This is a genomic window from [Muricauda] lutisoli (nom. illeg.) (genome assembly GCF_017313105.1).
Taxonomy (GTDB): domain Bacteria; phylum Bacteroidota; class Bacteroidia; order Flavobacteriales; family Flavobacteriaceae; genus Flagellimonas; species Flagellimonas lutisoli.
Genome location: NZ_JAFLND010000001.1, coordinates 1151237 through 1381922 on the forward strand (window position 1 = coordinate 1151237; position 230686 = coordinate 1381922).

Genomic DNA, 230686 nt, shown 5'->3' on the forward strand with positions numbered 1-230686 from the left:
GTTTACAATTGTTGGATTGAGGATCAGAACATCAAAAAACAATTTTTGGTTGTTGGGAATGGAAAAGTAATCACCCGTCTTAAAACAATCTATTCTGTTTTCCACAATAGTTTTGAGCGCTTCTAAAAGCGACCAAAAGATATACTCCCTGGTTTTCTCGCGGCTATAATCCCCTGGATAATGACCCGACTCGAATAGAACAGTGGGGGCGCCGAATTTTTGAAAGGTATCCCCCACGCAATTGTCGTTAAACCCATCGTCGTACCTTCCCACCTGTCCGGGAATATGGTTTTGAAGCATGGAATCCATGGCAACGATCAACTTCATGGCGACTTCCCGGGTTGGAGTAATATGACGGTCTTTATTACTTGCCGGAGACAAAAAGGAAACTGTTGCCGGTTTGTTGGTCTTTCCCGCACTAAATAGTGTTCGTTGGTCATGTAGATTAAAGCAAAAGTCAGGTTCAAAGGATTCGAACAATTCTCGCAACGCCCTGCTTTCTGGTTGGCTCAAATTTTTTGCATCACGGTTCAAGTCTATTTTATTAATGTTCTCCCTGGTATATACAATCGCTCCATCGGGGTTTAATATAGGAACAATCATAAGTGTAGAATGCTTTAATATGTTTTTAGCCAGTGGTTCATTGGAACCAAGGAAGTTGAACATATCGCAAAGGGCCTTTGTAGTCGTGGACTCATTGCCGTGCATTTGAGACCACATGAGCACTTTTTTGTCGCCCGACCCTAATTTAAAAGCTTTAATTTCTACGCCGTTCACGGAATCACCTATAGGAATAGGGGCCGTGGATAGTTTGGATAAACAGGAACCAATGGATTCCATAGTAATATATCTTCCTTCAATAGATTTCTCCTTGTAAACGCTGTAGTCCATTATAAGATTCCCAATTAAAGTTTACAAAAGTAACCATAGTTGAATTTACAAATGTAACTGTTTTGTTATTCCGTTGATATACATTTGTAACGTTTTTTTATGTGTATACTACCTATCTCGGTACAATTGTCAATTAAATGATATTTATAAGTGTATATTACAGTATTTCAGTATATTAAGAGAGTATACTTGAATAAAAACTTCTAGATAATTTACTTTATTTATATTAAGGGTTATTATTTGGGATATTATTTTAATATCTTAGATGTATATAAATTTACATTTGTGAATAAAGGAATTGTATCGCGTATAGAGACCATTATAGAACATTTGGAATTGACTGTTTCTGCCTTTGCTGATGAAATCGGGGTGCAACGGTCGAGTATTTCCCATTTATTGAATGGCAGAAACAAACCCAGTTTGGATTTTGTGATGAAATTGGTCGAAACCTACCCTCAGGTAGATTTGTATTGGCTTTTAAAAGGAGAGGGTAGTTTTCCTAAGGAGGCAGGGAATGGAAATCAAACACCGGAGCCGCTGGAAAAAGAAATAGAGAGTCAAGAGAGAGCCCCTAAATTATTGAAGGAGGAAAAACACATGGAACAAGAACCTTATAAAATAGTGTTGTTTTATAAGGATGGTACTTTTAGAACATTCAATACTAAAAAGGATTGACCCTTTCCCCTACTTTCCGTTACTTTGCAAGTATGATAAAATATCTTTCTTCAGGGTTCATCACACTTTTATTTATAGCGTGCGGACAACCACCAGAGCGTAATTGCAAAGATTTTAAAACAGGTGAATTTTCATTCACGGCCACTATCAATGGCGAAGAGAAAGAAACTACGTTTTACAGGACCCTTGAATTGGAAGTGGATGAGTTTGAAGGAAAAAAAGACTCTTCTTCCATTCGTTGGATAAACGATTGCGAATACATTCTAAAAAACCTTAACCCAAAGAACAAGGCTGAAGAAAAACCTATCCATATTAAAATATTGACCACTAAGGATTCTTCCTATACTTTTGAATATAATGTAGTTGGCGATAATCGAAAATTTAAAGGTGTCGCCCATAAAATAGACTAGCCATGTTCGACATATTTGCAAGTCCAGATGCCTGGATGGCATTGCTGACCCTAACTTTCTTGGAAATCGTCTTAGGAATTGACAATATCATATTTATTTCCATTGCTGCGGGCAAGTTGGAAAAAAAAGACAGGAGAAAGGCAACAAATATCGGATTGGTCCTAGCCATGCTGTTACGAATTGTTCTATTGTTCGGGATTACATGGCTCACAAAAATGAAAAAACCATTTTTAGTGCTGAACGAATCTTGGTTGACCGGCGGTATAAGTTGGCAGGCGTTAATATTATTCGCAGGCGGGCTTTTCCTGCTCTATAAAAGTACTCGGGAAATCCATGAGAAGATTGAAGACCGTGGTCACGACGAGCGAGAAGTGAAAAAATCACGTTCTACCTCCTTGATGAATGCCATCGTACAGATTACGGTAATCAATATTGTGTTTTCTTTCGACTCCATTTTGACTGCTATTGGAATGACCAACGGGATTTCTCCAAATCCTACAGATGCATTGGTTTTGATGATAACGGCAGTGGTAATCTCCGTATTAATTATGATGTTGTTCGCTAACCCCGTAGGAGAATTTGTGAATCGTCACCCATCTATACAGGTATTGGGATTATCGTTTTTGATTCTGATAGGTTTTATGCTGATAGCGGAATCGGCACATTTATCTCATTTACAGGTTTTCGGAAACGAGGTTGGGGCCATACCAAAAGGCTACCTTTACTTCGCCATTGCCTTCTCCTTAATGGTTGAATTTTTGAACCTTAGAATGCAAAAAAATGTTCAAGAGAAAGAAGACCACTCCTTAAATGAGCACTAATTTGGCCTTTGATAGACCAGTTCAGGGCTAGCTTCCTTGTGTTTCTTGAATAACCTTTGTTGCTGCTTAACCGTTAATGTGCTTCCATCGTGGCTCCAACCAGGAGGGCCAAAGATGTACATTAATTTATGGGAGAGCTTTTTAGACTTTTTGACATCGTTCCAAATATCTTTAAACTCATGTGTTAGGATAACTATGGGATTGTAAGAGTTTGGAGCGTGGATCACTCCGTATTTGACATCGATATCATCATCCAACTCCTTCCAAGTACCGAACATTTTATCAAAAATATTCAAGAAACCACCATGGTTCTTATCCAAATACTCGACGTTTTGTGCGTGATGTACCTGGTGCATGGTGTGGGTGTTGAATATCTTTTCCAAAAAGCCAAGTTTTGGAACGTAAACAGTGTGCAATTGGAATTGCCACAAAGCTTCTATGCCCAAACAGACCAACACCATTTCTGGAGGAAATCCAATGGCCGGCATCCAAATGTAAAAGAAGGGTTTGTATAAAATAGTGAACCATCCGTTTCTGATAGCGGTCCCCAAATTAAAATTGTCGGAAGAATGATGTACAATATGTGCTGCCCACAAAATACGTACTTCGTGATTCGCTCTGTGGAACCAATAATACGTAAAATCATCGGCTAATTGGCAAATAATCCAAATATACCAGGCATAGCCAAAGGATTCGTATCCCAAAAAGTTTGTTCGTACTCCATCTACAACGGGATTGAAAAGTTCATACGTGCCTTCAAAAAGAAGAATGGCAAAAGCTACTTTGAACAAAGGTCCAAGAATTGCAGAACCAATCCCCATAAAACCACTAGCCGCTAAGTCCTTCCAATTATAAAGGTCGTTATGTTCATGGTCGTGGGTTTTGCTGTATGTTAATTCTAGAAGTATAAAGGCAATAAAAACTGGTACACCATACACCAGCGGGTTTGTAAAATCCATAAATATTTATATGTATTAAGCGGTCTGCTTTGGGTATTAAATCGATTTGGCAAATTAGCCATAAAAAGCTTTAAAACAAAGTTGTTTGATCAGAACTGTCATTCTTTGTTTCTATATCATCATTATCACTGTCTATCTGTTCTTCATCCACCACCTCAATATCCTCAGTTTTTTGTTTTTCGGGCTCTTCAAAGGGTAGGGACTCTAACGCATTGATGTTTTTGACTTTATCTGTTGTGAGCTGGTTTCCAATAGCTTTGATTCCTTTTACAGCTATAAAATCCTCTACGTTCACTTCAAGGTTCGGTTTTGGGTCCTTTCCGCGAGGCTTTACAAATTCAATTTCCAGCATGGGCCTCCAATCTGTGGACACAAACTCCAAATAAGATTTCGAATCCTCATCGATCACCACTTCTTCTTTGTTCGGGTTCTCGATTAAGAATCTTTTTAAGTAAAAGCGGTCTTTATCACCCACATAATGTACTACCGAGATGGGTTTCTTTGGGTTCCATTTTTCAAGCACGATCATATCATCATTAAAACGAGTGAGCAAATCGGGCGGAATTGTTTTCACGATTCCTTTTTGATCTATTACCAAAAGTAGATCGTCCCCTTTAAATTCACCCAGCAACTCCCCTCTTCCATCAACATTGAGGCGGCTCACCACATCGTCAAACCAAATTTTTCTAGGTTTCAATGTGGATACACCTTTCTCCTTGAGTTCAATGCGTTTAATGGCATATTTGGTCACTAAATTTCCTTTGGAACCTCTTCCTTTGATCAGAACATCGGAAAAATCAAGGTCCCATTTCAGTTTTTTAATGCTGCCCGATTGTCGCAACATAACGGTGACCACTTCTGCTTCTCCATTGGGATTCGCCGAGAAGTACAGCACTTCAGAGGAAGTTTTATCCCCTGCAAGCTGATATATTTTATCGCGGGTCATACTGGTGACATTGAAACGCTTTACGTAACTAGGTCCACCTTTCATGCTCTTGTAGATCATGTTATAGGTAGTCCGCTTATCTTTCTTTTTAAATACGGCGACATGGATAATGTTTTTGCCGACAAAAACTTTGGAATCCACTTTGGTGACCATCATATCCCCTTTTTTGGTAAATACAATAATGTCGTCTATGTCACTACAATCCGTTACGTATTCATCACGTTTTAACGAGGTTCCAATAAACCCTTCTTCACGATTTACATAAAGTTTGGTGTTTCTGATAACCACTTTAGTGGCCTCAATATCATCGAATATTTTTATTTCCGATTTACGCTCTCGTCCTGCTCCGTACTTCTTTTTGAGTTCCTTAAAATAGTTGATGGCAAAATCCACCAAATGCTCCAAGTGATGCTTGGTTTGGGCAATCCTATCTTCCAAACTTTCAATAAGTTGCTGTGCCTTGTCCAAATCAAACTTTGAAATACGCTTGATTCGGATTTCAGTCAACCGAACAATGTCATCCTTGGTCACCTCTCTTTTTAAATGGGAAATGTGTGGTTTCAACCCTTTGTCAATAGCTTCGATAACACCTTCCCAAGTTTCCTCTTCCTCTATTTCGCGATAAATCCTATTCTCGATAAAAATTCGTTCCAAGGAAGAAAAATGCCACTGTTCCTCGAGTTCATCCAATTGGATTTGAAGTTCTGCTTTAAGCAACTCTACCGTGTTGTCTGTAGATCTTTCGAGCATCTCCTTGATACCGATGAACAAAGGTTTGTTGTCCTCGATAACACAGCCTAATGGGGAAATGGAAGATTCACAAGCGGTGAATGCGTAAAGGGCATCAATCGTTTTGTCCGGAGAGATACCATTGGGCAAATGCACCAAAATTTCCACCTCGGCCGCCGTATTGTCCTCTATCCTTTTTATTTTGATTTTTCCCTTATCGTTAGCTTTTAAGATAGAATCAATTAAAGAGGAGGTGTTGGTGCCATAAGGTATTTCGTTGATGACCAAGGTATTTTTGTCCAAAGTCGATATTTTGGCCCTTACCCTGATCTTGCCGCCACGCATACCATCATTGTAATTGGTCACATCGATTATTCCCGCTGTGGGAAAATCTGGCACTAAGGTGAAACGCTTACCTTTTAGGTGTTTTATCGAGGCATCAATAAGTTCGTTGAAGTTGTGCGGCAAAATTTTTGTTGACAAACCTACCGCAATACCCTCTGCTCCTTGAGCGAGCAATAATGGGAATTTTACGGGAAGGTTAACGGGCTCCTTTTTTCTGCCGTCATAAGAAAGTTGCCACTCCGTAATTTTTGGACTGTACACCACTTCCAAGGCAAATTTGGACAATCTGGCCTCAATATAACGTGGTGCCGCGGCCCCATCACCAGTTAATATGTTTCCCCAGTTACCTTGGGTATCTATAAGCAAGTCCTTTTGACCAATTTGAACCATGGCATCTGCTATACTGGCATCGCCGTGCGGGTGGTACTGCATGGTATGCCCCACCACATTGGCCACTTTGTTGTAACGGCCATCGTCCAGTTCTTTCAGCGAGTGCATAATTCTGCGCTGTACGGGCTTGAACCCATCTTCGATAGCTGGTACGGCACGCTCCAGAATTACATAGGAAGCGTAATCCAAAAACCAATCCTTGTACATACCAGTAACCTTTACCAGGCTATCTTGGGACTCGTCTTGGTTTTCTAAACTTTCATCGTTCAGTTCTTCGTTCTCTTCCATTTAGAAAGGCGGCATTTATTTGGGTTGTAGTTGGTTTTCCTCAACAAGGTCAAGTTCCACTTTAAGGTTGTTGATGATGAATTCTTGTCTGTCCGGCGTATTTTTGCCCATATAAAATTTCAAAAGGGCATCTATGCTCATCGCTTTATCCAGCATCACGGGCTCCAAACGGATATCATCACCAATAAAGTTTTTAAACTCATCTGGGGAAATTTCACCCAATCCTTTAAATCGGGTAATTTCAGGTTTTCCGGAGAGTTTTTTAATGGCTTGTTTTCTTTCTTCATCACTATAGCAATAAATCGTCTCTTTTTTATTGCGCACCCTGAACAGTGGGGTTTGAAGAATATATAAATGATTTTCTTTGATCAATTCTGGGAAAAATTGCAAAAAGAAGGTTATCAGCAACAAACGGATATGCATTCCGTCCACATCGGCATCTGTTGCGATCACGATATTATTGTAGCGCAAGTCCTCCATCGAATCCTCAATGTTGAGCGCGGCCTGCAATAAATTGAACTCCTCGTTTTCGTAAACGATTTTTTTGGACATACCGTAGGAGTTCAATGGTTTTCCTCGTAAACTGAACACTGCTTGTGTGTTTACATCCCTGGATTTGGTAATGGAGCCAGATGCAGAATCCCCCTCGGTTATGAACAAGGTGGTTTCCAGACGACGGTCCTTTTTCATATCCTGCAGGTGGATACGACAATCTCTTAGCTTTTTATTGTGAAGGCTTGCTTTTTTGGCTCGGTCCCTTGCTAGCTTTCGAATGCCGGAGAGTTCCTTGCGTTCTTTCTCCGCCTGAACAATTTTCTTTTGCAACGCCTCGGCAGTTTGAGGGTTTTTATGAAGGTAATTGTCCAAATGTGTACCGATAAAATCGTTGATGTAGGTACGCACCGTTGGCAAATCCCCTCCCATATCAGTGGAACCCAATTTGGTTTTGGTCTGACTCTCGAACACGGGTTCCATTACTTTAATGGAAATTGCGGATATGATTGATTTTCTAACATCCGAAGCATCATAGTTTTTTCCGTAGAAATCACGGACGGTTTTTACAATGGCTTCTCTAAATGCAGATTGATGTGTACCTCCTTGTGTAGTATGTTGCCCGTTTACGAAGGAATGATATTCTTCACTATACTGGGTTTTACTGTGGGTCATCGCGACCTCGATATCATTTCCCTTTAGGTGAATGATGGGATAAAGAAAGTCCTCGTTATTATTGTTGTCTTCCAATAAATCCTTCAGGCCATTTTCCGAATGAAATTTTTCCCCATTGAAAACAATGGTCAAACCAGGATTTAGGTAGACATAGTTTTTGAGCATGCGTTCCACATACTCGTTCCTGTATTTATATTTTTTAAAGATGGATTCGTCAGGGGTAAAACTTACCTTGGTCCCCTTTCTTCGGGATGATTCCTCCAAAAGTTCCTCATTGACCAGATTACCCGTCTCAAATTCAGCAGACTTGGACTGTCCTTCCCGGTTGGATTCCACCCTAAAGTAGGTGGAGAGCGCATTCACAGCTTTGGTACCCACCCCATTCAATCCAACGGATTTTTTAAAAGCTCGGGTATCGTACTTGCCACCTGTGTTCATTTTGGAAACAACGTCCACCACTTTCCCAAGTGGAATACCACGGCCGTAGTCGCGAACATGGACGGTATTGTCCTTTATGTTGATTTCGATGGTCTTCCCCGCTCCCATCACAAATTCGTCGATGGAGTTGTCGAGCACTTCTTTTAAAAGAATATAAATACCATCATCTGCGGAGGAACCGTCTCCCAATTTTCCAATGTACATCCCTGGACGCATACGAATATGCTCCTTCCAGTCCAGCGAACGGATATTATCTTCAGTATATTGGGTATCTGCCATTAGTTAAGGGTTAATCATTGCAATATAAAATTTAGGAGCAAAAATAAAAGGGTGTAGGGTAGAAAGTAATCAACAATGAAAAACAATAATTGTTAATATATATCAGCCTTTAGCCCGCTTTTTGCCTTGGATTGACAGGTAGGTCACCCCAAAAATAACAACCGACATTCCAACCAACTGCCAATATGTGAGTTTTTCGTCCAAAAAAACAAAGGCGAGCAAAATTGTGGAAATGGGGCCTAAACTTCCCAAAATTGAAAAGTTGGAGGCTCCCAACCTTTCGATTGCCGCCGACACCAAAAACGAAGGAATGAACGTAGCGAAAATGGCCATTGCAAAACCGTATGCATATACGGGCCAAGAATAATCCATAAATCCCCAATTGCCCGATACCAAATAGTGCATTACAATACAGATTGTGGACACGATCATCGCGTAACAGGTAAATCGGAGCACACCGAATTTGGGGATCAACCAACCACTTCCCACCAAATAAGAGGCGTAGGTAATGGCACTCAGCAATACCAGAAACCCTCCCAGCAGTACTCCGTTGCCAGAGACCTCCAATTCGTCCCAAAAGGTAATGAGCACACCAAAGTAGGTGATAAGAATGGCGATAAATTGCACCCTGGATATTTTTTGCCTAAATATCAGCCAACTTAGAAATACAACAATGGTTGGGTACACAAAAAGAATGATACGCTCCAGGCCAGCTTTGATGTAATTCAACCCCAAAAAATCAAAATAACTGGCCAAATAGTAACCCACAAAGCCAAAAAGAAACAGCCATGCATAATCTTTTGCCACAATTTTTGTGTTTGCTGGTTTTTTTCGAATCAAAAACAATATGAAAATGTAAAATGGAAGTGAAAACAACATTCGAAACAGCAGCAAATCGAGCGTATCGACATTGTAGCGGTACGCCAATTTCACCATTACTGCCTTGGAGGAGAACATCACTACTCCCAGGACCCCATAAAAAATCCCCAAGCTTTTACTGGACATATAGCAAAACTATTGCTAATATAAATGCAATAGCATACCTTCCGTATATAAATACGACACCCAAACGCTTATATCAACATTTAAAGCTTGCAATTACCGTCTATCATATCCTGCAAAGTAGGATTGTATGCATTTCCAATAGTTGAAAAAGAACCTGTATATTCTGCGGTAATCAAACTATTCAGTATACAGAAATCCTGCAGAACCTGGTTATATCTTATCTGCACATCTGTACCAAATGATGTTATATTTCCAAAAGCAGTTATAGAAGTTAAAAGAACATTTGAGTTAATACGAATACCCCCATCCACATTTGTTAAAGATTCGAAACCCTGAATTGAAGTCAAAGAACCATTATTGGATATTTCAATAGAGGTCAAACTTGTAAATGGATTGAAAATGGTGATTGCTTCTAAAGATGCATTTCCATTTATAACAATTTCCGATATAGATTCCAAAGAACTTAATGGTGTTAGGTCCGTTAAAGCATCATTATTGTTTAGCCATAGTCCATTGCCTATTGATGTTAATTTCGAAAGTCCATTTAAATCCACTAGACTAGCGTTATCGGTTATTTGAAAATAATTGCCTGTTGTTTCCAAATTCTGAAAACCTGATATTACTTCAAGGTTTGTATTTTCGCTGATTTTTACCAATCCACTCACGTTAACTGTTTGTGAGAATCCAGAAATGGTTTTCAAAGCATCATTCCCTTGAAATATAATGGCATAAGATGCATTTAGACTTTCCAAAGCGGAAATATCAGTCAAGGCATCATTGTTAATAAACTGAATAGATTCTCCAATTTCCAAAACATTTTCGAGCCCATTCAAGGAAACTAGGTTGTCGGCGTTAGATATCAACAGATCCTGTCCAATTAATTCCAAATTGCTCAAGGGTGTCAAATCATTCACAGAACCATAAATTCTGACTTCCCCAGTTACCTCGGTATAATTTTCAGCACCAAAGGAATCGACCAAACTTTGATTGGAAAGATCAATGGTTCCCTCATAAACCTTTGACTGGGGTTCTTGAATCAATGTAGTAAAAGTAACTTCGTTCCCATAAGCGGTTCCCTTGGAATTTACAGCGTAAGACCTTGCGTAATATTTAGTGTCGGGTTCTAAATTGTCCACTATGGCAGAAAAATTATCATTTCCACTACCAATACTTTTTTTGTTGTCATTTATGGTAGGGCCTGAGGCTACATCCCAAACAACACCTTTGTCTATGATGTTGGCACCTCCGTTGTTAGATATACTTCCTCCAAGTTGTGCGGAAACAGCGGTTATTTCGTTTGGGGAATTGGTTGCTATTATAGGTAAGTCTACAGTTGATTGTGGTTCGTTTTCTGATTCTGAAGATGAGGAACAGCCCAATAGAAAAATCAGGGCTAGGCTAAGTATGGGGTATTTCATGAAACATATATTTAACAGGAAATATACTACTTAAATACAGTCCTGCAAAATATATCAAACATTAAACCTAAAATGCATCACATCACCGTCCTTAACAATATATTCTTTACCCTCTACACGCATACGGCCAGCCTCTTTTACCTTGGCTTCGCTGCCGTATTTAACGTAATCGTCATAGGAGATGACCTCGGCACGGATAAACCCTTTTTCAAAATCGGTATGGATAACACCCGCCGCTTGTGGAGCTGTTGCCCCAACAGGAATGGTCCATGCACGGACTTCTTTTACCCCTGCGGTAAAATAGGTTTCAAGATCAAGTAGTTTGTAGGCGCCACGAATCAATTTGGCCGAGCCAGGCTCGGAAAGTCCCAAATCTTCCAAGAACATTTGACGCTCCTCATACGTTTCCAATTCGGTAATGTCGGCTTCCGTACCAACCGCCAAAAAGATAACCTCCGCATTTTCTCCAGCTACGGCTTCCTTTACTTTTTCAACATAAGCATTTCCATCGACCGCTGCACCTTCATCAACATTACAAACATACATTACAGGCTTATCCGTGATCAGTTGCATGGGTTTTACAAATTCTTCACGGTCATCGTCATTTATGGAAATGGCCCTGACGGATTTTCCGGCTTCGAGCCCTTCTTTAAGGGCAGAAAGCACAGCTTCTTCCTTTTGAGCGTCCTTATTCCCGGTTTTGGCTGCACGCTTCACTTTGTCGAGTTTCTTTTCAACACTCTCCAAATCTTTCAATTGCAATTCCATATCAATGGTCTCCTTGTCCCTGATCGGGTCTACAGAACCATCAACGTGAACCACATTATCGTTATCAAAGCAACGTAGCACGTGCAGAATGGCATCGGTTTCGCGGATATTTCCCAAAAATTGGTTTCCTAATCCTTCTCCCTTACTGGCGCCTTTTACCAGACCAGCAATATCCACAATTTCTACGGTAGCAGGTATCACACGTTCGGGATTAACCAGTTCTTCCAATTTTTCCAAACGCTGGTCGGGCACATTTACCACGCCAATATTAGGTTCAATAGTACAAAAAGGGAAGTTGGCACTTTGTGCTTTTGCGTTGGACAAACAGTTGAAAAGTGTTGATTTTCCTACGTTTGGTAATCCTACAATACCTGCTTTCATCTAAATTCTTATGTTTTGAGGCTGCAAATATAAGTTGAAGTTTTGGTACTGATGCCTAATAGCCTTTAATCAATAAATAAAATCCCATGACCATCAAAGCAATGATACCAAAAATCGCGATAAGGGATAATATGCACCCCGCTTGCTTCCAAATACCGTTATAAGCTTTCTCTTTTTTCTGCATAAAAAAACCCCGAACTTTGGTTCGGGGCTAAATTAATTGTTTTTTATTGCTTAACCGTTGGGATGCATAAACTTTTGCTTGCCCAATAATTCTTCTTCGGTTTCTTCGTGGTCTTCGTCGGGAACACAACAGTCCACTGGGCATACTGCCGCACATTGTGGTTCTTCGTGAAATCCTTTGCATTCGGTACATTTATCCGGAACTATGTAATAAAGCTCATCACTCACTGGTTCCTGAACTTCATCGGCATTCACCTCTTTACCGTTGGGCAAAACCACATCACCGTTCAGTGACGTTCCATCACTATATCTCCATTCATCTGCACCCTCATAAATTGCTGTGTTGGGACATTCTGGCTCGCAAGCACCACAATTTATGCACTCATCTGTTATAATAATTGCCATAATTTTCTTTTCCTTTTGGGCTGATTCTTATCAGCATGCTTACTTTTGACAAAAATAAACCCTACTAAATTAGTGTACAAATTTAATGGCACCAGATACAAATACCATAGATGCTTTTGTTAAACTTGGAAAATACCTAACGGATTTTTGTGATAAATGTTATTCCAACGACCCCGAAGTTAATCAAGAGTTGAAGGAAATCATTGCGCGGGCGGGCCATCACAATGGGTGGTTTACCGAGGATAACATTCTATTCTCCTTAAAGCAATGGGGCGACCTGCTCACGGAAGAAAATATAAAGGATTGGTTGGACAACTATTCCTTTAACAAGGATAGTGAACCAAAAACCGTGGGCATTATTATGGCAGGAAACATTCCATTGGTGGGCTTTCACGACTTTTTATCGGTGTTGCTATCTGGCAACAAGGTCTTGGCCAAACTATCGTCCAACGACAAAGTCCTCTTGCCTTATCTATCCAATTATTTGATTGAACAAGAGCCATCACTCGCGGATAAAATTGAGTTTGTGGACGAGAAACTCGAAAACTTTGATGCAGTGATCGCCACGGGGAGCAACAACACCAGCCGCTATTTCGAATATTATTTTGGAAAGAAGCCCAACATCATCAGAAAAAATAGAAACTCTCTCGCCGTGTTGACCGGAAAAGAATCGGAAGAAGAATTAAAGGCGCTCGGAGAAGATATTTTCAGGTATTATGGATTGGGTTGCCGCAATGTATCCAAAATATTTGTGCCAAAAAATTATGATTTTGATGCGTTGTTCAATGCGCTCTTCCATTATAAGGACATTATCAATCAACATAAGTACGCCAATAACTACGATTATAATAAGGCGGTCTATTTGATGAGTGAATTCAAAATTCTGGATAACGGATTTTTGATTTTAAAAGAGGATGAGGCCCTCACCTCCCCCATTTCTGCTTTGTTTTATTCATTTTATGATGATGAATCCAGTTTAAGGGAGAAGTTGCAGGAAATGGACGAGCAAATCCAATGTGTGGTTTCTGGTGCAGCAAAAGAAAATGAAGTGAATTTTGGAGATACCCAAAAGCCCAGCTTAAGTGATTACGCAGATGGAGTTGATACTATGGAATTCCTATTGAACCTTTAACAAATCCTATACTTTGGAATCGTTTACAGATCCAACAATTTTTAAGACCTTTACTCCTTAAACCAAGGAAATGAAAAAGCATAATTTTAGCGCAGGCCCGTGCATTTTGCCCGCAGAGGTAATGCAAAAGGCATCCGAAGCCATTATTGAACTGGATGGCATTGGACTTTCACTTATAGAAATTTCTCACCGAAGTAAGGAGTTCGTAGCCATTATGGAAAAGGCTCGCTCACTCGCACTGGAACTTTTGGGGCTCGAGGGCAAAGGTTATCAGGCTCTGTTTTTGCAAGGAGGAGCAAGCATGCAATTTTTAATGACGGCTTTCAACCTCTTGGACAAAAAAGCTGGATATGTGAATACGGGCACTTGGAGTCAAAAAGCCATTAAGGAAGCTAGATTGTTCGGTGAAATCATAGAAGTCGCTTCCTCCCAAGAAGATAATTTTAAGTATATCCCAAAAGGTTTTGATATTCCATCCGATTTGGATTATCTGCACCTTACCTCCAACAATACCATTTACGGAACCCAGTTTAAAGAATTTCCAAAAACCGATGTGCCGTTGGTATGTGATATGAGCTCAGATATCTTTTCCAGACAAATGGACTTTTCCCTGTTTGATCTGATCTATGCCGGTGCACAAAAAAACATGGGTCCGGCAGGGACAACGCTCGTGGTGGTAAAAGAAGATATTTTAGGAAAGATATCGCGTAAAATACCATCTATGATGGACTACTCGGTTCATGTGGCCAAAGATAGTATGTTCAACACACCGCCCGTTTTTGCTGTGTACGTTTCCATGCTTACCATGCAATGGTTGAAGGATTTGGGAGGAATTGCTGCGATTGAAGAAATCAATGAACGAAAAGCCAATTTGATCTATTCGGAGATCGAACTTAACCCTGTATTCTCTGGAATTGCTGCAAAAGAAGACCGCTCCAACATGAACGCCACCTTCAATATCACCGATGATGAGTTAAAGGATGTGTTCGATGCTATGTGCAAAGAAGCGGGAATTAACGGTATAAATGGACATAGGTCTGTCGGTGGTTATCGAGCTTCCATGTACAATGCGCTCCCTCTGGAAAGTGTGGGAGTTTTGGTGGACATTATGAGTGAACTTGAAAAGAAAGGATAATTTTAATGGTTAAGATTTTAGCTAACGACGGAATCGCTCAAGAAGGGGTGGATTTACTTGAAAAAGAAGGTTTCGAAGTTAAAAATACCCGTGTTGCCGATGAACAATTGGCAAACTACATCAACAAAAATAATATTGAGGGGTTATTGGTACGGAGTGCGACCAAAGTCGATAAAAAACTTATTGAGGATTGCCCTGATTTAAAACTGATTGGACGTGGCGGTGTTGGTTTGGACAATATTGATGTAAAATACGCCGAGTCCAAAGGAATTAAAGTCTTCAACACGCCCGAAGCATCTTCCGAGTCAGTAGCGGAATTGGTTTTTGCACACCTGTTGAATGGTGTTCGATTCTTGCACGATTCCAACCGGAACATGCCTCTGGAAGGTGATAATCAATTCAAACAACTTAAAAAGAGCTATGCAGGAGGCCTTGAACTTCGAGGAAAAACCCTAGGTATTGTAGGCTTTGGAAGAATTGGACAAGCTACTGCAAAAATGGCGTTGGCCTTGGGCATGGAGGTCTTGTTCACTGATCATCATACCAAAGAAGCTAGTTTGACACTTTCTTTTTTTGATGGACAATCTGTTGATTTTGCTTTAAAAAGCAGCGATATTAAAGAAGTTTTGGCCAACTCCGACTTTGTGAGTCTTCATGTACCGGCCCAAGAAAAATATCTTATTGGAAAAAAGGAACTTGGACTTATGAAGCCAGGTGCTGGAATCATCAATACCTCAAGAGGTGGTGTATTGGACGAAGTTGCCTTGGTCGAAGCCTTGGATACCGACCATTTGGCCTTTGCTGGACTGGATGTTTACGAATCGGAACCCAATCCGGAAATCAAGATATTGATGAATCCCAAAATTTCACTTAGCCCACATGTTGGCGGCTCCACTGTTGAGGCACAACAGCGAATAGGTGTTGAATTGGCGCAGAAGGTTATCAAATTACTAAAACCATAGGTTTTTTAAGACCGTTCCATCTTTCAAAACCCACTTTTTCGTACCTTGTTGTCTTAACCTTAACACTAACAAAATGTCAGGATTATTAGACTTGATCAACAGCCCTATGGGCAAACAGTTGGTCAGCGGAGCTGCTAGCCAAACTGGGCAACCCGAAAATAAAACAGCAGAAGTTTTGAGCATGGCCATGCCCCTATTAATGGGGGCTATGAAAAAAAATGCATCCACGCCAGGTGGGGCACAAGGACTCATGGATGCCCTTTCCTCCAAACATGACGGCGGTATTTTAGATGATTTAGGTGGTCTTTTTGGCGGTGGAGTAGACCAAAATGTAATGGATGATGGAGCTGGGATTCTCGGCCATGTGCTAGGTTCCAAGCAACCACAAGTCGAAAATGCCTTGAGTACCAAATCAGGAATTGATGCTGGTTCCATATCACAAATTTTAAAAATCGCAGCCCCTATCCTTTTGGGATATTTGGGAAAACAGACCAGACAACAAAACGTGAGCAGCCCCGAAGGTCTTAACGGACTCTTGGGCGGATTAATGGGCGGCAATAAGACAGCGGCCAAGCAACAATCCTTGGTCGAAAGCTTTTTGGATAGCGATGGTGACGGCAGTGTTATAGATGATTTGGCCGGAATGGTATTGAATGGCGGTGGCCAGAAAAAGAGTGGTCTTGGGGGTATGCTCGGAGGACTTTTTGGGAAATAGAAAGTTAACTTAACTATATTTAACAGAGCCACTTGAGTTTTCAAGTGGCTTTTTTTGTATTTTAAGAATATGAAAAAGAAAATAATAAATCCATTACTGTTCGGTCTTATGCTGTGCATAGGCTTAACATCTTGTACATCTCAAAAATCAACATTGGATGTCACTACCGAAGAAAAGGCGCTTTTCGAATCAGATGATGATGCGCCGGTCGAAATCGCAGATGATGACACGGAATACGAAATCATTATCATAGAGCCGGGTTTTTATACTTGGTTAAACTCCATTGCACGACCTGAAGGTTATTATTCCCAATCGTTCCTGGAAAACCGAAATGCAATCATGGTGGTCACTTGGAATCAAAGGGTTTTACAACCACAACGATGGAATCCCAACCTGTATGAAATGCAGATTAATTACGACCCAAGTATTGATTATGGCTACGAAGTCAATTACAAATTATACAATTACTTCATTTATTTTCAAAGAAAATACAATCAACGTTTAGGGCCCTTTCTGCCCAGAATTTAATGTGCTATTTTTGCATCAATCAACTTGAACAATGCAAAAACTAAAACAGCGCTGGGAAATCCAAAAGAACTGGCAAATCCTTTTTCCCATATTGGGTGCATTATCGGTTTTATTGACTGCCTACACTATTTCTAGAAGCTTTATGCACTTTTTTGGTCTCAACAACACCGTTTTTGAATGGGTTTTTACCATTGGCAGCTCGGTGGTACTCTACTTTGTATTAGTGAAATTTTTCCTCTGGTGTTTTAAAAAGGTGGAGAACAAATGGAAAGTGGATTATAAATGGGAAATGATCGCCATTTTCATTGTTTTCGCATTAACAGGCAGTGCAGCAGGAAAATTGGCAGGTCCATTGGTACATTGGATCGGTTTGGACAGTGAAAATGTGCATGGAGCTGTCTACTGGACCCTTCGTATTCTTCTAATATTTCCCATTTATCAAATTTTATTGGTCTGTATTGGATGGCTATTCGGTCAATACCAATTTTTCTGGAATTTTGAGAAAAAGATGCTTAAACGTATGGGATTAGGCTCTTTCCTTTCATAGTTTATCGTTTTCTTAACATAAAAAGAGGGAAAACCTTGGTTACTTTTGCGAAAGTATGAATACCAACCTCTACAAACGCGTACTGATATTTGCTTCCCTGTTGATGGCAGTGGCAATTTTAGCCCCTTCCATTATTAAATTGGGCCATACCTTGTACGAGCATAGTCAGGAGGAGCAATGCATTGCGTATGGTACAAATCATATTCACGATGGTAATCTGGATTGTGACTTCCATGATTTTACCCTTGTCAATAAGGTGCTTTTCAACGCTAATTTCACCTACATACCGGTTGAGGTTCCCGAGATAAAGTACACCAACACTCTCTACTCTTTTACATACAAGCCTCAAGAAGTTTCTTTTCGGGCTTTGCGTGGTCCCCCATCAGTTTCATAGTGATTATCTACTGATTTAAGTTTTTAAACCATTTATTTTTTACAATGAAACAATTTTATATTTCAGTGCTTTTAGCATTGACATCGATTTATACATACTCACAGAATACACTTTCAGGAAACATTTCGGATGCTGAAACGGGAGAACCTTTGGAACAGGTTTCGGTATATATTCCACAATTGGAAAACGGTACCGTAACGGATGCAGACGGAAACTACACATTAAAAAATTTACCGGAAGGAAACTATAAACTGGTCATTTCCTATATAGGTTTTGAAACCTACTCCACTTCTTTTGAAATCAATGAAGGAAGCAACCAGTTCAATTATCAAATGTTTCCATCTGTCATAGAAATGGACGAGGTAGTGCTTTCTACCCCATTCCATAAATTACAACGTGAAAACGTAATGAAAGTGGAACAAAAATCCATGGAGGAACTCAAACAACAAGGGGGCATTACACTATCCGAAGGGATTACGAACATTCCTGGTGTTTCCTCGGTTTCAACAGGTGTGGGGATTGGAAAACCAGTTATCCGTGGATTGAGTTTTAACCGTGTTTTGGTTTACACACAAGGCGTACGACTCGAAAACCAACAATATGGAGGTGAACACGGTTTGGGCATTAACGATGCGGGAGTATCAAGTGTGGAGGTGATCAAAGGTCCTGCATCTTTGCTTTACGGTTCCGATGCCCTCGGTGGGGTACTCTATTTGAATCCGGAAAAGTTTGAAACTTCCGGAGAGACATCAGGTGATGTAAACATGAGGTATTTTACCAACACATTGGGCTACAATGCCAATGCAGGATTTAAGACATCGGGGGAAAAGCTGAAATTTTTGGTTCGTGGTGCCTATGCGTCAAATGCAGATTATGAAACCGGCGATGGAACCAGTGTCACAAATTCCAGGTTCAATGAAGCTGACTTAAAAACAGGATTGGCGTATCAAACGGCAAAGTTTAAAACAGAACTTAGATATAACTATAATACTGCTGACCTTGGTATTCCTGAGGAAATCGGCGTCCAAAACAACGATCGCGATCCACTGGAACCTTACCAAGAACTCTCTACCCATATTTTAAGTGCTAAAAACAACTTCTTCTTCAGGAAATCGAGTTTGGAAGCCACTTTTGGGTACACGGTAAATAACAGAAAAGAGTTTGAGGAACATCACGAAGAACACGCTGGGGAAGAACCTGTTGAAGAACATGCAGAGGAAGAGGAAGAAGGGGCGGCTTTGGATATGAAGTTGAGCACCTTTAATTACAATATTCAATTTAATCCTCAATGGGGTAAAATGACCACCATTTTTGGTGTACAAGGTATGCATCAAACCAATGAAAATTTTGGAGAGGAAGTTTTGGTGCCCAATGCCATAACAAACGATTTTGGTGTGCTGGCCACATCCCATATCCATTTCACCAAGAGTGACCTTCAAATAGGTCTGCGTTACGACCTTAGATCTATAAACGGTGAAGCTAGCGGTATAGAGGGAGATGAAGAGTACATCCCTGCTTTGGACAAGAATTTCAATAGCTTTAATGCAGCATTGGGATATCGTATTGATTTGACCAATAACATTATGGGGCGATTAAACTTGGCTACTGGATTCAGGGCTCCCAACCTATCGGAATTGTCGTCCAACGGATTGCACAGCGGGGCAAACCGTGTGGAAATTGGCAATCCTGAATTGGATAGTGAACAAAATTTCCAAATAGATTTGGCATTGGAGTACGGAAATAGACATATTGAAGCTTATGTAAATACATTTTATAATATCGTAAACGATTATATCTATTTGGAGCCAACTGGTGAGTTCCGAGAATTGGACCCTGTTTATGATTTCCAACAACAAAATGCCATTTTATACGGTGGTGAATTTGGGTTCCACCTACACCCCCACCCCATTGATTGGTTGCATTTGGAAAGTAGTTACGACATAGTATTTGGTGAATTGGAAGACAACTCAAATCTACCTTTGATTCCTGCCAATCGTTGGACAAATACTTTTCGTGTGGAATGGAAAAAAAGAAACCAAGATTATAAATGCTATGCATTTGTAACGCTTCAAACTTTCTTTGATCAAAACAAAGTAGCTGATTTTGAAACAAAGACCCCGAGATACAATCTGTTTAATATAGGTTTTGGGGGCGATATGAAAATCTTCAATCAAAAAGTAGGGTACTCCATTACAGGTAACAATTTATTCGATAAGAACTACATCTCACACCTATCCAGGTTAAAGGCGGATGGCATAGCCAATATTGGTAGAAATATCTCTTTTAATTTGAATGTGCCGTTATAATGGCAAGAAAACCATAAGTTTAACAAGGTCAATCTTTTTTAGGTTGACCTTTTTTCTTGCTCAAAAGATACGTGTAAACCCAAGTTAGGGTAAAAGTGGGAATTACATCCGTACCGGGCACCAACTCTTCTGCAAAGGTGACCAAACCTGCAGCTTGCCCTACCCTGCCCTTGTACATACGTGTCATGAGCCAGCCTGCAACAGGAGCCCAAATTACATCGGAAAACTCCCCGATACCCGGGATTACAAAGGATAGCATACCGATACCATCGAACAGCAACCCTAAAAGGAGGTTTTGGTACTTCTTGTTTTTTTCTGCTGCCATATGGGAAAAATAGCAATTCCCGCTTAATTGGGAAAGAGCTTTAGGACAAATCGGCGCTCACGAGCTTTAGAAACTCGTTTCGTGTTTCAATTTTTTCGAATTGGCCCCTAAAGCCTGAGGTAGTGGTAACCGAATTTTGTTTTTGTACGCCTCGCATCATCATGCACATATGTGCCGCTTCAATTACGACAGCAACGCCTTTTGGTTTCAATGTTTTGTTGATACATTCCAAGATGTCGTGCGTTAAACGTTCTTGCACCTGCAACCTACGGGCAAATATATCCACCACCCGAGGTATCTTGCTCAAACCAACAATATGCCCGTTTGGAATATAGGCTACGTGAGCTTTACCAAAAAATGGTAACATATGGTGCTCACAAAGGGAGTAGAGCTCAATGTCCTTTATAATCACCATGTCGTCGTAATCTTCGGCGAACATGGCGCCTATAAGAATTTCCTCGGCATCCTGTTTGTAGCCCTGGGTAAGGAAAAGCATAGCTTTGGCAGCTCGTTCAGGGGTTTTTACCAAGCCCTCTCGGGTAACATCCTCACCAATATCTCCAACAATTTTGGAGAAATGTTCTTTCACCTCATTGGTAATTTCAATATTGTACTCTTCGAGGTTTCTATACGGTGCCATGCTTTAGCTTTTTTGAAAAATAATTGTTCAATTTTTTGATCTTCGGATCTATAATGATTTGACAATATGGTTGTTGCCTATAGTTGTTGTAATAATTATGGTGCTCTTCCTCCGCCACATAAAATGGTTTGGCTTCAGAGATAGCGGTCACGATCGGAGCATCAAAAATATTTTCTTTTTCCAATAATGTAATGAAATCTTCAGCCAATTGTTTTTGTTCAGGGTTGGTATAGAAGATCTCACTCCTGTATTGAGTGCCCACATCATTGCCCTGTCTGTTCAGGGTTGTGGGGTCGTGAGTCGCAAAAAATACCTCTAACAACTCGGCGAAGGATATTTTTTTTGGGTCAAAAGTGATTTTGACACCTTCCGCATGTCCTGTTCGACCAGTGGTTATCTCCCGATAGGCCGGATTTTTAATAGTTCCGCCGGTGTAACCAGAAACTACTTCCTCCACACCTTCCAATCGTTGGAAAACAGCTTCTGTGCACCAAAAACAACCTCCTGCAAAAATAGCGATTTCCAATCCCAACTTATTTTGTTTATTCATTTTGATTCAAAGTTAAACAATATTTGATAGGGAAAATTAATTCTAACAAATATTTATAGGTTCCTTGGTCGAAATTACATGCATAATCTTATTTATATAAATTACTAGAGAATTTTTTGTCGTTCCTTAATCGATGCAAGGATACTTGTTGAAAATTTGTAGAATTTGTATCAAAACCATCATCTTTGCGATACAACAGTAATGATTATCTTCGACCAGCGAAGTTGTACTTATGATAAAGGCCACAAATATTCAAAAAAGTTACGGAGACCTTAAGGTTTTACAAGGGGTTGATCTAGAAATAAAAAAAGGGGAAGTAGTTTCCATAGTTGGGGCCTCTGGCGCTGGAAAAACCACCCTGTTACAAATTTTAGGAACATTGGACACCCCTACCAACAAGGGCGAAAGCACCTTATTGATCAACGATACCGATGTGAATCAACTCAATGATAAAAGTTTGGCCCAGTTCAGAAACGAGCATATTGGGTTTATTTTTCAGTTTCATCAATTGTTGCCAGAATTTACGGCTTTGGAAAATGTTTGTATTCCCGCCTTCATCAAAAAAACCCCAATAGCAGAGGCTGAAAAACGCGCCAAAGAATTATTGGACTTTTTAGGCTTAAAGGACCGTTACGACCACAAGCCCAATGCATTATCGGGTGGAGAACAACAACGTGTGGCCGTAGCCCGCTCCTTAATGAACAATCCTTCGGTGGTTTTGGCAGATGAGCCCAGTGGAAATTTGGATTCCGAAAGTGCGGACAATCTGCACAAACTGTTTTTTCGGTTACGGGATGAATTTGGGCAGACCTTTGTTTTGGTGACCCATAACCGAGAATTGGCCGATATGGCAGATAGAAAGCTTACCATGGTGGATGGATTGATCGTTTCCAAGGATTGATATGACCAAAGCGGAACTCAAGGAATTTTTGGATGCCAAAGTGTTGGAATACAACCATCCCAGGTTTTTGGAGGATGACCCTTTGCAAATCCCGCATATATTCACACGAAAAGAGGATATTGAAATCAGTGCCTTTTTAACGGCCACCATTGCTTGGGGCAACCGAAAGAGCATCATCAACAATGCGAATAGGCTTATGGGATTAATGGGCAACGTACCCTACGACTTTGTAATGAATTATTCTGAGGATGATTTAGAACACCTCTCCAATTTTGTACACCGCACCTTCAACGGCATCGACCTCGGTTACTTTGTGACCAGCCTACAAAACATCTATAAGAATCATGGTGGCTTGGAGACTGTTTTTACCGATCACCAGACCAAGGATTCCATGCAGCCAGCCATTTCCAAGTTCAAAGAGCTGTTCTTTGAATTGCCGCACCAAAACAGAACGCAAAAACACGTTTCTGACCCCAATAAAGGTTCCGCCGCCAAACGTATTAATATGTTTTTACGTTGGATGGTTCGTGATAATGGCACGGGCGTGGATTTTGGATTATGGAAAGACATCGATCCCGCTAAACTCTCCTGCCCCTTGGATGTGCATTCGGGAAATGTGGCCAGAAAATTAAAGCTGCTCAAACGTAAACAAAACGATGCCAAGGCATTGCAGGAACTGGACAAAAACCTACGAAAACTGGACTCTACCGACCCAGTAAAATATGATTTTGCATTATTTGGTTTGGGAGTATTTGAAAAGTTTTAGGTATTTTGAATATTCTAGTTGATTGATGTCATGAAATACTTGGAACCTTCCTATTTTTTTGATTTTGAAAACAATTTCATTCAAGAACTAATATCCGAATTCACGGAACAATCTTTAACGGATAAGGAAAAAACGATAGGATTGTATACAAAAGTTCGGGATGATTGGAAGTACGACCCCTATAGCATCAGTCTTGCCAAAGAAAATTATCGGGCCAGTAGTATTGCACAAAAAGCAACAGGCAATTGCGTGGAAAAATCCATTTTATTGATAGCTGGGCTTAGAGCATTGGGGATACCTGCCAGACTCCATTTAGGAAAGGTGAAAAACCATATTGCCGTGGATAGGTTAACGGAAAAGTTCGGTTCCAACGAACTTACACCTCATGGTATGGTAAATGTTTTGCTTAATGATAAATGGTTGAAAATGTCACCTGCTTTCAATAAAAGCCTATGTGGTAAATTAGACGTGGAACCCTTGGAATTTGACGGTGAAAACAACTCATTCCTACAAGCGTATAACAGCGCAGGCACTAGATTTATGGAATACACTGATGACTACGGACATTTTGAGGACGTTCCGCTAGAATTCATGATAAAAAATATCAAGGAACATTATCCGCATATTTTTGACACAACGGAAAATATAACCGAATTTAAACTCTAGGCGGATATACTTCAAGAAATTACCCCCCGAACCCAAAACCAGGTTCGAAATCCAAAGCAATGGTCTCTCCCCCATTGGAAATGGATTTGTAAATGGCCTCAACGATCATCATATCACGTTTGCCCATCTCACCGGGCGCTTTGTTGGGCTCGTTGAACAATACGTGTCGCGCGAAATCGTCCATTTGCAGTTTCTGTTGGCTTTCGTGTGGAAATTTGATTTCATCCCCATTGGAGGTCACACCGCTCAATGGACCATAGTTATTGGCTGGTTGCAATCTGAACCATCCGGATGTTCCGGAAGCGTACATCGCATTGGCATTAAAATTATGTGAGGAGGTTATATTCCCCACTGCACCGCTCGGAAACTCAAATTGGGCTGTAATGGTTTCGTCGGTTTCCTTAAAATACTCAGGTCGCGTGCTAAACTCTTGAGCTGCCACCGAAATAGGATTTTCACCCGTACCATAAATCGTACTTTGTACGGCGTACACTCCCATGTTCATTAAAGCACCACCACCGGATAGTTCCTTGTTCAATCTCCATTGGTTGGGATTGCCCGTGGAACGGTATGCAGCATCCGCAGAAACAAATAAAATGTCCCCAAAGGTCTTTTCCCGTACAAATTCCTTGACCTGTTGTGTGTAAGGTTCTGAATGCAAGCGATAGCCCATTCCCAATTTTACCCCGGCTTCCTCACAGGCGTTTATAATGGCATCACATTCAGCAACGCTCATTCCCATCGGTTTTTCACAGATAACGTGTTTTCCCGCTTTTGCAGCGCGAATACTGAATTCTGCATGCAAACTATTGGGAAGCACTACATACACCACATCAATATCCTCGTTGTTGGCGATATCATCAAAATTTTGATAGTTGTAAATGTTCTTTTCTGGAATTCCGTACTTATCAGCCCATATTTTCTCTTTCTCAGGAGTTCCCGTCACAATTCCTGCCAGATAGCAATATTGGGTATCCTGCAAAGCAGGAGCCAACTGATAGGTACTGTAACTCCCAAGTCCTACCAAGGCAATGCCCAGTTTTTTCTTGTCTTGATGGGCGCCCATAGCACAGGCAAACGGTGCCGATGATAGGAAAGCAGCTCCTCCAATACCTTTTACAGTGAGGCTATTAAAATTTCTTCGGGTGATGGTTTTCATGAATATTGATTTAGTGAGTGTCTTTTAAAATTAAGAATAATAGCTTAATTCGGGTATTTAGAATTCTTTTAACAAGGTAAGAACTTTCAAATTCCCTATTTTTATGGCTAGACTAATTCAACCATATAAAATGAAAAAACTCTTACTATTAGGTATGGCGTTTTGTGCGTCGTTCACCTTTGCTCAAGAACGAAAAATTCCTGTTGACACTACGGTAACCACACAACATTCGGTGACCATTAATGGCGCTCGTATTAATTACACGGCCACCACTGGTACGCAGCCTGTTTGGGACGAAATGGGAAAGCCCATTGCAGCCCTTCACTACACCTACTACACCAAAAACGATGTAAAGGACAGGGCATCGAGACCTTTATTGATTTCCTTTAACGGTGGACCGGGTTCTGGTTCTGTGTGGATGCACCTGGCTTACACAGGCCCCCGCATCCTTAAAATCGACGATGAGGGGTACCCCGTTCAGCCTTATGGAGTTAAGGAAAATCCGTACTCTGTATTGGACGTAACCGACATTGTTTACGTAAATCCAGTAAACACAGGTTATTCACGTACCATTCCTGAGACAGGAAAAGAAGTAGATCGTAAAAAATTCTTCGGGATCAATGCCGATACCAAATATTTGGCCGAATGGCTGAATACCTTTGTTTCTAGAAACAACCGTTGGAGGTCTCCTAAATACATAGTTGGCGAAAGCTACGGCGGTACACGTGTTATGGGACTTTCGTTGGCACTGCAAAACCAACAGTGGATGTATTTGAACGGTGTGATCATGGTTTCTCCTGCCGATTATAAAGTGTTCCGTGACAACGACCCTGTTTCCAGCGCATTGAACATGCCCTATTTTGCAGCAACTGCATGGCACCATAAAGCATTGCCTGCCGATTTGCAAAGCAAAGATCTATTGGAAGTGTTGCCGGAAGTTGAAGAATTTACCATCAACGAATTATTACCGGCCATTGCCAAGGGTGGTTTTATAGCAGATTCCGAGCGTAAGGCCATTGCCGATAAAATGGCACGTTATTCAGGATTGGACGTACAGGACATACTAGATCACAACTTGGATGTACCTACTCAATTTTTCTGGAAAGCTTTGATGAGAAGAAACGGGGGATACACCATTGGCCGTTTGGATAGCCGCTATTTGGGAATCGATAAAACATTGGCAGGTACGCGACCTGATTACTCACCTGAATTGACTTCTTGGTTGCACAGCTTCACTCCTGCCATCAACTATTATTTACAGGAGGAATTGAATTTTAAAACAGATATTAAGTACAACATGTTTGGACCAGTTCGCCCTTGGGATGATAGCAATGATAGTGTTCGTGACGATTTGCGTCAGGCCATGGCACAGAATCCATACTTGAACGTTTTGATACAATCAGGTTATTATGATGGAGCCTGCACCTATTTTGCGGCCAAGTATACGATGTCTCAAGTAGACCCAAGCGGTAAAATGAAAGACAGGTTCGATTGGAAGGGCTATCGTTCCGGGCACATGATGTACCTGAGAAAAGAAGACTTAAAAACAGCCAACGAAGATATTAGAGCGTTTATTTTAAGAACCCAAGCCAACGGAAAGAGCGCGAAATATTAAATTCAAACAACATTCAAGTTAATATAAGCGGTATGACATTTTAAGTCGTACCGCTTTTTTTATGGGTTTGGTTTTACCTTAAATTTCATACTTTTAGCAAAAACTACCAATAGTGAAAAAACAAACCATACTCTGGATCATGATCTCTTTTTTAGGATTGTCGAGTTCCTCAAAAATCAATGCCCAAGATTGGCCCAATTTGGAAAAGTACAACAATGCGAATGCAGAACTTCCCGCTCCAGCAGATGGTGAAAACCGGGTGGTATTCATGGGCAATTCCATCACCGAAATGTGGATAGGTACCCATCCAGAATTTTTTGCCGAAAACCCTTATGTAAACAGGGGCATTGGTGGGCAGACCACCCCACAGATGTTGCTTCGTTTTCGCCAAGATGTGATAGACCTAAACCCCAAAGTAGTCGTCATCTTGGCAGGAACCAACGATATTGCAGGCAATACGGGCCCCATGACGTTGGAACAAATCCATGATAATATTTTATCCATGGTCGAATTGGCAAAAGCAAATAACATAAAGCCGATTGTATGTTCAGTGCTACCTGCCTACGATTACCCGTGGAGGCCAGGTTTGGAACCCAACATCAAGATTCCGAAGCTGAACAAAATGCTCAAGGATATGACCGAAGCGCAAGGTGTGATGTACTTGGACTATTTCTCGGAAATGACCGACGATAGAAATGGTCTGCCATCCGAACTTACGACGGACGAGGTGCATGTAACCAAAGCTGGATATGAAATTATGGAGCGTATGGTAAAAGCATCTATTGATAAGGCACTCAAGACCGAGTAAAATGAACAATGCTGATTTTATACGTGCATTTGAAAAAGGAAAATTTCCTCCGCAACAGTTCAATCATAAGGCACATATAAAATTGGCTTGGATTTATCTTGAAATGTTTGATGAGCAAACTGCTATTTCCAAAACATGTGAGGCCATCAAAAATTTTGATCGGATCCATGGAAATGGTACCAAGTACCACACTACGTTGACAGTGGCTGCCGTAAAAGTGGTGCATCATTTCAGGCAAAAATCAAATGCAGCCACATTTGATGAATTTGTGGCGGAGAATCCAAGACTTATTACCTCATTTAAAGAACTACTTTTTCAACATTATGGAAAAAGTGTCCTTGCCGACCCAAAAGCGAAAACAGCATATTTGGAACCGGATTTGCTCCCCTTCGACTAAACCGCTTGCCAAGATTTAGTTACATTGCAGCATGCAAAAAGGAAAGGTCAGTATTATTATTCCCTTTAAAAACACTGCTCATTATCTACCCGAATGTTTAGATTCCATTGTGGGCCAAACCCATACCGATTGGGAAGTTTTGGCAGTAAACGACCATTCTACCGATAAGAGCTTCGAACTCCTCTCCTCCTACTCCAAAAAAGATGAGCGCATCAAAGTTTTTCAAAACAAAGGGAGTGGCATCATTCCCGCGCTTCAAACTGGCTACGCCGAGAGTCATGGTCAATTTGTAACCCGGATGGATTCGGATGATATCATGAAACCGAACCGTTTGGAGGTCATGATAAATTCTTTAAAAGAAAATGGAACTGGTCATATTACTGTAGGGCAAGTAAAATATTTTTCACATCGGGGCATTAGTAATGGTTATGAGCGCTATGAACAATGGTTGAACCAATTGACAGCTGAAGGAAACAACTTTGATGAGATTTACAAAGAGTGCGTTATTCCTTCCCCATGCTGGATGGTCGAGCGTGAAGATTTTGAAAAATGTAAAGGTTTTGATTCCCATCGCTATCCTGAAGATTACGACCTTACATTTCGATTTTACGAACATGCACTTAAAATTGTTCCTTGCAATCAAGTACTTCATCTTTGGCGTGACTACGATACCCGTACTTCCAGAACCCACGAGCACTATGCCCAAAATTATTTTTTGGACATCAAGCTCCACTATTTTTTAAAGCTAAATCATGATACCCAACGACCATTGGTGGTCTGGGGTGCCGGATTTAAAGGAAAAAAGATTGCAAAAGGATTAAAAAAGCAAGGTTTGGATTTTGTTTGGTTATGCGATAACCCAAATAAAATCGGTAAAAAAATCTATGATAAAGTACTGGTTCATTTTGATGCTTTGCAGGATTTGAAAAATCCACAGAGCATTATTACTGTGGCCAATGAGGAAGCACAAAACGAAATCCGAAGTTATTTTTCCGAACTGGGTCAATCCCCAATGCAGGATTATTTCTTTTTTTGTTAGACATTGACTTTTTTTTAGAAAAGGGATTCTTCGCTTTGCTCAGAATGACATATCGTATCTTCTCATTTATTCTCGACCTGCCATTTTGAAGGAGCATAACGACTGAAGCATCTGGATTTCTGAGTCCCAATAGTCATCGGAGCGTTCGAAATTGCAATAAATTCTAGATTGTTGATTGATCGTTGATAAATGAAGTTTGAAATCAGAATGTTTTAATGCCTATCTTTGATCAAGCAATGTTGGGAATGCAGTTTAAACATCCAGAAATTCTTTGGGCACTTTTTCTTCTAGTCATACCCATTTTAATCCATTTATTTCAATTACGGCGCTTTGCAAAAACCCCTTTTACCAATGTGGCCATGCTACAAAAGGTGGTTTCCGAGTCCAGAAAAAGCAACACCCTTAAAAAATGGTTGCTTTTGTTCACCCGTTTGTTGTTGCTTGCTGCCATTATCATTGCTTTTGCCCAACCTTTTACTTCGGCGAACACGGCACTAAAAGAAAAGGAGACCGTAGTATATTTGGACGACTCCTTTAGCATGCAGGCCAAGAACAATGGTATTTCACTTTTGGAGAAAGCGGTCCAGGACTTGATCAAGAATATTGATGGGGAGTCCGAATTCAGTCTGTTTACCAACGAAAAAACATTTGGCAATGTTAGAGTGTCGGATATCCAAAACTCATTGTTATCGCTCCCCTACTCCTACAAACAATTGAATCTTAATGAAATTGGCCTAAAGGCGAAAAGCATGTTTTCCCAAAATAAGGGTACTGTCAAAAACTTGATTGTGGTCTCGGATTTCCAGGAAAGGATATCCGCGGAAAACACCGAGATAGATGCTGCTTTGTCTACTTATTTTGTTCCAATGCAATCTCAGCAAAGTCAGAATATCTCAATAGATTCTGTTTATGTGGACGAAAATGTCAACGATCAGGCGACACTCCACGTATTCCTTTCTGGTGGTAATAAAGATGAGGCCTTGCCCATTTCACTTTATAATGATGCAGAGCTGATTGCCAAAACAGCCGCAAAATTTAAGTCGGATGGAGATGCGGAAGTCGAATTTACCATTCCCGCCAATAAAGCGTTGAACGGGCGTTTGAGCATTATTGATAATGCATTGGGATACGACAATCGTTTTTACTTTAACATCAATTCCAAAGAAAAAATCAATGTGCTGGCCATTAGCGAATCGGATGGTGATTATGTAAACCGTCTTTTCAGAGGTGATGAGTTCAATTTTCAAAAATACCGATTGAACCAGCTGGATTACAGCAATTTGGACAATCAAAATGTGGTGGTCTTGGATAATCTGACAGCAATTCCAAGTAGTCTTCAGAATACGCTACGTTCATTTAAAAATGATGGGGGTACATTGATTGTTGTTCCCGCCACCAACAGCGATATTTCATCGTACAATAGCTTGTTATCCGGTTTTTCGTCCACCCAATTTTCAGAAAAAGTTGTTCTAGATCAACAATTGACCACCATAACCTTCGATCATCCATTATATCGCAACGTTTTTGAACAGGAAGTAACAAATTTTCAATACCCATCCGTTAAAGAACATTTTAGGATTCGGACGAGTCTTCCTATGGCATTGTCCATGGACAGTGGTGACGCCTTTTTGGTCGGCGATGATGGATTGTATGTATTTACGGTCCCTTTGGAATTGGAAAATTCAAATTTCATTAACTCACCATTGATCGTGCCAACCTTTTATAATATGGCACAATCAAGTTTGCGGGTGCCGAAAACTTATCAAACCCTTGGCAACGCCAACACCGTGGATATTTCCGCGGAAATCGGTGCCGAGAATATTGTGAAAGTCACCAAGGAAGGGTATGAATTTATTCCGCTACAGCAGATTTTCAACAATCGAGTACGACTTACTTTTGACCAGAACCCTGCGGAAGATGGGATTTACTCGATTGTACAGAACAATCAAACTTTACAAAATATAAGTTTCAATTATCCAAGAAGTGAAAGTCTTCTCAAGTATCTGGATCTGGCTACATTGGAAAATATAAACACCATGGATTCCATTCCTGCCTTGTTCGAGTATTTGGAAGCGGAAAGCAACATTACCGCATATTGGAAATGGTTTGTTATTTTAGCGTTGCTTCTGGCGCTTATTGAGGTATTCATTCAAAAATTCGTTACATGAACATTCTGCTGAAGTCTGCAAAAATCGTATGCCCTGGGAACAAGGAACTTCACTTGAAAAAACGTGATATCCTAATCAAAAAAGGGATCATAGAAAAGATTGGCGCCTCTGTGGAAGCTCCTGCCAATATAAAGGTGGTGGAAAAGGAGAACCTGCACGTTTCATTGGGATGGTTTGATAGCAGTGTAAGTTTTGGCGAACCAGGGTTTGAAGAACGCGAGACCATAGCCAATGGACTTTTTACAGCGGGCAAAAGCGGTTTTACCGATATTGTGCTCAACCCGAACACCCACCCGGTTCCTGATACCAGTTCTGATGTTGTGTTTTTAAAGGAACGTGGACAAGGCAAAGCCACCAAGGTGCATCCTATTGGTACTTTGACCACAAATTCGGACGGGGAAGCTCTTGCCGAACTTTTTGATATGAAAAATGCAGGTGCTGTTGCTTTTTACGATTTCAAAAAACAGGTTTCCAATCCCAATCTGCTCAAAATAGCACTGTTGTATGCCCAAAATTTTGATGGATTGGTGTATTCCTTTCCGCAAGACGGCGATATCAAAGGAAAAGGTGTCGCCCACGAAGGCGAAATATCAACAAAACTAGGACTTAAAGGAATCCCTGCTCTGGCCGAAGAACTTCAGATCGCAAGGGATTTGTTTGTACTGGAATATACTGGAGGAAAACTTCATATACCCACAATTTCCTCGGCAGGCTCTGTAAAACTGATTGCCGAGGCCAAGAAAAAGGGCTTGGATGTGACCTGTAGTGTTGCCGTGCACAACCTCTTCTTTTCGGACGAGAATTTGATAGGTTTTGATACCCATTTCAAGGTATCTCCCCCTTTACGGACCAATACGGATTGCAAAGCCTTAATCAAAGGGGTGAAAAACGGAACCATTGATTTTGTGACCTCGGACCACATTCCGATGGATATTGAGCATAAACGTGTGGAGTTCGATAATGCAAAAAGCGGTAGCCTTGGACTGGAATCTACCTTCGGAAGTTTGAATACCATTTTTGAACTTGACGAAACCATCGACATATTGACCAAGGGTCGAGAACGATATCAAATAGAAATACCAAAGCTGGCAGAAGGTTCTAAAGCGTGTCTCACCCTTTTTAATCCTGACGGCGAGTATACTTTTGATAGAAAAGATATCCTGTCGACATCAAAAAACAGCATGTTCCTAGGCGCTACCTTAAAAGGAAAGGTTTACGGAATTATCAACAATGATCAAAGTACATTATAATGAGTGACTCCAAACCCGGCAAAACTACCGCGATTGTAGCTTACATTACCATAATTGGCTGCTTAATAGCCATTACCATGAACATTGAACCCAAGAATGCTTTTGCCCGTTTTCACATTCGACAGGCTTTTGGGATTCATGTACTTTTTCATGCCCTGGCCATTTTGCTTACTTACTCCGGTTACGTTTATTTGTCTTTACCCATCTATATTTTTTATCTTATTATCTGGGTATTTGGCTTTTTACAAGTCCTAAATGAAACGACCAAGCCATTGCCTTTTTTGGGCAAATACTTTCAAAAATGGTTCACATTCATATCATAAATTAAAATAATGTCCCTCAAACCCTTATCATTAACATATTTACTGCGTCCATCCTCAATTAAATCTGAAAAAGCTCCTGCACTTTTTATGTTCCATGGTTACGGTAGCAACGAGGAAGACCTTTTTTCATTTGCATCTGAACTACCGGAGGAATTGATGATTTTTTCGGTAAAGGCCCCCTATGGTCTGGAACCTTTCGGCCATGCATGGTATGCCATAAATTTTGATGCTGAACAAGGTAAATGGAGCGATGATGAGCAGGCCGAAGAGTCCAGGGAAAAAATAGTTGCTTTTATAGATGAGGCCATTGAAGCGTACAACTTGGATAAAGAAAACATTACCCTTTTAGGGTTTAGCCAAGGCACTATTTTGAGTTATGCAGTGGCATTATCGTATCCGGAAAAAGTAAAGAATGTGGTCGCCCTCAGCGGATACATCAACAAAAATATTTTGGTGGACAACTATACGGATAAGGATCATAGCGGTCTAAATATTTATGCTTCGCATGGGCAGGTGGACCAAGTAATACCCTTGGAATGGGCCCAAAAGTCTCCAGAGTTTCTAAAAAACTTAAACATCCCAACAACTTACAAGGAGTTTCCTGTGGGGCATGGAGTATCGCAGCAGAATTTCTTTTCCTTTAAAAACTGGTTGCAGGAGCATATTTGATTGTGGAACTGGGTCACTCCCAACTCCTAAATTTGTTTTTACCCGACAAAAGTTCCACAGATGTACACTAACGGGTTGAACCGTGAACTTCCCCTCCCAACTTCCAACTCCTTAATCTCAAGTCATAGGATCCCATAAACCCTAACCTCCTTTCCATCAATCCAAATAGCCCATTGGTAAATCCCCTTCCCTATTTTTTTATAAAAATGGCATTCTTGCAGAGATAAACACTTTATATAAAAAATATGACATTGAAAGCAAGAAGATTGAATATTGCCCTAATGGCCTTGGTTTTGGTATGGTCCTGTGGCAAGGATCACGGCCGCGAACCGGTAAAGAACAGTGCCCCGGTAATCGAGGCTCAGGAGTTCACCGTCCAGGAGGATATAGCAGACAACAAGGCCATTGGCACAATAATGGCCACTGATGCCGACGATGACGCCCTCACCTATACGATTTCCGAAAACGACAACGACCTCTTTGAGGTCACCGGGACCGGCGTGCTGGGCTTGGCCACCGGCAAGGCCCTAAATACTGACAACAAGGTCCAGTACGGCATAACGGTTAGCGTTACCGATGGGGAGGACACCGCTAAAGCCACGGTGACCATAAAAGTGACCGCGGCACCCAATAATTCGCCCGTGATAGAAAACCAAGTGTTCACGGTAAAAGAAAATATAGTGGACACCGATACAGTGGGTACGGTAACGGCCACCGATGCCGACGATGATGCCCTCACCTTTACAATTGCCGAGAACGACAACGATCTCTTTGAGATTACCGAAGTAGGGGAGCTCAGCCTTGTCCAGGGGAAGAACCTGGACTTTGAGACGGCAAAGGAACATGTGATCACAGTGAAGGTAAGCGACGGGAAGACCACCGCCTCCGCCACGATTACCGTTATGGTGGAGAACGTGATAGAGAGTATGGCCGAGGACCCCGCCCCTTTTATCACCACTTGGAAAACCAACGCCAATGAGGAGAAAATAATGATCGGCACATCAAATAGTTACACCTATGATTATACCGTAGACTGGGGTGATGGCACTGTGGAGGAGATTGCCACGGCAGACCCACTCTCTCATGTGTATGCCACAGCAGGCACCTATACCGTGGTCATACTGGGAGAGTTCCCAGCAATAAATATGTATGGGCTCGAAGCAACCTACAAGGAGGCGATGATGGGTATCGAACAATGGGGGAGCATACAGTGGAAAAGTCTTGCCTATGCTTTTTCAGGGTGCACAAACATGAAATACCATGCCACGGATGTACCTGATCTCTCTAATGTCACCGATATGTCGTATATGTTCAAAGATGCCACCTCCTTTAACGGGGACCTCGGTTCTTGGGACACAAGCAATGTCACCAATATGCTTGGTATGTTCGCGAGTGCGGACTCCTTTAACGGGGACATCGGTGGCTGGAACACAGGCAATGTGACCACAATGAAGAGCATGTTCAAAGGTGCCACCTCCTTTAACGGGGACATCGGTGGCTGGAATGTGGGCAATGTTACCGATATGGGGACCATGTTCTGGAATGCCATCTCCTTTAACAGGGACATCGGCGGATGGGACACGGGCAATGTCACCAATATGCTTGGCATGTTCGCGAGTGCGGACTCCTTTAATGGGAATATCAGTGGGTGGAATGTGGGCAATGTGACCACTATGAATGGCATGTTTACCAATACTACCTCTTTTAACGGGGATATCAGTGCCTGGGACACAAGCAATGTGACCGATATGTCGTATATGTTCATTGATGCCACCTCGTTTAACGGGGACATCGGTGGCTGGAACACAGGCAATGTGACCACAATGAGGAACATGTTCCAAGGCGCCATCTCCTTTAATAGGGACCTAGGGGGATGGGACATTGCCAATGTATTATACATGACCTATATGCTGAACAATTCGGGAATGGACCCCAACACATACGGCCTAACCTTACAGGGTTGGGCCAATCAAGCCAATGTTCCCTGGAACATGATTCTTGGTGCAACGGGACTTCAGGTCGATTGTGCTTCCCAAGATCAGATGGCAGCCAGACAATCATTGATAGTTAATAGAAACTGGAATATTACGGATGCAACCCCCGTTTGTCCCTAAAATTTTTGGGGATAGTACTTGTGCAAGATTATGATAAAGACCGGGTGGGGCATATAAGCTCTTCCGGTCTTGTTTTTTTAGGAACCGTGATTAGCGTCCACTGCCCTCTGCCAACTACTCCACCCAACACACAAGAGCCAAGACCGCTTGTGAAAACCAGTGAGATTTTTGGCCATTGGGACACTTCCAAAGGGATACTGCGAAACCGCTATCTGATTACTGCGGAGCGTAGAGCAAATGTTCTGCCAAGGTGAAGTCCACGCTCAGATCATCCTTTAGCTCATACCTAATAATAAGGTCGCCCCAATATTTCCCGTCGGAAAAATCGGCCAGAATCCATTTATGGTTGAGCACTTTGATCTTGTTGATCTTAAAGTCACTTTCCATTCCTTCATATGGAATCAATGGATTGTCTCCTTTTTGTTCATTGGTTTCCAGCAGCTTATCCTGAATATACAACGATGGGTTCTCTAAATTCAAATGTTCGTAGTAGGCCAAAGCATCATCATTGTTTTCCAAGGTGAAATATTGCATGTCCAATACCTTTAAATGCATGGTCTGCAAGGAATCCTCAAGCTTCACCACCTCTTCTTCAAGTTGTTTTACATCCGAGGTCAACGCTTTTTGCATATTGTTTCCGGTAACATATTGGAAAAGGGCCAACAACGCGGCAAAAACAAAAAGGTATAGAAAAATGCTGTTTTTCATCAAATCTAAATTTTAATCTGTAGGTTATCGTAGGCCAAATGTATGTTTTTGGGCAGACTTTTTTCCACTTCCTCATGAAATCCCAATAGAGCACTGATATGGGTGAAATACGTTTGCTCCGCTCCTACCTTTTCGGCAAATTCCAAAGCCTCTTCCAAATTAAAATGGGAATGGTGGGGCTCACGTCGCAAAGCATTTACCACCAACACTTTGGCGCCTTTCATTTTTTTGATTTCCTCTTCCTCTACCCGTTTTACATCTGTCATATAAATAAATTCACCAAAGCGGTACCCAAAAACCTGCAGTCTGTTGTGGAAGGCTTCAATAGGTACAACATCCAAATCGCCCAAAGGAATATTTTCATTTTTGAAAACCTCATGGACTTGAACGGCAGGAGCCCCTGGGTAACGGTCCTCATCCGCAAAAATATAGTCGAAACGTCTGCGAAGGGAATCCAACACCCGCGGATGCGCATATACGGGGATATCGCCCTGTCGAAAGAAAAAGGGGCGTATATCATCGATTCCCGCAGTGTGATCGGCATGCTCGTGGGTAAACAAAATACCATCCAACTTGTCTATCGGATTGGTAAGCATTTGTTGCCTAAAATCTGGTCCGCAATCAATTACATAATTATAATTATTCCAAGAGATCAATACGGATACCCGCAGCCTTTTGTCCTTGGGGTCCGAACTTAAGCAAACGGGATGATCGCTTCCGATTACCGGTATTCCCTGTGAAGTTCCCGTACCCAAAAAAGTAATGGTCATCTTATCATCCATTAAATCCAAAATTATAACTTATTTATTTAATAGATTGCTTGAAGAGTGTAACTTTGCTGTACATTAAAAAAACGGACATGCCGAGCATACCAAGCAAAGAAAATGCTTTTGAAAACATTCCTTCCATAAAGGCGAAAACCCTTAGGATCAACTTGAATCAAGATATTTACGGAACCTTTGCCGAAATTGGGGCCGGCCAAGAAACCGCTAGGCACTTTTTTAGAGCTGGAGGGGCTTCCGGGACCATTGCAAAGGCAATGAGTGCTTACGATAAATCTTTTAGTGATGCCATTTACGGTATCGAGGAAGATGGGCGTTATGTAACCCAATCCCGATTAAAAAAGATGTTGGACCATGAGATGCGTTTGGTCGAAGAACGGATCAGTAGGGACAGTAACCCGGACTATTTATTCTTTAGTTATGCCAATACTGTGGCCACCATTGATTTTTCCAAGAGGTACAAAGGGCATGGCTGGGTTGGACTTCGTTTTCAGTTAGATCCGGACCAGAAGGAATATGATGAAATTGTACTGCATATCCGGTTCAAACAAAACGAAGCTAGATTACAACAGGAAACCCTTGGTATTTTAGGTGTAAACTTGATCTATGGGGCCTTCTTTAAATTCCATAAGCCCAAAAAGCTATTAAAATATCTATACGATCATATTGACCATGATACTTTGGAGATTGATATGATCAACTTTACAGGACCTAATTTTGCTGATGTCGATAACCGTTTGATGAGTCTTCAGCTTATTAAAAACGACATGACGGATGCGGTAATGTTCGGTCCTGATGGGAACAACTTGCTTCCGGCAGCGGTGCTTTACAAGAAAAATATCTTGGCATTGCGTGGTAGTTTTAGACCTGTGACCAAGGTAAATATGGACATGTTCCAGAAATCGTACGATATTTTTATCAGGGAGCAGACGGTGGATATGGAAAATGCCATCGTTGTTTTTGAGATAACACTTTCCAACCTTAAGGCTGCCGGTGAAATTGATGAACAGGATTTTATGGACCGAGCGGAATTGCTTTGTTCTCTTGGCCACACGGTATTGATCTCCAAATTCCAGGAGTATTATAAACTCGTGGAATACTTTAATAATTACACCAAGGCCAAAATTGGATTGACCATGGGTGTCAACAACTTGGTGGATGTATTTGATGAAAAATATTATCGTCACTTAAGTGGTGGCATCTTGGAGGCGTTCGGTAAGTTGTTCTTTAAAGATCTGAAGGTTTACCTATACCCGATGAAGGATCCAGAAACGGGCCAGATACTTACCAGTAACAATGTGAAAGTTCACCCACGAATGAAGGAGCTGTACAAGTTCTTTAAATACAATGGCAAGGTGATGGACATTATTGACTACGACCCTGATGTACTCCACATTTTTTCAAGGGACGTACTCAAGAAAATCATCAAGAAAGATGAAGGGTGGGAAAAAGAATTGCCCGAAGGTATTGCAGAGATTATAAAGGAGAAAAACCTATTTACCAGAAAAGTTCTGGAAGAGAAAGAATAGAAATAAAAAAGGCGCTGGTTCAGCGCCTTTTTTATTAAGCCAATATTTGGGCTGCGTGATCTTTTGTCTTTACCTTTTCGATAACATTTTCAACAACGCCATCACCATCAATAACAAATGTGGTACGGTGGATGCCATCATATTCCTTGCCCATAAATTTCTTTGGTCCCCAAACACCAAAGGTGTTGATAACAGTATGGTCCTCATCGGCCAGTAAAGGGAAAGGAAATTCGTATTTGTCCCTAAAATTGGATTGTTTCTTTTCCGAATCGGCACTTACGCCCAAAAGCTCGAAACCTTGGTCCTGTAATTCTTTATAATTGTCTCGTAAATTACAGGCTTCCGCAGTACAACCAGGGGTATTGGCCTTGGGGTAGAAAAAAACAACCAATTTTTTGCCTTTGTAATCACTAAGATTAATTGTGTTGCCGTCTTGGTCTTTTGCTGAAAAATCAGGTACTTTATCCCCTACTTTTAACATATTCATGTGCGTTGCTATTGAATTAATTGTTTAATATTTACATTCTCAAAGTTAAACAAATATGACCAAACAAGAAAAGGTTGATTTTGCTATCAAAACCTTGGACGAACTCTATCCTAAAATTCCGATTCCTTTAGATCATAAAGACCCCTATACCTTATTGATCGCGGTTTTACTATCTGCCCAAAGTACCGATGTTAGGGTCAATCAAATCACCCCGTTGTTATTTGAAAAAGCGGATAACCCCTATGATATGGTCAAACTATCGGAGGATGAGATTCGAGAAATCATTAAACCAGTCGGCCTCTCCCCCATGAAATCCAAAGGTATCTATGGCCTTTCCAAAATACTGATCGAAAAATATAAGGGTGAAGTACCCAGAGACATCGCACTACTGGAAGAATTGCCTGCAGTGGGCCACAAAACCGCTAGTGTAGTAGTTTCGCAGGCCTTTGGAATCCCTGCATTTCCAGTGGACACCCATATACATCGGTTGATGTACCGGTGGGGTTTTAGCAGCGGTAAAAATGTGGTACAAACGGAACGCGATGCCAAACGATTGTTCCCTGAAGAAATCTGGAATCGATTGCATCTTCAAATTATTTGGTACGGTAGGGAATATTCCCCTGCCAGGGGCTGGGACTTGGATAAAGATATTATTACCAAGACCATTGGAAGAAAATCGGTGATCAACGAATATTATAAAAACAAAAAGAGCCGCTAATTGCGGCTCTTTTCGTCAGTTTGATCCTTAAATTAATTCAATGTTGCTTCAAACTGGTGTTTTTTGTAGTCAACTACATGAATCGATTTTGAAAAGCTAAGTAAAAAATCTACTGTTTCCCGACTTGCTTTTACCGTTTTTACGGATTTTTGTTCTTCAGAGTAAATGTTTTCCATATTCTAGCGTAAGTAATTGTTTCCATTATATAACGGCGCTAGATTGGAAATATTGTTGGCTTCGACGTAATGCCGATTAATTCGTTAAAACGATATTTTTACGCTCTACGATTTTTCTAAGGTTTATAAGGGCATATCTCATTCTACCCAAAGCTGTATTGATGCTCACATTTGTGTTTTCGGATATTTCCTTAAAGCTCATATCCTTGTAAATACGCATGATCAATACTTCTCTCTGATCATCAGGCAATTCATCGATTAGAACCGTAAGATCACTTTCAATTTGATCTTTGATCAATTGCTTTTCTGCGTTCAACTTTTCATCCTTGATTACGGAGAAAATGTTGAAATCGTCGCTACCCTCGAATTTGGGCATTCTTTTATTTTTACGGAAGTGGTCTATCACCAAGTTGTGAGCAATACGCATCACCCAAGGTAAAAATTTACCTTCTTCGCTGTATTTTCCTTTTTTAAGGGTTTTGATCACCTTTATAAAAGTATCCTGGAAGATGTCCTCTGCAACATCTCTGTCCAAAACTTTGCTGTAAATAAAACTGGTGATTCTTTGGTTGTGCCTGTTAATCAGGATTTCAAGAGCCTTTTCGTCTCCGTCAATATAATTCTTTACTAAAATCGAGTCTTTAATCTGTAGTTGTTCCATACAAATTACTTTTTTTGGGTTAAAATCACAGTCCCCCCTTTGTCAAGAAAGACTATAGTTATTCAGTTTTTAATCTTTAAAAAGTAATTATTCTGTATAGGCCTATCAGGATTTTAATTACACTTCGAATATAGATAATTAGGCAGGCGACCTAAAATCTATGTTGTGAGTTGACGATTTTTATATGTTAACTGCTACAATATACGTATTAAGTGTGGTGTATCGTATCTTTGAAACCCTAATTTTAACAAATGGCAATCAATATCAACGTAGATCCCAAGCAGAATATTATCATAAAGGGTGCCAAACTGCATAACCTAAAGAATATAGATGTCGTCATCCCAAGGAATAAATTGGTGGTAATCACGGGTTTATCCGGTTCTGGGAAGTCTAGTTTAGCTTTTGATACACTGTATGCCGAAGGACAGCGTAGATATGTGGAGAGCCTCTCCTCCTACGCACGACAATTTTTAGGGAAATTGGATAAACCTAAAGTGGACTATATAAAAGGTATAGCCCCAGCGATTGCCATTGAACAAAAGGTAAACTCCACCAATCCCAGATCCACTGTCGGGACCACAACCGAAATCTATGATTACCTAAAGTTGTTGTATGCCCGAATCGGGAAGACCATTTCCCCTATCTCTGGTAAAGAAGTGAAAAAGCATACGGTTACCGATGTGATCGATTATATAAAGGAGTTGAACGAGAGAGATAAGCTCCTGTTATTGGCTCCTATCACTATTAGTGATGAGCGGGAACCGTTAAAGTCGTTGGAACTTTTCTCCAAGCAAGGATATGCCCGTATTAAATACAAAGGAGAAGTAATCCGAATCGATCAGGCTCCAGAAGATATTGGTAGGGAATTCGACCTTGTAGTGGACCGCATTATTGTTAAGGATGATGAGGACTTTTTCAATCGCCTGGCCAATGCTGTGGACAATGCATTTTTTGAAGGGAAGGGCCAATGTGCCATTGAAAACCTTCAGACTGGTAAGACAAAAACCTTTAGTAACCAGTTTGAGCTCGATGGGATGAAGTTTTTGGAACCGAACGTTCACTTGTTCAGTTTCAACAATCCGTACGGGGCCTGCCCAAAATGTGAAGGCTATGGGGATGTTATCGGTATTGATGACGATTTGGTGATTCCCAATACAGCTTTATCCGTTTACGAAAATGCCGTTTTTCCTTGGCGGGGCGAAAGTATGGGCTGGTACCGTGATCAATTGGTGAATTCAGCTTACAAGTTTGATTTTCCCATACACAAACCCTGGTTTGAGCTTTCCGAAGAACAAAAACAATTGGTTTGGGACGGGAACGATCATTTTATAGGAATCCACAAGTTTTTTGAACAGTTGGAGGAAAAAAGTTATAAAATCCAGAACAGGGTGATGCTTTCCCGTTACCGCGGCAAGACCAGATGTGCTGTATGTAAAGGAAAACGACTGCGCAAGGAAGCGGATTATGTAAAGGTAGGCGGTAAATCCATTTCGGATTTGATCGAACTGCCCATTAAACAGTTAACCCCATTTTTTGAAGCCTTGCAACTTTCCGAGCACGATACCTCCATTTCCAAAAGGCTGCTCAAAGAAATCACTACACGTTTGGACTTTTTGGACAAAGTAGGTTTGAGCTACCTTACCTTGAATAGAAAATCCAATACACTGTCAGGTGGAGAAAGTCAACGTATCAACTTGGCCACTTCTTTGGGAAGTAGCCTGGTGGGTTCCATGTATATTCTGGACGAGCCCAGTATAGGATTGCACCCACGAGATACAGAAAACCTGATTGAAGTGCTTAAATCCCTCAGGGACTTGGGCAATACCGTTATCGTCGTGGAGCATGATGAAGATATTATGAAGGCCGCAGATGAAATCATTGATATTGGACCAGAGGCGGGAACCTTGGGCGGCAAAGTTGTGGCCACGGGAGACTGGGAAACCATCCTTACCTCCGATTCCTTGACGGCATCCTACCTCAACGGAACAATGGAAATCCCTGTGCCCAAAGAGCGTAGGAATTCCAAACATTACATTCAGATCAAGGGTGCACGCGAAAACAACCTTAAAAATATAGATGTCACATTTCCTTTGAATGTGCTTACCGTTGTTACTGGAGTATCCGGGAGTGGAAAAAGTACCTTGGTAAGAAAAATACTGTATCCTTCCATATTAAAAGAGACGGGCGGGTACGGTGAAAAGGCAGGCCAGTTCTCTGCCATGGAAGGAAAGTATTCCCATATCAAACACGTGGAATTTGTGGACCAAAATCCCATAGGCCGTTCTTCGCGTTCCAATCCTGTTACCTATATAAAGGCCTACGATGATATCCGAAGCCTGTTCGCATCACAAAAATTAAGCAAGTTACGTGGCTATAAGGCCAAACATTTCTCTTTTAATGTGGATGGTGGCCGTTGCGAAAAATGTAAGGGCGAAGGTGAAATTACAGTAGAAATGCAGTTTATGGCGGATGTTCATTTGGAATGTGACGCCTGTGATGGCAAACGGTTCAAAAAAGATATTTTAGAGGTCCAGTTTGAAGGCAAAAACATCGACGACGTACTTAATATGACCATTGATGATGCCATTGAACACTTTTCAACCCAAAAACAAGATAAAATAGTTGCCAAGCTTAAGCCGCTGCAAGATGTTGGTTTGGGTTATGTGGCCTTAGGGCAGTCCTCCTCTACCCTGTCCGGTGGTGAAGCACAGCGTATAAAGCTCGCATCGTTCTTGGTGAAAGGCCATACCAAGGAAAAAGCCCTGTTCATCTTTGATGAGCCCACAACGGGACTACACTTTCACGATATTAAAAAGTTACTCAAATCCTTTGACGAGTTGATAGGCAAAGGACATTCCGTTATTGTGATAGAGCACAATATGGAATTGGTAAAATGTGCCGATTATATTATAGATCTTGGCCCCGAAGGTGGTGAAAAAGGTGGTAATTTGGTGGTAGAGGGAACTCCCGAGGAAATCATCAAGAACACAAAATCCTACACTGCAAAATACTTGAAAAACACCTTATCGTAATCGATTTTTTGTTCATCTGAATGGTTAGTGAACCAAGGTATCGATCGTAGTAGATTATCCTCCAAAGGATATGGGGAATCACAGCTGATCAATAACTGTTCCAATGGTGTAAACTGTTCAGAAGATGCACATCAATTAAACCGAAGATCAATGTTCATTATCAAATAAATCGTTCAATTTTCATTTTTTTATACTGATAATCAGTGTGTTAAGATTTTTGGCACGCTGATTGCATTAAACAGGGTGGATGTAAATAGTTGCATCTAGAACTTAAAAACCTTGTAGTATGAAAAAGTTAGTACTCATTATAGCAGCGGTTGTCTTTGGAATACCGAGTATCCAAGCAGAAACAACCAATACAGTGGCTACAACCACAAATTATAGATATGGAAATTCTTTCATCTTTGTCGAAGGTGGAGTTACATTCTCCGTGTATCCTGATGGTGAGTTCGATTTCTACATGGACAACAGGGTTAATGTAGGTGTTGGAGCACGAATCGGAAACGTTGGAATCACTTTTAACTCTGGGTATAATTACAATCCTTATGTCCAGTACGATGATTATGGTGCTGTAATCCAGGTAGAGAACACCCCAATTTTTTATGACTATTATGGTCGTGTATCTCAAATTGGAAACGTAAATGTTTGGTACAATAATGGTAGGGTCCGTAGAATCGGTGGACTACATGTGTACTACAACGGAGGCGTTTTTAGTCACTACACAGGATTCATCAACATATATAACAGAAGATATGTGTACAGACCATTCCATAGGTATTTTGTAAGACCTGCCGTAGGATTCTGCAATGTATATGCAAGACCTTACAGAAGATATTACAGACCTATCCGATATACTTATTATGCTCCTTACAGACACAATACCAGAAGGGCCTATGCCAGATTGGGTAGAGTGTACAGAAACGACAATAGATATAGACGAGATAACATTTATAGGAATGATAGAAGAGTTTCCGTAAGAGACAATAGAGCAAGAAGAGCGGATTATGGTAGAAGTAATGCAAGGGTTTCAAAGAATTCTTCTAGAAGAGGAAACACTGCGGTAAACCGTTCCAGTAATGCTGTAAAAAGACAAAAAGTAGCTTCCAGAGATTCTAGAAGCAATACATATAGAAAGTCAAATAATGTAAATAGGTATGGAAGAACAACGGCTTCCAATAATAAGGCAAGAAGTGCTTCGAACAATAGAAGTTCCAATGTCAGAAAAGTGGACCCACGTACAAACAATAGAACCGTGAACCGTTCTGCAAAAAGTACGTATAGAAAACCGAAGACCACATCGAGAACACCAAGTAGGTCTACGGTAAGCAGGGGAAACTCTTCTTCAAGGAAAGCCGTTTCCAGAAGCTCTAGACCTAGTGTAAGGAAAAGTTCTGTTAGCAGAAAAAGTAGCTCTAGGCCCAGCGTGAGCAGAAGTTCAAGTGCCAGAAAAAGTAGCGCAAGAACAAGTAGCTCCAGAGGCGCTTCCAGAAGAAATAATTAGATAGATTTTTTTAGGTTGGTTAGTTGTTTACCCCGTGGTTGAATTTATTCGCTACGGGGTATTTTTTTTGAGCCATTTGGACAAAAAGCCCGTTACATCTTCGGAAATATTGAAGCGGTACAAAATACCTACGTACATCACTACCACAAGAAGTGACTTTAAGCCGATATTGATGATAGGGTGAAACTGAAACTGTAATAGGTCGAAAAGAACTGCCAATAACAACAAGGTAGCGAACACCTTAAATGTAGCCGAAGTAAAAGGAAGAATTCCATACTTCACTTTAACAAAAACAAGCTTGACCAGATTAAAGATGAAAATAGAGATAAAACTGGCGATAGCTGCTCCTTCAAGACCAAACCTTGGTATCAGTAAATAATTCAATAGAATAGTTAAAGCGGCCAAACATACCCCAAACACCAAAACTGTTTTATAGTATGGGGAATTGTACAAAATGGAATTAATGTTCCCCAACAACGAATCCATTACTTTGGCCAACCCTATCAAGAACACAATGGTAAACCCATTTCTATAATTCTCGGGCAGCATTAAATACAAATCGTTCAAGTTGAGGATAATTAGGACGAACAATATTCCCGAGGCAATAAACAAGGTGAGCGAAGTCTTTTTGTACAATTGGTTGAGCCCCTTATCATTGTGTGTGTTCAACAATTCGGCGGTCAAGGGGTAGGTGATTTGGTGCATCGCACGCGAGGGCACAATAATCACCGTAGCAATGTATACGGACACCCCATAATATGCCACATTCTCAATGCTGATGAACTGGTTCAACATTACCTTGTCAATTTCAAGCAGGATCAAAGCTGCCGAACCTCCCAAAATAATCAAAAAAGAATAGGACAGAATTTCCTTGGTAAAGGGTGGAAACTTAAAATCCAATTTGGGCTTCCGTAGCGTAAACGCATAAATTTGAATGATGACCGTCCGCAATAAATACAATCCCACCAAACATTTGAAGAAGATATCCAACGTGATCACATCAAAATAAAAAAGAATGAGCAGGATGGATACTCCCACCCTAGCGAAGACTTCTTTCATAAAATTGCCAAAAACTGACTTTAAATGCACCTTGGCCCAGGAATAAAAAACCTCAAAATACCCCATTGCGAGTCCCACAAAAAATACATACCACAAATAATCCTTCACCATGGGGTTCACTTGGGATACCCAATCACCAATGGGGTCGTACCATAGTATACCAACCAAGGCTACGGGCAGTATGCCCAACAAAGGAATCAACAACATCAAGGTAAAGAACCCGTCTTTTTCCACCTCTTGGTGGTTACTGTAGTATTTTACCATGGTATTGTGCACTCCAAAGGCCATCAAAGGCATGAGGATGGCACCCGACGCCAAAATAAAAGTAACGAGACCGTAATATTCATCGGGCAGGATCTTAGTGTAGAGAAACAACGTATTGATAGCCCCAAAAAAGAACCCCAAATACGTTACCACGGTATTCTGTATGGATTGTTTTAGAACAACGCCCATTAGATAAAATTAGCCAAAGATTCCGTTAATGCCTTTCTATGATATTGCTCCACCCCGTCGGAATTACAGACCAGTGCACCTTCGGTATATTGATGGAATGCCTCCAAAAGTACACTTTTTAAGGTAGTGACGTCGGATTGCAAGCACATAGTTCCAGCATGGTGCTGTTCCACCATGGCACCAGCCTCCCATCCTTTTGGGCCGATGGCCAAAATGGGCCGCTTGGCGTTCAAATATTCAAATAATTTTCCCGGGATAATGCCTTTGGTCTCTTCCGAATCAATCTCCAACAACAAAAGGAGCTGCGATTTTTGTTGGGTTTCCAAGACCTTGTCGTGCGGGAGATAGCCCAACTGCTCCACATAATCGGACAATCCAAAATCCTTAATGGATTGCAGCACTTCCTCCCCCACTACACCTGCCAATTGTATTTTGAGCGCTTTTTTTAATGCTTCATTTTCAGCAATCAATTCTTGTACTGTTTGCCAAAAGCCTAAAGGGTTTCTTCCTGTCAACAAAGAGCCAATATGCGAAATGGTAAATTTGGAATCCAGTTCTACCGGCTGTAACTCATCATCAAAACCATTGGTGATCACTTTTATGGGTTTTGGGGTAATGGCCTCAAATTCAGTTTTCGTAGTGTGGCTTGTGACCACAATTTTATCGGCTTTCAAGAGCACTCCTTTTTCCAAAGCTTTGTGCTTTAGCCTAGAATATTCAGTTAACCGTAATTTTTTATGATAGCCTATAGATGTCCAAGGATCACGAAAATCGGCGATCCAACGGATATTGTATTTCTTTTTAAGGCCCAGACCTATCAAATGTAAACTGTGTGGCGGACCTGTGGTAATAATGGTGTCAATACCCTCATCCGCAATCACTTTCGCCAAGTAGGGAATAGATGGTCTTACCCAATACTTCCGTGCATCGGGGATAAAAAGGTTTCCACGAATCCACAATAATAACTTTTCAATAAACGATGGATCTTTCTCTTTGATGATTCCCGAACTTATGGTCTTGGTCTTTTTTTTGGAGAGCAGTGAAGCCCAACCATAGGGTTCATTTATGCGCCTTTTGAGTATTTTGATGGACGTCGGAACTTCCTCTACCAATTTTTCATCCACTAATGGATAACTGGGATTTTCAGGAACGTAAACGATGGGTTCAAACCCAAACTCTGGCAAGTATTTGGTGAACTTGAGCCAACGTTGTACCCCTGGTCCCCCAGCGGGAGGCCAATAGTACGCTATGACCAAGACTTTTCGCATTAGGATTCTTCCTTTTTTCCACGGAACAAGGTAAAGCCCAATCCCCCAACAATGATCACTCCCAAGAGAATATTGGACGCCAAAGTAATCTGGCTTCCCGTTTCCACCACTTCCGGCTCAAATTTGAACTCGATTTCGTGCTGGCCGGCAGGAACTTTCATACCGCGAAGAGCATAATCCACTTTGTAATGTGCTGTAGGCTCTCCATCAATAAAGGCGTTCCAACCGGATGGATAATGCATCTCGGAAAAGACTGCAAAACCATCATTGGGGTTGTTGGAAGTGTATTTTAAATAATTTGGCCGGTAATCCACCAAATCAATACGTGCCACAGAATCCACCGGATACCGTAATTTGGTCAATTCTGGGTACTGTTTGGTGTTGACAACCGCCTGGGTTTTGGAATTGAAATCCTTCAGTTTCAAAATTTCCTCATTGGCAGATGAAACTGGAATCAATTGATCTACGAACCAAGCATTGCCATTGGCGTCTGGGTTTACAGCGGGATAACTGTTCCCTTCCTCATCTTGTTGAACGATGTATTTTACGTTCAACATATTCAACACCTGGAGATTGTTCTGGTACAAATGGTATTCGAACAAATTTTGAAGTGCCCTGGGCTTTGCAGCGTGATATCCGCCAATCGATTTATGAAAATAAGAAGTGCGGGCTCCGTTGATTCCCTCCTCTGGGTTAAAAACCCGGTAAATGGAATCGTCCTGTTGAATGATTTGATCTAGCTGACTGGCTTGGAATGGTTGATTAACCTGACGCTGACGTACAAAATCGTCCTCGTTCACATAGCGGAGGTCCACTCCCACCAAATCGAACAGGATAAGGGCACCCAAGGCGAACACCAATACGTTTTTGTTGATTTTATCTTTGATAAAAAACCATAAGGCCGCTGCGGCCAAGGCCACATAGATCAAGGAACGGAAAGTATCGTTCACATAGACTGCCTCACGATCTCGCTGGATCATGGCCATCAATTCGTCACCAAAGTAGCCGCGGTACATTTCGTCGCGCATTCCCTCAAAGTCAAAGAAGCCTTTCAATAAGAAAATTATGATACCAAGTCCTACGGAAACAAAGAAGCTCAGTTTTAAAGCTCTCAGCTTTTCTTTCCGGTCAACGGATGATTTGAACAACTCACGTATTCCCAAAATTCCCAATACTGGCAAGCACAGCTCCAACACTACTTGAATGGAAGAAACGGCCCTGAACTTGTTGTACATCGGGAAGTAATCTATCATAAAATTGGTGAGCAACGGAAAGTTTCTCCCCCAAGAAAGCAATAGCGATAAAATTGCTCCCGATAAGAGCCACCATTTCTTTTTGCCATCTACCAGGAATACACCCAGCATAAACAGGAAAAACACAATGGCGCCCACATAGGCCGGTGCAGCAACTATGGGCTGGTCTCCCCAGTACAATGGTAAACTGCTCGAAAGTTCCAGTGCTTTGGTCGGTGATAATCCCTGATTGGTCAAATACTCGTAGGCTTTGGAATCCTTGCCCAGATCCTCACCTCCCGAACCTCCGAACAATCGGGGTGCAAACAAGTTTAGTGATTCGGCGATACCGTAGCTATATTGGGTAATGTATTCTTTGTCCAACCCAGTGGAAATCTCCTTCTCGCTTCCATCGGGGTTAACGGTGAGTTCCGATTTTCCCCGTGTACTCCAATCCGCATACTCCTTGGTGGCCATTAGGCTGGTGGCATTGGTGAAAACGGACAGCACTACGGCCAAAACCAATAGCCCTACCGAAGCAAAAAAGTGTTTGAGTTCCTTTTCTTTGATGGCATAGATCAAGTATACCAAGCCCATAACCAACACCAAAAGCATAAAATAATACGTCATCTGGTAGTGATTGGCATTTATTTCCAGTGCCATGGCCAATGCGGTCAGTATAAATCCGAGAATGTATTTTTTCCGAAAAACCAGCACTATCCCACCCAGAACCATTGGGATGTATCCCAGAGCGTGTGCCTTGGCATTGTGCCCAACGCCAAGAATAATGATCAGATAGGTGGAAAATCCAAAAGCAATGGCCCCAAGGGCTGCCAACCTAAAATCGACCTTTAAGCATAAGAGCAATATGTAAAACCCTATGAAATAAAGAAAAAGATAATCTGCTGGACGCGGTAAAAACCGAATCAAACGGTCCAATTCCTTTACATAGTTATGAGGGTAATTGGCTCCCAATTGATAGGTCGGCATACCGCCAAAGGCACTGTTGGTCCAATACGATTCTTCGCCCGTTACATCTTTGTAGGCATCCCGTTCGTGTGCCATGCCCTTGTACTGGGCAATATCTGACTGATAAATGGCTTTTCCCTGCAAAACTGGATAAAAGTAGACCAGTGAGGCAAGAATGAATAAAGCAATAACACAAATATGGGTGATAATGGCTTTTGGAGAAAGATTCATGGATAGGTTTTGATTCGGCAAATATTAATCAATTTCCTCAAAATCTATGTATTCTCCAACTTTTTTTGAGGGATTGGATTTGCGGGGCGGTTTTTTGGAAATGGAGGTCTCCCCTTCCTTAGGTCCTTCATTGCCAAAATCTTGATGGCTCCCAAACTGCTGCTCAAAACGTTCGTTCGTCTTCTTTACAGCGTAATTCAAGAGCTTCGGGGCCAACCACTTCATCAGGAATTTGAGCCCGTAGTATACTAATATGACAATTAAAATCGTTTTCAGTAAAACCATATAACCTTAGTTATCGAATCAAATTTACACTGTTAGTAGCGCAAACCCATCAAACGTATCTTAAAATAGTATTAAAAACCCAGTTATATGGACATTTCCATGATCAAAAAGTCATTTTTCCTTTTCGTTCTATTCCCAACCTTCATTTTTGCGCAATATACCGATGTTATCAATTCCAACAGACCTGGAAGGGCCGCCAGTGCCTATTCCGTTGGTAAAAATGTGATTCAGGCCGAAGTTGGAATGCTGTATGAACAACAGGACAATGCCGAGCTAAATTCCGACTCCAATATTTTTGGGGCCGATTATGCCTTTAGGTACGGATTGCTTTTTGAAGAGCTGGAAGTAATTGCCGAAGGGTCGTTCATCACACAGAACATTACCTATCCCGATTTTGGCATTGAGGGCAAACTGACCAATTTTTCGCGCAACCGGGTAGGTTTAAAATATTTGGTTTTCGATCCCTACAAAAATCCCGAGCGCAACAAACCCAATTTATATAGTTGGAGGGCCAACAATCTGTTCCAATGGAAGAACTTGATCCCAGCCGTATCGGTCTACGGTGGTGCCAATTTTGTAGTGGGCGACAATCCGTTTTACCCTGGTGAACCCACAGTATCTTACCGTGGGGGTATTCAAACGCAGAGTCGACTTTCCCCAAGGTTTGTGTTGATTTCCAACATTGCGTACGATCGCATTACCACCGATTTTCCGGAATGGCGCTACGCCCTTTCCATAACACATGCTTTTCGCGATCCCCGATGGAGCGTTTTCTTTGAAGGCCAAGGAATTTCCGGTGACCGTTACTCGGACATTATTTTAAGAACCGGTGTGGCCCGCTTGATCAACCCTAATTTTCAGGCAGATTTCCATTTGGGTTCCGGCTTTAAAAATGACCCTTCCCGATTATTCGTAGTGCTTGGCTTCTCTTACCGGTTGGATTTCCATAAAGATGAGCTCATCCCCATTAACGAGCAGCAATCGGGCATCAATGGAAAAATCAAAAAGAACAGCAACCGGAAAAAATCGAGAAATCGCAGAAAAAACAAAGGCGGGGGTATAGATTTTTAAGTTTTGCACAAACTTCATTTTTCTACTGCAAGTAATATTCATAATATTGGGGATTAATTTGCATCTATGGTTTCCGTTAAACAGGTTCAGTCCAAATCCGACCTTAAGCGTTTTGTAAAATTTCCTTTTTCCCTGTACAAGGATTCCCCGTATTGGGTCCCACCCATCATCAAAGATGAAATGGCCTCTTTTGACAAGGAAAAAAATCCTGTTTTTAAAACGGCGGAGGCCCAATTCTTTTTGGCTTACCGGGACAACAAAATCGTGGGACGTATAGCAGCTATTATCAATTGGCTGGAAGTAAAGGAACAAGGACTCAAAAAAATGCGGTTCGGTTGGTTCGATTTTATAGATGATCTGGAGGTTTCCAAAGCCTTGTTGGACAAGGTCCGCGAAATAGGAAAAGCCAATGATCTGGAATATATGGAAGGCCCCGTTGGCTTTTCGAATTTGGACAAAGTGGGCGTGCTTACCGAAGGTTTTGACCATATCGGGACCATGGTGACCTGGTACAACCACCCCTATTATCAATCGCATTTTGAGCAGCATGGCTTTACCAAGGAAAAAGAATACCGTGAAAGCAAGTTTTTGGCTTCCAATGCTGATCCAAAACTATTTGCCAAGGCCAATCTATTGATCAAAAAGCGCTATGGACTTCGGGAGATGAATTTTGAAAAAAGTTCGGAAATCATGCCCTGGGTGGACAAGATGTTCGACCTTTTTAACGATACCTATGCCAAGCTGTCCTCCTTTGTAAAGATTACCGATATCCAAAAGGAATATTTCAAGAAAAAGTACATCAGCTTTATCAACCCTGAGTATATCAAGTTTGTGGTGGACTCGGACGATAATTTAGTGGCTTTTGCCATTGTGATGCCCTCTTTCTCACGAGCCTTGCAAAAGGCCAACGGCAAGTTGTTCCCCTTTGGGATTTACCATTTGCTCCATGCCCGTAAACACAGCAAAGATGCCATATTCTACCTAATCGGCATCCACCCTAAATACCAGAACAAAGGGGTGACCTCCATAATTTTCAACGAGTTCCACGATACCTTTAAAAAGCGGGGCGTGGTGAATTGTATTCGTACCCCCGAACTGGAGGATAATCTGGCCATACAACAAATGTGGAAGCATTTTGACCCCAAAGTGATCAAGCGTAGGCGTACCTATGTAAAGGATTTATAGCATACCTCCCATTTTAATTTTTGAAGTACCAATAATCACCTACTGGCACTGTTGTCATCATTTTGGTGAAGTATATAATTGATTTTGCACTTCAATCAGAATTAAACTTGAGTTGGCTCTAATTCATTGCTCCATACTACCTTGAATTAAATTCCCTACTTTTAAGAAAATAATTGACCAAAGGAATTGTTTCGTCTTGTGGCCCACGCCGGCTCTAATCAATGGACAGCCACAACGAAATCATAGCCTAGACCGTTGGCAAAAAGCATAGAAAGGAACCAATACAAACAATTATGTACCTCAATAATTCCATTATACCATATCTTAACTTTAAGATTCTAAAAATGAATAAAAAGCATACAACTAGAATATGCCTTTTATTCATCTCATCATTATTCTTTTGCAATATTTCGGCCACAGCTCAAAACAAAACCGGTCTAGTTTGTGGTGTATTGCCATCTGAAATAAATTCTGAAATATACTTTGGAATCAACTTGGCTGATTTTAAGAATGTAATTGGGAGCAACCTCAAATTAGAAACTAAAAGTAATACTGATTTTAGGCTGATATATTCGCAGGAAACTAATTTGAAGGAAATATCGTCTGTTATCTATTACTTTGATAATGAGAACAGTAAACCACTTTATGAAGTAATCATCAATTACCAAAACGAGGAACAAGCGAAAAAGGCGGCCACTATTCTTTTTGGTCAACCCAACTTTGATCAAATCGATTGGAGAATAAAGATTCAAGGTGCGCCAGAGATTTGGAGTTGGGTTTATAAAAACAAACTTGTAGTCGTGGCTAAAATTCCTGGAAGCGAATGGTTTAACGAATGGGATAAGGAATAACAACTTAAAAAAAGTGCAAACAAAATTGAATACCTAACGGGATGAGAGATATAATCGTACGGTATCCATAACTACTGAGGAAAACATCTGCGGGTCACAATGCACACAATTTATTGTTCCCTCCTACCTTGAATTAAATTCCCCATTTTTAAGAAAACAAATCATCTAAGTAATCATTTTGGACTGTCCCATGTCCTCGTTCTCCAGCCGCCAGCCACAACGAAATCATAGCCGGGACCGTTGTGCCTGGTTATTCCGGAGTCTCAATGGATTATATAAGTTGAACGAAGGGAATTGATACTAAAATAACGAAAGTACAACAACTCGTATAGCTCTTTGCTGCTGTATTCCTTCATCGAAACTAATTATAAATCCCTATATTTCAGTTATTAAGATGGAAAACCATAGCTGATTTTCTGCAAAAAACCATACACAAATCGTTATTGTAAATTTTAATCGAAACGATGAAAACTGTTTTAAACCAATATCGAAATACTCATAAGTGGATGATTATCCCTTGGATTATTATCATAATAGCTTTTACTCCACAGTATTTCATGTCTTGGTCCACCGAACCATGGCCTTATCATTTACATGCACTGTCTGCAATGGCATGGTTTGCTTTGCTGATCTACCAACCATATCTAGCTACACATGGAAAATTAAAACAGCACCGGATGTGGGGTATGATAGGTTTATTCCTTGCGGGTGCTGTTGTTTTTTCTGCGCTTTCAATTGTTCCAACAAATGTATTTATCGGAGCGGTTGATGGAGGACAACCATTCTTTCCAGACTCCTTCTTTTATGGATTGGTTTTTACGGAAACTATACAGATTCTTGGTTTTGCCTTTGCTGTAATCATGGGAGTGATAAACGCAAAAAGGACAGATGAACATGCTATTTGGATGGTCTCATCATTGTTTTTCGGGTTTATGCCGGCATGGGCAAGATTCGTTATGTTTCCACTTTTATTTCTAGATGGGCAAACAAAATGGATGGATGCTCAAACTTGTCTTAATATTGGCATTCCCCTATTTATCCTAGTTGTGCTTTTTATTGGCTACAGACTTAAAAAATTGAAACATCCAGCCATATGGCTTTCCATCATTTTTGTATTCATTATGCTTTTTACAATTCCTATAGGAGAATTAGAATGGTATAGAGAGTTGGTCACTCGAATCATGAAACCAACCATCCCTTGGAATTTATAACCATGCTACAACAATATATCCCCGTAAATACTCAGTAAACAAATAAAGCAAAATATCAATTCGCTGTGGAACAGTTAATATGGCCATAAGTACCGTTTTGTTCTTTACTGCTCCTGAAAAAATCATCACGGGTTTTTAGCTTGCTTATATTTGTAAAGTTAACTACTAAACCTAGGGAATTCCCATGGCCGAGAACGTTAAAAGCAATCAAAATCAAATGGATTCAAAGAAAAAAATCATCAGGACCTGGAAAGGATGGACTTCGCTGGCAAACGCCCCGATTTATGAAAATATGCTAATCAATGAGGTGTTTCCCGAAGTGAAAAGGAAGGGGGTTGAAGGTCTGGAGAAGGTCAGTATTTCGACAATGGAAAAGAATGATGAGGTGGAGTTTTTTCTTGTACTTCAATTTGATTCGTTGGAATCGGTAAAAGTTTTTGCAGGTGAAAAATACGAGCATGCATATATACCGGAAAATGCGAAAAGAGTATTATCAAGATATGATGAGACTGCCCAACATTTTACATTGAAAGAAGAATTAATTTTAAAATAAAGCTATTGCCAACCATCCATAACCGAACAAAGCAATTGTTTATATTGAGCGGCAACCAATGGAAAAAATGAATCAGTAAATGAACAAAACAATATTTGAAATAACCAAAATGGATTGTCCCTCAGAAGAAAATCTAATCCGAATGAAATTGGACGGAATTTCAAGTATCGTTAATCTGGACTTTGATATTCCGAACCGGAAACTGACTGTTTTCCATAGCGGAGAAACCGACCAAATCGAAAAATCGGTTCTTGAACTAAATTTGGGCGGAAAGAAAATATCGACCGAGCAAACCGAGCAAACGGACTTTAAGGAAGATGCAAACCAGAAAAAACTACTTTGGTCTGTACTTGCCATCAACTTTGCCTTTTTCCTGATTGAAATGGCAACAGGAATAATCTCAAAATCAATGGGATTGGTTGCCGACAGTCTGGATATGCTTGCCGACAGTTTTGTTTATGGAATCAGCTTGTTTGCGATTGGCGGAACTCTGACAAGAAAAAAGCGGATAGCCAAACTTGCTGGTTATTTCCAAATTATACTTGCAGTTATCGGATTTATAGAAGTTTTGAGAAGGTTTTTCGGAACAGAAAAACTACCTGACTTTTCTACAATGATAATCGTTTCAATTTTTGCCCTTATTGCGAACGGAATTTGTCTTTACATTTTACAAAAGTCAAAAAGCAAAGAAGAAGCTCATATGAAAGCGAGTATGATTTTCACCTCAAACGATGTGATCATAAACTTTGGGGTAATAGTCGCTGGACTTTTAGTGAATTGGCTGAGTTCAAGTAAACCCGACTTGATAATCGGGACAATCGTTTTTATTTTGGTTATTCAAGGAGCATTCCGAATATTGAAACTAAGTAAATGATAAAGAAGCATTTACGACAACAAACATTGTAATTAATTGATTTTGTATTACTTAACAGGAAAAATCCCTCAATATTCTGATGGTAATCGCCAACACCGGCACTAAAAAAATGGTAACTTTAGCACCTAACTACATTTAATAGAGACCATTACATTTTTTTAACCAATCAGAACCAACACATGAACATCAAACAAAATAATATAGTAGTGCTCTTTCTACTACTCCTTTTAATCGGGTGCCAAAACGAATCTAAATCAACAGCTATTGCTCCAAAAAAATCAGAGTCCGATTTAAAAGAAATCATCACACAACAGGTGGACAGTCTATACCTGGAATATGAGAAATTTGGTTTTGAGTGGATCGACTTTTATGAAGACGAATTTATTGCCGTATACCCAGATAGCCCCGTAAAAAAAGTAACCAAAGACTCATTGATCGCCCAATGGGAAGGGATCTATGAAGATTACGATGTTCAACTTGTATCCAGGGGCAAACCCAATGTTATAGTTTCCCAAGATATGGCCGTTTCTTATAATAGTTTTAATGAAATTTTTATCAACAAAACTTCCATGGACACCATAAAAAATGAGGGCACATACATTGTAACTTGGAGAAAACAAGAAGATGGTTCATGGAAAATAGTTTTTGAAACTGTTCAGAATAATTAACCCATTTATTAAATTTCGAAGTAAGGTATAAATTGGGTTTCAGCATGAAAAGACTCCTGTTTCTCTCGCTTTTGTATTTAATTTCCAGTTGTTCAGGGGAGAATTTGGAAAAGGCGGAGCAAATAAAAATATACTACGGAGGGTTCAAAAATTCGGATTACAATCAGATTATGAGGGTAATCTCTGATAGCCTTACCCTAACCGAAGGTGATTATCTGATGAATTTTGATCGTGAAAGCTATTACGAACAGTTTAAATGGGATTCAGTTTTTCAACCTAAGTATGAATTGATTTTGGTGGAAAATCATAACGGCCAGTTTACCGCAACAGTTGCTGTGGAATCGCTCAGATATAAATTTTTAAAGAACAATCCGTTGACCTGTGAGCTCCGTTTTTCTTTTAAGTCCGGGAAAATTACCAAGATTGAAAATTTGGATTGCAAGGACGCTAATTGGGCAATGTGGCAAAAAGAACGGGATTCACTCGTTAATTGGATAAAAGGAAACCATCCTGAGTTAGATGGTTTTGTGCACGATCTAAGTATGGTAGGTGCCCAGAATTACCTCAAGGCCATTAGCCTTTATAAAAAGCGTACCCCAAAAAAGAATACTACCAATGATATTTAATACTATAATTGTTTTATCCTGTATTGTTTCTGGTTGTTTGGCTTTTATAGCAGGACTTATTCTTAAAAACAATCCACCCAAAAAAATTAATTGGTGGTATGGATATCGGACGAAACGATCCATGAAAAATCAAGAGCAATGGGACTTTGCCCAAAAGCTGGGGGCAAAAAATATGATAAGATTTTCGTTAATTCCATTTTTGACCACTATTCTCGGTTTTTTTGTTGATGAAAAACACGTTGGTTGGAGCATCGGGATTGTGGCTGCAAGTACTATTGTATGGGCGTTTTTCAGTATCTACATAACAGAAACCAAGCTGATCTCTGAGTTTGACAATAGAAATCCATAAACAAAATTTATATTTTGAGTTTTTTTATTTGTGAAGTAACTTGAGTTGAAAACAAAACAAATTGGATAACAAAATAACCATCGGATTTTTAGACCATGTAGCTATTCGGGTAAAGGATATGGAAGCTTCTATGCTATGGTATGAGGAAGTTCTGGGACTTAAAAAACATCAGCTTCCCAAATGGGGAGCGTATCCCGTTTTTATGTTCAGTGGCAAATCGGGTATTGCTTTATTTCCAGCCAGTTTGGATGATTCAGAACTGGACCCTAAATCAAAAAATGTAAAAATCGACCACTTTGCGTTTAATGTGACCAATGAAAATTTTGAAAAAGCCAAAAATCGATATACTGAGTTAGGTTTGGAGCATACCATTCAAGATCATTATTATTTCCATTCCATCTATACCAAAGACCCCGATGGCCATACAGTGGAGTTGACCACCCTTATGGTGGACGAAAGCGAGGTATATTCCAAATAATTCATCTCTAAATTTGACACAGGACCATCTGAAATATCTTGAGGCTTACCTACAGCAGTTTTCCAATTTATCACCGGAAGAGCTTGCTCTTTTCCGTACACAATTAAGCTTTAAAGAATACCGGCCAAAAGATTTCTTTTTTAAGAATGGAGAGGTCCAGAAAAAAATGGGCTATGTCTGCAAAGGGTTGTTACGTCGGTATTACATTAACGAAAAGGGAAAATCCATTACCACAGGATTTGTAAAGGAAAACGAATACGCTACAGATTACCCCGCCTTTATTCAACAGCGTCCCAGCAAATACTACATGGAATGTTTGGAACCATGCATTATAATTGAATTGGCCTATGAAGACATTCAGGAAGGGTACAAGAATTTTAAAAGTAACGAAAGGTATGGCAGGCTTATCGCCGAAAAAGTACTCACCATTCAGACTGATAGGGTCGAAAGCTTCCTTTTTGAAACTGCAGAAGAACGTTACCTGAATTTTATAAAGGATAACCCAGGTTTGAGCAATCGGATAAGTTTGACCCATTTATCCTCCTATCTTGGTATTGAAAGGCAATCCTTAAGTAGGATCCGAAGTAAAATTGCCAAAAAATAGCTTTGTCACATATGTGTCAGGTAGTACCCGATTTTCAAATGCATCTTTGTTGCGTCGAACAAAACAACATAAAAATGATGCCTAGAAACCTATCCAACACATTAGCTATATTCTTTTTCCTTTTTGTATCCATTGCCGCTTTCTGTCAAAAAACTACCGAAAGCATCCACTTGGACATTCAGCAGCGTACCGATGAGATTTTTGATAGCTTGGTTACGCTCCGAAGGGATTTTCATATGTACCCAGAAGTGAGCGGCAATGAAGTAAAAACTTCGACAAAAATCGCCGAATACTTAACACGTCTCGGATTAGAGGTGAAAACAGGAATTGGAGGCTACGGAGTGGTCGGTATTTTAAAAGGTGGAAAGCCCGGTAAAAAAATTGCGTGGCGAGCGGATATAGATGCGATGCCCTCCACAGCTCCCGACATGGTCGAATTTAAATCAAAATACGAAGGAGTGCGCCACATTTGCGGCCACGATGTGCATGCCGCGGTTGCTCTGGGGATAGCCAATGTGTTGGTCAACCATAAGGAAAATTTGGCAGGAACGGTCTATTTTGTGTTTCAACCATCCGAAGAAAATATAAAGGGGGCATTGGCCATGATGGATGATGGGTTGTTCGACATTATTGAGCCTGAGGAAATGTATGCCATGCACGTTACCCCCTTCCCTGCCGGTACCATAGCTGCCAAGCCCGAAGAAATGTTTTCGGATTATAAACGAGTGGACCTTTTTTTTGAGAAAACAGCCCACCGTGATACATTGTTCAAGTTTGCAAAGCAGGTAATTTTATCCCTTGAAAATGTTGCACTTGATAGCAAATTCTGGAACATGCAAAATATGGGTGACCCTCAAATAGGGATTGCAGGTCCAAAATCCATCTACAAGAATTATACTACCGTGGACAAAAACAAGTTTTCGATCAAAGAAACAAAGGAGGGAATTAAAATTAGTGGATATCTTAGTTTTAGTGATAAGCAACAACGAGATGCCGCCATCCCAACGCTTAAATCACAAATTGCAAATTCTGAACATCATAAACTTTTAAAAGCAGAACTGGTGAATGTTTTTCCAACCTTGGACAACAATGAGCGATTGGTAAATGAGGGTCTGCAACAGTTATCCGCCGTTTACGGGGAGGAAAGGGTTCTACGATTGCACGGTGTTGTGGCCGATGGACGTAGCGATGATTTTGCCTTTTTTCAGCCAAAAGTACCCAGCGTCTACTTTTTTATGGGAGGCTCCAATTATGAAAAAGGAATTATTGCCCAAACACACTCACCAAATTTTAATGTGGACGAGAGCTGTATTAAGACCGGAGTGAATCTTTTTTCCTCGCTAATTGTCGAGCGTTTGAACGAATAAGCTCTTTTATAGGCGCAATATGTGCGGAACAGCTAATTTAATTGTGGAGAAGGCTTCTTTTTGATAGCTTTATTGTATCAACCATTAGCTATGAAAAAGATTGCGTTAACCTTAATCACCATTGTAATTTCAGTATTAAGTTCCTTCGGGCAAAGCTCTGATTTTATTGGGACTTTTGTAAATGGCACCCATAGCATTTCCATTCAGTTTAAACGAGTAGGAGATGAATATCATGGCATGCTTGCGGCCGTTGGGGCAAGTTTTGCGATTAGGGCAACCGGATCATTCAATAAAATAAACGGAGAATTATATGGATTGGACGGCCCTGTGGATTTTGAGGCCGTTTTGGACGGAACCAATATGAGCGTGCGTGCCACAGGGTACAATGAACCTTTTTATAAATATTCTGATTTGCACAACCTGGGAAATTTTGACCTGAGACCCTACATGAAGGACAATAGTGGTATTGCTGGCAACAATTCAGGAATACGGACTAGCGGTCCACCTCCATCACAAAACAACAATACTCAGTATCCAGAACTGAACAACCAGGGCCTTTTGAATATTATATCGGGGAGTCAATTGGTTTTTTACCAACGTACCTCTTCTGTAAACGATAGCATGGCCAGCTCCATTACCTATGTAAATTTCTGTGCCAACGGAACATTTTCCATGAATACCGATGGCTCTTTCAGTGTTGAAGGAAGTTTTGGCGGAAATGCGCAAGGAGCTTCTTATGGCAATAACTCAGGGACTTGGCAATTGGTGTCCTATCAAGGTCAACCCGCTGTATATTTACAATACTATAACGGAGATAACAGCTTAAACCCTTTTAACGAAAACGAAGTACGACAAGGTAGATGGAGACGGGGCAATACCCAATACGCATTGCAGCGGAACAAAGTCCGCTGCAATTAAATATTTTATAAAAAACAGTAATTATTACTCTCCCATTGCTGCAGCTACCGCAGCCGAAAGTCTTTTGTAAGTTCCGTTCTCCAGACGTTCCCTGATCGCTGAAAACGCATCAAGGGTTTCCTCGATATCTTTCATCGTGTGGGTTGCTGTTGGAATCAAACGCAGTAGAATCAATCCCTTAGGAATTACAGGATACACTACGATTGAACAGAAAATTCCGTGGTTTTCGCGCAAATCCTTCACTAAGGCCATTGCTTCGGGAATACTTCCGTTCAAATAAACCGGAGTTACACAACTGGTAGTGGTTCCTATATCAAAACCTCTTTCCTTCAACCCATTCTGAAGCGCGTTTACGTTTTCCCAAAGCTTAGCTTTAAGCTCGGGCATGGTGCGCAACATGTCAAGTCTTTTCAATGCACCTTTAACGTAAACCATGGGCAATGATTTGGCGAACATTTGAGAACGAAGGTTGTATTTTAAGTACTCAATAATTTCTTTATCTGCAGCTACAAATGCTCCAATACCAGCCATTGATTTGGCAAAAGTTGCCAAATACACGTCAATTTCATCTTGTACACCTTGCTCCTCTCCTGCTCCGGCCCCTGTTTTACCCAAGGTTCCAAATCCGTGGGCATCATCAACCAAAAGTCTAAATTGGTACTTTTTCTTAAGGTCTACGATTTCTTTCAAAATCCCTTGCTCACCTCGCATACCAAAAACACCTTCAGAAATCACCAAAATCCCTCCTCCGGTCTCATTGGCCAATTTAGTGGCACGCTCCAAGTTTTTCTCCAAACTTTCGGGATCGTTGTGCTTAAAGGTAAAACGCTTGCCCATATGCAAACGGACTCCATCGATAATACAAGCGTGGCAATCCACATCGTACACAATAATATCATCTTTGGCAACCAAGGCGTCGATAACCGACATAAATCCTTGGTATCCGAAGTTCAATAGGTAAGCGGCGTCTTTATGAACGAATTCTGCCAATTCGTTTTGTAATTGTTCGTGATAGTCGGTATGTCCACTCATCATACGGGCCCCCATCGGGTAGGCAGCACCGTGCTCCATGGCAGCTTCACCGTCTACTTTTTTGATTTCAGGTAGGTTAGCGAGACCCAGATAGTCATTGATACTCCAGGTTATTACATCTTTTCCTTGAAACTTCATTCTGTTGGAAATAGGTCCTTCCAATTTTGGAAAAACAAAATAGCCTTCTGCCTGTGAGGCCCATTTGCCCAAAGGTCCTTTGTTCTCAATGATTCTATCGAATAAATCTCTCATCTACATTAATATTAATTCAACTGCAAAAGTATAGATTTTTATGAACCTCGCATAACGAAATTTTCATATAAAAAAACGGCAATGGATTTTCATTGCCGTTCTTGAGGTATTATAAGGTACTGGTTTATTTAATATACTTGATTTCTTCAGGAACCTCGGCATCTTGAATATCAAAAAAGCCTTGGTTATCCATCCATTCGTTACTGTACACCTTGCTCATGTATCTTGAACCGTGGTCAGGGAACACAACAACAACATTACTGTCCTCGGTAAACTCCCCTTCTGTGTTCAATTGGTACAACGCTTGAGTAGCGGCACCACTCGTATAACCTGCAAAAATACCTTCTGTATGGGCCAATTTACGGGCCATATGGGCACTTTCACCGTCGGTTACCTTAATATATCTATCAATACTATTGAAATCGGTAGCAGTAGGAATCAAGTTTTTACCCAAGCCTTCTATTCGGTAAGGATAAACTTCATTATGATCGAACTCACCGGTTTCGTGATATTTTTTCAATACCGAACCGTAAGCATCAACACCTAAAACCTTGACTTTTGGGTTCTGTTCCTTCAGATAACGAGCAATTCCCGAAATGGTACCTCCCGTTCCACTACAAGCTACCAAATGGGTGATCTGACCATTGGTCTGCTCCCAAATTTCCGGGCCTGTACTGGAATAGTGGGCATCAATGTTCAACTCGTTAAAATATTGATTGATGTAAATGGAATTCGGTGTTTCGCTATGCAAACGTTTTGCCACTTCGTAATAGGAACGTGGGTCGTCCGCACTTACATGGGCTGGACAAACGTAGACGTTTGCTCCCATAGAACGCAACATATCAATCTTGTCCGGGGATGATTTTGAACTTACGGCCAAAATACATTTGTATCCCTTAACAATGCTCACCATGGCAAGGCTAAAGCCTGTATTACCTGATGTGGTCTCAATAATGGTGCTACCCGGCTTAAGAATACCTTTACGTTCGGCTTCTTCTATAATATGAATCGCAATTCTATCTTTTGAAGAATGTCCTGGATTAAAGCATTCCAGTTTAGCATAGAAATTTCCAGTAAGAGGGGCGGTAATTCTGTTTAGCTTAACTAAGGGGGTACTTCCAATTAGGTCTAGGATATTGCTGTACGCATTTATCTGTGTCTTCATAACTGGTATTAGGTAGGGAACATTCCCAAAACTATATAAGAAATGTTCGGTGCAAATGTAACATTTTATTTTTAAAGGGCTTTTCCTTCAAGGTCTAAAATAAACGCATATTCCTTTGCGGTTTCTTTCAAAGCTTCAAACCGGCCAGATGCTCCACCGTGCCCGGTATCCATATTGGTATCCAAAAACAAGAGATTGTCGTCCGTTTTATATTCCCTTAACTTAGCTACCCACTTAGCTGGTTCCCAGTATTGTACTTGCGAATCGTGCAGACCTGTGGATACATACATATGTGGATACGCCTTAGCTTCCACATTATCGTAAGGTGAATAGGATTTAATGTAATCGTAATATTCCTTTTCGTTTGGATTGCCCCATTCGTCGTATTCTCCAGTGGTCAATGGGATGGTATCATCCAACATGGTTGTGACCACATCAACAAAAGGAACAGCTGCAATTACCCCATGGTACAATTCAGGTTCCATATTAATAATGGCGCCCATTAACAGTCCTCCAGCGGAACCGCCCATGGCATATAAATGTTCCGAGCTGGTATAATTACGCTCTATCAGGTATTTGGAAACATCGATAAAATCGGTAAAAGTGTTTTTTTTGTGCAATAATTTGCCGCCCTCGTACCAAGGCCTTCCCAAATACTCACCACCGCGAACATGTGCAATGGCGTAGATGAAACCACGATCCAACAAACTCAAACGAATGGACGAAAAATAGGGGTCGATGGTAGCCCCGTAAGAGCCATAACCGTATTGCAGCAACGGACTTGTGCCGTCCAAAGGGATGTCCTTATGATAAATTACGGAGATAGGCACTTTTTTTCCATCCCTAGCCGTGGCCCACAAACGCTCGGTTTTGTAATTATCCTTATCAAACTTGCCGCCCAAAACCTCTTGTTGCTTCATAACCGTTTTGGTTCGGTTTTCCATATCAAAATCGATGATGGCATAGGGCTCGCCCATTTCGTTGTAGTAGTAGCGTAGTACTTTGGTGTCAAAATCCAAGTTGACGGATGGCCCGGCCACATACGTTTCACTATCAAAAGGCAGGTAATAGCTGTCGGAACCATCCCATTTGGCAATCTTCATTTGGTTGAGACCATTGTTACGTTCAGTAACCACGTAATAGTCTCTGAAAATCTCAACATCTTCCAATAAAACATCCTCTTGATGCGGTATAAATTCCTCCCAATTTTCTGATGATGTATTATTCTCGCTTGTTTTCATCAACTTAAAGTTGGTGGCACCGTCCTTGTTGGTGAGCACATAAAAATCACCTTCAAAATGGGAAATGGAATACTCCACTCCCTTTTCTCGTGCTGAGAACACTTTGAACTCCCCCTCCGTATCATCTGCATCCAAAATTCGATATTCCGATGTAAGCGTGCTACTGGAACCGATTACAATATATTTTCTGGATTTGGTCTTATACACAAAAGTGTTGTAGGTGGAATCCTTTTCGTGAAAAACAAGTTCATCCTCCTCGGAAGAGGTTCCCATTACGTGTTTGAAAATCCGGTCCGAACGTAAGGTAACAGGGTCTTTCTTTGTGTAAAAAAGCGTTTTGTTGTCGTTGGCCCAAACAGAGCTTCCCGTGGTGTTTTCAATGATATCGGGATAAATCTCCCCTGATTTAAGGTTTTTCACCTGAATGTTGTACTGTCGCCTGGAAATGGTATCCGTTCCAAAGGAAGCCATGGTGTTATCGGGACTGATGGAAACACCCCTCAAGTTGAAAAACTCGTGCCCCTCGGCCATTTGGTTGCAATCGAACAACAATTCCTCGTCCGCCTCCAAGCTTTCCTTTTTTCTGGAATAGATCGGGTACTCTTTGCCCTCTTCGTATCGGGTAATGTACCAGTAACCATCCAATTTGTAGGGAACCGATGAATCATCTTCTTTGATTCTGCCCTTCATCTCCTTAAAAAGTTCTTCTTGGAATTTCTCGGTATGGGCGGTCATTTTATGAAAATACTCGTTCTCCGCGTTCAAGTAATCCAGAACCTGTTGGTCTTCTCTGTTGTTCATCCAATAATAATCATCGATTCTAAGATCGCCGTGCTTCTCAAGTTGCGTTGGATGCTTAGGTGCCACAGGGGGAATATTATTCATGGATTCGTCTTTATTGTTTTTGCAAGCGGTCGCAAAAATAAGGCATAAAACCAGAATAGAAATTCTTGCATTCGTTTGTTTCATTGGAAAGTGTTTTAGCCAATTTACTACTTTTGAACTTACGTTTGATAAATATTAATGTATTGCTTGTTTTGACAGTGGTCCGACAAGCCTAAAATTTAAAGATATGTTTGGAGATTTAATGGGAATGATGGGTAAAATAAAAGAGACCCAAAAGAAAGTTGAGGAAACCAAGGAACGATTGAACACCGTGATGATCGATGAAGCATCCTCGGATGGATTGCTCAAAGTCACATTGACGGCCAATCGTGAAATAAAATCCATTGCCATTGATGATTCCCTTTTGGAAGATAAGGAGCAATTGGAAGATTATTTGGTACTGACGTTGAACAAAGCCATTGAAAAAGCTACCAAGGTAAACGAAGCGGAATTGGCGGCCGTGGCCAAAGAAGGTATGCCAAACATTCCCGGCATGGATGCTTTTATGAAGTAAAACACCCCTGAAATTATATTAAGGGGCATTTTTATACTTGTCTGGTCGAGCGCAGTCGAGACCTTTTTAGATTTCTCGACTGCGTTCGAATTAACATTCCTAACCAATACTTTTCAAAACCTTTAGGAAATGCTCATGCATGGCATTGGTATAGTCCAAATGTGTAACAATACGCAGTTTGCCTTGCCCCATCCCGATAATGGACACTTCGTTTTTGGTCAGTTGTTCCAAAAATGCTTCGGACGACATTTTAGTGTCATTAATTTCAAAAATGATGATATTGGTCTCAATGGGCTCCACTTTTTTGATAAAATCCAATGATTCCAGTACTTCTCCTATTTCTTCTGCTTTTTTGTGGTCTTCAGCAAGTCGGTCGATATTGTTATCCAAAGCATAAATACCGGCAGCCGCCAAATAACCCGATTGACGCATTCCGCCGCCAAACACTTTTCGGATACGCAATGCTTTGTCTACATCCGCTTTACTCCCAACCAAAACAGAACCTACGGGGCACCCCATGCCTTTGCTCAAACATACGCTGATGGTATCGAACAACCTCCCGTAAGCTTTTGGGTCTTCTTGCTTTTTCACCAAGGCGTTCCACAGTCGGGCACCATCCAAGTGGTATTTTAAATGGTGTTCATCGCAGACTTTTCGGATTTTTTTCAATTCCTCAAAATCCCAACAAGCGCCACCACCTTTGTTCGTAGTGTTTTCTATGCAGACCAACGTAGTCAATGGGCTATGGTAAAAATCCGGCGGATTTATGGAAGCCTCCACCTGTTCGGCTTTCATCATACCACGGTCACCATCTACCAATTTACAGGAAACCCCGCTATTAAAGCTTACTCCTCCGCCTTCATAATTGTACACATGGGCATATTTATCGCAAATTAACTGGTCTCCTGGTTGAGTGTGTATTTTTATCGCCGTTTGGTTGGTCATGGTGCCGCTTGGAAAAAAGAGGGCGGCTTCCATACCAAAATACTCGGCAACTTTAGCTTCCAATTCATTTACAGTAGGGTCGTTTTTAAATACATCATCTCCTACTTTTGCATTCATCATGGCCTCCAACATTCCTGTTGAAGGTCTGGTGACAGTGTCACTTATCAAGTTTATTTCCATAAAATATTTTAGTCCATGCAGTCCATCCCAATAGGTGAACCATCAGGAATTTTTTCAACAGGTATCAATTTAAATTCAGAAGGCTTCTTCATAAATGCATCGATTCTTTTAACCATTTCTGCTGCTACCGCGTTTTTACCATCGTTCAACAATTGGGTTTTTAGATTGTTCAAAGCCTCATTGGCAATAGCATTCACTTGGGGATGCACATCATTGTGGGCCGCCAAATTCATAATGTGGTAAAGAACTCTAAAATTGATGGTATGCTGTACTTCTTCTTCGTAATCATCACGGTGAGAAAGGTCAAAAGTACCTTTAATGGTCTCCTCCAATACTTCTTTTAGACCCATTTGGTTTTTGTCCAGACTTTTTTGCTGGATCAACCTAGATGCACGCTCTGGATGAAGCAAAAGTTCCAAGGTCATATCTGCCGCTGTTTCTGCAGCTGAAAGGGCATCAAAACTAACACCTGTTCTTCCTTTAAAGGATTCCCTGGAACGACCGAAACCAACGGCTCTTGGCGGGAAAAGATCAAGCTTGTCCTTTGGTATGGCAATAACCTCGGCATCCAATGTTTTTAAGATGGCTTCCATTGCTGCTTCCTGAACAGCTTCGTCGACGGGCACCACAGGGGTTTGCCCACCAGCTTTAACAGCATAATTGTAATCCAAACCACCAATAACTTTGGATACCGCTTCGGTCTGGTACCTATGGAAGAAATAGATAGGGACAAAAACATCTTCCAAAACAGAATAAGCTTCACCTGTCCTAACATTGTCTATGGAAAAGTTTGCAATAGCTTTTTTCCGTATTTCCAACATGTCGTCCAATTCCTGACTAGCACTTTTTCCGTTGTCCCATAAGTGGGCCAATAGATGAGCGCCACCTTTTGGTCGGGCATCTTGATCGGAAATATACCGTAACCCATCGTCCTGTGCCTTTTTTAAAATCGCATTCAGCGCATCTTGTTCATTGGTGCCATTTGGAAAATCGGAATAGGCATAGGCTACGGTTACCTTATCCCACTCCCCTATTCCTGTATCATAAGCATTGTCAAAACTGATTTCACCACCTTCCAACTCAAACTGTGGGTGTGGGTAATCCATTACAGATGCCCTATTGTTGGTACTTGCTGCAAAATTATGGGCGAATCCCAATGTATGTCCTATTTCGTGTGCGGAAAGCTGACGGATTCTGGCCAATGCCAATTCCAACATAGGTTCATAATTATCGTCCCTTTCCTCGAAGGGCTTGTTCATTAGCGCTTGGGCAATCATAAAATCCTGACGGATACGCAAGCTGCCCAAACTAACATGCCCTTTTAGAATTTCTCCCGTTCTTGGATCTACCACACTGGCGCCGTAACTCCATCCCCTTGTGGAACGGTGCACCCATTGCACCACATTGTAACGCACATCCAAGGGGTCGGCATCATCAGGAAGTATTTTCATTTGGAATGCATCCTTGTAACCTGCTGCTTCAAAGGCTTGATTCCACCATTTCCCACCTTCCAACAAAGCTGAACGCACGGGTTCCGGTGTACCATTGTCCAAATAATAAATGATCGGTTCAACCGCTTCACTGACTTCGGCGTTCGGATCTTTCTTTTTTAATCGGTGTCTTCTTATAAATCGCTTCACCAAAGATTCTTGCACTGGTGTGGCATAATCGTAATAAGAAAAAGGATATCCTCCACTGCGTGGATCAAAAAGACGTTTTTCAAATTTATCGTCTGGCAGCTCAACAAGGGAATGGTGCTGTGCAACGGTTACCAAACTAGGTGTTGGGGTTACCGAGCGAATCCAAGCGCCTTGTGGTTCACCTTTAAAAGTAAGTGTTACATCGAACTCCACATTTTTAGGAAACGCCTTGGTACGTTCAAAAGCCCATGCACTTTTGGACTTGTCCAAACTATAAGTACCTTGTTTAGCTCGTTTTAATCGGTTGGAAACACCATGGGCATCACGCATTAAAAAGTCGGTGAAGTCTATGAGGTAACTGCCTTTGGACTCTTCCACAATCTCAAAACCGTGCAAAATGGACTTGGCAAAGGCTTGCTCTACTGATTTTCTTTCCAAATCGTTGTTGGTGATCGCCCTATAATCCAAGTTAGGCTGAACCAATAGTAGTTTTTTCCCTGCTTTACGGAAGAAAACCACTTGCTCATTGCCCAATTGTCCGCGATCTAGTCCTATATCATTACTTCCTATACCGCTGCTCAATGCATACACGTATAAAAATTCCTTTCCCAAATCATCAACCTGGAGGTAGATTTTATCTGTGGAGTCGTCATAATAAAAATTAAAATAGCCATTGAACTTTTGAAAATCCTTGGCTTTTTCAAATGTTTGGGCCCCCAATGAGGAGCATACAAAATAAAATAATGCGATGAGTGTAGTCGTGTTCTTCATAATCTGGTTGAAATATTGCCTTTAAAATTATGGAAATCATTTTAAATAACCCCTTGAAAAATCTCCTATTCGATTAAACCGTAATTTGATAAAATTTGAAGCGGATTTTTGAACATTCTTTTCTATAACATGCTGATTTTTGAATAATGTTAACCTGTAAAGCCAAATGAATTGCCTATATTAAAAGAAAAACAATATGGGTACATCCGAGGATAAATCTATCTTTTCCAGTTACGTTAAAAAAGAGGGATTGTATGATGAGGTCTTTGATGAAAATGGAGGGGTCAAGTCGGGCTACCAAAAGCTTTTAGATCTTTATGGCACAAGGTCTATAGACGACTATGTCTCCCTCAACAATAAAGCAAAATCATCCTTTTTTAACCAAGGTATCACCTTTCAAGTTTATGGCAACAAACAAAGTCAGGAGAAAATTTTCCCTTTCGACCTTTTCCCAAGAATTATTACCTCAGAGGAGTGGGAAATTATCGAAAAGGGAGCTATACAACGTAATATTGCGCTAAATCATTTCTTATGGGACGTTTATCACGATAAGAAAATAGTGAAAGACAAAGTGGTGCCCATTGAGCTGTTAAGTTCTTCACCCAACTATCTTCATCAAATGATGAATGTGGACCCGCCAAACAAGATCTATAACCATATTTCGGGTACGGACATTATAAAACATTCGGATGGCAATTATTATGTGTTGGAAGATAATATACGTTGTCCTTCCGGAGTAAGCTACGTGATTTGTAACAGAACTGCCTTAAAAAGGGCGCTTTTCGGGGTTTTCAACCATTATAAGACCCACTCGGTAACCGATTATGCAGAAAATCTTTTGCACTTGTTGGAAACCGCAAAGCCACATGGGGTAGATTCCCCCGTAACCGTGGTCATAACACCGGGAATGTTCAACTCGGCATATTACGAACATTCCTATTTGGCGAAAGCCATGGGGGTCGAATTGGTTGAGGGACGTGACCTCTTTGTTGAAAATGATTTTGTCTACATGAAAACCACCCAAGGCCCTGTTCGTGTAGATGTGGTTTACCGTAGGATTGACGACCTGTTCCTTGATCCCATGGAATTTAATCCTGACTCTGCTTTGGGTGTGCCTGGAATTTTTGCTGCATATCGCAAGGGCAACGTTACCCTTGCCAATGCCCCTGGAACGGGTGTAGCGGACGATAAGGCCATTTACACTTACATGCCGGACATCATTAAATATTATTTGAACGAGGAGCCGATACTCAAAAATGTACATACCTACCATTGTAGTCGACCTAAGGAATTGCAGTATGTGCTCGATAATATAAAGGACTTGGTTATAAAACCCGTTGATGAGGCAGGAGGATACGGTATTTCCATTGGTAATCGATTAACCAAGGATGAAATTGAACGCGTAAAATCCGAGGTCAAGGCGAATCCCCGTAAATATGTGGCCCAGCCCATTATGTCGCTATCCGTACACCCAACATATATAGACCAAAAGGAATCCTTTGAGCAACGCCATGTTGATCTAAGGACATTCACTGTGATGGGCAAAGACGAACAATTTGTATTAAAAGGAGGGCTTACCCGCGTAGCCCTGAAAGAAGGAAATTTGATTGTGAACTCCTCCCAAGGAGGCGGTTCCAAAGATACGTGGGTCCTAAAACAATAATCATATGCTTGCAAGAGTTGCCAATAACCTATTTTGGATGGGTAGATACATAGAACGTGCCGAACACATCGCTCGTTTTATGAACGTGAACTATTTTTCATCATTAGATGCTCCGAACCAGCTTTCACATTCGCGGGATTTTGTGTTACAATCCATGTTGTTCATGGTCGGCGACCCCGTTTCCGATCCGCAAAAGGAACTTAATGAAGAAGCGGTGTTGTTTGATTTGGGACTAAACCCCGCTAAGCCCTACTCCATTATCAGTAGCATAAAAATTGCCAGAGAAAACGCGAATAGTTCCCGTGATTTGATATCAACAGAGCTGTATGAAAGTTTGAACAAGTTTTATCACTTTGTGATGAATTACCACACGGATACCTACGTTAAAACCAACTTGTATGATTTTACCATGAACATTACGGAAATGACAGCCGTTTTACGTGGTAAAATTAGGGGTACTTTGTTACACGATGAAGTTTATGCCATCATCATGATGGGCGTGAACATCGAAAGGGCCATCCAGATCACCCGTATCATCAATACCAAATACAACGATGCCCTCATGGCCAAAGGAAGCTACAAAGATCCTATCGGCAATAGTTATGAATGGAGCACTTTGTTAAAATGTGCCGAATCCTATGATATGATGCGAAGGTTGTACAAAAAAACTCCCAATGGGACATCTACATTGGAGTTTTTACTATTGAACGGCAAATGCCCAAGATCGTTCATGAATTGCATCAACCAAGTTCACAAGCATATTTTAGAAATCGACAAAAAGGTGGAGTACTCCCAAAGTTCCACAGCATTTTTGGTTGGAAAAGTCAAAGCAGAGTTTCAATTTAAACAGATCGATGAAATATTGGAGGATATCCAAGGAAACTTGGACATGATTCTTAATAAGATGTTCAAAATTAGTGAAAGCATGGAGAAAGAATTCTTCAATTACTGATCCTTTTTTGAGTACCTTGGCCCGATTGAAATTCACCTAGATGCTGTATGAATATGAAATAGATTATGATACTCGAAACTCTTATGAAAAAGGGTTGAACGAGGCATTCTGGCAGTTTTTAATCATCCCGGAAGAGAATGATACCCAAGAACTTACCTATTGGCATTTTGAGAACGATCTTGACGAAAACAACAGCGTTTCCGAAAATGGCCTGGGATTTAAAACCGTGCAGGTACGTTCCAAAAAAGTGTTGGACCATATTAAGTTCAATGCTCACTTTAAACTCACTAAAAAAGAGGTCAATCCGTTCGATTTTGATCTGCCCTTGGACATTGATGAAGAACGAAAATTAGTGGATAGCTTGGATTTTAGGGTCGATTACGAACCTTACCTTAGAAAAACGAGTTTCACTCAATTGCTCGAAGAGCATAAGTCCATTTACGCCTTCGATTCCAAAAAATCAATTTTTGAAAACTTGACTGACCTCAATCGCTGGGTGTATGGTCATTTGTACTTTAAAACCGGGGTCACGGATGTCAATACCAATTTGGACGAAATCATAGAAAACCGACATGGCGTTTGTCAGGATTTCACCCATTTATTCTGCGCCATAGCCAAACATCATGGGGTTCCGGCCAGATATGTATCCGGTTATTTACATCAAGGGCACGGTTTTTTTGGGGATTCACAGATGCATGCCTGGGCCGAAGCCTTTGTACCCAACGTTGGTTGGGTAGGTTTTGATCCCACAAACAACGTTTTGGCCAACCAGAACCACATAAAGGTCTGTCATGGAAAGGACTACACCGATTGTGCCCCTTTAAAAGGAGTCGTGTATACACTGGGCAAAAACGAAACGGAATATTCGGTGTCGGTAAAAGCCGCACAACAACAGTAAAATACCTAAGGTATTCTGCAGAAAGAAACTTATTTTTACCCAAAATACATTACATGGTAACCACAGATCAGCAAAAAGATCTTATTGAGCGCCTTGGTGCGTTAAGGAGGTATCTTTGACATTGATGCCAAACTTATTGAAATAGAGAATGAGGAAGAAAAAACCCTTGCTCCAGGTTTTTGGGACAATCCACAAGAAGCCCAAAAACAAATGCAATCCATCAAATCCAAAAAAAAATGGGTGGAAGACTTTGAGGAAGCTAAAACATTGATCGGCGACCTGGAAGTACTTATGGAGTTTCAACAAGCCGACGAGGTTTCCGAGGAGGAGGTCACCAAACAGTTCGACAAAGCATCAGCTGCCATTGAAAAATTGGAGTTCCGAAACATGCTCTCGGATGAAGGTGATGAGCTTACTGCCGTGCTTCAAATTACCGCAGGAGCTGGTGGTACCGAAAGTTGTGACTGGGCCTCTATGCTAATGCGAATGTATATGATGTGGGCCGAAAAGAACGGTTACAAAATCAAGGAACTCAACTACCAAGAAGGCGATGTAGCTGGAATAAAGACGGTAACCCTCGAAATTGAGGGTGAGTATGCCTTTGGATGGCTCAAGGGTGAAAACGGGGTCCATAGATTGGTACGCATCTCGCCTTTTGACAGCAATGCCAAGAGACACACCTCTTTCGCCTCTGTTTATGTGTATCCGTTAGTGGACGATAGTATCGAAATCGAAGTGAATCCCTCGGATATTGAGATAACCACAGCACGGTCAAGCGGAGCTGGAGGGCAAAACGTGAATAAAGTAGAGACCAAGGTACAATTGTTGCACAAACCAACAGGAATCCAAATTTCCTGTTCCGATTCTCGCTCACAACACGATAACAGGGCCACAGCCATGAAAATGTTGAAATCGCAGCTATACGAAATAGAGCTTCGGAAAAAACAAGAGGCCCGTGCGGAAATCGAATCTTCTAAAATGAAAATTGAATGGGGTTCACAAATCCGAAATTATGTGATGCACCCCTATAAATTGGTAAAGGATGTGCGTACAGGCGAGGAAACAGGTAATGTAGACGCTGTAATGGATGGAGACTTGGATGCATTTTTAAAAGCATACTTGATGATGATGGGACAGAAAGAAGAACAAGAATAAAATTATAATCATGATTAAAATATATCATAACCCACGATGCCGAAAATCCAGGGAAGGATTGGCCATCTTGGAGAAATCGGGAAAGGAATTCGAAGTTGTAAAATACTTGGATGATGTACCAAGCAAAGAAGAAATTAAGACGTTGATCGAATATTTGGGAATCGCCCCAATTGACCTGGTCCGTAAAACCGAAGCCATTTGGAAGGAAAAATTCAAAGGGAAAACATTGACGGACGATCAAGTGATCAGCGCGATGGCTGAAAACCCAAAGTTAATTGAGCGGCCCATTGTGGTACATGGCAAAAAGGCAGTTGTGGGAAGACCTCCCGAGAATATTTCAAGTTTGCTATAATTCTGATAACCAGTTAGATTTAACAATGAACTGGGCAATTAATCAAACCTAAACATTATATTTACCCCATGAAAACTACGCAAACTCTGTTTTTTATAAGCTTATTAATCGGTGTGTTTGCCATTGGTGAGGTGTCCGCCCAATATGGTTATGGTTCTCCTTATGGATATGGATCTCGCAGTCTATATGGCCGAGGACGAACTGCTATTCCACAAGCAGGGCCTGTAGATAACCAAAAGGAAGAAACTCCACCTACCGCGGAAGAAATTGTGGATGAGCAAATGCCCTCAATAACTGAAGCTTTGGAACTCGACCCTTTTGAACAAGCCGTTGTTCGTACAACTTTGGTGCAATCCGTTCAACAAAGGATCGAACTTCAAATTTTGCAACTGGAACCTCTAAAAATGAAGTCCGAGGTGGAAAAAATCAAAAGAAGGCAAGACGCGGAACTTAAGGCCGGCCTGTCAGAAGAAAAATTCAATGCCTTTATGGAGCTACAGGAAAACCGTTTCAAGGCCACAAAGAAAAAGAAGCGGAAAAAGAATAAAAAGAATAAGGATTAACAATTCTTTAAGGTCATTCGCAGGATCAAATATGTTGTTGAGGGATAAATATTTCTTACCCTCTTATTTTCCCCCAATTTTTGCATAGTAAAAATCAAACTATGCATAGGATAATCATCCCGATATTATTTTTGACTCTCTCCATTTTTCAAGGAACAGCGCAACAACAAAAACCCATTACAATTTCGGGAAAGGTAGTAGATTCAGATTCCGGGCAGCCTCTGGAATATGCCACATTTGTATTGCAAAGTGCGGAAAACCCTGACCAGGTCACTGGAGGGATAACAGATCTTTCGGGAAATTTTGAGGTAGAGGCCAATCCTGGCACCTATAACATCAGTGTTGAGTTCATATCGTACAAAACATACACGCTTCAAGGCCAAACTTATAATTCCGATACCGATCTGGGATCTATTTCATTATCACCGGATGTGGCACAGTTGGCCGAAGTTGAAGTAGTTGGGGAAAAAACCACGGTCGAGGTTCGTTTGGACAAGAAAATCTATAATATTGGCAAAGACCTTACTACCAGCGGAGCAACAATAAGCGACGCTCTTAGCAACGTACCTTCTGTTAATGTTGATATTGATGGCGCCATCAGCCTTCGTGGAAACGAAAATGTTCGTATACTTATCAATGGTAAACCTTCTGCACTTGCAGGTTTTGGATCCACGGAAGCACTCCAACAACTACCTGCGGATGCCATAGAAAAGGTAGAGGTTATCACCAGTCCATCTGCCCGATATGATGCCGAAGGTACTGCGGGTATATTGAATATTGTTTTAAAAAGGGAAAAGACCCTTGGTTTTAATGGTTCTGTTAACGTATACGCAGGTCATCCGACCAATGGAGGTATCACCGCCAATGCCAACCTCAGAACCGACAAGTTCAATTTTTTCACTACAATTGGTTACCGATATAGAGAAGGGCCCGGTAACGGATTTTTTGATACTAGATATTTTGACCCTAGACAGGATGCCTTTTTGGACAGTATTGCCTATGACAGGAATATCGAGGATCGAAATTATGACCGAATAAATCGCGGCATCAACACCAACTTTGGAATGGAGTATTTCTTCAATAAACAATCTTCCATTACCGCTTCGTATTTTTTCAGAGGAGGAAGTGACGAAGATCTTACCACCAACGCCAACGATTATCTATTGGCCAATAATCCTCAGGTAGGTACAACAAGAAGTGAGCTTGAAACTGAGAAAGATAGGACCCACCAGATATCGCTTAACTACATTAATCGGTTTGATGAAGATGGACAGGTATTGACAGCAGACTTTCAATATGCCGTAGATTCTGAAGAACAAAATGGTTTTATATCGGAACCTGTTCGCTACAATAACACCGATAATACGGATATTAATATTCCAAGGGAAGAAACTTTTGAAACGCAGGATCAAACGGAATATTTAATACAAAGTGACTATGTCTTACCATTTGGTAAGGACTCTCAATTTGAAGCGGGCTATCGAGGGAACTTTGAAAATGAGGTTACAGATTACCGCCTACTTCAAGAAAACGCAAGCGGCATTCTTGAACTCAACGTGAACCAAACGAATATTTTTGATTACACTCAAAATGTGCACGCACTATATTCACAATATGGATCAAAATTTGGTTCTTTCAATTTTCTATTGGGCCTTAGAATGGAAAGTACCCAACTAAAGGGTAAAATAGAATCCGAACTTACCGAGGAGGAGCTGCAGGAAGAATTTTCATTTCCAATAGACACTGATTTCGACAATACCTATACCGGTCTCTTTCCTACCGTTAACCTCATATATGAGTTTAGCGAAACAGAGAATGTTTCTTTGGGATATAACAGGAGGATCAATCGTCCTAGAGGATGGTTCTTGAATCCCTTTCCTTCCAGAAGCAGTAGAACGAATATTTTTCAGGGTAACCCCAACTTACGACCTGCATTTTCAAATGCATTTGATCTGGGATATTTAAAGAGATGGGGTAAAATGACCCTGACTTCATCTGTCTATTACCAGAGGGAAACCGATGCATTTCAAAGAGTTCAGGAACAGGTATTCATTACTGGTCCGGGAGGCTCTCAAGTAGAGGTAGTACGTAACATTCCGTTTAATTTGGCAACCAATAACAGAACAGGTGCCGAACTGGGCCTTCTGTATAATCCTTTTAAATGGCTACGTTTAAATGGAAGCCTTAATTTTTTCAAGTTCAGTCTTGATGGTGAATTCAATGGAGTTGACTATAGTCAATCCAATAATAGTTGGTTTGGACGTTTTAGCTCCAAAGTTACATTACCTTGGAAAATTGATTGGCAGACCAATGCTTTTTACCGTGGTGCATCTGATGAGGTCCAAGGGCGTTCAGACGGCATTTTATCTATTAATCTAGCATTTAGTAAAGACCTTCTAAATGATAATGCCACCATTTCCTTAAATGTTCAGGACCTTTTGAACTCTAGAAAAAGAAGCTCGTTCACAACTACAGATTTTTATGATCAGAACAGTGAATTCCAATGGAGGCAACGACAGATAAGAGTTTCATTTATCTATCGTATCAACGAACAGAAAAAACGTGGACGACCAGACAGGCAAGATGATTATGAAGAAGGACAATTTTAGAGAAATTTTTCCCAAGACTTAAATAGAAAAAGCAGCCCATATAGTGGCTGCTTTTTTTTATAATTCCACATTAAGTAATGAATCTGGGCAAAAAAAATAGTCTCCATTTAAATCAATGAAAACTAATTTTATAAACAGATCGAAAATAAAAAAGAAGCCAAATTTGGCTTCTTTTCGTATATCTTATTCTTCTAGTTGGGCGCGTTTCGCCTCTTTTCTTTCTTTCATCATTTCCCTTAGGTTACCAATCAACCAGTAAGGTACTACAAAGGTCAATAGGAATATCATCAACCAAAAACCGATTGTCAAAATTGTTAGAAAAGCTAAAAACCCTAAATATTGGTCAAATTCGAACATCTTTACTCCTTTTGTTTTAACAAAGATACTTTCTTCTTATCAAAAAAAGCAAATAGATAGACAAAAAAAGTGTATTTATCCTCATCAACTACCATATAAATGCCCTATATCCTACCTTTGTAGGACAAAATTTTAAACTATGAGTTTCAGGATTGAAAAAGACACCATGGGCGAGGTAAAAGTACCCGCCGATAAATATTGGGGCGCCCAAACCGAACGTTCCCGAAACAACTTTAAAATTGGTGCTCCGGCATCCATGCCCTTGGATGTGGTGTACGGATTTGCTTATTTAAAAAAGGCCGCGGCCTATACCAATCACGAACTGGGTGTGCTAAGCCAAGAAAAAAGAGACCTTATTGCACAGGTTTGCGATGAAATACTCGAAGGTAAGCACGATGACCAGTTCCCTTTGGTCATCTGGCAAACTGGCTCAGGTACGCAGAGCAATATGAACGTGAACGAGGTAATTGCCAATCGCGCACATGAAATTGCTGGCAAAAAAATTGGAGAAGGTGAAAAAACCATTCAACCGAATGACGATGTGAACAAGAGTCAATCTTCCAACGACACTTTCCCAACGGGAATGCACATTGCCGCTTACAAAAAAATAGTAGAAGTAACTATTCCCGGTGTAGAGCAGTTGCGAAATACGTTGCAGAAAAAATCAGAAGAGTTCAAAGATGTGGTGAAGATTGGAAGAACCCACTTAATGGATGCCACTCCCCTGACCTTGGGACAAGAGTTTTCGGGTTACGTTTCACAATTGGACCATGGCCTGAAAGCTTTAAAAAACACCTTGGCACATTTGAGCGAGCTTGCTCTTGGGGGAACCGCTGTGGGTACAGGTTTGAACACACCCAAAGGATACGATGTGCTTGTGGCCAAGTACATTTCTGAATTTACCGGAAAACCTTTTATTACGGCTGAAAATAAGTTTGAAGCCTTAGCGGCACACGATGCAATTGTGGAAAGCCACGGTGCGTTGAAGCAATTGGCGGTTTCCTTGAATAAAATTGCCAACGACATCCGAATGATGGCTTCTGGTCCGCGTTCTGGAATCGGAGAAATCATTATTCCTGCCAACGAACCTGGAAGTTCCATAATGCCGGGCAAAGTAAACCCGACACAATGTGAGGCTATGACCATGGTATGTGCACAGGTGATGGGGAACGACGTGGCCATTGGCGTTGGAGGTACTCAGGGTCATTACGAGCTTAATGTCTTTAAACCCGTTATGGCTGCCAATATTTTGCAATCTGCCCAATTGATCGGGGATGCTTGTGTCAGTTTTGATGTAAACTGTGCTTCTGGTATCGAGCCAAACTACGATACCATTAAAACCTTATTGAACAACTCGTTGATGTTGGTGACAGCCTTGAATACCAAAATCGGCTACTACAAAGCCGCCGAGATTGCCAACACGGCGCATAAAAATGGCACCACGCTCAGAGAAGAGGCCATTAACCTTGGTTATGTAACCCCAGAAGAATATGATGAGTGGGTAAAACCTGAGGATATGGTAGGCAGTTTAAAATAAGCTACTAAAAATTGAAGCATAAAAAAGGCCCGTCCAAAATTGGACGGGCCTTTTTAGTATAGTGATAGTGTGTGTTTATTACTTCAATTCGAAGCTGGAAGTACCCAACAATTTCAATTTGCTGTCATACACATTTACCATGTAGTTTCCATCTTGGAAATCTCCACTTGGCTTGTTTATGTAGTCACAAACATCCAAAGCATCGTTTTCATAATAGAAGTTGGTTCCTTTACTATAGGTTAGGGAAGTACCTTCTTCAGTAGTTTTAGTCAAACCTTCGCCCAAAACGTTACCTTGAGGTCCAAGAACTTCAATATAGAATTCTCTGTCTCCTGCTTCGGCAATTACGTTATCAGCAATAGTAAAACAAACTTTGAACTTATCAGTAGCTCTAGCTCTTCTTGTAGAAACCAATTTACCGCTGTTTCTTTCCTTGATCGCATCAACACTAATAGTGCTTAGGTTAAGGGCAGAACCTTTTTCAACGGCATCGGCCAATTGCGTGTTCTGGATGATCAAAGAATCGTTGAAAACAGTTTGTTGCTCCAATTCAGCAAAAGTACTGTCTCTTTGCATGGCCAACAAGCTGTTGGACTGAGTCAAGGAATCAACTTGCTTTAATAATTGTTCTCTTTCTTTCTTAAGAACGCTTACTTGTCTTCTGTAACGGGAAAGTGTTGCAATATCAGCTTTCATGCTGCTTACAGAATCGATGTATTTTGCAATGTTGTCTCTAGCTGCAACCAACTCTTCGTTAGTGGCATTGCTTTCCAAAATAGCTTTGTCGTATTCAGACTTCAAGTTGTTCAAGTCCTCTACAACTAATTCTTTTTCTTCTGTAAGGGCTTTTGTGGTTTGTTTTTTATCTTGATAAAGACTTACAGTGTAAATAATGGTTCCCAAAAGAACTACACCCAACAGACCGGCAATTACTTTCAATCCGTTATTGTTATTTTTTGTTTCAGTCATAACTTTTAGTTTTAATTGATTCTCGTTTATAGTTTTTAATCAATCGTGTTTGGTTTATATACGCATTGGATTCGCTTTTGGATTATTTGGATAAAAATAATCTTGACAAAAATTATAATTCTGCCCATTATCCCTTATTTTTAAAGGGATTTAAAAAAAGAAATTACCATGAAAAAAAATATACTTTTAATTGCCAGCACCTTACTGATCATCTTGGTTTCATGTAAAGAAAAAGAAAAGAAACAAGAGGAAACTGCAGAGGTGAAGACCGAAATGGAAGAAATGGAGGCTCCCTCCCCTGCGGAAATTATTCCTATTGAACATGCCACTGCGGTAATTGAATGGGATGGTAACACTATATATATAGACCCTGTTGGTGGCAAGGCCGCTTTTGAAGGTCAAGAATCACCGGACATGATTTTTATTACAGATGTGCACGGCGACCACTTTAATCCCGAAACCCTGAACGAATTGAATCTGGAAGGAGTTCAGATTATTGCTCCCGATGCTGTAAAATTGCAAATGGAAGAAGGTTTATCGTCCAAAACCACCGCTATGAAAAATGGTGAAACCAAAGAAATGGCCGGTTTTTCCGTAAAAGCCATTCCTATGTACAACCTTCGTGAAGAGGCAAAGGACTTTCACGTAAAGGGTAGAGGAAATGGTTATGTGTTCACCTTTGGTGATGAACGCATCTATTTTTCCGGTGATACAGAAGATATTCCAGAAATGCGTGCTTTGGAAAATATTGACAAAGCCTTTGTATGTATGAACCTACCCTACACCATGACCGTGGAAAGTGCTGCAGATGCCGTATTGGATTTTAAGCCCAAACAGGTATACCCATATCATTTTAGGGGAAGACCAGAGGTTAGTGATGTGGAAAAGTTCAAAAACCTAGTAAACGAAGGTGACTCCAACATTGAGGTAGTGCAATTGGACTGGTATCCTACCGAAGATTATTAGTCTTATGAAATAATAACGGGTTTTCCTCGTTAGAACAACAAACTTAATAACCAAAAAACTTGAATATGGCTCCCAAATCCCATGTTTTAGTAGTTTTGGCAATATTTTTTGCCTTACAAGCTACCTACGCTAATCAATGCGATAATTTTTATTCCAAAGTAACTTATGCGCTCAGTCATGGTAAAAAGGCCATGGAAGCCACTAATTTTGAGCACCAAATGTACTACGCCGAAAGAGCTTTGACCGCTCTGGAAAAAGGTGAAACATTCATGGCAGAATGCACTTGCGTTAAAGCCAAGAACAAAACATTGGATGCCATGGAAACATTGGACAAGGCTATTGAACCCGCTGACTGGGAAGCCGGTAGGTTCTTCACCAAAAAAGCATTGGGCGAAATCAACGAATTGATTACCATTTTAGACCAATGTACGCTTGGAACTACAAACAGTGAAGCAACAGTTGAAGTGGAGGTTTCTGATGAAAAAGAAAACCCTGAAACTGAAGTTGCCGAAACAACTTCGGTAGCATCCATGGAACTGGAAATGATCAAAGTGTTCGAAAAACACGCCGATGATAAACTCCGATCCGCCGAACAGGCCATTGAGCAATTGGTGGAACTTTCCAATTCCATCGGTTCAAGTCCAGGTAACAACCAAGACCCAAATAGTTTGGCGGCACACCAAAAGGCTTATTTGGAGAAAGCCAAAAAACTATTGGAGGAAGGAATCAAAAATCTCAGCGGAGAATAATTCCTCCTTTTTTAACGAATCAATTTTTTGTACTTGATACGCTTGGGCATGATATCCGTTCCCAAGCGTTTCTTTTTGTTCTCTTCGTAATCAGAGAAAGAACCTTCAAAGAAATACACCTGTGAATCGCCTTCAAACGCAAGGATGTGTGTACAAATCCTATCCAAGAACCATCTGTCGTGGGAGATGATCACAGCACAGCCTGCAAAATTCTCCAAACCTTCTTCCAAGGCACGAAGCGTGTTCACATCCAAATCATTGGTAGGCTCATCCAAAAGCAGTACGTTACCCTCTTCTTTTAAGGTCATTGCCAAGTGGAGGCGGTTACGCTCACCACCAGAGAGCATACTCACTTTTTTATTCTGCTCGCTACCAGAGAAATTAAATCGGCTGAGATAAGCACGGGAATTCACCTGCTTCCCTCCCATCATAATCAATTCTTGGCTATCGCTAAAGTTTTCCCAGATGGTTTTCTCCGGGTCGATATTGGAGTGAGATTGGTCCACATAGGCCAACTTTGCAGTTTCACCAACAATAAACTCCCCTTTGTCCGGGGTCTCTTCGCCCATGATCATTTTAAAAATGGTGGTCTTACCAGCACCGTTCGGACCAATAATACCCACAATACCAGCTTGTGGTAATTTAAAGTTTAAGTCTTCATATAATAGTTTGTCCCCAAAAGCTTTGCTCACGCCCTTGGCCTCAATTACGTTAGTACCCAAACGAGGTCCGTTCGGAATGTAAATCTCCAACTTCTCCTCGATTTGTTTTTGATCTTGGCTGAGCAGCTTGTCATAATTCTTTAAACGGGCCTTTTGTTTTGCCTGTCTTCCTTTAGCGCCTTGACGGACCCAGTCCAGCTCTCGTTCCAGTGTTTTTTGACGCTTGGAAGCTTGTTTGCTTTCTTGCTCCAATCGTTTTGCCTTTTGGTCCAACCAACTGGAATAGTTTCCTTTCCATGGAATTCCTTCTCCACGGTCCAGTTCCAAAATCCAACCAGCAACGTTATCCAAGAAATAACGGTCGTGCGTTACGGCAATCACGGTTCCTTTATATTGTGCCAAATGGTGTTCCAACCAATGTACGGATTCGGCATCCAAGTGGTTCGTAGGCTCATCCAGCAACAACACATCGGGCTCTTTCAACAACAAACGGCACAAGGCTACCCTTCTGCGTTCACCGCCGGAAAGCACGCTTATTTTTTTGTCGGATTCCGGAGTACGAAGGGCGTCCATCGCAATCTCCAATTTTGTGTCCAGTTCCCAAGCATTTGCCGCATCAATTTGATCTTGAAGCGCTGCTTGTTTGTCCATCAACTTTTGCATCTTATCGGCGTCCTCATAAACTTCGGGCAAACCGAACATATCGTTGATTTTGTTGTACTCGTCCAAAATGGCCACGGTCTCCGCAACACCTTCCTTTACCACTTCCAGAACGGTCTTGTTCTCGTCCAACTGTGGCTCTTGCTCCAAATAACCAACAGAGTAACCTGGCGAGAACACCACATCACCCTGATAATTTTTGTCCACGCCTGCGATTATTTTCAACAAAGTGGACTTACCCGAACCGTTTAGACCCAAAATCCCGATTTTGGCTCCGTAGAAAAAGCTTAGGTAAATATTTTTAAGTACAGGGGTATTGGCCGTTTTAAAGGTTTTGGTTACCCCAGACATTGAAAAAATGACTTTCTTATCGTCTGACATTTACTGTAAATTAAATTGTTTATGAAAAAGAGGCTACACTCTACCTTTAAGGGCATTGAAAACCCAAGCTACGGCAAAAAATCCTATTCCAACAGCAGCAAAGCCCCATCCTGCTACTTCATCATATTTAAAAGCTCCAAGTGCAATCATTCCCAAACCAACCAAAATCATGATCCATGTGGCATAGGCCAGCACTGTGTTCTTATTCATTCCCATTGTATAAATTTCTGAAGAGTTTCAAATATCGTAAAAATCGGTCTAATGTAAAGTTATTATTAAGGATTATGTTTCAAAAGGAAAGCTTACCCCGCATTTTTTCCTTACCGTGTCCAATAACTCTGACAAATCAAGGCTGTTTTGATGCGACCATAGATCACTCTGGATCTTGTTTTCCTTCAAACATTTATGGACCTCCAGTATTTCGTAGTAATATCCGATACCCGTTAAAGGCAAACTGACTTCATTGCTTTCATCATCCTTCACCAAGATATATCCATCAGCTTCATGCCATCGTGGGTTCAAGAATAGCTCCCCGGCCGTACCGGATATTTCTGCCTCCATTTTAGAATGGCTTGTAAGTCCACTATAGAGTACTGATTGGGCATCTTTATAATCAAAGATCATACTGGTCTGCAGCTCTGTACCGTTTTTATGGAATTTTGATGTAGCCATGATTTCATCTGGCATGCCCAACAACAAATAGGAAAGGAAAATGGGGTAAATACCTATATCCAATATACTACCCGACGCCAAATCAGGGTTCAATAACCTGGAATCCAAACCTTTGTCCAAAGCATAGAAAGCAAAATCAGCGTGAATGTATTTTAAATCCCCCACAACACCATCATCCACAAGTTGCTTGACTTTTTGAATCGAAGGATTGAACCGAGACCACATAGCTTCCATCAAAAAAGCATTGTGCTTCTTTGAGGCGTTTACCTGTTCCATCACTTCTGCCCTATTGATGCCCATTGGTTTTTCGCACAAAACACCAATACCATTCTCCAAGGCCTTTACAGATAGATCTTTGTGAAAATTATGGGGTGTGGCAATATAAACCACATCCACTGTTCCCGATTCAAAGAGCTCATCGTAACTACCAAAAGCATTTTTGGCACCATATTCTTTTGCAAATTCCTGTGCCCGTTCCAAGGATCGGGACGCTACCGAAGTAACTTCGGCATCTTCCACCAGTTGAAGGTCTTCGATAAATTTTCTAGCTATTTTTCCTGGGCCTACAACGCCCCATCTTATTTTGGTTTCCATATAAACCAAAAGTAATAATTATAACTCCGTATCTTTAACCAACTAAAATGAATTCTCAAAAAGAATGGATATAAACTTCAATAAAAACGAAGATCAAAATAAATTAAAGCTTTCCGAACTGAAGCGGAAATTGGCAAAAGTGAAACTTGGTGGTGGTAAAAACCGTATTGAAAAACACCATGCCAAAGGCAAAATGACGGCAAGAGAGCGTATTGAGTATTTACTGGACGATGATGCGGAATCCATTGAAATAGGCGCCTTTGCCGGAGAGGATATGTACGAGGAGCATGGTGGATGCCCTTCTGGCGGTGTTGTCGTAAAGGTTGGGTATGTGCAAGGCAAACAATGTGTTGTAGTTGCCAATGATGCCACGGTAAAAGCAGGGGCTTGGTTCCCTATCACGGGAAAAAAGAATCTACGTGCCCAAGAAATTTCCATAGAAAACAGGCTCCCGATTATTTATTTGGTGGACAGTGCAGGGGTTTACTTGCCCATGCAAGATGAAATATTTCCCGATAAGGAACATTTTGGCCGCATTTTCAGGAACAATGCCGTAATGAGCAGTATGGGCATCACCCAAATTGCAGCGGTAATGGGCAGCTGTGTTGCTGGGGGTGCATACTTGCCCATTATGAGCGACGAGGCCTTGATCGTGGACAAAACAGGAAGTATTTTTTTAGCAGGAAGTTATTTGGTGAAAGCTGCTATTGGGGAATCCATTGACAATGAAACCTTGGGTGGCGCTACCACACACTCGGAAATTAGCGGGGTAACCGATTACAAAGCCAAAGACGATAAAGATGCCTTGGACAAAATCAAAAACATAGTAGATAAAATAGGAGATTTTGATAAGGCCGGGTTCAACAGGGTCGAGGCGAAAAAACCAGCAGAAAACCCCGATGATATTTTTGGACTGTTACCTGCATCACGCAGTGACCAATACGATATGCTTGAAATTATAAAACGTTTGGTGGACGATTCTGAATTTGAGCAATACAAAGAAGGATACGGACAAACTATTTTAACGGGCTATGCACGAATCGACGGCTGGGCCGTGGGCATTGTGGCCAATCAACGAAAAGTGGTGAAGACCAAAAAAGGCGAAATGCAATTTGGTGGTGTCATCTATTCAGATTCTGCGGACAAGGCCACCCGATTTATCGCCAATTGCAATCAAAAGAAAATTCCTCTTGTTTTTTTACAAGATGTTACTGGTTTTATGGTGGGCAGTAAAAGTGAGCACGGTGGCATTATTAAGGACGGTGCCAAAATGGTAAATGCCGTGAGCAATTCGGTAGTGCCCAAATTCACCATTGTGATCGGCAACAGTTATGGAGCCGGAAACTATGCCATGTGCGGTAAAGCCTATGATCCACGATTGATCGTAGCATGGCCCAGTGCCGAACTTGCGGTAATGAGCGGAAATTCGGCTGCCAAAGTGCTTTTACAAATTGAAAAAGCCAGTTTGGAGAAAAGCGGTAAACCTGTTGATGCCGAAAAGGAAAAAGAGCTATTCGATAAAATTAAAAAGCGCTACGACGATCAAATATCACCCTATTATGCGGCTGCAAGGCTTTGGACCGATGCCATCATAAATCCATTGGATACCCGTAAATGGATTTCCATGGGCATTGAGGCCGCGAACCATGCACCTATCAAGAAAAAGTTCAATATGGGCGTACTTCAAGTATAATCCTTATCTGCTACTTTGCACAAGTCTTGATGGGAGATTAAAATCGAACAAATGTTGGTTGGCCCCTTTTGTTCCCAACCGATATACGTTGATTTCCTTGCTCTGCAACTTGCTACCATAATTTCGATAGATGGTCACTTTAAGGTAAGATGGTGTCAATTGTTTGTTGCCGTGGTATGTGGTATTTACCTTCCATGTTCCCTGTAGTTCATCATCCAATAAAAAGTCGGACATGGAGTACCCTAGTTTTTTTTCCGATCGTATGCGTTCCGGCATTTCCACCAAAGTATGCTTCCAGTTGAAATATTGGTTATCCGGGTTTACAAACTGCAGGTCGAATTCCGCTTCGGAATCGTTCCATTCAAACACCAGTCTTGTGGAAAATTGTTCCAACAAACCATTTGTATTGGATTCTTTTTGTGTGTCGAACAGGTCTTCCATTTCTCTTTCTATCATTTGAGAAAGCTCCGTGCTATCGGAAGAAATCAATCCTTCGTCAATCAAATAGGCAAGTCTCGCATATACTGAATTTGCTTGGTCCCTATCACCAATATTTTGGTAACTTTTCGCCAAATCAATAAAGCTTTGCGTATAATCTGGTCGCAACAGATATGCCTTCTTGTACATGTGGTGTGCATGCTCGAATCTAGATTGGGATTCATAAATAAATGCCAATGTTTTTATCCAAACTGGATTTGATTCAAAATATGGTAATCCGTCCTTCAAGATGGTATCTGCGGATACCTCGCCGTATTTTTCGAAAAACAGTTTATAGGAGTCCAAATAAAAATATGGGATGCCCGAGAAATCTTGTCGATACTTTTGATATATCCCAAAAGCGTTTTCAAGATTGGAGGAATTTTCCATTTCCTTTAAATAGGTTGGCAATTCGTTTTTTATTTCCGACCGAGAAACCACTTTACCGGTTACAAAATTGTTCCTGAGTCTAGCCTGATCGTAGTATTTTGAACTATTCTTCTCTCTTAATCCATGAACCCCATTTGAGGTGTTTATAATCACCACTCCCCCGCGAGCAATGGGACCATATCGCCAAACCGCTTGAACACCAGGAATTATGCCTACTCGCTTGATATTGGAAACATCTAACCAAATTGGTGGGTCGTTAAAAATATTACCGTCGACCTCGAACAAAGCTGGACTTTTGTTGTTTGATGTAGCACCTCCCCTTAAAAACAGGGTGCGAACAAATTGTCCAGTGAAAGAATTAAAGTGATTTTCCACTTTTATACCCGACCTTCGACTTGCAATGGCATGCAACACATCGGAACCTTGATTGAACTCGGATCCATCTATCACCTTTAGGTGATAGGCCGTGCTTGCAGGACTTAAGTATCCAAATGACGTATTTACAATTGAAGAATCCTTATTATAATTCATAGCGAGATTCTTCTGCTTGCTGATTTTCTCCGTAACCACAACTTCATCCAACATTTCCACCTTGGGCAGCATAGCAATATTTAAAATCCTGGTCACATCCTCAACAATAATGGTGAGTGTATCCATACCCACGTATGTAAAACGCAATTCCTCACGAGGGGAGGCCTTTATGTTGTATCTACCCTCCTTGTCGGTTGACGTGCCTGATTCTGTGGTCAAATTGGTCACATGTACATTGGACAACGGATTATCACCATCCGTCACACGTCCGGTAATGGTATTTTGTGCTAGACCTGAGGTCAGGGTAAATACAAGAAACAATATGGAACAAACAGCTTTCAATTATTGGCTACCTTGGTTGTGAGGTTGAAATCGAACAAATGTTGATTGGCCCCTTTGGTACCCATACGAAACACTTTAATTTCTTTGCTTTGCAATTTGCTGCCGTAGTTACGGTAAATGGTCACTTTTAAGTAAGATGGCGTTAATTGTTTGTTGCCGTGATAGGTGGCATTCACTTTCCAAATACCCGGCAGCTCCTCATCCAGTATAAAATCGGCCATAGAATAGCCAAATTTCTTTTCGGACCTGATTCGTTCAGGCATTTCCACCAAAGTATGCTTCCAGTTGAAATATTGGTTAGCCGGGTTTACAAACTGCAGGTCGAATTCCGCTTCGGAGTCGTTCCATTCAAACACCAGTCTTGTGGAAAAGTCATCTTCCTCATACTTCTTCCTGTTTTTGATCTTCAGCGTACTGTTTTCCAATTTGAACAAATTCTTCACCTCTCGCTTCATGATCATGCCCAATTCCATACTATCAACGGGCAGCATTCCCTCATCCTGAAGATAGGCATGTCTTGCATACAGGGTGGTAGCCGATTTTGGCTCGCCCACATTGCGATAGCTGTTGGCCATATCGATAAAGCTCTGGGCATAATCCGGACGTAAACAGTATATTTTTTTATAAATGTCATGGGCCTTATCGAACCGCTCTTCTTTTTCCAAAGTATAGGCAAGAGCTTTTAACATTACTGGGTTTTTATCCATTGCTTCAATAAACTCCTCCATAATTTTATTGGCAAAGTCCTCTTCTCCTTCTTGCTCGAAAAAATAAGCGTAGGAATCCAATAGAAAATGAGGATGACTACCATAGATAGCCCGGTTGTTGTTGTATATGGTTTTTGCTTCTGCCACCGAGCTACTTTTTCGAAGTTGTTCCGAATAATTGGGCAATGTCTGATTGGTCACGTTTCCTGTAACATCGCCTTTCTTTACAAAGTTGTTACGAAGCTTTGCATGATCATAAGGCTTATTGTTTTCTCTAGGGGTAATGGTTCCAGTTTTCGTGTTGATCACAACAACACCCCCTAAACCAAGTGTACCATAAAGAGAGGTCGCGATTAATGAAGGAATAAAAGCCATCCTTTTTATATTTCCAACGAACTGAAAGCAATCCACTTTACTTAAAACCATGCCATCCACATCAAAAACAGCTTTTCTTGGGAAGTTTATACTTTGTAGCCCTCTCATGGATACAATAAGTTCACCCTTTGGGCTGCAGTATGATTTTACTCCAGCAAATTGACCTTGAATGGCCAAACTTAAGTTGAGTTCTTGATTTAATTCTTCCTCATCGAGAATTCTCATTGAAAAGGCTGTGGCTTCCTTATCCATAAAACCAAAAGCTGATTTTATAATATTTGGATTGGAATCATATTGCAATTTCATTTCCTTTTGACCTTTTAAGATCGTTTTGGATACCGTTACCTCATCCAGTTCCTCGACCTTGGGGTTCATTGTTACATTCAGAATTCGAGTAACATCCTCCACCATGATCGTTACGGTATCCATACCCATGTAGGTATATCGGAGTTCTTGACGGGGTTCCGCCATGATTTGATATTCTCCCTCAGCATCAGAAGTCGTTTTACTTCCTAAAGCTAAATTGGCAATCTGAACATTGGACAATGCCGATTTACCATCGGTAACACGACCCGTTATATTTTTTTGACCAAAGGTCGAACCAGAAAACAAAAGGAAAAATCCTGCGAAAATCAGTAATCTCATAGCAACTTGAAAATTAGATGATTACTAAATTTACGAAAAAATAATCAGTTCCCTAAATGTGATTTTGGTCTTGGAATAAGCAATAATTCAGTTTGTCTGCCATTTATATACCTGAAGCCATCTTCACCGAAAAAACCGGGCTCCTCCAGCATAATTCTAATGTCCCTGTTCCATTCCGGAATGTTCACCGTTGCATTCAGTTCAATGGCGTAAGCGGTATTTGGGTTCAAAGGATAATTTTCACCATCATCTTTCATCACTCCACCCTGGGCATCCCACATTCCGATGGTGGTTCCTGCAGAGTGCCCGTACATACCCAAGGGATGTGTATAAATGGCTGGTCGGAGACCTGAATTCTTTGCATCTTGCAAGGCTTTGGCCAGGATTTCGTTACCTACCCTGCCCTCGACCATGTTCTGGGTCAAAAAATCCTGTACACGATTACCATCATACAAGGCATTTACCAAAAATGATGGTGCTTCGGTTTCTTCTGGCTTTAAAACGTAGGCCAGTTCCTGACAGTCCGTATTCAAACGCAAATAGGTGATTCCAAAGTCGCAATGCAGCAAATCGCCCCGTTGTATCACTTCATCATCCGGTCTACCCGAAAATGAATACAAGTGCCCTACCAATTCTTCGCTGGTCCTTTGGACGTCCACCGTGGGGTGGAACCACGTTTCCAAACCTAAATCGGTTACCTTTTGGCGCATCCACCATTCGACTTCGGTAGTCGTGGTAACCCCTGGTGTAATCACTTTCTCCGAAAAGGCTTCGGCGATAATATCATGTGTAATATCCGTTAACTGATTAAAAATGGTCATTTCCCTGGGTGTGCGAGTCTCAATCCAACGCACAGCCAACTGTTCGGCAGATACCACTTTGGACTGATATTTTCTGGGAAGGTTGGCCATAAACTCATCATAATCGGTTTTGTCCAGTCCATCGGCAATATTATGGTCTTTGGAAAAATTAAGTCCGATTTTATCCGGATTACGTTCCGCGATCAACTGCATTAAACGTTTCCACTGGTCGGGTTCTTTCTCTTTGTCCCAAGCCGATGTAATGCTCTTACCAATATTGTAGCGCGCTACCGCCAATTTATCGATGGTACCTTTATCCTTGTCCCTGTAAAATAACAGAATGGTCCTTCTTCGGGCATTCAACCAAGTTGCAGGCAACATGGTTCGGAGCACGGGGTCTTCGTTATATTCGCGGGAAATCAAAACCCACATATCCAATCCTGCATCATCCATTAATTGGGGAAGCAATACATTGAATCGCTCTTCAAGGATTTCATCCACTACCCTGGCCCGTTCCGCTTCGGGGAGTATTTGTTGTGAGGATACTATAAAAGGAAGGAGCAGTAATGCTAGTTTTATGGCTTTTTGCATGGTTGGTTTTTTAAAAGATTTTGAATGTACAAAACTTATGTAAGTTGTTGAAGCGTTTTTTTACGGTTGACCTTTTTTGTCGAAGTCTCCTCAAATGTTTTTACAAAGTAAATAGCTTTGGGCACTTCATATTTCACTATTCTTTTTTCCTTTTTGATGGCTTGTAGCAATTCTTGTTTGTTGTTTGATTCCCCCTCGATAATCAAGACCAATTTTTGACCTAAAGTCTCATCGGGAATACCTGCCACAAAAAAACGTGACTGAATCAGGCTTGATAACTTTTCCTCTATTTTCTCGGGAACAAGTTTGATGCCTCCCGAATTGATGATGGAATCAAACCGTCCCAACCAATTAAATTTTGTTTTCCCGCTAAGTGCTACCAAATCATTGGTGATTATTTTCTCATCTGAAATGTTGGGTGCATCAATCACTAGACATCCCCTATCATCTTGTGAAACGGTAACATTTGGCAAAACTTCAAAAGTATTGGAAGATTTTGTATCAATCTTTTTTACCGCAACATGGGTAATGGTCTCCGTCATACCATAGGTTTCATAAGCTTTAACAGGTTGCTTAGCCAGCTGGCTCCGTAAACTTGAATCCACGGGTGCTCCACCTACAATAAGCTGTTTTACCCTGCCTATTTCATTTAACGAATTTTGCGCTTGGAGAGGTACCATCGCTACAAAATCATACACTTTGTTATTACTGGCCAAAGGGTTTGATGATGGTTCTACATAATCCAAATGCAGTCCAAGAACCATAGCACGAACCAACATCATTTTGCCTGCTATTCCTGTGCAGGGTAAACATAAGAGTGCTTTTTGCTGGGGTTGTAAACCAAAATATGCTCCCGTAGCCAATGCGGAATTGACCATATGTTCCTTTTTAAGCTCAATGGTCTTTGGGTTGCCAGTAGAACCCGATGTTTGCACCTCTATGGTCGGTGTACCCGAAACCCAATCCAATAAAAACTTCCCTATTGTCTTTTCAAAAGGCACTCCTTTTTTCACCATTGCTTTGGCCGCCTTGCCAAGTTCTGCAATAGTGCAAGAATCATTGTTCAGTTTAAAATCTGGGTGAATGCTATGCCAAGTCGGATTCTCCATCGGTCATTGCTACAAATTCTTCTTTGGACAATACACGCCCAAAAAGCCTTTCTTTCCAGTTTTTCCAACCATATTTTTTGGAAAAGAACAATAATAAAATAGGATAGACCACAAAAACAGGAATCAATACATCCCAACCCAATACCGGTTCGGATATATCCCTATAAATGGAATTGGTCTGGAAAGCGGTCCAATCAGCTGTTACAAGCAAGGCTGTTATCAAATTATTGGCCGCATGGAATCCAAGTGCCAGTTCAAGGCCTTCATCCATTAAAGTCAAAATCCCCAAAAAGAACCCTGTTCCTATGTAGTAAATCAAGATGCCAAGACCGAGTTTTTCCACTTCAGGGTTTGCGATGTGCATTAAACCGAACAAACTGGAGGTAATTACTAATGGCACCCATTTGTTCTTGGCCATAAGTCCAATTCCCTGCATCATGTGTCCCCTAAACAGGTATTCTTCAAAACTTGTTTGTAACGGAATCAACAGAATGGCTATAATAGCCAATGGAATAAATTTTGAAAGGTTAAAATTAAGCTCGTATTTCTCCGGTGAAAAATAAATATCGATTCCGGTAAGTAAAACGGTAACCGCACCCCATAGTAAAAATGAATATATAATTCGCTTCCAGTCGATTTTTTTCCGTGAGGTAGTCAATGATGTGATGGATTGTTGATGGACCAATAATGTCCAGCCCAAAACAACAAAAAAACCGACCACCAGTGGCGCCAATAAAAGAATGAGTACAAGGTTACTCCCAAATTGATCTATTATTTGTTGCATGGCATCTTCAACATTAACACCTGAGTTTACGGTAATAATGTAATTCCATACCATAAATCCAATGAAGCCTATGGGCAGCACCAAGTACTTCCATAAACCTTCATTTCCCTTATATCCTTGCTCTATGTACATATTTTCTGTATTAAGTCCATATCCCAAACTTTTGATTGTCTGTAAAAGAGTTTGCCCTCCGATACTTCCAAAGGACTCTCGATATTATTGGTGAACAGACTCCCTGTTCCCAAACCTTGTGGCATTTTTGTATCCAGAGCGTAGGTAAACTGTGCTATTGCATTCAATCCAATATTACTCTCCAACGCACTGGTAATCCACCAGCCTATACGTTGCTTTTCAGCCAAAGCGATCCATTGTTTACAACCGTTAATACCACCCACCAAACTTGGTTTCAATATGATATATTGGGGTTGAATTGTTTGTAGCAATTTCTCCTTTTCCGTTACATCAAAAACCCCGATCAATTCTTCGTCCAGGGCAATTGGAAGAGGTGTTTTTTTACATAGCTCGGCCATTGCTTCCCATTGGCCCGCTTTGATGGGCTGCTCAATGGAATGTATTTTAAAGGCTGATAATCTATTCAATTTGGACATAGCCTCATCTACGGCAAATGCACCATTGGCATCTACCCGAAGTTCTATATCATCTGGCGAAAAATTATCTCGAATGGATTTTAGAATGGATATTTCTTGTTCAAAATCGATAGCACCAATCTTCATTTTGATGCATCCAAAGCCATCCCTTAGTTTTTGTTCAAGCTGTTGAAGCATATATTCCGTATCCCCCATCCAAATAAGGCCATTGATCGGAATTGGTGATTCCCTTTTGGTGAAATCTGAAGGAAACAGTTCAAAAGGGTTTTTGGATTGAAGTGATAAAAAGGCCTGTTCCACTCCAAATTGAATTGAGGGAAACTCCTTTAATTCACTCAAGAGCACATTTTTTCCCAAATGTATGTTGTTACAGGTCCAGGCAAGTTGTTGTTCGTAATCCGGGCGGTCATCCACACTCAACCCACGTAAAATACCGCACTCCCCAATACCTATGGCATCTTTATCTTCTAAAATGATATACCAAGTTTCTTTTTGGGTCATAACCCCGCGCGAGGTACCGCTTGGGACTTTAAAATCGAGGGTGTACTTTTTATAGCTTGCTTTCATGAAGTAGTCCAAATTTAAGTATATTTTGAATCTAAAAAAGCACTTATGGGAAGTATCCAAGGAAAAACCATTTGGGTGACGGGAGCATCTTCAGGAATTGGAAAAAGTTTGGTGTTGGCGCTAAGTTCATATCCTTGCAATTTGATTCTCTCATCTAGAAGGGAAGAAGAACTTATCAAAGTAAAGGCTTTGTGCGGTAACACCGACAACATTGCCATTTTGCCATTGGACCTTAAAAACCATGAGGCCATGGAGATGATTGCGCAAAAGGCTATTTCCTTTTATGGCAAGGTGGACATTTTGGTAAACAATGCTGGAATAAGTCAGCGTTCCTTGATCAAAAACACAAAATTAGAGGTCTATGGACAGCTGATGGATATAAATTATTTGGGCACTGTAGCCCTTTCCAAGGCAATTCTACCTCATTTCATTGCCAATAAAGCCGGGCATTATGTAACGATTACCAGTTTAATGGGAAAGTTTGGTTCTCCCTACAGGTCGGGATATTGCGGTGCCAAACATGCACTGCACGGCTTTTTTGATGTAATGCGCATGGAACATGAAAAAGATGGTGTAAAAGTAACCATGGTATGCCCGGGGTTTGTACGGACCAATGTGGCCAAAAATGCTTTAACGGCCGATGGTTCCCCACAACAAAATGATGATGTGGCCACAAAGAACGGGATAAGTCCAGAAGTGGCGGCAAAAAAAATAATTACAGCAATTGAGAAGGATAAGTTCGAAGTGTATGTGGGCGGGAAAGAAGTAAAAGGAATCTATTTGAAACGTTTTTTCCCTAAACTATTGCACAAAATGGTGCTGAAAAGCCAAGTACGATAAATCAACTGAAGTTGAACCAGAAACGAACACCCTCCACTTGCCTGTCAATATTTAATTTGGATTGCAACTGGTTTACCAAGCGGTTGATCAGGCGGATTCCCATAGAGGAATGTGCACGTTCATCCGTGTCTTCTGGAAGGCCTATACCATTGTCCGTATATTCAAAATAGCCCTGGTCCCCATTTTTACGCAAATGGATATAAATTTTTCCATTTTCATCGTTTTCCGGGAAGGCATACTTAAATGAATTGGATACGAGTTCGTTAAGAATCAGTCCAAAGGGAATAGCTCGGTCAATATCCAACTCCGTGCCTTCTGCATCAATCGTAATGCTAATGTTGTGACCACCTTTTTTATAAACAGATTGTACACTATTGATCAAACTCTCTATATACCCTTGCATTTCTATTACCGAAAGGTCGTCGTTCTGATATAATTTCTGGTGGATCAAAGCCATGGCCTTTACCCGGCTTTTACCTTCCTCCAGCGCTTCAATGGCAGCCTTACTTCGGGTATTTTTTGTTTGTAGGCTCAATAAGCTCGATACCATTTGTAGGTTGTTCTTAACCCTGTGGTGTATCTCTTTTAAAAGAGAGTCCTTTTCAACAAGCGAATTTTCAATGATGTGTTTTTGTTCGGCGATCAAACGTTGGTTCTTGATACTTTTAAGATAGGCATAAACCAAACCTGCAAAACCCAATAGGGTAAAGATCAAAGAGACAAAAACCAAGTTCATCCGTTCATCCTTAGCTTTCATTTCACTACGGTTCAACTCATTTATTCGCTTTTGTTCATCTATCAATCGCTGTGAGTTCTCCAGGTCCTCATTGGCAACAATAGTGACCAGCTGTTGTTTTATAAGCGCTGACTGCTTTTTCGCCAATGAATCTTTGATTCTCTCATTTCGCTTATAATAGATGGAAGCATTCTTGTAGTTTTCAACCTTATCGTAAAAAGCAGCCAATAAGCTGTTCTTTTTTATGGTCTGTAGTACCGTTATATTTTCAAACTCAACATCAAGATATTTTTTTGCCTCCGAAAAACGATCCATTTGCAAATTGGCTTCGGCCAAATAGAGTGTATTTTCCACTACCTCACTCTGATCGTTGTTGTTGGGTGATTTTTTTAAGGTTTCTATACTGGTTTCCAAGAGTGGTAAGGCCTCTTCGAACTCTCCGAGCATTACGTGGCATTTAGCTATATTCCCTTCTATTTCGGCTTGCAGTAATTCACTTTGAAAAATATCAGACTCACTTTTTTGAGTGGAAATGTCGTTCATGTACACTCCCAAATAGGAATTGGCCTTTTTTAGTTCGCTCAAAGCCGTGGGGGCAGAATCATCCAACCTCAAATAATTTCCCACTTTGCTGTGGTACTTTGCCAAACCATAGGAATCATTGTCCGCAATAGTAGGCTTAACCTCCATAATATATTGGTTTCTAGCCTTTCTATATAATCCTAGGTTACTGTAAATATCATAGAAGGAGACATTTTCGGTAATGCCGAGTTCACGCTTTTGTTTTCGGATTTCAATTTGCTTATCGAACAATTGGAGATTGGCATAATTATCGTCCAATACATCCAAGACTATCTTTTGTGAATCTGGATTCAAGGAATCCTTTACCCCGTAAAGTTCTTTGGCAATTGCCGTACTCTTGTCATATTCACCCAGGTCGTTGTATACTTGGGCCTGCATAATTTGATATAAACGGATTGCAGAGGTGTCTTGGGTTTTTTGTGCGTTGGACAAATAAATTTTAAGGGTGTCCAACCAATCATAAGCAGAATTTACATTGTACCTGTCCAATGAATTAAAAAAGACATCGAACCGTTGGGTAGGCTGATTGGTATCCTGAAATTCCTTGAGAACACTTTCCTCTTCAGTGGCAATAGTCTGAGCCGATGAGGTAAAGAGAAAAACAAAATATACCGTGGTAAATAAAAATCTTACGTAACGTCCCATTAATTTAATTGATACAGCGACCCAAAATTGTTTTTAGACCCTATATTATTATCGTGCCCTTTTTTCCTTTATTGCCCCGATAACCAATTCAACTCAAAAAATGGAAAATTGTACTGAATCTTAACTGTATGGGGTATATAAAGAACGTTAGTCTTGTCACAAAATTAAATCCAATAGGAAAGAGTTGATGGTTATTGTTGTGAAAGTGCCGTTTTCTGTTGTGAAATAATAGAACTTGTATGTCAATAGGTATTTTATCGATGTTTTGTGCTTTTCATGGAGTTTCCAAGTAATACAAAACCTCTAAAATTGAAAAAGGCCCTGCTTTTTACAAACAAGACCCTTTTACGAGAACACTATATGAAAATGAAAAAATTACTTTCTGAATTATTACACTGCTAAAGTATGGCTGTTTCATCCAGTTCAGAAAATATTGTTGTGAACCATTAAAAATTTGTGGTCTTCCTCGTTAAAAAGGTTGCGCATAAAAAAAGCGCCCTTGTAGAGCGCCTTTTATCTTGTAGTTCTTTCTGAACACTAGCTGTTCATTGATGAAAGAATGAATTCTTTGAAATCTTTGGAAATAGGGATCAAGTTATTGTTGATCATAATATCCTTGGAGTTGATAGCGTCTATATGATCTACGTTTACTATGTACGATTTATGTGCTCTATAAAATTTGTTCTTAGGTAATTTTTCCAAATAATCTTTTAGAGGGGAACGTACCAAAAACTTTTTATCGGCGGTATTTACTTCCAAATAAACATTGTCGGCCTTAATAAACTGAATATCACTAAATTGAATTCGGTAATATAGGTGTTGTTTTTTGACAAAAATGGAATCTTTGAGTACGGAATTGGAAGTGATTTCATCCGCGGCTTCATCCTCAGCTTTTTGAACACCCTTCTTTTCGTAATTAAAATTGGAAAGTGCAATTTCTATGGAAGTATATAAATCTTGTTGCTCAAAAGGTTTTACCAAATAACCATCTGGTTTAACCGTCTTTGCATTTTCCACCGTTGCTCTATCGGAGTTGGAGGTTACAAATATAAATGGGATGTTGTAGGTTTCACGAATATGCTTTCCAAGGTCTATACCTGTTTTGTCCGAAGCCAAAATAATGTCGATCAACACAAGGTCTACATGGTTGTTCTTCAATACATCCACAGCCTGTTCGTAAACAATCACATTGTCCACGATCTCGTAGCCGATTTCCTCCAACATGGATTGCATGTCATCTGCAATGATGACATTATCCTCTACGATTAAAATTTTTATCGGGTGTTCCAAGGTACCTAAAGTTTATTTGGTTGTATTTCAAATTTACAAAAAAATATTAACTGAAATTAAGAATAAAATCGCCAGTAGAAAGGTACTCAGCGCTACTTTTTTTAATTCCACATCCAAATCTCCGGGATTTTGGGTAAGCATCACTTTACGCAAGTGAAACAATAATGGAATAAAGGCCAACATAAAAATAGAAGGTTCCCATCCGAAGTTCTCAATCCAAAGAAATGTTGAAAAACAAATCAGTGACATCAAAATCAAGAAAAAATGATAACGTTTCCCATTTTTAAAACCCATTTTAACGACCATGGTGATCTTACCGTATTTTTTATCGGAAACCACGTCTCTCAAATTGTTCAAGTTCAATACGGCAACACACAAAAATCCAATGGCTACGGCAGGTAAAACAGCGCTCCAGCCCAAGGTTTTTGTATAGAGGAACATACTGCCCAATACCCCCAAAAGCCCAAAGAACAAAAACACGAACAGGTCTCCCATACCTCTGTAACCATAAGCGTTGGAACCTACGGTATATTTTATTGCCGCCCATATACTCAACAGGCCAAGTACAAAAAACAATACGATGTAGAAGAAGTTTTCCATGCCAAAAGCCAAATAAATCAATACCAAGGCTATGGACATACTGATGACAATGGAGATAATTATTCCTTTTTTGAGAGCGCCTCTTGTAATGGAACCACTTTGCAAGGCTCTTGCCGGACCTATTCTATCCTCATTATCGGTCCCCTTTACCCCATCACCATAATCGTTGGCGAAATTAGAGGTGACCTGGAAACCGACCGTGGTCAGCAATGCCAAAACAAACAATGCCCAATCAAATTGATTTTCCATTACGGCCAAAGCCGTTCCTACTATGATTCCCGATAATGAGAGTGGAAGTGTACGAAGTCTAGCAGCTTGTACCCAAGCCTTTGTATTTTCCAAGATTAATACGGATCTTCTATTTTAACTCGTTGACCGCCTTTGTAAGAAGCAACAAAAGCGTCTTCAAATCCCATTTGTACCAATTGCTTTCTAAATTTTTGTGCTTCTTCCAAGGTTTCAAAATTGCCAAGGGAATAGGCATAAAAGGGATTGGTTTTTACAAAAAGTGTATTTGTGAGTGCCTCGGAAGCCAAGGTCACGTTGTTTTCCACAAAGGATTTTACCTGTACGGAATAGATTTTTTCCTTGTTCAAGAATTCTTTGGCCAAATAAAACTCTTTCACCAAGCTCAATTCCTCATTCTGGGATTTAAGATTGTCTATCCTGGCCTTGATCACATCCAAGCTATCAATGGATACCAGCACATTACTTTGATTTTCAAAAGATTGTTTACTGCTAAGCCCCGCAGTAAAAGATGTAATTGCCAATGTACCTATCACAAACAAACCAACAAACCCAAGAAGAATGTTTCGTTGAAGTTTAATTTTACGAAGGTCCTTGTTCTTGTATTTTATCTGATCTAAAAGTCTTTCGTTAATGATTTGGGCCTTATCTATATCCTTATGAAGGTCCAACAAATCACTTTCTTCAATAAAAGGCATATTGTGAAGAGGTTTGAATTAAATGTTATGCTTCTAAAAACATAGCAACCAATAAGTTAATCTGAATCCTTACAAAAATAGAGTTTTTGTAGAAAGAAAAAAACTTTACGACTGTAAAGCTTTAAAGAATCTAACCTCAATGATCATAAAAGATTACAGCATATGGATACCATCGTCCTGAATATTGATTTTTCGTTGTCGATATAAGATGCCTACGCCCTTTTTAAAAGCCTTTTTGCTCAAGTGTAGGGCTTTCTTTATGTCCTCTGGTGATGACTTGTCGTGCAGTGGTAAAAACCCTCCGTTTTCTACGAGTTTGTCCAAAATCATTTTGGCTGTTGGCTCCAACATTTTGGCCCCAATCGGTTGTAAGGAGATATCCAGTTTTTTATCCTCCCTAATATTTTTGATAAATCCTCTTAAACGGTCGCCAACCTTGACCGGCTTAAAAATATCACTATCAAAAATGAGTCCTTTATGACGGTCGTCCACAATGACTTCCCAACCTAAGGGAGTTTTTCTATGCACCAAAACATCAACAGGATCATTCTGTTCATATGCTACATTCTCATTGGATAAAAACTTATCTACCCTACTCGACCCCGTCAAACGCATACTCTCCTCGTCCATATAACAATGTACAATGTACTTGTTGCCTTCCTCCATTCGTTGCGATTGTTCCCTAAAGGGAACAAGCAAGTGTTTTTCTAGACCCCAGTCCATAAAAGCTCCATAGGCACCCACTTCTAGCACTTCCAAACAGGCAAACCCATTACGGATGATCTTCGGTTTTAAAGTGGTGGATATAGGACGTTCGGCATTGTCCAAATAACAGAAAACTTCCATTTCTTGGTCAATCTCAAAATCTTCCGGCACATATTTGTTGGGCAAAAGAATCTCCGTGCCCTCATCATCACCTAAAAAAAGTCCTATACTAGTGCTCCTGAGCACTTTAAGGGTATTGTAGTTTCCCAATTCTATCATACGGTAAAGGTAGCTGTAAATTATGGGGATAAAAAAAGCTGCCCTTATTTGGACAGCTTCTTTACATTGGTCGTAATCTTAGTTATAAACCGATTCCTTTCCAAAGTGCTTTGTCAACATGTAGTAAATGACAGCACGGTGTTTATTCTTTTCCGATTTTCCGTACGCATCTATAACGCTATTAATGGACTCCATCAAAGCTGGTGTTTCTGCCAATCCCAGTTTTTTGATCAAAAAATTGTTCTTTACCGTTTCCAATTCCTTTTCATCGGACCCGGAAACTTTGGAAGCATCCAAATTATAAATGGCGGGCCCCAAGCCTATGGCTACTTTTGTAAGCAAATCCATGTCTGGAGTTTGTCCGAATTTAGTTTTGATGTCCTCTGCGTACTTTTCTATCAGTTCGTCTCTTTTGCTCATAATGTGTTAGTGTTCTTGTTGAATTTATAGCTAGGCCTAAGATATGAAATCGAAATACCCAAGCAAAATTTTATTGTTCAAAACCCTTGGTGTGGCGACTTCCAGGATTTTTGGTTTTTTGGATGCTGAATAAAATCCTTTCAATACATCTTCCAATTCGGCTTCATCATCTGCTGTGATATGCTCAAAACCATACATGTCTGCCAAATGTTTTGCCGAGAGCTCATGACTCGTCTCAAAAAAGGTCTCAAATTCTTCAGTATCCTCCTTGCCGGGCAAAATTCTAAAAATACCTCCCCCGGAATTATTGATGAGCACAATCCTGAAATCTCTGCGCATATATTTGTTCCACAAGGCATTGCTGTCATAAAAAAAGCTTAGGTCTCCCGTAAGCAAAAGTGTGGGTTCCTCGCTATGAATGGAACTGCCCACAGCTGTTGATGTAGAACCATCAATGCCGCTTGTGCCACGGTTACAAAATACTTGTAGTGATTGGTCCATTGTGAAAAGCTGAGCGTACCTAACCGTGGAACTATTGGCCAAGTGCACCTGATACCCTTTGGGTATATTTTTAATGATACGTTCAAAAGCGATGAAATCCGAAAATGGGATTTCTTGTAGATAGGCCTTGCGCTTTAACTCGTATTTTTCCTTTTTATCTTCCCAAAATGCCTTGTAATCACTGTTAGCATCAATTTCTTCAGAAACGATTTCCTTGAAAAAACGATTGGGGCTTGTTCTGATGTGTTTTGTTAAACAATAAAAAGTATCGTTGGCCTTCTTAGCATCGATATGCCAATGCTTTTCGGGCTTGTACTCCCGTAAAAAGGCTTTTATCTTTTTGGACACGATCAATCCCCCAAAGGTTACCAAAAGCTCAGGTTGCAATGCCTTGAACAGCTTTTCCCTTTGTTTGGATTTTTCAATCGGAGCGATAATGCTATCTATACTCTCAAAAAATTCCGGATGATGCAGGTTCGATGTCGTTTCTGTAAATAGTACCGTGTTAGGATCGTTGGCCAAAATCTCCAAGACCTCTTCATCAATGGCATTGGGGTGATCAACACCCACCAAGACCATTTTTCGGGAACTGCTCCTCCAAATCTCTGACAATTCGTCCCAATTTTCTTCAATTGAAGTATCTGCAGCTGCAGGGGCTTCCAGATTTTGAATTTTGACGGTGGGCTCCTCTACCCTTCCATACAAGGGTTCTTCAAAAGGAATGTTGATATGAACGGGATATTTTTCATTAAAAGCAACTGCAAGTGCCCTGACGATTTGCTTTTCGTTATGCTCCTGTACATCGGCTTGACCTTCCTCCAACAAAGACCCACCAAATTTTGAGATGGTTTTTGCAGCGTGGGACACGTCCTGTTTCAAATTAGCGGAATATCCAATATGTTTCTCCAGTACATTTTCTTGTCTTATGGTCTGCCCATCACCAATATCTATGCGATAACTAGGTCTGTCCGCAGATACTACAATCAATGGAATATCGCTATAATAGGCCTCGGCCACGGCTGGATAGAAATTGAGCATAGCACTACCAGAGGAACAGAGCACAGCCACAGGTTCCCTTAAGTGTTGCGCCATGCCCATGGCAAAAAAAGCGGCACAGCGTTCATCCACAATACTGAAACAGTTAAAAAATGGGTTTTTGGTAAAACTTATGGTCAATGGGGCATTTCTGGACCCTGGAGAGATAACTATATTTTTAACACCCCTTGATTTAAAGTACAAAACCAGGGTTTGTGCAGCGGGTATATCTGAGTACATCATGGACTACAAAAATACATCATCTGGATGGTAAAAAACCAAAATAACGAACATCAATTTAGAGTATGCCCAACATCGTCTTGCTCTTGTTTTGGGTCTCGACCCACTCACTTTCCGGGTCGGATGCCTCGGTAATTCCACCACCGACAAAAACGAAAGCTTTATCATTATCCAGTTGCATACACCTTAGGTTGACGAACAAGGACAACTCTCCTTGGCCCTTTAAATTCAATTCACCCAAAAAACCAGTGTAGAACGTTCTTTGGTAATTTTCGTTGGCCTGAATAAACCGTGCTGCCTCATCCGTTGGTATACCGCATACTGCCGGGGTTGGGTGCAAGGCCCTGATTACTTCGCTAACTTTCAGGTTAGGCAACATGTTTCCACGTACTTCCGAACGTAGGTGCCATAGATTTCCTGCCTTTACAGATTCAGCATCATCTATTTCCAAGCGTTCCATAGTATGGGCCAATTTATCACCAATGTACTCGGACACCATTTGTTGTTCCTCGATTTCCTTACTGCCCCAGTTGGGTTTTTCATTCGCTACATATGGCAAGGTGGCGGCCAAGGACATAGTCAGCAGTTTTTTGTCCTTCACTTTCATCAAGGTTTCTGGAGTTGCCCCGCACCATGTCCCGACCTTGGGGTGATGAAAAAGATATCCAAAAGCGGTTGGATAGGTATTCAAGAGGGTTTTGAAGATTTTAATGGGCGACTTTGAAATGGGCACCTCAATTTTTCTTGAGAGCACTACTTTTTGAAGCCTTCCCTTTTCAATTTCCTTAATGCCGCTCCTCACCAAATCAATATGTGCTTCTTTCCCTGACTCATCCAGCGAAATAGCAGGAGTGGCCTGCAAGTTTTCGGCCCTTACAGTTCCCTCCCATACCTCATCAGGTTGAATAAGGATTACATTGTTTTCAGAATCAAATGGTGCAAAAATAAAGCCTTTCTCGGTGAAGTCTTTGGAATGATGGAGTGCGCTATTTGATTGAAAAACACCGAAAATTTCTTTTTCATCCGGCTTTCTATATAAAACAAAGGGCAACCCTTTTTTCAGATGGGCCTCTGCCCTATCCCATATTTCCTGAAGGTCTTTAGTTTTTGGGTAACGCAATGGTGGTAAGTTTACAGTTGGAAATCAAGCGGTCCTCCTCATCGGTGATTTTTATCTCCCACAATTGGGTGGTTCGGCCTTTGTGCAGAATAGAAGCCTTTGCATAAACAAAACCTTCCTTTATGGAGCGAACATGGTTTGCTGCAATCTCGATCCCACGTACAAAAAACTTTTGTCCGTCCAAGAAAATGTAGGATGCCGCACTCCCTACACTTTCTGCAAGGGCTACGGATGCACCACCGTGCAGAACACCATCTGGTTGGTGAACTCTTGGGGTCACAGGCATTTTGGCCAAGAGAAAATTTTCGCCTACATCAATATAAGTAATGTCCAATGTTTCCATTAATGTGTCCTTGCAAATTGCGTTGCAAACGGACAGAATCTTCTCTTTATGTTCGTTCATCCTTCTATTTTTTGTAAAATTACACAAAGCTTTGCCAATATCTAAATCAGCGATTTTAAACATGTCCAACATAGAGAAGACTGTTACTTACATTACTGAAAATACGTACCTGACCCAGAACCAATTAACCTCCAAAACCAAAAATGTCTGGCTGGTTTTTCATGGCATAGGTTATTTGAGCCGTTACTTTGTTAAGTATTTTAAAGGTCTCGATGCAGAAGAAAACTACATTATTGTTCCACAGGCCCCATCAAAGTATTATTTAAAGAATGAATACAAATACGTTGGTGCCAGTTGGCTCACTAAGGAAAATACGGCGACCGAAGTAAAAAATGTACTCAACTATATTGATGCGGTACTCGAATCTGAGGAAACCCCGGAAAATGTAAACCTTATGCTCTTTGGGTTTTCGCAAGGTGTTTCGGTGGCTACTCGATGGTTGGCCAGCAAAAAGGCGAAGTGTAAATTGGTTGTGCTCTATGCCGGCGGTATTCCGAATGAATTGACGGCGGAAGATTTTAAATTTTTGGATTTTGATGCTACCGCGATAAAAATAATCTACGGGGACCAAGACGAATTTTTGACTCCAGACCGACTCAAAGGAGAAAAAAATAAAATTGATATGCTATTTCAAGGCAACGCGGAAACCATCACTTTTAAAGGTGGGCACGAAGTGAAACCAGAAATTATTGAGAGGCTGATCAAATAAGGTCAATTATTGGGCTCCTCCTCGGGTGTTTCCTCTTCGTAATATTCAATGGTTCTTGTGGTGTATGTGTTACCTGGAGTTATAATCTGTTTTACCCAATTGCTCGGTGTGTGGTTATCGAACTGAAAAATATATTTATCCGTAGATTCGGTGTTTATCGTTTTTTTAACCATTCTGCTCAACTTGCCATCGGTGTAATGGTAGAATCGCTTTTTCTGCGAAACAAATTCTTTTTCAGCTACATCGTATAGAAAATCCTCGCTGGTTTCCAACTTGCCATCGGCATTAAAAACTTCTTCCAATGCAGTGTTGGGCTCTCCATCAATATATTCTTTGGTCAGTACAACCTCTTTGGTGCCATTGGGTCCCTTTTTGGTTGATGTTCTTTCGGATTTTTGTAGAATACCATTGGTAAAAGTGCTTACCGTAAATTCGTTTTTTAATTGGGAATATTCAAAAGTGGTTTCGTCTACCCCCTCTCCGTTAGAAGTAATTATTTTCACCAATCTCTCCTCATCATCATAATGGTATTGTTGTTGTTCCAAGAACTGTTTATCGTAGGAGATGATTTTTTCGATAACCTTCCTGTTCGGAACAGTGTCTATCTCATAAAAATTGGCCATGGACGTGGATTCATCCAAAGTGTTTCCCTTATAACTCTCCATACGTTTTTCCAACAGTTCCCCATTGGCATCATACTTGTAATAGGTGATATCCTGATCGGTATCGTTATATTGGGTCACGGTTTTGGTAAGGACGCCTTCCCTGTCAAATTCAAACAATTCCTTTCCATAATCGGTGGTCACCAGGCAGGATTTCACCTTTCCCTTAAGATCAAAGTCTTCTATCGTGAAGATTTGTACTTCTTGCGACCAGGTTCCAACGATATGGAAGAATGAAAAAAGTAGTAAAGTGGTATAGTGTTTTTTCATGCTGTAAAATTAGTCGTTAAAAACGCAACTGAAAAATCTAAACAGCATATATCCTGCCATATTCGACAAGAAGTCACTTAAAATTTACGTTCGGGGTCAAAGGGCGAAATAGATATGGAAAGTTTATCCCCAGAGATAAGTTCGGTGACCAATTTACCTGTTGCTGGCCCCATGCTCCAACCCATCATCGCATGACCTGTTGCAATGGTCAGATTATCCAAGTTTTTCGGTTTTCCTATGTACGGAAGACCGTCTGGTGATACGGGACGAAGGCCACATTTTGCGCGTTTCTTGGCCTCTTCCGGAATTTGGAGTCCATTGTAGTAGCTTTCAACACCTTTTGCAATCGCCTCTACCCTTTCCTTTCGGATGGTATGGTTGATTCCCGAGAATTCCATGGTTCCGGCAAAACGGGTAAAACCTTCCATTGGGGTAACAGCGATTTTTTTCTCCATTAAAATGGCCGGCATACTTATGTTGGTGGGCTCCTCTACATTGATCCCATATCCCTTGCCCGCCTGTAATGGTAGTTTTAGGTTTAATTTTTTGGAAAGTTCCGAAGTCCATGATCCAGCTGCAAAGACCACTTCGTCAGCGGTATAGCTTGCTTTTTCGGTTATAACTTCCGTTATATACCCGTCTGATACGGATACATTGGTTACCGCTTCGTTCTTATGAATGTCCACCCCGACCTTTTCCAAATGTTCCTGCATTCGTTTCATAATGAGCGGTGGGGTGGTGTGGCGGTCACATTCCCAAAGTATAGCCCCTTTGGCATTAAAATCGACCTTGGGTTCTATCTTCTTCAATTCTTCTTTTGATAGGTGCTTGCCCACCAATCCCAATTTAGCTGCTTTCTCCACAACTTCCATTTCATGATCGCGGGATTTCTCGGTTTGGTAGACCATCATCAAACCTTGTTGTCCTATTGGAAAATCTCCCAAGTCACCGGAATCCTTTATGCCTTTGTACAGTTCCCTGCTCAATATGTTAATGTCTCGGATAACGGACATGGATCGCTCCACCTTGGCTTGGGTAGAGGATTTTTTAAAGTACCACGCCCATTTTATAAAATCAGGGTCTAATCTTGGCTTCATGTAAAATGGGCTCGACGAATTGAACATATATTTCAATCCTTGTGTAATCATGCCCGGTGACGCCAATGAAACAATATGGCTCGGTGTAAGATAACCGGCATTGACGAACGAAGCTCCCGAGGTAATGTCCGATTTGTCCAAAACAGTTACCCGGTGGCCTGCTTTCTGCAAAAAGTAAGCAGTGGATAGTCCAACAATTCCACCTCCAACTACAATTACACTTTTATTCTTGCCCATTGCTACAACTTTAGGGTGTTCTTAAAAAGAAGCGCCAAGATACATAAAGGGCGGGAAAATGTTAATCTGTACCAGGGGAATTCTTTATCAAACTTTTGACTACTTTTGAGGGATTTAGAAAACCATCACACGAATGAAAAAACTTTCCTTATTGACATTGGGATTGGTGTTTGCCTGTAATTCCTACCAAAAAACGGTGACAGAAGCAGCACGACCAAAACCAGTGGCAAACCCGGTCCCCTATGCGGAATCCATTACTCAAGACGATCTTAAAGACCATTTATACACCTACGCCTCGGATGAGTTTGAAGGTCGGGAAACCGGTACTCCCGGTCAAAAAAAGGCCGTAGCTTATATTCGGTCAACATATCAATCCCTGAACATTCCTCCAGCCCAATCCGATGGTGATTATTTCCAGAAGGTGCCCTTGGAGGTTTCTAACGTTCCAAAAGGAAACTTAGGCATCAATGATCAAGAATTTGAATTGGGCGAGCATGTTGTCACCTATTCAACTGCAAAAGGAACATTTGATCAAATCGTATATGTTGGATATGGAATTGAAGAAGGCGCCTATTCGGATTACGCTAATATAAATGTAACCGGAAAGTTGGTACTGATAAAAGCTGGTGAACCCAAAAATACTGATGGGAGCTACGTGATCTCTGGATCTACGGAAAAATCCGATTGGAGCAACATGTCCGAGGGCATGCCCAAAAAAACAAATTTGGCCATAGAAAAAGGTGCCAAAGGGGTTCTTTATTACGATACAAAGAATTATCCGCGTTTTAGGGGGTATTTTCAGTTTATGAACTCCAATAACAGTGGTCGTATGCAATTGGCAGAAGACACCAGCGATGAAACACTTATTATTTTGGACGAAAAAGCAGCTACTACCTTAAAAAGTGATATTGAGGAAGACAATGTTCCCAAAACAATTGTAGCCAATATTGAGTTGGACATTACCGGAGGTAACGATAAAATAGATTCTGAAAATGTTGTTGCTTTTTTAAAAGGAACAGAAAAACCCGAGGAGTATGTAGTCATCTCTTCCCACTTGGACCATATTGGAATTACGGGTGATGGACAAATCAATAACGGAGCCGACGATGATGGTTCGGGAACCGTTGCTTTGTTGGAAATTGCACAAGCATTTAAAAAAGCTGCGGATGAGGGCAATGGTCCCAAACGTTCCATAGTTTTCTTACATGTGACCGGGGAGGAAAAAGGTCTTTTAGGTTCTAGATATTATACCGATGTAGATCCGATTTTTCCATTGGAAAACACCGTTGTGGATTTAAATATTGATATGATAGGACGAATAGATCCTAAATACACCGGTTCCAGAAACTACCTTTATCTTATAGGTTCGGATAAATTAAGCACCGAATTACACAATCTATCCGAAGAGGTCAATGAAAAATATGCCAATATTGAGTTTGATTACAAGTACAATGATGAAGACGATCCCAACCGTTTTTATTACCGAAGTGACCATTACAACTTTGCAAAGAACAATATTCCGATCATATTCTATTTTAATGGTACCCATGCAGACTACCACCGACCTGGAGACACCCCTGATAAAATAAATTATGACTTGTTGGAGAACCGTGCCCGTCTGATTTTCCATACCGCATGGGAAATCGCAAACAGACCAAGTAGATTGTTGGTTGACAAAGCAGCGGATTGACCCTAAGATCTTAAACAAATCAAAAGCCCTCCATGTTGAGGGCTTTTTTATTCAGGTTATCGAACAAAAAAATCCCGAACCAATAGGCAAGGGATTTTTGAAAACTCAAGGGTGGAAGACCGGGTTCGAACCGGCGACCTCTGGAACCACAATTTTTTTGAAATCGATACTCAATGATAAGTTATTGATATTCATAAGGTTGATTTTTTTCGTAACACCCTGTTTTATGGTTTATATACTCGGATATATGCCCGTATTAATTGATGTTCAAAACAACTATTTTGAAATTATTAAAAATAAAAACGTGTACACGCATATTTTATGTTTCATAATGAAATCAATATGTCTCAACATTTAATTAAATGAAACCTACAATAGTTGATATTGTTTTATTTTGTAACTTACTGTTGCTTTTAGCCTGAATTAATCGGGATTATTATAATAATAATGTGTTAGTAAAATCTTTCTGAACTAAATCAATTAATCCCAGTTAACTTAAAACGCTATGACTGCAAGAATTAAATACACTTCCTATCGAACCAAGAAGAGTAAGCTTCATTCATTAATCAAGCCATTCGATTATAGGGTGTTTATTGATATAATCAACCCTATTATCTGCGAAAATAGGGGGTTAGAAATGGATAAAGCAAAGTGGGCAATAAAGCTGCAAAGCGTAGAGGTAATTGAGTTTTTAAACCAAACAGGGATAGTTATTGAAGGTTTTGGTAAGGATATCCAAATAAATGAGGTTCAAATCTCTAAAAAGCAAGTAAAGGAGCTTATCCCGGAAATAACCAATATAGAGATTGAAAAAGTACTGAATCCGATCATAGAGAAAAGAAACTTCACTTTTTCCGATCAAAAATGGGTGCGTTACGTTTCTTTGGATGAATTACGCTTGTTTCTTGAGACTATTGGGGAACCCATGAACATTCCTGCTTCCAATATCATTGAATTAGTTTAGTCCTCTGGAGTATTTTTTATAGGTAAGGTCTCACCTATACTCAACAAAAAATTGACCACTTCGTTATATCTAAGGTATTGACATGAACGCACCTGGCAAATGCTTTTTTTACGGTTAGCAGCAACTATCAAGCTTAACTTTTCGTCAAATTCCGGTTGACTCATTTTGTGGATTTTGGCCCGGAGACTTTTTTTTGTGATACTCAGTCCCTTAAATTTAATGTGCTTTCCAATATCATCCATTGGAAACCCCATTTCATCCATAAATTCAACTACCTCATTACTCTGTAAATAACTCAAGGATTTTGCTTCCTGAATGGAGATACCCCGGCTCTTAGCAACAATAGGGTTAATTTCTTTGGCGAACATGGCCGCACTGAAAGGTTTTATCAAATTTAAAAGTTGTTTTTTGGTCATACGATATGACACAAAATCAAGGATGTACATTTTTAATCATGGAATTGAATATTTGGCCAGTGTAAAAATATAAATTCCTATAATAGTTATATTGTCGAGTTTTTGAAATATATGTATAACTTAAAAGCAAAAGGTGGCTCAAGTCGAAAAAATAGTACAACACTTGATTTTTAAGCCCTTTTCTTATTTACGGTATCTTACCTCCGGAAATCGTATCATTCTTTTTGTCTGTATTTATATCCAAATCAAAATGTAAACTGTTCACTTCTGAGATATTTTCAACTTTCACGCTGCCACCTTGTCTAATAGTTTTGTTAGACTTCATAAATAAAAAAGATGAACATAAAAAGACAACAAGAATAGTAGTTGTAATAATACCAAATTTAAAAAAATGATATCCCCTTAGAAGATTACTTGCTTTTACATTCGTCAAACCTATATTGGTATTTAAACAATATAAGGTGTCTTTAATTTCAATTTGAATAAACTCCCTTTCCTTTTTCTTCTGATTTTTTATAATGGTAGTTGGAGCATTGTCGCAATAAGGATATTTTTTAATATTATAGTTGGAAAGAGAATTATGAATTGCTAGTATATAAAAAACATAGGATAATATTAAAATGATAACAAATGGGATTTTTAAATATAGTGATAATTCCAAGATGTCCTCAATGATAAAAGGGACAAACAAACTAAGAAAAGAAAAAACAACACCAGTTTGAGAAATTAATTGTGAAGTTTTAGACTCAATACTAGCAAGTCTTGATTCTTCCTTTGTCATTATTTGCCTTATGTACTCCTTATGAAGCTTTAGGCGCCCAATTTTCAAATTTTCATAATCCTCATTATTATATTCGAATGGTTTTTTGGATTCTTCTGTAAAACTTGAATAAAATAGAAATTTTAAAAATGAACTCATCTCATTATTTACAAAGTTGCTTTATTAATGCTTCAGAAATAGGTTGCTTGGTTTGCATTTCAATCCAAGCCCACTGGCCATTGGGATTAATTTCTAGAAAATAATATTCATCGTTCTCTGTTTTAATCAAATCAATTGCTCCAAATCCTAATTCTAATTTCTTAACCAGCGAAACACATAAATTAGATATTTGACTAGGAATTTCAACTTCCTTGAATAGCAATTTGCCTCTTCTCCAATCTGTTTTAGTTTCATCATTTTTTTGTGAATCACATTTAGCAGCAAATAATTCACTACCTACAACAGTTACACGAATCTCATAATCCTTCTGGATATTTTTTTGGAATATGCATGGATTAATATAGTATTGATCAATTGTTTTAATTATCTGACTATTGACTTCATTTGTAAATATATAACCTGGAGAATCAGAATAGTTTATAAGACTGTAACCTATTGGCTTTACGATAATGTTCTGGCCATGCATTAAATAGAATTTTTTTATGCTGCTTTTATCATTAGTAATTAATGTAGGGGGAATCAAAAAGCCTAACTCTTTAGCTTTCTTCAGTTGCAAAGTCTTGTTTTCAGCATTATAGATATTTTTTGGTTTACTTAACCAATTGCAATCTATTGAGCTAAGTATATTTTTTGTTAAAGAATCATACTCAGATAAAAGATACAACTTTTCTGCTTCTGAAATATTCTCTATTACAGGAAGTTTGGTCCTTCGAAACCATCCTGAACTAAAATTAGTTTCATCTTTAAATGAAAATTCGAAATCACTGTTTATTTCAAAGGAATAAGAGGACCTGTCCAAGTCTTCACAGTTGAGCCTCTTGTAACAAATCCCTTTCTTGTTTAATTTATTGATTACAAAATCTGCAGTATAGTCTCGTTTATGCGTAACTATTAATATCATCCATTGTTTTTATCGGAATCTGTTGCTTCGTGGCTTTCGGTTAAGGTACATGTATCCAATAAATTGGCCAATTCAATAAAATTGGAGTCTAAATCTGTTGATTCTACTTGCGTTCTAGTTCGAGTCAATGTGTCCAGATAGGTAGTATGAAGATTATTATCGGAATCGGTAACTTCATCATGAACTTTTGTACCTGTCATAGTATCCATATCTAAAACATCAAATGCAGGTATGCCAGAATTTATGTCCACCGATAAATTAAGCCTTTCATCATAAATAACCGAGGAATATACAGGGGGTTCTTCATTGGATTTTTCTACAAAGTTTAAAGTAAAGGGTTTTTTCATATAATCTTAAATTAGAGCATTCATCAGGGAATAATTATTTCATTAATTTTTTTCACATCATCATCACTGAAAGAAATCTTGTCCCGTTTAATTAAAAAGCAAAAATCCATTAACTCATTTATAAAGAGAATTTCAGGTTTACTAGAGAAATTACCATTCATGCCAGCAATTATTTGTTTTTCCCTCAGTATGTATCCAAGATAATAATTTCCACTTTGAAAATGTATTTTAAGACCATTACGAGTAGAAGTAAACACTGTCATTCCATTAGCGTTCAAGTATTTTTTTTCAAAACCAAAAACTTTTGTCAACCAATCATTTTTTATAAATAAGGGTGAAAAACGGAAATCTTCATCTCTGTTTTGTGGTAATTCATTTTCAACCATTTTTTGAAGAATGGATGGGCTTACTTTTACAATACATTTCTCAATAGTATCATATATCAAATGGCCAATTCTGAATTTATCACTTAATCGATTCGCATAACTTAGTCTTGGATTTACATAATAATCTAAGTTGTACCCTTCCATAATAATTTAATTAGTTATTAACTAGTTTCACTTTCATTGATTCCAAATATTCTCTGGCACCGGCAAACTCAAACTCAAAATCCACTCCAGTACCTGACTTGACAACCTTTTCAGCAAATATTATAAACTCTTCGATGAAGCTTGATTTTATTTTTCCTTCTTTCTTTTCCTTCTCGGATTTTTTAAGAAATTTTATAAATGAATCCAAGTCTCCAAAAATCTCATTTACCATATCAGAAAGACTAAGTAGCTTGTTTTCCCTATATCCATACAAATGTGGGGGTTGAATAAATCTAATCAAGAAATAATCTAAATTCTTTTCTATCAATGAAATGAATATCTCATTGGCTTCTTCAAATCGTACCGTACGGGATTGACGAGTATTTGAACTCACTTGGTCCCACTCCTTTACCAAACAATAGTAATAATAACTCCAAGCACCCTCCGGGGATTGAGTGTTTTGGACATAGTTTTTAAAATATTGAATCAATTGGTATTTAATTTCTTGTTTGCTGAAAATGAAGTTTTCATCATAATAGTTACTATACCAGAAATTTAATAAAGATGCACAGAACATTGTGGAATATTCTTCAGTCACAAAAAGATACTTGATAAATTTCTTTAGGTTTTCCCTGCTTCCATTATAATACAATCTTGATATTTTATAATCATAATCGCCCATGGCATCTTTAAGCCAATGTGGGTCAAATCCTAAATAATCATAAAAAGGATCGTGTTGATCCCTTTTGAAACTGGCTAGAGAAAAAATAGACTTAATGATTTTTTCATATTCATCTTTATTTTTTAAATTTTCAATTACAATCTCATTAAACCTGTTTTTTGCTGCTTCTAAATTTCCGTTCTTTTGCCAATGATTTAATTCATGAATAATTTCTTGATAGTCCTTTTTTAAAACATCTATAAAATGCCTTTCTGATATTTCATTTTCTTCAAGTATATCCTGAAAATACTTTTTGAATTCTGAAGCAAAAATTATCGAACGAGGATTTTTTCTTTTAATAGAATCTGCGGTAAATAGACTATATATTAATACTTTGAGAGCTTTAAATCCCTTTTCATTCCATGAGTAATTGTTTAAAACATATTCTCCTAATCTGGATTCTTTAAATTCTCTAAAGCGACGATCAATAGTAATTCCTTTCTTTTCATCAAAGGCCAATTGTAACGAGCCTTTTTGTTTTCCACTAGGAGTATAAAGGTTTTCAGTCGGGTCTAAATAGTAGTAGGTATCTAAAAACAGTAACCGATAAACATCATAATATTTGAACTTCAATAGCTTAATATTTAAATAGTCCTTGAAATCTACATCATCAGAAATCTCATTATAATCTTTCAAAAAACCATTCAAAAATCTTTTAACATCCCTAATATGTTTCAAAACAAAATCTTCCCGGTCTCTTGAAAGAAATTTAGCAGACGAATTAAAATAGGAATTGATTTCCTCAAGATTATCGGGGAGATTCCTTTTTAATTGTTCAACTAGATATCTTTTGATTTTTGATTCATTAATTGGTAAAAGGTGTTCCTCCCTAAGAAATATTTTTTCCGCAAAACTATTATGGATTGGAATACCCAAACCTTTTAAAGACTCAGAAACATAAGATTTATCATATGCGACCAAATAGATAAAATTGTCAAATCCTGCTGTATTTCTAATCAATTTTAAAACTTCAAAAACTTCTTCTGATTTTAAACGGTCCATGTCGTCCACAATAATCAAAAACTTCTTATCTAAGTATTTCATCGAGGTATTAATATCTCTAAATTCTTTCGAGACACTACTATTCTTCCCACCAACCGTGAAGTAACCAATAAACTGCATTAAAGTACTTGGAGCAGAATTTATTAAATTCTTTGAGTAATGACCCACTTCACGATATAGGTCGTAACTATATGGTTTAATACCTTCTTGTAAAACATCAAAAAACTCTTGAATAATTGTATTTGCACTTAGATTTAACCATGGATTGAACTTGATAATCAAGATATCACTATAGCTTCTTTTTAGAATTTCGTTCTCAACCAATTTTAAAAATGAAGTTTTCCCGGAACCCCATTCACCAGTTACACCATAGGCAATAGAGCTATTATTCTGAGTGTTAATTATTTCATTTACCAATATTTTTACCTTTGGCATACGTCCTAGTATATCTTCACTTTTACTATTTATAGGTTCATCAACCAATTCTTCTATTTTAGAATTATCCTTTTGTTTGCCCCTACTTAAAAGCCACCAGGGGTATGTACAGACTAAAGCGAAGCAATAAATCATTGGAATATCTAAATATTTAAGTTTTTGAAAAAAATGGGATTCAAGAAAAACATAATGATTTGTAAAAAACCGGTAATAGATGTAAATCCCTAAGAATAATACTAATAAGGTAAAATATCCGAAACCAATATTTGTTCTACGTTTTATCTTAAAAAAAAGATTTGGGATTGACCATATAACAAAAACAAGAGCGAATAAATCAATTAAAACATTTGATGCTGCTTGACTTAATATTGGGTCAATTAGGAATCTATTAAATACGCCCTCAATAGGGCCAATAAAGACTATTAATAAAACTACTAAGATAAAAAGTAGTTTTGTCTCTCTACTCAGTTTGAAGAATCTAAATTGCTTTGGCATAAATCAAATATAATCAGTCCTATCTAGTATTTTGGATTCGTAATTGGCTAATATTAAATAAATACAATTGAAGTTATATTTAAGAACTGTGAAACGCACCTGTTTACTATTGCGGCACTAAAAGTTTGATTCAATTCACCCTCCTTACCCTCCCTTCCCTCCCAACACTAATAAATATAGGGTTTTCCAAAGGGGTAGTACAACAAAACACCCCCCCTAAAGGAGCGGTACTATTATTCAAAAGGAACCTAGGGAGGGTAAAGTAGGAGTTGAACAAAATCAACCCTCCCTTCATATACCTTTTTATCATTAATGCCTTACAGGAAAGGGAGAGTAGGGAGGGTTAATTATAGATTATTTATTTTTTGTACTAAATACAAGGTGGACCCCCCAGTTTTCTTTTTCTCGTAGGATTCTTGATTTAAAGCTTTGCCCATATTCACTGTGGTCAATCTTTGCCTGCTCATTGTTGCATGTTGGATGTGGTTGACTATGTCGGTAGCAGTCATGAATTCTCCATCCGAATCAATTACTGGCTTTTTCAAATAACTGAGCAACAGTTCATGTTCCGGGGTCATGGTTTGAAACTTTTTATTTCGAATTTCGTTCTCAATAACATCATTACGAGTCATCGTTTCATCAAATGACTTGTCGTTTGCCAAGTAGTAAGCTTGAGCCCAAAGATTATCCATATCAAATTCCGATTTATAGCTAAAGTCAATTCTCTCTACTGTAAAGCAAAGCCAACGTACACTTCCAGTTTCATCTAACAGAAATGTCGATTGGTTTGTGGACCCTATAAATGAAGCTACTCTCTGAAGAATTGAATTTTTTCGATCATAAGGCAGCCTTTCATTGATTTGGTCTTTTGACAATTGGGATTTGAGCTGATTGATTTCTTTCCGGGCCAATGCGGCCAGCTCATCTAGATTTATTAAAAAGTTTTTACAAAGAAGAAGTCTCGAATCTTTATCATTACCCCCCATGTCTTCAGCTATGTACTCTGATAATTGTTTGGGACATAGAAAACGACACCAAGTTGACTTTCCTATATTTTGTCCTTTACCATCATCTGAGAGTACAAAAGCCTGTTTATTGAAGTACCCATCAATCAAGGCACACTTAACAGTTCTCACACACCATTTTTTAAAATGATAAAAGAACTGGCCACGGTCTTCCCCTGGTGCCAATTTCACATACGAAGCATAATTTTTTAGGTAGTCTGTGCTTCCATCCCATTGATGCAGATTCTGAAAATACGCCTTCAAAGGATTGAAATAGGGTACAAAGTCACTTCTCAATAATGATGTGAGGTGTCCCATGGGGATGGAAATCCCATTTTTTCTCAGCTCTATGAACAAAGAGTCTTCATTGCAAATTTTCCAACCGTCCTTTTTTCCTTTTGATTTAATCTCGATGTTTAAAGATATTTCGTTAAATCGAATGTCGTATAATCCTTTTAGGTAGTCTTCGGTCATATGAAAAACCGTATTACCCTGTGCGCTTTCGGTTTTTGCGTTATTGACCATCTAAAACGTATTTGATTTGTTTTTCAATACCTTCCTTCACTTCTCCAAACTCCCAAGACTGTCCAAAGATTTTTTTTCGGTTGCCATCAACCTCTAAGAGATTTTGAAGTTTTTCCATTATTTTTCCTTTTTCCAGGGATTCTTGAGTGTTGGGATGAGTTATCCCCTTACATCCACATCTCTCCAGTATTTTATATTGCTCTAGACTATTTAGGGTATCTACCAGCTCGTGAATACCTAAATCCAAGGGCCTACTAATTATATAATGTAGTTTCTTGATTGGAATAGGGTCTATTATGCTCGTTTGATAGTGTTTTATAAGACAGTTTAAATGGGCTACATATAATTTTGAAAAATGCCCATTACCAATTAATCTTCCTTTTCGCTGATTTTCAATGAAATTTAGCAGCTTAGAAACTGCTTGAATGTCATTTTCATTGACATAGATATTTTTAAATGATGTAAAAAATCTCCATTCAATTCGTTGAATTGCCTTTTCTATTGTCATATCCAATTAGTTTAATTGATTAGGGTGTAATTGAAGTTTGTATTTGAACCGGACAATATCAATAAATGTAGAAATGCCCTGGGAAATGTGTAGTGTACCACCCCTTGGTTCCCAAGAATTTGGGTATATGCAGATATTTGGGTATTTTAGCCCTGTTTCCGTTTTCATTTTTAAAAATTTTAAGTGAAAATATTATAGAGGGTAAGGTTCAGTTACCCTCTTTTTTTTAGCTTATTGATTGCTCAAGAATAGCCTCTATCTCTTCAAGTTTATAGTAAATTTTACCCCCTATTTTTCTTCTTTTGAGAATACCCCTTTTTTCCCAGCGATATAGAGTGACGCAGGAAACGTTCAGTTTTTTTGATATTTCTTCCCTGGTGAAGTAATTAGGGGTGGATTCGGGATTCTTATTTTTTGCTAGGCGGTTGATTCTTTTCACCAACCTTTCAACAATTCTTTCGGTAAGTTCCTCGGGGTTAATCCCAATAACATGCGTTGTTGTTTGTTCCATTATACTTTGTTTTATTGTTCAAAGTAATGGCGTATTTATAGACAATGTAATACGATGTGATTCGGAAATAATACGGAAATAATACGGATGTAAGTGTTTGATAGGAATTGATTATTCCCCAAATATCTTTGAATATTCAACTTTTACCTTTCTCCAACCATTGTGACGAGTTGTCTCAGTTGCAATAGTACTCTTATTACCTGTGGGAATTAGAGCGTTATATCCTTTCGAATCATTTAAATAATCAATAAAATCAGCGAAATTAGCGGATGGATTAATAAGCTTCTTCTCGTCCTGAAGCTTTTTAAATAATACCGCGCAGGCACCTCTAAACCCAGTATGCGTTTCGACCTTTTTATTCTGATTGTGATAAGTGATTACTCCTGACTTCAATAGAATATGAAACAAATAGTCTTGGCCGTCATCAACAAAAATTTGAGATTCTATCTTAAACGGGCATTTTACAATATCTACTGGTTTTTTAATGGATTTCAACAATGACCGGATTACTTCATCCATTACTATGGCACATTCTATTTTTAACCACATATCCGAAAGCAGTTTGACCTGAGAAAAATAACCCATATCCAAAGCTGGACGGTAGGGACTATCTATAGCCAATAAGTTTAAGGAAATATCCTCGTTGTTGCTAAACCTAAGTAATTGTTCGAAATGTTCTAGTTCGTTCCGGCTTCGCTTAGCCTTAACGTATATTCTGCCTTCATAGGATGAAAGGACCAAATCGGATTTTTTAAGTTCCTTATCCAGAAACGCTATGAATTCCCCTGAAGACAGTCGTTCTTGAAAGTGCTCAAATTCCGATTTATAGGCTAGGATTTCTTTTGCAAGATGAATGACATATGTTTTAGCAAGTTTGCCAAAATATTCTTTTATGAATTCATGATTCCAAATGACTTTACCTCCCTGTGCTATTTTGACCCCTTTTAAAATTAAAAATTCATCCAACTCCTCTCTGCACATAGGTTGAAAACTTGGTTCTTCCTTCTTTATGAACAAATCTAATTTGCCCCATTCCAATAAGGTTCGATATTGCTCATCGACTTTTATCAATGCCGCATTAAAAGCTTTGTCCAAAATTAGGGATGGGTTCATTTTACCATAATGCGCCATAATAGATGTCTAAATAGTTAGAAGTATCCAGTTGATTAACGTTTTGAACGTTTTTCGCGGTCCAACCGTAAAAAATCTACCTTAAGTCCATTGATGATAGTTTCATATTCAGTGTTAGAATATGCCCCTTCATCTAACATTGTCATAGCCAGATCCAGTTGTTCTTTTATTTGTTTGTAACTGCCTCCAGAGGTATTGTTGGATTGTAAATTTTTCATTGTTTTCGATTTTTGGTTAGACTGATTTTTCAATGTGGCCAGCTGCTTAAAAGGAAATATTATAGTGTTCGCTCCAATCCTTGGGCAAGATGGCCCCAACATCCCTAAGATATTTTCTGAGGGCCCCTTCGCTTTTGTGCCTGGTTATCTGTATTAGGGCATAAATCGCCTCTTGTTCGGCCATGCCCTGGTCCATAAAACTCTTGAATAGATCCACGGCCGCATTGTGCCTCAGTGAATAGCTGTTCTTTTCCTTGGGCAGTTTTAACTCGGTCTTTACTTTCGCAAACCGTTCGCTGAAATAATCCACCCGGCTCTTTACGCTTGCCTCCCATTTGCCCGGAACACCTTCTGGTGTAAAGAGGTAATAGTCCTTGGGAAGGTTTTCCACGTCCCAATCCTTGAGCATCCGGTAAAGTTTGTCTATCATCAGGATATGGGACCTCTTTTCCCCCTTAGTCTCTATGGAAATGATTCGCTTGTCCATGTTGATATGCTTTATCTGGATCCTGGCAATCTCATTGTTGCGCATGAATGAATAGAAAATGAACTGGAGAAAATTATAGAGTACCGGTTCGTGCTCTTTGGTGTACTTCCGCAGCTCTTTCAGCTCATCCATTGAAAATGGTTGGTTTTTGGAAGGCTTGTTCTTTTTTGTGGGAATCTTGGCAATGAAATTCTCGGGGATGATATCGTCCATTACCATTTGCCCCATCAGGGCACTGAGGTTCCCCTTGTGGTTTGCTATCGAGGTCGGCATTAGGCCCTTGCCATGGGGCTTTTCCCGTCCAAGGTAGTTCAGATACCCTGATATGTGCTTTCTTGTAAGCCTGTCTATCGGCATTAGGGCAATACTGTTCGTTTCGGCCCAGTCCAGGAACATATTCAGGTAGTCCCCATAACTGTTATAGGTCGTCTCCTTTACGAATGGTTTTTTATGCTCCAGTGCTGTTTCAAAACATCCCTTGACTGTATCCGCTGGGGATTTTTTAGCCGACCCCGGGACAAAGGGGTTATATTCTGTTCGAAGGAGCCTATTTACAACCCTTAACAATTGTTTGCCTGCCCTTTTTCTGTCCCTAACGGTTTTGTATCTATTGATGCCCCTATAGTGTTTAAAGGGCCTTTTGTCCATATTGCCCGTTTTAGGGTTCCTGTAGTAAAAATAGACGTACCAACGCTTGGATAGGTCCGGTCTACCCTCTTTATCCTTTGGGATGTAGAGTTTGGGTTCTGAATACATTTTAACTGCCATCTTTGACAAGATAGCAATATACTCGTTTATATGCTCGCTTTTGCTCTTAGGAAACAGTTCATCCATGGCAAAAGGGATTTATGGAAACAAGAAAACCCTTGTAAACACAAGGGTTTTGGGAACTTGGGTGGAAGACCGGGTTCGAACCGGCGACCTCTGGAACCACAATCCAGCGCTCTAACCAGCTGAGCTACAACCACCATTTAAAGCGGATGCAAAAATACTTTTTTGTAATGATTCAACCAAAATATTTTTCAAATTCCATCAATTAAAAATTGTACTTGATTTTATCAAACCAATTCTCATGTCGCAACTGGCATAAAACCAAAGCTGTACAATTTCCCGACAAAATGCACGTTTTTAAGACCAAACACACGTTTTTGGGCATTTCACAACATTTAATTCTCAAAAAGGTGGCTTGAAATTACATTTACGTCAAATATTTTCAACTAAGTGTTGTCAGAAAAAAACCTCATTCTAAATTCCAAAACCTCACTGGCGCTATTTGTGCTTTGTGTTATTGCTCTTTGCTCATCCTTTGCTGTCTCTGCGCAGACCAGTAAAAGAGATAGCTTGGCATATAAGCTACAACGGTTGGAATCTACAAGCAGATTTAATCCAAAGGATACCACACATATTAATCTTCTAGTACGTTTAGCATTTTCTTACAGGTACTTGGATGCCGATAGCCTGTATTCCGTTGCTAAAAGAGCTTTGGAGTATAGTAACGAGATTGACTATACCTATGGGAAAATAAAAGGTTTGGACGCCCTTGGAAATTATTATTACGATAAAGGTGAGCGAAAGAAATCCATGCCATTGTTCAAAGAAGCCTTGGAGTTGGCCAAGGAAATTGATGATATCGAATGTGAAGTATCCATTATAAATACCCTCGCCCAAAACTACAGCTTTGAGGGCAATTATGCCGAAGCATTAAACTGGAACCTCAAGGGAATCGATTTGGCCAAAAAGATCGAGAACCAAGAAATGCTGTCCATCCTTAATGAAAACATTGCTGGATTATATGCAGAACAAAAAGACTTCAAAAATGCCCTGATGTTCTATGACACTGTGCAAAAAATCAACCGAGGTCTTGGCAACGAGGTAATTGATGCTGAAACGCAAAGTAATATGGCTTCACTCTATAAAGATGCCAAGGATTTTAAAAATGCGATGTTCAACATCAACAGGAGCATAAATACTTTTGAGAAAAACAAGATTTACGATTGGCTGGCCTATGCCTACGAGGTTAAAGGGGATATTTACCTTGATCAGGAAAAATTTAAATGGGCTCTTTATTGGTACGATCAGAGCAATATGCTCTTTAAGCACCAAATAGAGGACGACAGAATAAAGATTCAATTAATGAACGGTATGGCCAAGGTGTATTTTGGCTTGGAAAAAGATAGCCTTTCGCTTGAATACGCTAAAAAAGGACTTGCCCTTTCCAAAAAAATAAAATCCCTGCAAGGTCAGATCGACTGTTCGGAAACATTGTACAAGGTTCATAAAAAAAATGGGGACAATCCAGAGGCGCTGGCCTATTTGGAAACCTTCAAAACCCTTTCCGATTCGTTGTCCAAGGACAAGAACAAACAAAGCCTGTCACTTTTAGAAACCAAATTGCACTACGAACAGGAAAAACAAAAACTCATTGAGTCCAATGAAGAGGCTCTTGCCAAGCAACGTAACTATATCTATTTCTCCGTAATTATTCTTCTTATTCTTAGTATCATAACCTTTGTGATTCGAAGGAGTGAAAACATCCAAAGGAAACTGAACAAAGAACTCAAAGAGAAATCACAAGCGATAACCCAACGAGAAGCCCAATTACACGAAATAAACAAGACCAACACAAAGCTGTTCTCCATTATTGGTCACGATCTTAGAGGTCCTATCGGCGGATTGCAGGGAATACTCAAAATGTTTACGGATGGAGAAATCACGACAAAGGAATTGGTCTCATTTATTCCTAAACTCAAAACTGATGTAGAGAACATATCCTTTACCTTGAACAACCTATTGTCCTGGGGGATGAATCAGCTCAATGGCGTAGTTACCAAGCCCAAAAGAGTATCACTGTCACAGCTTGTTGTTAATAACATTCAACTTTTATCGGAAGTTGCCAAGAGCAAGTCTATCAAGATAATAAATCAGCTTCCGGAAAATCCACGTATTTGGGCGGATAATAACCAAATAGATATTGTTATCCGAAACCTTCTGAGCAATGCCATCAAGTTTACACCGGAAAACGGGCTTATCACCATTGATGCCAAGGAGAAAGATAATATGTGGCAAATATCGGTTAGGGATACTGGAATAGGTATGGCCCCCGAAATGCAAAAATCGATTTTCAAGGACTCTTCCAATGTTACCACTTATGGTACCAATAACGAAAAAGGAACAGGTCTCGGGCTTTCTTTATGCAAGGAAATGGTACACAAAAATAAGGGCGAAATATGGGTAGAAAGTGTTCCGCGCAAAGGAACAACCTTCTTTTTCACCGTGCCCAAAGCACAAAATAGGTACCAAAAAGCTTCTTGATCAGATCAGATCGTCAAGACTGTCCACCCCAACATATCGTTCCACAGTAAAACCTTCGGCAAACTCTACGCCGATCAACCTACCTAAATCCCTTGCTCGGTAAATTACACTGTCCGTAAAATTCTTACTGCTGATGGGTGTCTCCGGTTCTTCACTGTCAGGATCATAAAATTGGGAGCTATAAGCCATGATTGCGTCTGTTTTTGTTTCGATAAATCCAGACACATCAACCACAAAATCAGGTTCCAAATTTTTCCATTGGATAAAATGATAAACCAATTTAGGCCTCCAGGCCTCTTGCCACTGATCATCTCCATCCATTTTGGTGTCAATTTTAACCAAACCACTTAAAAAGCAGGCATCACTGACGAGTTTACTTCCTTTTCCATGATCAATATGACGGTCTTCAACAGCATTGCAAAGCACAATTTCTGGCTGATACTTTCGAATTATTTTGATGAGTTCCAGTTGATGCTCTTTATCGTTTACGAAGAAACCATCGGCAAACTCCATATTCTCACGCACAGCTACGCCTAAAATTTCGGCTGCCTTAGCTGCTTCTTTGTCCCTGATTTCGGCTGAACCGCGCGTTCCAAGTTCACCACGGGTCAAATCCACGATTCCTACCTTTTTTCCTTTGGAAACTTCTTTCGCTATGGTGCCTCCTGCCCCCAGTTCGGCATCATCAGGATGCGCACCAAACACTAAAATGTCTAATTTCATATACTTTTATGCCGTTACGGTCATGGATTTCACCTTGGCAATTGCCTGTTCAATATCCGCTATTAAATCTTCCGTCTCTTCAATACCCAACGAGAATCGAATCAATGAATCCTTTATCCCTTGTTTAGCCCTGTCTTCTGGGCTCATCAATGCATGGGAAGTTTGTGTAGGTGAAAGCATCGTACTTTCAATACCCGCCAAACTCATGGATGGCTTTATCAATTTTAACTCCTTAAAAAACAAGGAAGCATTTATCTCCGGATTCAGTTCAAAAGATAACATCCCTCCAAAACCTTTCATTTGAGATTTGGCCAACTCATGTCCAGGATGATCTTTCAGTCCTGGGTAGTACACATTATCCACATCTTTACTTTGGCTCAAATAAGTGGCCATCTTCATTGCATTTTCATTTTGCGCCTTTACACGGATCGCCATGGTTTTTAAACTTCTTTCCAAAAGCCATACCGTATACTCGCTCAAACTTCCGCCAAAACAAATTCCTGTTTGCCAAACCTTGTCCATAAGCTCTTGGGATGCCGCCACGACACCTGCACAAATATCGGAGTGTCCCCCCATATATTTTGTTGCACTGTGTACCACTACATCAATTCCAAAATCAATTGGATTTTGGTTGACAGGACTAGCAAAAGTATTGTCGATCATGGAAAGGATTCCTTTCTTTTTTGCCAAGTCGGCCACTCCCTGTACATCGGTGATGGTCAGCAATGGGTTCGATGGGGTCTCCAAATACAATACTTTGGTATTCGGTTTGATTTCTTTTTCAAAATCTTCCACTTCCCACCCTGTAGTGAAGGAATATTCAATACCAAATCTTTCAAATTGGCTTACGGCAAAATGGTACGTACCACCATAAATGGTTTGTTGCAAAACCACATGATCACCAGCTTGAAGAAAGGTCATCAATGCCGTACTAATGGCGGCCATTCCACTACCAAAAATCAAAGCTGCCTCGGTGTGCTCCAAAGCCGCCAGTTTTTTGCACAATGCCTCTTGGTTGGGCGTGTTGTAGTATCTGGGATATCTTTTTACCGCAACGTCCTCAAATTGATAGGATGTACCCATGTATAGCGGGGACACTGCTCCTTTGAATTCCTTATCTTCCAATTCCCCAACGTGGGTACAGATGGTATTGAGTCCTTTTTTATCGTTTTTCATGTTGGTTTTCTTTCGCATAAAGATACGAAACCCATCATACTTGGACTTTCTTCCATTTCCCTTTTTTAAACCAAATCATGGCCAATACCGCAATCAGCACTTCAGCCAAGGTAATGGCCACAAAAACTCCTTTTGCACCCCACCCTAATACCATAGCCGATATATAGGCCAATGGCAATTGAAACAACCAAAACGATATGAAATTGATTTTGGTAGGCGTCCGCGTATCCCCTGCCCCATTAAAGGCTTGGGTCATTACCATACCATAGGCATAAAATATATAGCCCAAAGCTATAATTTGAAGACAAAGTGCACCGCTCTCTACCACCTTAGGGGTTGTATTGAACCAAGAAATGATGGTGTTGGCAAAAATGAGATATGCCAAAGAAACCGTCCCCATAAAAATGGCATTGTACTTCCCCGTTTTCCAAACGGACCGTTCGGCCCTGTCGGGTTGTTTGGCACCAAGGTTTTGACCCACCAAAGTGGCCGCGGCATTGCTCATGCCCCAAGAGGGCATCAAAGTGAACATCATTACACGAATGGCAATGGTATAACCCGCCAATACTTCACTTCCGAATTCGGACATGATACGCATAAGAAAAATCCAACTGGAAGTACCGATCAAGAATTGGGCAATTCCGCCCATGGAAATCTTGATCAAACTATACATTACCTTAAAGTTGAGTATCAAATCCTTGGCCATCAGTTTAATCTTGCCCCAACCAAAGAATAAAATCCCGAGTTGAAAAAGTACTGCCGTTCCCCTGCCGATATTGGTGGCTACAGCCGCTCCTTTTACTCCCATTTCCGGAATGGGGCCAAAACCAAAAATGAACATGGGGTCCAAGATAATGTTGAGTCCATTGGAAAGCACCAGGGCCCACATAGCAATGGATGCATTGCCCGCACCACGGAAAATGGCGTTGATCAAGAACAATAGCACTACTGTGATGTTCCCTCCTATCAAAAATTGGGTGTAACCGTGACCTTCGGCAATCAAATCGGGTTCACCACCCATTAATGCCAGAATCTCCCGGGCATAGATAATCCCAATGATTCCGATGGTTATTGAAATTACCACCCCTAAACCAATGGCCTGCACAGCGGCAATACGGGCGCCATCCACATCCTTTTCGCCAATCCTACGGGCAACAACCGCAGTGGCGGCCATACTCAGCCCAATGGCCAGAGCGTATACCAAAGTAATCACGGACTCTGTCAACCCAATTGTGGCTACGGCATTCACGCTTACTTTGGATACATAGGCAATATCCACAAGAGCAAATATGGATTCCATGAGCATTTCCAAGATCATGGGAATGGAAAGCATAAAAATGGCCTTTCGGATACTTCCAGAGGTGAATTCGGTTTCCTTACCGGAAATAGCTATCCAGAAATACCGGATAAACTTTTTAACTGTATTTGTATGTTGATGATTCATTATCAAAGAATTATGTGTGAAAAAAGAAGTGAAATGTCAAATAACCGAGAAGAGTTCGGTTACATAAATTGGGTTCCCCCAATGGTGACATCTATCGCGTACATAATTCTTATAGCTTCATGATGATGCAAATATGCGAAAAATACCGATATATTATTACTATTTTTTTATTTACAACTCCAATCCTTGTTGCTACCTTCGTAACCAAACCAACTCAAATATTTCAAAACCATGCGTATTAAAAGTTTGATTACCATTGGAGTATTATCTGCCGTGGTACTATCATCATCTTGTAAAAAGAACCCAGAAACTGCAGAAACAGAAGAAAAAACAGGTTACCAAGGGCAAGGAAAAAGCCCGGTTGTACCTACGGTGGACAAGCCCATCCAAAAACAATGGAGAGGTGTTTGGGCCTTTAACGACAGTACCACTTTCTTTTCCAATAAATTTGAAGGCGCCCGTTTAAATGGCGTCGCCTACGATGGCGATGACCATTATACCATTTGGGTGACAGCGGAAAACACTCCCATAAATGTGAGCCCGTGGTACGCTTTTCAGGTATGGTCCAAGGAGCCACGCGACATTACGGTTCAGTTGAATTATCAAGATTCAAGAAGTAGATATTACCCAAAAATCAGTGCAGATGGAAGAAACTTTATTCCGCTGGATAGTACCAGGTTTAAGGCCATCGGTCCCGGAGAGGGCGAATTTGGAATCAAAGCCGCTCCAGAATCTGCCGAGTTGACCATTAGTGTGACCGAAGAACCTACTTGGATCTCCGCCCAGGAACTTTACACTTCCTCCGTAGTGAAAGAGTGGGTGGATTCCTTGAGCCAAAAACCTTTCATTGAAAATTACCCTATAGGTCTTTCCAAAGAAAAACGTACCATGCACTTGATGGAAATCAATGGAAATGAAGAAGCAAAAAAAGCCTTGATGATCATTTCCAGACAACACCCGCCAGAAGTTACCGGTTTCTTAGCAATGAAATCCTTTATCGAAACCATTTCGGGGGATTCCGATCAAGCCAAGGAATTTAGAAAAGAGCATGCCATTTTTGTTGTACCATTGATGAATCCCGATGGGGCCGATAACGGACATTGGAGACACAATATGGGCGGTATTGATCTAAACAGGGACTGGGAAAACTTTAATCAGCCCGAGACCAGAAACGTCCGGGATTTTCTTGTGGAAAAAGATAAGGAATATGATTTTGTTTTCGGGGCGGATTTCCACTCCACTTGGGACGATATCTACTACCCTATTGATACCACAGTAACGGGTGAAAAAGGAAAAATCATCTTTGATTGGATAGCGAATATCAGTGAAAGATTACCACAAAAGAAAACCAATGTAAGTGCTTCCGATGAAATTGATCCTACCATGGTATCTAGCAAGTACTTTTACGTAAACCACGGAATGCCCGCCATTGTATTTGAGCTGGGCGACAATACTTCCAGACCTTTCCTAAAGGAAAAAGGCAAGGTTGCCGCTGAGGAAATCATGAAACTCTTAATGGAGGAATGATCTATTTTTTGGCATAGTGCACTTTGTACCGCCAAAAACTGATACCTCCCAAAATAAAGACCCCAAGTACTGTATACCAAACAAAGCTTGGGGTTATTACTTGGTCCCCACTGGCATAACTGTGCAGTCCGACCAAATAGAAATTTACCCCAAAATAGGTCATCATGATACTGGCAAAGGCCACTATGCTGGCAAAATTATAGATCCATTTGCCTCGTAGACCCGGAACCAACCGCATGTGCAGTACAAAGGCATACACCATAATGGAAATCAGGGCCCATGTTTCCTTTGGGTCCCAGCCCCAATAGCGCCCCCAGCTTTCGTTGGCCCACTGGCCACCCAAAAAGTTACCTATGGTAAGCATCACCAAACCAGTGGTAAGTGCCAATTCATTGATTACCGTGAGCTCCTTGATATTAAGGTCCATTCGTTTTTTGTTCTTTTCAGTGGTAAGCATGATCAATAACAATGCGACCACTCCTAAAATCATTCCAACCGTTAAAGGGCCATAGCTTCCCACAATAACGGCAACGTGAATCATTAACCAATAACTGTCCAAAACAGGAACTAGGTTGGCAATCGCAGGGTCTACCCAACTTTGATGGGCAATCCACAACAACATGGATGTAACAAAAGCACTGGCAGCAATGGTAAGCTCACTCTTTCGGCCCAGGGCCAAACCAATGCCCATAGTGGCCCATGCTACATAGAGAATACTTTCATAGGCATCACTCCAAGGAGCGTGGCCGGATATGTACCAACGTAATATCAGACCTATGGTGTGCCAGATAAAAAACAAAATGATGGTCCCTTTCAACAGGTAAGCGAAAGCATCCAAGAATTTTCTTTCCTTAAAAATCTTGGCAATCAAAACAAAGAACAACAATACTCCGACCATGGCGTAGTATTTATACAAACGGTTGAACAGATCCAGCTTGTTGTATATGATCTCTGTTTTTATCTTATTTTCTGACGGTAATACTTCCTCCCCGTGGTTCTTTTGATTCTGCTTGAAGGCTTCCAACAATCTATCAGGTTGGGAGTAGTCACCCGTTACGATGGATTGTTGCAGGGAGTTCAAATAATAGGGCATCGCATTTTTGATGAAATTGGCATACAACGAATCCTGAACCTGATATTCTCCACCGCGATATTCAACAGCCGAAATCCATTTGTTGTTCTCATCGTTCAGCAAAGGAAATATCTTCACAATTTGCCCACTTAAAGCAATGTCTAGCAAACTCAGCCGCTCTCCTACTTTTTTAAAGTCTTTTTCAAAGTTGGATGGATTATTGGTAGAAGTCGCCTTCTCCAGGTAAGGTCTCAATTTATACGACCCTTTAGAATCAAAAAAGTCGGTCGCCTTTACAAACTCGGTACCTTCGGGAACACCGATCACCTTACGTATGCTATCGTTTTCCTTTTTGCCCAAGGCAATAATATCCGTTGCATACCAAACTCCCGGGTTAAGCATCATGGATAGAAAAACTTGATTGGCAGAAAGGTCTCTAAATTCATCGTCACCGCTCAACTTTCGCAACAATTCAGATGCAAAGGTATTTACGGGTTTCATACGTCCGCCCTCATCCTGTATCACCAAAGTGCCAAACTTTTCTGCGTGCTCCTTGTCTACCGTTGTAGCTTGAATTACGGAGTCTATTTGTGCTTTTGTTGCAGCAGTGGAATGCTCATGGGTTTCCTCTTGTGCATTGGCCGATACAAGGGCAAAGAACATTGCAATGGTTGTCAATGCCGCTTTCTTTTCCTTTATTTTTTCGAGCATGGTCTGTAATTCCCTAAAACGTGTTTTTCCAAAGAACATAATGCCCATCAAACCTATGTAAAGCAGAAAATAGCCGATGTAGGTAATCCAAGTGCCCCACCAGTCGTGATTTACAGAGAGAACGGTTCCTTTTTCATCGGGATCAAAACTGGACTGAAAGAATCGGTATCCTTGATGGTCAAGAACATGGTTCATATAAATATCATAATCAAACGGTCGCTCGTCGTGCACCGTAACTTTACTCATAAATGAGGCGTATCCCGCTTCGGTTCCAGGGTATTTTTCCGCAATAAAATCATTCAACTCAATAGAAAAAGGAAGCTCATACACTTTTGAACCATAGCTCAATGAAAAATCCAATCCACCCACATTGATCTTATCCGAGAAATTGGAAGTTCCCTTACTTCCCAACAATTTCACCTCTTTACTTTCCCCATTGGCGGAGATAGAAACGACCAAAGCATCTTGTGTAACCTTGGTGATCTCCTCATCGGGTACTTTAACAATGCCATAGCGCCCTTTTATTATGGGGTCCGGGACCACAAACTGCATCCCCCCCATATTGTAGAGCGAGCGCAGTTGTAACGGCTGAATACTATCGCTGGCCACTTCGCCTTGAAACTGGTCCGCCATGCGCATAAAGCTCCCTTCGAAAGGTGATTTGATGCGATAACCGTTTTCTTCATCATAAAAAATATTGATGGCTCCGTCGGTTTCATTGTTAAGGGCAAAAAGAATGTTGTGAACACTGGCTATTTTACCATTTTCAAGATAATGTTCGTGGCGCTGCCCATTGCCTGCCTCCACAATTTGAAGGTATTCGGTTCCATTTTCATCGGGAATCAATCCTTTTTCCGCTCCTTTGATAAAATCCACGTAACTGATGGAAAAAGGTTGTCCATTGAAGTCAGATTTCCATGGTAAACTGGATCGTTTTCCTTCCGGGGTCACTAAAATATCATCTTCCAGCACCCTTCTTCTTGTTTCTCCATTGATGTCTCCGTCAACAAAAGCAGTTAGGTAGGTTTTGTCCGAATAAAATATTTTCTCAGTAGCACCTTCCCTAATTGGCATCATACCTTCATAACTGATGTAACGGGTCACAAAAGCACCTACAATGATCAAAATCCATGAAAGGTGAAGGATCAGTACAGGCCATTTTTTCCATTCCAACAAACGATACCTGTAAATGTTTCCGAAAAAGTTGATCACGAAAAAGACCATAATGGCCTCGAACCATGTAGCGTTGTAAATGTAAATTCGTGCGGTTTCGGTACTGTACCAGCTTTCCACAAAGGTTCCAATGGCCATTGCTGCAGCAAAAACCAAAAACAGAACAGCCATAAGTCTAGTGGAAAAAAGCGTTTTCTTAAGAATATCGATCATGGAAATTCGGTCTACTTTCGGCTTGCAAAAATAAGGTCTTTTTAGAACTTCCTTGCTGCATAAAAGGATAAAAATCATACAGATTTGTTAATTCTTACTATAATCCATCAACCCTAAATTTGTAGTTTTGGGCATGCTTAGGATTGTGATTTTGGGGACAGGGAACCTCGCCAAACATCTTTATGATGCTTTTATAACAACAAAGGATGTTGATGTATTGCAAGTTGTTGGCCGTAACCGAGAGGATTTGCAGCAATTTTCCGAATACGCTACGATTTCCAATGATTTTGACGCCATTGCCGAAGCTGATGTATATTTGGTCGCCGTTAAAGATGACGCTATCAGCGAAGTGTCCAAGTATCTATCGAATAAAAAAGGATTAGTGGCCCATACCTCGGGTGCCATGTGTTTGAATGCGATACAAACCACAAACAAAGGGGTTTTTTATCCGCTACAAACTTTTACCAAAGGTATAGCTGTTGATTTTTCAAATATTCCCATCTGTATAGAAGCTGAAGAAAAAGATTCTTTGGAGAGCTTGAGGACCCTGGCAACATCCATATCGGAAAACGTGCATCATATTGATTCCGATCAACGAAAAAAATTGCATCTTGCAGCGGTTTTTGTTAACAATTTCACCAATTACCTATACCATGTTGGGGAGGAACTTTGCTTGGAAGAAGGCCTTTCATTTGAACTTTTGAAACCTTTGATTTTGGAAACGGCGAATAAAGTGCAAATTATGTCGCCAATTGAAGCACAAACCGGACCAGCGCGCAGAAACGATTTAAAAAGTATGGGGAATCACCTAGAACTTTTGAACAAAGAAGAACATATTACACTCTATAAACTATTGAGCCAAGCCATAAAACAAGCCCATGAAGAAGAATTATAAAGAGCTTTTAAGCAGTATCACCACCTTTGTTTTTGATGTTGATGGTGTTTTTACCGATGGAACGGTGTTGATTACCACCGATGGGGAATTGCTTCGAAAAATGAGCGTAAAGGATGGTTATGCCCTAAAAACCGCTATTAAAAAAGGATACAACGTCTGTATCATTACGGGTGGGACCAACCAGGGCGTAAAAGAGCGCTTGAAAGGTCTTGGCGTAACCGATTTCTATATGGGCGCCCATCATAAACAAGAACCGTTGGAAGAATATTTGGATATTCATGGTATAGACCCGCAATCCGTGGTTTACATGGGAGACGATGTCCCAGACATTCCCCCTATGAAAATGGTTGCCCTTGCCACTTCCCCACAAAATGCTGTACCCGAGGTAAAGGCTATTTCGGACTATGTTTCCCATAAAAACGGGGGCGATGGCTGTGTTCGGGATATTATTGAGCAAGTCTTGAAGGTTCGCGGAGACTGGAATGATAATTTTAGTGCCAAGAATGACTAAAAATCCACTCAGAGAAAAGCTCAAAGACAAAAAAATCATTTTGGGCTCTGGTTCACCAAGGCGCAAAATGTTTTTGGAAGAGTTGGGACTGAACTTTGAAGTTCGACCAAAATCGGTAGAAGAGGTCTATCCTGAGCAATTGCAAGGGCAAGAAATATCTGAGTATCTGGCCAAGCTCAAAGCCACTCCATTTTTGAAGGAGCTGGAGCCTGGTCAAATCGTGATCACTTCGGATACCGTGGTTTGGCACAACAACATATCCTTGGCCAAAGCTGCTGATAAAGCCGAGGCGTTTGAAATGCTTCGTACACTCTCGGGGGATTGGCACGAAGTGATCACCTCTGTTTGTTTTACCACAAAAGATTCCCAAAAAACTGTAAGTGGCATCACTAAGGTTAAGTTGAAAGATTTCTCGGATGACGAGATCAACTACTACATTGAAACTTGCCAACCATTTGATAAAGCCGGTGCCTACGGGATACAGGAATGGATCGGAATGATAGGTATTACCGAAATTCAAGGTTCTTACACCAATGTGGTGGGGCTGCCCACAGATTTGGTCTACAAGGCTCTTATGGAACTGTAATCAAGTTCGTTTTACCGAAATAATTTTTACGGGACAGGCTTTTGACGCTTGTTCACAAGGCTCAAAAATACCTTCGTCATGGGATTTTATGGTATGGAATCCCTTTTTGTTTTGGGAATGCAACAAAACGGATTTTCCATCTTTTTTGGACATGGCAAATTGCTCTGGGGCCATCTCCACACAATAATTGCATCCAATACATTTTTCGCGCTGAAGCGTAACTACAACCATTAAGCCTCTACCTTATTTTCCACGATTTTATACAACTTGTCCGATAGTCGAATTCTGAAATCCAAAGGAATGGTTACGGAATCGCCTTTTTTGGCGGTGGAAAGTTTGGCATCGTTCACCAACATTTCGGTGACTTTCATTTCTTTGGCTCCTGTTGTTGGCCCTGTTACCAAAATAGTGTCCCCAATGGAGATATCGTAAGCTTCTATGGTAAACTCACCAATATTGCTTTTAGGGAAAAAGTGAGCTCCTTTTCCAATGTAGACTTTCTTTTGTGTGGCCGATGAACCGGGAATTTTACTCCATTCCCCTAATTTCTGGCCCAAATAGTACCCACTCCAAAAACCTCGATTGTAGACTTTTTCCAGTTCCTGCATCCAAGCGATCACTTTTTCCTTATCGTAGTTGCCCTGGTACAAACTATCCAAAGCCTGACGGTAACATTTGATGACTTTGGCCACATACTCGGGAGCACGCCCCCTACCCTCTATTTTCAAAACCTTGATGCCAGCATCGGCCACTTGATCTAGGAAATCGATGGTACATAAGTCCTTGGGAGACATAATGTACTCATTATCCAGTTCCATTTCAAAACCGGTCTCTTGATCAATGACCGTGTACTTTTTACGGCAATTTTGCTTGCAAGCTCCCCTATTTGCCGAGGAATTGTACGAATGTAAGCTCATGTAACATTTACCCGAAACGGCCATGCACAAGGCTCCGTGACCGAAAACCTCGATTTCCACTAAACGGCCTGACGGTCCCTTGATCTGTTCCTTTTCTATCTGTTCCGTAATCTTCTTTACCTGTCGCAAACTCAACTCTCGGCTCAATACCATAGTGTCGGCGAACATGGCGTAAAACTTCACCGTTTCAATATTGGTTACATTGATTTGGGTTGAAATATGGACTTCCAAGCCCAACTCCCTAGCGGAAGCAATCACAGCTTGGTCCATGGCAATAATCGCTGTCAGCCCTACCTCTTTGGCCTTTTTCAACAAGGTTTTAACTATGGAAAGGTCGTGGTCATATATAATGGTGTTCAAGGTTAGGTAAGTCCGTACCCCTTTTGCATTACATCGCTTTGCGATTTCGGGCAAATCATCCAAAGTAAAGTTCATAGTGGCTCTCGCCCTCATGTTCAATTGCTCCACGCCAAAATATACCGAGTCGGCCCCATTGTCCAACGCAGCCTGCAAAGATTCAAAATTACCCGCAGGTGCCATCAACTCAATCTGTTGCATATCAAAAAGTTTAGCTTCCGAAATATTTTGCAAAACTACATTTTTCCGTGTATTGGAAAAAGTTAAGTATATTGATATAAACCGACTTTACCCATAACTTTGAAAAAATGCGCTTATGAAAACTTTTATCCCAACTTTTAGTACTTCTTTATTTTTGTTGATTCTCTTGGTTGTAGGATGCAAACAAGAAAACAAAACGGAAACATCAACAGATACAGTTACTACCACAAAAACCAAAGAGCAACCACCTAAAAATCCACTTTCAGAAGACTTTAAGGAGTACTGGTATGCAGGAGAGGCCGAAATTACATCCTATCAATTGGAACAGGCAAGATATGGGGAGCTTCGAGATGGCAAGGCCGTTTTGATTTATGTTACCGAACCATTTTTGCCCGCAGAACAGGTAAAAGCAAACAATAACAATCCTGAAAACGTGTCGGTCTTGAAGTTGAATGCCACTAAAAAGTTTTTGACGGGCATCTATCCCTATTCCATCATGAGCAGTACTTTTTATCCCGTTTACGACAATCAACATGCGCTTAAAACAAGTTTGTCCGTTCAAGAATGGTGTGGTCATGTGTACTCCCAACTGAACAATCGTGAAAAATTTGACTTCACCTCCCATTCATATTTTGAAGGAGAGGCCGATCGAGCGTTCTCCATGGAAAAAACTATTTTAGAAAATGAAATCTGGACCAAAATCCGAATCAAACCCGATAATCTTCCATTGGGTGATATTTCCATGATTCCTTCTTTAGAATTTCTTAGATTAAGTCACCAAGAAATAAAAGCATATGATGCCAATGCCAAACTTTCATCCAAAGATGGCATTTCCACTTACACCATTTCCTTCCCGGAATTGGAACGAAATTTGATGATAAATTTCACCACTGATTTCCCCTATTCCATTGAAAGTTGGACTGAGGAGTTTAAGAGCGGTTTTGGTTCTGATGCAAAAACATTGACAACATCGGCCACCAAAATCAAATCATTAAAAACTGCCTATTGGCAGCAAAATGACAACAAGAATTCAATTCTAAGGGACAGTTTAGGTTTATAACACTAGTGATTGCTATGTTAAAAGTCTTTTAAAGAAATGGAGGACTGCCTACAAACTGCCTATATTTGAAATAACCACTAAACAACCAAGTATGAAGCATTTTTGGGTATTCCTTTCCATAACCACGCTATTTTTTACAAATTCCTTTGCCCAAAAACCAGATAAGCTCACCTCCGCAGAGCTATTTCATGAAATCCAAAAACTGAATTTTTTGGGAACGGCACTTTACGTAGCAGCGCATCCCGATGACGAAAACACCAGCCTAATTTCTTATTTGGCCAACCACGAAAAAGCGAGGACCGTATACCTTTCCATGACTCGTGGTGACGGCGGGCAGAACTTGATCGGTTCCGAGTTAGCTGAGCTTTTGGGCGTATTGCGCACACAAGAACTGTTGGCTGCAAGGCACATGGACGGTGGTGAACAACGGTTTACAAGAGCAATCGATTTTGGGTTTTCCAAACATCCGAAGGAAACCTTAAAAATTTGGGACAAAGAAAAAGTGCTGTCAGATGTGGTCTGGGCCATTCGAAACATTAAGCCCGATGTGATCATCAACCGTTTTAATCACAGAACACCTGGTTCCACCCATGGTCATCATACGTCTTCTGCTATTTTGAGCATGGAGGCCTTTGATCTTGCCAACAATCCCGATGTGTACTCCGATCAATTGAAATGGACTACGCCCTGGCAGCCTAAGCGTATTTTTTACAACACGTCGTGGTGGCAATACGGAAGCCGGGAAAAGTTTGCCGAAGCAGATAAGTCGGGTATGGTAATGTTAGATGTTGGCACCTACTACCCGGAACTGGGCCTATCCAACAACGAAATTGCCGCCATGGCTCGAAGTCAACACCTATGCCAAGGGTTTGGCAGGTTGACCGATAGAGGGTCATCTGATGAATATATTGAACTCCTTAAAGGTGACATGCCCCAAAACAACAATGTTTTTGAAGGTATCAACACCACTTGGTCGCGTGTGGAAGGAGGCGAAGCTGTAGGTGACATTCTTTATGATGTTGAGGAAAATTTTGATTTTCAGAATCCATCAAAACATATCCCCGAGCTTGTAAAAGCGTATCAATTACTGCAAGAAGTGGAAGATGAGCATTGGAGAACCCTAAAGTCCGAAGAGTTGAAAAAAATTATTTTGGCTGCCGCAGGACTGTATTTGGAAGCTAGTTCCGCAAGTGCTTCCGCAACTCCTGGTAGCCAAACAACGATCAACATTGAAACCATCAATCGGTCATCGCCAAGTGTTACTCTAAAACAAATCGAAATTATTGGGGCCGATGCCAAATTAACTCCCAATAAAGAATTGGCAGACAACCAAAGAGAAAATTTTGAAATAAGCTTTAAGGTGCCTGAAAATATATCGTACACCAGTCCTTATTGGTTGAACAAACCAGGAACCTTGGGAACATATACTGTTACCGACCAAAGTTTAATTGGCAAACCTGAAACACCCAGTGCTTTCAAAGCTATTTTTACGGTAGAGATCGATGGTGTTGAAATTCCGTTTGGGAAATCCGTAGTTCACCGCTATTCCAGGCCTGATAGAGGCGAATTGTACGAGCCTTTTGCCATATTACCTGAAGTTACCTCCAAAATCGATGAGAAAGTGCTGATTTTTGCCAACGCCGATACCAAAGAGGTCCAAGTTAAAATTAGAGCTGGAAAAAATGATGTGTCCGGTACCGTTGCCTTGAACCATCCTTCGGGTTGGGTAGTTTCTCCAAGCAGTATACCATTTTCCATATCACAAAAAGGCGAGGAAATCTCGATTGCATTTAATGTTACCCCTCCCAATACGGAAAGCGAAGGTAAGTTGGAACCCAAAATCACCATGGGCAACAAAATATACGATAAAGAACTTGTAGAAATTGACTACGACCATATCCCCAAGCAATCTGTCCTACTTCCTTCAGAAGCCAAAGTGGTGCGCATGGATATAAAAAAGTCCGGGGAGCATATTGCCTATATTATGGGAGCTGGTGACAATGTTCCCGAAAGTTTGGAGCAAATCGGTTATCAAGTCCATCTAGTGGACCCGAACGATATTCAAAACGGGGATTTGGACAAATATGATGCTGTAGTGGTCGGAATCAGGGCCTATAATGTTGTGGATGCCCTAAAGTTCAAGCAACCTGTTTTGTTTGATTATGTGGAAAAGGGCGGCACCATGATCGTACAATACAACACTGCAGGAAGGTGGGCCAGTCAATTTGAAAATATTGCACCTTACAATGTGACGCTTTCACGTGACAGGGTCACCGACGAGAATGCTGAAGTGAAAATATTGGCGCCAAACAATTCGTTGGTTAATTTTCCGAATGCCATCACAGAAAAAGATTTTGATGGTTGGGTTCAAGAACGGGGGTTATATTTCCCAAGTGAATGGAGCTCAGAGTTTACACCAATTCTATCTATGAAGGATGAAGGGGAAACCGACAAACAAGGTAGCCTTATTGTAGCACCTTATGGAGAAGGTCACTATATTTACACCGGTTTAAGCTTTTTCAGGGAATTGCCTGTTGGGGTTTCGGGAGCATATAAACTCTTTGCAAATATGCTTTCGGTAGGAAAAGATGAAGTAAAAAGAGACAGTAATGTCAAAGGATAATATGGATACCAAATTTGAATGGAAGAAGGAATACAGCATCGTAATCCTTTTAAATGCCATATATATTTTGGTGTTTTACCTCATAATGATTTTAAACAACTAGTATCCTGAATGGCATTACTCGACTGGATTATTCTTGGTAGTACCCTACTTTTCATCGTTGCATACGGTGTTTGGAAAACTCGTGGCAACAAGAACGTGGATGACTATGTTCGCGGAGGGGATAACGTAAAGTGGTGGACCATTGGTTTATCCGTTATGGCCACACAGGCAAGCGCCATTACTTTTTTATCTACGCCAGGCCAGGCATTTCACGACGGAATGGGTTTCGTCCAGTTTTACTTTGGACTGCCCTTGGCCATGATCGTCATCTGCTTGATATTTATTCCCATCTATAAAAAATTAAAGGTATTTACTGCTTATGAAATGCTCGAGGGGCGTTTTGACCTGAAAACCCGTACCCTTACGGCATTATTGTTTTTGGTGCAACGTGGATTGGCCGCAGGAATCACAATTTTTGCACCTTCTATCATACTTTCTGCGGTATTGGGATGGGATCTTAGGACCTTGAACATTATCATTGGAATTTTGGTGATCATATATACCGTTTCTGGCGGCACCAAAGCAGTTAGTGTTACCCAGAAGCAACAGATGTTCATCATAATGTTGGGAATGTTCTTTGCTTTTTTCTTCATAATGGGCGCTCTTCCCACCGATATTTCTTTTGGTAAAGCTTTAAAAGTTGCGGGGGCCAATAACAAGCTGAATATTTTGGATTTCACTTTTGACACCGATAATCGATACACTTTTTGGAGTGGTATTACCGGCGGATTCTTTTTGGCTTTGGCTTATTTTGGAACAGACCAAAGTCAGGTTCAGCGGTATTTATCAGGTAAATCCATCCGTGAAAGCCAACTGGCACTTGTTTTCAATGGAATTTTTAAAATACCGATGCAGTTCTTTATCCTTTTAGTGGGTACTATGGTATTTGTTTTTTATCAGTATAACTCTTCTCCTCTAAATTTTAATCCCGCTGCCACCGAAGCTGTTATGCAATCGGAATATGCCAATGACTATCAATCCTTGGAAGAAGACCATAAAGAATTGGAGAAAGAAAAGAGAATGGCTCAGCATTCTTTCTCAGCCGCATTGGAACTTAAAGAATATAATGCGATAGAACAGGCAAAGCAGGATATCATAAAAATCAATGAGAAGGAAAATGCGAGTAGGGAAGCTGCCAAAAGTTTAATTGCCAAAGCAGATGGTTCCGTTGAAACCAACGACAAGGATTACGTATTTATCCATTTTATCCTGAACAATCTGCCCATGGGACTTATTGGGCTTCTTTTAGCGGTAATTCTCTCCGCGGCCATGTCGTCCACCGCTTCCGAATTGAATGCCCTAGGTACCATTACCGCTCTTGACCTCTACAAACGCAACAGCAAAAAAGAACATAAACAGGAGCATTACTTAAAGGCTACCAAGGCCTTTACCTTACTTTGGGGAATAATTGCCATTATCATCGCCAATGTGGCCAACCTTTTTGATAACCTGATACAATTGGTGAACATTATCGGTTCCATTTTCTATGGAAATGTACTGGGTATATTTTTGTTGGCCTTTTTCTTCAAATTTGTAAAAGGAAATGCTGTTTTTGTAGCTGCAATTGTTACCCAGATTATCGTTATTATTGGTTGGTATTTTGATTGGATGTCCTACTTGTGGTTGAATGCCTTTGGTTGTGTATTGGTCATTGTATTGGCCACAATTACTCAAATATTTGATAACTTCTTGGGCAACAATACTATAAAGGAATAAAAAAACCCACTTCAAAAGTGGGTCTTTTACTATCTTGATATAAATATCAATTACATCTTAGCCCATTCTTTTAAGGAATCTTTGTTCATTTTAACATAATCCTGGTTACCTGCAGCTTGTGCAGCGGCCAAAGATCTTTTAGCAGCTTCGATAGCGGCTTCCTTATCTCCCATTTTGGCATAAATCAAAGACTGGGTACGCATCATCCAATAGGCACTTCCATCACCCATTTCAACAGCTTTGTCGACCCATTCCTTGGCCTGTTCCATATTCACTCCCTCAGAGAAATAATAGGAACCTGCGGCAAAGTAGTCATTGGCTTCGAGGTCCTCTTTGTTTGCCATGGTCTCTTGAATGCTTTTCATCGCTTTATCAACCGTGGGAACCACAAAGTCGACTCCAACATAAGTGTTCTCCCACATAATGCCCAAAGTAGCACCATTGTTATATAGGTCATCTATAGTTATGGTAAAGGACTCAATGGGCATTGGTACTTCCATGGTTTCAACTTTTACCGTCGCAGCGACCTTGGATGCATCCCATTCCTGTGGAGTGCCCCAGTTTTCTGTATCAGTATAAAAGAAAACTTCCCAAACAGCCTCAGCTGGTCTGGTGTAAATGGCATAACTTCCTGCCTTGAGTTCTTTTCCTTTAACGGTTACATCATCACTAAAAGTGATTACTGTGTTTTGATTGGCTCCTGTTCTCCAAATAGCGCCATAAGGAACCAAGTCACCAAATACTGTTCTACCCCTCATGGCAGGGCGAGAATATTTAACGGTAACATCGGTCAATCCAACTTTTTGTTCCAAAGTGGAAAATGGACTAGGTGCTGGCGTTTGTATTTGTGCTTCCAAAGAAACACACGTTGCCATTGTAAATAGTAAGAGTGCAAATTTTTTCATAGTTGTAATATGTATTAATTGTTCAGCAAAGCAAAATTAAGATAAAGCGATGCCCTATTTGTTAATTAAACCATAAAACAAAAATAGCAAATAAAAGACCTTGATTTAATTTTTGTTTAACTTTTTAATATTTTTCTTAAACATTTTACTGTTATCTTTGCATAAATTCATTTAGATGCAACTCTATCAGTTAAAATCAAAGCAAATATTTCCCATAAGCAAAAAAGAAGCTTGGGATTTCCTTTCGGACCCTAAAAATTTGGCGGTTATCACTCCGCAGCATATGGGTTTTCATATTTTGGCGGGTGCCGACAGACCCATGTTCCAAGGTCAGGTAATACAATATATTGTAAAACCATTCCCTTTGATCTCCACAAAATGGGTTACCGAAATTACCCATGTAAAAGACGGTGAATACTTTGTGGATGAGCAGCGTTTTGGTCCCTACTCCCTTTGGCACCATAAACATTTTTTAAAAGAGGTTCCCGAAGGTGTGGAAATGGAGGATATTATCGACTATAAATTACCCTTTGGCTTTTTGGGACAACTGACACAACCCCTTTTGGTAAAAAATCAGTTGCAGAAGATTTTTGAATTTAGGGAAAAGAAGCTAGCCGAGTTGTTCGGCCAAGTGGATGGAAAAGAGAATTTTTTAAGCATTAGAAAAGTATAACATGAAAAAGAATATATTATTGATCGGTGGCTCTTATGGAATTGGATTGGAAATGGCCAAGAAGCTTTCCAAAGACCATCAGGTATATGTAGCCAGTCGAAGTAATAATGAACTTTCAGGTATGGACGTCACCCACATTTCTTTTGATGCCCTGACCGAGGATATCTCCGAAAAGGCAATTCCCGAAAAATTGGACGGCTTTGTATATTGCCCTGGGAGCATCAATCTGAAACCATTTAAAACAATGGGTGTCGATACCATTCAAAACGATATGGAAATCAATTTTATCGCTTTGGCAAAAACGGTAAAATCCATCATCAACAGAATGAACGAAGGTTCAAGCATGGTATTTTTCAGTACCGTGGCCGTGGGAACGGGAATGCCTTTCCACACCAGTGTTTCAGCGGCAAAAGGAGCTATCGAGGGATTTGCCCGTGCACTGGCGGCAGAATACGCACCAAAAGTTAGGGTGAACGTTATAGCCCCTTCCCTGGTGGATACTCCCTTATCGGAGCGACTGTTGAGCAATGACAAGAAAAAAGAGATGATGGCCGAAAGACACCCAATGAAAAGAGTCGGTAACTCAGCGGATATTGCGAACATGGCTACCTTTTTGCTGGATTCCGATAATTCATGGATCACAGGACAGGTTATTGGAGTGGATGGCGGAATGTCCAGCTTAAACGTAAGTTAATGAAAGATAAAGTCATTGTTTTTTGGTTTAGACGTGATTTGCGGTTGGATGATAATGTCGGATTGTACCAAGCACTGCAAAACGATGTTCCTGTATTGCCGATATTCATTTTTGATACCGAAATACTTGAAAACCTCCCAAAAAATGATGCTAGGATTACCTTTATCCATGAGCAGCTACAAAAAATAAACAATCAGCTCCGCACAAACCATGATGGCGGAATCGCACAGTTCCACGGTAAGCCCAAAAAGGTTTTCCAACAATTATTGGAAGACTACACTGTTGAAGCTGTCTACACCAATCACGATTACGAACCATATGCCAAAAAGCGGGATGGTGAAATAAAATCCCTTTTAGAGGAAAACGATGTGCAGTTCAACACCTTTAAGGATCAGGTGATTTTTGAAAAAGACGAAGTGGTAAAGGACGACGGAGACCCTTACGTAGTGTACACCCCATTTATGCGAAAGTGGAAGGAGAAGTTTAACCCTTCCATACACCTGGTGGAGTATGATACGCTTAACGACCTTGGTAAAAACTTATATCAGGCCAACGACTTGCCACAAGTATCTCTAGAAGAGATGGGGTTTGAGGAATCTTCCATAAAGGTTCCCGAATGTACGGTTACTTCCGATTTGATTCAAAAATATGAGGATACACGGGACTATCCCGCCAAGGAAAAAGGGACTTCCCGACTAGGTCCACATTTACGTTTTGGCACTGTTTCCATTCGGAAAATGGTTAAAAAAGCCATAAATGAAAAGAACGAGACCTTTTGGAACGAGCTTATCTGGAGGGAGTTTTTCATGCAGATTCTCTGGCATTTTCCACATACTGTAAATGAGGCCTTTCGATCTAAGTACGACAGAATCGAATGGCGGAACAATGAAGAAGACTTTGAAAAATGGAAAAATGGAAAAACAGGCTATCCTTTGGTGGATGCTGGAATGCGCCAGTTGAATGAAACAGGTTATATGCACAATCGGGTCCGTATGTTGGTCGCCAGTTTCCTTTGCAAACATCTATTGATCGATTGGCGCTGGGGCGAGGCCTATTTTGCCGAAAAACTCCTGGACTACGAAATGGCCAGTAATGTTGGCAATTGGCAATGGGCAGCAGGCAGCGGAGTGGACGCCGCCCCGTATTTCAGGATATTTAACCCAACCACACAGATCAAAAAATTTGATAAGGACAAGAAGTACATCAACAAATGGGTGGAAGACCTTCAAGAATTGACGTATCCCGACCCCATTGTTGATCATAAATTGGCCCGTGAACGATGTTTAAAAACCTATAAAGAAGCGGTCAGTTAAAGCTTTTTCGTTAATTTTAGTTTTCTGTTGAGACAGTTTTGCTTTATCTCGAAATAGCTTGACCGATCCAACAGGACATAACTAACTCAAAACCTTTAAAATGAAGAAGTTTTCAACCTTACTCCTTTTGGGATTGATATCGCTGAACCTATCGGCCCAAAAGATGACCAAGGACAAAAAAGCCGTCGTTGCTTCGGTAGAAAAGCACAAAGAAAATCTAATTAAAATCAGCGATTCCATTTGGGCACTGGCCGAAACCGCTTTTGAAGAATCCATTTCTTCAAAATTACTTGCAGATTATGCCGAAGAAAACGGGATGACAGTCACCCGAGGCGTGGCCAACATTCCAACTGCGTTTGTAGCCACTTATGGCTCCGGTTCTCCAGTAATCAGTGTATTGGGCGAGTTTGATGCCCTTCCAGGCCTTTCGCAGAATACCGTTCCAACCAAAGACCCAAGGTTTGAGGGCGAACCTGGACATGGATGCGGTCATAACATGTTCGGTGCTGCCAGTTTGGGAGCTGCCATTGCGATTAAAGAACAAATTGAAGCCGGAAATATCAAAGGAACCGTGAAATTCTTCGGAACGCCGGCCGAGGAAAAATTCTTCGGAAAAGTTTGGATGGTAGAAGCTGGACTTTGGGACGATGTGGATGTTAATGTAAGTTGGCACCCTTCTGCCGAAATTGAAGCCGATGTACAGAGTGGATTGGCCTTAGTGGACTTTATGGTAGAATTCTACGGTCAGGCTGCCCACGCTTCCGCCGACCCTTGGAATGGACGTAGTGCCTCAGACGCCCTGGAATTGTACACTACCGGAATCAATTATTACAGAGAGCACATTAGACCGACATCGCGTATCCATTACCACATTCAAGATGGTGGACAAGTAGTGAACGTGGTTCCGGATTATGCCCGTTTATGGGTGAGGGTTCGTGACCCCAAAAGAGATGTTATGCTCCCAACGTTTGAACGCGTAAAAGCAATGGCCGAAGGTGCCGCTATAATGGCCAATGTGGATTATAAATACTCATTGATTTCTGGTATTTACGAAACTTTGGTCAACCGTGAAGGAGGAAAAATAATGCAGAACAACCTAGAGCTTTTGGGTCCTATTACCTATACCGATGAGGAAATCGCCTATGGTAAGGCCATTCAAGAAGCTACAGGAAAGCCACAAGTTGGCATGGATGGAGAAGTTCATCCCTTAAAAGAAACAGAAGAACTACCGGGCGGAGGCTCTACGGATGTCGGTGATGTTAGCTGGAATGTACCAAACATTAACCTTGGTGTTACCGTGGCACCAAAAGGAACTCCGTGGCACTCATGGGCCGTGGTAGCCTGCGGTGGAATGAGCATTGGGCACAAAGGAATGGTCTATGCCTCTAAAGCCATGGGAATGACCATGTTTGACCTTTTTGACGACCCTAAATCGGTGGAAAAAGTAAAAGAAGAATATAAGACCAGAAAAGGTGATGTGAAATATGAGGCCATGATCGATGGTCCACCACCGATCCCTGGTAAATAAACTGAATCACAATTTAATTGAAAAGCCTGCCAAAAAGCAGGCTTTTCAATCTTAAAATATAGAATTGCGCTATGAAAAATCCTGTTTTACAAACCTTTCCGTTAAGTTCTCCTTGGCAAACCTTGGATCCTTTTTTGTTCAGTGTGTACCATTTGGACCATTTTCCAAAAGGAAATGGCGACATGGGACCTGATTCTTCTTTGCTTAAAGGAAGAAATTTGGGAAGTGATTTTGATCCAACAAAAAAATGGCGCATGTACCACGGGCAGACCATCCCAGGATTTCCTTCTCATCCACATTGTGGGTTTGAAACTATAACCATTGTGAACAAAGGCTTTTGTGATCATTCCGATTCCTTGGGAGCTGCTGGCAGATTTGGAAAGGGTGATGTTCAATGGATGACCGCCGGAAGAGGTGTACAGCATTCCGAAATGTTTCCGTTATTAAAAGATGATGAGGAAAACACATTGGAATTGTTTCAAATCTGGTTAAACCTACCGAAAACCGGAAAATTTGTAGACCCCCATTTTAAAATGCTCTGGAACGAAGATATTCCAGTTGTAGAAGAGGAAAACGCTAAAATCAAAGTGGTTGCCGGTAAGTACAAGGAGGTGAAACCAGTGGCTCCTGCTCCCGATTCTTGGGCCGCCAACCCAGAAAACGAAGTGGCTGTTTGGAACATTCATGTAGATGCAGGTTCAGAATATGCGTTGCCCAGTGCAAGCAACTCAGTTAACCGTGTACTGTATTTTTATGACGGTGATGAAATCCATATTGGCGAAAAAAAAATCCAACCTAACTTTGGTATCGTTTTAGACCCGACCCAAGATGTCCACATTAAAGTAGGCTCCAAAACTGCCCATTTTATGTTATTGCAAGGAAAACCTATTGGTGAACCCGTTGCCAAATACGGCCCATTTGTGATGAACACCCAAGCCGAAATACAAAAAGTGATGGAAAATTACCGCCTTACCCAATTTGGCGGTTGGCCTTGGCCACACCCAGATAATGTGCACGATAAGGATAAAGGCCGTTTTGCATTATACCCAGATGGGAAATTGGATATGAAAAAATAATTCTTTTCTTACAGACATTGCTCTTATGTATATTACTTCAATATTTTGAGGGTTTTTAAATAGAATTCTTTATAAATTGAAACCGTGCCATAATATGTATTGAATATAAGCTAACCTACTCTGTTCAGGCTGTAAAATATTATATGAAGACCCCCGGTTTATTGATTTACCCTACCATTCTCTTTTTCTTATTGGTGCACATCTGTGCTGCTCAAACCAAGGAAATAGATAGCCTTCGGAACTTACTGGAAACTGCCGATGATACTACTCAAGTAAACCTATTAAGGCTTTTAGGGATAAAATTCAGATTTATCGATAAAGAAAATGCCGTAGCCTACGGATTGCAAAGTTTGGAAAAATCAAAAGAAATCGATTTTGCTACCGGTAAAGCCAATGCGCTCTACTCCCTAGGCCTTACCCATGGGATGACGGATAATTATGCACGTTCCCTGGAGTATTTGAACAAATGCCTTCCGGTGGCGAACCAAAATAAGGATCATAGCATGGTTTGCGATATATACAATTCACTTGGAATCGTATACAAACGTATCGGGGATTATCCCACAAGTCAGGAAAGCTATCTAAACAGCCTTAAAATAATTGATTCGTTCGACCTGGAAAGAAATGCCGCTTCCGTTTACAACAACTTGGGAGTTTTATATGACCTGATGGATGAAAAGGACAAGGCCATTGCCAGTTATAAGAAGGCTTTGGAAACTTACAACGGGCCAGATCGCGAGGCCATGCAGAACGACGTTGAGGCAAATATAGCCGTAATGGATTTTACGGATGGCAACTACCGAGCAGCTCTGGACAAGTTTTTAAAAATAGTCCCGTATTGGGAACAACAAAAGAACAACATTAAATTATTCGACCTTTACAGCAATATTGGTGATTGTTACCTGCAGTTGGAACAATGGGAATTATCCCAAGAATACCTTTTGAAAGCATTGGATTTAGCTAAACAACTTTCCCTTGAACAAGGAAAGGCAGTGGTGTACTATAATTTGGCCAATCTGATGTTCCATCAAAAAAAATTCGATCGTGCCATAGTGTATTCCAATAAAAACATTGAGGTATTGAAAGGCCTACAGGGAGCCTATGAGAAAAAACGGGAAGCGCACGAAAAAGCATTTGAAATTTATAATGCCCTGGACCAATTCGAAAAAGCGATTTTTCATTTAAATCAGACCATGGCTTACAAGGATAGCCTTTTGAATGAGACCAAGGTCCGGGAAATTCAAAACCTTGAGGTAAAACGCGAAGTTTATCTAAAGGATAAAGAAATTAAAGAAAATGAATTGGAATTGGAATTGCTGAACACCAAGGTTGAATCGAACAAAAAACGCATCATCTATCTTGCGATCATTTCCACTTTATTCATGCTTTCGGCCAGCTTACTATATTTTCGTTACCGCAACAAACGGAAATCAAATACGGTCCTTAGAGAAAAAAACACATTGATTTCCGAGCAAAAACAAGTTATAGAGGAAATGAACGTGGAATTGGAAAAAAGAATGCTGAGGGCCCAAATGAACCCTCATTTTATCTTTAATTCCCTTAGTTCAATTCAACACCTAATCAACTCGGACAACAAAAAAGGAGCTCTCATATATCTCAGCAAATTTTCAAAACTACTACGGCAAGTTTTAGAAAGCTCCATAAACGTGAGCCTGGCATTGCGGGAAGAAATTGAGCTCTTAAAAATATATGTTGAATTGGAAGCCCTTCGTTTTGATGATTCCTTCAGCTATTCCTTTGATGTTGATAAAAATTTGGACATCGACAAATATGAAATTCCCATGCTTTTGGTTCAACCTTACATTGAAAATGCCATTGTTCATGGCTTGATGCCGAAAAAAGGTTCGAAACACCTGACCATTGCTTTTAATGACAAAGCAAATCATATTGAATGTATTATTGAAGACAACGGTTTGGGGATTATAAAGTTCAACAACGCGAACGATGACAATAGGATATCCAGGGGAATGTACCTTACAGAAAGAAGGATTAATGCATTGAAGAGTTTTTCAAATCAGGATTTGGTAAAAGTGGAAAACTTAAACAACAATACGGGTACGCGGGTGACCATACTGATTCCAAAGGATTAGTAAATAATATTACAACCTCACTATATTGGCTCCTATGGCACGTAAGCGCTCATCTATATTTTCATAACCACGATCTATCTGCTCAATATTATGTATAGTGGATGTACCCTTAGCGGACAATGCAGCGATCAAAAGGGATACTCCTGCCCTAATATCGGGTGATACCATCGTTGTGGCCTTCAAAGTGGATTTAAAGTCATGACCAATAACTGTGGCACGATGGGGATCGCAAAGAATTATTTTTGCTCCCATATCAATGAGTTTATCCACAAAAAACAAACGGCTCTCGAACATTTTTTGATGAATGAGCACTTCCCCCTTTGCCTGAGTGGCCACAACCAAAATAATGCTCAACAAATCAGGAGTAAGCCCAGGCCATGGTGCATCGGCAATGGTAAGGATAGACCCGTCGATAAAATTTTGTATTTCGTAACCCTCTTCGTGCTTTGGAATAAAGATGTCGTCGTTCTTGCTTTCTAGGGTAATTCCCAATTTTCTAAAAACAGTCGGAATTTGACCTAAATCGTCCCAACTTACATTTTTTATGGTAAGTTCACTCTGTGTCATGGCGGCCAGACCTATCCAACTACCTATCTCGATCATATCGGGCAACATGGTATGTTCGGTTCCTCCCAAGGAATCCACCCCTTCAATTTTCAATAAGTTAGATCCAATGCCGGTGATCTTTGCCCCCATGCGATTCAACATTTTGCATAATTGTTGCAAATAAGGTTCGCAGGCAGCATTGTAAATTGTGGTTGTTCCTTCCGCCAGAACAGCGGCCATAACAATATTGGCAGTACCTGTAACCGAAGCTTCGTCCAACAACATGTAGGTTCCTATGAGCTTATCGGCTTCTACACCATAAAAATGTTCTTCTTTGTTGTAACGGAACTGTGCTCCAAGTTTTATAAATCCTTCAAAATGGGTATCCAATCTTCGCCTTCCGATTTTATCGCCACCAGGTTTCGGAATGTATCCTTTACCAAATCTTGCCAATAATGGTCCAACCAACATAATGGAACCCCTAAGTCCGCGACCATCTTCCTTAAACTTTGCGGATTGCAGGTAATCCAAATTGACATCGTCTGCCTTGAAGGTATAGGAGCCCTTGCCTTTCTTTTGGATTTTAACCCCCAAATCCTCAAGAAGGGCAATCAATTTATTGACATCTACAATGTCGGGTATATTGTTTATGGTGATTTTTTCTTCTGAAAGCAATACGGCACAAAGAATCTGCAGTGCTTCGTTCTTTGCCCCTTGAGGCGTAATTTCACCATGCAACTGGTGTCCGCCCTCTATTCGAAATGTACCCATTTATTCCTTTGGAATTTAGTATCGTTTTTTGCGACTTCTTTGTCCCTTTTTACCGCGGTTACTGCTGGACTTGGACCTGCTCGGTCTGTTCTTTAGGAACTGTCCGCTTTCCGTCAAACTCTCATCGCTTTTGGCCAAATCAATCTGTCCATCGCTCAATTCCTTTAAGTGATTGAATATCACAATATCTTCAACCGTATCCTTGTTCCAGGTCAAATAACATTTTTTCATGTGGTTGGCAATGGCATATTCCAAACCAGATCTCTTATCACCTTCTTCCCACTTTACGGCCACATCGATCATTCTTTTGATGTTGTTACCATAAAAACGGTATTTCGGATGGTTTTGCGGGTAATCCAAAGGTTCTGGGCGTTGTTGCAAAACCTCTTTTGAGGTAATGGGGAAAGGGGAATCCACGTCCAATTTAAAATCGGCCATAATAAACAACTGGTCCCAGAGCTTATGTTGGAAATCTGGAACATCCCTTAAGTGGGGCTGTAAATTTCCCATTACACTGATGATGGACTTGGCCACCCTGTTTCGTTCATCACGGTCTTCTATGGTAACTGCATAGTCCACCATTTTCTGAAAATGACGGCCATATTCGGGAATAAAGAGTTTTGGACGCTCTGTATTATATTCTAGGTTGTATACTTCGTTCAAACTAATGTGTTTAGAAATTTGATAATTGGAAAGTCAATACGGTAACGCCTGCAAATTAATAAAATTATGGCAAACAAAGGGTTTACAAAGAAATAATCCCTTCTACAACGGAAACTTCCTTGTATTTCAGGATAACTTCATCAGGATTCTGTAAATGAACCGTAATGGATAAGCTGGTATAAGTACCTTTTTTAGATTTTTTGGACTCTATAACGGCTCCGGTGTTGTCAAAAATCTCATGAATTTGAGAGATTCGCTCCTCGTCGGTTGGTACAATAAATTTGTAGAGGTAGTTGGATGGCCAACTCGTACTTTCCAACAATTTTCCCTTTAGCTTCTCGTAGAATTCTTCTGTATCCTTCTTATCCATACCTCAATTTTATACAAATATATGGCTTACCCATCAATTTTTTTTCCTTCCGGCGATTTCATTACTTTGTAGCATTAATTCAAGGTCTTTGGGCAAGAGTAAAGTAGTTATTACGGGAGCGCCCGGTACAGGGAAAACATCTATAGTAAATGGATTGGAAAGCAAAGGTTTCCATTGCTTTCACGAAATTATTAGGGACATGACCTCCAAAGCAAAGGAAGTAGGACAGTCCGAGGAATATATTTCCAACCCGCTTGTTTTTGTAGATGATGCGCTGCAATTCAACAAAGATTTGTTGAAGGGCAGAACTTCCCATTTCAAGGAGTCGCTCCATATTGATGCTCCCATTAGTTTTTTTGATCGGGGCATACCCGATGTGTTGGCATATATGGACTTTTTTGGTCAGGAATACGACCACTTTTTTATTTCACATTGCGAAGACCATAGATACGATTCGGTTTTTATTGTTCCGCCTTGGAAAGAGATTTATGTTTCCGATAATGAGCGGATGGAAACCTTTGAAGAAGCAGAGAGCATTCATCATTCCTTGATGAAAGTCTATACACAATTTGGCTATAACCCCATCGAAGTGCCAAAAGATGAAGTCCTGAATCGGATTGATTTTATTTTGGAAACACTTAAAAATTTATAGTGCAAAAGGACATCACAAGCATTTTAAAACAATTTTGGGGGTATGATGATTTCAGAGGATCCCAAAAGCAGATCATAACCACAATTCTATCTGGGCAAGATGTTTTGGCCCTGATGCCTACAGGCGGTGGTAAATCCATTTGCTACCAATTGCCGTCACTGGCCGTGGAGGGTATCTGCATTGTGGTTTCCCCTTTGGTGGCACTCATCCAGGATCAAGTGGCCCAATTAAAAAAACGAGGTGTCAAGGCCATTGCTTTAACGGGGGGTATACCGCCAAGCGAGTTGAACGATCTTTTGGACAATTGTCTGTATGGCAACTATAAATTCTTGTACCTGTCCCCCGAACGCTTGCAACAAACCATTGTTAGGGAGCGGATTCAACAAATGAACGTTAATCTCATTGCTATTGATGAAGCCCATTGTATTTCCCAATGGGGAAACGATTTTAGACCGGCCTATTTAGAGTGTTCCATTTTAAAGGAACTCGCACCCAATACTCCAATGATTGCCTTAACGGCAACAGCCACACCAAGAGTTGTAGATGATATTGTGGAGAATCTGGAATTGGAAAATGTCCGTGTTTTTAAGGATTCCTTCTCTCGCTCCAACATTAATTTTAGAGTAAAACGTTCCGAGGACAAACTGTACCAGCTCAATAAGTACATGGACAAAATTCCAGGAAGCGCCATTGTATATGTCCGCTCCAGAAAAATGTCCATTTCGTTGGCCAACTTTTTAATCAAGAAAGGTATTTCAGCCTCTTTTTTTCACGGTGGTATTCCAAAATCGGATAAAGAAGAAAAACTTAACCTTTGGTTAAGCGGAAAAGTTAGGGTAATGGTTGCCACCAATGCGTTTGGCATGGGAGTGGACAAACCAGATGTTCGTTTGGTGGTACATTACCATATACCGGATAGCCTGGAAAGTTATTTTCAAGAAGCAGGAAGAGCTGGGCGTGACGGGGAACAGTCAACCGCTATCATCATAACTTCAAAAGAAGACAAAGATAAGGCCAAACAACAATTTTTGTCCACCTTGCCCGATGTAACTTTCGTGAAACAAGTATATTCCAAGCTCAACAATTATTTTCAGATATCGTACGGCGAACTTGTTTCCGAACCAATGGCTTTTAAATTCAATGAGTTTTGTAAGCGCTACGAGTTCAATGCGAATATGACCTTTAATGCTCTCCGTATTCTTGACCAAAATTCAGTGCTATCGCTTGCCGAGAATTTTAAGGAAAAAACTACACTTCAATTTATGGCCTCCAAGGCCGAGATCTTCAATTATCTGGACAAAAACAGGAAAACAGCTCCGATAATCCAAACAATTTTAAGAACCTATGGGGGCATAACCGAATACGAGACCAAGATCAATCTGTATATGCTATCCCAAAAAACAGGGACAAGTGAGGAAAGGTTAAAACAGCTGCTGCAACAACTGGCCGATGATAATATCGTGGAGTACCAAAACATTACTTCTGACCTGGAAATCACTTTTTTGGTACCACGGGAAGATTACCATACCATTAATTTATTCGCCAAAAAAATAAAGGACTTTAATCAGGTTAAACAAAATAACATGGCGGCAATGTTGGGATATATTTCGAATAAGAAAGTATGCCGTAGCATTTACTTGCTGAATTATTTTGGAGAAAAAAATGCGGAAAAGTGCGGCACATGCGATATTTGCACCAAGAAAGAGAAAGTGACCTCTCCGTACGATTTGGAGAAAAGAATCATGGAACTCTTGGAAATCCGTCCCCACACATCCCGGCAGCTGGAAAAAGAAATGGGGACCGATGAAAAACAACTTTTGAAAACATTGGAAAGACTACTGGAAGATGAGTTGGTCTCCCTAAACTTTAAGAATGAGTACATCAAGAAATAACACATTGCGAATCGTATTTATGGGCACCCCCGATTTTGCCGTGGGTAGCCTAAGGCGGCTTTTGGAAGCTAACTTTAATGTAGTTGGCGTTATTACCGCACCAGATAGGCCTGCAGGACGTGGCCGTAAGGTTCAGGAATCGGCCGTAAAACAATTTGCGGTCAAGCATAACTTAAAGGTGTTGCAACCCACCAATTTAAAAGATGAAGCTTTTTTGGAAGAGCTCAAAAGCTTGGATGCCAACTTACAAGTGGTAGTTGCCTTTAGAATGTTGCCCAAAACGGTTTGGCAAATGCCCGAGCACGGCACCTTTAATCTTCACGCCTCCCTCCTGCCCCAATATCGCGGTGCAGCACCCATCAACTGGGCGATAATAAATGGAGAAACTGAGACTGGCGTAACCACTTTTTTTATTGATGAAAAAATAGACACGGGCAACATTATCCTTCAAAAAACGGAAAAGATACTGCCAAACGACAGCGCAGGCACCTTACACGATAGGTTGATGGAACTTGGCGCTCATTTGGTGGTGGAGACCTGCAAGCAAATTGAAGAAGGAACGGTCACCCGACAAAAGCAGGATGAAAACCTTGAACTTAAACCCGCTCCAAAAATCCATAAGGACACCTGTCGAATTGATTGGGATGCCGGGATTGAGGACATTTATAACCATATAAGGGGATTAAGCCCCTACCCTGGTGCTTGGACCGAATTGGTAAATGGAGGAAAAGCCGAACCCATGAAGATTTTTAAAACTGAAATGGAACGGGCAGACCACAACTACAACCTTGGAAAACTGGTCGCAGATAAAAAATCGTTGAAGGTAGCCGTTAAGGAAGGATATATTTCCCTTCTTGAATTACAACTGCCCGGTAAACGAAGAATGCAGGTCAACGAGGTTTTGAATGGCCTAAATCTGGAAAATGAGGCGCACCTTCGCTAAAGCCTTGCTGTGATTGGGCTGGGAAAATTTGTCGTTTTTTTCCGACTTTATCAACAAACGTTTCAAGTTATCAACAAAATCCCCGATTTCCCTTGGTTTTACTTGCGTGAGTGGCAAATCCATATAAATTTGTTCAGCATTAAAATTATATTAACAACAATTAATTTAATTCCATTATGAACAAAACAGAATTAATCGATGCTATGGCAGCTGATGCTGGCATCACTAAAGCAGCAGCAAAAAAAGCATTGGAATCTTTCTTGGGAAATGTAGAAGGAACGCTTAAAAAAGGAGACAGAGTTTCCTTGGTAGGTTTTGGTTCTTGGTCAGTTTCTAGAAGAAGTGCTAGAGAAGGTAGAAATCCACAAACTGGGGCTACTATTAAGATTGCCGCTAAGAACGTTGTAAAGTTCAAAGCAGGTGCTGAATTGAGCAGTGCAGTAAACTAATCAATTATTTATTTAATATACGAAAGCACTCCTTTTGGGGTGCTTTTTTAGTTTAAAATGGCCTGTGTTTTTGTATATGTTGAATAATATGTTAAATTTAAATACAAGAAATCAGGTAAATGGTAAGTCAAAAGCCAAAAAAGGGGAATTTACTTGTAGCGGAACCTTCACTTACTGGAGATGTTTCTTTTAACAGGTCCGTTGTACTTATCGCCGAACACAACAATGAAGGTTCGGTAGGTTTTATTTTAAACAAGCCGTTGGACTATACCATTTGTGACCTTGTTTCGGATATTACCATTCCCTTTCAAGTATTTAATGGAGGGCCTGTAGAACAGGACAACCTCTATTTTATCCATAAAGTACCGGAACTCATTGAAAACAGCATCGAAATTTCCGACGGGATATTTTGGGGAGGTAATTTTGAGATGACCGTTGAACTTATCAATAACGGAACCATTACCGAACAAGATATCAGGTTCTTTTTAGGGTATTCCGGTTGGGGCACAAGTCAGTTAGATCAAGAACTTTCTTCAAAATCATGGGTGGTTTTGCCCAACGAATACGAAAGCGATATTTTGGAGAAATCGGCCAATGCCTTTTGGAAAGAAAAAATGGTGGAACTTGGTGGTGATTATCTTTTATGGTCCAATGCCCCAGAAAACCCCTCGCTCAATTAACCAATCCTTGCCTTTGCATTCAACTTACCGATCAAGCTCTTGGCCACTTTGGTATCATATTCTTTTTTTCTGTACTTGCTGATAGGCTGTATGCCCACAATGGAATTGGTAATGAACAACTCGTCTACTTTTTGAAGTTCGAAAGGAGATATTGAATCTTCAACCAAATCGTACTCTTCGGAGCCTGCAATGATTTTCATAAGGTTTTTTCTTATGATGCCATCCAAACATCCATCGCCCAAGGGCGGAGTCTTAATTTCATTGCCCTTTACTAAAAACAGGTTTCCGTTAATCGCCTCTACCACCTTTTTATCCGTATTTACCAATAAACAGTTGGCATAACCGTTTTCTTCAGCATAAACACTGGCTACCACATTCAAAATTTTATTGGTGGATTTTAGATTGGAGAGCATGTCCTTGTTCACATAATAGTCCTTGAACAATTCTACTTCATAGTCATCTTCATTCAGAATAAAGAAAGGAGATTCCATTGGATTGGTCTCAATTACGTATGACACGTCGTTGGTGCTTGGAGTGTACAAGCCACCTTCGTTTCTAAATACAGTCAAACGTACACGGACCGCACCGTTTTGCTGATTGTTGGATGCAATGGTCTTCTTGATCTCCTCCTCCAAGAACTCCAAGGTAAACTCCATTGGGATTTCCATCCTCAGAATACGCATGGAAGCCATCAATCTAAAGTAGTGGTCTTCCCAAAAAAAGAGGGTTCCATTTACGTAACGAACCGTTTCAAAAAGTGCATCGCCATATTTGAAAGCCCTGTTGTTGTGGGTAAAAATCGCTTTATCCTCTGCTAAAAGTTCTCCGTTACAATTGACCATAAAAAAGTCCCGATTTTAATCGGGACCAAAGATACGGTTTACTTGAGAATAAGACTAGGTCGAACCAAGAACCTGTTTAAGGTCCGAAACCTGGTTTTCCCAGAGCATCTTTGCTTCGTCCACCTCATCTTCTTCAGCAAAGTCTGTTATGAACAAGGATACATCCTTGGTTATTTCATCAACTATAATCCGCATTTCAAAAAAGGAATCATCCTCATTTTCTTCCCATGCCAACTTCACAAATTCCTCACTCTTACGTTTAAGCATTTTTGCTCTCTCTTCTGCACCATCCCAAATAAACGTGAATATTTCCCCACGGGAATTAACGTTGTCGGCATACCATTCAGATAGTCCCGAGGGCGTGGAAATATATTGGTAAAGCAACTGAGGCGAAGCCTGGATTACGAACTCCAGTTCAAATTTAACCTTATCACTCATTGTCGTGTTCTTTAAATCGTTTTTCAACTTTAGTATAGTTTGGGAAGATATAAAAATAAATATCAAATAATAAATTAATAATGAATTTTGATTCAGCGAAAATTTAAACATATATTTGCACCCGCTTAACAAAATCACGGCGAGGTAGCTCAGCTGGTTAGAGCGTCGGATTCATAACCCGGAGGCCGGGGGTTCAAGTCCCCCTCTCGCTACGAATATCAAAGTCATTTAGCTGTTTTTCAGTTGAATGGCTTTCTTTTTTTCTCCGTATTCTTTTTTTCCTAACTTCAAGGTTTTAAACCAACCTCGAATGAATTATTTTAAAAAGCTGGGAACCGGCAATTTGCTCATGTTGATCTTATGTGCGTTGATCATACTGGTGGCAGAATACCTGTTTCTTAACGGCAACCAAAAACATGGTCTCTTTGTGGGTCTTTGGGCACCTACACTTTTAGGCGTTATGATTTACCTAAAACTTGTGGACAATGACAGCAAATGATATCGTTTTATGGTTCTCTGTTGTTGTTATTGTAGTGGTCGCTATATGGGCCATATTAATGATACGCGCATACAACAAAGCCAGTAATAGGAAATAAGTGAATTAACTCTTAACACATTCAAAGATAAGGCCACATAGAAGTGGCCTTTTTTGTTATCCTTTCTTTCCGGTATTTAAAATTTGCAGCATGTAGGTTACCTGCCCATTTCCAAATAGTAAAAGCCATATACGGGAACATAATCCAGAAATATATTGATATATTTATAAAACACTAACAATCAATACACTATAAATGGTGAGAAAATTATACCTCATATATATTCTGTTCCTATCCATTTCCTATGTATACGGTCAGGATTATAAATCACATTTTGAATATGAAAATTTGAATCCATCGGCAGCAATTGTGGAAACACAAACCATTGACTCTCTTACCCAAATGGAAAAAGTCGTGCTCAACGGGTTCGATTCCAAAATCCCCTTTTATCACTTTATAAATAAAAGAAATTCAGAAAATAGATATGCCATATTGATACATGGCCTGGGAGGCAATAAAGATTATTGGGTTAATCCTTCCATGCCCTATTTACAGTATACCAAGAACCTAACAGCAATAAAAGACTCCCTTTTGCTGCATGGGTTTAACCTGGTGATACCGGACGCTAAATTCCATGGTGAAAGGTCCTATGAATTAAACTTTAGAAACCCAGGTTCTTTGCCCCCCATGCGTTCAAAAAATATAGAGGACGCAGAAAGCATGTACGATTTATATTCATCAAGTGCTAAGGAGATCCGATTAATAATGGATTACCTGGAACAAAGCATTCAAGACCAAAAAATAAAATTCAATTTGATAGGCTATAGCATGGGTGGTGCTATTTCATTGATGTTGAACCATGTTGATCATAGAATCCATTGTGTAGTTGCCTGTGTACCGCCAATGTCCAGGCCATACTCGGAAATTGTTGGACTGAATTGGCCTAAAGGCATAGCCGATAAATTGAAGGCCATCAGCCCACTTTATAGCGTAGCCGATCAAAATGCTCCCGTAGCCATGTTGATGGGAAAATCCGATTTTTTTATCCCTGAGGATGAAGCCAAAGCTTTTTACGGCAATATAAAGATGGAAGACAAGGAACTAAAGTTTTACGATTCCGGTCATGAACTCCCCGATGCCTATGTTGATGATGTAATCCAATGGGTATTGGAGCATAATTAGGATTAAACCTGCGGTTGATAACAAAGTTTAACCTTGTCTACGTATTGATTCATACGTGTTCACTGACCCAGCAAACCCCTTATTTGGAAGATAGGTTAAACCCAACATTAATTTGTGCCATAATTGGAAAAAAACCTCCATTTCCCTTTGTATCAAAATAATACTGTGGGCCAATATCAAACAGAAAATGTATTTTACCATACGTTCGTTGCAGCCCCCAAGTAGGGCCTATGGCAAAATCCGTTTTATCTGTTCTGATTACATTTTCTGTTAAAGGAAAAAATCTTGTTATTCCTCGGAGGGAAACATAATCACCTGAATTGTACGCTATGTTTTTACCTTTGGAAAGTCTCTTTTTTCTATTGTAGAACAATTTGTACTGTATGTCCACAAATGGACTCACTATATATACGAACCCATCACCCTGAATTTCAAGTTCTCTGTAAGAACCACCATATCCAATCCCAGCTGCTCCGCTGATTACAGAATAATCTCCTGTTTTTTTTTCATATTCCAGTGCAGGGTTGATAAAATTTATTCTAAAAATGTTTTCCAAATCATCTCCACCTTGCGATAAAACATTGCCAACAATAAAAAAAGCTAAGCAAATAACGTTTAATTTCATGTGGACTTTGTTTATGTTTATTGATTTGATGATATATTTTAGAGTTTTACATCAAGGGAAATTTCTAATCCATTAAAATACCATGTGCTTTAGAGCCTTGTCTTTTCTTACAATCTTTCCCTTTATTTCGCATATACTACTGGTAAAATTCTTCCATAAAGAAATGTAAATATCATCCACTCCACTATCTATAATTGATGGATTCCCCTTATGAACCAACAAATCACAATTTTGATCTGACAGAGTTTTATCGGGATATGATATTTCCCTTCTTTGTCTTACATTTAAAACACCATGAAGAACACCATATCCGAACGTATTGCCGATTTCCTGAAAAACTACCCTCCCTTTAATTCCATGGAGGCAAAACAGCTTGAGCATTTGTCACTTGAGGTTGTGATCATCCATAAAGAGACCAATACCATTGTTTTTTCCGAAAATGAAAATCCGCACCAGTATTTTTATGTGGTGAACAAGGGTGCCATAGCCTTGTCCAAGTCGGGCTCAAGTCAAATATTGGATATATGTGACGAGGGCGATGTTTTTGGATTAAGGCCCTTGCTCGCGCATGAGAGCTATAAATTAGAGGCCAAGGCTTACGAGGAGACCATTCTTTACGCTATTCCAATCAAAGACTTTAAGCCCTTGGCATTGGAAAATAAACGAATCGGAAACTTTTTGATAGAAAGCTTTGCTTCCAATACCGGTAACCCCTACTCCATTAAACACCGAGGAAAATTGTACGGTGTAAATACCGAGGCGGAGCAATACTCCACCAACAAAATATTGGATCTTCAACCCATTAAGTATTCCACTGACCTTATTACATGCAAGGAGGGCACCAAAATTAAAACCATAGCCAACAAAATGACCCAGTATAACGTAAGTTGCATTTTGGTGGAGAAAGATAATTTGCCCGTTGGGATCATAACGGACAAAGATTTGAGAAAAAAGGTTGCCACAGGACTGTTTCCCATTACAGGAGCCGCAAAAGCAATCATGTCCTCCCCTATAATCACATACCCCAAAGAACTTACACTGGCACAAGCCCAAATGGCCATGATGAAAAGTAATATCAGTCATCTTGTGCTAACAAAAGATGGTACTACGGATACGAAAGCCGTCGGAATCCTTTCCAAGCACGACATCATGGTGGCGGTAGGAAACAACCCAGCAGTGCTTTTAAGGGCCATTAAAAGAGCTACGGATGCCAAAAGATTACGTGCGATACGACACGGTGTCATGAATCTGCTACAAGGCTATTTAGATCAAAACATTCCATTGGGATTGGTATCCAAAATTATTTCTGAACTCAATGATGCATCCACAAAACAGGTTATTCAAATTGCATTGGCCAAAATGGAAGAGGAACCGCCAGCAACATTTACCTGGCTCAGCATGGGTAGTCAAGGCCGTGGGGAACAATTATTGAACACAGATCAGGACAACGCCATTATTTTTGAGGATGTACCAGAGGAAAAGTTGGAAGCTACCCGAAGCTATTTTTTAAAACTTGGGGAACGTATTTCCAAAATGCTCAATACCATAGGATTTGAGTATTGCCCAGCGGATATGATGGCATCCAACCGATCATGGTGCCATAGTTTAACGGAATGGAAAAAGGTCACTGCACATTGGATTCACAATCCGGGACCTGAGGAAATACTTCTATCCTCCATCTTTTTTGATTACAACGTAACCTATGGCGACAAATCGCTTGCCGATGAACTATCACACAGCATATTTGACCATGCCCGTAAATATCCCCAATTTTTTACGCACTTGGCCAGTGGAGCTTTACAAAATCCTTCCCCATCAGGTTTTTTTAGAGATTTTTTGGTGGAACAGGATGGAGAGCACAAAGACTTTTTCGATTTAAAACTACGTGTGCTCATGCCCATTATCGATGCTGCGCGGGTTTTAATTTTATCGCATTCCATCAAATCCATTAACAACACGGCAGAGCGTTATGAAAAGTTGGCCGAATTGGAACCCAACAACAAAGAACTGTACCTCGCGTGCTCATACGCCAGCAAAGCATTACTAAAATTCAGGACCAGACAAGGTTTGCTCCATAACGATTCGGGCAGGTACATTGCTTTGGACAAATTGAACAAGGAAGAGAAAATTAAATTGAAAAGAACCTTCAAAACCGTTAAGGAAATCCAATCGTTGATCGAAGTGAGGTTCCAAGTAAAAAATATGTTGCGCTAATGTGGCCGTTCTCCCCAAAAAAACAGCTGGAACTTCCCGATTTTTGGTGGGAGTACGAAGAGTATTTCAAAGAAAAGCTTCCAGAGGGTATCCATGACAACACTTTTGTGGTATTGGATACGGAAACTACAGGTTTTAGTTTGACCAGAGACCGTATGCTTTGTATCGGGGCGCTGAAACTACTGGACAACAATATTGTGGTCAAGGACAGCTTTGAGGTATACATTCAACAGGATCACTATGATTCGGAGAGTGCTGAAATACATGGCATTTTAAAGAAAAGTAAAAAAGGAAGTATCTCGGAACTTGATGCTTTGAAACAGTTTTTGGTGTACGCCAAAAACCATATTTTGGTGGGGCATCATGTTATGTTCGACATTAATATGATAAATGCTGCACTAAAAAGGAACGGGCTGCCCAAATTGAAGAACAGGACCTTGGATACCGAATCCCTTTACATAAGAACCTTATTGATATCCACCGTGGTGCAGCGCAAGGATAGGTACACGCTGGATGACCTTGCCAACAAATTCAGCATTTCCAGAAAAGACAGGCATACCGCTTTAGGTGACGCCTTTATCACCGCTATTGCCTTTTTACGAATCATTGAAAAGCTAAAACCGGAAAAAATAAAAGACCTCCTTAGATAAAGAGGCCCTTTATAATGTATTCAATATGGCCTATTTAAAGACTTTCCTTCATAATATTCTCCACTACTTCCGGATTCAACAAAGTTGAAGTATCCCCTAAGTTACTGGTGTCTTTGGATGCAATTTTTCTAAGAATTCTCCTCATGATCTTGCCACTTCGAGTTTTTGGCAGGCCTTCGGTAAACTGGATTTTATCCAACTTGGCGATAGGCCCGATGTGCTCTGTGATCAATTGGTTGATTTCCTTTTTCAGATTGTCGCGGTTCCGGGTTTCCCCTGTTTCCTTCAAAATAATGTATCCGTACAAGGCATTCCCTTTGATGTCGTGCGGGAAACCAACAATTGCGGATTCGGCTACGGCCGGATGCTCATTAATGGCATCTTCAATAGGAGCTGTTCCTAAATTATGACCGGAAACAATGATCACATCATCTACCCTACCAGTAATTCGATAGTAACCAACTTCATCCCTCAAGGCTCCATCCCCAGTAAAATATTTACCTTCAAAAGCCGAGAAATAAGTGTCTTTGTAACGTTGATGGTTACCCCAAATAGTTCTGGCGATTGATGGCCATGGATATTTGATGCACAACCTTCCATCCACTTGGTTTCCTTTAATTTCCTTGCCATCTTCATCCATAAGTGCCGGTTGAATACCTGGCATGGGCAAGGTAGCATAGGTTGGTTTTGTTGGTGTGGAAAATGGAATTGGCGAAATAAGTATCCCTCCTGTTTCCGTTTGCCACCAAGTATCCACAATGGGGCATTTCTTTTCTCCTACGTGGTCGTTGTACCAGTGCCAAGCCTCCTCGTTGATGGGCTCACCTACCGTACCCAGCACTTTTAAGCTGGAAAGGTCATATTCCGTGACGAAATCCAAGTTTTCCTTGGCAAGCGCCCTAATGGCTGTTGGAGCGGTGTAAAACTGGTTTACCTTATGCTTTTGCACCACATCCCAGAACCTACCAAAGTCTGGATAAGAAGGTACTCCCTCGAACATTACGGTTGTGGCACCATTGGCCAATGGTCCGTAGACAATGTATGAGTGTCCCGTGATCCAACCAATATCGGCAGTACACCAATACACATCTTCCTCGCGGTACTGGAATACATTTTTAAATGTATATGCCGTATACACCATATAACCTCCCGTTGTATGTACCATTCCCTTTGGACGCCCGGTAGATCCCGAAGTGTACAGAATAAACAGTGGATCTTCCGCATCCATGATTTCCGGTACACAATCGGAATACGCTTTGTCCAAAAGCGGTTGAATCCAAACATCGCGGCCTTCTTTCATGATCACCTTACCTCCGGTACGCTTGGTCACCAATACCGTATCAACATCCGGACAACTTTCCAAAGCTTCATCTACAATTCCTTTGAGGTCGATAACCTTCTTTCCTCGATAAGAACCGTCAGAGGTCAAAACCATTTTAGCACCACAATCGTTTATTCTCGTTGCCAATGCTGTTGAAGAAAAACCTGCAAAAACAACGGAATGAATTGCACCAATGCGTGCGCATGCCAATAATGCTATGGCCAAATCTGGAATCATGGGAAGGTAGATCACAACCCTGTCTCCTTTTTTCACACCCTTCTCCTTAAGTACATTGGCATATTTACAAACACGTTCATGAAGTTGATTGTAGGTGATGTGTTCTGCTTCTTCATTTGGATCGTTGGGTTCAAAAAGAATTGCAGTTTTATCCCCTCTAATGCGAAGGTGACGGTCAATACAGTTTTCGGTAATGTTCAGCTTAGCTCCCTTGAACCAACTAATCTCTGGCTTGGTAAAATCCCACTCCAATACAGAATCCCATTTTTTACGCCAGTGAAAGTGCTCTTCTGCAACTTCCTCCCAAAATCCTTCGGGGTTTCTAACGGATTTTCGATACACCTGAAAATACTCCTCCAAGTGCTTGATATGATAATTACTCATGTAACGCTACGTTTAGTTAATATGTAAATTATTTTCAGTTTCATTTTTTTATGGGTCTTTAGCCCAAAAGATCTTCAATATCGGAAATGACCTTTTTTATGGAAAACGGTTTGGTCATGTAACTGTCCGCCCCCATCTTTAACCCTTTTTCTACATCTTTCTCCTTACTCTTTGCAGATAGAAACACCACTTTGGTATGTGAAAGGTCTTTATTGTCCCTTACTCGTTTCAAGGTTTCATACCCATCCATTTCTGGCATCATAATGTCCAAAAGTATAAGGTCTGGTCTCTCCCTGTCCGATATTTCCAGGGCCTCGGTACCATCACGGGCAATAAATACTTCAAAATCCTTCTTTTTAAAGGCATATTCCAACGACATCACAATGTTGGGCTCATCATCCACTATCAGTATTTTTTTCTGCTTCATTGCTGTCTTGGTATTGAAAATATCATACGGGTCCCCTTCTTATATTCTTTATCCACAGCTATGGTCCCTTTATGGCTTTCCACTATTTTTTTACAAATGGCCAAACCAAGTCCACTACCCTGCGGCTTCTTTACATTTTGATTTTTTGATTGATAGAATTTGTCAAAGATGTAATCCTTGTCCTCATCGGGTATTCCCCTGCCATTATCTTTAATGGTAACCAAAACCTCGTTATCGAGGTCCTCCAACAGAATTTTGATTTTTCCGCTATGTGGTTCCGTAAATTTAAGGGAATTCGAGAGCAAATTCGTCAATACTTGCAAAATTCGGTCCTCATCATAGGCTGCAAACACCTTTACTTTTTTGGGAAATTTAATGTTCACATCTTTTTTTAACGCAATCGGCTCCACGCCTTTTATGGCTTTCTGAATGGTCTTGGACATATCGTGGTCGTCAATGTCCAATTCCGACCTGTTCCCCGATAGTTTCTCCAGATCCAGGATGTTGTGTATCAAGGTGTCCAACCGATCACTGTCCCTATTGATATTTTCGAGAAATCTATATCTAAGTTCGGGCGCCATACCTTCATCCTCTAAAACTTCCGAAGCGGCTTTTATAGAAGTTACTGGAGTTTTGAGCTCATGCGCCACCGTATCCAAAAACTCGTCCTTAAGCTTATCCTGAATACGGAGTTCTTCGTTTGCAGCTTTTAATTGCTGGGCCATGGCAGCAAGCTCTTCGGACTTCTCCCTAAGCAATTTATTGCTTGCTTTGGTCTCCTTGCTCTCTTCTAGAATATTGAGTACCTCCACTAAACTTATTGGTGTTTCCTTGGAAACTGAGGCCAGTAATATTTTTGCAGAAGCACTTCCGATACTTCCCGTCAGCAGCTTTTCCGAAAAGTTGATCAATCTGGCATCAGCTCGCTCTTCGGTTTCAGAGATGTTATATTTTTTATTGAAAAGACGCAAGGCCCTGTTGGTCCGTTGCTCTCCCAAAAATCTGTTCAATAATCGTTTGATATCGGCTACATAGGCCTCTCCCTTCCAAATAAACCCTCCCTCTTGGAGATTACCATAGTTTTCGTGATTTACGAACATCTCAGCATAATTACGCTCCCGGTAATTACCTTTGGTGCGGAGTGAAAACCCTACAAAAGTTAGAGTGTTGAAAGACATGCTCCATAAAAAGGCATTGCTTTCAGGTGTTAAGTAATCCAACCCGAACAGATGAGTTGGGCTCAACCAAGAATAACGAAACAGGCCATCTTCAACAAAATTTGCATTGGGCACGGCCTCTTGACTTATTATTGGTAAAAACAATGTGTAAAAAACAACTGCTAAACCAACCAGAATGCCGATTTCAGCGCCTCTAGCCGTTCCCCGTCGCCAAGTCAGCCCCAAAAAGAACGATGGTGCCAGCTGGGCAATGATCACAAAGGAAATCAACCCAATGGAATACAATGAGAGTTGGACAGAAAACCGAATGTAAAAGAAATAAGCGATGATTATTAAGAGGAAAATTGCAGCCCTTCTTATGTTTTTGATACGCTTGGTATTCTCTTCGGGATTTCCCTCTACCAAGGTTTTGATGAATCCGTAGGGAATTACAATGTTGTTACTTACCATAGTGGACAATGCCAAAGTAGATACAACTATCATGGAAATCACCGTGGTAAATCCACCTATAAAAACCAAAAGTGCCAATCCGTAATTGCTGTCCTGCAAGGGAAGCAAAAGCGTGTAATAATCGTGGTTTACGGTATCTGGCAAACTTATATTACCCGCCCAAGCGATAAAAATCACAAAAACGTTGAACAACAATAGGTATAATGGAAACAACCAAATGGCCTTACGTAGATCATTTTCATTATCATTTTCCACTACAGCCACATGAAATTGCCTGGGCAACAAGAAAATGGCAAAAAAGGAAAGACAAATGGTAAAAAGCCAATTGAACCCATTTTCCAACCCGCCAAAGGAAGTCAACTGTTTAAAGTTTTCTTGTAGACTGGCTTGGTTGTATAGATCCGTGGTTCCATCGAACAAATAAAATGTGATGTAAATTCCTATGGCCAAGAAAAAGGACAACTTTATAATGGATTCCACGGCCACTGTGGCAATAATACCTTTTTTATGTTTTGAAGTGTCTGTGGACAGTGTTCCATAAAAGGCAACAAATACGGCAATGAGCAAGGCAATGTAAAAGGTGGAATCATCAAAAAATCCTGTGGACTCATAACTTCCGTTGGATGAAATCAAGGAGAACGTCTCCGATACGGCCTTTAACTGCAAGGATATGTAAGGAATAATGGCGAACAAACAGGTCAAAGTTACCAACGCTCCCAATAGCCTATTGTTCCCATATCGCATCGATATAAAATCGGCAATACTGGAAATTTTATGCTGTTTGGAGATACGGATAACCTTCCGCATTACAACAATCCAAAGTGGCAAAGCAATTACTGGGCCCAAATAAACGGCCAAAAAACTTATTCCCGAACTGGATGCGATTCCTACACTTCCATAATAAGTCCATGCAGTACAATATACAGCCAAAGACAATGTGTAAACATAGGGATTGTTGACCCATTTGCTACGTTGGTTTTTTTCGGCAAAATAGGCTAATACAAAAAGTACGGCCAAATAGCATACAATCACCAATCCTACAGCAAAATTACTCATGGAACCGCTTTAAAATAATGTAGGCCAAAACAATGGAGAATAACCAACTGGAAAAAATAAAAACATAGAAGACGGGAAAGCCTAAAATTTCTGCATCACCATCAAAAATGGTAACAAATGGCACATTCCATAAAAAAAACAGAACTACGGAAATAAGTATCAATTTCTGTTGATGCCTTTTCTTCATTTTTATTTGCATGGTCGCTAAACTTAAAATTACAAAAAACGGTGCGGTAAAACCATACCACACCGCTTTTTCACAACCAACTAATTAATGTGACGATGCTTCACCCGCACCGCTGGGTATTCTTATATGCTCCACAATTTCCTGTACTTCTTCGGGCGGTTCGGGAGTAAACATATTTACCACTATTGCCACAATAAAGTTGACGATCATGGCTATGGTACCGAAGCCTTCGGGCGAAACGCCGAACCACCAACTTGCTTGAAGACCAGCAACTGCTTCTTTTCCTCCATCAAAAATTCCAAATTTGAATTTCAACATATAGAAGAGCATCAAACAGAGACCTACGATCATTCCGGAGATGGCCCCCTTACTATTCATCTTTTTATAGAAAATACCTAGGATGATGGCCGGAAAGAAGGATGCTGCAGCGAGACCAAAGGCCAAAGCAACCACCGCCGCCACAAATCCGGGCGGATTGATTCCGAAGTATCCTGCGATAACAACAGCTACGGCAGCTGAAAGACGTGCAGCCCAAAGCTCTGCTTTTTCGGAAAGGTCCGGTTTAAGTACATTTTTAATCAAATCATGTGAAACCGAAGAGGAGATTACCAGTAACAATCCAGCTGCGGTAGATAAAGCTGCAGCAAGTCCACCAGCGGCTATCAAGCCAATTACCCATGCCGGTAAATCTGCGACCTCGGGATTGGCCAATACCATAATGTCCCTATCAACGGTCAATTCATTCACTTCTGGAGAGGCGACATATTGAATTTTACCGTCCCCATTTTTGTCCTCATGTGCAATTAATCCAGTAGTTTCCCAACGACTGAACCATTCGGGCATTTTATCATATTCCTTACCGCTTACGGTTTCGATCAGATTGGTTCTTGCAAACACAGCCACCGCCGGTGCAGTAGTATACAAAATCGCGATAAACAGCAATGCCAACCCAGCAGATTTTCTTGCATCACGCACCCGTTTTACTGTAAAAAAACGAACGATCACATGAGGTAATCCTGCTGTACCGACCATTAAGGCAAGTGTAATGGCAAATACATCCACCAAACTTTTGGAGCCATCCGTATATTCAGCAAAACCAAGTTCAGTGGAAAGACCATCCAATTTATCCAAAAGATACGTTCCGGAACCATCGGATAAGGTACTTCCGAAACCAAGCTGCGGAACTGGGTTACCGGTCATTTGAATGGAAATAAAAATGGCAGGGACCATAAATGCGAAAATCAATACGCAATATTGTGCCACTTGGGTATAGGTGATTCCTTTCATTCCGCCCAGAACGGCATAAAACAGAACGATTACCATACCGATGACAACCCCGGTATTGATATCAACTTCCAAATATCTCGAAAATACAATACCCACGCCGCGCATTTGACCTGCTACATAGGTAAACGAAACAATCAGAGCACAGATAACGGCCACTATTCTCGCTGTTTTGGAGTAGTATCGTTCTCCAATGAAATCTGGGACTGTGAATTTCCCGAATTTTCTCAAGTAAGGAGCCAAAAGCAGCGCCAAAAGCACGTAACCCCCTGTCCATCCCATTAAATATACGGCACCATCGTACCCTGCAAAAGATATAATTCCGGCCATGGAAATAAAAGAGGCAGCCGACATCCAATCCGCTGCTGTGGCCATTCCATTGGCAAGGGGTGAAACTCCTCCTCCAGCAACATAATATTCTTTGGTTGAACCCGCTCGGGACCAAATTGCAATTCCTATATACAGACCAAATGATAATGCCACCAAGACATAAGTCCAAATTTGTACATCACTCATAATTTAATTTTTTGTGGGTTAATTAATCTTCGTCGTAGCCGTATTTTTTGTCCAATTTGTTCATAAGGCGTACGTATACAAAAATGAGAATGACAAATACATAGATAGATCCTTGTTGTGCGAACCAAAAGCCTAATTTGAATCCTCCAATACGAATATTGTTCAGGGCATCTTTAAAGATGATGCCCGCTCCATAGGAGACCAAAAACCATATGGCCAATAAAATGACCAGATATTTCAGGTTTTCTTTCCAATAGGCCGTGGCCTTTTTTTGTTTTTCTGACATAATTTGTTGGTTTGATTAGTTATAAATAAATCTGTGCTTGCAAAGTCACAACACCATTAGGGTCTCCAGTTCCAACTTTGGAATTGGCATATTCCAATGTTAATTTGGAATGATGGCCCGTCATAAACAGGTTGATTCCCAATCCAAATCTTGTAGCGTTGTCATCTATTGCGTCTATTGTTCTAGTTTGGTAAGATAAGTAAGGTTGCACCCTTGACTTATCCGAAGCGTCCGGAATCAGGTATCCCACGTGTCCATATACCATGTTTCCCGTACCATAAGGCCCAAGGTTGAAGTTACGACCATAATCGTTATTTTGAAATACCGCATAAGCAGTTATTGCGGAACCGTCCTCACCGAGGGGTGCATCATAAAAGGCATCGACAGCAAAAATGTTGACATTTTCACCTTCCAGGTTACCGGTTCCATCCATTGTCACGGCTCCATTACGATGTGTTAGGAAACCTGCCCCAACATTGAATACTCTTTTACTTCCGAGATAGGTTCCAACTTTGTAAGGAAGAAAATTGGATTCCTCATCCAAGAACTGATAATCGAAATAGCCCTGAATCACTTTACCCGCTTCTGCAGAACCCAGTAATTCTCTTCCCCGGTAAACGGCCCTGCCATTTGGTGTGGGGGCGTTATCGGCATCCAAGGTATTCGTAATGGCCTCGTTAAAGGAAACTCGGTACTGCAAACGCCCTACCCTTCCCTTTACATACACTCCCAAATGACGTGCAAATTGATCACTAAGTCCGAGTACCGCCCAAGACTGACGGTTATTGTCCAAAGTCATAAAATTGAGAGTGCTACTATTGTTCAATCGGGATATACCGTTCCAGTAATGAAGCCCGGTACCTACATAAAAATTCTCTGCAACTCTCCATTCACCCCAAAAAGCATGGTAAAACAGCTGTGAGGACTCTCCTTTTCCCGTTGGACTAAGGTTGTTACCGTTCAAACTATTTAAGCCAAAATGGGAAAGTATTAAGAATTTTTTATTCAACTGGGTAAAGCTCAACAATCTTGCCCGTCTTACGCTAAAGTTTGTAGTACTGACATCCTCAAGAACATTATCATTGTATTGGAACCAAAACTGCCCCCATGCGATCATACGAAGATATTTGGACCCGTCTTCGTTAAAATTAATTTTGAAACCTCCTGTATACTCAGTGTTTCCTTGTGAAAATGATTTTGGAATGAAAAACAGACAGCATGCTATTCCAAGTATTATCTTTTTCATTTCAGTTTGGATGTTAGAGCGTTATGTGCCGTACGAACATCCTAAAAATTTGATCTGAAATAAAAATCAGTATATATATGTGTTAATTTATTATAGTTAATCTTTGAATCTATCCCATTTAATCAACATAAACTTATCGCCCAACTCTGTTACCAACTGCCCCGCACCTTTAAGGTTTTCAGGATTTTGGAAGTATTTTTGAAGCTCTGTAAGGTTCAATATTTTATAGGTGGGATGGTATTTGGAATTGTAAGGCCGTTTAATGTTATATTTTCGAACCCAGTTCATAACGGAAACATGCGACACCCCTAAAATACGCTCGATTTCACGATAGGTCAATCCTTCTAAATACAGCTGCAGCGCCTTGTTCACGAAGTAATCATCAATCTGCTTGCCTAGTTTTGGCACCGTAAAGTAATAACTGCAAGACTTGCATTTGTAGCGTTGCCGCTCTTTGATTATTCCTGCTTTGGTAAACGCTGTGGATGAGCAATTTGGACAACTTTCCATGATTGATATACTTAATTAGCATAAATATATCAATTTAGCTCTAAATATTTGTTATTCTTCTAGCAACAAAAAAAGGGAATTGCTAAAATTCCCTTTATCTTATTGGTTAAATCACAATATTTGTTGTTTATTTTTCCAAATATGCTGTAACGTTTTCCAAAATACGATGTTGGAGGTTGGAAATATCACTTTTTACGAATTGCTCTCCCGTGATGTTTTCATAAAGCTCAATGTAACGGTTGGAAACCGACTCAATATATTCATCGGACATTTCTGGAACCGATTGTCCTTCCAATCCTTGGAAACCGTTGGAAATAAGCCATTGCCTTACAAATTCTTTGGACAATTGCTTTTGGGCTTCACCTTTTTCTTGACGCTCTTCGTAACCTTCCGCATAAAAGTAACGTGAGGAATCCGGCGTGTGGATTTCGTCGATAAGTACGATCTCGCCATCTTTGGTTTTACCGAATTCGTATTTGGTATCCACCAAAATAAGACCTCTTTTGGCTGCTATTTCGGTTCCTCTTTGAAAAAGGGCCCTCGTATACTTTTCCAAAACTTCATAATCTTCTTTGGAAACAATGCCTCGCTTTAAAATATCTTCTTTGGAAATATCCTCGTCGTGGTCTCCTTTTTCCGCCTTTGTTGCCGGTGTAATAATAGGTTCTGGGAATTTGTCGTTCTCCTTCATCCCTTCGGGCATGGGTACTCCGCAAAGCAACCTTTTACCGGATTTGTATTCGCGTGCCGCGTGGCCAGACATATAGCCCCTGATCACCATTTCTACTTTAAAAGGCTCACAGGCCTTGCCCACGGCAACATTAGGGTCAGGCGTGGCCATCAACCAATTGGGAACAATATCTTCGGTATCCTTCATCATCTTGGTTGCAATTTGATTCAGGATTTGGCCTTTATAGGGGATTCCCTTCGGCATCACCACATCAAAAGCGGAGAGGCGGTCCGTTGCAACCATAACTAAAACATCATTTTCCAGCGTGTAGACCTCTCTTACTTTTCCTTTATAAACAGATTTTTGCCCAGGGAAATTAAAATCCGTGGACATCAGTGTATTCATTCCCATAATTTTCTAGAATTGATTTTGGTGCTCTATGTTCTGATAGGCATCAATCACCTTTTTCACCAATTTGTGACGGATGACATCCTTGTCATCCAAATAAATAATGCTGATACCATCCACATTTTTCAAAATAAGCAAGGCTTCCTTTAAACCTGAAATCACCCTGCGCGGCAAATCAATCTGGCCCGGGTCGCCCGTTAATAAAAACTTGGCGTTCTTTCCCATACGGGTCAAGAACATTTTCATTTGGGCATGGGTGGTGTTCTGGGCCTCATCTAAAATCACAAAGGCGTTGTCCAAGGTACGGCCACGCATAAATGCCATAGGAGCTATTTGAATGGTACCGTCCTCAATATATTTTTCCAATTTTTCAGATGGAATCATATCACGAAGGGCATCGTACAAAGGTTGCATGTAAGGATCAAGCTTTTCCTTTAGGTCACCTGGAAGAAAACCAAGGTTTTCTCCTGCTTCCACAGCTGGACGCGTAAGAATAATACGCCTCACTTGTTTTTCCTTCAAGGCTTTTACCGCCAAAGCAACACCGGTGTAAGTTTTACCTGTACCTGCTGGACCTATGGCAAAAACCATATCGTCCTTTTTACAAGCATCCACCATACGCCTTTGATTTGCCGTCTGGGCTTTGATCAACCTGCCGCTAACACCGTGGACCAAGACATCTCCACTACTGGACGATGAAGTGTACTCCTCCTTGCTTGTACTGGTAAGCACCCGCTCGATCATATTCTCATCGAGCTTATTGTATTTGGCAAACTGCCCTGTAAGTTCATCAAAGCGTTTATCGAACTCTTCCAAAAGCTCTTCATCGCCAAACACCTTGATCTTGTTGCCCCTAGCTACAATCTTAAGTTTTGGGAAGTATTTCTTAAGCAGCTCAATGTTGGCATTTTGTTGCCCAAAAAATTCCTGGGGGCTGATTTCCGTAAGTTCAATTATCAGTTCGTTCAAAAATAGTGAGGTGTTACAGTTGTTTTTTGAAGAATTTTATTCTTTCTTTTTTGACTAATTTTACAAACAAACTTAATTAAAAATCAATTTGAACGCGGAAAAACATATCAACAGTATTGTATGCCAATTATAACTTTAACTACTGATTTTGGATACAAGGACCACTTTGTGGGTGCTGTTAAAGGGGCAATACTGAGCAACCTCCCCGATATTAGCGTTGTTGATATTTCGCACGCCATTAGCCCTTTCAACATTCAGGAATGTGCCTACATCCTAAGGAACGCCTACCGTTCGTTCCCAAAGGGAACGGTTCATATTGTTGGGGTTGATTCTGAAATTTCTCCCGAAAACGAGCATATTGTCGTTCAGGTGGATGGGCACTATTTCGTGAGTGCCAACAGCGGGGTCATTTCCTTGATAACTTCTGAGGTACAACCCGAAAAAGTCGTGCAAATCAATCTGCCCAATGTAGAAGCCAGTGCCTTTCCCGTGCTCCATATTTTTGTTCAAGTGGCCTGCCATATTGCACGTGGTGGTAAATTGGAAGTCATTGGCAGACCATTGCAGAGTTTAAGGGAACTACGTGATTTTGAACCACGGATCACCAACGAGGGCAAAACCATTACCGGCAATGTAATTTATATAGATAATTACGGTAATGTGGTCACCAATATCCAAAAAAGCCTGTTCGAAGCCTACAGGAGCGGGCGGGATTTTGAAATTATTGCACGGACCACCAAAATACGCCAAGTGCACCAGAGCTATAACGGCATCATCAACTATAACTTGGAACGCAATCAGCGTAAAGGTCCTGGGGACGCTCTGGCCCTATTCAATTCTGCAGGCTATATAGAACTTGCCATTTATAAAAGTGACCTCAATTCCGTTGGGGGAGCATCTTCGCTTCTTGGACTGAACTACAGGGACACGGTAACCATAAATTTCCTTTAAATGTTGATACGCATTGTAAAACTGACTTTTAAACCCGAAAATATTGCTAGTTTTGAGCGAATCTTTGAAGAAAGTAAAAATGTCATTTTGGCTTTTGAAGGCTGTAATATGGTAGAATTGTATCAAGACATCAATAATTCCAACATATTTTTTACCTATAGTTTTTGGGATACGGAATTTAACCTGAACCAGTACAGGAATTCCGATTTCTTTAAAGAGGTTTGGGGCAACACCAAAAAATTGTTTGCCGAAAAGCCCGAAGCTTGGAGTGTTCATAAAATTCAATCAACAAACCCATCTTAATGTTCGCAATTTTTAAGAGAGAGGTACGGTCCTTTTTTACATCGCCCATCGGTTATTTGATCGTGGGTTCGTTTTTACTGCTCAACGGACTTTTTCTTTGGGTCTTCAAGGGTGAATACAACATTTTTGATTACGGCTTTGCCGATTTGAGCAACTTTTTTTTACTGGCTCCTTGGATTTTTATCTTTTTGGTGCCCGCCATCACAATGAAAAGCTTTTCCGAAGAACGAAAAATGGGAACGCTAGAATTATTGTTGATCAAACCTATCTCCGTTTGGAAGTTGGTCCTTGGCAAATTTTGGGGAGCATTCTTGTTGTGCGTCGTCGCTGTGATTCCAACAATCGTTTATGTTTTCGCCATATCGGGATTGGGCATGGTACCCGGCAATTATGACCTAGGGGTAGTGCTGGGGTCTTACTTTGGATTGTTGTTTTTGATCGCCTGTTATACTTCCATCGGGATATTTGCTTCTACCCTTTCAGATAATCAGATCATAGCATTTTTGGTGGGGATTTTAGTCTGTTTTCTGATTTTTAACGGGTTTGATGCCCTATCGTCTTTATTTTCCAATGGAGATACGCAACAAACCATACAATCGTTAGGAGCAAAGGCACATTTCGATAGTATTGCGAGAGGTGTGATAGATACCAGGGATTTGGTCTACTTTATCTCGTTGACCCTATTTTTTCTATATCTTACTTTTCAACGTTTAAAACAATTGCCAAAGTAATGGGAAAGTTTTTTGCATCCATATTAAAAGTAATTGTAGCCGTTGTGGCCATCAACCTATTGGCGAGTTTTGTGTACACCCGTTTTGACCTTACGGAAGATAAAAGATATACACTATCCCAGCCTGCCATAGCGGTAGCACAAAAATTTGAAACACCCGTGATAGTGGATGTGCTGTTGGATGGAAACATTCCTGCAGAGTTTGCCAAACTCAAAACGGAAACCGTTCAATTGTTGGAATCCTTTGGGTCCAAGAACAGCAACATCAAATATAATTTGGTGGACCCCATGGAGGACAGCGAAAACCCACAGGAAACCGTTGCCCAATTACAAAGTTTGGGATTACAGCCTGCTAATGTTACCGTTGAGGAAAACGGAAAGGTATCCAACGAGCTGGTCTTTCCTTGGGCAATGGTCAATTACAACGACCAGACGGTTAGGGTTCCGCTATTAAAAAACAAACAAGGTTCAACAGCGGAGGAGCGCATCAACAACTCGGTACAGCAATTGGAGTACGCATTTTCCGATGCTTTCACAAAGTTGAGCATTGAAGAAAAAAAGAGTATTGCCGTTATTAAAGGAAATGGCGAACTGGAAGATATTTACATTGCCGATTATCTCACCACCATTCGGGATTATTACAACATTGGCGCTATAACCTTGGATTCCGTAGCTTCCAATCCCCAACATGTTTTGGACCAATTAAAAAACTTTGACCTTGCCCTTATCGCCAAACCCACCGAGGCGTTTACCGACCAAGAAAAATATGTGATGGACCAATATATGGTGCAAGGGGGTAAATCCATTTGGATGATGGACCAGATAAACATGGAAATGGATAGCATCTATGCTGGTGGCGGAGAGGCCATTGCTGTTCCCAGAGACCTTAATCTGAAGGATTTGTTCTTTAAATATGGGATACGGATCAATCCTGTTTTGGTCAATGATCTTTACTTTACCCAAATTGTTTTAGCTACTGGAGAAGGAAACGATTCGCAGTACAATCCCCTGCCCTGGTTTTATTACCCAATGGTTTTTTCACAGAACAATCATCCCATCAACACCAACATTGAAGCGGTGCGTTTTCAGTTCACCAGTCCAATGGAGGTATTGGAAAACGATTACCAGAAGACCATCCTATTGAAGAGTTCTCCGCTTTCCAAAACAGACGGGGTTCCACGAGTGGTTAGTTTGGATATGATCAACCAACAACCTGACCAAGCAACATACAACAACGGCAATTTGCCTTTGGCCGTGTTGATCGAGGGGAATTTTACATCCATGTACAAGAATAGGGTAAAACCTTTAAAGCTTCAAAATACCATGGAGGAAGGTCCTGAAAATAAGATGATCGTTATCTCGGACGGGGACGTCATCAAAAACCAACTCCGCAACGGCAGACCCTTGGAATTGGGTTACGATAAATGGACCAGTAACTTCTATGGCAACAAGGAATTTTTGGTGAACAGTACAAATTACCTTTTGGACAATACGGGGCTTATTAACATTCGAAACAAGAAAGTGGCCATCCCCTTATTGGATGTCAAAAAAATTACAGAACAAAAAACCAAGTGGCAACTTGTAAACATTGGATTACCAGTAGTTTTAACCTTAATTTTCGGTCTGTTTTTCGGGTATTACAGAAAACGAAAATTTACCACTTAGCTGTTAATAAATTTGTTTCTCTGCTAAATCCATTTGGGATATATTTGTTTTTATTGATTTTATAGGCCCTTTAAGAGGGTTAAATTGCCAAAAAGGCAGCTATACTAAAGTATTTCGTTGATGAAGTTTATCGTATCCAGTACATATTTATTGAAACAGCTTCAGGTTTTGGGGGGAGTTATCAACAATAGCAACACCTTGCCCATCCTGGACAATTTTTTGTTCGACCTTAAAGAAAGTAAGCTAACGGTCTCTGCGTCCGATTTGGAAACCACCATGAGTACGGTTTTGGAAGTGGATTCCGATTCCGAAGGAACCATTGCAGTTCCCGCACGTTTGCTTCTGGATACCTTAAAAACATTCCCTGAGCAACCTTTGACTTTTGTTGTTGAGGACAACAATACGGTGGAAATCAGCTCCAACCATGGTAAATATGCCTTGGCATATGCGGATGGAGCAGAATTCCCGAAAGCGGTGGAAGTCTCAAACCCGAGTTCCACTACCCTATTGGGGGATATTTTGGCAACGGCCATCAACAAAACCATATTTGCCGCTGGTAATGATGACCTTCGTCCGGTAATGAGCGGTGTGTTTTTCCAATTCTCCCCAGAGAATTTGACCTTTGTGGCCACTGATGCACACAAGTTGGTAAAATATCAGCGCCAGGATGTAACAGCTTCCGAAGTGGCGGAATTCATCATGCCCAAAAAACCTTTGACATTGTTAAAGGGTATACTGGCAGGTTCCGAATCTGAAGTGACCATTGAGTACAACGACAGTAACGCAAAATTCTATTTTGACAATACAGAATTGGTATGTCGATTGATTGACGGTAAATACCCGAACTACGAAGCGGTGATCCCAAAAGAAAACCCAAACAAATTAACGATTGCCAGAAACCAGTTCCAGAGTTCTGTGCGCAGGGTTTCCATTTTCTCCAATAAGACCACGCATCAAATCCGTTTGAAGATTGCGGGTGCAGAACTCAATATTTCTGCAGAAGATGTGGATTACAGTAACAAAGCCGAAGAAAGGTTATCCTGTGCCTACCAAGGTGATGATATGCAAATTGGTTTCAACTCCAGATTCCTATTGGAAATGTTGAACAATTTGTCTTCCGATGAAGTTTCCTTGGAAATGAGCTTACCGAACAGAGCGGGAATCCTTACCCCTATTGATGGTTTGGATGAAGGAGAGCATGTGACCATGCTGGTGATGCCCGTGATGCTGAATAGTTAGCCAAATTCTTACACAAAGTACTGATTGCCAGAAAATAATTGATGTTTTTGCAATTAGTCGATGAATCAATTCTTTCATCGCCTAAATTGTTTAAGGAAACTTGTTTTGCATAATTTTAACAGAATAAGATTTTAAACCTTAAACTATTGAAAATGAAAAAATTAACACTAGCCGTACTTGCACTGTTTGCATTTACCTTTTTTGCCTGTGAAGTGGAACCTGCAGGTGAAAGCTTGGAAGCAGTTGCAGGTAAGGGGCAAATTAAAGCCAAAAAGAATGATAACTCCATTGAGTTTGATTTTTCTGAAGAATGTCTGAAATCCGAATCCATTCTTTATGCAGGACAAAACATAGAGGTCGGAAAAGTAACAGTTTCCGAATCCGGTGGAAATTATGTAATTACCTATGAAATAACCAATGATGATTGGTGTATTACCGAAACCCACCTATCTGTTGTCAACTCACCAGAAGAGTTTCCAATTACTAATTCTGGAAACCCAAAAAATGGTGATTTCGAATACTCTGATGAATTTGACTGTGAAAAAACCGTAACATACGAAGTTCCTGCTGAAAAAGGACCTTATATAGCTGCACATGCTGTAGTGGAGTGTGCTACAAGTTCACCCGAGACTATTGCGGCTAATCTTCCCGAAACTGTGGAGTTTTGTACAGTTGACCAAGGACCAGATGCTTATTTAAACATTACCATAGCCGAAGGTTCACTGGCCGGTTCATACGGCTCTTGGTGTATTGACAACGATTCTCCCATTAATCTGGACAACTGTTACACAGCGGATGTTTATTCTTTAGATGATGAGCTACCGGAAGATGCTTTCGAATATCCTGAGAACTTTGACTTGGTGAATTGGTTGTTGAACCAAAACATAGTTGGTGAGCTAAGTCCTTCCAGTGGAGAGGCTTATACCTATGGAGACCTTCAATTTGCCATTTGGAAATTATTGGATGACATTGAAGATGAAGACTGTGAAGCATGTGCACTTGGAGATTTTACACCAGAACACGTAACCGAATTGGTTGAACTAGCTCAAGAGTATGGAGAAGGATTTACTCCGGAATGTGGTGATGTAACTGGTGTTATTTTGATTTCGGAAGGTGTACAGCCATTAATAATCCCAATACCATTGGAATGTAGTCCTTGCGAGGAAACAGCTTGGGCAGACGGTTGTGATTTCCCTGGAAACAATTGGGCCACTTACTTTCAGTTTGACTAATGCAGAAAGTTCCTTTATTTAATAATTAACGATAAGGGGCAAAATAATTGATTTTGCCCCTTTTTGTTTTTTTAGTCTTTATCATATTAGTTTTAAATACAAATGAAGTTACTAGGTATAAAATCCCATAACTTTTCTTTTGATTTCTTTGAGAAGAATACAGTACCTCCTTTTTACAAAGGAATTGAAGATGTTCCGAACGCTTATTTTGAAAATAACATCATAAAAGACAACAATGTTCACATTGTTAATTGTATAATGCCTTATATAGGAAAAAGGGAAAGTACTTTAAACGATGATTATGGTCATTATTCCAAATCCTATCGTTTAGGTTATGCCATGGACTTTTCAAATTCATCTTCCGCAACGGACTATTTAAAGAATGTTTTAGGTAAAAAAACATACAAAAGCATGCGTCAGGATAGGCAACGGTTGTACAGAGATCATAATATCCGGTTAAAAGTGTATCATGGCGAAATGGATAAGGACCACTATACCTATTTGTTCAAAACACTTAAAGGATATATTCTAAAAAGATTTGAAGGAAGGACCCATACACATACCGCTTTGTCCAAATGGGATTTCTATGTTCCAACTTGTTACGATATGATCCTATCCAAAAATGCCGCTATGTTCGTTCTGTATGATAATGATCTACCTATTGCAATTTCTCTAAGCTTTCGGCATAAAAACATACTTACTGCGGCAATCACTTCCTTTAATGAAAACTATTATAAATACAGCTTAGGTAAGTTAATGTTCGTAAACCAAATAGAATGGTGTTTTTTGAATAATTGCACATTATTGGATACTGGTTGGGGGAACATACCCTACAAAATCAAATTTTCAAACGCCGCATTTTATTATGATACAAAAGTCTTCTATCCAAAGAAAAAGTTAGCTAAAAAGATGTTGGCATTCTTTATCAGTTGGGTCTTGATGTTAAAGTATTATTGTATCGTAGTCTTCAAAGAAAAAAGATTTAATAGACCAGAGATAACATTTAAAAACAGATGGCTGAATTTAAGAAGCACAAATATGCACTCTCAACACGTTAGCTTAAAAACCGAATCGTCATAAAGTAAGACGGGGACTCACCATTGGATGCCTTGACAGCATTTACGATAGGCAGGATAAACCCAAGGAGTCCCGTTGCTATCAATCCCAGAATTCCCAATCCTAATAGCAATATGGCGGGAATACTGATAATGATATACAGTATAAGACTGATTTGAAAATTGATGATAGCCTTTCCATGCTCGTCCATCCCCTCTACCCTATCTTTGGATGACAACCAAATGATCAAAGGAACGATAAGGCTTCCGAAGCCTATGGCATACCCCAATAATTGGGTCAGATGTGTTACGGCCAACAACGTATTGTCCGTTCTAACTGCTTTTTGATTAATGACTTCCATTTTGATTGATTTTGATGATTCACTTTATTAGTATACAAATCACCGAAAATGTTACAAACAACAGCTAATTCGTACTTTTGTACCCATGTCGTATACAGATAACATTGTAGCCTTGGCGACCCCCTCTGGAACAGGTGCCATTGCAGTGATTCGAGTTTCAGGACCGGATGCCATTAACCTAGTGGACAAACTGTTCAAATCCATCAAAGGAAAAAAATTGACGCAACAGAAAAGCCACACCATACATTTGGGAAATATTGTAGATGGTAAGAAGGTTCTCGACGAGGCCTTGGTATCCATTTTTAAAGGGCCACATTCCTATACAGGTGAAAATGTAGTGGAAATCTCATGCCATGGCTCACCTTTTATTCAGCAACAGATAATCCAACTATTGTTACGCAGTGGTTGTCGTTCAGCATCGGCAGGTGAGTTTACCCTTAGGGCGTTTCTAAATGGCAAAATGGACCTCAGCCAAGCCGAAGCCGTGGCCGACCTTATTGCCAGCGATAGTGAAGCTGCACACGACATAGCCATGCAACAAATGCGAGGAGGATTCAGCAACGAGATCCAAGAATTGCGACAAGAACTCTTGAACTTCGCATCCTTGATCGAACTGGAATTGGATTTTTCCCAAGAAGATGTAGAGTTTGCCGATAGAACCCAATTCAACGAGCTCCTAAACCGTATAAGCGAGGTTCTGAAAAAGTTGATCGATTCCTTTGCACTGGGGAATGTGATCAAACACGGGATTCCCGTTGCCATTGTGGGTCAACCCAACGTTGGTAAATCTACCCTGTTGAATGTTCTGCTCAACGAGGAAAGGGCCATTGTAAGCGAAATTGCAGGTACTACAAGAGATACGGTTGAAGATCATATTAGTTTAAACGGTATCAATTTTAGGTTTATCGATACCGCGGGAATTAGAGAAACGGAAGATGTTGTAGAAAGAATAGGTATTGAACGCACATTTGAAAAAATCGACAAAGCACGACTCATTATTTATTTGTTCGATGGTCTGAATTTTGACAAAGAAGAGCTAGGTCAGGTTAAAAAACGTTACCCCAATAAACAGTTATTGCCTATTTGTAACAAAATGGACCTCCTGAACGAGGATCAAATAAACAAAGTCAAGAAAGAAATTCCCAATGTGCTTTTCCTTTCTGCGAAATTCAAAACTGGAATTTCTGAACTTGAGGAAAAACTTTTATCACTTGTGGATTCTGGAGCATTGAGCGGCGATAGTACCATTGTGACCAATAGCAGACATTATGATGCTCTTTTAAAAGCATTGGAAGAAATCCAAAAAGTAAAAGAAGGATTGGATATGGAGCTTTCCAGCGATTTGATGGCAATAGATATCCGACAAGCCCTTTATCATTTGGGAGAAATTACCGGCAGTGTTACCACCGATGACCTTTTGGGCAATATTTTTTCCAATTTCTGCATCGGAAAGTAAATTTGATTTTCCCTGTGTATTAGCAGATAATACGAGTTTAATGTAAAATAAATATTAGTATTTACGAAGTGTAAAATTCCAAGTGTACCTTTTAAAAAGTACGACGCACAAATAAAGAGAGAGATGCTTGGAATTCAATTTATTTTTAAACTTAATCGATGATTTATTAAAATAGTTTGTGATGCTATACTTCAAGTTTATTCCTTTTTCACGTAGCAATTGATAGGCTTGATAGCGTAAATATGGAGCCAAGTTCTTACCTCGGTACTCATGGAAGGTCCACATGTTCAATAGGTAAGCTTCATTAGGTCCCAATTTGAACTTTCTCCCTTTAAAATCAAAATCATTAAGTTCCACAAAAGTATAAGCTGCGATCTTGTTACTGGTTTCGAGACCTATGATCAATTGTCCTTTTTCAACACCTTCCATCATCCTATCATAGTCTTCACCTGGTTCTAGATGACAAACTTTCCTAAGCTCATCCTGGTTTAAATATCTTACTGTATAAGTAGCATCGTCTTTAATAATAGGCTCCGCACAAGGTTCTGTTTCTTCCTGAACCCAATAATATGGAGCAACATCAATACCCAATTTTGCAAGCCGATTACGAAGCCCTAAAAGAAACAGACCGTTACGGACAATTCCCCAGTACCTATCAAAACCGGAAACTTTTTTGTTTTTCTCGATCTTCATATGTCAATTGCTTTGAAAAGCCCTACCATATTCACCAAACCCCTTGGCAAGGTTCATTTTGACCCGAAAATCCTTGGGAGACATCAATGTTCTTTCATTGGCATCGGCTATTAGATGAATCCGTTTTAGCAACTCTGAATTTTTAGCCAGAACCGTCCTCTTGGTATCATACCAAATATTGTCTTCGATTCCTACTCTTACCCCACCCCCAAATGCCAAGGATAACGAATTCATTTTCAACTGTTCGTTCCCGATTCCCGCCAAACTCCACAGTGAATCTTGAGGAAGGTCGTTGATCATAACACCGGAATGTAATAAGTTGGCTTGGGAACAAGCGATATTTCCAAACAAAAGATTGAAATAGTATGGCGGTTCTATCAATTTTTTCTTTTCTAGATACTTAGCATAATTTATCATACCTATGTCGAAAGCCTCCAGCTCGGGAATAATACCTTTTTCCTTCATAATGCTGGCCAAGGCCATAACAGTATCGGGAGAATTAACGCTGGCTGTTTTATTGAAATTCAATGAACTCAAGGTCAAGCTCCCCATATCAGGTTTTAAATCACCTTCCAATAGCAATGGATCGCTCCGGAATTCAATTTCACTAAAATTCCTGCCGCTCAGGGACAGACAAATAACCAATTGAGGAGCATACTTACGGATACCTTCCACAATTTGGGCATAAATCTCTTTTTTATATGTTGGAACACCCGTAGTCTCATCTCTTGCATGCAGGTGCACCATGGTTATACCAATTTCCGAGGCCTGGAGAACATCTTCAACAATTTCCGATACCGAAATAGGAACATAAGGCGTCATATCCTTAGTCGGAATCATACCTGTGGGGGTGAAATTCAATATAAATTCGTTGCTCATAAATCTCAGATTGGTACCACCTACCCCATGCGAAACATAGCATTTGGCAAAATGGATGATTCGTATATCCCTTCAATTTGATAATTAAGTAGGGCCTCTCTAAAAAAAGTCGATTAAAAGACAATTAAAAAGTCATGCAACAGGAAAGATGCGTTGATACCCCGAAAGTTAGCAAGTAAAAGCGTTTGCTCATCTTAAAAAATGTGCGACTGTGACATTTGTCACAGTTTTCATCTGTCCTTCATCGTAAATTTGCGATTAAATCACATTGAAATATCGCGAACCAAAAAATGAAAACGATGAATCATGTCATACAAATCTTGGGGACAGGCTGCCCCAAGTGTCAAAATCTAACCAGTATTGTAAAAGACGTTGTTGAAGAAAATCAAATAGATGCCTCCATAGAGAAAGTCGAGGATATCGAGGACATCATGAAATTTAATGTTATGATGACCCCTGCTTTGGTTGTTGACGGAAATGTGGTAATAAAGGGACGTGTTCCATCGAAGGAAGAGGTACTTTCTACTTTGCAATAAACTCGAAAACATCTTAAATGTTTGATTGGCTAGAACATATGGCCCAATGGTTGGTCTACAATGTTTTTGGGATGAGCCCCGAAAATCAATTGGCCAAAGCCATAGACTTCTTTATCTATGACAGTATCAAAATAGTATTGCTACTCTTTACAGTGGTGTTTATAATGGGAATCATCAATAGCTATTTTCCGATAGACCGAGTAAAAAATTATCTTTCCAGAAATAAACTATATGGTGCCGAGTATCTCATGGCTAGCCTTTTTGGCGTGGTTACTCCTTTTTGTTCCTGTTCGTCCGTACCCTTGTTCATTGGTTTTGTTAGAGGAGGAATCCCCTTGGGGGTCACTTTTGCTTTTTTAGTCACATCACCTTTGGTGAATGAAGTGGCCATTGGACTTTTTGTAGGACTTTTTGGGGTACAAACAACCATTTTATATGTTTTGAGCGGTGTGTTCTTAGGTACGGTATCAGGTGCGATACTTCAAAAGTTGAAGCTGGAAAGGTTTCTTACACCATGGGTAAAAGAAGTACTTGCCAATGCACAAAGAGATCAAGAACGATTTGAAGAAGAAAAACAACCATTTCAAAAAAGATTGCCCGTTATTTGGGCCGAAGCCTTAAAAATATTGAAAGGAGTCCTCCCCTACGTTATAATCGGAATAGCCATAGGAGGCTTAATGCATGGTTATGTTCCTGAGGGGTTTTTTGAAAAATATATGGCTAAAGACAACCTTTTTGCAGTTCCCGTGGCCACCATATTAGCTGTACCTATGTATTCCAATGCATCTGGAATACTGCCCGTTGTTCAGGTTTTAGTAGATAAGGGGATTCCCTTAGGTACGGCAATTGCATTTATGATGGGCGTTGTGGGTCTATCACTTCCAGAGGCCATGCTCCTTAAAAAAGTGATGACGATTAAATTAATTGGGGTATTCTTTGGAGTAGTAATGCTTTGTATCATAGTTTCAGGCTATCTTTTCAACATAATTCTTTAACCATTAATGTAATGAACATCAAAAATTCCTATCTGACTATTGCAGTCATTTTGCTTTCAATTCAGTTAAAAGCCCAAATGCCAGAAGTAAGTGTTATAGGAGCAATGAAAGACATGGGAACCACCTATGACCTTAACATTTGGTTGGACACCATCTCCAACAAACCCCATCTCTATGGCATGGGTCCCTATGATAAAATGAAAGGTGAAATCACGGTCGTAAACGGCAAACCATACGTTGCCTCAGCTTTTACTGATGGAGCATTTGAAGTAGGAAAAGATTGGAACATCCGCTCCCCATTTTTTGTGTATTCCAACATATCCAAATGGAATATTTTTAAAATTGAGGGGAATTTGAACAGTGTTCATGACATTCAGGAAAAAGTAGCTACCATAGCCAAGGAAAATGGGTATAACCTGGACCAACCTTTCGCATTTAAAATAAAAGGTGAATTTGATGCTGTTACAGCACATATTGTAACCCCTCGTTCACCTGAAGTTGAAGGCTACAGGGAAGGTGTGAAATCGCAAAAATTTTCATTTGAGAATGCCAAAGGAGAATTCATTGGATTTTATTCGGAACATCACCAAGGAGTTTTTACACATATGGACGGTTTTGTACATGTTCATTTTTTAATGAAAGACAAAACTTTTATGGGCCATTTGGATAAAATTAGCACAAAGGGCAAAACCATTACCTTATATTTACCCAAAAACCAATAGAATCCTTAATTCTTCTTGTTGGTTTTGAACCAGTAGCTCAAACCTACCGACCAGTAAAACACACTATCAAGGTCCTCTTCAAATGTACCCGTGTCGGTAGTAAGGGTTGCCGAAGTCTGGGGAAACGCCCAAGTAGGTGTAAAAGACAAAATAAATTGGTCCAAATGATATTGGAAAGGAAAACTCAATTCCATATTCAGTACATTAAACTCGGATGCCTCGGCAATTTGGACCGCGGTAACCTCGGTTCCTGAATCCATGGACCCTCCCGGGCCACTACCCTGTCCACTGCTACTACTTTTCCTGTTACCCAACCGGCTGGTTGTATAGTATTCTTCATAAAAGTATTGGGATCCCGCATACACCGAAAATCTCGGGGCAAACAACATTTGGTCATCAAATGCTCTAAAGGTATGATCTGCTATAAATCCTAAAAATATATCGGGTGAACTGTTCTTATTAAAATAGGAACTGGCATAAACCGATAGTTCCAGCAACTTAAAATCATAACTGACCAATCCTGTAATATCCGCGACCACTTCCGATTGTACATTGTAACTCTCTTCATTATAAAAATAAGCCGTTCCGGAAACACCACCGCTCCAATTATTGGAATCGAACAAATATCCACCGGTCAAATAAAAAAGATCTACACGTTGCTCAGCCGAACTTGTAAGATAAGATACCGTGGCATCAGCAAACAATCCAGATTTATCATAATATCCAATGGAAGGCAATAGGTACGGAGCAGTTATGGAATCTCGTCTACCCATAAAAACCGCATCGTTCATATAGCTTACATCCATTAAAATATAGGAATCTTCGCTATCGGACTTTTCCTTATCGGTCTTTTGAGCAAATACAACATTTATGGCGTTTAAAAACAAAATAACGCTTATGAGTACATACCGTTTCATGATAATTCAATTACAATTAAAAGGGTAAGGGCCTGACCGCTAATAGTGGTCAAGCCCTTTATCCTATGCAATTACATAACATTTCCCTTTTTGTTAAGGGCTGACTTGTTCATGGCTTTTTTGGACTTCATGTTTTTCATGGACTTCATGTTCTTTTGCATGATCATTTTACGATGCTTGTACATATTGGTGAATTTTTCACCGGCCAAATTCAAGCATTCTCCATCCTGAAGCCTCAACTGCTGACGATCTTGGTTCATGTACGTACCATCTGGGTTAATGGACATTCCATTGGCAAGTTCAAGTCGCTGTTGTAATCTATTTTGTGATTGTGTTCTAATTTGATAGACATCTCCGTCAATAAGCATCAATTGGTATCTGTTTTGGTTACGCTGCTGAATCTGAGCATCGGTCAGTCCTTTATCAGATTGCATCACTTTGTAACGATACTGGTACTCATTACGGTACTTAATTCCATCATTATCCAAACATTCACCATCTTTTAACCTAAGTCTATCGCGATCTCGGGTAAAATAGGTTCCGTTAGGATTAACAACCGTTCCATCGTTTAGCGTAATGGGGTCCTGCAAACGAATCTGGTCTCGATCGCGAATTTGAAGAACATCGCCATCGACCAACATTAAACGGTCTCGGTCTTGATCGGGATCTTGGACTCTGTCCCTATCCCTGTCCTGTGCCATTAGTGTCACTGTTCCAAGAACAACAAACACCAACAATAAAATCTTTTTCATGGTACTCGCATTTATAAAATTTATGGGAACCAAGGTATACTCACAACTTTAGGAATCCAATGACATTCGTCATCAAATCACTGACAAACAGCTATTTATACTGATTTTACGGTAACAAAAGTTACATAAGAGGAACGGAAAAAATGCTTTATTGCTGATTTACAAAGCGATACAAATTATCTGTTGATTGGAGTAGTTTTCCCTTTAAGGAAGAATTAACATTCGGATGCTCTTTTAAGTATTTTTCAACAAGTTCCAAAGCTTCTTTGGACTGATATTGACCCACAGTTGAAGAAAGCCATCGTTTTGGAAAGAAAATATCACCTGTTTTTTGTGTTTCTTCCAGTAAATCCAATGCCAAGGGCACATGCTTAATTGCTGACTTTTGATGCAAAGGATGGTGTATAAATCCACATGCAGTGACCACCCACGATTCTTTTTCGCGGTTTTTAGCTTCTTTGAAAGATTCGAAGAAAACATCCCTAGTCATAACATCTGAAGACAAGGCTGGCATTAAAAACTCAAAACGCTTCACCTTATCGGGATTTTTTAATTGCTCTTTGGCTTTTTCCAATATGGTTTCAGATTGGTCGTGTTCATACAATGCCAAGGACATGGCCATGTTGGTATAATCGTCCTGATTCAACTTTAGGTTAGGGATTTCGAGGCTTTTGTTCCAAATACGATAAAGCCTTTCTTTGGCAGTATCAGAGTATGCCAATCCTTTCCAAAGTCCGAAAATATTTTTTTTGATATTGGGCTTGTGCGCATCATCCAGAAGCTCCTTCCAAAGCGTACTCTCTATCAAAGCATGTTTTTCCTCGCGCTGGCTCTCATTTAAGAAACTCCAAAATATATTACTGGCACGCCCACAGATCATCCCATGAACCAACTCGTTCTTCTCATGAAGAACGCCCTCCATATAAAGGTCAAGAGCTTTAGATGGGAGAATATTGCCCGTCAATACATTCTCGTAGGTGTTGAGATAGGCATAACCTCTTGCAACTTCATCTTTTAATGATGGTATAATTTGTAAGTCCGGTTCTTTTAACGGAAAGACGCCATACCCAAAAGCATTGGAGTTGTAGATAATAGCTTCTGGTTTGGGTAATCCCAAAGCTAAATCAAGATTTATATTTTTTTCTAAAATAGTTACCGGAATAGTTCGGGTACTATCTGGATATACCAATGTTATCTCAAAAGATTGCGGCCATAGTTTATCGCTTCCATCTTCGGCATGCTGGGCAATAGTGAAGTTTGTGATTTTTCCATCAGAATAATCAATGTTTTGCTCTAAAATGGGTCTTCCAGATTGGTTCACCCATACATTGCTCCATGTTTTTAAATCCTTGGGGGTTCGCTTATCCAAAATATTGACCAAATCGGTCCAGGTTGCATTTCCATAGGCGTACGTAGAAATATATTCCCTTATCCCGTCCCGAAATGCCTTATCCCCTATGGCCGCTTCCAATTGGCGCATCATAATAGGTGCTTTATTATAAATAATGCCACCGTACAGGCTTCCTGCATTCTTCAAATTATCCAGGCTTTGCCGAATAGGGTTGGTGCCCCTGGTCCTATCCTCTCCATAAGCCCCTCCATAATGGGAAATCATAAACTGTAATCTATGGTTGATGTCCGGAAAAGTGGGGTTTATGATTTTATCGGCCATAAAATTTGCAAATACCTCCTTCATCCATACATCGTTGAACCAGTCCATAGTAACCATATCGCCAAACCACATATGGGAAGTTTCATGGGCTATGAGCTTAGCGCTTCCCATGCGACGGCGTTCGGTAGCACTTTCATCCAAAAAAATAGAGGATTGACGGTATTGTATGGCCCCTACATGCTCCATTCCACCATATTGAAAACCTGGAATGGCTGCATAGTCCAGCTTTTGAAAAGGAAAATCATATTGGGTATAATCCTTCAAAAAATCAATGGAGCGCTGGTGCAAATCAAAAATCTTGGGAATGCTATAATCTATTTTGGCCGAATCCGTTTCACGATACAGCAATGTCATATCAAATATTCCCGGGTTCTCCGTAACAGCTTCAAACGTACCGGCAACCATCGAGAACAAATAAGTGCTCATCAAATCACTTTGATCAAATATATGTTGGACCTTCCCTTCTTTTTTTCTGCTTTCCTTTAAAGGTGCTCCGCACAACACCTTCCAATTTTCGGGAACGGTTACTTCTAAATTATAACGTGCTTTGATGTTGGGTTGGTCAAAACAGGGAAAAAGGGTGCTGGCCCTGTCAGGAACCAAAAGGGTGTATAAATAATCTTCATTGCGGTTAAGGGACAGTTCCCCTGCATCAAAAGTTATTTCGATGGTGTTAGGGCCCCTTTGAAGGTTATCTGAAATGATGATGTGCTCCTTTTGATGATTGATAGGTTGTTCTTCGCCATTTACTCGAATAGTTTTAAGTAAGGAAGCATCAGCATTAAAATCGAGGTATAATGGTTGGGAAAGGTCCTTAATTTCCAAATCAAGTTGTAATTGAGTCGGAATGGGTATCTCTTTTTGGGCAGGAATATCAAAAGACAATGAATAGACTACATCGGAAACCTGTCCTTTCCTAAATTCCGCCATTCGTAACGGAATACCCTCGTCCAATAAATCTGCCTTGGGGCCAGAAGTACAGGCTGCGGCTAAAATCAGTAACAACAGGTAGAACGGAATGTTCTTTTTCATAACAAGCTAGTTGGGTTTGGAACGCATAAGGTACCAATTTTCACCCACCAAATCAATCAAAAAATTAATGGTTATGTCGAAGAAAAAACCTACTCTCTGATCACATAATTGATTTTCTCAACGCCTGTGTTTCCAGTTTTGGAATTAAATGCATATACCGTAATCTGATAATAGCCGGCTTCTTCAATTTCCAAATTACCCTTAAAAGTATTTTGTTCAGGATTGTTCAAGGTCACTTCCTTAAATGCCTCACCATCTTTCTTCACCATGGCCTTTACTTCCATAAGGTTGGAGTCCCAAAGACCATCTTTTTGGATGGGGCAACCACACATCATCACTATATTGGCTTCAATCAACAAGCCCGAATCTGGTACAGCATCCAGTGGAATATATTGATGCGTATTGGGTTTTAGAATATCTATTACGAAGCCAGGTATTTCGACCACTACACCATCTCCCAGGATATCCTTTCCGGGGATAAGCCATATTTGGGTACTTGCATGTATTTGTGCGTTTTTTTTGTTAATGGGAGATACCACTTCTATTTGTACAAAAGTCGGTTCATCAATATCCACAATCGCAAGAAAACCAGCTGTTTTCTCATCCGATAGTTGGGTGTAACGCTCATGAGGGCTTCTCATAATAAGGTCGGTATTTCCTGTACTACCTGTTGTTTCGCCCTCTGCCAGGATTTGTCCGTTCAACGTGTTTCTTACAATGACGTGCGCCCCTCCAATGGAACCACCTACGAACTTGGCATCTTTTGCTTTTGCCCGTACCATAAGTTTGGTTTCCGTAGCAAATGCATTGATACAAATTGATAGTAGGGCTAGAAGAAGGATTGATTTTTTCATTGTGAGTATTTTTCTGATCTAAACTTACTATTTTTTCAAACGTTTTCTCAGATAGAAATCATTTTTTCTAAGCTTACTAAGTAAATGGACTTCTAAGAAACTCTTTTGGCATTCAAGATTTGAAGTTCTTTATGTGCCGCATCTATTAAGCACTTGAAACGATTGGAATCTTTTTTAGGGCAGGATTGCTGCAATTGGTACTCCGTTCTTTCAATAAGTCTTTTACAATATGAAATTTGTTCTTGCAATGGGCATTTGCATATGGTATGGCCATATAAATGATCCAATTCGTGCAACGAAGTTTGTGGAGAGCTATTTTTAAAAAACTTGAACATATCAACTAATGGAGTAACCTTATTTCTTAGGAATACTACAAAAATCAAGCCACAACTCAGATTCTTTAATCTTCTTCCCGAAGCATAAAACCACGGCGACTTACGTTAACAATGCTTAGTTTAGGATCCTGCCCAAGATGTTTCCGTAAGTGTGAGATAAATACATTGAGGCTTTTTTTATTGAAATAATCATTTTTATCCCAAACAGTGGTCAGTATTTCTTTATGGGTGCACAGTTGGTTTTTGTTTTTGGCCAATAAGGCCAAAAGGTCAAACTCCTTACCTGTCAGTTTTATGGGTTGTCCTTTAAAGCTAAGTTCAAAATTATCCATATTCAATACATACTCCCCTATTTCGTATTGGGAGACATGGGCTTCTTGTTCCTGGTCCGCAACCAGTCTGGACAAGAGCGCATTGATGCGCACCACAAGTTCTTCCTCATCAATTGGTTTTTTTAGATAATCCACCGCACCTAGGGAAAACCCTTTTAAAACATCAATTTTAAGCGATCGGGCGGTTAAAAATATAAAGGGGAGCTCTGGATTCAAACTCTTGATTTTTTGGGAAAGCTCAAATCCGTCCATATCAGGAAGCATCACATCCAAAATAGCCAGGTCGAATACGTTGGTCTTTGTTTTTACCTGGGCCTCTGCAGCATCCTTGGCCCACGTAATGGAAAAACCTTTCATTCCCAAATATTCCGAGAGCAAGTACCCTAGAGCATTATCATCCTCTACCAAAAGCAATTTGTATGTTTTATCCATTTTTGGTCAATTTTAGGGATAAGATAAATGTTGTTCCTTTTCCCAGTTCGCTTTCCACCGAAATTTTTCCACGGTGCATTTTTATTATCTTTTGGACATAGTATAATCCTAAGCCATATCCTTTTACCTTGTGCAAATCACCATTTTTAACTCTGTAATACTTACTGAATATTTTTTTGATGTCATCCTTGGCAATACCAGGACCATTGTCCATGATTTTTATATTAAGCCATCCTTTATGCTTGTTGGCTGTTAATTTAACCTTTGGGTCATCCGAATATTTTCGTGCGTTTTCCAAAAGGTTGCCTATCACGTTTTCCAAATGAAACTTCTCTGCACGGATGTAATATGGCCCTTCTTCCAATTCATAATCAAAATCAATGGCATTGTGCTCAGAAAGAATAGCGAAACTCTCGCATATATTCTTTAGATCGGTACTAAAGTCGATTTCTTGGAACTGCAACAATTTTTTGCCCGACTCCATACTCGCCAATTCCAAAACCTTGTCGATATGTGTTTTTAACCTATCCGACTCTTTACGTATGAGGTCCACAACGGCCTTTTTGTTTTCAGGAACATCTTCTTCCAAAATCTTACTTGCCAACCCTATTGAAAAAACAGGGGTTTTGAGTTCGTGGGTGAGGTTATTGATAAAATCATTGGTTGTTGTAATCATGCTACGTTGCAAGTAAAATGATTTAAGTACCCAAATCACCACAATAATGATCAGTAATAGAAACAACAGACCAGGAATGATCAATCCTCTTAATTGGCCTAAAAAATATTTGTTCAAGTCCTCAAAACCGATTTCCAGGATAATTTCCTTTTGCAGCAACTCTGGCAGGTATCCTTCTATTTTCATTGGATACGTTAAATTGTCCTGTGCTTTGAGGTGAGGGCGGACCGAACTTAAATAGGTTATGGAATCGCGCGAATAGAGGGTGTAGGAAAAAGGTGCATCTATTCCTGAAACATTTAATTGATAAGAAATGTAATCGTTTAAGTAATATTGGGATGCCTTTTCAAGACTGTCCAACCCGATTTTTACCTCGGATGTATCTTTTCTAATTGCGTTTCCCAAAGTATAGGTCAATGAGTTCACCTCCGATAATTCACTGTTGATGTTTTCCCTGGCCTTATCAATCTTATCGGAAAATTGGGCCTTTGCCAAACCCAAACCAACCCTTAAATATTGGTACTGTACCACCAAAAGGCCAATTACGGCAATCACAAAAACAACAACATAAAGGTTTCTCCTGGTCAGCATACCGCTAAATAAACAAAAAATTACCAGCTATTTACCCCTTGGTTAATCCTATTAATCTTTCATTAACCTTTTTGATCTTTTGTTAATCCCAATCGATTAAATTAAGGCTTATCTTAGTTGGGAGTTTAGTTATAAAATACATTAAGTAGTGAATCTATCGAGCCGGCCTTAAAAAAGGCCGGTTTTTTTGTTTTAATGCCTAACAAACATTTTTATTTGAGTTTTATCATATTAAATGCCCCTCTAGATCCATTATCTTTGCAGTCCAAATTTTATGCATGTTCAGTTTTTTTGAAAGAAAGATTTATTTGGCCGATTATTTACATGGGCTGGTAGATATACACAATCATCTACTCCCTGGTATTGATGATGGAGCAAAAACGGTAGACGAATCCATAGCGCTATTGGATGGCTTTGCAGCGTTTGGTGCGACCAATTTTATCTGCACCCCCCATATTATGCACAACCATTATGACAATTCCCCCAAAACCATTGGAGATGCATACAACGAACTCACTTTTGAACTGAAAAGAAAAGGGCTATTGGACTTTAAGATTGATTGTGCAGCAGAGCACATGATCGATGACAACTTTGAAAATATTTTGGAGAATCAAAAGGTGATGCCTTTAAAAGACGAGTATCTACTTATTGAAATGTCCTATCTTCAGCCTTCTTTTAATTTTGACACCGCTGTTGAACAAATCGCAAAACACCGATTTTTTCCAATTTTAGCGCATCCAGAAAGATACATGTACTACCATGGGAAATATGGTAAGTATCCTTCGATGAAATCAAATGGTATCTTATTCCAACTCAATTTGCTTTCCCTAAGTTCAGAATCTTATGGTCTAGAGGTACATAAAATGGCCGAAAAATTATTGAAAGACGGTTTAATTGATTTTGTGGGAACCGATGTTCATAACCTAAGGCAGCTTGGATTATTAAAAGAAATTAAGCTGTCTAAAAAAATCTTAAATCTGTTACTTCCCAATATTGAAAATACGATTCAAGCTTTCTATTGATCAAGCGAATTTCCACCATTTTTTCGTGGATTTCCCATAGCCGTAACCATATTTTCCACCGTAGCCTAAATTGTTTTGCTTTACGTTGTTTACAACGAAAGACAAACCTTTAAGTTTTCCTTCCGCTTTAAGTTTAACCGGGAAGTCAAGTACCTTCTTCTCTGTACTGTTTGCCTTAACCACATAAAGAATTTGACTGGCATACTCACTAATCAATAGTGTATCGGTCACAACCATCAACGGTGCCGTATCCACGATCACATAATCATAAAGTTCGGATGCTCTTTCAAATAGGTCACCCATTCTATCCTTCATTAATAACTCTGATGGGTTGGGTGGAATTTTCCCTGAAAAGATAATATCAATCGAATTTTCATTGACTTGAGCAGGATTTGTTATATCATGAATGGTCAATTTAGAATTGACAAGGTATTCGGTCAAACCATCCTTGGTGCTTCTTCTTGGCTTCATTTTATCAGTTTTAACCATGTCATCAGTAGTAAAGAAGTCATATAACTTAGGGTTTCTGATATCAGCACCGATAAGCAAAACTTTTTTGCCCGTATTGGCATAAATAGCAGCTAGGTTAGAAGAAAGCAAGGTTTTGCCCTCTCCCGGCACACTGGATGTAATGAATATGATGTTATTGAAGGTGGATTTATGAGACTTCTGAATGTAGTTCAGATTGGTCCGTAATATCCTCAAGGATTCCGCTAAAACAGATCTATCTTCTTTTTTGACCAACCTTGTATCCTTTTTTCCCAATTTGGGAATCTCTACAATTACAGGAATGTCTCCGGCAATATGCTCCAAATCCAATTTGTTATGGACCTTATTGTCCAACTGGTCTTTGACATAAATTACTGAAAATGGAACTATCAATCCAAGAATAAGCGCCGCTAGATAGGTTATCATCCGTTTGGGTTCCACAGGCAATGGATTAGCCAAATAAGCATTGTCAACAATTCTTGCTTTGGGTGAAGCAGAGGCAAAAGCGATTTGTGCCTCTTCACGTTTTTGCAACAAGTAAATATAGAGTCCCTCGGTAGTTTGCTGTTCTCTAGAAATATTCCTCAATGCCCGTTCGGCGCCTGGGGTGGCGTAGATTCTAGAGTTGATCTGGGATAATTGTTTGCTCAAACTATTGACCCTCAAATTCAAGTTGTTGGTAACATTGTTTAAACTTGACTGCATTCCACGTTTCAAACTTTCCAATTGTTGATCTAATTCCACAATCACAGGGTTTCTTTCATTGGAACTTTCCAACAACCGGTTTCTTCTTGCAACCAATTCATTATAACGTGTAGCAATATTGTCTATACTAGGATCCGTAAGGCCAGCATTTGGTATAATCTCATAACCTTCCTGTTCACTCAACATATTTTGCATGGAAGAAGCAATATTCAGCTGAATATTTGCATTTTGCAGTTCGGCTTCACTAGCCGCACTTTGTTGAAAATTCACACTGGATTGCGATGCCAAATCGGCAATTCCCCTGCTTTCTTTAAAGGTTTCAGCCGTTTCCTCAACAGAGGAAAGATCGGAATAAATATCTGCAATACGATCATTTATGAATTGACTGGTTCTATCAGCAATAGTTTTTTTATCCTTAACCTCATTCTCATTATTTTGCTGTATCAAGGAGTTAAGGACGTCAATCCCACGTTGAGGGATAGCATCTTGCAGAGAAATATTCATTATTCTAGAAAATTCATCCACCGTAGACACCTCTACATTGGTTCTGTAAATTTGGGCAACAAAAGGAACAGGCCTGATCGTTACCAGAATATTCTGGTTTAAAAATCTGTTTAAATACTCAATATTAGGTGTAATTATTATGTCTCCAATAACATTCGTTTTGATGTTGGACCCAAAAGGTATTCTTTTCTCGGCTGCATCTTCTTCAACCGCATATGTAAATTCATTTTCATTTAATATTTTAATGTAAAATGAAAATTCACTTTTGTTTTGAATAGAATCTTCTGCCAAAAAATTAATAGCAACTGGATAATTTGGATAAATTCCTGTATTTCTCAAGTTGCCCAATAATTGGTATGAGACGTTTAATTTTAATTTCTGAACAACCTTAATAAAATTATCTCGAGATTTTAAAAGTTCTATTTCATCCGACATTTCCGTGCTTCCCTTACCACTAAAAACATTCAAATCTTTTAAAACACTGAGTTCTGAAACCGAATTATTTTCTTCAACCACCTGAATTTTAGCATTTAACTGATACTTTGGTGTTGTATATCTTAACTTAAGAAAAGCAAGAACCAAGGCAATTACAACTGCAATTGCAAACCAATGCCAATTTTTCAAATACTTATTTAAAAGGGCTTTCAAATCAAAATCAGAATTGTTCATATAAATTGGAGCGTATTAATTTAACCTGTTGAAATAAGGTGTTTGAAATATTAATTTCTAGTTAACAGGATTATGGTTGAAGTGATCAACAATGAGGCAATAGAAAAGGTTATGTTTGCTCTTTGATCCAAATTAGATTGTACTTTACCTGATTTGTTGGGCTCTATGTATACCACGTCGTTTTGCGTTAAATAGTATACTGGTGATTTTAGAGCATCCTTGCTATTGAGATTTATTCTATTATAGACCTTGGTTCCGTCAAAATCCCTGATTACCATCACATTGTCGCGTCTACCTTTAATATTGATATCCCCAGCATACCCTAAAGCCTCCATAATCGTAATTTGTTCACCATTGATAGGGTAAGTCCCAGGACGGTTAACAGCACCCAAAATGGTCACTGTAAAATTTCGAATCCTAATATTGATTATAGGATCCTTTAAGTAATCTGACAATTTTTCCCTCAATAATGCTTTAGTTTCACTTGGAGATAGACCTTCAATCTTTATTTTTCCGATTACAGGAAAGTCAATTTCACCATTTTCATCCACCAAATAGTTAACTTGTTCCGGACGCATTGACAACCCACCTTCTTCTGCTCCTCTAAATAGATTAAAAGGTGCGCTTGCCTCAGGGTCCAATGTTGAAACATGGATACTGACCAGATCATCTACTTTAAACTTGGAAGTAAATGTATTATCATCAACCAATGTTTCAAATTGGGTAGCGTCTTGAAAATAAACTACATCTTGTGTGGAGCCACAAGAATACATCAGGCATACCAATATTACATATGCCAATTTTAATTTTAGGTTCATGGTACTTAAAATTTAGCTGTTTAGTTGGGGAAAATTTACTTTGGATTCCTTTATGGTTTCTGGATTTGATTTCTTTTCGTCCAATTTACAAAAATCTGAATTGTTGGAAATATATTCCGGAACAATGTTTTTCATCAATTGAACTACATTATCCTTAAAGAAAAGATTGGAGATACAAAGCTCGTCTATTAAGGTACGAACTTTGGGGTAATTGATTTCTCTTACCTTACTGATCATAATTTTATCATGATACGTAGGAAGGGTATTTTCACCATTGGCCAAAAGCTCTTCATATAACTTTTCCCCCGGCCTCAAACCGGTAATCTTAATATCAATATCATCGGGGTATTGCAGTCCTGAAAGCCTAATCATATTCTTGGCCAAATCCATGATTTTTACAGATTCCCCCATGTCGAAGATAAAGATCTCCCCACCTTTTCCCATGGCACCAGCTTCCAATACCAACTGGGATGCTTCTGGAATGGTCATGAAATACCGTGTAATATCTTTATGGGTCACTGTTAATGGTCCTCCTTTTTCTATTTGTTTTCTGAACAATGGTATTACCGACCCATTGGACCCTAGCACATTTCCAAATCGGGTAGTGATAAATTTGGTTTTGCCTTCCTGCTGTCTGCAACTAATATACATCTCTGCAATACGTTTGGTAGCTCCCATAATGTTGGTTGGGTTCACCGCTTTGTCCGTAGAAACAAAAACAAACTTTTCCACTTCGTATTCAGATGCAAGGTCAACAATGGTCTTGGTCCCTGCTACATTTATTTTCACCGCTTCATAAGGATTCTGTTCCATGAGCGGGACATGTTTATATGCCGCAGCATGAAATATCCTATCGGGCTGGTATTGCTCAAACAGCACACGCATTTTGTTTTTATCCCTTATATCGCTGACGATGGGAACAAAGTTGAAAAAACCAACCTGTTTTAATTCTTGTTGCAGGTCATATAGTGCAGATTCTGCCTGATCTATAATAATCAAAGAACGATAATTGTACTTACAGATCTGTCTCACCAATTCACTTCCAATAGACCCTGCTCCTCCAGTAACCATAATAACTTTGTCATCAAAATCCTTCATCACCTTACTGTTCTTGATTTCAATTGGAGGTCGATCCAATAAATCCTCAATCTGGACTCGCTTGATCTGAGATACTTTCAATTCTCCATTGATCCAATCTTCTACTGGTGGAACTATTTTTACATTTACGGGCAAATCAACAATTTCATTAACCAAGGTCCTCAACCGTTTCGGGTTAATCGTCTGAATGGAGAAAATAACTTCTGAAACATTATTGAACTTGATAAAGTCTTCTGTCAGTATGGATTTATCATATACTTTGACCCCATTTATCTGTTTACCGACTTTTTGCAGGTTGTTGTCAACAAAACCAATTACTTTCACTCCCATTTTCGAGTGATTCGTCAATGTATTGTATGTAATGATGCCCGACTCCCCAGCGCCATAAATTATAAGGTTCTTTGATGGTGCCTGACCACTTTTCATTATACTTTCAAAAGCTATTTTGAAAACAAATCTGGACGCTGCAAGTCCCAAAAATGCCAATAAGCTATTAATGATAATAATGGACAATGGAATTGTAAATCTATCTACCAACTCCAAATATCTATTTGCCAAAACAACCGCAATGGCACCGATACTGGCCAAACATACCGCATTAAAAATGGCATATACGTCTTTAATCCCAGTATGCCTTACCACCCCCTTGTAGCTCCCGGAAATCAAGAAAGCAGCCAAAAACAGTAATACTATGACCGGAAGCTGGGCCCACAACCGCTGTACATCGAAATTGAAACTTAGGTTGAACCTAATAAAGTACGCCAAAATGAACGAAAAGGAAATAATGCAAAGGTCTATGAAAAGTACCGTCCATTTGGAAGCATATCGCCTACCACCCCTAAAAAAGAATTCCTTAATCATTTGAGTTCGTTTTTAATGATTTCACAAATTCGCTCCAAATCATCTATTTCGAGACTGCTGCCGCTAGGCAAGCATAACCCTCTTTCAAATAGATCTTCACTAACTCCATTAACGAACGAAGCATTCTTTTCGAATACCGGTTGCAAATGCATGGGCTTCCATAAAGGTCTAGACTCTATGTTCTCTTTCTCTAGGGCTGTTCTTAAGTTTTCCCTTACTTTAAAAGATGGGGTCAAAATACAGGTGAGCCACCTATTGGAATAACTTCCTTCTGGTTCATTGATAAATGTGATATCAGTCAAGTTTGAAAGGTGCTCTTTATAATATTGAAAATTATGTCTTCGAGCCGCCACTCTATCTTTCAGAACTTCCATTTGACCTCGACCAATTCCGGCCAGTACATTGCTCATCCTATAATTGTAACCAATATGGGAATGCTGATAATGTGGAGCATCATCCCTGGCCTGAGTAGCCAAAAAAACTGCCTTTTCCTTGGTCTTTTGGTCTTTGCACAACAAGGCTCCACCACCAGAAGTGGTTATAATTTTGTTTCCATTAAAGGATAAAATCCCAACATCGCCAAAACTTCCGCAATTAAAACCTCTGTAAGAGCTGCCCAAAGCCTCTGCGCTATCTTCGATAACAGGAATATCATAATTCCGTGCTACCTCATGAACCTCATCCACTTTATAGGGCATTCCATATAAATGTACCGCTACAATGGCCTTTGGTTTTTTTCCATGGGCCATTCTATCCTTAATTGCTTCTTCCAAAAGTATAGGTGAGATATTCCAGGTATCCTCTTCACTGTCTACGAATATGGGAGATGCTCCCAAATAAGTGATAGGGTTTGCCGAAGCCGAAAAGGTAAAACTTTGACAGATTACTTCGTCTCCTTCACTTACTCCCAAAAGCTCCAGCCCTAAATGTATAGCTGAGGTTCCCGAGCTTAAGCATGCGGCGTGGGTATTATTTCCTACAAAATCTTCAATTGATTTTTCAAATTGTTGGACGTTAGGGCCCAAAGGGGCTATCCAATTGGTATCAAAGGCCTCCTTTACATAGGCTTCTTCATTTCCTCCCATATGAGGAGGTGACAACCAAATTTTCTTTAACACTGTGGTTTCCATTTCAGTTTTGGGTTGATATAAGTAGGTGAGAATCAAATTCTCGATTATAAAAGTAAGAGTAATTTTCACCCATAAAATGATTTCAGTCACCTATTCGGTCAAGATGTGAAATAATCGATTAAGTGTTTATAATTGGTAAAAAACCTTCAGTAAATATGAGCAATCGGTCACATTTCTCTCAGAGTGATTTAATAAACTTAATTATGATGTACAATCACAAACAAACCATTAATGCCTATTTTTTTTGAAGTAAATAATCAATGAGCGAATTGGTTAAATATTTTTGCTTGCATCGCAATAATTTTTTAATCATTTACTTTACATATAAACTCATAAACTAAATTGAAGACAAAGTCAATATATATCATTGTAATCGGTGTTTTAATATCTCTGTTAGTATTCTATGACTTTAATCAAGCCAAATATGCCAAGAAAGCAGTTCTTATAACTACTCGACTAGTTGACCCACCAAATAAATGGAATAGGGGTTTTAAAAAAGTTAAGATAAAGAGTAGGTTCACAAAGCATAAACAATATGCCTATTTCCATAAAACACTGGACAAAGAAGCCAGACCTCTTGTTGTAAGTCTTCACACATGGGGCGGTGACTATGCGCAACCAGACCCTTTGTCCCAGTTGTGTCTTGAAAATAATCTGAATTATATTCACCCCAACTTTAATGGTCCAAACAACAATCCCAACTCCTGCTGCAGTAATCTTGTTATTGGCCAAATAGATGAAGCTATCAATTTTGCAATACAAAATTCCAATGTCGATATATCAAACATTCATGTTATCGGTTTAAGTGGGGGTGGTTATACAGCAATGTGTCACTACCTATTATCTGGATACCAAGTAGCAAGCTACCAATCTTGGGTCGGCATATCGGATTTGGAGTCTTGGTATTATCAAAGTATCAGTAAAGAAAGTCCGTCTTGGAAAGATATACTGGCCTGTACAGAATCCAAAGACAGCTTGAACATTACTGAAGCCCAAAGAAGGTCCCCCTTACACATGCCAATATCAGAGGAAAAATTAATGGCGACAGAATTTAATTTATATACTGGCATTCACGATGGTAACCAGGGAAATGTTCCCATCACACAATCAATTAATTTTTACAATAAAATTGTTAGCAAACTGTATAAAGATAAACCATCCAAAATGGTTACTATTGAAGAAACACTATACTTACTCGAAAATAGAAGAGCATTGGATAAATACGATTCCATCAGTGATAGGGCTGTTTTTTTTGCGAAAAAGAACCCAAACGTAAATCTGTTCATTTTTGAAGGAGAACATGAGATATTACCAGAACATGCAATCTTGAGTATCTTATAAAGTAAACAAAGATTGAATTTAATCGAAGTTTTAGGTAGATAGTCATCATATTTACACCCCTCCATTTCATTTTTCACATCTTTGTGTCCATAGTTTAATCACAATATATTGTGTTAAGAAAAAGATTATACCACATTGACCTACTGCGCTTCCTTGCAGCACTCTATGTATTGTTTTATCACTACTGCTTTAGAGGATATTCAAAGGATAATTTGTCTTTAGTTCGGTTTGAGCCTTTTGAAGAGCTTTCTAAATATGGTTACCTCGGTGTAGATTTGTTTTTCATAATCAGCGGGTTCGTAATACTCATGACAGCCTTAAATTCGAATCTCACCAAATTTATGATTTCCCGTTTTAGTAGACTTTACCCGGCATATTGGATTTGCCTTTTGATTACTTTGATAGTTCTATTTTTTTGGGGGGCACCAGAGCGCTTATTATCAACAAAAGAAATTTTGCTGAACCTCACTATGTTTCATGGTTTTTTTGGAATACCCCATGTTGATGGAGTTTATTGGTCCTTAATAATTGAACTCAAATTTTATATTTTAATTGGGGTTATTTTATTCTTCAATTTGATTAAATATATAAGGGTTTTTGCTATAGCTCTTTTGGGCATTGCTGCCCTACAATTGGTCGTTCCCTTTGGAAAGGCTTACTTTCCATTAAAGTTGCTATATTTTATCACCTTTCCACAATGGAGTTCGTACTTTGTCGCGGGAATGTTCTTCTTTCTCATTTATAAAGAAGGCTTTAAATGGAAATATTTTGTTTTCTTAATCTGTTGCTACTTGATTTCTTTACAATATGCTTTTGTGAAGGTTGATCATCTTAATGAAGCCTATGTTCATCATTTTTCCTACTTAACAGTTTCATTCTTTATCACAACATTTTACATTCTATTTTATCTGATTAGTGTTGAAAAGTTAAACTTTTTAAATAAAAAATATTTTTTGACCTTAGGAGCTATAACCTACCCGCTTTATCTGATTCATCAAAATATTGGCTATACTATATTGAACCAATTTTCACCCTACCTAAACAAATGGATATTACTTGTTTCTTTGATTTCACTAATGATAGTTTTATCCCTTTTTATACACAAGGTTTTCGAAAAACCTTTGGGCAGTTACTTCCGTAACAAACTAAAAGAAAGTAGATTTGTACTCCATTTTCAATCAAAATTAAACACTATTTACACCAAAGCTTAATATGAAAATTCTAGTTACCGGTGCCGCCGGTTTTATTGGGTTCCATGTATCTTGTAAATTGACAGACCTAGGACATGAGGTAATCGGCCTTGATAATATCAATGATTATTATGATGTAAACCTCAAGTATGCCAGACTGGGAGTGCTGGGTATTGACAAAGAAGATGCCTCAAAAGAAGGTATGCTGACCACAAGCACCAAAAAGACCAAATTTAGTTTTGTTAAAATGGATCTGTCGGACCGCGACAAGTTATCCGAACTATTTAAACAGGAAAAATTTGACGTAGTGTGCAACCTTGCGGCACAGGCTGGTGTGCGATATAGTCTTGAAAATCCCGAGGCCTATGTGGACAGTAATATAGTAGGGTTTTTAAATATTCTAGAAGGTTGTCGACACAATAAGGTAAAGCACTTGGTATATGCAAGTAGTTCAAGTGTTTATGGCCTAAACAAAAAAATACCGTTTGAGACTACGGATGCTGTAGATCATCCTGTGAGTTTGTATGCCGCTTCCAAAAAAAGCAACGAATTAATGGCACACACCTACAGCCATCTTTATGGCTTCGCAACTACCGGTCTTCGTTTTTTCACCGTTTACGGTCCATGGGGCAGGCCGGACATGGCAATGTTTCTATTCACCAAAGCAATTTTAAATGGTGATTCGATCAAGGTTTTCAACCATGGTAAACTGGAGAGGGATTTCACCTACATTGATGATATTACAGAAGGTGTAGTGCGAATTATTGAAGCCGATGTTTCAGAAAGAAAAAACAAGAATCAACTTTATAAACTTTATAATATCGGCAATAATAGTTCCGTAAAATTATTGGACTTTATTGAAGAAATTGAAAAAAGCCTTGGTATAAAGGCCAAAAGGAACAATTTACCAATGCAGCCTGGGGATGTAGAGAAAACATGGGCCAACGTTGATGATTTGATCAAGGATTACGATTACAGACCCAATACTCCAATTAGAGAAGGTGTCAAAAAATTTATTGATTGGTACAAACAATTTTACCATCCGGAAAAAGCAATATCATAATTTCGCTGTTATTGCGTTTAGACTTAAATACTTGTCCATATCGATTATTAATAAAACGTATTAAATAAAATCAAACATGAATTTAACAGTAATTGGCACTGGATATGTAGGCCTAGTGAGTGGAACCTGCTTTGCCGAAATGGGAAACACGGTAACCTGCATAGATGTTGATGAAAACAAAATAGAAGGACTGAAAAAAGGAGTTATACCAATTTACGAACCAGGTTTGGAACCCATGGTAAATCGAAATATTGATAATAACACCCTGCTTTTCAGTACTAGTTTAAAAGATAATCTGGAAAATTGTGACGTTGCTTTTATCGCCGTTGGAACTCCTATGGGAGAAGATGGTTCGGCTGATCTCAAGTATGTCCTACAGGTTGCCAAAGAAATTGGCGAACATATGTCCACTCCGCTTATTGTGGTCGATAAATCAACTGTTCCAGTCGGTACAGCGGATAAGGTCAAAAAAACGATATCGGACGAATTGAAAAAAAGAAACGTGGAAATTGAATTCCATGTGGTTTCCAACCCTGAGTTTTTAAAGGAAGGGGATGCTATTAATGATTTCTTGAAACCTGACCGTGTGGTTGTTGGCTCCGACGATGAAGCTGCGACCAAAAAAATGCGTTCCCTATATTCACCCTTCTTCAGAAGTAGTATGGATCGCCTGATTACTATGGATGTTAGATCTGCTGAAATGACAAAATATGTGGCCAATGCCATGTTGGCAACCAAAATCTCTTTTATGAATGAGATTTCAAATATATGTGAATTGGTGGATGCCGATGTAAATAAGGTTCGTATTGGAATTGGCTCGGACAGCCGAATTGGCTATAGTTTCATTTACCCAGGAAGTGGTTATGGAGGATCTTGTTTTCCAAAAGATGTCAAAGCACTAAAGCGGACTGCGGAAGAGCACGGATATACCCCAGAACTTATAAAGGCTGTGGAAGATGTCAATGATCGCCAAAAATTTGTCATCGCCAAAAAGGTAGTCGATAAATATGGTGAAGATCTCAAAGGAAAAACATTTGCCGTTTGGGGTCTTGCATTCAAACCAGGTACTGATGATATGCGTGAGGCACCTGCCATATACATTATAAAAGAATTGGTCAAAAGGGGAGCTGTAATCAATGCCTATGACCCAAAGGCCATGGAGGAAGCAAAACATTTTTACCTTAAAGACACCCCCAATATAAATTACTTCACGGCAAAATACGCAGCCTTGGAAGGAGCAGATGCGATGATATTGCTAACAGAATGGAAAGAGTTCAGGGCACCTGATTTTGGTGAATTACAAAAACTGTTAAAGTCACCAGTTATTTTTGATGGTAGAAACCAGTACGATGATGAAAAATTAGACTCCATGGGATTCGAATATTTCCAGATTGGAAAGAAAGCATAGGACATAAAAAGAACAATATAAAGTTTGGTTTGGATAAATCCAAGCCAAACTTTTTTGTCTTTAAAACCCGATTTAAATAGAAAATGACTTTGGAAATCTATTTTTACCACTTTTCAAGTCTACTACTATTTTGATGCCTTTTTAAAGAAGATTCCAAAGCCAGAACAAAAATTTCGGGATGTTACAACGATAAAAAATGACCTTTTACAATATTTTTTAGACTTTAAAATGTCTTTTACCCATCTTGCATGGACAAAATTGTTGAATCCCCAAAACAATGAATAAAGCCAAGATTGCTTTTGTTATACCATCTTTAAGATCTGGAGGTGCTGAAAGAGTAGTATCCACATTATCAAATACACTTTCTAATGAATATGAAGTGCATATCATTTGCTTGGTAAGGACCATACCTTTTTATAAAATTCATAAAGGCGTCACTATACATTATTGCTTAGAAGAAAATAATAATAGTACTGGGATTGTTTCAGCAGTTGCAAATAATTTAAAACTGGTAAGAAAATTAATTACAATCATCAAACAGAACGGCATTCAGATACTGTTAGGATTTATCACTTCTGCCAATATACTTTCAATTATATCGGGAAAACTATGTGGCATACCTGTCATAATAAGTGAAAGAAACAATCCTAAGAATGACAGGATACCTAGCATGTGGAAAAAGCTTAGGGACTGGTTCTATCCTTATGCCAATTGGCTTGTTGTTCAAACGGAGGACACAAAAAAGTTTTATCAAGAAAAATTGAACATTAAAAGGCAGACGGTTATATCGAATCCAATTTCAACTGATTTTAAAGTTGAATTGGTTACTGCTTTAAAACAACCCTCAAAAGAAAACATCATCCTCAATGTTGGTAGGTTGCACCCTCAAAAAGCCCAGGATGTACTGATAGAAGCATTTTCAAAAACCAACAATAACAATTGGCAACTTCATTTGGTGGGAGAAGGTGAAAGAAGAAAAGAATTAGAGAGCCTTATTTCCAATTTAAACCTTCAAAAAAAAGTTCATCTTGTTGGTAGGGTTGAAGAAATTCAGAAGGTATATGACCGTGCTAAAATTTTTGCTTTCAGTTCAATTTATGAAGGCTTCCCGAATGCATTGATAGAAGCCATGTATTTTGGTTTGGCATGTGTATCCACAAATTGTCCCACAGGCCCTTCCGAATTAATCGAAAATGGTGAAAATGGGTATTTAATAAATGTAAATGATACTTCGGCTTTAACCAAGAAACTCAATGTTTTAATGGAAAGCGAAGAAATTAGAATTTCTTTTGGACAAAAAGCACAAGAAAAAGTTTCTAAATTCAATGCAGAAAATATTGCACAGGAATGGTCCCATATAATTAATCATTGTTTAAATATCCAATAAGGTTGTGCTTTCTACGCTAGTAAATAAAATTCAGGGACTCTTAAAAAACAAGGTAATTGGCAACATATTGATTGTTGGTTCCGTTACTTTGTTCATTAAGGGATTGGGGTTTTATAAGGAAACATTGGTAGCTTCAAATTTTGGGCTTTCAATGATTCTCGATACATTTTTTATCGCCTTTTTGATTCCGGGGTTTATCCAAAATGTTTTCTTACAATCTTTCAACACAGTTTTCATCCCAAACTATATATCTGAAACGAAATCAGAAAACAACAATATTGGTTCTTTTCAAGCAATGGGGTTTGTTACTTCCATATTAGCGGCCACCCTGTTCTCTCTTGTTGCCATACTAGGCACTGATATTTATCTTGAAGCCTTTTTCCCAGGAAAAGAGGATTTTTATTACGATTTGGTTAAGAGCCAATTTTACATTATTCTTCCCAGTTTATACTTCTGGGGATTATCTTCAATTCTTGCCTCCCTTTTAAATATAAATAATGAATTTGCATATTCTTCTTTTCGTGGGGTTTTTATAGCGATTACGACTATTGTGGCCTTGCTTTTTTTTAGAGAAACTTTAGGGGATATGTTGTTGGCTATAAGTACACTAATTGGTTCCTTTTTTGGTTTTATATATCTATTGATCATATGTTTGCGCAAAAATATTATTAAACTATCCTCCCCAGATTTTAGAAGCCGAAACGCAATTATCATGTTTAAACAAATCCCCGCAAAAATAACATCAAGTACTTTTGCTGGTTTGCATGGGGTTGTCGATCAATTTTTTGCTGCACAATTAGCAATAGGATCCATTGCTGCTTTAAATTATGCTCTAAAAATTCCAGCTTTTGCTATTGGGATCCTCGTAATAGCCATGAACAATGTATTACTGCCATACTTTTCCAAATCGGTATTGGAAAATCGTGAAAAGGCATTCGAACAACTATTTAAAATTCTTAAAATAATCTTTGCAATAAGTACGGTAATTGCTGTTGCGGGAATCCTTACTTCAGATTTTTTTGTGTCCCTCTTTTTTGAAAGAAACGAATTCACTTCTGAAGATTCCATTTTAGTATCTGGATTACAAAAAATCATATTGATTTACATTCCTTTTAAGATATCAGGAATGCTGTTGGTTAATTTTTTAACTAGTATCAATAAAAATTCCTACATGGCAATAGTTTCGTTTGTTAGTATTGTCCTGAATGTTATATTGAATTTTATTTTAGTGAAACCATATGGAGTGTTCGGAATAGCAATAGCAACTACTGTTGTGGTAATCTTGAGAAATCTAATTCTTTTTTACTTTACCAAGGTACAGAAAAACAAGGCTTATAATATTGAATCATAAAATCTTAGCTTTGCCCAAATTCTCTAATACCAAAAAACCTGTTTAATCTAAGTGAAATTTTCAAACTCAACTGTCCACCTCTCATCAATTTGATGATTTTAGAAAGGTTGTTCAATTACTTATAATGTATCATTGAAAAACACGTATAAATCGAACGAATAAATGTATTTCAAGAAGAATGCATTGTTCCCAAAGTTATTTCCATAATGGTTTTTTAATAATTGAATTGAATCTCTTATCAATTTTTTATTACCATTTAACTCTTTTAATTCTTTAATTTTTCTTATCAACTTAGTTTTGTGTAATATATATCTAGACTGTGTCAATAAAAAAAACAGTAAACACCATTATTTTTGAATATTAATTAGTTACTTCATAATGTAACTATGTTAATATTCGAAAAGTACTGCTTGGAAATTATGTTATTGAAGATTATAAAATTGCTTGCCTTATTCTTGTTGTTATGCAACATACCGAGTTACATGTTGGAATATTTTGGGCCAAAATTTGGCTCGATCAGTAGTTATCTTACATCTTTACTTTTAATAATCTTCTTTTTTTTCACAAAAAAGAGCAAACCTTTATATCCTTTTATATACCTAGGTCTACTATATTTCGCCTTCGCATCTTTTAATTATACAGATCCCGATATAAACAATTTTTTTTTAAAAGAATTGATCAGGTTTATGGTAGTTGTCATATGTGGAGCGGAATTAGCTAGAAGTTCAAAGTATAAAGAACTATATTTTATTCTTTTAATAGGTGCAATTAGTATTATTGTGAATGCCCTAATTTTTCCAACTGCGCAAGCAGGACATTTTCAGGAAAACTACGGGAGATTCAGTGGTTTTTATTTAAATCCAAATACAGCTGGCAGTATTTGCTTAGTTGGTTTCGCAATATCTTTTTCCATAGCTAATCGAAATTTAAAATTAATAGGTCAATTTTTATTGACCCTGGCCGGTATACTTACTTTTTCCAGAACATTCATTTTGATTTGGGTGATTATTAATTTGTTTGCTATACTCCAAAGTAAAAAAAACCTATTACTTCCTTTGGTTGGGACAATAGTGCTAATATTGATTTTTACATTTTCAAACAAACTCACCCTGAACGCAGAACGTTTTACTGCATTGAAAAGCATCTTTGGAAGCGAACAAGTTGACTCCAAAACAATTAATGAAGACTCGAGAACCCACACTTGGTCTTTATATTATGACAAGATTATGGACCGTCCTTTTTTTGGCAACGGATGGCGAAAATTTTCAGGAAGACCAGGTGGCTTGCCCGGTGTTCACAATACTTATTTATTAGTAATAGGAGAAGCTGGTTTTATACCCTTTTTTATTCTACTGGGCATTTATATATTTTTATTAGTTAAAAGTTTAAGAGGATTTAAGATTAGACCCGAATTATTTTATATAAGTTTAGTAATTTCTCTCACTTTAATGGCTTCTCATACGTACTTTTCCAATTTTTATTTAATTTTTCTTTCGATGTTCGTTTTTGCAGAATTGATCAAATCCCCCCACAATTCTTTGGTTTCAAATACGAATGATGATACCATTTCAATTAGCACTATATAACCATACTGAAAAGCATAATAAACAATTAAATATCATGGCAGATATTCCAAATTCTATTTTAGTTTGCTCTAAAATCTCCCGGAATTAAACATGAAGTTGATACTAAATTTAAAAAATACAAGTTAGTTAAGATATATTTTTTCGTCCTCAACTATGAAAAACTTTTATAAAAAATTTATTCGAAATACATATTTGGCCAAGTTTATCCGTAACATCTATTATTGGCTGAAACAAAGGCTAGTTCCTGAAAAAATATACACTATACACAGGCATAAAAAAAGAATGGGGAAATCACCGGATCTAAATGACCCAAAGACATTGAATGAAAAAATAGTCTGGTTAAAGCTTAATGACCGCACCCCTTTGCATACAAAATGTGCTGATAAATATGCAGTTCGTGAATATGTTAGCGAAAAAATTAGCGATGATTATTTGGTTCCGCTCTATTACCATACCGTAAATGTCAAAGATATAGTACCTAAAAATTTACCTGCACCACCATATATTATTAAAACCAACCATGATAGCGGAGGAGGTATTTTTGTTTATGATACATTACAAATTGATTGGGACCAAGTTCAAAAAAGTTTAAAAAAGCGCTTAAAACATAATTATTATTGGGAATCCAAAGAATGGCAATATAAGAACATAAAGCCTAGAGTAATCGTTGAAAAATTGTTGCTTACTGAAGCAGGAAAAATACCTTTTGATTATAAGCTCCATTGCTTTAATGGTAAAGTTATCACCATACAGGTTGATATGAACAGGGGTACGGAGAATCATTTTCGAAATTGGTACGACATTAACTGGAATAGGGAACCTTTCAAATGGACCGCGATAAAAGACGGCAAAAAAACAGATCCTAGCGATTATGATATAGAAAGACCATCTACATTGGAGGAGATGATTAGACTGTCCGAGTTATTGGCAGCACCTTTTTGCTATGTTCGTGTAGATTGGTACGATGTTGATGGCCAATTATACTTTGGTGAACTTACCTTTCATCATGATGGAGGTAATAGCCCCATAGAACCAAGTGAATGGGATTTAAAATTGGGTGAAAAACTTAATTTAATCAAGCATTAACCATTCAGGCAATCTAATTTTCTTTCTTAAACTTGATTAATTAAAGTGTATTTTGGCTTCCCAAGTTAATACAGTTTATTCAAGAGGATATAAGTTATAAAATTGAATGCTAATTGATTTAGGTCAATTTACAAAACCATCATGATTCATTAAATGAGATACATTTATTTATTATATCGAATATCCGTAACGCTTTAATAAAACGAAAGAATAATTTACCCTATCTCAAATTAGCCATTCCCTATCAAGATTTAAATACTTCTCTGATATCATTGGGGGAATGAATTAAATTCAGTTACTCTACAGGATAACTAAATTTTTCTTCAAAATGGGTTCAAATACCGACAATTCTTTCAACCCACTTATACCTTAATCATTTGATCAGTTTTATTTAACTTGATCTTAACTACTTTGTTTGAAAATGTTAAAGAAATATGTATTTCATCGAATAAAAAATTCATTAACATCCACAATTCAATCTTCGGCGTAAGTACCTTCATTAAAAAAGATGTATTTCATCGAAAAAAAATAGTGTTTTACCGATTTTATGAAGAAGAGTAGTATTTTAGTTTCCCAAATCAATTTTATTATTAACCCCTTGACCTCTTGTTTGATGGCGCCCCACAAAACCATTCTGCACAAGCTTATGTTTTTATTATGTTCAATCCTGATTCTTTCATGTAGCAAGGACAGTGATTTGTTTTCTGATACTATAGAAGAGCAAATCGTTAATGAAAAAAATAACACTGGGGTAAACTCTAATGAATTTAAACCTGTAGATGATGAGTATACCATCAATGCCATAAACACGGCCTTTCTTTTAGCAGTATTAAATAACGACAGTATTCCCGAAAATGTAGTGGTAAAAATTGTACAAACAACAGCACCACAGGATGGCGAGTTGATAATCAATGAGGATAATGTGCTGTCTTACACTCCAATTTTAGATGACAACAAAGGGAGCGGAGATGTTGTGTCCGACGAGTTTACCTATACAGTTGAAATTTCCGATGGAGATATGACGCAACAGAAGCAAGCTTCTGTAATCGTAAGAACACAATACTCTGATTCTGACAAAGACATGGGGGCTTTAAAGGCATTCCCTTCCGCTTTTGGCCCTGGTTCAATAGCAACTGGTGGTAGGGGAAAGGCTCTGGCAATCGTAAACACTCTGGATCCGTACGCAACGTTGACCCATCATGCCAGTAATGGCAGCAATGACGAGTATTATACAGGTGGTTTTTTCACTGCCCTGCAAGAAGCTAATGTCGGTTATATTGTTTTTGACGTTTCTGGAGATATACATTTGGGAGATATTGGCCGAGGATGGTACGATGGTTATAAAGGTGTGAACAACAAAACTGTATTTGGCCAATCTGCGCCTAAAGGAGGAATAACCATTACCGATAGAAGTCTACGATTTGATGGAAGTACAGGAGACAATAAAAATTTAATATTCAGATATTTAAGAAGTAGACCCATTTATGACAGGAACGGTGTTGTCACTTCCGAGGACGACGCCTTTACATGGGGATTATTGTTTTACGGCGGTGAAGATATCATTGTAGACCATTGTTCTTTGTCTTTTGCACAGGATAAAGCAATAGGCGCCTACATTACTGAAAAACATGCCGCCAACGGAACAGGTTTAAGAAACCTTACTTTTCAACATAACTTTATACAGGATTCCAACACAGGGGCATATGTAGAGATTAACCCAAATAGGGAAGGTGATCCGGAAAACTTTGTTGATGCGATAAGTTGGCACAGCAACGTTTTTTCCTCCGTTAATAGAACGCCCAATCTGGCATTTAACGGAAGGGCAGAAAAAATAAACAATATTATTCACAATAGCCCATCTAAAAATAGTATTACTTATCATTCCCTTTTATTGAATTCAGTAGGTAATTATTATCAAAGGCAAGGAACTACGCCCGATAAGATTAGGTTAGATAGAGATGCTAACTCAGGAAATCCATTGGTGTATACTGCGTTAAACGTGTTTAATGGTACTGTTGGTGGAGTTGATGTTAATTTACAAGGTATCAGCGGTGAAGACAATTCCGCGATGTGGTCCCTTCAGGATGCCTCAATTTCTGCACCATCAGTTTATTTCACACAGGCCGAACACAGTTTTGGGTTTCCAAATCCTGTGAACGTACTTTCTCCTTTTGAAGCCTTTGATAACTTGGTCTCCAATGGGGATGTAGGGGCCTTTAAATATTTGGATGACAATGGTTATGTTCAAACCTACCGTGATTCCTTTGATTCAAGTCAATTAAGTATTGTACAAAACAATAGCTATTACCAACCTAAAAACGTCTCAAATTGGGTATTGCCTGAAATCCCCCACAATACCAGACCAGATTCCTATGACACGGACAAAGACGGTATGGCAGATGCATGGGAAATCCGAACTTTTGGTAACCTGGAACAAAGTTACAGGGGTGATTTTGATGGCGATGGGTACACCAACATTGAAGAATTTATGTATCAGGTTGATTTTGATTAAAACTATTGCTTAAAACATTAATCTGCCCATATATAATTATGGGCATTTTTTTTATTGGTAATTTCTGTATTGAATTTGACCAAACCCCGTGGTTCATATCCCGCCTACTTAAAATATTTTACCGCCCAACAAAATAGATTCTGCTGATCCTCGTTTATATTTGAAATATTTGATCGCAATAAATATTTGAAATGCTTTTCAACTCTACAGAATTTTTAATCCTTTTCGTATCTGTTTTTATTCTTTATTGGATTCTTCGAGACTATAAGCATCAAAATGTTCTGTTGTTAGTTTCAAGTTATATTTTTTATGCATGGTGGGATTGGAGGTTTTTATCATTGATATTGATCAGTTCTATAATTGATTATTCGGTTGGCTCCAAAATATATGCAGCCAGAACAAACCGAGTAAAAAGAAATTGGCTTCTTTTAAGTCTAATATCCAATCTTGGGTTATTATCAGTTTTTAAATATTACAATTTCTTTGTTGATTCATTTGCAGAGTTAGCAAAACTTTTTGGATGGCAGCCCAATGACCTAACCTTAAATATTATACTCCCTGTTGGTATAAGTTTTTATACTTTTCAAACTTTAAGTTACACCATAGATATTTATAGAGGTCAATTTAAACCCACACACAACTTCATATCCTTCTGCACTTATATTGCACTTTTTCCACAACTAGTGGCAGGACCTATTGAAAGAGCATCAAATCTTTTACCTCAAGTTGAAAGACCTCGAAAATTCAAAAAGGAATGGTTCAATGAAGGCCTAGTGCAAATAACCATAGGTTTCATCAGAAAAATAGTTATTGCTGACACACTGGGAGTATATGTTGACACTATTTATGCCAATACTGGAATCTATAATTCAACCTCAATAATATTAGCTACCATATTCTATGCTTTTCAAATATATTTTGACTTTTCAGGTTATTCGGATATTGCCATAGGAACCGCTAAATTGCTAGGATTTAAATTTAATCAGAATTTCAACCTTCCTTATTTTTCAAGTTCATTAACAGAGTTTTGGCGAAAATGGCATATGTCATTATCCTATTGGTTAAGAGATTACCTGTATATATCATTAGGCGGAAACAGAAAAGGCATAAAAATCACCTATAGAAATTTGATGTTAACCATGCTCCTTGGAGGGCTCTGGCATGGTAGTTCCTGGAATTTTGTTATTTGGGGAGGCATTCATGGAACAGTTTTATGTGTCGAAAAATTTTTAAATTCCAAATCTCTATTTACTTCAATAAGAAAAATTAAATTACTTGGTTTCAGTTTTACTTTCTTGGTTGTATTATTCGCTTGGGTATTTTTTAGGGCACAAACCTTTGATTCAGCAATAACGGCAATAAAACAGATTCTTACTTTTTCATTTGGGCCACCATATATCGGTAATATTAGCGTTATGGTCAACTCAATTCTTGTTTTGGCAATTGGTTTATTAATTGATTTTTATTTAAAATATAAAGATATTCCGCTCGAAGAAGTTGGAAGAAATTACACGCCTTATAAATTATCCTTTATCATTTCAATTCTGGTAATATTTATATGTTTGTTCTATTCAACATCACAAAACTTCATCTATTTTCAATTTTAATTAATATGGGTAGAAAAAAAACTATTTATGTTTTTAAAATCATTATATCGTTTTTGGCTATTTCATTTATAGTTGACAAAGCAGCGTATTTCTTAATGAACAGAGTAAGTGATGAAGTATATAGTGGGCAAGGTATAGGCAAATTGAATCAATACCTTAAAACCAAAAATAATTATGACTTTATTGTTTTTGGTAGTTCTAGGGCCAACCACCATGTTAACCCAAATAAAATTTCAAAAAACTCTTATAATATGGGGGTTGATGGCACTATGATAGCCTACTCTCATAGTCTAATTAAAGTATTGCCCAAAAAAAAACAAACTATTCTTCTCCATATTGATCCTTCAAATGCTTTTTCTAAAGATTATGTGGGGGAAGATATTAAAGCCCTAAAATCAAAGTACAATCGTAACAGCATTATTACAAAAAATATAGATCAGTTAAGTCAAAACAATGTTTTTCAGAAGTTTTACTGGTGCCTGGGGTATAATAAAATCGTCATCCCGATTTTTAAAAACTTTTTCTATCCTAAATATGACTATAGAAAATACGATGGCTATGACCCAATACATGTATCAAAAAGTCAGGAAAAAATTTTCAAAAAAATTTTAAATGAGCCTAAAACAGATGATTGTTTAGAAAATTATGAGATAAACAAACTATATAATAGTTTAATAGATGATTTAATCTTATTCTCAAAAAATAACAACAAAGAATTGATTGTTTTCAACTCACCGGTTTATTATGACTACTGTGAACAAGATAACATAGAGTTTAGAAAAATCATGAAAGAAAAGCAAGTAAGATATTATGACTTTTCTAAATTATTTCAAGATAATAACTCAATAGAATTTTGGAGGGACAGAACTCATTTATCCAGTATAGGTGCTGAAGTTTTTTCTGATACTTTGGCATTGAAAATATTATGACCCTTTCGAAAAAAGTTTGATGACTAAAAATAGTCTTTATGTTCTACAAAGGTCAAGTTAAAATATGGTCTAATAATTTAGTGTCATATCAATGAAAATTCATTTTTAAAGCAGTCTATTTATACATTTTTTCAAGGAGCATCTTTTCATTTCATAATGAATAAAATAAATTCATTAGAACAAATATTTCATACTTTACTTCGTTTAATCCTTAGGTTGTTCAAAAAACAACTTAAAATGCCAATTTGGTTAGGTACTTACTAGCTAAATTTGAACCATATTATTTTTTTCTATGCGTAAAAAATATAAAGTTTTTTTTGTGATTCCCTCGCTCCGGGCCGGTGGAGCAGAAAGGGTCATGTCCTTTGTAGCTCAAAACCTAAGCCAAGAATTATTTGAGACCACCCTAGTGGTTATAGGAAGTAAAAATGATTACTCCTACCCCATCGATACTATAAATCTCGTTTTTTTGGAAAAAAGTAGAGTTTTACACTCCTTTCTACCCATATTTTCGCTCTTACGAAAACAAAAACCGGATATTGTCATCAGTGCCATAGGACATGTTAATGCAATTATGGCATTTGAATCAATCTTTTTTAAAAAAATCATTTTTATTGGCAGGGAAGTCAATGTTATCAGTGTTCTTTCAAAAATACAATCTTCTAAAAAATGGTTTTCATTCATAGACTTTACCAAATATTCATATAAACTCTTGGATATCATACTTTGTCAATCCAAAGATATGGCCAATGATATGCAGATGAACTTTGATGTATCATCCAAAAAAATAAGGATAATAAATAACCCTATATCCGAGTCATTTGTACCAAAAAAACAAATGCCCAACAACACTGTTCCAAAATTTATAACAGTTGGAAGTTTGGTTGAAAGAAAAGGTCATATGAGAATTTTAAAAGCACTTTTAAAGTATAATGAGCCTTTTGAATATACGATGATAGGAGATGGGAATAAGGTCGAGGAGGTTTTGAATTTCGCTAAGGAAAACAACATAGGGGAGAATGTTAAACATATTCCATTCACGAAAAATGTATCGGATTACCTTAAAAAATCAGATATATTCTTGCAAGGTTCCTATGTTGAGGGCTTCCCGAATGCATTGCTTGAAAGCTGCGCCACAGGTACGCCGGCAATTGTATACAAAGCCTTGGGAGGAATTGATGAGATTATCGAAGAAGGCGTCAATGGGTACATAGCTGAGGACGAAGTTGAGTTTGTTGAAAAATTAAATTTGCTTTTGAAACAAAAATTAGAACCTGAAGTTGTCAGTTCTTCTGTAATGGAAAAATTCAATAGTCCTAAAATTTTGAAAAAATATGAAAACCTCTTTTTGGAACTATTACAAAAATAAACTATGAAAGTTTTACAACTCATAAATTCTTTGGGAGCTGGAGGAGCAGAAAAACTACTGGTTGATGCCGCAATAACCTATTCAAAATTGGGTGTGGATGTGGATATCCTATTGCTTAAAAATGTAGATTCCCCTTTTATTTCTAAGTTAAATGATTACCCTAGCGTCAATGTGTTTTCGTTGAGCAGTACAGCCAGTGTGTACAATCCATTCCATATTGTGAAACTCCGGAAATACTTTTCGAAATACGACATTGTGCATGTTCACTTGTTCCCTTGTTTGTACTGGGCGGGTATAGCCTCCATGTTGGGTAAAAAGCCTAGGCTGATCTATACTGAGCACAATACGACCAATCGAAGAAGGGACTCCAAACTATTTAAGTTTTTGGACAAGATCATTTACAAAAAATATGATGAGATTGTGAGCATATCCGATTCTGTCGATGAAAACCTCAAAAAACACTTGGGTAGCTCTTTCAACAATATTACCAAAATCTACAATGGCATAGACCTTCAAGAAATAACGGAAGCTAAACCCTACCAAAAGAAAGAGTTGGGACTAAAAGATGACAATGTTGCTCTAATGCAGGTTTCCAGTTTCACCGCTCAAAAAAACCAGAATTTCTTAATAAGGTCCTTAAAAGAACTTCCCGACCACTATGTTTTATTATTGGTCGGTGAGGGAATCTTAAGAAAGGAGTCCGAGGATCTGGCCAAAAATATTGGAGTAGAAAACAGGGTTCATTTTATGGGGGTAAGAAAAGATGTGCCAAGATTATTAAAAAGTGTTGATATCGTAATTCTCTCCTCACATTTCGAAGGGCTTTCATTATCAAGTGTAGAGGGTTTGGCATCAGGACAACCTTTTATGGCTTCCGATGTTCCCGGTTTAACCGAAGTGGTGAAAGGTGCTGGGGTCTTATTTGAGGATGACAATGAAAATAGTCTCATCCCTGAAATTAAAAAATTAGCCGAAGATCTGGAATACCGTAATGTTGTAGCTTCAAAATGCCAGGAAAGGTCAAAAACATATGATATTTTAACCATGTGTAGACAATATCAGGTATTATACCAAAAAAATAATTGAATTACGGTCAAAACTATAACCTTTGACGAGTCAATTAATTAGTAACACTTGGAATTAAAGACATTAGATGAACAAAAATGTATTGATCATAGCCTCTATGGCTAATTCATTACCCCATTTTAGAGGTGATTTCATGACCGAACTTGTTGAACAAGGATATACCGTATTTGCTGCGGCCCCTGAAATGACTTCAAAAAATATAGATGAACTAACTCAATTGGGAGTTACTCCAATTACTTTGAATTTGGATAGAATAGGACTTAATCCAGTAAAGGATTTTAAATCTGTTCTACAAATAAAAAATCTTATTAAAAAACATCATATTGATTTGGTTTTTCCCTATACCATCAAACCCGTTGTGTATGGCTCCATTGCTGCCAATATGTGCAACACACCAACAATTTCATTGATTACAGGGTTGGGGTTTACCTTTAGTGGAGCATCAAAAAAGGCCAATTTACTCCAGCAAATAACCAAAAGACTATATCGGTATGCGCTAAGAAAAAACAAATTGGTCATTTTTCAAAATGAGGATGATAGGCAGCTGTTTTTTAAAAAGCGTATTCTTTCAAAGAAACAAAAAACAGATATTGTAAATGGATCGGGGGTTAATTTGGATCGGTATCCGTTTCGGGAGATCAATGTAAACTCCGAAAACGTAAAATTCGTAATAGTCGCTAGATTGATCAAAGAAAAGGGCATTCAACTGTTTATGGATACAGCCATAGCATTGAAAAAGCAATTTCCTTTGTCGGAATTCCATATTATCGGCGGAGTGGGGAATTCTCCTTCAAGTGTTAAAATTGAAACTCTGAACACCTTACATGACTCAGGTGCCATTGTTTTTCACGGACGTAAAAGTAATGTGCCTGATTTTTTAAAGGATATGCACGTATTTGTATTGCCCACCTTTTATAGGGAAGGAATCCCTAGGTCGATTTTAGAAGCACTTTCTATAGGAATGCCCATTATTACAACTAACACTCCTGGTTGTAAAGAAACAATTGTTGAGAATGAAAACGGCTTTTTAATTCCTCCAAATAGTCTGGAACCCTTGATCGAATCTTGTAAGTTCTTTATTGAGAACCCAGATAAAATAAATCAAATGGGGAAAAGAAGTAGGCGATTGGCCGAGGAAAAATTTGATGTGAATATAATTAACAAGCATTTGACTGATAACATAAAAACAGTCTTGGACAATTAAAAAAGGGCTCCCCCCCTATCTCATAACCGCTTTTTTTCTTTTGGGGTAAGCAATAAAAAATTTATTGACCGTTAGCTAGCTTTTTCTGCATCCCATTGCTTTTGTCGGTAAATATTGAACCAGTCCAAAAATTCGTCTTGATCCACAGCAACTTCCGATTTTGAGAATATTTTCTTGATGGTCCAATACAGGATTTTCATATCAAACAAAAAGCTCAAGTTTTCCACATATTCGACATCCAAGGCAAAACGGTCTTCCCAAACAAGGTTATTTCGCCCCTTAACCTGTGCAAGCCCAGTAATTCCGGGTCTAACACTGTGCCTTTTTCGTTCGGTTTCATTATAATAGGGAAGGTAAAGTACCACAAGCGGCCTAGGGCCGATCAAGCTCATATCACCTTTGATAACATTGAGTAATTGTGGAATTTCATCCAAGGAATACCGTCGAACCAGCATACCCAATTTTGTAATGCGTTCCCTATTGGACAACAAATTACCATCGGCATCCTTTTTATTGTTCATGGACTTGAACTTGATAATCTTAAAGATTTTCTCATCCTTCCCTGGTCGTTCTTGTAAGAAAAAGGGTGTCCCCTTAAAATCAATCCAAAGAATTATCGATACCAAAATAAATATGGGCGACAATAACAAAAAACCAATAACTGAAGCGGTAAAATCCAGTAGCCGTTTAAAATAATTTTTGTAAAGATTTTTGGGCATGAAGTGATAGATTTAGCAATAAATTGCCATGTTTGACAAAACAAAAAAATAGAAATAATACGGGCGTTGCCAGTTTACACGACAAGTTACCCAATTTATAAGATATATAACATCTGATGGGACAATCACCCACTTTTGTAATTTATCTAAAAACGGTCTTCAACCATACAAATCATTGTTCCAGCACATGTTTAGGCGTGTATTTAGAATGGGGCAGCATCCATTTGGCATTTTCAATGGACTCCAATTACATGGATTGTTTTCCGCTATAAAAATCTTATTGTTTTGTGTTTGAAAATCGAAAATTGTTGTGCATCCGATAAAGGAGCTGTACATCGAATATGGATTTATGGCACCAAAGATTTTAAAATAATATCTCTAATTTTAGATGCTTTAGTTTCTTCGTGTCACATAGAATCAATTACCATTCAAATAAAACATTAACCGAAATATCAATTTTAAATGAAAGAAGAGTATTTAAAACATGTACAAACCGTAGATGATTTAATCAAGTCATTTTATGCCTGTTTAGGTGGCGAACCAGGTCAACCGAGAGATTGGGATTTCTTTAGATTCTTATTTCATCCCCAAGCGAACAAGATTGGTTATGAAAAAGACATAAATGGGAGTTTAAGACCTCAATTCATATCTCCTAATGAATATGTCGAAAGAACGGGAAATTGGCTGCAAACAACGCGTGAAACAGCTTTTTATGAAAGAGAAATCGGTAGAATTGAAGAAACCTATGGAAATATTTCCCACGTATTAAGTACTTGCGAGGCTTTTCATAGTAAGGAAGACATGGCTAACAACAAGCCTTATAAGCAAGATGTAAAAAGTATCCAATTAGCTTATTATAAGGATAGATGGTGGATCATTAACATGATGTGGCATGGTATTTCTCCCGAATATCCACTTCCGGAGAGATATTTGAGATATCAGTAATTTCAACTTGAGCATCCAATTCTGGATTATTTTTTATAATTATCAAAACAATTGGACATTATATCAATTATAATTTATGACAGGTTGTATTAAATCTACATCTAAGATTTTTAAAGTCATAACTTTAAAAGTTTCATAAAGCGATATAACCAAAACGATTACTTGATAATGTATAAAAAGTTTTTAAAAAGATTTTTAGACTTTTCAATATCACTGGTGGCGCTGATTTTACTATCACCATTGATTATTACATTAATTATTCTATTGCTGTTTGCCAATAAGGGCGAACCATTCTACTTCCAAAAAAGACCTGGGAAGAATGCTGAAATTTTCACTATCATAAAGTTTAAGACCATGAGGGATCCAAAAGACAATGAAAGTGAATTAATGAATCAAGAGCAGCGTATTACCAAAGTCGGTGCAATCATTAGGAAAACTTCCTTGGATGAACTATTGCAATTGGTGAATGTTTTGAAAGGTGATATGTCCCTCATTGGTCCTAGGCCCCTATTGATTGAATATCTTCCGTTATATAACGAAGAGCAAGCAAGAAGACATTTGGTGAAGCCAGGTATTACGGGATGGGCACAAGTGAATGGCCGTACTGCACTATCATGGAATGAAAGATTTGCCCATGATGTATGGTATGTTGATCATTTAAGTTTCAAAAATGATATAAAAATCTTGTGGAAAACAGTTCAGAAAATATTTAACAGGGAGGCCATGTCCTCCATTGAAAGTGCCTCGTTTGCACTTTGGAAAGGAAATGCCAAATAAGACAGATGATAACACAATAACACCCCTGTCTTAGGCCAAAAAGTTCTAAAGTCAAATTCTCCTATTCCTCAAAATACTTCCAAATCGAGGTTTTTTGACGCCACCCTAAATATTTTTGAATTTTAGAATTATCCCCAACCATGTTCCAGACTTCATTGTCACGATAAGGCAGGGCACCAAATTCTATGTTTGATGCACTATTCATCTTTGTTTTGGCTTTTTCAGCCATTTCTCGGATGGAAACCCCCTCACCTGAACAAACATTATAGACTTGATTGGTATTTTCTGTAAGTCCAGCCAACAATAGCGCCTCAATAACGTCACTCAAATACAGATAATCCCGAACTTGCTCACCCAAGGTCATGGAGAAATTCTCATTTCGGTCTAGCTTTTCCTTTAATTGCGAAGGAAAAAAGTTAGTGGGCATATTCAATCCCAAAAAATTGAACATGCGAAGTATCGTATATTTTTTTTCCTTTAATTCAGAAAAGGTCTTTAGTGCCATTTCCCCACAATACTTGGACAATGAGTAGGGCGATGCCGGAACAAAACCACCTATTTCCTTAAAGGGAGGAGTTATAGCTGTGCCCCCATAAACCTCACTGGTGCTGGTATAAACAAAATTTTTATAGGGTACATCCTCTAATGCGTTTAAAATATTTGCCGTTCCTGTAAAATTTACATCCATCAACTGTTGAACAATGGAAAAATCCCTGGAACGGTTCAAATTTGCCGCTAGATGATAAACTAAAGTAGGTTTGATTTCTTTAACGACATCAGAAAGAGAGGGAAAATCCAAGAGATTCACTTGATGAAAGGTAATATTTGGATTTTGTTCCTCGTTACGTTCCAAATCAATAGAATGCACCTCATCACAGCCGTTTTGAATCAATTGGGATATGAGGTTGCTTCCCAAATACCCAACTCCACCGGTTACTAGTATTCTTTCTCCTTTAAAGTTCATCAAAGGGTCCACTCTTTCTTCTTGTTTATTGCATCTTGAACATACTGGGCAATATCTTCTTTGGTATTCACCACTCCTTTTTCATAAAAGTCCTTATACCATAAAATTGTTTTTCGAATTGTTTCTGACCTATCCCATACAGGCGTCCACTTTAGCAATTTATTGGACTTTGAACAATCCAGCATCAAGAGGTTGGCTTCGTGGTGATTTTTTTTATTGGTGCTTACAGCATATTTAATTTTTGACCAAAACGATTTGGCTTCGTCTGTAATTTCCTGGACCGATAGATTACTAGAAAGATCGGGGCCAAAATTCCAACCATCGGCAAATTCTTTTTCTCCACTGAGCAACTTCCATCCCAACATAAGATAACCGGAAAGTGGATCCAATACGTGTTGCCATGGTCTTGTCGCCAAAGGGTTTCGTATTTCGGTTTCACCACCAATAGATGCGGCTTTGATAAGGTCGGGGATCAATCTATCTTGAGACCAATCTCCCCCTCCAATAACATTACCGGCTCTACCACTTGCCAACAAAGTTTGCCCGGTAGTTCCATTAAAAAAAGATTTGCGATAAGACTGCGTCAATAATTCTGCACATCCTTTGGAGGAACTGTACGGGTCATGACCTCCCATGGGATCATTTTCCCTGTACCCCCATATCCATTCTCTATTTTCGTAGCACTTATCACTGGTTACGTTTACAATGGCCTTTACGGATTCTGTCTGCCTGGATACCTCAAATACGTTCAATGTACCTATTACATTGGTTTGATACGTTTCAATTGGGTTCTCATAGGAATATTTAACAAGGGATTGAGCCGCTAGATGGAAAACAATCTCGGGTTGAAACTCCTCAAAGACCGATTTCAGTGCATCCAAATCTAAAATATTACCTTCTATCGACTTGTATTCGGTATTCAAAAGTGTTTTATGGTTTGTCGGAGTGTTCGGAGGCAGGGCATATCCTACCACTTCCGCACCCATTTGAGCAAGCCATGCAACTAACCAAGACCCTTTAAAACCGCTATCACCGGTCACTAAGCACCTTCTCCCCTTATAGACTCCGCCGAACAATCTATCTATTTCCATACTTTCCAATCAGCTTTGCCTTGCTCCCACATTTCATTAAGTACTTTATTGTCCCTAAGGGTATCCATTGGTTTCCAGAACCCATAATGCTTGTAAGAAAACAACTCGCCATCTTTGGCCATATTTTCTAGCGGGTCTCTTTCAAATATGGTTGAATCACCATCTTTTAAATATTCGAAAACCTTGGGCTCACAAACAAAATAACCTCCATTGATCCAAGATCCATCTCCCTTTGGTTTTTCTTGGAAAGAGGCAATCTGCTCATCCCCGATAAATTTTAGGGAACCAAATCTTCCTTCGGGCTGCACAGCTGTCATGGTAATGGCTTTCCCGTGTTTTTCATGGCTATGAACCAATTGGGCTATGTCCACATTGCCCACACCATCACCATAGGTTAGCATAAACCTTTCGTCTCCTATAAGATTTTCTATTCTTTTGAGTCGGCCTCCGGTCATTGTGTGCAATCCCGTGTCTACGAGGGTAACTTTCCAAGGTTCCGCTTCATTATTGATTATCTCTGTACTATTGTTCTGAATATCTATCTTCACATCACATTGATGCAGAAAATAATTTGAAAAATATTCTTTGATGACGTATCCCTTGTATCCTAATAAAATAATGAAATCATTAAATCCATAGGTAGAATAAATCTTCATAATATGCCATAGGATTGGCTTATTTCCGATGGGCACCATTGGTTTAGGTATATTTTGGGTTTCTTCGCTAAGTCTTGTACCAAAACCTCCTGCCAATAAAACAACTTTCATAATATATTGAGTTTATACCAAAGATAAACGCATTAATTCACAAAATATTCGAATCAAGAATTGAAAATTTTTCAGAAATTGTTTTCGATTTGAAAAAAACCAACAATCAAGCATCGTATAAAAATCTGATATTCAAGGATCCAAGTTGTTTTTCAATGTCTTCACAAAAGAGCAAAGTAGAGATTTGGAAGTGAAAATTTATTGATATGTTTACAAAAAAGAAAGGACCTCATAATGTAAATGCCATTGGCACAATAATGAAATCGAGGGTACGATAATAAACCCTTTTTTTTAAGCGTTAAACAGCCTAACCCTAACGTCAAATTGAAATGTTTAAAAAATTAAAACAAACACTAATCCAATCACCATTCTATAAGATTTCATTAAATATTCAATCTTTTTTTATCAGTAGTTCATGGATGTTCCAGAGCAAAAATCAAATTAAGGATAATTCCACCATATATGTGATTTCTTCGTACAAAACTGGTACTTCCTATATAACTTCAAGGTTTAGAAAAGAGATTTCCAAACATGAGCCCTATCAATATGTTTCTTATAGAAAACTTACAGCTGATTTTGACAAGCATTTTGTTCGAAGATTAAATTATCTGAATGTAAAAATTGAAGCATCCGGATTTTTATTTTATCAGCTAGAGCAACTGGCAAAAAATCCAATAGCCAAGAATTTGAATTACATATGCATTTTACGAAAACCAAGTGCATGGGTTACTTCTTTTATCAATTACATGCTTCATGAAATCAAAGCTGAAATCAATCCTTACTATAATTGGACCGATGAACTTATTTTGAAAAAACTGCTTGGTGTAGACCTCTCAAACTTTTATAATTTGGGGGAAGAAGAGCAAGCCAAAATTGCTGAGAATTTAATTGATTCATACCTCGAAAACACGAAAAAAACAAAATTACTGAAAAACGTAACATACGTCTGGATCAATGAATTGGAAGAGTTTACCAATAAATTAGGACCAATGATAGGTGAAGAAGTGAAACCACAAGAGAAAAGTTATAGGAACAAAGGAAATTCAAAAAAATATATCTATAAAAATGACTCACTGGATGAGGAGTATTCCAAAATAGTGGATTCCTTGATAAATCCAACTGAAATAAAAGAATAGGATTAATCTATCCGCTAATTCCTTCGTTTTTACTGGTTTAAAACAATTCCTGACCTTTTTGCATTCACAGATATCATTATAAAATAGACGTTCAGTCCTTCAGAGAAAATCAAATAATTGAGCAACAGCGCTTTGATGTCTTGTTTTCAATTAGCAATTCTAAATAAAAATTGACTTATTCTCTGTGATTGGAGAAACCATCCATTTTTCATCTTTGTTCTTTCTAAATCAAAGGAAAGTATTGGGAAAATCTAATTATTATTTTACTTCGATTAACGTCAAAAACTTAGCTTTGAACTAAATTTTAATATTTCCGTTACTTTTCTCTTTAAATTTCCATTTTAAAATGGACATACTCAAGTGAAGTTTGAATCAATAATGTTAACCAGTCATCGTTATTTTACTTAAATCTTAAAAAAAACCTCAATGATGTGTCAACAACAAATGGAAATATCAAATCCAATTATGTCACTTAAATACCAATCTTAAAAATATAGTATACGATGTACACCGTTATGATTCTTGGTGGGGCCAAAGGAGTCGGACTGGAAATTTTGAAATCTTGCCATAAAAAAGGGTATCAAGTTGCATTTTGTGGTCGAAATAGCGAGCAAGGCCAAAAAATAATAGATGAATTAAATGGGAGTGACAGCCTATATTTCCATACCTTGGATTTAACCAACATGAATGGACTTGAGAGTTACTATAAAGAAACTATAAAAAGGTTCAATAAAATTGATGCACTTATTGTTTACGCCGGCATATCCCCTATCGCCTCTATTTTGGATTCCACAGAAGAGCAGTTCGATAGTGTATTCAATGTTAACCTTAAGGCCCCCTATTTTTTATTGAAGCATGTTTTAAGGCACATGAAGGAAAACCAGTCTGGATCAATTGTTTTCTTTGGTTCTCCCCACATGGATTACGGACACGAAGACAGGGCCGCATATGCCCTTACAAAGTCGAGCCTATATACGCTTTCGAACCATATCGCACACCATTATGCAAAATTCAAAATCCGATCTAATTATGTGGTCATGGGTTGGACCAATACAGAGGGAGAGCTTGAATTAAGAACAAAAGAAGGAACGGATGAAGCACAACTCATGGATATGGCCTCTAAGATTATCCCCATGGGCCGTATGTTAGATCCAACCGAACCAGTTGCCGCTGTCATGCACCTCATTTCAAGTGATTCTGCCATGACAACTGGGTCAATAATCAGAATCACAGGAGGACATTTTATTTAATAGACATGGGTCACACATTGATATTCTATAACGACTCCAAACTCCTAGAGGGACCAGTGTATGATTCTACATACAATTTCCTTTATTTCGTTTCGATTTTGGACGGAATGGTCTATTGCTTAGACGTTACTACCAAAGAAATATTAAGCGTTAAATTGGACTCCCCTGTTGGGTGTGTCTTTATTCTAGACGAGAAAAAAGTATTGGCCGCCTCTAAAATTGGGTTTTATGAGATAGATTTCAAAACCCTAAAAAGTCAATTTTCCTTTCAGATGGAGATTCCGGATTTTGTTCGTTACAATGATGGCACCATAGATCCCAATGGAAGGTATATTGTGGGCACCATGGGATATCCCGAGGTACAGGAGAATATTGGCAAGGTATTTTCCTATAATAATGGAAGTTATAAGGTTCTCATTGAAAATACCACTATCTCCAATGGATTGGTCTTTTCTAAAGATGGTACAACCCTGTACTTTATCGATACGCCAACAAAAAAAGTGGCCAAATATATTTATGACACAGTAAATGGAAATGCCACTTTTGATTCTTATATCATACAATTCAATGAGAATGGCAGTCCCGATGGTATGTGCATGGATCAGGATGGCATGTTGTGGATTGCCGAATGGGGCGGTGGCCAGGTTTCCAAGTGGAATCCAGAAAATGGAAAAATGATAAACCGAATAAAACTACCCTGTACAAATGTGAGCTCTTGCTGTTTAGATGATTTGGGCAACCTTTTTGTAACTACCGCTAAATCGGACAGCCCTGATGACATTTTTGGCGGAGGCCTTTTTTACGTTAATTTGAACAAGAAAATATAAAAATGAAAGCAGTAGAGATCAGTGTAATAGTCCCTATTCACAATATAGAACCGTATTTACCAAAATGTATCGATAGCCTATTGGTTCAATCCTTCACCAATTTTGAGTTGATATTGGTCGACAATGGCAGTCCGGACAATTGCCCCGAAATATGTGACAGGTACGCTTCCATCGACGATAGGATTGTGGTAATACACAAAGAAAACCACGGTTTATTGAGTGCCAGAAAAGCTGGTTTAGAAAAGGCAAAAGGTAAATATGTTGCCTACGTAGATGGTGATGACTGGGTGGACATTTTTTATTTGGATACGCTTTATAAAATGGCCGTGGCCAACAATTCAGATTTGGTCGTAACTGGGCATTATAGAGAATTTGATGGCAAAATAGAAACCATCAAACCATCCTTTACAGGAAATTATAATGCATCTGAAATCAGCTCTTTGGTCCTACCCAGTGCCATTTGCAACGATCGGTTTTGTGAGCACAATATATCCACTTATGTCTGGAACAAACTCTTTAAAAGAGAGTTATTGCTCCAATATGTGCTTGATATTCCCAATGACATCATTATGGGTGAAGATGCTGCCATTACCTATACCTATCTTAC

210 protein-coding genes, 2 tRNA genes and 1 pseudogene (2 of these 213 cut by a window edge) are annotated in these 230686 nt (G+C 39.5%); 113 read left to right on the forward strand and 100 right to left on the reverse strand.

Going from position 1 to position 230686, the window contains the following annotated elements; genetic code table 11:
* Positions 1–891: the 5' portion of a M14 family metallopeptidase gene (locus tag J0X13_RS05440; protein ID WP_242535618.1), read on the reverse strand. Its footprint begins 210 nt before the window's first position; the window shows 891 of its 1101 coding nt (coding positions 1–891); the start codon lies at positions 889–891; its stop codon lies beyond the left edge, outside the window.
* Between the two features lie 285 nt (positions 892–1176).
* Here J0X13_RS05440 and J0X13_RS05445 point away from each other — a divergent pair, with 285 nt between their 5' ends.
* From J0X13_RS05445 to J0X13_RS05455, 3 genes are read left to right on the forward strand one after another with little or no spacing between them, the layout of a single operon-like run.
* Entirely contained in the window at positions 1177–1566 is a 390-nt protein-coding gene (locus J0X13_RS05445; protein ID WP_207070420.1) for a helix-turn-helix transcriptional regulator, read from the forward strand.
* 32 nt (positions 1567–1598) lie between these two features.
* Positions 1599–1976, forward strand: coding sequence for a DNA topoisomerase IV (locus J0X13_RS05450; RefSeq protein WP_207070421.1), 378 nt, complete (start codon positions 1599–1601; stop codon positions 1974–1976).
* 2 nt (positions 1977–1978) lie between these two features.
* On the forward strand, positions 1979–2797 hold the full coding sequence (locus tag J0X13_RS05455) for a TerC family protein (RefSeq protein ID WP_207070422.1): 819 nt from the start codon (positions 1979–1981) through the stop codon (positions 2795–2797).
* On the opposite strand, the gene J0X13_RS05460 is transcribed toward J0X13_RS05455, so the two are convergent.
* The 7 genes from J0X13_RS05460 to J0X13_RS05490 form a co-directional block, all read right to left on the reverse strand.
* The gene (locus J0X13_RS05460) at positions 2794–3756 is read right to left on the reverse strand and encodes a sterol desaturase family protein (RefSeq protein ID WP_207070423.1); all 963 of its coding nucleotides are present in this window, start codon (positions 3754–3756) and stop codon (positions 2794–2796) included. The two genes, J0X13_RS05455 and J0X13_RS05460, sit on opposite strands and share 4 nt — an antisense overlap.
* A 70-nt stretch (positions 3757–3826) precedes the next feature.
* Entirely contained in the window at positions 3827–6454 is a 2628-nt protein-coding gene (locus J0X13_RS05465; protein WP_207070424.1) for a DNA gyrase/topoisomerase IV subunit A, read from the reverse strand.
* Positions 6455–6469: 15 nt separating this feature from the next.
* Positions 6470–8338: a DNA topoisomerase IV subunit B gene (locus tag J0X13_RS05470; RefSeq protein WP_207070425.1), complete on the reverse strand. Its 1869-nt coding sequence runs from the start codon at positions 8336–8338 to the stop codon at positions 6470–6472.
* Positions 8339–8440: 102 nt separating this feature from the next.
* Complete coding sequence (locus J0X13_RS05475; RefSeq protein ID WP_207070426.1) at positions 8441–9343, reverse strand: DMT family transporter; 903 nt, start codon at positions 9341–9343, stop codon at positions 8441–8443.
* Between the two features lie 80 nt (positions 9344–9423).
* On the reverse strand, positions 9424–10761 hold the full coding sequence (locus tag J0X13_RS05480) for a fibronectin type III domain-containing protein (protein WP_207070427.1): 1338 nt from the start codon (positions 10759–10761) through the stop codon (positions 9424–9426).
* A gap of 54 nt (positions 10762–10815) precedes the next feature.
* The gene (gene ychF, locus J0X13_RS05485) at positions 10816–11910 is read right to left on the reverse strand and encodes a redox-regulated ATPase YchF (protein WP_207070428.1); all 1095 of its coding nucleotides are present in this window, start codon (positions 11908–11910) and stop codon (positions 10816–10818) included.
* A 234-nt stretch (positions 11911–12144) separates the two neighbouring features.
* Positions 12145–12498 carry a 4Fe-4S dicluster domain-containing protein gene (locus J0X13_RS05490; protein WP_207026448.1) on the reverse strand — a complete coding sequence of 118 codons (354 nt, stop codon included), beginning with the start codon at positions 12496–12498 and terminating at the stop codon, positions 12145–12147.
* An 85-nt stretch (positions 12499–12583) separates the two neighbouring features.
* Here J0X13_RS05490 and J0X13_RS05495 point away from each other — a divergent pair, with 85 nt between their 5' ends.
* From J0X13_RS05495 to J0X13_RS05530, 8 genes are all read left to right on the forward strand, one after another.
* Entirely contained in the window at positions 12584–13630 is a 1047-nt protein-coding gene (locus J0X13_RS05495) for an acyl-CoA reductase (RefSeq protein WP_207070429.1), read from the forward strand.
* Positions 13631–13700: 70 nt separating this feature from the next.
* Positions 13701–14765, forward strand: a complete 1065-nt coding sequence (gene serC, locus J0X13_RS05500; RefSeq protein ID WP_207070430.1) for a 3-phosphoserine/phosphohydroxythreonine transaminase — start codon at positions 13701–13703, stop codon at positions 14763–14765.
* Between the two features lie 5 nt (positions 14766–14770).
* Positions 14771–15727 (forward strand): D-2-hydroxyacid dehydrogenase, encoded by a 957-nt coding sequence (locus J0X13_RS05505; protein ID WP_207070431.1) that lies wholly within the window; start codon positions 14771–14773, stop codon positions 15725–15727.
* A gap of 73 nt (positions 15728–15800) precedes the next feature.
* Positions 15801–16442, forward strand: a complete 642-nt coding sequence (locus J0X13_RS05510) for a DUF937 domain-containing protein (protein WP_207070432.1) — start codon at positions 15801–15803, stop codon at positions 16440–16442.
* Positions 16443–16511: 69 nt separating this feature from the next.
* Entirely contained in the window at positions 16512–16970 is a 459-nt protein-coding gene (locus J0X13_RS05515) for a DUF6146 family protein (RefSeq protein WP_207070433.1), read from the forward strand.
* A 31-nt stretch (positions 16971–17001) separates the two neighbouring features.
* Entirely contained in the window at positions 17002–17517 is a 516-nt protein-coding gene (locus J0X13_RS05520; protein ID WP_207070434.1) for a DUF6787 family protein, read from the forward strand.
* A gap of 55 nt (positions 17518–17572) precedes the next feature.
* Complete coding sequence (locus tag J0X13_RS05525; RefSeq protein ID WP_207070435.1) at positions 17573–17911, forward strand: hypothetical protein; 339 nt, start codon at positions 17573–17575, stop codon at positions 17909–17911.
* 44 nt (positions 17912–17955) lie between these two features.
* A complete protein-coding gene (locus J0X13_RS05530) occupies positions 17956–20217 on the forward strand; it encodes a TonB-dependent receptor (protein WP_207070436.1) in 2262 nt (753 codons plus the stop codon).
* Positions 20218–20245: 28 nt separating this feature from the next.
* Here the strand turns inward: J0X13_RS05530 and J0X13_RS05535 are convergent, their stop codons facing one another.
* The 3 genes from J0X13_RS05535 to msrA are packed head-to-tail and all read right to left on the reverse strand — an operon-like array spanning position 20246 to position 21732.
* Positions 20246–20542 (reverse strand): hypothetical protein, encoded by a 297-nt coding sequence (locus J0X13_RS05535; protein WP_207070437.1) that lies wholly within the window; start codon positions 20540–20542, stop codon positions 20246–20248.
* A 40-nt stretch (positions 20543–20582) separates the two neighbouring features.
* Positions 20583–21182 (reverse strand): GTP cyclohydrolase I FolE, encoded by a 600-nt coding sequence (gene folE, locus J0X13_RS05540; protein ID WP_207070438.1) that lies wholly within the window; start codon positions 21180–21182, stop codon positions 20583–20585.
* Positions 21169–21732 carry a peptide-methionine (S)-S-oxide reductase MsrA gene (gene msrA, locus J0X13_RS05545; RefSeq protein WP_207070439.1) on the reverse strand — a complete coding sequence of 188 codons (564 nt, stop codon included), beginning with the start codon at positions 21730–21732 and terminating at the stop codon, positions 21169–21171. The genes folE and msrA overlap by 14 nt, the downstream gene beginning before the upstream one ends.
* A 232-nt stretch (positions 21733–21964) precedes the next feature.
* Here msrA and J0X13_RS05550 point away from each other — a divergent pair, with 232 nt between their 5' ends.
* Genes J0X13_RS05550 through J0X13_RS05560 form a run of 3 tightly spaced genes read left to right on the forward strand, consistent with a single transcriptional unit; the run spans position 21965 to position 24065 of the window.
* Entirely contained in the window at positions 21965–22633 is a 669-nt protein-coding gene (locus tag J0X13_RS05550) for an ABC transporter ATP-binding protein (protein ID WP_207070440.1), read from the forward strand.
* A gap of 1 nt (position 22634) precedes the next feature.
* On the forward strand, positions 22635–23399 hold the full coding sequence (locus J0X13_RS05555; RefSeq protein WP_207070441.1) for a TIGR02757 family protein: 765 nt from the start codon (positions 22635–22637) through the stop codon (positions 23397–23399).
* A gap of 30 nt (positions 23400–23429) precedes the next feature.
* Entirely contained in the window at positions 23430–24065 is a 636-nt protein-coding gene (locus J0X13_RS05560; protein WP_207070442.1) for a transglutaminase-like domain-containing protein, read from the forward strand.
* Positions 24066–24084: 19 nt separating this feature from the next.
* Here the strand turns inward: J0X13_RS05560 and J0X13_RS05565 are convergent, their stop codons facing one another.
* Positions 24085–25224, reverse strand: coding sequence for a Gfo/Idh/MocA family protein (locus J0X13_RS05565; protein WP_207070443.1), 1140 nt, complete (start codon positions 25222–25224; stop codon positions 24085–24087).
* Between the two features lie 130 nt (positions 25225–25354).
* On the opposite strand from J0X13_RS05565, the gene J0X13_RS05570 reads away from it, so the two are divergent.
* From J0X13_RS05570 to J0X13_RS05610, 9 genes are all read left to right on the forward strand, one after another.
* The gene (locus J0X13_RS05570; protein WP_207070444.1) at positions 25355–26839 is read left to right on the forward strand and encodes a S10 family peptidase; all 1485 of its coding nucleotides are present in this window, start codon (positions 25355–25357) and stop codon (positions 26837–26839) included.
* A 112-nt stretch (positions 26840–26951) separates the two neighbouring features.
* Positions 26952–27647 (forward strand): SGNH/GDSL hydrolase family protein, encoded by a 696-nt coding sequence (locus J0X13_RS05575; RefSeq protein ID WP_313786428.1) that lies wholly within the window; start codon positions 26952–26954, stop codon positions 27645–27647.
* Between the two features lies 1 nt (position 27648).
* Entirely contained in the window at positions 27649–28044 is a 396-nt protein-coding gene (locus J0X13_RS05580) for a hypothetical protein (protein WP_207070445.1), read from the forward strand.
* Between the two features lie 31 nt (positions 28045–28075).
* Positions 28076–29083 carry a glycosyltransferase gene (locus tag J0X13_RS05585; RefSeq protein ID WP_207070446.1) on the forward strand — a complete coding sequence of 336 codons (1008 nt, stop codon included), beginning with the start codon at positions 28076–28078 and terminating at the stop codon, positions 29081–29083.
* A gap of 245 nt (positions 29084–29328) precedes the next feature.
* Positions 29329–31251, forward strand: coding sequence for a BatA domain-containing protein (locus tag J0X13_RS05590; RefSeq protein ID WP_242535619.1), 1923 nt, complete (start codon positions 29329–29331; stop codon positions 31249–31251).
* The gene (locus tag J0X13_RS05595) at positions 31248–32501 is read left to right on the forward strand and encodes a dihydroorotase (protein ID WP_207070448.1); all 1254 of its coding nucleotides are present in this window, start codon (positions 31248–31250) and stop codon (positions 32499–32501) included. Before J0X13_RS05590 ends, J0X13_RS05595 begins: the two co-directional genes overlap by 4 nt.
* The gene (locus tag J0X13_RS05600) at positions 32501–32824 is read left to right on the forward strand and encodes a hypothetical protein (protein ID WP_207070449.1); all 324 of its coding nucleotides are present in this window, start codon (positions 32501–32503) and stop codon (positions 32822–32824) included. The genes J0X13_RS05595 and J0X13_RS05600 overlap by 1 nt, the downstream gene beginning before the upstream one ends.
* 9 nt (positions 32825–32833) lie before the next feature.
* The gene (locus tag J0X13_RS05605; RefSeq protein WP_207070450.1) at positions 32834–33493 is read left to right on the forward strand and encodes an alpha/beta hydrolase; all 660 of its coding nucleotides are present in this window, start codon (positions 32834–32836) and stop codon (positions 33491–33493) included.
* A 251-nt stretch (positions 33494–33744) separates the two neighbouring features.
* Positions 33745–35607: a BspA family leucine-rich repeat surface protein gene (locus J0X13_RS05610; RefSeq protein ID WP_207070451.1), complete on the forward strand. Its 1863-nt coding sequence runs from the start codon at positions 33745–33747 to the stop codon at positions 35605–35607.
* A gap of 216 nt (positions 35608–35823) precedes the next feature.
* Here J0X13_RS05610 and J0X13_RS05615 read toward each other — a convergent pair whose 3' ends face one another.
* A complete protein-coding gene (locus J0X13_RS05615) occupies positions 35824–36315 on the reverse strand; it encodes a hydrolase (RefSeq protein WP_207070452.1) in 492 nt (163 codons plus the stop codon).
* Positions 36316–36320: 5 nt separating this feature from the next.
* Complete coding sequence (locus J0X13_RS05620; protein ID WP_242535620.1) at positions 36321–37097, reverse strand: MBL fold metallo-hydrolase; 777 nt, start codon at positions 37095–37097, stop codon at positions 36321–36323.
* A gap of 77 nt (positions 37098–37174) precedes the next feature.
* Here J0X13_RS05620 and J0X13_RS05625 point away from each other — a divergent pair, with 77 nt between their 5' ends.
* Complete coding sequence (locus tag J0X13_RS05625; protein WP_207070812.1) at positions 37175–38626, forward strand: TonB-dependent receptor; 1452 nt, start codon at positions 37175–37177, stop codon at positions 38624–38626.
* Positions 38627–38660: 34 nt separating this feature from the next.
* On the opposite strand, the gene bcp is transcribed toward J0X13_RS05625, so the two are convergent.
* Positions 38661–39113 carry a thioredoxin-dependent thiol peroxidase gene (gene bcp / locus J0X13_RS05630; RefSeq protein ID WP_207026420.1) on the reverse strand — a complete coding sequence of 151 codons (453 nt, stop codon included), beginning with the start codon at positions 39111–39113 and terminating at the stop codon, positions 38661–38663.
* Between the two features lie 55 nt (positions 39114–39168).
* Between bcp and J0X13_RS05635 the strand changes: the two genes are divergently transcribed.
* Positions 39169–39831 carry an endonuclease III domain-containing protein gene (locus J0X13_RS05635; protein ID WP_207070453.1) on the forward strand — a complete coding sequence of 221 codons (663 nt, stop codon included), beginning with the start codon at positions 39169–39171 and terminating at the stop codon, positions 39829–39831.
* Positions 39832–40083: 252 nt separating this feature from the next.
* Here the strand turns inward: J0X13_RS05635 and J0X13_RS05640 are convergent, their stop codons facing one another.
* Complete coding sequence (locus J0X13_RS05640) at positions 40084–40668, reverse strand: RNA polymerase sigma factor (RefSeq protein WP_207026418.1); 585 nt, start codon at positions 40666–40668, stop codon at positions 40084–40086.
* 251 nt (positions 40669–40919) lie between these two features.
* On the opposite strand from J0X13_RS05640, the gene uvrA reads away from it, so the two are divergent.
* From uvrA to J0X13_RS05650, 3 genes and pseudogenes are all read left to right on the forward strand, one after another.
* Complete coding sequence (uvrA, locus tag J0X13_RS05645; protein ID WP_207070454.1) at positions 40920–43700, forward strand: excinuclease ABC subunit UvrA; 2781 nt, start codon at positions 40920–40922, stop codon at positions 43698–43700.
* An 18-nt stretch (positions 43701–43718) separates the two neighbouring features.
* Positions 43719–43868 (forward strand): annotated as a pseudogene (locus J0X13_RS15710) (OmpA family protein); the annotation flags it as partial.
* A gap of 118 nt (positions 43869–43986) precedes the next feature.
* Positions 43987–45201, forward strand: a complete 1215-nt coding sequence (locus J0X13_RS05650; protein WP_207070455.1) for a hypothetical protein — start codon at positions 43987–43989, stop codon at positions 45199–45201.
* 51 nt (positions 45202–45252) lie between these two features.
* Here the strand turns inward: J0X13_RS05650 and J0X13_RS05655 are convergent, their stop codons facing one another.
* Genes J0X13_RS05655 through J0X13_RS05670 form a run of 4 tightly spaced genes read right to left on the reverse strand, consistent with a single transcriptional unit; the run spans position 45253 to position 50698 of the window.
* Complete coding sequence (locus tag J0X13_RS05655; RefSeq protein ID WP_207070456.1) at positions 45253–46713, reverse strand: lipopolysaccharide biosynthesis protein; 1461 nt, start codon at positions 46711–46713, stop codon at positions 45253–45255.
* Positions 46713–47981 (reverse strand): glycosyltransferase, encoded by a 1269-nt coding sequence (locus J0X13_RS05660; protein WP_207070457.1) that lies wholly within the window; start codon positions 47979–47981, stop codon positions 46713–46715. The genes J0X13_RS05655 and J0X13_RS05660 overlap by 1 nt, the downstream gene beginning before the upstream one ends.
* On the reverse strand, positions 47981–50413 hold the full coding sequence (locus J0X13_RS05665) for a YfhO family protein (protein WP_207070458.1): 2433 nt from the start codon (positions 50411–50413) through the stop codon (positions 47981–47983). Before J0X13_RS05665 ends, J0X13_RS05660 begins: the two co-directional genes overlap by 1 nt.
* Positions 50414–50437: 24 nt before the next feature.
* On the reverse strand, positions 50438–50698 hold the full coding sequence (locus J0X13_RS05670) for a DUF4834 family protein (RefSeq protein ID WP_207070459.1): 261 nt from the start codon (positions 50696–50698) through the stop codon (positions 50438–50440).
* Between the two features lie 87 nt (positions 50699–50785).
* On the opposite strand from J0X13_RS05670, the gene J0X13_RS05675 reads away from it, so the two are divergent.
* From J0X13_RS05675 to J0X13_RS05735, 13 genes are all read left to right on the forward strand, one after another.
* Positions 50786–51769, forward strand: a complete 984-nt coding sequence (locus J0X13_RS05675) for a transporter (protein ID WP_207070460.1) — start codon at positions 50786–50788, stop codon at positions 51767–51769.
* 66 nt (positions 51770–51835) lie between these two features.
* Positions 51836–52954 carry an N-acetyltransferase gene (locus J0X13_RS05680; RefSeq protein WP_207070461.1) on the forward strand — a complete coding sequence of 373 codons (1119 nt, stop codon included), beginning with the start codon at positions 51836–51838 and terminating at the stop codon, positions 52952–52954.
* 344 nt (positions 52955–53298) lie between these two features.
* Positions 53299–53805, forward strand: coding sequence for a hypothetical protein (locus tag J0X13_RS05685; protein ID WP_207070462.1), 507 nt, complete (start codon positions 53299–53301; stop codon positions 53803–53805).
* 464 nt (positions 53806–54269) lie between these two features.
* The gene (locus J0X13_RS05690; RefSeq protein WP_207070463.1) at positions 54270–55016 is read left to right on the forward strand and encodes a hypothetical protein; all 747 of its coding nucleotides are present in this window, start codon (positions 54270–54272) and stop codon (positions 55014–55016) included.
* 184 nt (positions 55017–55200) lie between these two features.
* Positions 55201–55569 (forward strand): antibiotic biosynthesis monooxygenase, encoded by a 369-nt coding sequence (locus J0X13_RS05695; protein ID WP_242535621.1) that lies wholly within the window; start codon positions 55201–55203, stop codon positions 55567–55569.
* A 79-nt stretch (positions 55570–55648) separates the two neighbouring features.
* Positions 55649–56443, forward strand: a complete 795-nt coding sequence (locus tag J0X13_RS05700) for a cation efflux transmembrane domain-containing protein (protein WP_207070464.1) — start codon at positions 55649–55651, stop codon at positions 56441–56443.
* A gap of 179 nt (positions 56444–56622) precedes the next feature.
* Positions 56623–57111, forward strand: a complete 489-nt coding sequence (locus tag J0X13_RS05705) for a YybH family protein (protein ID WP_207070465.1) — start codon at positions 56623–56625, stop codon at positions 57109–57111.
* Between the two features lie 44 nt (positions 57112–57155).
* Positions 57156–57737: a hypothetical protein gene (locus J0X13_RS05710; RefSeq protein ID WP_207070466.1), complete on the forward strand. Its 582-nt coding sequence runs from the start codon at positions 57156–57158 to the stop codon at positions 57735–57737.
* Positions 57727–58086: an SdpI family protein gene (locus J0X13_RS15650; RefSeq protein ID WP_262896907.1), complete on the forward strand. Its 360-nt coding sequence runs from the start codon at positions 57727–57729 to the stop codon at positions 58084–58086. Before J0X13_RS05710 ends, J0X13_RS15650 begins: the two co-directional genes overlap by 11 nt.
* 61 nt (positions 58087–58147) lie before the next feature.
* On the forward strand, positions 58148–58564 hold the full coding sequence (locus tag J0X13_RS05720; protein WP_242535622.1) for a VOC family protein: 417 nt from the start codon (positions 58148–58150) through the stop codon (positions 58562–58564).
* A gap of 13 nt (positions 58565–58577) precedes the next feature.
* Complete coding sequence (locus J0X13_RS05725) at positions 58578–59168, forward strand: Crp/Fnr family transcriptional regulator (protein ID WP_207070468.1); 591 nt, start codon at positions 58578–58580, stop codon at positions 59166–59168.
* A 74-nt stretch (positions 59169–59242) separates the two neighbouring features.
* On the forward strand, positions 59243–60535 hold the full coding sequence (locus tag J0X13_RS05730) for a M20 metallopeptidase family protein (RefSeq protein ID WP_207070469.1): 1293 nt from the start codon (positions 59243–59245) through the stop codon (positions 60533–60535).
* A gap of 90 nt (positions 60536–60625) precedes the next feature.
* Entirely contained in the window at positions 60626–61453 is an 828-nt protein-coding gene (locus tag J0X13_RS05735) for a hypothetical protein (protein ID WP_207070470.1), read from the forward strand.
* A gap of 24 nt (positions 61454–61477) precedes the next feature.
* Here the strand turns inward: J0X13_RS05735 and capB are convergent, their stop codons facing one another.
* From capB to J0X13_RS05750, 3 genes are all read right to left on the reverse strand, one after another.
* Positions 61478–62737, reverse strand: a complete 1260-nt coding sequence (capB, locus tag J0X13_RS05740; protein WP_207026400.1) for a cysteate-C-fatty acyltransferase — start codon at positions 62735–62737, stop codon at positions 61478–61480.
* A gap of 124 nt (positions 62738–62861) precedes the next feature.
* Complete coding sequence (gene capA / locus J0X13_RS05745) at positions 62862–63902, reverse strand: cysteate synthase (RefSeq protein WP_207070471.1); 1041 nt, start codon at positions 63900–63902, stop codon at positions 62862–62864.
* A 71-nt stretch (positions 63903–63973) separates the two neighbouring features.
* On the reverse strand, positions 63974–66112 hold the full coding sequence (locus J0X13_RS05750) for a S9 family peptidase (protein WP_207070472.1): 2139 nt from the start codon (positions 66110–66112) through the stop codon (positions 63974–63976).
* Positions 66113–66215: 103 nt separating this feature from the next.
* On the opposite strand from J0X13_RS05750, the gene J0X13_RS05755 reads away from it, so the two are divergent.
* Entirely contained in the window at positions 66216–66542 is a 327-nt protein-coding gene (locus J0X13_RS05755; protein ID WP_207026397.1) for a YbaB/EbfC family nucleoid-associated protein, read from the forward strand.
* Positions 66543–66641: 99 nt separating this feature from the next.
* Here the strand turns inward: J0X13_RS05755 and J0X13_RS05760 are convergent, their stop codons facing one another.
* Together J0X13_RS05760 and J0X13_RS05765 are read right to left on the reverse strand one after the other, a co-directional pair.
* Positions 66642–67667, reverse strand: coding sequence for a threonine aldolase family protein (locus J0X13_RS05760; RefSeq protein ID WP_207070473.1), 1026 nt, complete (start codon positions 67665–67667; stop codon positions 66642–66644).
* 8 nt (positions 67668–67675) lie between these two features.
* The gene (locus tag J0X13_RS05765) at positions 67676–70078 is read right to left on the reverse strand and encodes a zinc-dependent metalloprotease (protein WP_207070474.1); all 2403 of its coding nucleotides are present in this window, start codon (positions 70076–70078) and stop codon (positions 67676–67678) included.
* Between the two features lie 196 nt (positions 70079–70274).
* Here J0X13_RS05765 and J0X13_RS05770 point away from each other — a divergent pair, with 196 nt between their 5' ends.
* From J0X13_RS05770 to fumC, 8 genes are all read left to right on the forward strand, one after another.
* Positions 70275–71741 carry a circularly permuted type 2 ATP-grasp protein gene (locus J0X13_RS05770; protein ID WP_207070475.1) on the forward strand — a complete coding sequence of 489 codons (1467 nt, stop codon included), beginning with the start codon at positions 70275–70277 and terminating at the stop codon, positions 71739–71741.
* Between the two features lie 4 nt (positions 71742–71745).
* Positions 71746–72693 (forward strand): alpha-E domain-containing protein, encoded by a 948-nt coding sequence (locus J0X13_RS05775; RefSeq protein WP_207070476.1) that lies wholly within the window; start codon positions 71746–71748, stop codon positions 72691–72693.
* A gap of 40 nt (positions 72694–72733) precedes the next feature.
* Complete coding sequence (locus J0X13_RS05780; RefSeq protein WP_207070477.1) at positions 72734–73591, forward strand: transglutaminase-like domain-containing protein; 858 nt, start codon at positions 72734–72736, stop codon at positions 73589–73591.
* A 53-nt stretch (positions 73592–73644) separates the two neighbouring features.
* Positions 73645–74746 (forward strand): peptide chain release factor 2 gene (prfB, locus tag J0X13_RS05785; RefSeq protein WP_207070478.1). Its coding sequence is split into 2 segments (ribosomal slippage): positions 73645–73707 and positions 73709–74746, totalling 1101 coding nucleotides; the frame shifts between segments, so codons are not numbered across the junction.
* 10 nt (positions 74747–74756) lie between these two features.
* Complete coding sequence (arsC, locus tag J0X13_RS05790; RefSeq protein WP_207070479.1) at positions 74757–75098, forward strand: arsenate reductase (glutaredoxin); 342 nt, start codon at positions 74757–74759, stop codon at positions 75096–75098.
* Between the two features lie 68 nt (positions 75099–75166).
* Complete coding sequence (locus J0X13_RS05795; RefSeq protein WP_207070480.1) at positions 75167–75661, forward strand: hypothetical protein; 495 nt, start codon at positions 75167–75169, stop codon at positions 75659–75661.
* 101 nt (positions 75662–75762) lie between these two features.
* The gene (locus J0X13_RS05800; protein WP_207070481.1) at positions 75763–78270 is read left to right on the forward strand and encodes a TonB-dependent receptor; all 2508 of its coding nucleotides are present in this window, start codon (positions 75763–75765) and stop codon (positions 78268–78270) included.
* A gap of 496 nt (positions 78271–78766) precedes the next feature.
* The gene (gene fumC, locus J0X13_RS05805) at positions 78767–80164 is read left to right on the forward strand and encodes a class II fumarate hydratase (protein ID WP_207070482.1); all 1398 of its coding nucleotides are present in this window, start codon (positions 78767–78769) and stop codon (positions 80162–80164) included.
* 78 nt (positions 80165–80242) lie between these two features.
* Here fumC and J0X13_RS05810 read toward each other — a convergent pair whose 3' ends face one another.
* Entirely contained in the window at positions 80243–81133 is an 891-nt protein-coding gene (locus J0X13_RS05810) for a DUF8428 domain-containing protein (protein WP_207026385.1), read from the reverse strand.
* A 168-nt stretch (positions 81134–81301) separates the two neighbouring features.
* On the opposite strand from J0X13_RS05810, the gene J0X13_RS05815 reads away from it, so the two are divergent.
* Both J0X13_RS05815 and J0X13_RS05820 read left to right on the forward strand, forming a co-directional pair.
* Positions 81302–82099: an MBL fold metallo-hydrolase gene (locus J0X13_RS05815; RefSeq protein WP_207070483.1), complete on the forward strand. Its 798-nt coding sequence runs from the start codon at positions 81302–81304 to the stop codon at positions 82097–82099.
* Between the two features lie 65 nt (positions 82100–82164).
* Entirely contained in the window at positions 82165–82848 is a 684-nt protein-coding gene (locus tag J0X13_RS05820) for a hypothetical protein (RefSeq protein WP_207070484.1), read from the forward strand.
* Between the two features lie 11 nt (positions 82849–82859).
* Here J0X13_RS05820 and ettA read toward each other — a convergent pair whose 3' ends face one another.
* The 3 genes from ettA to J0X13_RS05835 form a co-directional block, all read right to left on the reverse strand.
* On the reverse strand, positions 82860–84551 hold the full coding sequence (gene ettA / locus J0X13_RS05825; protein WP_207026382.1) for an energy-dependent translational throttle protein EttA: 1692 nt from the start codon (positions 84549–84551) through the stop codon (positions 82860–82862).
* A 33-nt stretch (positions 84552–84584) separates the two neighbouring features.
* Positions 84585–84767 (reverse strand): CAL67264 family membrane protein, encoded by a 183-nt coding sequence (locus J0X13_RS05830; RefSeq protein WP_041801594.1) that lies wholly within the window; start codon positions 84765–84767, stop codon positions 84585–84587.
* Positions 84768–84833: 66 nt separating this feature from the next.
* Complete coding sequence (locus J0X13_RS05835) at positions 84834–85817, reverse strand: Gfo/Idh/MocA family protein (protein ID WP_207070485.1); 984 nt, start codon at positions 85815–85817, stop codon at positions 84834–84836.
* A 64-nt stretch (positions 85818–85881) separates the two neighbouring features.
* Between J0X13_RS05835 and J0X13_RS05840 the strand changes: the two genes are divergently transcribed.
* Positions 85882–87510: an acyl-CoA carboxylase subunit beta gene (locus J0X13_RS05840; protein ID WP_207070486.1), complete on the forward strand. Its 1629-nt coding sequence runs from the start codon at positions 85882–85884 to the stop codon at positions 87508–87510.
* 3 nt (positions 87511–87513) lie between these two features.
* On the opposite strand, the gene J0X13_RS05845 is transcribed toward J0X13_RS05840, so the two are convergent.
* From J0X13_RS05845 to J0X13_RS05870, 6 genes are read right to left on the reverse strand one after another with little or no spacing between them, the layout of a single operon-like run.
* Complete coding sequence (locus tag J0X13_RS05845) at positions 87514–89250, reverse strand: DUF2135 domain-containing protein (RefSeq protein ID WP_207070487.1); 1737 nt, start codon at positions 89248–89250, stop codon at positions 87514–87516.
* Complete coding sequence (locus tag J0X13_RS05850) at positions 89247–90977, reverse strand: DUF2135 domain-containing protein (RefSeq protein WP_207070488.1); 1731 nt, start codon at positions 90975–90977, stop codon at positions 89247–89249. Before J0X13_RS05850 ends, J0X13_RS05845 begins: the two co-directional genes overlap by 4 nt.
* Before the next feature lie 44 nt (positions 90978–91021).
* The gene (locus J0X13_RS05855) at positions 91022–92368 is read right to left on the reverse strand and encodes a M24 family metallopeptidase (RefSeq protein ID WP_207070489.1); all 1347 of its coding nucleotides are present in this window, start codon (positions 92366–92368) and stop codon (positions 91022–91024) included.
* Between the two features lie 35 nt (positions 92369–92403).
* Positions 92404–93477, reverse strand: a complete 1074-nt coding sequence (locus tag J0X13_RS05860; protein ID WP_207070490.1) for an AMP-binding protein — start codon at positions 93475–93477, stop codon at positions 92404–92406.
* A complete protein-coding gene (locus J0X13_RS05865) occupies positions 93455–94393 on the reverse strand; it encodes a CPBP family intramembrane glutamic endopeptidase (RefSeq protein ID WP_207070491.1) in 939 nt (312 codons plus the stop codon). Before J0X13_RS05865 ends, J0X13_RS05860 begins: the two co-directional genes overlap by 23 nt.
* A complete protein-coding gene (locus tag J0X13_RS05870; protein WP_207070492.1) occupies positions 94384–95436 on the reverse strand; it encodes an o-succinylbenzoate synthase in 1053 nt (350 codons plus the stop codon). Before J0X13_RS05870 ends, J0X13_RS05865 begins: the two co-directional genes overlap by 10 nt.
* Before the next feature lie 45 nt (positions 95437–95481).
* On the opposite strand from J0X13_RS05870, the gene J0X13_RS05875 reads away from it, so the two are divergent.
* Positions 95482–96276: an SDR family oxidoreductase gene (locus tag J0X13_RS05875; RefSeq protein ID WP_207070493.1), complete on the forward strand. Its 795-nt coding sequence runs from the start codon at positions 95482–95484 to the stop codon at positions 96274–96276.
* Between the two features lies 1 nt (position 96277).
* On the opposite strand, the gene J0X13_RS05880 is transcribed toward J0X13_RS05875, so the two are convergent.
* The 9 genes from J0X13_RS05880 to J0X13_RS05920 all read right to left on the reverse strand — a co-directional run bounded on the left by J0X13_RS05880 (position 96278) and on the right by J0X13_RS05920 (position 105776).
* On the reverse strand, positions 96278–98239 hold the full coding sequence (locus J0X13_RS05880; RefSeq protein ID WP_207070494.1) for a sensor histidine kinase: 1962 nt from the start codon (positions 98237–98239) through the stop codon (positions 96278–96280).
* Between the two features lie 537 nt (positions 98240–98776).
* Positions 98777–99529, reverse strand: coding sequence for a LytR/AlgR family response regulator transcription factor (locus J0X13_RS05885; protein WP_207070495.1), 753 nt, complete (start codon positions 99527–99529; stop codon positions 98777–98779).
* A 33-nt stretch (positions 99530–99562) separates the two neighbouring features.
* Positions 99563–100471, reverse strand: coding sequence for a 1,4-dihydroxy-2-naphthoate octaprenyltransferase (gene menA / locus J0X13_RS05890; protein WP_207070496.1), 909 nt, complete (start codon positions 100469–100471; stop codon positions 99563–99565).
* 2 nt (positions 100472–100473) lie between these two features.
* Positions 100474–101073, reverse strand: coding sequence for an SPOR domain-containing protein (locus tag J0X13_RS05895; protein ID WP_207026369.1), 600 nt, complete (start codon positions 101071–101073; stop codon positions 100474–100476).
* A 153-nt stretch (positions 101074–101226) separates the two neighbouring features.
* On the reverse strand, positions 101227–102057 hold the full coding sequence (locus tag J0X13_RS05900) for a CvfB family protein (protein WP_207070497.1): 831 nt from the start codon (positions 102055–102057) through the stop codon (positions 101227–101229).
* Between the two features lie 78 nt (positions 102058–102135).
* Positions 102136–102477 carry a DUF2853 family protein gene (locus J0X13_RS05905; RefSeq protein WP_207070498.1) on the reverse strand — a complete coding sequence of 114 codons (342 nt, stop codon included), beginning with the start codon at positions 102475–102477 and terminating at the stop codon, positions 102136–102138.
* Between the two features lie 36 nt (positions 102478–102513).
* Positions 102514–104256 (reverse strand): 2-succinyl-5-enolpyruvyl-6-hydroxy-3-cyclohexene-1-carboxylic-acid synthase, encoded by a 1743-nt coding sequence (gene menD, locus J0X13_RS05910; RefSeq protein WP_207070499.1) that lies wholly within the window; start codon positions 104254–104256, stop codon positions 102514–102516.
* Between the two features lie 55 nt (positions 104257–104311).
* Positions 104312–105373, reverse strand: coding sequence for a chorismate-binding protein (locus J0X13_RS05915; RefSeq protein ID WP_207070500.1), 1062 nt, complete (start codon positions 105371–105373; stop codon positions 104312–104314).
* Positions 105354–105776, reverse strand: a complete 423-nt coding sequence (locus J0X13_RS05920; RefSeq protein WP_207070501.1) for a PaaI family thioesterase — start codon at positions 105774–105776, stop codon at positions 105354–105356. Before J0X13_RS05920 ends, J0X13_RS05915 begins: the two co-directional genes overlap by 20 nt.
* Before the next feature lie 61 nt (positions 105777–105837).
* Between J0X13_RS05920 and J0X13_RS05925 the strand changes: the two genes are divergently transcribed.
* Positions 105838–106485, forward strand: a complete 648-nt coding sequence (locus tag J0X13_RS05925) for an alpha/beta hydrolase (RefSeq protein WP_207070502.1) — start codon at positions 105838–105840, stop codon at positions 106483–106485.
* Positions 106486–106487: 2 nt separating this feature from the next.
* On the opposite strand, the gene J0X13_RS05930 is transcribed toward J0X13_RS05925, so the two are convergent.
* Both J0X13_RS05930 and J0X13_RS05935 read right to left on the reverse strand, forming a co-directional pair.
* Complete coding sequence (locus J0X13_RS05930; protein ID WP_207070503.1) at positions 106488–107417, reverse strand: hypothetical protein; 930 nt, start codon at positions 107415–107417, stop codon at positions 106488–106490.
* A gap of 77 nt (positions 107418–107494) precedes the next feature.
* Entirely contained in the window at positions 107495–108751 is a 1257-nt protein-coding gene (locus J0X13_RS05935; protein ID WP_207070504.1) for an NAD(P)/FAD-dependent oxidoreductase, read from the reverse strand.
* Positions 108752–108884: 133 nt separating this feature from the next.
* Between J0X13_RS05935 and J0X13_RS05940 the strand changes: the two genes are divergently transcribed.
* Together J0X13_RS05940 and J0X13_RS05945 are read left to right on the forward strand one after the other, a co-directional pair.
* The gene (locus J0X13_RS05940) at positions 108885–110441 is read left to right on the forward strand and encodes a M28 family peptidase (RefSeq protein WP_207070505.1); all 1557 of its coding nucleotides are present in this window, start codon (positions 108885–108887) and stop codon (positions 110439–110441) included.
* 637 nt (positions 110442–111078) lie between these two features.
* A complete protein-coding gene (locus J0X13_RS05945) occupies positions 111079–111405 on the forward strand; it encodes a hypothetical protein (RefSeq protein WP_207070506.1) in 327 nt (108 codons plus the stop codon).
* On the opposite strand, the gene J0X13_RS05950 is transcribed toward J0X13_RS05945, so the two are convergent.
* From J0X13_RS05950 to J0X13_RS06010, 13 genes are all read right to left on the reverse strand, one after another.
* Positions 111402–111821, reverse strand: coding sequence for a hypothetical protein (locus tag J0X13_RS05950; RefSeq protein WP_207070507.1), 420 nt, complete (start codon positions 111819–111821; stop codon positions 111402–111404). The genes J0X13_RS05945 and J0X13_RS05950 overlap by 4 nt on opposite strands.
* Positions 111822–112008: 187 nt before the next feature.
* Positions 112009–112602, reverse strand: a complete 594-nt coding sequence (locus J0X13_RS05955) for a hypothetical protein (RefSeq protein ID WP_207070508.1) — start codon at positions 112600–112602, stop codon at positions 112009–112011.
* 142 nt (positions 112603–112744) lie between these two features.
* Positions 112745–113662, reverse strand: a complete 918-nt coding sequence (locus J0X13_RS05960) for an ATP-grasp domain-containing protein (protein WP_207070509.1) — start codon at positions 113660–113662, stop codon at positions 112745–112747.
* Positions 113659–114009 carry a hypothetical protein gene (locus J0X13_RS05965; protein ID WP_207070510.1) on the reverse strand — a complete coding sequence of 117 codons (351 nt, stop codon included), beginning with the start codon at positions 114007–114009 and terminating at the stop codon, positions 113659–113661. Before J0X13_RS05965 ends, J0X13_RS05960 begins: the two co-directional genes overlap by 4 nt.
* Positions 114010–114032: 23 nt before the next feature.
* Positions 114033–114539: a hypothetical protein gene (locus J0X13_RS05970; RefSeq protein WP_207070511.1), complete on the reverse strand. Its 507-nt coding sequence runs from the start codon at positions 114537–114539 to the stop codon at positions 114033–114035.
* A 10-nt stretch (positions 114540–114549) separates the two neighbouring features.
* Positions 114550–117192, reverse strand: a complete 2643-nt coding sequence (locus J0X13_RS05975) for a KAP family P-loop NTPase fold protein (RefSeq protein ID WP_207070512.1) — start codon at positions 117190–117192, stop codon at positions 114550–114552.
* Positions 117193–117539: 347 nt separating this feature from the next.
* The gene (locus J0X13_RS05980; RefSeq protein ID WP_207070513.1) at positions 117540–118553 is read right to left on the reverse strand and encodes a VapE domain-containing protein; all 1014 of its coding nucleotides are present in this window, start codon (positions 118551–118553) and stop codon (positions 117540–117542) included.
* Between the two features lie 157 nt (positions 118554–118710).
* Positions 118711–119229 (reverse strand): hypothetical protein, encoded by a 519-nt coding sequence (locus tag J0X13_RS05985; protein WP_207070514.1) that lies wholly within the window; start codon positions 119227–119229, stop codon positions 118711–118713.
* Positions 119230–119455: 226 nt separating this feature from the next.
* Complete coding sequence (locus tag J0X13_RS05990; protein WP_207070515.1) at positions 119456–119740, reverse strand: helix-turn-helix domain-containing protein; 285 nt, start codon at positions 119738–119740, stop codon at positions 119456–119458.
* A gap of 111 nt (positions 119741–119851) precedes the next feature.
* Entirely contained in the window at positions 119852–120871 is a 1020-nt protein-coding gene (locus J0X13_RS05995; protein ID WP_207070516.1) for a hypothetical protein, read from the reverse strand.
* Positions 120872–120906: 35 nt separating this feature from the next.
* On the reverse strand, positions 120907–121089 hold the full coding sequence (locus J0X13_RS06000; RefSeq protein WP_207070517.1) for a hypothetical protein: 183 nt from the start codon (positions 121087–121089) through the stop codon (positions 120907–120909).
* A gap of 46 nt (positions 121090–121135) precedes the next feature.
* Entirely contained in the window at positions 121136–122410 is a 1275-nt protein-coding gene (locus tag J0X13_RS06005) for a tyrosine-type recombinase/integrase (protein ID WP_207070518.1), read from the reverse strand.
* 59 nt (positions 122411–122469) lie between these two features.
* Positions 122470–122545, reverse strand: a tRNA-His gene (locus J0X13_RS06010).
* A gap of 252 nt (positions 122546–122797) precedes the next feature.
* Between J0X13_RS06010 and J0X13_RS06015 the strand changes: the two genes are divergently transcribed.
* Positions 122798–124888 carry a tetratricopeptide repeat-containing sensor histidine kinase gene (locus tag J0X13_RS06015; protein ID WP_207070519.1) on the forward strand — a complete coding sequence of 697 codons (2091 nt, stop codon included), beginning with the start codon at positions 122798–122800 and terminating at the stop codon, positions 124886–124888.
* Here the strand turns inward: J0X13_RS06015 and bshB1 are convergent, their stop codons facing one another.
* Genes bshB1 through J0X13_RS06030 form a run of 3 tightly spaced genes read right to left on the reverse strand, consistent with a single transcriptional unit; the run spans position 124889 to position 128231 of the window.
* Entirely contained in the window at positions 124889–125611 is a 723-nt protein-coding gene (gene bshB1, locus J0X13_RS06020; protein WP_207070520.1) for a bacillithiol biosynthesis deacetylase BshB1, read from the reverse strand.
* 6 nt (positions 125612–125617) lie between these two features.
* Entirely contained in the window at positions 125618–126787 is a 1170-nt protein-coding gene (locus J0X13_RS06025) for a trans-sulfuration enzyme family protein (protein ID WP_207070521.1), read from the reverse strand.
* Positions 126788–126821: 34 nt separating this feature from the next.
* On the reverse strand, positions 126822–128231 hold the full coding sequence (locus J0X13_RS06030) for an MATE family efflux transporter (RefSeq protein ID WP_207070522.1): 1410 nt from the start codon (positions 128229–128231) through the stop codon (positions 126822–126824).
* Between the two features lie 231 nt (positions 128232–128462).
* Here J0X13_RS06030 and J0X13_RS06035 point away from each other — a divergent pair, with 231 nt between their 5' ends.
* Positions 128463–129758, forward strand: a complete 1296-nt coding sequence (locus tag J0X13_RS06035; RefSeq protein ID WP_207070523.1) for a M14 family metallopeptidase — start codon at positions 128463–128465, stop codon at positions 129756–129758.
* A gap of 1 nt (position 129759) precedes the next feature.
* Here the strand turns inward: J0X13_RS06035 and J0X13_RS06040 are convergent, their stop codons facing one another.
* On the reverse strand, positions 129760–132927 hold the full coding sequence (locus tag J0X13_RS06040) for a cytochrome c biogenesis protein (RefSeq protein WP_207070815.1): 3168 nt from the start codon (positions 132925–132927) through the stop codon (positions 129760–129762).
* A 133-nt stretch (positions 132928–133060) separates the two neighbouring features.
* On the opposite strand from J0X13_RS06040, the gene J0X13_RS06045 reads away from it, so the two are divergent.
* Genes J0X13_RS06045 through J0X13_RS06055 form a run of 3 tightly spaced genes read left to right on the forward strand, consistent with a single transcriptional unit; the run spans position 133061 to position 134919 of the window.
* The gene (locus J0X13_RS06045) at positions 133061–133822 is read left to right on the forward strand and encodes a Rossmann-like and DUF2520 domain-containing protein (RefSeq protein ID WP_207070524.1); all 762 of its coding nucleotides are present in this window, start codon (positions 133061–133063) and stop codon (positions 133820–133822) included.
* Positions 133806–134333 carry a KdsC family phosphatase gene (locus J0X13_RS06050; protein ID WP_207026354.1) on the forward strand — a complete coding sequence of 176 codons (528 nt, stop codon included), beginning with the start codon at positions 133806–133808 and terminating at the stop codon, positions 134331–134333. Before J0X13_RS06045 ends, J0X13_RS06050 begins: the two co-directional genes overlap by 17 nt.
* Entirely contained in the window at positions 134326–134919 is a 594-nt protein-coding gene (locus tag J0X13_RS06055; RefSeq protein WP_207070525.1) for a Maf family nucleotide pyrophosphatase, read from the forward strand. Before J0X13_RS06050 ends, J0X13_RS06055 begins: the two co-directional genes overlap by 8 nt.
* On the opposite strand, the gene J0X13_RS06060 is transcribed toward J0X13_RS06055, so the two are convergent.
* Both J0X13_RS06060 and J0X13_RS06065 read right to left on the reverse strand, forming a co-directional pair.
* Positions 134920–135150: a ferredoxin gene (locus tag J0X13_RS06060; protein ID WP_207070526.1), complete on the reverse strand. Its 231-nt coding sequence runs from the start codon at positions 135148–135150 to the stop codon at positions 134920–134922.
* A complete protein-coding gene (locus J0X13_RS06065) occupies positions 135150–136394 on the reverse strand; it encodes a peptidase U32 family protein (RefSeq protein ID WP_207070527.1) in 1245 nt (414 codons plus the stop codon). The genes J0X13_RS06060 and J0X13_RS06065 overlap by 1 nt, the downstream gene beginning before the upstream one ends.
* A gap of 115 nt (positions 136395–136509) precedes the next feature.
* Between J0X13_RS06065 and J0X13_RS06070 the strand changes: the two genes are divergently transcribed.
* The 3 genes from J0X13_RS06070 to J0X13_RS06080 all read left to right on the forward strand — a co-directional run bounded on the left by J0X13_RS06070 (position 136510) and on the right by J0X13_RS06080 (position 141895).
* A complete protein-coding gene (locus J0X13_RS06070) occupies positions 136510–137454 on the forward strand; it encodes a septum formation inhibitor Maf (protein WP_207070528.1) in 945 nt (314 codons plus the stop codon).
* A 91-nt stretch (positions 137455–137545) separates the two neighbouring features.
* Complete coding sequence (locus J0X13_RS06075) at positions 137546–140077, forward strand: PIG-L family deacetylase (RefSeq protein ID WP_207070529.1); 2532 nt, start codon at positions 137546–137548, stop codon at positions 140075–140077.
* Positions 140078–140188: 111 nt separating this feature from the next.
* Complete coding sequence (locus J0X13_RS06080) at positions 140189–141895, forward strand: sodium:solute symporter family transporter (protein WP_207070530.1); 1707 nt, start codon at positions 140189–140191, stop codon at positions 141893–141895.
* Between the two features lie 50 nt (positions 141896–141945).
* On the opposite strand, the gene J0X13_RS06085 is transcribed toward J0X13_RS06080, so the two are convergent.
* A complete protein-coding gene (locus J0X13_RS06085; protein WP_207070531.1) occupies positions 141946–142800 on the reverse strand; it encodes a DUF2911 domain-containing protein in 855 nt (284 codons plus the stop codon).
* Positions 142801–142975: 175 nt separating this feature from the next.
* On the opposite strand from J0X13_RS06085, the gene J0X13_RS06090 reads away from it, so the two are divergent.
* The 6 genes from J0X13_RS06090 (at position 142976) to J0X13_RS06115 (ending at position 150195) form a co-directional block, all read left to right on the forward strand.
* Positions 142976–143473 carry an SRPBCC family protein gene (locus J0X13_RS06090; protein ID WP_207070532.1) on the forward strand — a complete coding sequence of 166 codons (498 nt, stop codon included), beginning with the start codon at positions 142976–142978 and terminating at the stop codon, positions 143471–143473.
* A 1-nt stretch (position 143474) separates the two neighbouring features.
* On the forward strand, positions 143475–144167 hold the full coding sequence (locus J0X13_RS06095; protein WP_207070533.1) for an SDR family NAD(P)-dependent oxidoreductase: 693 nt from the start codon (positions 143475–143477) through the stop codon (positions 144165–144167).
* Complete coding sequence (locus J0X13_RS06100) at positions 144167–145480, forward strand: cryptochrome/photolyase family protein (protein WP_207070534.1); 1314 nt, start codon at positions 144167–144169, stop codon at positions 145478–145480. Before J0X13_RS06095 ends, J0X13_RS06100 begins: the two co-directional genes overlap by 1 nt.
* A gap of 100 nt (positions 145481–145580) precedes the next feature.
* Positions 145581–147008 carry an amidohydrolase gene (locus J0X13_RS06105; RefSeq protein ID WP_207070535.1) on the forward strand — a complete coding sequence of 476 codons (1428 nt, stop codon included), beginning with the start codon at positions 145581–145583 and terminating at the stop codon, positions 147006–147008.
* Positions 147009–147079: 71 nt separating this feature from the next.
* Complete coding sequence (locus J0X13_RS06110; protein WP_207070536.1) at positions 147080–148084, forward strand: pirin family protein; 1005 nt, start codon at positions 147080–147082, stop codon at positions 148082–148084.
* A 143-nt stretch (positions 148085–148227) separates the two neighbouring features.
* Positions 148228–150195, forward strand: coding sequence for a tetratricopeptide repeat-containing sensor histidine kinase (locus tag J0X13_RS06115; RefSeq protein WP_207070537.1), 1968 nt, complete (start codon positions 148228–148230; stop codon positions 150193–150195).
* Between the two features lie 9 nt (positions 150196–150204).
* Here J0X13_RS06115 and murA read toward each other — a convergent pair whose 3' ends face one another.
* The 3 genes from murA to J0X13_RS06130 all read right to left on the reverse strand — a co-directional run bounded on the left by murA (position 150205) and on the right by J0X13_RS06130 (position 152545).
* Positions 150205–151512, reverse strand: coding sequence for a UDP-N-acetylglucosamine 1-carboxyvinyltransferase (gene murA / locus J0X13_RS06120; RefSeq protein ID WP_207070538.1), 1308 nt, complete (start codon positions 151510–151512; stop codon positions 150205–150207).
* 15 nt (positions 151513–151527) lie between these two features.
* A complete protein-coding gene (locus tag J0X13_RS06125) occupies positions 151528–152175 on the reverse strand; it encodes a DUF4290 domain-containing protein (protein ID WP_207070539.1) in 648 nt (215 codons plus the stop codon).
* A gap of 82 nt (positions 152176–152257) precedes the next feature.
* On the reverse strand, positions 152258–152545 hold the full coding sequence (locus J0X13_RS06130; protein WP_207070540.1) for a DUF493 family protein: 288 nt from the start codon (positions 152543–152545) through the stop codon (positions 152258–152260).
* An 88-nt stretch (positions 152546–152633) separates the two neighbouring features.
* Here J0X13_RS06130 and J0X13_RS06135 point away from each other — a divergent pair, with 88 nt between their 5' ends.
* From J0X13_RS06135 to J0X13_RS06155, 5 genes are all read left to right on the forward strand, one after another.
* Positions 152634–153197 carry an AAA family ATPase gene (locus J0X13_RS06135; RefSeq protein ID WP_207070541.1) on the forward strand — a complete coding sequence of 188 codons (564 nt, stop codon included), beginning with the start codon at positions 152634–152636 and terminating at the stop codon, positions 153195–153197.
* Positions 153197–155089: a RecQ family ATP-dependent DNA helicase gene (locus J0X13_RS06140; protein WP_207070542.1), complete on the forward strand. Its 1893-nt coding sequence runs from the start codon at positions 153197–153199 to the stop codon at positions 155087–155089. The genes J0X13_RS06135 and J0X13_RS06140 overlap by 1 nt, the downstream gene beginning before the upstream one ends.
* Complete coding sequence (fmt, locus tag J0X13_RS06145; RefSeq protein ID WP_207070543.1) at positions 155070–156032, forward strand: methionyl-tRNA formyltransferase; 963 nt, start codon at positions 155070–155072, stop codon at positions 156030–156032. Before J0X13_RS06140 ends, fmt begins: the two co-directional genes overlap by 20 nt.
* 176 nt (positions 156033–156208) lie before the next feature.
* Positions 156209–156481, forward strand: coding sequence for an HU family DNA-binding protein (locus tag J0X13_RS06150; RefSeq protein WP_207070544.1), 273 nt, complete (start codon positions 156209–156211; stop codon positions 156479–156481).
* Positions 156482–156600: 119 nt separating this feature from the next.
* The gene (locus tag J0X13_RS06155; RefSeq protein ID WP_207070545.1) at positions 156601–157161 is read left to right on the forward strand and encodes a YqgE/AlgH family protein; all 561 of its coding nucleotides are present in this window, start codon (positions 156601–156603) and stop codon (positions 157159–157161) included.
* On the opposite strand, the gene J0X13_RS06160 is transcribed toward J0X13_RS06155, so the two are convergent.
* Positions 157158–158003, reverse strand: a complete 846-nt coding sequence (locus tag J0X13_RS06160; protein ID WP_207070546.1) for an aminotransferase class IV — start codon at positions 158001–158003, stop codon at positions 157158–157160. The genes J0X13_RS06155 and J0X13_RS06160 overlap by 4 nt on opposite strands.
* 54 nt (positions 158004–158057) lie before the next feature.
* The gene (locus tag J0X13_RS06165) at positions 158058–158441 is read right to left on the reverse strand and encodes an START-like domain-containing protein (protein WP_207026332.1); all 384 of its coding nucleotides are present in this window, start codon (positions 158439–158441) and stop codon (positions 158058–158060) included.
* A 138-nt stretch (positions 158442–158579) separates the two neighbouring features.
* On the opposite strand from J0X13_RS06165, the gene J0X13_RS06170 reads away from it, so the two are divergent.
* From J0X13_RS06170 to J0X13_RS06180, 3 genes are all read left to right on the forward strand, one after another.
* Positions 158580–158653 (forward strand) — tRNA-Met (locus tag J0X13_RS06170).
* 98 nt (positions 158654–158751) lie between these two features.
* On the forward strand, positions 158752–158940 hold the full coding sequence (locus J0X13_RS06175; RefSeq protein ID WP_207070547.1) for a hypothetical protein: 189 nt from the start codon (positions 158752–158754) through the stop codon (positions 158938–158940).
* A gap of 292 nt (positions 158941–159232) precedes the next feature.
* Positions 159233–160159 carry an alpha/beta hydrolase family protein gene (locus J0X13_RS06180; RefSeq protein WP_207070548.1) on the forward strand — a complete coding sequence of 309 codons (927 nt, stop codon included), beginning with the start codon at positions 159233–159235 and terminating at the stop codon, positions 160157–160159.
* A 79-nt stretch (positions 160160–160238) separates the two neighbouring features.
* Here the strand turns inward: J0X13_RS06180 and J0X13_RS06185 are convergent, their stop codons facing one another.
* A complete protein-coding gene (locus J0X13_RS06185) occupies positions 160239–160784 on the reverse strand; it encodes a hypothetical protein (RefSeq protein ID WP_207070549.1) in 546 nt (181 codons plus the stop codon).
* Positions 160785–161078: 294 nt separating this feature from the next.
* Between J0X13_RS06185 and J0X13_RS06190 the strand changes: the two genes are divergently transcribed.
* Together J0X13_RS06190 and J0X13_RS06195 are read left to right on the forward strand one after the other, a co-directional pair.
* On the forward strand, positions 161079–162998 hold the full coding sequence (locus J0X13_RS06190) for a DUF294 nucleotidyltransferase-like domain-containing protein (protein ID WP_207070550.1): 1920 nt from the start codon (positions 161079–161081) through the stop codon (positions 162996–162998).
* Positions 162998–163648 (forward strand): 3'-5' exonuclease, encoded by a 651-nt coding sequence (locus J0X13_RS06195; protein ID WP_207070551.1) that lies wholly within the window; start codon positions 162998–163000, stop codon positions 163646–163648. The genes J0X13_RS06190 and J0X13_RS06195 overlap by 1 nt, the downstream gene beginning before the upstream one ends.
* Positions 163649–163682: 34 nt before the next feature.
* Here J0X13_RS06195 and acs read toward each other — a convergent pair whose 3' ends face one another.
* From acs to J0X13_RS06245, 10 genes are all read right to left on the reverse strand, one after another.
* Complete coding sequence (gene acs, locus J0X13_RS06200) at positions 163683–165590, reverse strand: acetate--CoA ligase (RefSeq protein ID WP_207070552.1); 1908 nt, start codon at positions 165588–165590, stop codon at positions 163683–163685.
* A 58-nt stretch (positions 165591–165648) separates the two neighbouring features.
* A complete protein-coding gene (locus tag J0X13_RS06205; protein WP_207070553.1) occupies positions 165649–166017 on the reverse strand; it encodes a response regulator transcription factor in 369 nt (122 codons plus the stop codon).
* Complete coding sequence (locus J0X13_RS06210; RefSeq protein WP_207070554.1) at positions 166014–168701, reverse strand: ATP-binding protein; 2688 nt, start codon at positions 168699–168701, stop codon at positions 166014–166016. Before J0X13_RS06210 ends, J0X13_RS06205 begins: the two co-directional genes overlap by 4 nt.
* A complete protein-coding gene (locus J0X13_RS06215) occupies positions 168694–168888 on the reverse strand; it encodes a hypothetical protein (protein ID WP_207070555.1) in 195 nt (64 codons plus the stop codon). The genes J0X13_RS06210 and J0X13_RS06215 overlap by 8 nt, the downstream gene beginning before the upstream one ends.
* Positions 168889–168972: 84 nt before the next feature.
* On the reverse strand, positions 168973–170688 hold the full coding sequence (locus tag J0X13_RS06220) for a sodium:solute symporter family protein (protein ID WP_207070556.1): 1716 nt from the start codon (positions 170686–170688) through the stop codon (positions 168973–168975).
* 22 nt (positions 170689–170710) lie between these two features.
* Positions 170711–170974 (reverse strand): DUF4212 domain-containing protein, encoded by a 264-nt coding sequence (locus J0X13_RS06225; protein ID WP_207070557.1) that lies wholly within the window; start codon positions 170972–170974, stop codon positions 170711–170713.
* A 19-nt stretch (positions 170975–170993) separates the two neighbouring features.
* Positions 170994–172220, reverse strand: coding sequence for a hypothetical protein (locus tag J0X13_RS06230; RefSeq protein WP_207070558.1), 1227 nt, complete (start codon positions 172218–172220; stop codon positions 170994–170996).
* Positions 172221–172316: 96 nt separating this feature from the next.
* The gene (locus J0X13_RS06235) at positions 172317–172730 is read right to left on the reverse strand and encodes an IS1/IS1595 family N-terminal zinc-binding domain-containing protein (protein ID WP_207070559.1); all 414 of its coding nucleotides are present in this window, start codon (positions 172728–172730) and stop codon (positions 172317–172319) included.
* A gap of 127 nt (positions 172731–172857) precedes the next feature.
* Positions 172858–173811, reverse strand: coding sequence for a phosphoribosylaminoimidazolesuccinocarboxamide synthase (locus tag J0X13_RS06240; protein WP_390821899.1), 954 nt, complete (start codon positions 173809–173811; stop codon positions 172858–172860).
* Positions 173812–173817: 6 nt separating this feature from the next.
* Positions 173818–174777 carry a PhoH family protein gene (locus tag J0X13_RS06245; protein ID WP_207070561.1) on the reverse strand — a complete coding sequence of 320 codons (960 nt, stop codon included), beginning with the start codon at positions 174775–174777 and terminating at the stop codon, positions 173818–173820.
* Positions 174778–174897: 120 nt separating this feature from the next.
* Here J0X13_RS06245 and J0X13_RS06250 point away from each other — a divergent pair, with 120 nt between their 5' ends.
* The 7 genes from J0X13_RS06250 to J0X13_RS06280 all read left to right on the forward strand — a co-directional run bounded on the left by J0X13_RS06250 (position 174898) and on the right by J0X13_RS06280 (position 181977).
* Positions 174898–175728 carry an SAM hydrolase/SAM-dependent halogenase family protein gene (locus tag J0X13_RS06250; RefSeq protein ID WP_207070562.1) on the forward strand — a complete coding sequence of 277 codons (831 nt, stop codon included), beginning with the start codon at positions 174898–174900 and terminating at the stop codon, positions 175726–175728.
* Positions 175729–176031, forward strand: a complete 303-nt coding sequence (locus tag J0X13_RS06255; protein ID WP_207070563.1) for a putative quinol monooxygenase — start codon at positions 175729–175731, stop codon at positions 176029–176031.
* Complete coding sequence (gene gldF, locus J0X13_RS06260) at positions 176031–176762, forward strand: gliding motility-associated ABC transporter permease subunit GldF (RefSeq protein ID WP_207070564.1); 732 nt, start codon at positions 176031–176033, stop codon at positions 176760–176762. Before J0X13_RS06255 ends, gldF begins: the two co-directional genes overlap by 1 nt.
* On the forward strand, positions 176762–178426 hold the full coding sequence (gene gldG / locus J0X13_RS06265; RefSeq protein WP_207070565.1) for a gliding motility-associated ABC transporter substrate-binding protein GldG: 1665 nt from the start codon (positions 176762–176764) through the stop codon (positions 178424–178426). Before gldF ends, gldG begins: the two co-directional genes overlap by 1 nt.
* Before the next feature lie 120 nt (positions 178427–178546).
* A complete protein-coding gene (gene dnaN, locus J0X13_RS06270; RefSeq protein WP_207070566.1) occupies positions 178547–179665 on the forward strand; it encodes a DNA polymerase III subunit beta in 1119 nt (372 codons plus the stop codon).
* Between the two features lie 152 nt (positions 179666–179817).
* The gene (locus J0X13_RS06275; RefSeq protein ID WP_207070567.1) at positions 179818–180897 is read left to right on the forward strand and encodes a hypothetical protein; all 1080 of its coding nucleotides are present in this window, start codon (positions 179818–179820) and stop codon (positions 180895–180897) included.
* A gap of 102 nt (positions 180898–180999) precedes the next feature.
* Positions 181000–181977: a GNAT family N-acetyltransferase gene (locus tag J0X13_RS06280; protein ID WP_207070568.1), complete on the forward strand. Its 978-nt coding sequence runs from the start codon at positions 181000–181002 to the stop codon at positions 181975–181977.
* On the opposite strand, the gene J0X13_RS06285 is transcribed toward J0X13_RS06280, so the two are convergent.
* Entirely contained in the window at positions 181952–182314 is a 363-nt protein-coding gene (locus J0X13_RS06285) for a DUF4870 domain-containing protein (protein WP_207070569.1), read from the reverse strand. The genes J0X13_RS06280 and J0X13_RS06285 overlap by 26 nt on opposite strands.
* Positions 182315–182399: 85 nt before the next feature.
* Here J0X13_RS06285 and mnmE point away from each other — a divergent pair, with 85 nt between their 5' ends.
* Positions 182400–183770, forward strand: a complete 1371-nt coding sequence (gene mnmE / locus J0X13_RS06290) for a tRNA uridine-5-carboxymethylaminomethyl(34) synthesis GTPase MnmE (RefSeq protein WP_207070570.1) — start codon at positions 182400–182402, stop codon at positions 183768–183770.
* Between the two features lie 54 nt (positions 183771–183824).
* Here the strand turns inward: mnmE and J0X13_RS06295 are convergent, their stop codons facing one another.
* Positions 183825–184463, reverse strand: a complete 639-nt coding sequence (locus J0X13_RS06295; protein ID WP_207070571.1) for a GNAT family N-acetyltransferase — start codon at positions 184461–184463, stop codon at positions 183825–183827.
* 3 nt (positions 184464–184466) lie between these two features.
* Positions 184467–185342 carry a beta-keto acid cleavage family enzyme gene (locus tag J0X13_RS06300; protein WP_207070572.1) on the reverse strand — a complete coding sequence of 292 codons (876 nt, stop codon included), beginning with the start codon at positions 185340–185342 and terminating at the stop codon, positions 184467–184469.
* 299 nt (positions 185343–185641) lie between these two features.
* Here J0X13_RS06300 and J0X13_RS06305 point away from each other — a divergent pair, with 299 nt between their 5' ends.
* The 3 genes from J0X13_RS06305 to J0X13_RS06315 are packed head-to-tail and all read left to right on the forward strand — an operon-like array spanning position 185642 to position 187595.
* Positions 185642–185878: a thioredoxin family protein gene (locus J0X13_RS06305; RefSeq protein ID WP_207070573.1), complete on the forward strand. Its 237-nt coding sequence runs from the start codon at positions 185642–185644 to the stop codon at positions 185876–185878.
* Positions 185879–185895: 17 nt separating this feature from the next.
* Positions 185896–186873 (forward strand): permease, encoded by a 978-nt coding sequence (locus J0X13_RS06310; RefSeq protein WP_242535623.1) that lies wholly within the window; start codon positions 185896–185898, stop codon positions 186871–186873.
* Between the two features lie 11 nt (positions 186874–186884).
* Positions 186885–187595, forward strand: a complete 711-nt coding sequence (locus J0X13_RS06315; protein ID WP_207070574.1) for an acetolactate decarboxylase — start codon at positions 186885–186887, stop codon at positions 187593–187595.
* A 5-nt stretch (positions 187596–187600) separates the two neighbouring features.
* Here the strand turns inward: J0X13_RS06315 and J0X13_RS06320 are convergent, their stop codons facing one another.
* The 7 genes from J0X13_RS06320 to J0X13_RS06350 form a co-directional block, all read right to left on the reverse strand.
* Complete coding sequence (locus J0X13_RS06320; protein ID WP_207070575.1) at positions 187601–188512, reverse strand: hypothetical protein; 912 nt, start codon at positions 188510–188512, stop codon at positions 187601–187603.
* 71 nt (positions 188513–188583) lie between these two features.
* The gene (locus tag J0X13_RS06325) at positions 188584–189264 is read right to left on the reverse strand and encodes a DUF6799 domain-containing protein (protein ID WP_207070576.1); all 681 of its coding nucleotides are present in this window, start codon (positions 189262–189264) and stop codon (positions 188584–188586) included.
* A gap of 148 nt (positions 189265–189412) precedes the next feature.
* Positions 189413–191968 carry a M1 family metallopeptidase gene (locus J0X13_RS06330; protein WP_207070577.1) on the reverse strand — a complete coding sequence of 852 codons (2556 nt, stop codon included), beginning with the start codon at positions 191966–191968 and terminating at the stop codon, positions 189413–189415.
* A gap of 89 nt (positions 191969–192057) precedes the next feature.
* Positions 192058–192822 carry a hypothetical protein gene (locus tag J0X13_RS06335; RefSeq protein ID WP_207070578.1) on the reverse strand — a complete coding sequence of 255 codons (765 nt, stop codon included), beginning with the start codon at positions 192820–192822 and terminating at the stop codon, positions 192058–192060.
* A gap of 92 nt (positions 192823–192914) precedes the next feature.
* Positions 192915–193157 carry a hypothetical protein gene (locus J0X13_RS06340; RefSeq protein ID WP_207070579.1) on the reverse strand — a complete coding sequence of 81 codons (243 nt, stop codon included), beginning with the start codon at positions 193155–193157 and terminating at the stop codon, positions 192915–192917.
* Between the two features lie 65 nt (positions 193158–193222).
* A complete protein-coding gene (locus J0X13_RS06345) occupies positions 193223–193921 on the reverse strand; it encodes a response regulator transcription factor (protein WP_207070580.1) in 699 nt (232 codons plus the stop codon).
* Positions 193914–195188, reverse strand: a complete 1275-nt coding sequence (locus tag J0X13_RS06350) for a sensor histidine kinase (protein WP_207070581.1) — start codon at positions 195186–195188, stop codon at positions 193914–193916. Before J0X13_RS06350 ends, J0X13_RS06345 begins: the two co-directional genes overlap by 8 nt.
* A gap of 278 nt (positions 195189–195466) precedes the next feature.
* Here J0X13_RS06350 and J0X13_RS06355 point away from each other — a divergent pair, with 278 nt between their 5' ends.
* Positions 195467–196210: a tyrosine-protein phosphatase gene (locus tag J0X13_RS06355; protein ID WP_207070582.1), complete on the forward strand. Its 744-nt coding sequence runs from the start codon at positions 195467–195469 to the stop codon at positions 196208–196210.
* Here J0X13_RS06355 and J0X13_RS06360 read toward each other — a convergent pair whose 3' ends face one another.
* The 4 genes from J0X13_RS06360 to J0X13_RS06375 are packed head-to-tail and all read right to left on the reverse strand — an operon-like array spanning position 196211 to position 202484.
* A complete protein-coding gene (locus tag J0X13_RS06360) occupies positions 196211–198577 on the reverse strand; it encodes a GumC family protein (RefSeq protein ID WP_207070583.1) in 2367 nt (788 codons plus the stop codon). It lies immediately after the preceding gene.
* Positions 198578–198627: 50 nt separating this feature from the next.
* Complete coding sequence (locus J0X13_RS06365; RefSeq protein WP_207026234.1) at positions 198628–199395, reverse strand: polysaccharide biosynthesis/export family protein; 768 nt, start codon at positions 199393–199395, stop codon at positions 198628–198630.
* Between the two features lie 12 nt (positions 199396–199407).
* Entirely contained in the window at positions 199408–201354 is a 1947-nt protein-coding gene (locus J0X13_RS06370; RefSeq protein ID WP_207070584.1) for a polysaccharide biosynthesis protein, read from the reverse strand.
* Positions 201351–202484, reverse strand: coding sequence for a DegT/DnrJ/EryC1/StrS family aminotransferase (locus J0X13_RS06375; RefSeq protein ID WP_242535624.1), 1134 nt, complete (start codon positions 202482–202484; stop codon positions 201351–201353). The genes J0X13_RS06370 and J0X13_RS06375 overlap by 4 nt, the downstream gene beginning before the upstream one ends.
* 342 nt (positions 202485–202826) lie before the next feature.
* Between J0X13_RS06375 and J0X13_RS06380 the strand changes: the two genes are divergently transcribed.
* The 14 genes from J0X13_RS06380 (at position 202827) to J0X13_RS06445 (ending at position 221603) form a co-directional block, all read left to right on the forward strand.
* Entirely contained in the window at positions 202827–203825 is a 999-nt protein-coding gene (locus tag J0X13_RS06380; protein WP_207070585.1) for an alpha/beta hydrolase family protein, read from the forward strand.
* Between the two features lie 110 nt (positions 203826–203935).
* The gene (locus J0X13_RS06385; protein ID WP_207070586.1) at positions 203936–205036 is read left to right on the forward strand and encodes an acyltransferase family protein; all 1101 of its coding nucleotides are present in this window, start codon (positions 203936–203938) and stop codon (positions 205034–205036) included.
* A 1-nt stretch (position 205037) separates the two neighbouring features.
* Positions 205038–206078 (forward strand): NAD-dependent epimerase, encoded by a 1041-nt coding sequence (locus J0X13_RS06390; RefSeq protein WP_207070587.1) that lies wholly within the window; start codon positions 205038–205040, stop codon positions 206076–206078.
* A 76-nt stretch (positions 206079–206154) separates the two neighbouring features.
* A complete protein-coding gene (locus tag J0X13_RS06395; protein ID WP_207070588.1) occupies positions 206155–207486 on the forward strand; it encodes a UDP-glucose dehydrogenase family protein in 1332 nt (443 codons plus the stop codon).
* A gap of 277 nt (positions 207487–207763) precedes the next feature.
* Positions 207764–208873 (forward strand): glycosyltransferase family 4 protein, encoded by a 1110-nt coding sequence (locus J0X13_RS06400; RefSeq protein WP_207070589.1) that lies wholly within the window; start codon positions 207764–207766, stop codon positions 208871–208873.
* 4 nt (positions 208874–208877) lie between these two features.
* A complete protein-coding gene (gene murJ / locus J0X13_RS06405; protein ID WP_313786483.1) occupies positions 208878–210224 on the forward strand; it encodes a murein biosynthesis integral membrane protein MurJ in 1347 nt (448 codons plus the stop codon).
* 686 nt (positions 210225–210910) lie between these two features.
* Positions 210911–211810, forward strand: coding sequence for an O-antigen ligase family protein (locus J0X13_RS06410; RefSeq protein ID WP_207070590.1), 900 nt, complete (start codon positions 210911–210913; stop codon positions 211808–211810).
* 153 nt (positions 211811–211963) lie between these two features.
* Positions 211964–212896: an ATP-grasp fold amidoligase family protein gene (locus J0X13_RS06415; protein WP_242535625.1), complete on the forward strand. Its 933-nt coding sequence runs from the start codon at positions 211964–211966 to the stop codon at positions 212894–212896.
* A 547-nt stretch (positions 212897–213443) separates the two neighbouring features.
* The gene (locus J0X13_RS06420) at positions 213444–215408 is read left to right on the forward strand and encodes an Ig-like domain-containing protein (protein WP_207070591.1); all 1965 of its coding nucleotides are present in this window, start codon (positions 213444–213446) and stop codon (positions 215406–215408) included.
* Positions 215409–215692: 284 nt separating this feature from the next.
* The gene (locus J0X13_RS06425; RefSeq protein ID WP_242535626.1) at positions 215693–217015 is read left to right on the forward strand and encodes an MBOAT family O-acyltransferase; all 1323 of its coding nucleotides are present in this window, start codon (positions 215693–215695) and stop codon (positions 217013–217015) included.
* Positions 217016–217020: 5 nt separating this feature from the next.
* Positions 217021–217944, forward strand: a complete 924-nt coding sequence (locus J0X13_RS06430) for a hypothetical protein (protein ID WP_207070593.1) — start codon at positions 217021–217023, stop codon at positions 217942–217944.
* Positions 217945–218263: 319 nt separating this feature from the next.
* A complete protein-coding gene (locus J0X13_RS06435) occupies positions 218264–219313 on the forward strand; it encodes a glycosyltransferase (protein ID WP_207070594.1) in 1050 nt (349 codons plus the stop codon).
* A 3-nt stretch (positions 219314–219316) separates the two neighbouring features.
* Positions 219317–220399: a glycosyltransferase gene (locus J0X13_RS06440; RefSeq protein ID WP_207070595.1), complete on the forward strand. Its 1083-nt coding sequence runs from the start codon at positions 219317–219319 to the stop codon at positions 220397–220399.
* Positions 220400–220466: 67 nt separating this feature from the next.
* Positions 220467–221603, forward strand: a complete 1137-nt coding sequence (locus J0X13_RS06445) for a glycosyltransferase family 4 protein (RefSeq protein ID WP_207070596.1) — start codon at positions 220467–220469, stop codon at positions 221601–221603.
* Between the two features lie 71 nt (positions 221604–221674).
* Here the strand turns inward: J0X13_RS06445 and J0X13_RS06450 are convergent, their stop codons facing one another.
* Positions 221675–222322 carry a sugar transferase gene (locus J0X13_RS06450; RefSeq protein WP_207070597.1) on the reverse strand — a complete coding sequence of 216 codons (648 nt, stop codon included), beginning with the start codon at positions 222320–222322 and terminating at the stop codon, positions 221675–221677.
* A gap of 462 nt (positions 222323–222784) precedes the next feature.
* On the opposite strand from J0X13_RS06450, the gene J0X13_RS06455 reads away from it, so the two are divergent.
* Positions 222785–223267, forward strand: a complete 483-nt coding sequence (locus tag J0X13_RS06455; protein ID WP_207070598.1) for a hypothetical protein — start codon at positions 222785–222787, stop codon at positions 223265–223267.
* Between the two features lie 168 nt (positions 223268–223435).
* A complete protein-coding gene (locus tag J0X13_RS06460) occupies positions 223436–224044 on the forward strand; it encodes a sugar transferase (protein WP_207070599.1) in 609 nt (202 codons plus the stop codon).
* Between the two features lie 61 nt (positions 224045–224105).
* Here J0X13_RS06460 and J0X13_RS06465 read toward each other — a convergent pair whose 3' ends face one another.
* From J0X13_RS06465 to rfbF, 3 genes are read right to left on the reverse strand one after another with little or no spacing between them, the layout of a single operon-like run.
* The gene (locus tag J0X13_RS06465; protein ID WP_207070600.1) at positions 224106–225020 is read right to left on the reverse strand and encodes an NAD-dependent epimerase/dehydratase family protein; all 915 of its coding nucleotides are present in this window, start codon (positions 225018–225020) and stop codon (positions 224106–224108) included.
* The gene (rfbG, locus tag J0X13_RS06470; protein ID WP_207070601.1) at positions 225008–226099 is read right to left on the reverse strand and encodes a CDP-glucose 4,6-dehydratase; all 1092 of its coding nucleotides are present in this window, start codon (positions 226097–226099) and stop codon (positions 225008–225010) included. Before rfbG ends, J0X13_RS06465 begins: the two co-directional genes overlap by 13 nt.
* Positions 226090–226866 (reverse strand): glucose-1-phosphate cytidylyltransferase, encoded by a 777-nt coding sequence (gene rfbF, locus J0X13_RS06475; RefSeq protein WP_207070602.1) that lies wholly within the window; start codon positions 226864–226866, stop codon positions 226090–226092. Before rfbF ends, rfbG begins: the two co-directional genes overlap by 10 nt.
* A 329-nt stretch (positions 226867–227195) precedes the next feature.
* Here rfbF and J0X13_RS06480 point away from each other — a divergent pair, with 329 nt between their 5' ends.
* From J0X13_RS06480 to J0X13_RS06495, 4 genes are all read left to right on the forward strand, one after another.
* Entirely contained in the window at positions 227196–228002 is an 807-nt protein-coding gene (locus tag J0X13_RS06480; protein ID WP_207070603.1) for a hypothetical protein, read from the forward strand.
* A 503-nt stretch (positions 228003–228505) separates the two neighbouring features.
* Positions 228506–229252: an SDR family NAD(P)-dependent oxidoreductase gene (locus J0X13_RS06485; protein WP_207070604.1), complete on the forward strand. Its 747-nt coding sequence runs from the start codon at positions 228506–228508 to the stop codon at positions 229250–229252.
* Positions 229253–229257: 5 nt separating this feature from the next.
* Positions 229258–230079, forward strand: coding sequence for an SMP-30/gluconolactonase/LRE family protein (locus tag J0X13_RS06490; protein WP_207070605.1), 822 nt, complete (start codon positions 229258–229260; stop codon positions 230077–230079).
* 2 nt (positions 230080–230081) lie between these two features.
* Positions 230082–230686, forward strand: partial view of a glycosyltransferase family 2 protein gene (locus J0X13_RS06495; RefSeq protein ID WP_207070606.1) — the start only. The gene runs 658 nt beyond the window's last position; the window shows 605 of its 1263 coding nt (coding positions 1–605); it begins with the start codon at positions 230082–230084; its stop codon lies beyond the right edge, outside the window.

Excerpts from the sequence above, each read along its gene's own strand:
- J0X13_RS05795 (WP_207070480.1), top strand. The coding sequence starts at position 75,167 with ATGAAAACTACGCAAACTCTGTTTTTTATAAGCTTATTAATCGGTGTG.
- J0X13_RS05680 (WP_207070461.1), top strand. The coding sequence starts at position 51,836 with ATGGTTTCCGTTAAACAGGTTCAGTCCAAATCCGACCTTAAGCGTTTT.
- J0X13_RS05625 (WP_207070812.1), top strand. The coding sequence starts at position 37,175 with ATGCCGAGCATACCAAGCAAAGAAAATGCTTTTGAAAACATTCCTTCC.
- J0X13_RS05975 (WP_207070512.1), bottom strand. The coding sequence starts at position 117,192 with ATGCCAAAGCAATTTAGATTCTTCAAACTGAGTAGAGAGACAAAACTA.
- J0X13_RS06025 (WP_207070521.1), bottom strand. The coding sequence starts at position 126,787 with ATGAAAAACGATAAAAAAGGACTCAATACCATCTGTACCCACGTTGGG.
- J0X13_RS06175 (WP_207070547.1), top strand. The coding sequence starts at position 158,752 with ATGAATTATTTTAAAAAGCTGGGAACCGGCAATTTGCTCATGTTGATC.
- J0X13_RS06225 (WP_207070557.1), bottom strand. The coding sequence starts at position 170,974 with ATGTCAGAAAAACAAAAAAAGGCCACGGCCTATTGGAAAGAAAACCTG.
- J0X13_RS05835 (WP_207070485.1), bottom strand. The coding sequence starts at position 85,817 with ATGGAAACCAAAATAAGATGGGGCGTTGTAGGCCCAGGAAAAATAGCT.
- J0X13_RS05515 (WP_207070433.1), top strand. The coding sequence starts at position 16,512 with ATGAAAAAGAAAATAATAAATCCATTACTGTTCGGTCTTATGCTGTGC.
- J0X13_RS05470 (WP_207070425.1), bottom strand. The coding sequence starts at position 8,338 with ATGGCAGATACCCAATATACTGAAGATAATATCCGTTCGCTGGACTGG.
- J0X13_RS05860 (WP_207070490.1), bottom strand. The coding sequence starts at position 93,477 with ATGGAGAATCCGACTTGGCATAGCATTCACCCAGATTTTAAACTGAAC.
- J0X13_RS06215 (WP_207070555.1), bottom strand. The coding sequence starts at position 168,888 with ATGAAGAAAAGGCATCAACAGAAATTGATACTTATTTCCGTAGTTCTG.
- J0X13_RS06460 (WP_207070599.1), top strand. The coding sequence starts at position 223,436 with ATGTATAAAAAGTTTTTAAAAAGATTTTTAGACTTTTCAATATCACTG.
- J0X13_RS06165 (WP_207026332.1), bottom strand. The coding sequence starts at position 158,441 with ATGAGTGATAAGGTTAAATTTGAACTGGAGTTCGTAATCCAGGCTTCG.
- J0X13_RS05780 (WP_207070477.1), top strand. The coding sequence starts at position 72,734 with ATGCTGTATGAATATGAAATAGATTATGATACTCGAAACTCTTATGAA.
- fmt (WP_207070543.1), top strand. The coding sequence starts at position 155,070 with ATGAGTACATCAAGAAATAACACATTGCGAATCGTATTTATGGGCACC.
- J0X13_RS06190 (WP_207070550.1), top strand. The coding sequence starts at position 161,079 with ATGAAGAACACCATATCCGAACGTATTGCCGATTTCCTGAAAAACTAC.
- J0X13_RS06090 (WP_207070532.1), top strand. The coding sequence starts at position 142,976 with ATGCAACTCTATCAGTTAAAATCAAAGCAAATATTTCCCATAAGCAAA.
- J0X13_RS05930 (WP_207070503.1), bottom strand. The coding sequence starts at position 107,417 with ATGAAAAAACACTATACCACTTTACTACTTTTTTCATTCTTCCATATC.
- J0X13_RS05685 (WP_207070462.1), top strand. The coding sequence starts at position 53,299 with ATGAATAAAAAGCATACAACTAGAATATGCCTTTTATTCATCTCATCA.
- J0X13_RS05635 (WP_207070453.1), top strand. The coding sequence starts at position 39,169 with ATGACCAAACAAGAAAAGGTTGATTTTGCTATCAAAACCTTGGACGAA.
- J0X13_RS06130 (WP_207070540.1), bottom strand. The coding sequence starts at position 152,545 with ATGGATAAGAAGGATACAGAAGAATTCTACGAGAAGCTAAAGGGAAAA.
- J0X13_RS06115 (WP_207070537.1), top strand. The coding sequence starts at position 148,228 with ATGAAGACCCCCGGTTTATTGATTTACCCTACCATTCTCTTTTTCTTA.
- J0X13_RS06280 (WP_207070568.1), top strand. The coding sequence starts at position 181,000 with ATGAAGTTACTAGGTATAAAATCCCATAACTTTTCTTTTGATTTCTTT.
- J0X13_RS06185 (WP_207070549.1), bottom strand. The coding sequence starts at position 160,784 with ATGAAATTAAACGTTATTTGCTTAGCTTTTTTTATTGTTGGCAATGTT.
- J0X13_RS06305 (WP_207070573.1), top strand. The coding sequence starts at position 185,642 with ATGAATCATGTCATACAAATCTTGGGGACAGGCTGCCCCAAGTGTCAA.
- J0X13_RS06415 (WP_242535625.1), top strand. The coding sequence starts at position 211,964 with ATGAAAAACTTTTATAAAAAATTTATTCGAAATACATATTTGGCCAAG.
- J0X13_RS05525 (WP_207070435.1), top strand. The coding sequence starts at position 17,573 with ATGAATACCAACCTCTACAAACGCGTACTGATATTTGCTTCCCTGTTG.
- J0X13_RS05555 (WP_207070441.1), top strand. The coding sequence starts at position 22,635 with ATGACCAAAGCGGAACTCAAGGAATTTTTGGATGCCAAAGTGTTGGAA.
- J0X13_RS06160 (WP_207070546.1), bottom strand. The coding sequence starts at position 158,003 with ATGGTCAATTGTAACGGAGAACTTTTAGCAGAGGATAAAGCGATTTTT.
- serC (WP_207070430.1), top strand. The coding sequence starts at position 13,701 with ATGAAAAAGCATAATTTTAGCGCAGGCCCGTGCATTTTGCCCGCAGAG.
- J0X13_RS06150 (WP_207070544.1), top strand. The coding sequence starts at position 156,209 with ATGAACAAAACAGAATTAATCGATGCTATGGCAGCTGATGCTGGCATC.
- J0X13_RS06075 (WP_207070529.1), top strand. The coding sequence starts at position 137,546 with ATGAAGCATTTTTGGGTATTCCTTTCCATAACCACGCTATTTTTTACA.
- J0X13_RS05615 (WP_207070452.1), bottom strand. The coding sequence starts at position 36,315 with ATGAAAAACAGCATTTTTCTATACCTTTTTGTTTTTGCCGCGTTGTTG.
- J0X13_RS05455 (WP_207070422.1), top strand. The coding sequence starts at position 1,979 with ATGTTCGACATATTTGCAAGTCCAGATGCCTGGATGGCATTGCTGACC.
- J0X13_RS06395 (WP_207070588.1), top strand. The coding sequence starts at position 206,155 with ATGAATTTAACAGTAATTGGCACTGGATATGTAGGCCTAGTGAGTGGA.
- J0X13_RS06275 (WP_207070567.1), top strand. The coding sequence starts at position 179,818 with ATGAAAAAATTAACACTAGCCGTACTTGCACTGTTTGCATTTACCTTT.
- J0X13_RS06110 (WP_207070536.1), top strand. The coding sequence starts at position 147,080 with ATGAAAAATCCTGTTTTACAAACCTTTCCGTTAAGTTCTCCTTGGCAA.
- J0X13_RS06055 (WP_207070525.1), top strand. The coding sequence starts at position 134,326 with ATGACTAAAAATCCACTCAGAGAAAAGCTCAAAGACAAAAAAATCATT.
- J0X13_RS06450 (WP_207070597.1), bottom strand. The coding sequence starts at position 222,322 with ATGCCCAAAAATCTTTACAAAAATTATTTTAAACGGCTACTGGATTTT.
- J0X13_RS05955 (WP_207070508.1), bottom strand. The coding sequence starts at position 112,602 with ATGACAAAGGAAGAATCAAGACTTGCTAGTATTGAGTCTAAAACTTCA.
- J0X13_RS06230 (WP_207070558.1), bottom strand. The coding sequence starts at position 172,220 with ATGAAAAAGATAATACTTGGAATAGCATGCTGTCTGTTTTTCATTCCA.
- J0X13_RS05920 (WP_207070501.1), bottom strand. The coding sequence starts at position 105,776 with ATGAACGAACATAAAGAGAAGATTCTGTCCGTTTGCAACGCAATTTGC.
- J0X13_RS05875 (WP_207070493.1), top strand. The coding sequence starts at position 95,482 with ATGGGAAGTATCCAAGGAAAAACCATTTGGGTGACGGGAGCATCTTCA.
- bshB1 (WP_207070520.1), bottom strand. The coding sequence starts at position 125,611 with ATGAAATTAGACATTTTAGTGTTTGGTGCGCATCCTGATGATGCCGAA.
- J0X13_RS06210 (WP_207070554.1), bottom strand. The coding sequence starts at position 168,701 with ATGAGTAATTTTGCTGTAGGATTGGTGATTGTATGCTATTTGGCCGTA.
- J0X13_RS05700 (WP_207070464.1), top strand. The coding sequence starts at position 55,649 with ATGAACAAAACAATATTTGAAATAACCAAAATGGATTGTCCCTCAGAA.
- J0X13_RS05690 (WP_207070463.1), top strand. The coding sequence starts at position 54,270 with ATGAAAACTGTTTTAAACCAATATCGAAATACTCATAAGTGGATGATT.
- J0X13_RS06320 (WP_207070575.1), bottom strand. The coding sequence starts at position 188,512 with ATGAAACGGTATGTACTCATAAGCGTTATTTTGTTTTTAAACGCCATA.
- J0X13_RS06455 (WP_207070598.1), top strand. The coding sequence starts at position 222,785 with ATGAAAGAAGAGTATTTAAAACATGTACAAACCGTAGATGATTTAATC.
- J0X13_RS05735 (WP_207070470.1), top strand. The coding sequence starts at position 60,626 with ATGAAAAAGATTGCGTTAACCTTAATCACCATTGTAATTTCAGTATTA.
- J0X13_RS05570 (WP_207070444.1), top strand. The coding sequence starts at position 25,355 with ATGAAAAAACTCTTACTATTAGGTATGGCGTTTTGTGCGTCGTTCACC.
- J0X13_RS05620 (WP_242535620.1), bottom strand. The coding sequence starts at position 37,097 with ATGGATGATAAGATGACCATTACTTTTTTGGGTACGGGAACTTCACAG.
- J0X13_RS05550 (WP_207070440.1), top strand. The coding sequence starts at position 21,965 with ATGATAAAGGCCACAAATATTCAAAAAAGTTACGGAGACCTTAAGGTT.
- fumC (WP_207070482.1), top strand. The coding sequence starts at position 78,767 with ATGAGTTTCAGGATTGAAAAAGACACCATGGGCGAGGTAAAAGTACCC.
- J0X13_RS05865 (WP_207070491.1), bottom strand. The coding sequence starts at position 94,393 with ATGTACATAGAGCAAGGATATAAGGGAAATGAAGGTTTATGGAAGTAC.
- J0X13_RS06400 (WP_207070589.1), top strand. The coding sequence starts at position 207,764 with ATGAATAAAGCCAAGATTGCTTTTGTTATACCATCTTTAAGATCTGGA.
- dnaN (WP_207070566.1), top strand. The coding sequence starts at position 178,547 with ATGAAGTTTATCGTATCCAGTACATATTTATTGAAACAGCTTCAGGTT.
- J0X13_RS05895 (WP_207026369.1), bottom strand. The coding sequence starts at position 101,073 with ATGCCTTTTATTGAAGAAAGTGATTTGTTGGACCTTCATAAGGATATA.
- J0X13_RS06370 (WP_207070584.1), bottom strand. The coding sequence starts at position 201,354 with ATGATTAAGGAATTCTTTTTTAGGGGTGGTAGGCGATATGCTTCCAAA.
- J0X13_RS06060 (WP_207070526.1), bottom strand. The coding sequence starts at position 135,150 with ATGGTTGTAGTTACGCTTCAGCGCGAAAAATGTATTGGATGCAATTAT.
- J0X13_RS06205 (WP_207070553.1), bottom strand. The coding sequence starts at position 166,017 with ATGAAGCAGAAAAAAATACTGATAGTGGATGATGAGCCCAACATTGTG.
- J0X13_RS05450 (WP_207070421.1), top strand. The coding sequence starts at position 1,599 with ATGATAAAATATCTTTCTTCAGGGTTCATCACACTTTTATTTATAGCG.
- J0X13_RS06300 (WP_207070572.1), bottom strand. The coding sequence starts at position 185,342 with ATGAGCAACGAATTTATATTGAATTTCACCCCCACAGGTATGATTCCG.
- J0X13_RS06095 (WP_207070533.1), top strand. The coding sequence starts at position 143,475 with ATGAAAAAGAATATATTATTGATCGGTGGCTCTTATGGAATTGGATTG.
- J0X13_RS05535 (WP_207070437.1), bottom strand. The coding sequence starts at position 20,542 with ATGGCAGCAGAAAAAAACAAGAAGTACCAAAACCTCCTTTTAGGGTTG.
- J0X13_RS05755 (WP_207026397.1), top strand. The coding sequence starts at position 66,216 with ATGTTTGGAGATTTAATGGGAATGATGGGTAAAATAAAAGAGACCCAA.
- J0X13_RS05935 (WP_207070504.1), bottom strand. The coding sequence starts at position 108,751 with ATGGGCAAGAATAAAAGTGTAATTGTAGTTGGAGGTGGAATTGTTGGA.
- J0X13_RS05530 (WP_207070436.1), top strand. The coding sequence starts at position 17,956 with ATGAAACAATTTTATATTTCAGTGCTTTTAGCATTGACATCGATTTAT.
- arsC (WP_207070479.1), top strand. The coding sequence starts at position 74,757 with ATGATTAAAATATATCATAACCCACGATGCCGAAAATCCAGGGAAGGA.
- J0X13_RS05650 (WP_207070455.1), top strand. The coding sequence starts at position 43,987 with ATGAAAAAGTTAGTACTCATTATAGCAGCGGTTGTCTTTGGAATACCG.
- J0X13_RS05760 (WP_207070473.1), bottom strand. The coding sequence starts at position 67,667 with ATGGAAATAAACTTGATAAGTGACACTGTCACCAGACCTTCAACAGGA.
- J0X13_RS06000 (WP_207070517.1), bottom strand. The coding sequence starts at position 121,089 with ATGAAAAATTTACAATCCAACAATACCTCTGGAGGCAGTTACAAACAA.
- J0X13_RS06285 (WP_207070569.1), bottom strand. The coding sequence starts at position 182,314 with ATGGAAGTCATTAATCAAAAAGCAGTTAGAACGGACAATACGTTGTTG.
- capA (WP_207070471.1), bottom strand. The coding sequence starts at position 63,902 with ATGAAGACACAGATAAATGCGTACAGCAATATCCTAGACCTAATTGGA.
- J0X13_RS05655 (WP_207070456.1), bottom strand. The coding sequence starts at position 46,713 with ATGGGCGTTGTTCTAAAACAATCCATACAGAATACCGTGGTAACGTAT.
- gldG (WP_207070565.1), top strand. The coding sequence starts at position 176,762 with ATGGGAAAGTTTTTTGCATCCATATTAAAAGTAATTGTAGCCGTTGTG.
- J0X13_RS06255 (WP_207070563.1), top strand. The coding sequence starts at position 175,729 with ATGTTGATACGCATTGTAAAACTGACTTTTAAACCCGAAAATATTGCT.
- J0X13_RS05960 (WP_207070509.1), bottom strand. The coding sequence starts at position 113,662 with ATGATATTAATAGTTACGCATAAACGAGACTATACTGCAGATTTTGTA.
- J0X13_RS05475 (WP_207070426.1), bottom strand. The coding sequence starts at position 9,343 with ATGTCCAGTAAAAGCTTGGGGATTTTTTATGGGGTCCTGGGAGTAGTG.
- J0X13_RS06315 (WP_207070574.1), top strand. The coding sequence starts at position 186,885 with ATGAACATCAAAAATTCCTATCTGACTATTGCAGTCATTTTGCTTTCA.
- J0X13_RS05505 (WP_207070431.1), top strand. The coding sequence starts at position 14,771 with ATGGTTAAGATTTTAGCTAACGACGGAATCGCTCAAGAAGGGGTGGAT.
- J0X13_RS05480 (WP_207070427.1), bottom strand. The coding sequence starts at position 10,761 with ATGAAATACCCCATACTTAGCCTAGCCCTGATTTTTCTATTGGGCTGT.
- J0X13_RS05900 (WP_207070497.1), bottom strand. The coding sequence starts at position 102,057 with ATGATAGAATTGGGAAACTACAATACCCTTAAAGTGCTCAGGAGCACT.
- menD (WP_207070499.1), bottom strand. The coding sequence starts at position 104,256 with ATGATGTACTCAGATATACCCGCTGCACAAACCCTGGTTTTGTACTTT.
- murA (WP_207070538.1), bottom strand. The coding sequence starts at position 151,512 with ATGGGTACATTTCGAATAGAGGGCGGACACCAGTTGCATGGTGAAATT.
- J0X13_RS06430 (WP_207070593.1), top strand. The coding sequence starts at position 217,021 with ATGGGTAGAAAAAAAACTATTTATGTTTTTAAAATCATTATATCGTTT.
- J0X13_RS05950 (WP_207070507.1), bottom strand. The coding sequence starts at position 111,821 with ATGACCAAAAAACAACTTTTAAATTTGATAAAACCTTTCAGTGCGGCC.
- J0X13_RS06100 (WP_207070534.1), top strand. The coding sequence starts at position 144,167 with ATGAAAGATAAAGTCATTGTTTTTTGGTTTAGACGTGATTTGCGGTTG.
- J0X13_RS06080 (WP_207070530.1), top strand. The coding sequence starts at position 140,189 with ATGGCATTACTCGACTGGATTATTCTTGGTAGTACCCTACTTTTCATC.
- J0X13_RS06050 (WP_207026354.1), top strand. The coding sequence starts at position 133,806 with ATGAAGAAGAATTATAAAGAGCTTTTAAGCAGTATCACCACCTTTGTT.
- J0X13_RS06350 (WP_207070581.1), bottom strand. The coding sequence starts at position 195,188 with ATGCTGACCAGGAGAAACCTTTATGTTGTTGTTTTTGTGATTGCCGTA.
- J0X13_RS05675 (WP_207070460.1), top strand. The coding sequence starts at position 50,786 with ATGGACATTTCCATGATCAAAAAGTCATTTTTCCTTTTCGTTCTATTC.
- J0X13_RS06420 (WP_207070591.1), top strand. The coding sequence starts at position 213,444 with ATGAAGAAGAGTAGTATTTTAGTTTCCCAAATCAATTTTATTATTAAC.
- acs (WP_207070552.1), bottom strand. The coding sequence starts at position 165,590 with ATGAGTAATTATCATATCAAGCACTTGGAGGAGTATTTTCAGGTGTAT.
- J0X13_RS05510 (WP_207070432.1), top strand. The coding sequence starts at position 15,801 with ATGTCAGGATTATTAGACTTGATCAACAGCCCTATGGGCAAACAGTTG.
- ychF (WP_207070428.1), bottom strand. The coding sequence starts at position 11,910 with ATGAAAGCAGGTATTGTAGGATTACCAAACGTAGGAAAATCAACACTT.
- J0X13_RS05705 (WP_207070465.1), top strand. The coding sequence starts at position 56,623 with ATGAACATCAAACAAAATAATATAGTAGTGCTCTTTCTACTACTCCTT.
- J0X13_RS06410 (WP_207070590.1), top strand. The coding sequence starts at position 210,911 with ATGGTAGTTGTCATATGTGGAGCGGAATTAGCTAGAAGTTCAAAGTAT.
- J0X13_RS05750 (WP_207070472.1), bottom strand. The coding sequence starts at position 66,112 with ATGAAACAAACGAATGCAAGAATTTCTATTCTGGTTTTATGCCTTATT.
- J0X13_RS05670 (WP_207070459.1), bottom strand. The coding sequence starts at position 50,698 with ATGGTTTTACTGAAAACGATTTTAATTGTCATATTAGTATACTACGGG.
- J0X13_RS15650 (WP_262896907.1), top strand. The coding sequence starts at position 57,727 with ATGATATTTAATACTATAATTGTTTTATCCTGTATTGTTTCTGGTTGT.
- J0X13_RS05710 (WP_207070466.1), top strand. The coding sequence starts at position 57,156 with ATGAAAAGACTCCTGTTTCTCTCGCTTTTGTATTTAATTTCCAGTTGT.
- J0X13_RS06220 (WP_207070556.1), bottom strand. The coding sequence starts at position 170,688 with ATGAGTGATGTACAAATTTGGACTTATGTCTTGGTGGCATTATCATTT.
- J0X13_RS06480 (WP_207070603.1), top strand. The coding sequence starts at position 227,196 with ATGTTTAAAAAATTAAAACAAACACTAATCCAATCACCATTCTATAAG.
- J0X13_RS06250 (WP_207070562.1), top strand. The coding sequence starts at position 174,898 with ATGCCAATTATAACTTTAACTACTGATTTTGGATACAAGGACCACTTT.
- J0X13_RS05640 (WP_207026418.1), bottom strand. The coding sequence starts at position 40,668 with ATGGAACAACTACAGATTAAAGACTCGATTTTAGTAAAGAATTATATT.
- J0X13_RS06360 (WP_207070583.1), bottom strand. The coding sequence starts at position 198,577 with ATGAACAATTCTGATTTTGATTTGAAAGCCCTTTTAAATAAGTATTTG.
- J0X13_RS05990 (WP_207070515.1), bottom strand. The coding sequence starts at position 119,740 with ATGGAACAAACAACAACGCATGTTATTGGGATTAACCCCGAGGAACTT.
- J0X13_RS06040 (WP_207070815.1), bottom strand. The coding sequence starts at position 132,927 with ATGATCGATATTCTTAAGAAAACGCTTTTTTCCACTAGACTTATGGCT.
- J0X13_RS05870 (WP_207070492.1), bottom strand. The coding sequence starts at position 95,436 with ATGAAAGCAAGCTATAAAAAGTACACCCTCGATTTTAAAGTCCCAAGC.
- msrA (WP_207070439.1), bottom strand. The coding sequence starts at position 21,732 with ATGAATAAACAAAATAAGTTGGGATTGGAAATCGCTATTTTTGCAGGA.
- J0X13_RS06325 (WP_207070576.1), bottom strand. The coding sequence starts at position 189,264 with ATGAAAAAGATTTTATTGTTGGTGTTTGTTGTTCTTGGAACAGTGACA.
- J0X13_RS06035 (WP_207070523.1), top strand. The coding sequence starts at position 128,463 with ATGCGTATTAAAAGTTTGATTACCATTGGAGTATTATCTGCCGTGGTA.
- J0X13_RS06005 (WP_207070518.1), bottom strand. The coding sequence starts at position 122,410 with ATGGATGAACTGTTTCCTAAGAGCAAAAGCGAGCATATAAACGAGTAT.
- J0X13_RS05580 (WP_207070445.1), top strand. The coding sequence starts at position 27,649 with ATGAACAATGCTGATTTTATACGTGCATTTGAAAAAGGAAAATTTCCT.
- J0X13_RS05590 (WP_242535619.1), top strand. The coding sequence starts at position 29,329 with ATGCAGTTTAAACATCCAGAAATTCTTTGGGCACTTTTTCTTCTAGTC.
- gldF (WP_207070564.1), top strand. The coding sequence starts at position 176,031 with ATGTTCGCAATTTTTAAGAGAGAGGTACGGTCCTTTTTTACATCGCCC.
- J0X13_RS06295 (WP_207070571.1), bottom strand. The coding sequence starts at position 184,463 with ATGAAGATCGAGAAAAACAAAAAAGTTTCCGGTTTTGATAGGTACTGG.
- J0X13_RS05970 (WP_207070511.1), bottom strand. The coding sequence starts at position 114,539 with ATGGAAGGGTACAACTTAGATTATTATGTAAATCCAAGACTAAGTTAT.
- J0X13_RS06375 (WP_242535624.1), bottom strand. The coding sequence starts at position 202,484 with ATGGAAACCACAGTGTTAAAGAAAATTTGGTTGTCACCTCCTCATATG.
- J0X13_RS05490 (WP_207026448.1), bottom strand. The coding sequence starts at position 12,498 with ATGGCAATTATTATAACAGATGAGTGCATAAATTGTGGTGCTTGCGAG.
- J0X13_RS05810 (WP_207026385.1), bottom strand. The coding sequence starts at position 81,133 with ATGACTGAAACAAAAAATAACAATAACGGATTGAAAGTAATTGCCGGT.
- J0X13_RS06030 (WP_207070522.1), bottom strand. The coding sequence starts at position 128,231 with ATGAATCATCAACATACAAATACAGTTAAAAAGTTTATCCGGTATTTC.
- uvrA (WP_207070454.1), top strand. The coding sequence starts at position 40,920 with ATGGCAATCAATATCAACGTAGATCCCAAGCAGAATATTATCATAAAG.
- J0X13_RS05565 (WP_207070443.1), bottom strand. The coding sequence starts at position 25,224 with ATGAAAACCATCACCCGAAGAAATTTTAATAGCCTCACTGTAAAAGGT.
- J0X13_RS05520 (WP_207070434.1), top strand. The coding sequence starts at position 17,002 with ATGCAAAAACTAAAACAGCGCTGGGAAATCCAAAAGAACTGGCAAATC.
- J0X13_RS05925 (WP_207070502.1), top strand. The coding sequence starts at position 105,838 with ATGTCCAACATAGAGAAGACTGTTACTTACATTACTGAAAATACGTAC.
- J0X13_RS05665 (WP_207070458.1), bottom strand. The coding sequence starts at position 50,413 with ATGAATCTTTCTCCAAAAGCCATTATCACCCATATTTGTGTTATTGCT.
- J0X13_RS05985 (WP_207070514.1), bottom strand. The coding sequence starts at position 119,229 with ATGACAATAGAAAAGGCAATTCAACGAATTGAATGGAGATTTTTTACA.
- rfbG (WP_207070601.1), bottom strand. The coding sequence starts at position 226,099 with ATGGAAATAGATAGATTGTTCGGCGGAGTCTATAAGGGGAGAAGGTGC.
- capB (WP_207026400.1), bottom strand. The coding sequence starts at position 62,737 with ATGAGAGATTTATTCGATAGAATCATTGAGAACAAAGGACCTTTGGGC.
- ettA (WP_207026382.1), bottom strand. The coding sequence starts at position 84,551 with ATGTCAGACGATAAGAAAGTCATTTTTTCAATGTCTGGGGTAACCAAA.
- mnmE (WP_207070570.1), top strand. The coding sequence starts at position 182,400 with ATGTCGTATACAGATAACATTGTAGCCTTGGCGACCCCCTCTGGAACA.
- J0X13_RS06195 (WP_207070551.1), top strand. The coding sequence starts at position 162,998 with ATGTGGCCGTTCTCCCCAAAAAAACAGCTGGAACTTCCCGATTTTTGG.
- J0X13_RS05560 (WP_207070442.1), top strand. The coding sequence starts at position 23,430 with ATGAAATACTTGGAACCTTCCTATTTTTTTGATTTTGAAAACAATTTC.
- J0X13_RS06355 (WP_207070582.1), top strand. The coding sequence starts at position 195,467 with ATGTTCAGTTTTTTTGAAAGAAAGATTTATTTGGCCGATTATTTACAT.
- J0X13_RS05905 (WP_207070498.1), bottom strand. The coding sequence starts at position 102,477 with ATGAGCAAAAGAGACGAACTGATAGAAAAGTACGCAGAGGACATCAAA.
- J0X13_RS06340 (WP_207070579.1), bottom strand. The coding sequence starts at position 193,157 with ATGTTCAAGTTTTTTAAAAATAGCTCTCCACAAACTTCGTTGCACGAA.
- J0X13_RS05880 (WP_207070494.1), bottom strand. The coding sequence starts at position 98,239 with ATGGGACGTTACGTAAGATTTTTATTTACCACGGTATATTTTGTTTTT.
- J0X13_RS06070 (WP_207070528.1), top strand. The coding sequence starts at position 136,510 with ATGAAAACTTTTATCCCAACTTTTAGTACTTCTTTATTTTTGTTGATT.
- J0X13_RS05815 (WP_207070483.1), top strand. The coding sequence starts at position 81,302 with ATGAAAAAAAATATACTTTTAATTGCCAGCACCTTACTGATCATCTTG.
- J0X13_RS06345 (WP_207070580.1), bottom strand. The coding sequence starts at position 193,921 with ATGGATAAAACATACAAATTGCTTTTGGTAGAGGATGATAATGCTCTA.
- J0X13_RS05595 (WP_207070448.1), top strand. The coding sequence starts at position 31,248 with ATGAACATTCTGCTGAAGTCTGCAAAAATCGTATGCCCTGGGAACAAG.
- J0X13_RS05770 (WP_207070475.1), top strand. The coding sequence starts at position 70,275 with ATGGGTACATCCGAGGATAAATCTATCTTTTCCAGTTACGTTAAAAAA.
- J0X13_RS06180 (WP_207070548.1), top strand. The coding sequence starts at position 159,233 with ATGGTGAGAAAATTATACCTCATATATATTCTGTTCCTATCCATTTCC.
- J0X13_RS05600 (WP_207070449.1), top strand. The coding sequence starts at position 32,501 with ATGAGTGACTCCAAACCCGGCAAAACTACCGCGATTGTAGCTTACATT.
- J0X13_RS05460 (WP_207070423.1), bottom strand. The coding sequence starts at position 3,756 with ATGGATTTTACAAACCCGCTGGTGTATGGTGTACCAGTTTTTATTGCC.
- J0X13_RS05605 (WP_207070450.1), top strand. The coding sequence starts at position 32,834 with ATGTCCCTCAAACCCTTATCATTAACATATTTACTGCGTCCATCCTCA.
- rfbF (WP_207070602.1), bottom strand. The coding sequence starts at position 226,866 with ATGAAAGTTGTTTTATTGGCAGGAGGTTTTGGTACAAGACTTAGCGAA.
- J0X13_RS05820 (WP_207070484.1), top strand. The coding sequence starts at position 82,165 with ATGGCTCCCAAATCCCATGTTTTAGTAGTTTTGGCAATATTTTTTGCC.
- J0X13_RS06335 (WP_207070578.1), bottom strand. The coding sequence starts at position 192,822 with ATGAAAAAATCAATCCTTCTTCTAGCCCTACTATCAATTTGTATCAAT.
- J0X13_RS05730 (WP_207070469.1), top strand. The coding sequence starts at position 59,243 with ATGATGCCTAGAAACCTATCCAACACATTAGCTATATTCTTTTTCCTT.
- J0X13_RS05995 (WP_207070516.1), bottom strand. The coding sequence starts at position 120,871 with ATGGCGCATTATGGTAAAATGAACCCATCCCTAATTTTGGACAAAGCT.
- J0X13_RS05495 (WP_207070429.1), top strand. The coding sequence starts at position 12,584 with ATGGCACCAGATACAAATACCATAGATGCTTTTGTTAAACTTGGAAAA.
- J0X13_RS05945 (WP_207070506.1), top strand. The coding sequence starts at position 111,079 with ATGGATAAAGCAAAGTGGGCAATAAAGCTGCAAAGCGTAGAGGTAATT.
- J0X13_RS06155 (WP_207070545.1), top strand. The coding sequence starts at position 156,601 with ATGGTAAGTCAAAAGCCAAAAAAGGGGAATTTACTTGTAGCGGAACCT.
- J0X13_RS06445 (WP_207070596.1), top strand. The coding sequence starts at position 220,467 with ATGAACAAAAATGTATTGATCATAGCCTCTATGGCTAATTCATTACCC.
- J0X13_RS06485 (WP_207070604.1), top strand. The coding sequence starts at position 228,506 with ATGTACACCGTTATGATTCTTGGTGGGGCCAAAGGAGTCGGACTGGAA.
- J0X13_RS05965 (WP_207070510.1), bottom strand. The coding sequence starts at position 114,009 with ATGAAAAAACCCTTTACTTTAAACTTTGTAGAAAAATCCAATGAAGAA.
- J0X13_RS05855 (WP_207070489.1), bottom strand. The coding sequence starts at position 92,368 with ATGCAAAAAGCCATAAAACTAGCATTACTGCTCCTTCCTTTTATAGTA.
- J0X13_RS05695 (WP_242535621.1), top strand. The coding sequence starts at position 55,201 with ATGGCCGAGAACGTTAAAAGCAATCAAAATCAAATGGATTCAAAGAAA.
- bcp (WP_207026420.1), bottom strand. The coding sequence starts at position 39,113 with ATGAATATGTTAAAAGTAGGGGATAAAGTACCTGATTTTTCAGCAAAA.
- J0X13_RS06490 (WP_207070605.1), top strand. The coding sequence starts at position 229,258 with ATGGGTCACACATTGATATTCTATAACGACTCCAAACTCCTAGAGGGA.
- J0X13_RS05830 (WP_041801594.1), bottom strand. The coding sequence starts at position 84,767 with ATGGGAATGAATAAGAACACAGTGCTGGCCTATGCCACATGGATCATG.
- J0X13_RS05660 (WP_207070457.1), bottom strand. The coding sequence starts at position 47,981 with ATGCGAAAAGTCTTGGTCATAGCGTACTATTGGCCTCCCGCTGGGGGA.
- J0X13_RS05850 (WP_207070488.1), bottom strand. The coding sequence starts at position 90,977 with ATGAGATTACTGATTTTCGCAGGATTTTTCCTTTTGTTTTCTGGTTCG.
- J0X13_RS06065 (WP_207070527.1), bottom strand. The coding sequence starts at position 136,394 with ATGCAACAGATTGAGTTGATGGCACCTGCGGGTAATTTTGAATCTTTG.
- J0X13_RS06085 (WP_207070531.1), bottom strand. The coding sequence starts at position 142,800 with ATGAAAAAATTTGCACTCTTACTATTTACAATGGCAACGTGTGTTTCT.
- J0X13_RS06310 (WP_242535623.1), top strand. The coding sequence starts at position 185,896 with ATGTTTGATTGGCTAGAACATATGGCCCAATGGTTGGTCTACAATGTT.
- J0X13_RS05840 (WP_207070486.1), top strand. The coding sequence starts at position 85,882 with ATGGATATAAACTTCAATAAAAACGAAGATCAAAATAAATTAAAGCTT.
- J0X13_RS05465 (WP_207070424.1), bottom strand. The coding sequence starts at position 6,454 with ATGGAAGAGAACGAAGAACTGAACGATGAAAGTTTAGAAAACCAAGAC.
- J0X13_RS05765 (WP_207070474.1), bottom strand. The coding sequence starts at position 70,078 with ATGAAGAACACGACTACACTCATCGCATTATTTTATTTTGTATGCTCC.
- J0X13_RS06045 (WP_207070524.1), top strand. The coding sequence starts at position 133,061 with ATGCTTAGGATTGTGATTTTGGGGACAGGGAACCTCGCCAAACATCTT.
- J0X13_RS06235 (WP_207070559.1), bottom strand. The coding sequence starts at position 172,730 with ATGGAAAGTTGTCCAAATTGCTCATCCACAGCGTTTACCAAAGCAGGA.
- J0X13_RS06330 (WP_207070577.1), bottom strand. The coding sequence starts at position 191,968 with ATGAAAAAGAACATTCCGTTCTACCTGTTGTTACTGATTTTAGCCGCA.
- J0X13_RS06440 (WP_207070595.1), top strand. The coding sequence starts at position 219,317 with ATGAAAGTTTTACAACTCATAAATTCTTTGGGAGCTGGAGGAGCAGAA.
- J0X13_RS06365 (WP_207026234.1), bottom strand. The coding sequence starts at position 199,395 with ATGAACCTAAAATTAAAATTGGCATATGTAATATTGGTATGCCTGATG.
- J0X13_RS06105 (WP_207070535.1), top strand. The coding sequence starts at position 145,581 with ATGAAGAAGTTTTCAACCTTACTCCTTTTGGGATTGATATCGCTGAAC.
- J0X13_RS06390 (WP_207070587.1), top strand. The coding sequence starts at position 205,038 with ATGAAAATTCTAGTTACCGGTGCCGCCGGTTTTATTGGGTTCCATGTA.
- folE (WP_207070438.1), bottom strand. The coding sequence starts at position 21,182 with ATGGCACCGTATAGAAACCTCGAAGAGTACAATATTGAAATTACCAAT.
- J0X13_RS05800 (WP_207070481.1), top strand. The coding sequence starts at position 75,763 with ATGCATAGGATAATCATCCCGATATTATTTTTGACTCTCTCCATTTTT.
- J0X13_RS05585 (WP_207070446.1), top strand. The coding sequence starts at position 28,076 with ATGCAAAAAGGAAAGGTCAGTATTATTATTCCCTTTAAAAACACTGCT.
- J0X13_RS05775 (WP_207070476.1), top strand. The coding sequence starts at position 71,746 with ATGCTTGCAAGAGTTGCCAATAACCTATTTTGGATGGGTAGATACATA.
- J0X13_RS05940 (WP_207070505.1), top strand. The coding sequence starts at position 108,885 with ATGAAAAAACTTTCCTTATTGACATTGGGATTGGTGTTTGCCTGTAAT.
- J0X13_RS06240 (WP_390821899.1), bottom strand. The coding sequence starts at position 173,811 with ATGGGAATGAATACACTGATGTCCACGGATTTTAATTTCCCTGGGCAA.